This window comes from Burkholderia sp. AcTa6-5 (assembly GCF_017815075.1).
Lineage (GTDB): Bacteria > Pseudomonadota > Gammaproteobacteria > Burkholderiales > Burkholderiaceae > Burkholderia > Burkholderia sola.
The window spans coordinates 56,363-246,207 of sequence record NZ_JAGIQE010000009.1 but is presented as its reverse complement, the minus strand read 5'-3'; the positions used below and the strand labels follow the sequence as shown (position 1 = coordinate 246,207).

General features: G+C 67.7%; 162 protein-coding genes, 3 tRNA genes, 1 pseudogene and 1 riboswitch (1 of these 167 cut by a window edge). Of the genes and pseudogenes, 97 read left to right on the top strand and 69 right to left on the bottom strand.

Annotated features, from left to right (window positions below; translation table 11 throughout):
• Positions 1–108 precede the first annotated feature (108 nt).
• Positions 109–1,620, bottom strand: a complete 1,512-nt coding sequence (locus J8I33_RS15075; protein ID WP_209937521.1) for an HDOD domain-containing protein — start codon at positions 1,618–1,620, stop codon at positions 109–111.
• Positions 1,621–1,646: 26 nt separating this feature from the next.
• A complete protein-coding gene (gene cdpA, locus J8I33_RS15070) occupies positions 1,647–3,389 on the bottom strand; it encodes a cyclic di-GMP phosphodiesterase CdpA (RefSeq protein ID WP_200891613.1) in 1,743 nt (580 codons plus the stop codon).
• Between the two features lie 278 nt (positions 3,390–3,667).
• Between cdpA and J8I33_RS15065 the strand changes: the two genes are divergently transcribed.
• Positions 3,668–4,216 (top strand): peroxiredoxin, encoded by a 549-nt coding sequence (locus J8I33_RS15065; protein ID WP_209927337.1) that lies wholly within the window; start codon positions 3,668–3,670, stop codon positions 4,214–4,216.
• 86 nt (positions 4,217–4,302) lie between these two features.
• On the opposite strand, the gene J8I33_RS15060 is transcribed toward J8I33_RS15065, so the two are convergent.
• Entirely contained in the window at positions 4,303–4,932 is a 630-nt protein-coding gene (locus tag J8I33_RS15060) for an SDR family oxidoreductase (RefSeq protein ID WP_124556947.1), read from the bottom strand.
• Between the two features lie 312 nt (positions 4,933–5,244).
• On the opposite strand from J8I33_RS15060, the gene J8I33_RS15055 reads away from it, so the two are divergent.
• Positions 5,245–6,711, top strand: a complete 1,467-nt coding sequence (locus J8I33_RS15055; protein ID WP_209927338.1) for an NYN domain-containing protein — start codon at positions 5,245–5,247, stop codon at positions 6,709–6,711.
• Positions 6,712–6,818: 107 nt separating this feature from the next.
• Here J8I33_RS15055 and J8I33_RS15050 read toward each other — a convergent pair whose 3' ends face one another.
• The 8 genes from J8I33_RS15050 to J8I33_RS15015 form a co-directional block, all read right to left on the bottom strand.
• Positions 6,819–7,202: a VOC family protein gene (locus J8I33_RS15050; RefSeq protein ID WP_050011373.1), complete on the bottom strand. Its 384-nt coding sequence runs from the start codon at positions 7,200–7,202 to the stop codon at positions 6,819–6,821.
• A gap of 131 nt (positions 7,203–7,333) precedes the next feature.
• Positions 7,334–10,642: an efflux RND transporter permease subunit gene (locus J8I33_RS15045; RefSeq protein ID WP_209937518.1), complete on the bottom strand. Its 3,309-nt coding sequence runs from the start codon at positions 10,640–10,642 to the stop codon at positions 7,334–7,336.
• Positions 10,643–10,746: 104 nt separating this feature from the next.
• A complete protein-coding gene (locus J8I33_RS15040) occupies positions 10,747–13,860 on the bottom strand; it encodes an MdtB/MuxB family multidrug efflux RND transporter permease subunit (protein WP_209937511.1) in 3,114 nt (1,037 codons plus the stop codon).
• A gap of 15 nt (positions 13,861–13,875) precedes the next feature.
• Positions 13,876–15,249, bottom strand: coding sequence for an MdtA/MuxA family multidrug efflux RND transporter periplasmic adaptor subunit (locus tag J8I33_RS15035; protein ID WP_124629915.1), 1,374 nt, complete (start codon positions 15,247–15,249; stop codon positions 13,876–13,878).
• 255 nt (positions 15,250–15,504) lie between these two features.
• Complete coding sequence (locus J8I33_RS15030) at positions 15,505–16,329, bottom strand: IclR family transcriptional regulator (RefSeq protein ID WP_124595325.1); 825 nt, start codon at positions 16,327–16,329, stop codon at positions 15,505–15,507.
• Between the two features lie 614 nt (positions 16,330–16,943).
• Positions 16,944–18,902 (bottom strand): alkaline phosphatase PhoX, encoded by a 1,959-nt coding sequence (locus J8I33_RS15025; protein ID WP_050011368.1) that lies wholly within the window; start codon positions 18,900–18,902, stop codon positions 16,944–16,946.
• 190 nt (positions 18,903–19,092) lie between these two features.
• The gene (locus J8I33_RS15020) at positions 19,093–20,286 is read right to left on the bottom strand and encodes an ammonium transporter (RefSeq protein WP_209937504.1); all 1,194 of its coding nucleotides are present in this window, start codon (positions 20,284–20,286) and stop codon (positions 19,093–19,095) included.
• Positions 20,287–20,540: 254 nt separating this feature from the next.
• On the bottom strand, positions 20,541–20,876 hold the full coding sequence (locus J8I33_RS15015; protein WP_050011366.1) for a hypothetical protein: 336 nt from the start codon (positions 20,874–20,876) through the stop codon (positions 20,541–20,543).
• A gap of 195 nt (positions 20,877–21,071) precedes the next feature.
• Here J8I33_RS15015 and J8I33_RS15010 point away from each other — a divergent pair, with 195 nt between their 5' ends.
• The 4 genes from J8I33_RS15010 to J8I33_RS14995 all read left to right on the top strand — a co-directional run bounded on the left by J8I33_RS15010 (position 21,072) and on the right by J8I33_RS14995 (position 23,568).
• On the top strand, positions 21,072–21,500 hold the full coding sequence (locus J8I33_RS15010; RefSeq protein WP_209937498.1) for a hypothetical protein: 429 nt from the start codon (positions 21,072–21,074) through the stop codon (positions 21,498–21,500).
• Positions 21,501–21,590: 90 nt separating this feature from the next.
• Positions 21,591–22,046, top strand: coding sequence for an Rrf2 family transcriptional regulator (locus J8I33_RS15005; protein WP_175788300.1), 456 nt, complete (start codon positions 21,591–21,593; stop codon positions 22,044–22,046).
• Between the two features lie 159 nt (positions 22,047–22,205).
• The gene (locus tag J8I33_RS15000) at positions 22,206–22,847 is read left to right on the top strand and encodes an NAD(P)H-binding protein (RefSeq protein WP_050011363.1); all 642 of its coding nucleotides are present in this window, start codon (positions 22,206–22,208) and stop codon (positions 22,845–22,847) included.
• 250 nt (positions 22,848–23,097) lie between these two features.
• Complete coding sequence (locus J8I33_RS14995) at positions 23,098–23,568, top strand: Lrp/AsnC family transcriptional regulator (RefSeq protein ID WP_060354369.1); 471 nt, start codon at positions 23,098–23,100, stop codon at positions 23,566–23,568.
• Between the two features lie 38 nt (positions 23,569–23,606).
• On the opposite strand, the gene J8I33_RS14990 is transcribed toward J8I33_RS14995, so the two are convergent.
• From J8I33_RS14990 to J8I33_RS14980, 3 genes are read right to left on the bottom strand one after another with little or no spacing between them, the layout of a single operon-like run.
• Positions 23,607–24,380, bottom strand: a complete 774-nt coding sequence (locus J8I33_RS14990) for an ABC transporter ATP-binding protein (protein ID WP_209937491.1) — start codon at positions 24,378–24,380, stop codon at positions 23,607–23,609.
• A gap of 4 nt (positions 24,381–24,384) precedes the next feature.
• Positions 24,385–26,019, bottom strand: a complete 1,635-nt coding sequence (locus J8I33_RS14985) for an iron ABC transporter permease (RefSeq protein ID WP_348636015.1) — start codon at positions 26,017–26,019, stop codon at positions 24,385–24,387.
• Positions 26,020–26,071: 52 nt separating this feature from the next.
• Positions 26,072–27,115 carry a Fe(3+) ABC transporter substrate-binding protein gene (locus J8I33_RS14980; RefSeq protein WP_050011360.1) on the bottom strand — a complete coding sequence of 348 codons (1,044 nt, stop codon included), beginning with the start codon at positions 27,113–27,115 and terminating at the stop codon, positions 26,072–26,074.
• A gap of 242 nt (positions 27,116–27,357) precedes the next feature.
• Between J8I33_RS14980 and J8I33_RS14975 the strand changes: the two genes are divergently transcribed.
• The gene (locus J8I33_RS14975; RefSeq protein ID WP_006476417.1) at positions 27,358–27,519 is read left to right on the top strand and encodes a hypothetical protein; all 162 of its coding nucleotides are present in this window, start codon (positions 27,358–27,360) and stop codon (positions 27,517–27,519) included.
• A gap of 145 nt (positions 27,520–27,664) precedes the next feature.
• Here the strand turns inward: J8I33_RS14975 and J8I33_RS14970 are convergent, their stop codons facing one another.
• Entirely contained in the window at positions 27,665–29,032 is a 1,368-nt protein-coding gene (locus tag J8I33_RS14970) for an amino acid permease (RefSeq protein WP_209937478.1), read from the bottom strand.
• Positions 29,033–29,124: 92 nt separating this feature from the next.
• Between J8I33_RS14970 and J8I33_RS14965 the strand changes: the two genes are divergently transcribed.
• Positions 29,125–30,177, top strand: coding sequence for an RNA-guided endonuclease TnpB family protein (locus J8I33_RS14965; protein ID WP_209937471.1), 1,053 nt, complete (start codon positions 29,125–29,127; stop codon positions 30,175–30,177).
• A 298-nt stretch (positions 30,178–30,475) separates the two neighbouring features.
• Here the strand turns inward: J8I33_RS14965 and J8I33_RS14960 are convergent, their stop codons facing one another.
• A complete protein-coding gene (locus tag J8I33_RS14960) occupies positions 30,476–32,767 on the bottom strand; it encodes an FUSC family membrane protein (protein WP_050015094.1) in 2,292 nt (763 codons plus the stop codon).
• 181 nt (positions 32,768–32,948) lie between these two features.
• Here J8I33_RS14960 and recC point away from each other — a divergent pair, with 181 nt between their 5' ends.
• From recC to arfB, 4 genes are read left to right on the top strand one after another with little or no spacing between them, the layout of a single operon-like run.
• A complete protein-coding gene (recC, locus tag J8I33_RS14955; protein ID WP_209937464.1) occupies positions 32,949–36,287 on the top strand; it encodes an exodeoxyribonuclease V subunit gamma in 3,339 nt (1,112 codons plus the stop codon).
• Positions 36,284–39,991, top strand: a complete 3,708-nt coding sequence (gene recB, locus J8I33_RS14950; RefSeq protein WP_209937457.1) for an exodeoxyribonuclease V subunit beta — start codon at positions 36,284–36,286, stop codon at positions 39,989–39,991. The genes recC and recB overlap by 4 nt, the downstream gene beginning before the upstream one ends.
• Positions 39,988–42,315, top strand: coding sequence for an AAA family ATPase (locus tag J8I33_RS14945; protein ID WP_209937450.1), 2,328 nt, complete (start codon positions 39,988–39,990; stop codon positions 42,313–42,315). Before recB ends, J8I33_RS14945 begins: the two co-directional genes overlap by 4 nt.
• Positions 42,312–42,716: an alternative ribosome rescue aminoacyl-tRNA hydrolase ArfB gene (arfB, locus tag J8I33_RS14940; RefSeq protein ID WP_209937444.1), complete on the top strand. Its 405-nt coding sequence runs from the start codon at positions 42,312–42,314 to the stop codon at positions 42,714–42,716. The genes J8I33_RS14945 and arfB overlap by 4 nt, the downstream gene beginning before the upstream one ends.
• A gap of 55 nt (positions 42,717–42,771) precedes the next feature.
• On the opposite strand, the gene J8I33_RS14935 is transcribed toward arfB, so the two are convergent.
• The 6 genes from J8I33_RS14935 to J8I33_RS14910 form a co-directional block, all read right to left on the bottom strand.
• A complete protein-coding gene (locus J8I33_RS14935) occupies positions 42,772–44,052 on the bottom strand; it encodes an EAL domain-containing protein (RefSeq protein ID WP_050015104.1) in 1,281 nt (426 codons plus the stop codon).
• Positions 44,053–44,549: 497 nt separating this feature from the next.
• Positions 44,550–45,476 carry a DMT family transporter gene (locus J8I33_RS14930; RefSeq protein WP_089488300.1) on the bottom strand — a complete coding sequence of 309 codons (927 nt, stop codon included), beginning with the start codon at positions 45,474–45,476 and terminating at the stop codon, positions 44,550–44,552.
• 152 nt (positions 45,477–45,628) lie between these two features.
• Positions 45,629–45,883: a hypothetical protein gene (locus tag J8I33_RS14925; protein WP_006497666.1), complete on the bottom strand. Its 255-nt coding sequence runs from the start codon at positions 45,881–45,883 to the stop codon at positions 45,629–45,631.
• A 219-nt stretch (positions 45,884–46,102) separates the two neighbouring features.
• Positions 46,103–46,315, bottom strand: coding sequence for a glycine zipper 2TM domain-containing protein (locus J8I33_RS14920; RefSeq protein WP_011545020.1), 213 nt, complete (start codon positions 46,313–46,315; stop codon positions 46,103–46,105).
• 232 nt (positions 46,316–46,547) lie between these two features.
• Positions 46,548–48,479 carry a phosphomethylpyrimidine synthase ThiC gene (gene thiC, locus J8I33_RS14915; protein WP_050015108.1) on the bottom strand — a complete coding sequence of 644 codons (1,932 nt, stop codon included), beginning with the start codon at positions 48,477–48,479 and terminating at the stop codon, positions 46,548–46,550.
• A 124-nt stretch (positions 48,480–48,603) separates the two neighbouring features.
• A riboswitch (TPP riboswitch) is annotated at positions 48,604–48,720 on the bottom strand.
• A 31-nt stretch (positions 48,721–48,751) separates the two neighbouring features.
• Positions 48,752–48,925 carry a hypothetical protein gene (locus J8I33_RS14910; RefSeq protein ID WP_209937436.1) on the bottom strand — a complete coding sequence of 58 codons (174 nt, stop codon included), beginning with the start codon at positions 48,923–48,925 and terminating at the stop codon, positions 48,752–48,754.
• A gap of 65 nt (positions 48,926–48,990) precedes the next feature.
• On the opposite strand from J8I33_RS14910, the gene J8I33_RS14905 reads away from it, so the two are divergent.
• The 3 genes from J8I33_RS14905 (at position 48,991) to J8I33_RS14895 (ending at position 50,794) form a co-directional block, all read left to right on the top strand.
• Positions 48,991–49,266: a pentapeptide MXKDX repeat protein gene (locus J8I33_RS14905; protein WP_027807507.1), complete on the top strand. Its 276-nt coding sequence runs from the start codon at positions 48,991–48,993 to the stop codon at positions 49,264–49,266.
• Positions 49,267–49,342: 76 nt separating this feature from the next.
• On the top strand, positions 49,343–49,978 hold the full coding sequence (locus J8I33_RS14900) for a cytochrome b/b6 domain-containing protein (protein ID WP_089488301.1): 636 nt from the start codon (positions 49,343–49,345) through the stop codon (positions 49,976–49,978).
• Positions 49,979–50,005: 27 nt separating this feature from the next.
• The gene (locus tag J8I33_RS14895; protein WP_209937428.1) at positions 50,006–50,794 is read left to right on the top strand and encodes a molybdopterin-dependent oxidoreductase; all 789 of its coding nucleotides are present in this window, start codon (positions 50,006–50,008) and stop codon (positions 50,792–50,794) included.
• 25 nt (positions 50,795–50,819) lie between these two features.
• Here the strand turns inward: J8I33_RS14895 and J8I33_RS14890 are convergent, their stop codons facing one another.
• The gene (locus tag J8I33_RS14890; RefSeq protein WP_050015116.1) at positions 50,820–51,101 is read right to left on the bottom strand and encodes an XRE family transcriptional regulator; all 282 of its coding nucleotides are present in this window, start codon (positions 51,099–51,101) and stop codon (positions 50,820–50,822) included.
• Positions 51,098–51,451, bottom strand: coding sequence for a type II toxin-antitoxin system RelE/ParE family toxin (locus tag J8I33_RS14885; RefSeq protein ID WP_050015118.1), 354 nt, complete (start codon positions 51,449–51,451; stop codon positions 51,098–51,100). The genes J8I33_RS14890 and J8I33_RS14885 overlap by 4 nt, the downstream gene beginning before the upstream one ends.
• Before the next feature lie 506 nt (positions 51,452–51,957).
• Between J8I33_RS14885 and J8I33_RS14880 the strand changes: the two genes are divergently transcribed.
• Positions 51,958–53,136 carry an EamA family transporter gene (locus J8I33_RS14880; protein ID WP_209937421.1) on the top strand — a complete coding sequence of 393 codons (1,179 nt, stop codon included), beginning with the start codon at positions 51,958–51,960 and terminating at the stop codon, positions 53,134–53,136.
• Between the two features lie 21 nt (positions 53,137–53,157).
• Here the strand turns inward: J8I33_RS14880 and J8I33_RS14875 are convergent, their stop codons facing one another.
• The 7 genes from J8I33_RS14875 to J8I33_RS14845 form a co-directional block, all read right to left on the bottom strand.
• Positions 53,158–54,357, bottom strand: coding sequence for an MFS transporter (locus tag J8I33_RS14875; RefSeq protein WP_124639064.1), 1,200 nt, complete (start codon positions 54,355–54,357; stop codon positions 53,158–53,160).
• Positions 54,358–54,535: 178 nt separating this feature from the next.
• Positions 54,536–55,360 (bottom strand): phosphodiesterase, encoded by an 825-nt coding sequence (locus J8I33_RS14870; protein WP_209937414.1) that lies wholly within the window; start codon positions 55,358–55,360, stop codon positions 54,536–54,538.
• Between the two features lie 83 nt (positions 55,361–55,443).
• A complete protein-coding gene (locus J8I33_RS14865) occupies positions 55,444–56,475 on the bottom strand; it encodes an ABC transporter ATP-binding protein (protein WP_209937407.1) in 1,032 nt (343 codons plus the stop codon).
• 13 nt (positions 56,476–56,488) lie between these two features.
• Entirely contained in the window at positions 56,489–57,391 is a 903-nt protein-coding gene (locus tag J8I33_RS14860) for an ABC transporter permease subunit (protein ID WP_209937400.1), read from the bottom strand.
• Positions 57,392–57,401: 10 nt separating this feature from the next.
• Positions 57,402–58,226 (bottom strand): ABC transporter permease, encoded by an 825-nt coding sequence (locus J8I33_RS14855; protein ID WP_050015128.1) that lies wholly within the window; start codon positions 58,224–58,226, stop codon positions 57,402–57,404.
• 17 nt (positions 58,227–58,243) lie between these two features.
• Entirely contained in the window at positions 58,244–59,272 is a 1,029-nt protein-coding gene (locus tag J8I33_RS14850) for an ABC transporter substrate-binding protein (RefSeq protein ID WP_124629988.1), read from the bottom strand.
• Positions 59,273–59,336: 64 nt separating this feature from the next.
• Positions 59,337–60,362 carry a substrate-binding domain-containing protein gene (locus J8I33_RS14845; RefSeq protein ID WP_089488304.1) on the bottom strand — a complete coding sequence of 342 codons (1,026 nt, stop codon included), beginning with the start codon at positions 60,360–60,362 and terminating at the stop codon, positions 59,337–59,339.
• A 902-nt stretch (positions 60,363–61,264) separates the two neighbouring features.
• Between J8I33_RS14845 and J8I33_RS14840 the strand changes: the two genes are divergently transcribed.
• The 8 genes from J8I33_RS14840 (at position 61,265) to J8I33_RS14805 (ending at position 71,229) form a co-directional block, all read left to right on the top strand.
• Positions 61,265–61,891: a flavin reductase family protein gene (locus tag J8I33_RS14840; protein ID WP_209927375.1), complete on the top strand. Its 627-nt coding sequence runs from the start codon at positions 61,265–61,267 to the stop codon at positions 61,889–61,891.
• Positions 61,892–62,279: 388 nt separating this feature from the next.
• Positions 62,280–63,512, top strand: coding sequence for a 3-methyl-2-oxobutanoate dehydrogenase (2-methylpropanoyl-transferring) subunit alpha (locus tag J8I33_RS14835; RefSeq protein WP_209937395.1), 1,233 nt, complete (start codon positions 62,280–62,282; stop codon positions 63,510–63,512).
• Between the two features lie 2 nt (positions 63,513–63,514).
• The gene (locus J8I33_RS14830; protein ID WP_124629991.1) at positions 63,515–64,555 is read left to right on the top strand and encodes an alpha-ketoacid dehydrogenase subunit beta; all 1,041 of its coding nucleotides are present in this window, start codon (positions 63,515–63,517) and stop codon (positions 64,553–64,555) included.
• Between the two features lies 1 nt (position 64,556).
• Positions 64,557–65,870 (top strand): dihydrolipoamide acetyltransferase family protein, encoded by a 1,314-nt coding sequence (locus tag J8I33_RS14825; protein ID WP_209927376.1) that lies wholly within the window; start codon positions 64,557–64,559, stop codon positions 65,868–65,870.
• Between the two features lie 4 nt (positions 65,871–65,874).
• Positions 65,875–67,266 carry a dihydrolipoyl dehydrogenase gene (gene lpdA, locus J8I33_RS14820; RefSeq protein ID WP_050015140.1) on the top strand — a complete coding sequence of 464 codons (1,392 nt, stop codon included), beginning with the start codon at positions 65,875–65,877 and terminating at the stop codon, positions 67,264–67,266.
• 242 nt (positions 67,267–67,508) lie between these two features.
• The gene (locus tag J8I33_RS14815; RefSeq protein ID WP_050015142.1) at positions 67,509–68,138 is read left to right on the top strand and encodes an NAD(P)H-binding protein; all 630 of its coding nucleotides are present in this window, start codon (positions 67,509–67,511) and stop codon (positions 68,136–68,138) included.
• 425 nt (positions 68,139–68,563) lie between these two features.
• The gene (locus J8I33_RS14810; RefSeq protein ID WP_050015144.1) at positions 68,564–69,988 is read left to right on the top strand and encodes a cytosine permease; all 1,425 of its coding nucleotides are present in this window, start codon (positions 68,564–68,566) and stop codon (positions 69,986–69,988) included.
• A 182-nt stretch (positions 69,989–70,170) separates the two neighbouring features.
• A complete protein-coding gene (locus J8I33_RS14805; protein ID WP_124655100.1) occupies positions 70,171–71,229 on the top strand; it encodes a porin in 1,059 nt (352 codons plus the stop codon).
• A 58-nt stretch (positions 71,230–71,287) separates the two neighbouring features.
• Here J8I33_RS14805 and J8I33_RS14800 read toward each other — a convergent pair whose 3' ends face one another.
• Complete coding sequence (locus tag J8I33_RS14800) at positions 71,288–72,244, bottom strand: LysR family transcriptional regulator (RefSeq protein WP_050015147.1); 957 nt, start codon at positions 72,242–72,244, stop codon at positions 71,288–71,290.
• 188 nt (positions 72,245–72,432) lie between these two features.
• On the opposite strand from J8I33_RS14800, the gene J8I33_RS14795 reads away from it, so the two are divergent.
• The 3 genes from J8I33_RS14795 to J8I33_RS14785 are packed head-to-tail and all read left to right on the top strand — an operon-like array spanning position 72,433 to position 76,093.
• Positions 72,433–73,743, top strand: coding sequence for an MFS transporter (locus J8I33_RS14795; protein WP_050015149.1), 1,311 nt, complete (start codon positions 72,433–72,435; stop codon positions 73,741–73,743).
• Between the two features lie 31 nt (positions 73,744–73,774).
• The gene (locus J8I33_RS14790) at positions 73,775–75,046 is read left to right on the top strand and encodes a Zn-dependent hydrolase (protein ID WP_209937388.1); all 1,272 of its coding nucleotides are present in this window, start codon (positions 73,775–73,777) and stop codon (positions 75,044–75,046) included.
• Positions 75,047–75,070: 24 nt separating this feature from the next.
• Positions 75,071–76,093, top strand: a complete 1,023-nt coding sequence (locus J8I33_RS14785) for a histone deacetylase family protein (protein ID WP_124595349.1) — start codon at positions 75,071–75,073, stop codon at positions 76,091–76,093.
• 104 nt (positions 76,094–76,197) lie between these two features.
• Here the strand turns inward: J8I33_RS14785 and J8I33_RS14780 are convergent, their stop codons facing one another.
• Together J8I33_RS14780 and J8I33_RS14775 are read right to left on the bottom strand one after the other, a co-directional pair.
• The gene (locus J8I33_RS14780; protein ID WP_124557252.1) at positions 76,198–77,403 is read right to left on the bottom strand and encodes an MFS transporter; all 1,206 of its coding nucleotides are present in this window, start codon (positions 77,401–77,403) and stop codon (positions 76,198–76,200) included.
• A 492-nt stretch (positions 77,404–77,895) separates the two neighbouring features.
• Positions 77,896–78,807 (bottom strand): LysR family transcriptional regulator, encoded by a 912-nt coding sequence (locus tag J8I33_RS14775; protein WP_050015155.1) that lies wholly within the window; start codon positions 78,805–78,807, stop codon positions 77,896–77,898.
• A gap of 161 nt (positions 78,808–78,968) precedes the next feature.
• Between J8I33_RS14775 and J8I33_RS14770 the strand changes: the two genes are divergently transcribed.
• Positions 78,969–79,889, top strand: a complete 921-nt coding sequence (locus J8I33_RS14770) for a pyridoxal-phosphate dependent enzyme (protein ID WP_089488628.1) — start codon at positions 78,969–78,971, stop codon at positions 79,887–79,889.
• A gap of 251 nt (positions 79,890–80,140) precedes the next feature.
• On the opposite strand, the gene J8I33_RS14765 is transcribed toward J8I33_RS14770, so the two are convergent.
• Positions 80,141–81,304, bottom strand: a complete 1,164-nt coding sequence (locus tag J8I33_RS14765) for a DUF2242 domain-containing protein (RefSeq protein ID WP_209937383.1) — start codon at positions 81,302–81,304, stop codon at positions 80,141–80,143.
• A gap of 115 nt (positions 81,305–81,419) precedes the next feature.
• Complete coding sequence (locus J8I33_RS14760; RefSeq protein WP_124629994.1) at positions 81,420–82,313, bottom strand: LysR family transcriptional regulator; 894 nt, start codon at positions 82,311–82,313, stop codon at positions 81,420–81,422.
• A 110-nt stretch (positions 82,314–82,423) separates the two neighbouring features.
• Between J8I33_RS14760 and J8I33_RS14755 the strand changes: the two genes are divergently transcribed.
• Both J8I33_RS14755 and J8I33_RS14750 read left to right on the top strand, forming a co-directional pair.
• Positions 82,424–83,179, top strand: coding sequence for a TerC family protein (locus J8I33_RS14755; RefSeq protein WP_050015161.1), 756 nt, complete (start codon positions 82,424–82,426; stop codon positions 83,177–83,179).
• 90 nt (positions 83,180–83,269) lie between these two features.
• Entirely contained in the window at positions 83,270–83,572 is a 303-nt protein-coding gene (locus J8I33_RS14750; protein WP_124557382.1) for a zf-TFIIB domain-containing protein, read from the top strand.
• Positions 83,573–83,685: 113 nt separating this feature from the next.
• Here the strand turns inward: J8I33_RS14750 and J8I33_RS14745 are convergent, their stop codons facing one another.
• Together J8I33_RS14745 and J8I33_RS14740 are read right to left on the bottom strand one after the other, a co-directional pair.
• Positions 83,686–84,096: an Hsp20/alpha crystallin family protein gene (locus tag J8I33_RS14745; protein WP_209937377.1), complete on the bottom strand. Its 411-nt coding sequence runs from the start codon at positions 84,094–84,096 to the stop codon at positions 83,686–83,688.
• A gap of 16 nt (positions 84,097–84,112) precedes the next feature.
• Positions 84,113–84,553 (bottom strand): Hsp20/alpha crystallin family protein, encoded by a 441-nt coding sequence (locus J8I33_RS14740; RefSeq protein WP_124557384.1) that lies wholly within the window; start codon positions 84,551–84,553, stop codon positions 84,113–84,115.
• Positions 84,554–84,800: 247 nt separating this feature from the next.
• Here J8I33_RS14740 and J8I33_RS14735 point away from each other — a divergent pair, with 247 nt between their 5' ends.
• Complete coding sequence (locus J8I33_RS14735; RefSeq protein WP_124557385.1) at positions 84,801–85,718, top strand: 3-hydroxyacyl-CoA dehydrogenase NAD-binding domain-containing protein; 918 nt, start codon at positions 84,801–84,803, stop codon at positions 85,716–85,718.
• A 37-nt stretch (positions 85,719–85,755) separates the two neighbouring features.
• On the opposite strand, the gene J8I33_RS14730 is transcribed toward J8I33_RS14735, so the two are convergent.
• On the bottom strand, positions 85,756–86,040 hold the full coding sequence (locus J8I33_RS14730) for a DUF4148 domain-containing protein (protein WP_124557386.1): 285 nt from the start codon (positions 86,038–86,040) through the stop codon (positions 85,756–85,758).
• 171 nt (positions 86,041–86,211) lie between these two features.
• Positions 86,212–87,060 (bottom strand): LysR substrate-binding domain-containing protein, encoded by an 849-nt coding sequence (locus J8I33_RS14725; protein WP_209937370.1) that lies wholly within the window; start codon positions 87,058–87,060, stop codon positions 86,212–86,214.
• A gap of 330 nt (positions 87,061–87,390) precedes the next feature.
• Between J8I33_RS14725 and madL the strand changes: the two genes are divergently transcribed.
• The 11 genes from madL (at position 87,391) to J8I33_RS14670 (ending at position 96,153) form a co-directional block, all read left to right on the top strand.
• Positions 87,391–87,786: a malonate transporter subunit MadL gene (gene madL / locus J8I33_RS14720; RefSeq protein WP_006485307.1), complete on the top strand. Its 396-nt coding sequence runs from the start codon at positions 87,391–87,393 to the stop codon at positions 87,784–87,786.
• Positions 87,787–87,797: 11 nt separating this feature from the next.
• Positions 87,798–88,565, top strand: coding sequence for a malonate transporter subunit MadM (madM, locus tag J8I33_RS14715; protein WP_027808885.1), 768 nt, complete (start codon positions 87,798–87,800; stop codon positions 88,563–88,565).
• A gap of 131 nt (positions 88,566–88,696) precedes the next feature.
• Positions 88,697–90,343, top strand: coding sequence for a malonate decarboxylase subunit alpha (gene mdcA / locus J8I33_RS14710; protein WP_175975328.1), 1,647 nt, complete (start codon positions 88,697–88,699; stop codon positions 90,341–90,343).
• A 10-nt stretch (positions 90,344–90,353) separates the two neighbouring features.
• Entirely contained in the window at positions 90,354–90,668 is a 315-nt protein-coding gene (mdcC, locus tag J8I33_RS14705; RefSeq protein WP_006485317.1) for a malonate decarboxylase acyl carrier protein, read from the top strand.
• The gene (locus tag J8I33_RS14700) at positions 90,665–91,600 is read left to right on the top strand and encodes a biotin-independent malonate decarboxylase subunit beta (protein WP_050015173.1); all 936 of its coding nucleotides are present in this window, start codon (positions 90,665–90,667) and stop codon (positions 91,598–91,600) included. Before mdcC ends, J8I33_RS14700 begins: the two co-directional genes overlap by 4 nt.
• Entirely contained in the window at positions 91,587–92,294 is a 708-nt protein-coding gene (mdcE, locus tag J8I33_RS14695; protein WP_124594919.1) for a biotin-independent malonate decarboxylase subunit gamma, read from the top strand. Before J8I33_RS14700 ends, mdcE begins: the two co-directional genes overlap by 14 nt.
• Positions 92,281–92,949, top strand: a complete 669-nt coding sequence (gene mdcG, locus J8I33_RS14690; RefSeq protein WP_050015240.1) for a malonate decarboxylase holo-[acyl-carrier-protein] synthase — start codon at positions 92,281–92,283, stop codon at positions 92,947–92,949. Before mdcE ends, mdcG begins: the two co-directional genes overlap by 14 nt.
• Positions 92,946–93,812 carry a triphosphoribosyl-dephospho-CoA synthase MdcB gene (mdcB, locus tag J8I33_RS14685; RefSeq protein ID WP_209937363.1) on the top strand — a complete coding sequence of 289 codons (867 nt, stop codon included), beginning with the start codon at positions 92,946–92,948 and terminating at the stop codon, positions 93,810–93,812. The genes mdcG and mdcB overlap by 4 nt, the downstream gene beginning before the upstream one ends.
• Positions 93,809–94,741 (top strand): acyltransferase domain-containing protein, encoded by a 933-nt coding sequence (locus tag J8I33_RS14680; RefSeq protein ID WP_209937356.1) that lies wholly within the window; start codon positions 93,809–93,811, stop codon positions 94,739–94,741. The genes mdcB and J8I33_RS14680 overlap by 4 nt, the downstream gene beginning before the upstream one ends.
• A gap of 117 nt (positions 94,742–94,858) precedes the next feature.
• Positions 94,859–95,380, top strand: coding sequence for a phospholipase D-like domain-containing protein (locus J8I33_RS14675; protein WP_209937349.1), 522 nt, complete (start codon positions 94,859–94,861; stop codon positions 95,378–95,380).
• Between the two features lie 125 nt (positions 95,381–95,505).
• Positions 95,506–96,153: a phosphoribosyltransferase family protein gene (locus tag J8I33_RS14670; protein ID WP_209937342.1), complete on the top strand. Its 648-nt coding sequence runs from the start codon at positions 95,506–95,508 to the stop codon at positions 96,151–96,153.
• 7 nt (positions 96,154–96,160) lie between these two features.
• Here J8I33_RS14670 and J8I33_RS14665 read toward each other — a convergent pair whose 3' ends face one another.
• Positions 96,161–97,378 (bottom strand): polyhydroxyalkanoate depolymerase, encoded by a 1,218-nt coding sequence (locus J8I33_RS14665; RefSeq protein ID WP_124680200.1) that lies wholly within the window; start codon positions 97,376–97,378, stop codon positions 96,161–96,163.
• 166 nt (positions 97,379–97,544) lie between these two features.
• Here J8I33_RS14665 and J8I33_RS14660 point away from each other — a divergent pair, with 166 nt between their 5' ends.
• A complete protein-coding gene (locus tag J8I33_RS14660) occupies positions 97,545–98,174 on the top strand; it encodes a glutathione S-transferase (protein ID WP_209937334.1) in 630 nt (209 codons plus the stop codon).
• 181 nt (positions 98,175–98,355) lie between these two features.
• The gene (locus J8I33_RS14655; protein ID WP_050015242.1) at positions 98,356–98,553 is read left to right on the top strand and encodes a hypothetical protein; all 198 of its coding nucleotides are present in this window, start codon (positions 98,356–98,358) and stop codon (positions 98,551–98,553) included.
• 107 nt (positions 98,554–98,660) lie between these two features.
• On the opposite strand, the gene proP is transcribed toward J8I33_RS14655, so the two are convergent.
• A complete protein-coding gene (gene proP, locus J8I33_RS14650) occupies positions 98,661–100,151 on the bottom strand; it encodes a glycine betaine/L-proline transporter ProP (RefSeq protein ID WP_050015187.1) in 1,491 nt (496 codons plus the stop codon).
• A 538-nt stretch (positions 100,152–100,689) separates the two neighbouring features.
• On the opposite strand from proP, the gene J8I33_RS14645 reads away from it, so the two are divergent.
• The gene (locus tag J8I33_RS14645) at positions 100,690–101,022 is read left to right on the top strand and encodes a YnfA family protein (protein WP_209937327.1); all 333 of its coding nucleotides are present in this window, start codon (positions 100,690–100,692) and stop codon (positions 101,020–101,022) included.
• 27 nt (positions 101,023–101,049) lie between these two features.
• Here the strand turns inward: J8I33_RS14645 and dnaQ are convergent, their stop codons facing one another.
• The 3 genes from dnaQ to J8I33_RS14630 are packed head-to-tail and all read right to left on the bottom strand — an operon-like array spanning position 101,050 to position 103,077.
• Positions 101,050–101,784 (bottom strand): DNA polymerase III subunit epsilon, encoded by a 735-nt coding sequence (gene dnaQ / locus J8I33_RS14640; protein WP_050015188.1) that lies wholly within the window; start codon positions 101,782–101,784, stop codon positions 101,050–101,052.
• A gap of 40 nt (positions 101,785–101,824) precedes the next feature.
• Positions 101,825–102,268, bottom strand: coding sequence for a ribonuclease HI (gene rnhA / locus J8I33_RS14635; RefSeq protein ID WP_050015189.1), 444 nt, complete (start codon positions 102,266–102,268; stop codon positions 101,825–101,827).
• Complete coding sequence (locus J8I33_RS14630) at positions 102,265–103,077, bottom strand: class I SAM-dependent methyltransferase (RefSeq protein ID WP_050015191.1); 813 nt, start codon at positions 103,075–103,077, stop codon at positions 102,265–102,267. Before J8I33_RS14630 ends, rnhA begins: the two co-directional genes overlap by 4 nt.
• A gap of 18 nt (positions 103,078–103,095) precedes the next feature.
• Here J8I33_RS14630 and gloB point away from each other — a divergent pair, with 18 nt between their 5' ends.
• The 8 genes from gloB (at position 103,096) to J8I33_RS14590 (ending at position 113,627) form a co-directional block, all read left to right on the top strand.
• Positions 103,096–103,917: a hydroxyacylglutathione hydrolase gene (gloB, locus tag J8I33_RS14625; RefSeq protein WP_209937321.1), complete on the top strand. Its 822-nt coding sequence runs from the start codon at positions 103,096–103,098 to the stop codon at positions 103,915–103,917.
• A 151-nt stretch (positions 103,918–104,068) separates the two neighbouring features.
• Positions 104,069–105,646, top strand: coding sequence for a transglycosylase SLT domain-containing protein (locus J8I33_RS14620; RefSeq protein WP_050015195.1), 1,578 nt, complete (start codon positions 104,069–104,071; stop codon positions 105,644–105,646).
• A gap of 159 nt (positions 105,647–105,805) precedes the next feature.
• The gene (locus J8I33_RS14615) at positions 105,806–107,023 is read left to right on the top strand and encodes an MFS transporter (protein ID WP_209927413.1); all 1,218 of its coding nucleotides are present in this window, start codon (positions 105,806–105,808) and stop codon (positions 107,021–107,023) included.
• Positions 107,024–107,388: 365 nt separating this feature from the next.
• Positions 107,389–108,534: a glutamine-hydrolyzing carbamoyl-phosphate synthase small subunit gene (gene carA, locus J8I33_RS14610; RefSeq protein ID WP_050015197.1), complete on the top strand. Its 1,146-nt coding sequence runs from the start codon at positions 107,389–107,391 to the stop codon at positions 108,532–108,534.
• A gap of 37 nt (positions 108,535–108,571) precedes the next feature.
• Positions 108,572–109,255 (top strand): leucine efflux protein LeuE, encoded by a 684-nt coding sequence (gene leuE / locus J8I33_RS14605; RefSeq protein ID WP_209927414.1) that lies wholly within the window; start codon positions 108,572–108,574, stop codon positions 109,253–109,255.
• 49 nt (positions 109,256–109,304) lie between these two features.
• Positions 109,305–112,559: a carbamoyl-phosphate synthase large subunit gene (gene carB, locus J8I33_RS14600; RefSeq protein ID WP_209927416.1), complete on the top strand. Its 3,255-nt coding sequence runs from the start codon at positions 109,305–109,307 to the stop codon at positions 112,557–112,559.
• Between the two features lie 118 nt (positions 112,560–112,677).
• Positions 112,678–113,154: a transcription elongation factor GreA gene (gene greA / locus J8I33_RS14595; RefSeq protein WP_006476345.1), complete on the top strand. Its 477-nt coding sequence runs from the start codon at positions 112,678–112,680 to the stop codon at positions 113,152–113,154.
• 14 nt (positions 113,155–113,168) lie between these two features.
• On the top strand, positions 113,169–113,627 hold the full coding sequence (locus J8I33_RS14590; RefSeq protein ID WP_050015203.1) for a DUF4149 domain-containing protein: 459 nt from the start codon (positions 113,169–113,171) through the stop codon (positions 113,625–113,627).
• A gap of 68 nt (positions 113,628–113,695) precedes the next feature.
• Here J8I33_RS14590 and J8I33_RS14585 read toward each other — a convergent pair whose 3' ends face one another.
• On the bottom strand, positions 113,696–114,223 hold the full coding sequence (locus J8I33_RS14585; RefSeq protein WP_089467132.1) for a YhbY family RNA-binding protein: 528 nt from the start codon (positions 114,221–114,223) through the stop codon (positions 113,696–113,698).
• Positions 114,224–114,416: 193 nt separating this feature from the next.
• Between J8I33_RS14585 and J8I33_RS14580 the strand changes: the two genes are divergently transcribed.
• From J8I33_RS14580 to phoR, 11 genes are all read left to right on the top strand, one after another.
• Positions 114,417–115,079, top strand: coding sequence for an RlmE family RNA methyltransferase (locus J8I33_RS14580; protein ID WP_050015207.1), 663 nt, complete (start codon positions 114,417–114,419; stop codon positions 115,077–115,079).
• A 166-nt stretch (positions 115,080–115,245) separates the two neighbouring features.
• Complete coding sequence (ftsH, locus tag J8I33_RS14575) at positions 115,246–117,141, top strand: ATP-dependent zinc metalloprotease FtsH (RefSeq protein ID WP_050015209.1); 1,896 nt, start codon at positions 115,246–115,248, stop codon at positions 117,139–117,141.
• A 28-nt stretch (positions 117,142–117,169) separates the two neighbouring features.
• The gene (folP, locus tag J8I33_RS14570; protein WP_050015211.1) at positions 117,170–118,111 is read left to right on the top strand and encodes a dihydropteroate synthase; all 942 of its coding nucleotides are present in this window, start codon (positions 117,170–117,172) and stop codon (positions 118,109–118,111) included.
• A gap of 39 nt (positions 118,112–118,150) precedes the next feature.
• On the top strand, positions 118,151–119,506 hold the full coding sequence (glmM, locus tag J8I33_RS14565) for a phosphoglucosamine mutase (protein ID WP_209937314.1): 1,356 nt from the start codon (positions 118,151–118,153) through the stop codon (positions 119,504–119,506).
• A 439-nt stretch (positions 119,507–119,945) separates the two neighbouring features.
• On the top strand, positions 119,946–120,980 hold the full coding sequence (gene pstS / locus J8I33_RS14560; protein WP_050015215.1) for a phosphate ABC transporter substrate-binding protein PstS: 1,035 nt from the start codon (positions 119,946–119,948) through the stop codon (positions 120,978–120,980).
• A gap of 94 nt (positions 120,981–121,074) precedes the next feature.
• Positions 121,075–122,061, top strand: a complete 987-nt coding sequence (gene pstC, locus J8I33_RS14555) for a phosphate ABC transporter permease PstC (protein ID WP_124639041.1) — start codon at positions 121,075–121,077, stop codon at positions 122,059–122,061.
• Entirely contained in the window at positions 122,058–122,951 is an 894-nt protein-coding gene (gene pstA, locus J8I33_RS14550) for a phosphate ABC transporter permease PstA (RefSeq protein ID WP_050015219.1), read from the top strand. Before pstC ends, pstA begins: the two co-directional genes overlap by 4 nt.
• Positions 122,952–122,966: 15 nt before the next feature.
• A complete protein-coding gene (pstB, locus tag J8I33_RS14545) occupies positions 122,967–123,815 on the top strand; it encodes a phosphate ABC transporter ATP-binding protein PstB (protein ID WP_050015221.1) in 849 nt (282 codons plus the stop codon).
• An 18-nt stretch (positions 123,816–123,833) separates the two neighbouring features.
• Entirely contained in the window at positions 123,834–124,538 is a 705-nt protein-coding gene (phoU, locus tag J8I33_RS14540; protein ID WP_006476334.1) for a phosphate signaling complex protein PhoU, read from the top strand.
• 29 nt (positions 124,539–124,567) lie between these two features.
• Positions 124,568–125,269 carry a phosphate regulon transcriptional regulator PhoB gene (phoB, locus tag J8I33_RS14535; protein ID WP_006750313.1) on the top strand — a complete coding sequence of 234 codons (702 nt, stop codon included), beginning with the start codon at positions 124,568–124,570 and terminating at the stop codon, positions 125,267–125,269.
• A gap of 56 nt (positions 125,270–125,325) precedes the next feature.
• The gene (phoR, locus tag J8I33_RS14530; RefSeq protein WP_050015223.1) at positions 125,326–126,645 is read left to right on the top strand and encodes a phosphate regulon sensor histidine kinase PhoR; all 1,320 of its coding nucleotides are present in this window, start codon (positions 125,326–125,328) and stop codon (positions 126,643–126,645) included.
• A gap of 87 nt (positions 126,646–126,732) precedes the next feature.
• Here phoR and ppk1 read toward each other — a convergent pair whose 3' ends face one another.
• Positions 126,733–128,796, bottom strand: coding sequence for a polyphosphate kinase 1 (gene ppk1, locus J8I33_RS14525; protein ID WP_209937307.1), 2,064 nt, complete (start codon positions 128,794–128,796; stop codon positions 126,733–126,735).
• A gap of 279 nt (positions 128,797–129,075) precedes the next feature.
• On the opposite strand from ppk1, the gene ppx reads away from it, so the two are divergent.
• On the top strand, positions 129,076–130,590 hold the full coding sequence (ppx, locus tag J8I33_RS14520) for an exopolyphosphatase (protein WP_050015227.1): 1,515 nt from the start codon (positions 129,076–129,078) through the stop codon (positions 130,588–130,590).
• Positions 130,591–130,714: 124 nt separating this feature from the next.
• Here the strand turns inward: ppx and J8I33_RS14515 are convergent, their stop codons facing one another.
• Positions 130,715–131,149, bottom strand: coding sequence for a hypothetical protein (locus tag J8I33_RS14515; RefSeq protein WP_209927722.1), 435 nt, complete (start codon positions 131,147–131,149; stop codon positions 130,715–130,717).
• A gap of 208 nt (positions 131,150–131,357) precedes the next feature.
• Positions 131,358–131,434 (bottom strand) — tRNA-Pro (locus J8I33_RS14510).
• A 187-nt stretch (positions 131,435–131,621) separates the two neighbouring features.
• Between J8I33_RS14510 and sixA the strand changes: the two genes are divergently transcribed.
• Positions 131,622–132,083 (top strand): phosphohistidine phosphatase SixA, encoded by a 462-nt coding sequence (gene sixA, locus J8I33_RS14505; RefSeq protein ID WP_050013658.1) that lies wholly within the window; start codon positions 131,622–131,624, stop codon positions 132,081–132,083.
• Between the two features lie 170 nt (positions 132,084–132,253).
• Entirely contained in the window at positions 132,254–133,060 is an 807-nt protein-coding gene (locus J8I33_RS14495) for a GNAT family N-acyltransferase (protein ID WP_050013659.1), read from the top strand.
• Positions 133,061–133,262: 202 nt separating this feature from the next.
• Here J8I33_RS14495 and J8I33_RS14490 read toward each other — a convergent pair whose 3' ends face one another.
• Positions 133,263–133,433 carry a hypothetical protein gene (locus tag J8I33_RS14490; RefSeq protein ID WP_006476323.1) on the bottom strand — a complete coding sequence of 57 codons (171 nt, stop codon included), beginning with the start codon at positions 133,431–133,433 and terminating at the stop codon, positions 133,263–133,265.
• Positions 133,434–133,569: 136 nt separating this feature from the next.
• On the opposite strand from J8I33_RS14490, the gene J8I33_RS14485 reads away from it, so the two are divergent.
• Positions 133,570–133,746, top strand: a complete 177-nt coding sequence (locus tag J8I33_RS14485; RefSeq protein WP_089467143.1) for a hypothetical protein — start codon at positions 133,570–133,572, stop codon at positions 133,744–133,746.
• A gap of 19 nt (positions 133,747–133,765) precedes the next feature.
• Here J8I33_RS14485 and J8I33_RS14480 read toward each other — a convergent pair whose 3' ends face one another.
• The 5 genes and pseudogenes from J8I33_RS14480 to J8I33_RS14460 form a co-directional block, all read right to left on the bottom strand.
• The gene (locus J8I33_RS14480) at positions 133,766–135,145 is read right to left on the bottom strand and encodes an MATE family efflux transporter (protein ID WP_209937300.1); all 1,380 of its coding nucleotides are present in this window, start codon (positions 135,143–135,145) and stop codon (positions 133,766–133,768) included.
• Positions 135,146–135,155: 10 nt separating this feature from the next.
• Positions 135,156–135,479, bottom strand: coding sequence for a DUF2288 domain-containing protein (locus J8I33_RS14475; protein ID WP_050013661.1), 324 nt, complete (start codon positions 135,477–135,479; stop codon positions 135,156–135,158).
• Between the two features lie 116 nt (positions 135,480–135,595).
• A pseudogene (locus J8I33_RS14470) lies at positions 135,596–135,838 on the bottom strand (AMP-dependent synthetase); the annotation flags it as partial.
• Positions 135,839–136,205: 367 nt separating this feature from the next.
• A complete protein-coding gene (locus J8I33_RS14465; RefSeq protein WP_209937293.1) occupies positions 136,206–136,907 on the bottom strand; it encodes a peptidoglycan DD-metalloendopeptidase family protein in 702 nt (233 codons plus the stop codon).
• 131 nt (positions 136,908–137,038) lie between these two features.
• Positions 137,039–137,950, bottom strand: coding sequence for an aldose epimerase (locus tag J8I33_RS14460; protein WP_124594933.1), 912 nt, complete (start codon positions 137,948–137,950; stop codon positions 137,039–137,041).
• A 480-nt stretch (positions 137,951–138,430) separates the two neighbouring features.
• On the opposite strand from J8I33_RS14460, the gene J8I33_RS14455 reads away from it, so the two are divergent.
• Together J8I33_RS14455 and J8I33_RS14450 are read left to right on the top strand one after the other, a co-directional pair.
• Positions 138,431–139,261: an undecaprenyl-diphosphate phosphatase gene (locus tag J8I33_RS14455; protein WP_209937287.1), complete on the top strand. Its 831-nt coding sequence runs from the start codon at positions 138,431–138,433 to the stop codon at positions 139,259–139,261.
• A gap of 185 nt (positions 139,262–139,446) precedes the next feature.
• Positions 139,447–139,523, top strand: a tRNA-Arg gene (locus J8I33_RS14450).
• A 119-nt stretch (positions 139,524–139,642) separates the two neighbouring features.
• Here J8I33_RS14450 and J8I33_RS14445 read toward each other — a convergent pair.
• Both J8I33_RS14445 and J8I33_RS14440 read right to left on the bottom strand, forming a co-directional pair.
• The gene (locus J8I33_RS14445; protein WP_143328700.1) at positions 139,643–140,203 is read right to left on the bottom strand and encodes a hypothetical protein; all 561 of its coding nucleotides are present in this window, start codon (positions 140,201–140,203) and stop codon (positions 139,643–139,645) included.
• Between the two features lie 51 nt (positions 140,204–140,254).
• On the bottom strand, positions 140,255–141,064 hold the full coding sequence (locus J8I33_RS14440) for a hypothetical protein (RefSeq protein WP_245172027.1): 810 nt from the start codon (positions 141,062–141,064) through the stop codon (positions 140,255–140,257).
• Positions 141,065–141,529: 465 nt separating this feature from the next.
• Between J8I33_RS14440 and J8I33_RS14435 the strand changes: the two genes are divergently transcribed.
• The 7 genes from J8I33_RS14435 to J8I33_RS34465 all read left to right on the top strand — a co-directional run bounded on the left by J8I33_RS14435 (position 141,530) and on the right by J8I33_RS34465 (position 147,797).
• Positions 141,530–142,147 carry a recombinase family protein gene (locus tag J8I33_RS14435; protein WP_209937527.1) on the top strand — a complete coding sequence of 206 codons (618 nt, stop codon included), beginning with the start codon at positions 141,530–141,532 and terminating at the stop codon, positions 142,145–142,147.
• 111 nt (positions 142,148–142,258) lie between these two features.
• Positions 142,259–142,804: a hypothetical protein gene (locus J8I33_RS14430; protein ID WP_209937280.1), complete on the top strand. Its 546-nt coding sequence runs from the start codon at positions 142,259–142,261 to the stop codon at positions 142,802–142,804.
• Between the two features lie 799 nt (positions 142,805–143,603).
• On the top strand, positions 143,604–143,945 hold the full coding sequence (locus J8I33_RS14425) for a hypothetical protein (protein WP_245172025.1): 342 nt from the start codon (positions 143,604–143,606) through the stop codon (positions 143,943–143,945).
• A gap of 112 nt (positions 143,946–144,057) precedes the next feature.
• A complete protein-coding gene (locus tag J8I33_RS14420) occupies positions 144,058–144,318 on the top strand; it encodes a hypothetical protein (RefSeq protein ID WP_209937273.1) in 261 nt (86 codons plus the stop codon).
• A gap of 187 nt (positions 144,319–144,505) precedes the next feature.
• Positions 144,506–145,402 (top strand): hypothetical protein, encoded by an 897-nt coding sequence (locus J8I33_RS14415; RefSeq protein WP_209937263.1) that lies wholly within the window; start codon positions 144,506–144,508, stop codon positions 145,400–145,402.
• A gap of 18 nt (positions 145,403–145,420) precedes the next feature.
• Entirely contained in the window at positions 145,421–146,581 is a 1,161-nt protein-coding gene (locus J8I33_RS34470; RefSeq protein WP_245172023.1) for a hypothetical protein, read from the top strand.
• Positions 146,523–147,797 (top strand): hypothetical protein, encoded by a 1,275-nt coding sequence (locus J8I33_RS34465; RefSeq protein WP_245172022.1) that lies wholly within the window; start codon positions 146,523–146,525, stop codon positions 147,795–147,797. Before J8I33_RS34470 ends, J8I33_RS34465 begins: the two co-directional genes overlap by 59 nt.
• 385 nt (positions 147,798–148,182) lie before the next feature.
• Here J8I33_RS34465 and J8I33_RS14405 read toward each other — a convergent pair whose 3' ends face one another.
• The 3 genes from J8I33_RS14405 to J8I33_RS14395 all read right to left on the bottom strand — a co-directional run bounded on the left by J8I33_RS14405 (position 148,183) and on the right by J8I33_RS14395 (position 151,448).
• Entirely contained in the window at positions 148,183–149,343 is a 1,161-nt protein-coding gene (locus tag J8I33_RS14405) for a site-specific integrase (protein ID WP_209937256.1), read from the bottom strand.
• 121 nt (positions 149,344–149,464) lie between these two features.
• On the bottom strand, positions 149,465–150,352 hold the full coding sequence (locus J8I33_RS14400) for a hypothetical protein (RefSeq protein WP_209937250.1): 888 nt from the start codon (positions 150,350–150,352) through the stop codon (positions 149,465–149,467).
• A gap of 76 nt (positions 150,353–150,428) precedes the next feature.
• Positions 150,429–151,448 (bottom strand): site-specific integrase, encoded by a 1,020-nt coding sequence (locus J8I33_RS14395; RefSeq protein ID WP_209937244.1) that lies wholly within the window; start codon positions 151,446–151,448, stop codon positions 150,429–150,431.
• A gap of 44 nt (positions 151,449–151,492) precedes the next feature.
• Here J8I33_RS14395 and J8I33_RS14390 point away from each other — a divergent pair.
• The 16 genes from J8I33_RS14390 to J8I33_RS14315 all read left to right on the top strand — a co-directional run bounded on the left by J8I33_RS14390 (position 151,493) and on the right by J8I33_RS14315 (position 171,100).
• Positions 151,493–151,597, top strand: a tRNA-Arg gene (locus tag J8I33_RS14390).
• A gap of 867 nt (positions 151,598–152,464) precedes the next feature.
• Positions 152,465–153,541: an ABC transporter substrate-binding protein gene (locus J8I33_RS14385; protein WP_348636014.1), complete on the top strand. Its 1,077-nt coding sequence runs from the start codon at positions 152,465–152,467 to the stop codon at positions 153,539–153,541.
• Positions 153,542–153,583: 42 nt separating this feature from the next.
• A complete protein-coding gene (locus J8I33_RS14380) occupies positions 153,584–157,273 on the top strand; it encodes a response regulator (RefSeq protein ID WP_209937233.1) in 3,690 nt (1,229 codons plus the stop codon).
• 61 nt (positions 157,274–157,334) lie between these two features.
• A complete protein-coding gene (locus J8I33_RS14375; RefSeq protein ID WP_124556661.1) occupies positions 157,335–159,914 on the top strand; it encodes an EAL domain-containing protein in 2,580 nt (859 codons plus the stop codon).
• Between the two features lie 601 nt (positions 159,915–160,515).
• A complete protein-coding gene (locus tag J8I33_RS14370; protein WP_050013708.1) occupies positions 160,516–160,698 on the top strand; it encodes a Flp family type IVb pilin in 183 nt (60 codons plus the stop codon).
• An 89-nt stretch (positions 160,699–160,787) separates the two neighbouring features.
• Positions 160,788–161,270, top strand: a complete 483-nt coding sequence (locus J8I33_RS14365) for a prepilin peptidase (RefSeq protein ID WP_124556662.1) — start codon at positions 160,788–160,790, stop codon at positions 161,268–161,270.
• Between the two features lie 17 nt (positions 161,271–161,287).
• On the top strand, positions 161,288–162,331 hold the full coding sequence (gene cpaB, locus J8I33_RS14360) for a Flp pilus assembly protein CpaB (RefSeq protein WP_209937226.1): 1,044 nt from the start codon (positions 161,288–161,290) through the stop codon (positions 162,329–162,331).
• Positions 162,332–162,402: 71 nt separating this feature from the next.
• Positions 162,403–163,785: a type II and III secretion system protein family protein gene (locus tag J8I33_RS14355; RefSeq protein ID WP_209937219.1), complete on the top strand. Its 1,383-nt coding sequence runs from the start codon at positions 162,403–162,405 to the stop codon at positions 163,783–163,785.
• Positions 163,786–163,799: 14 nt separating this feature from the next.
• Positions 163,800–164,183, top strand: a complete 384-nt coding sequence (locus J8I33_RS14350) for a CpaD family pilus assembly lipoprotein (protein ID WP_050013712.1) — start codon at positions 163,800–163,802, stop codon at positions 164,181–164,183.
• A gap of 21 nt (positions 164,184–164,204) precedes the next feature.
• Complete coding sequence (locus J8I33_RS14345) at positions 164,205–165,428, top strand: AAA family ATPase (protein WP_209937212.1); 1,224 nt, start codon at positions 164,205–164,207, stop codon at positions 165,426–165,428.
• Entirely contained in the window at positions 165,425–166,873 is a 1,449-nt protein-coding gene (locus J8I33_RS14340) for a CpaF family protein (protein ID WP_209937205.1), read from the top strand. Before J8I33_RS14345 ends, J8I33_RS14340 begins: the two co-directional genes overlap by 4 nt.
• Entirely contained in the window at positions 166,870–167,847 is a 978-nt protein-coding gene (locus tag J8I33_RS14335; RefSeq protein WP_209927699.1) for a type II secretion system F family protein, read from the top strand. Before J8I33_RS14340 ends, J8I33_RS14335 begins: the two co-directional genes overlap by 4 nt.
• On the top strand, positions 167,844–168,788 hold the full coding sequence (locus tag J8I33_RS14330; RefSeq protein ID WP_209937200.1) for a type II secretion system F family protein: 945 nt from the start codon (positions 167,844–167,846) through the stop codon (positions 168,786–168,788). Before J8I33_RS14335 ends, J8I33_RS14330 begins: the two co-directional genes overlap by 4 nt.
• Complete coding sequence (locus J8I33_RS14325; RefSeq protein ID WP_209937194.1) at positions 168,785–169,642, top strand: tetratricopeptide repeat protein; 858 nt, start codon at positions 168,785–168,787, stop codon at positions 169,640–169,642. The genes J8I33_RS14330 and J8I33_RS14325 overlap by 4 nt, the downstream gene beginning before the upstream one ends.
• A complete protein-coding gene (locus J8I33_RS14320; RefSeq protein WP_050013717.1) occupies positions 169,639–170,067 on the top strand; it encodes a TadE family protein in 429 nt (142 codons plus the stop codon). The genes J8I33_RS14325 and J8I33_RS14320 overlap by 4 nt, the downstream gene beginning before the upstream one ends.
• The gene (locus J8I33_RS14315; RefSeq protein ID WP_209927695.1) at positions 170,060–171,100 is read left to right on the top strand and encodes a TadG family pilus assembly protein; all 1,041 of its coding nucleotides are present in this window, start codon (positions 170,060–170,062) and stop codon (positions 171,098–171,100) included. The genes J8I33_RS14320 and J8I33_RS14315 overlap by 8 nt, the downstream gene beginning before the upstream one ends.
• Here J8I33_RS14315 and J8I33_RS14310 read toward each other — a convergent pair.
• Entirely contained in the window at positions 171,064–172,251 is a 1,188-nt protein-coding gene (locus J8I33_RS14310; RefSeq protein ID WP_080334250.1) for a glycosyltransferase family 87 protein, read from the bottom strand. The two genes, J8I33_RS14315 and J8I33_RS14310, sit on opposite strands and share 37 nt — an antisense overlap.
• A 106-nt stretch (positions 172,252–172,357) precedes the next feature.
• Positions 172,358–173,434, bottom strand: a complete 1,077-nt coding sequence (locus J8I33_RS14305) for a glycosyltransferase family 2 protein (protein ID WP_124639264.1) — start codon at positions 173,432–173,434, stop codon at positions 172,358–172,360.
• A 607-nt stretch (positions 173,435–174,041) separates the two neighbouring features.
• On the opposite strand from J8I33_RS14305, the gene J8I33_RS14300 reads away from it, so the two are divergent.
• On the top strand, positions 174,042–174,401 hold the full coding sequence (locus J8I33_RS14300; RefSeq protein ID WP_089488326.1) for an avidin/streptavidin family protein: 360 nt from the start codon (positions 174,042–174,044) through the stop codon (positions 174,399–174,401).
• 174 nt (positions 174,402–174,575) lie between these two features.
• Here the strand turns inward: J8I33_RS14300 and glmS are convergent, their stop codons facing one another.
• The 7 genes from glmS to J8I33_RS14265 form a co-directional block, all read right to left on the bottom strand.
• Positions 174,576–176,393 carry a glutamine--fructose-6-phosphate transaminase (isomerizing) gene (glmS, locus tag J8I33_RS14295; RefSeq protein WP_209937188.1) on the bottom strand — a complete coding sequence of 606 codons (1,818 nt, stop codon included), beginning with the start codon at positions 176,391–176,393 and terminating at the stop codon, positions 174,576–174,578.
• Between the two features lie 49 nt (positions 176,394–176,442).
• Positions 176,443–177,531, bottom strand: coding sequence for a hypothetical protein (locus tag J8I33_RS14290; protein WP_209937181.1), 1,089 nt, complete (start codon positions 177,529–177,531; stop codon positions 176,443–176,445).
• A 92-nt stretch (positions 177,532–177,623) separates the two neighbouring features.
• Entirely contained in the window at positions 177,624–179,771 is a 2,148-nt protein-coding gene (locus J8I33_RS14285; protein ID WP_209937173.1) for a hypothetical protein, read from the bottom strand.
• 334 nt (positions 179,772–180,105) lie between these two features.
• Positions 180,106–180,876 carry a hypothetical protein gene (locus J8I33_RS14280; protein ID WP_089488329.1) on the bottom strand — a complete coding sequence of 257 codons (771 nt, stop codon included), beginning with the start codon at positions 180,874–180,876 and terminating at the stop codon, positions 180,106–180,108.
• Between the two features lie 13 nt (positions 180,877–180,889).
• Positions 180,890–181,900 carry a YaiO family outer membrane beta-barrel protein gene (locus tag J8I33_RS14275; RefSeq protein WP_175974229.1) on the bottom strand — a complete coding sequence of 337 codons (1,011 nt, stop codon included), beginning with the start codon at positions 181,898–181,900 and terminating at the stop codon, positions 180,890–180,892.
• Positions 181,901–181,910: 10 nt separating this feature from the next.
• Entirely contained in the window at positions 181,911–182,906 is a 996-nt protein-coding gene (locus J8I33_RS14270) for a polymer-forming cytoskeletal protein (RefSeq protein WP_124556680.1), read from the bottom strand.
• A gap of 3 nt (positions 182,907–182,909) precedes the next feature.
• On the bottom strand, positions 182,910–184,442 hold the full coding sequence (locus J8I33_RS14265) for a glycosyltransferase (RefSeq protein WP_204383786.1): 1,533 nt from the start codon (positions 184,440–184,442) through the stop codon (positions 182,910–182,912).
• A gap of 1,180 nt (positions 184,443–185,622) precedes the next feature.
• Here J8I33_RS14265 and wecB point away from each other — a divergent pair.
• The 3 genes from wecB to J8I33_RS14250 form a co-directional block, all read left to right on the top strand.
• A complete protein-coding gene (gene wecB, locus J8I33_RS14260) occupies positions 185,623–186,840 on the top strand; it encodes a UDP-N-acetylglucosamine 2-epimerase (non-hydrolyzing) (protein WP_209937166.1) in 1,218 nt (405 codons plus the stop codon).
• A gap of 452 nt (positions 186,841–187,292) precedes the next feature.
• Positions 187,293–187,754 carry a (2Fe-2S)-binding protein gene (locus J8I33_RS14255; protein ID WP_050013730.1) on the top strand — a complete coding sequence of 154 codons (462 nt, stop codon included), beginning with the start codon at positions 187,293–187,295 and terminating at the stop codon, positions 187,752–187,754.
• A protein-coding gene (locus tag J8I33_RS14250) for a xanthine dehydrogenase family protein molybdopterin-binding subunit (protein WP_209937159.1) crosses the window boundary here: on the top strand, positions 187,751–189,845 show its 5' portion. Its footprint extends 230 nt past the window's final position; only the first 2,095 of its 2,325 coding nucleotides appear in the window; it begins with the start codon at positions 187,751–187,753; its stop codon lies beyond the right edge, outside the window. The genes J8I33_RS14255 and J8I33_RS14250 overlap by 4 nt, the downstream gene beginning before the upstream one ends.

Here is a 189,845-nt window from a genome sequence, read left to right as displayed (position 1 = left end):
GATGAACCGCCGTATGCGGAACCGCACGTACGGTGGTGTGGGAGGGCTGAGGGGGTGACCCCTCTCCCTACCCGATGGGAGCGAAAACGACGGGAGGCTGGCCCGCCGTCAGCCGGGCTGCGCGGCGAAGAACCGTCCCAGCTCGCGCGCGAGTTCGTTGAGCACGGCCATCTCCTGCTGCGAGATCTTGCGCGCGGGTTGCGCGCCGGCCCAGTCGCCGTACAGCAGCGCGACGCTCGTCGTGCCGACGCGCACGGGCAGCAGCACGAACGCACGCGCGTCGTCGAACGCGTCGAGATACCACGCGGGCAGGCGCTTCGTCATCTTCGGGTCCTGCGCCTGCTCGATGAAGATGCCGACCGAGTTCGAGATCGCGAGATGAAACACGTCCGGCTCGAAGCGTTCGTCGAAATGCAGCCGGTCGAGCGCCGTATCGACGCCGGGGCCGAAGCCCAGGCGCGCGGCGAAGGTGCCGTCGTCGTGCCGCACGAACATCACGGTGCGCGTGAACGCGAGGCCGGCCAGCAGGCTTTCCGACGCGAGCGCGAGCACCGGCGTCAGCACGTGCTCGGACGGCAGCGCGCGCAAATCCGCGAGGCCGGCTTCGAGGCAGGCCTCGGGCGCGGCCTGCGCGCGCGCGATCGCATCGGCGTTCGCGCGCAGCTCGACGATCTCGCGCATCATGGTGTCGCTCGCTTCCTCGCGCGCGAGCCGATCGGCGATCTCGACGAGCGCGTCGGCCTCCATGTCGAGCTCGGCGCCGTAGTGCTGCGCGAGCGCCGCGATGCGCGCGTCGCGCTGCGGGCTCGCGGGCATGACGAGCGCGCCGGCGACGTCGGTCGAGCAGCGGCTCACCGCGCGCAGCCAGCGGATGCGATCGGCCGAGCCGTCGTCGGCAGCCGGGCCCGCGTGGCGGGCGTCACCGTCTTCGTTGTCGAACGCGTCGGCGCGGGTGGCGCGATCGTCGTCGGCCATCCCGCCGCAGATCACGTCGGGCAGCCGCCAGCGCGCGGCCGCTTCGACGCCGATCTCGTCGAAGCCGACGCCGAGCACGTCGACGCAGGCGGCCGCTTCGTCGCCGTTCAGCTCGGCCGCGCGGCGGCGGATGCGGTCCCATTCGCTGTCGAGATAGCAGACCACCAGCAGTTTGCCGACCTGGCGCATCAGTGTGCAGACGATGGCTTCCTCGCCGCCGCGCAGTTCGGCGTGCTCGGTGAGCTTGCGCGCGACGCAGCCGGACAGCAGCGCACGGTTCAGCTCAAGCTTCGCGTCGATGCGTCGCGGCGTGCTCTGATGGAAGTGGTCGACGAGCTTCAACCCGACCACGAGATGGCCGACGGCGTCCATGCCGAGCACCATCAGCGCGCGGGTCACGGTGGTGATGTTACCGCCGAACGCCATGTACATCGCGGAGTTCGCGAGCCGCAGCACTTTCTGCGTGAGCGCGAAGTCCGACAGCACGACGCGCACGAGCGCGGTGAAGTCGAGGTCGTCGTTCTTCATCGCGGCCATCGTCGCGCGCAGCGATTCCGACAGCAGCGGGAAATCGCCCCGTTCGTTCATCCGGGCCCACAGCTTGTCGAGCAGCGCGGTGCGGGGCAGGTATTCGGTGGTTGACATACGGATCTTTCGGTTCGCCGCGCGCGTCAGGCGGCGGCGTGCAGGTGCAGCTGCTGCGCCTCGAAGCGCCGCGCGAGCTCCTCGGACGGCAGCGCCTGGCAGACGAGCCAGCCCTGGATGTGATTGCAGCCCATCTCCGTCAGCAGCTCGCGCTGCGCCTCGGTCTCGACGCCTTCGGCGACGAGCTCGAGATCCAGTGTTTGCGCGAGGCCGACCACCGCCGACACGATCGCGCGGTCGTTGCGCGACGTCAGCAGGTTTTCGACGAAACTGCGGTCGATCTTCAGCTTCGCGAGCGGGAAGCGCTGCAGATAGGCCAGGCTCGAATAGCCGGTGCCGAAATCGTCGATCGCGAAGCGGATGCCGAGACCGGTCAGCTCCTCGAGCAGCATTTTCGCGTGCGCGGGATCGTGCATCAGCAGGCTTTCGGTGATTTCGAGCACGATGCGGCGCGGGTCGATGCCGGTCAGCGCGATCGCCTCGCGCACGCTCTGCGTGAAGCGCGGGTCGCGGAACTGCTGCGGCGACACGTTGACCGCCACGTATTGCAGCGCGAGCCCCTGGCCGTCCCACGCGACGAGCTGCATGCACGCGGCCTTGAGCACCCAGTTGCCGAGGTAGTTGATCAGGCCGATCGATTCGGCGAGCGGGATGAAGGTGGCCGGCGGCACGAGGCCGTGCACCGGATGGCGCCAGCGGATCAGCGCCTCGACGCCGACCACCGCGCCCGACTGGCTGCGCGTGATCGGCTGGAAATGCAGCGAAAACTCGCCGTTGCGCACGCCGTCGTACAGGTCGGCTTCGAGCTTGAGCCGTTCGGCGTCGGCCGGATCGTCGACGGGCGCATGGAACGCGAGCGCGTTGCCGCCCGATGCCTTCGCCTGGGAGAGCGCGTGGTCGGCGCGGCGCAGCAGCGGGCTGTGATGCTGCGCGCGATGCGGCGCGGCGCGTTCGTCCGGATAGAGCGCGATGCCGATGCTCGCGGACAGGTGCACGGTCTGGCCCTGGAACACGTAGGGCTCGCGCACCGCGGCCTGCAGCCGGCGCGCGAGCGAATCGGCAGCATGGCTCGCCTGCGTGCGGTCCGGTGCGCCCAGCACCACCGCGAACTTGTCGCTCGCGACGCGCGCGAGCTGCTCGTCCGGCGTGACGAGCGCCTTCAGCCGCTGCGCGGTCTCGCGCAGCAGCATGTCGCCCGCGTCGTAGCCGAGCGCGCGGTTGATCCGCTGGTAGTCGTCGAGGTCGAGCAGCAGCAGCGCCGCGCAGGTGCCGTCCTCGTCGGCGGTCTGCTGCGCGCGCATCAGCGCCGGCACGAGCGCGGACAGGTTGTCGAGCCCCGTCATCGGGTCGTGGTGCATTTCGTAGGTCAGACGCGCCTCGAGCGCGCGCCACGACGACACGTCGAACGCCGCGATCGCGAAGCCGTCGACGCCGTGGTGGCGGCTCTTGAACGCGCGGACCTCGACGTCCAGCGGGTAGGTGAGCGACTTGACGATGCACATCGTCGCCTTCTCGACCTGGCCCGACCGCGCGGCGCGAGCGAGCAGGCCTTCGAGCGCCGCGGTATCCTGTTCGGCGATCAGGTCGCGCAGCGTCAGCGTATGCAGGTAGTCGCGGTGGTAGCCGATGAAGCGCAGGCTCGCGTCGGACACGTACAGAAAGCGCAACTCGCGGTCGACGTGGGCGAGGAAATCCACCGTGCCGACCGTCTGTTCCAGCCAGTTGCGCACGGAGTCGTCGCGTCGCGGCGCGACCGCGCGCGCGGGCATCAGCGCGCCGCCCGACCGAGCGAAGCGGCGCAGCGTATGCAAGGCGCTGCGCCAGGAGCCCTTGCGTGACGTCTGTTTCCTGTTGGCTTCCATGTTTCTCGCTGACGTGAAGGGCTGGAACCGGTTGTCCGGAAGGAATAACGGCAGACTGTGCGAAATCTTTAACGGACCGGCCCCAGGCGGCGCTGCCGCCGGCCGGATCTTCCACGCGGATGTTCGGCAGGCGAACGCCCGCGTGGCCTGTATCGAGGCCGACTTTATAAGAAATGAGGACGCAGATGAAGCGAAAACTGTTGCTGGGCGCCATGGTGGCGCTGGTGGCCGGCCATGCGCTCGTGGCGCAGGCGGAACTGAAGCCGGGCGCGGCCGCGCCTAATTTCACGACGCAGGCGTCGCTGGGCGGCAAGACCTACACGTACGCGCTCTCGGACGCGCTGAAGCAGGGACCGGTCGTGCTGTATTTTTATCCGGCGGCGTTCACGAAGGGCTGCACGATCGAGGCGCATGCGTTCGCGGACGCGGTCGACCGTTACAAGGCTTACGGCGCGACGGTGATCGGCGTGTCGGCCGACAACATCGACACGCTGACGAAGTTCTCGGTGAGCGAGTGCCGCAGCAAGTTCCCGGTGGCGGCCGACCCGGATGCGAAGATCATCCGCGAGTACGACGCGAAGCTGCCGGCGCTCGACCGGGCGAACCGCGTGTCCTACGTGATTTCGCCGGAAGGGAAGATTCTCTACGAATACACGAGCCTGTCGCCCGACAAGCACGTCGAGAACACGCTCGCCGCCGTGAAGGCGTGGGCCGACGCGCATCCGAAGCAGTAAAACGGCTGGCCCGCGCGTGAAAACGGCCCGTCGTGCGGGCCGCGGGCACGGGAACGCGCCGCCTCCCGGCGGCGCACAGCGGGCCGTTATGCGCGCAGCGCCTGTTCGATCGGCACGCTGCCGCCGACGAAGCCGACGACCTTGCGCGAGATGCCGAGCTTGATCGCCTCGATCGCGGCCCATGCCACATCCTGGCGTGACACGGGCGGCGCGGGCTCGAGCCACGTGTCGGTCAGCGCGATCTTGCCGACGCCCGGATCGTCCGTCAGCGGGCCCGGGCGCAGGATCACGTAGTCGACGCCCGACGCGATCACGCGATCGTCGCCTTCGCGCTTCATCCGTGAATAGTGGTGCAGCGCGTCGGGCCCGTGCTCGGGCCGGTAGGCGGACAGCGAGCTGACCACCACGAGCTTCTGCGCGTTGAACGCGAGCGCGTAGTCGGCCGCGCGGGCGACCGCATCGCGGTCGACCTGCTCCTCTTCGGTCGCGCCGTCCGATTCGGCCGAGCCGGCCGCGTAGATCACGTGCGTGATGCCCTGGAAAGCGTGCGAGAAATCGTTCGTCAGATCGGCCTCGACGACCCGTGCGCCCGCCAGCGCATAGCCGTGCCGGCGCACGAGCGCCGTGACCTCGAACTCCGGCTGCTTGAGCAGCAGATCCGCGCAGGCCTGGCCCGTCCGGCCGGTCGCGCCAATCAGCAGTACCTTCGTCGTCATGAAACCGCTCCTTGCTCGATGCGTCATCCGTGCAGATAGGGACGGACGACCGATAACTCAAGTGTAATGTCGAATCGCCCCGACGGTGCGCACGTAATAAGGGGCGTACCGGCGTCGGGCGTACCGGCGTCGGGCGTACCGGCATCGGGCGTACCGGCATCGGGCGTACCGGCTTCGGCGTACCGGTGCCGGGTACCGGCGTTCATTCGTTCACACGGATGCGGGAATGACGCGCCGACCGGCTATCATGTGCGCGATGCATTTTTCGCCGCTACGCGTGCATCACGCGTCGGCCCACCGGTTGGAGTACACATGGCATTACCCCTGGACAACGTCAGCATGGCCGTGTTCTGCGACTTCGAGAACGTCGCGCTCGGCGTGCGCGATGCGAAGTACGAGAAATTCGACATCAAGCCCGTGCTGGAGCGCCTGCTGCTGAAAGGCAGCATCGTCGTGAAGAAGGCCTATTGCGACTGGGATCGCTACAAGGGCTTCAAGGCGTCGATGCACGAAGCGAGCTTCGAACTGATCGAGATTCCGCACGTGCGCCAGTCGGGCAAGAATTCGGCCGACATCCGGCTCGTCGTCGACGCGCTCGATCTCTGCTACACGAAGTCGCACGTCGATACGTTCGTGATCATCAGCGGCGACTCGGATTTTTCGCCGCTCGTGTCGAAGCTGCGCGAGAACGCGAAGAAGGTGATCGGCGTCGGCGTGAAGAAATCGACGTCGGATCTGCTGGTCGCGAACTGCGACGAATTCATCTTCTACGACGATCTGGTGCGCGAGCAGCAGCGTGCGCTCGCGAAGCGCGAACAGCAGCAGCGCGCGGGCAACGGCGGCGCGAAGCGACCGGACGAGCCGTCGCGCAAGCACGACATGGATGCGCGCAAGGCCGAGGCGATCGCGCTGGCGGTCGAGACGTTCGACGCGCTCGCGTCGGAGCGCGACGACGTCGGCAAGATCTGGGCGTCGGTGCTCAAGAGCGCGATCAAGCGTCGCAAGCCGGACTTCAACGAGTCGTACTACGGGTTCCGCGCGTTCGGCAACCTGCTCGACGAGGCGCAGGCGCGCGGCCTGCTCGAAGTGGGGCGCGACGACAAGTCGGGCGCGTTCGTGTCGCGGGCCCGCCAGTCGGCCGCGGCCGAGCACGTCGCGGCGGGCGGTGAAGGTGGCGCGGCGCACCACGGCGCGCATCACGGCGCGCGCGCGGCGGAGCCGGCACCGGCCGGCCGCGACGCGCACCGTCGCGGGCAGCGCGCGGAAGCGGTCGTTCACGAAAGCGTGCAGTTCGACGCGGAAGACGCGGAGTTTGCCGAGGTCGCTGATGCGGCGCCGGCCGATACGGCCGACACGCCCGATGTGACCGACGCGCACGGCGACGCGAAGGATGGCCGCAAGCGCGCGCGCAAGAGCGCGGCCAAGAAGACCGCCGCGAAGAAGGGCGCGGCCGCGAAGGGCGCCGGTCGCCACGCGGCCGGCAAGCCGGACGCCGCCGTGCAGGGCGATACGACACACGGTGGCGAAGCGCACGTGCCCGGCCGGCATGCGGACGAACCGCACCGCGACGCGGCGCATGACGAGCGGCACGCGGCGGCGCCGGCCGAACCGGCGGCTCGCGCGTCCGACGCTCGGGACGAGGCCGTGCAACCGTCGCACGACGCGGCACTCCCCGAAGCGGCTGCCGAAGCCCCGGCCGCCGCCAAGCCGAAGAAACCGGCCCGCAAGGCGGCGCCGCGCGTGCGTCGTCCGCGCAAGACGACGGCTGCCGCCGAGTAACGGCAGCGGGCGACAGTCGGACAATCGGCCGGGTCTCGTCCGCAACCGGGCGACACCCGCGCCGCGCATGCCGGGCCGGCGCCCCGCCGGCCCGCCGGCCCGCCGCGCTACCCGTTCAGCACATACGGCTGCGTCATCACTTCGAGGAAGTGGCCGTCCGGATCGTCGAAGTACACGCCGCGTCCGCCGTTGTGGCGGTAGATGTCGCCGGCTTGCCGCTTCGCCGGATCGGCCCAGTGCGGCAACCCGCGTTCGCGAATGCGCGCGAGCACGCGGTCGAAGCCGGCTTCGTCGATCAGGAACGCGTAATGCTGCGACCGGATTTCCCCCGCCTGTTCGTAAAAATCGAGCGACACGCCGTTGTCGAGCGCGACGACCAGCATTGCGCCGAACGGCGTCGGCGGCGGCAATTCCAGCAGTTCGGTGACGAAGCGGCTCGACGCATGCTTGTCGCGGCACCAGACGATCGTGTGATTGAGCTGGACGTTCATGGCGGGTTCCCGGGAAGGCGCGGCGGTGGACATGGACACACGATAGCCGATCGCGGCCGGCAAACAAGCCCGGCAACCGAGCCCGCCAATCAAGCGCAAAAGACGGCTGCCCGAAGGGCAGCCGCTTTCCGTCACTCCCCGGCGACCGCCGGCCCGCCGGTATTGCCGCGGCGGTTGCGGCGCTTCTCGCCCCATACGCGGAACCGGTCCATGTACAGGTAGACGACGGGCGTCGTGTAGAGCGTCAGCACCTGCGACATCACCAGGCCGCCGGCGATCGCGATCCCGAGCGGCGCGCGCAGCTCGGCGCCGTCGCCGCTGCCGAACGCGAGCGGCAGCGCGCCGAGCAGCGCCGCCATCGTCGTCATCATGATCGGGCGGAAGCGCAGCAGGCACGCCTCGTGGATCGCGTCGAACGACGACTTCCCGTTGTTGCGCGTCTGGTCGATCGCGAAGTCGACCATCATGATCGCGTTCTTCTTCACGATGCCGATCAGCAGGATCACGCCGATCAGCGCGATGATGCTGAACTCGGTCTTGAACAGCAGCAGCGCGAGCAGCGCGCCGACGCCGGCCGACGGCAGCGTCGACAGGATCGTGATCGGGTGGATGTAGCTCTCGTACAGGATCCCGAGCACGATGTAGACGGCCAGCAGCGCCGCGAGGATCAGGATCGGTTGATCGTTCATCGACTGCTGGAACGCCTGCGCGGTGCCCTGGAAGCTGCCGACGATCGTCGGCGGGACGCCGATCTGCGCCATCGTCTGATAGATGATCTGCGTCGCCTGCGACAGCGACACGCCCGGCGGCAGGTTGAACGAGATCGTCGTCGCGACGAACAGCCCCTGGTGGTTGACCGACAACGGCGTCGTGCTCGGCCCGAACGTCGCGATCGCCGACAGCGGGATCATCGTCGACTTCGACGTCGACACCGACGCGCCCGACGACGCGCTCGACTTGCCGCTCGCCGCGATCGCGTTGAGCGCCTGGTTGCGCGCGGAGTCGGACGCGATCGCCGCGGCGCTCTGCGCGGCCGTGCCGGCGCTCGACGTGCCGGCCGAGGTCGCGACGAAGGTGCCGGCGGCCGCGTTGGTGGTCTGCGAGCCGTTCGCGCTGCCGCCCGACGTGCTGATCCACACCTGGTTGAGCATCTCCGGGCTCTGCCAGTACTTCGGCGCGACCTCCATCACGACGTGGTACTGGTTCAGCGGGTTGTAGATCGTCGAGGCCTGGCGCTGGCCGAACGCGTCGTACAGCGTGTTGTCGATCTGCGCGGGCTTGATGCCGAACCGCGCGGCGGTCGCGCGGTCGATCGTCACCATCGCCTCGAGGCCGCCTTGCTGCTGGTCGGAGTTCACGTCGGTCAGCTCGGGGCGCTTCTGCAGCGCCTCGGTCAGGATCGGCCCCCACTTGTACAGGTCGGCGCTCGAATCGCCGAGCAGCGTGAACTGGTACTGCGCGTTGCTCTGCCGGCCGCCGACACGGATGTCCTGCGCCGCCTGCAGGAACGTGCGCGCGCCCGCCACGTCCGCCAGCCGCGGGCGCAACTGCTGGATCACCTGGTCGGCCGACAGCTTGCGCTCGGTGCGGTCCTTCAGCGTGACGAACATGAAGCCCGAGTTGGTCTGCGTGCCGCCGGTGAAGCCCGCGACGCTCTTCACGTTCGGGTTGCCCTGCACGATCCGCATCATCTCGGAGAACTTCAGCTTCATCGCCTGGAACGACGTCGACTGGTCGGCCTGGATGCCGCCGATCATCAACCCGGTGTCCTGCTGCGGGAAAAAGCCCTTCGGCACGACGACGTACAGGTAGAGGTTCAGCCCGATCGTCGCGAACAGCGTCAGCAGGATCAGCAGCGGCCGGCGCAGCGCCCACGACAGCGAACGCTCGTAGCCGCGCTGCATGCGCGCGAAGCCGCGTTCGAGGAAGCGCCCGAAGCGGCCCTCGCTTTGCGGGTCGTGTTGTTCCGGCAGCAGGCGCGCGCACATCATCGGCGTGAGCGTGAGCGACACCGCGAGCGACACGGCGATCGCGAGCGACAGCGTCAGCGCGAACTCGCGGAACAGGCGCCCGACGATCCCGCCCATCAGCAGGATCGGCAGGAACACCGCGACGAGCGAGATGCTCATCGACAACACCGTGAAGCCGACTTCGCGGGCGCCGTCGAACGCCGCCTGCATCCGCGGCTTGCCGTTCTCGATGTGCCGCGAGATGTTCTCGAGCACGACGATCGCGTCGTCGACGACGAAGCCGGTCGCGACGATCAGCGCCATCAGCGACAGGTTGTCGATCGAGAAGCCGAGCAGGTACATCGCGCCGAACGTGCCGACGATCGAGATCGGCACCGCGACGCTCGGGATCAGCGTCGCGCGCCAGTTGCGCAGGAACAGGAACACGACCATCACGACGAGGCTGATCGCGATCAGCAGCGTGTGCTCGGTGTCCTTCAGCGACGCGCGGATGGTGGTCGAGCGGTCGAGCACCGGCGTGACCGTGATGTCGGCCGGCAGCGACGCGGTGAGCTGGGGCAGCGCCGCGCGCACGCGGTCGAGCGTCTCGATGATGTTCGCGCCGGGCGACCGGTAGAGGATCACGAGCACCGCGCGCTTGCCGTTCGACAAACCGAGGTTGCGCAGGTCCTCGACCGAATCGACGACGTCGGACAGGTCGGACAGCCGCACGGCCGAGCCGTTGCGGTACGCGACGACGAGGTCGCGGTATTGCGACGCCTGGGACGCCTGGTCGTTCGTATAGAGCTGGAAGCGCTGCGGGCCGAACTCGATCGCGCCCTTCGGCGCGTTGGCGTTCGCGGAGGCCAGCGCGGCGCGCACGTCCTCGAGGCCGATCCCGTAGTGGAACAGCGACTGCGGTTCGAGCTCGACGCGCACGGCCGGGTTCGCGGAGCCGCTCACGGTGACCTGGCCGATCCCGTCGATCTGCGACAGCGACTGCTGCAGCACCGTCGACGCGGCGTCGTACACCTTCGCCGGCGACGCCGTTTCCGAGGTCAGCGCGACGACCATGATCGGCGAATCGGCCGGGTTGACCTTGCGGTAGGTCGGGTTGCTCTTCAGCGCGGCGGGCAGATCGGCGCGCGCCGCGTTGATCGCGGCCTGCACGTCGCGCGCGGCGCCGTCGATGTCGCGGTTCAGGCCGAACTGCAGGATGATCCGTGCATTGCCGACCGTGCTCGTCGACGTCATTTCGGAGACGTCCGCGATCGAGCCGAGGTGCCGCTCCAGCGGGCTCGTCACGCTGGTCGCGACCGTTTCCGGGCTCGCGCCCGGCAGCGACGCCTGCACCGAGATCGTCGGGAAATCGACCTGCGGCAGCGGCGACACCGGCAGCTTGATGAACGCGAACAGGCCCGCGAGCGCGACGCCGAGCGCGAGCAGCGTCGTCGCGACGGGGCGGGTGATGAAGGGGCGCGACAGGTTCATGTCGGCACTCGCTGGGCCGCCGCGTGTTCCGACGGATGCGTTTTCGGGAGATGGGGGGGCTGCGCCCCCCCACGCGAACGAAGTGAGCGTGGGGGTCGTTTCATTTACGCATCCGTGCGCGTGCCGGCTTGCGGGCCGTGGCGTTCGAACCAGCCGCGCACGCGGCGCGCGAGCGAGTCGAAGCCGAGATAGATCACGGGCGTCGTAAACAGCGTCAGCACCTGCGACACGATCAGGCCGCCGGCGATCGCGATCCCGAGCGGCTGGCGCAGCTCGGAGCCCGCGCCGGAGCCGACGATCAGCGGCACCGCGCCGAGCAGCGCGGCGAGCGTCGTCATCAGGATCGGCCGGAAGCGCAGCAGGCACGCCTGGTAGATCGCCTCGCGCGGCGGCTTGCCTTCGACGCGTTCGGCCTCGAGCGCGAAGTCGATCATCATGATCGCGTTCTTCTTCACGATGCCGATCAGCAGCACGATGCCGATGATCCCGATGATGTCGAGGTCGTGCCCGGTGATCATCAGCGCGAGCAGCGCGCCGACGCCGGCCGACGGCAGCGTCGACAGGATCGTGATCGGGTGGATGTAGCTCTCGTACAGCACGCCGAGCACGATGTACATCGTGACGACCGCCGCGAGGATCAGGAACAGCTGGTTCGACAGCGACGCCTGGAACGCGAGCGCCGCGCCCTGGAAGCGCGTCTGGAACGAGCCGGGCAGGCCGATGTCCTTCTCGGCGGCCTCGATCGCCTTGACGGCCTCGCCGAGCGACGCGCCCGGCGCGAGGTTGAACGAGATGGTCGTCGACGGGAACTGCGACAGGTGCGCGACCAGCAGCGGCGACGGCCGCTCGTGGAACGACGCGATCGACGACAGCGGCACCTGGCCGCCGCCGGCCGACGGCAGGTAGATGTCGTTCAGCGATTGCGCGTAGTGCTGCTCCTTCGGCTCCGATTCGAGAATCACGCGGTACTGGTTCGACTGCGTGAAGATCGTCGACACGATGCGCTGGCCGAACGCGTCGTACAGCGCGTTGTCGACGGTCGCCGGCGTGATGCCGAAGCGCGCGGCGCTCGCGCGGTCGATCTCGATGTACACCGACTGGCCGTTGCTCTGCAGGTCGGTCGCGACGTCGGCGAGCGACGGCTCCTGCTGCAGCCGCGCGACGAGCTTCGGCACCCAGGTCGCGAATTCTTCCGAGTTCGGGCTCGTCAGCATGAACTGGTACTGCGTCGGGCTGACCGTCGAATCGATCGTCAGATCCTGCACCGGCTGCATGAACAGCGAAATGCCGGTGATGTTCGCGACGCGCTGCTGCAGGTCGCGGATGATCTGCGCGGCGGTTTCGGTGCGTTCGTCGCGTGCCTTCAGGTTGATCAGCATCCGGCCGCTGTTCAGCGTGATGTTGCTGCCGTCGACGCCGATGAACGACGTTAGGCTGTCGATGTTCGGGTCCTTCAGGATTTCGGCCGCGAGCGCCTGCTGGCGTTCGGCCATCGCGCCGTACGAGATCGACTGCGGCGCCTGCGTGATCGCCTGGATCACGCCGGTGTCCTGCGCGGGGAAGAAGCCCTTCGGCACGAACACATAGAGCAGGGCGGTCAGCCCGAGCGTCAGCAGCGCGACGACGAGCGTCGAGCGCTGGCGGTTCAGCACCCATTCGAGCGCGACCGCGTAGCGCGCGATCACCCAGTCGATCGCGCGGTGCACGCGCGCCTCGAAGCGGTGGCTCTCCGGCGGCGGCGAATGGCGCAGCAGCTTCGCGCACAGCATCGGCACGAGCGTGAGCGACACGATCGCCGAGATCACGATCGTCACCGCGAGCGTGATCGCGAATTCGTGGAAGAGGCGGCCGACCACGTCGCCCATGAACAGCAGCGGGATCAGCACCGCGATCAGCGACACCGTCAGCGAGATGATCGTGAAGCCGATCTGCCGCGAACCCTTCAGCGCGGCCTCGAGCCCCGATTCGCCTTCCTCGACGTAGCGCGCGATGTTCTCGATCATCACGATCGCGTCGTCGACGACGAAGCCGGTCGCGATCGTGAGCGCCATCAGCGACAGGTTGTTCAGCGAGAAGCCGGCCATGTACATCACCGCGAGCGTGCCGATCAGCGACAGCGGCACCGACAGGCTCGGGATGATCGTCGCGTAGACGTTCGCGAGGAACAGGTACATCACCAGCACGACGAGCGCGACCGCGAGCAGCAGCTCGAACTGCACGTCGCGCACGGCCGCGCGGATCATCGTCGTGCGGTCGGTGACGATCTCGACGTCGAGCGCGGCCGGCAGCGTTTCCTGCAGCTTCGGCAACTGCGCCTTGATCGCGTCGACGGTCGCGATCACGTTCGCGCCCGGCTGGCGCTGCACGTTCAGGATGATCGCCGGGTCCGCATTCACCCATGCGCCGAGCTTGGTGTTCTCCGAGCCGGCGACGACCGTCGCGACGTCGGTCAGCATCACCGGGCGGCCGTTCTTGTACGCGACGACCGCGCTGTTGTACTGGTCGGCGCTCGTCAGCTGGTCGTTCGCGTTGATCGTATACGCGCGCGTCGGGCCGTCGAAGTTGCCCTTCGGCGTGTTGACGTTCAGGTTCGAGATCGTCGTGCGCAGGTCGTCGAGGTTCATCCCGTACTGCGCGAGCGCGGTCGGGTTCGCCTGGATCCGCACGGCCGGCCGGTTGCCGCCCGACAGGCTCACGAGGCCGACGCCGGCGATCTGCGAGATCTTCATCGCGAGGCGCGTGTCCGCGAGGTCCTGCACCTGCGTGAGCGGCAGCGTCTTCGACTTGACGGCGAGCGTCAGGACCGGCGCATCGGCCGGGTTCACCTTCGCGTAGATCGGCGGGGCGGGCAGGTCGGACGGCAGCAGGTTGCCGGCCGCGTTGATCGCGGCCTGCACTTCCTGTTCGGCGATGTCGAGCGGCAGGTCGAGCGAGAACTGCAGCGTGATCACCGACGCGCCGGCCGAGCTTTGCGACGACATCTGGTTCAGCGACGGCATCTGCCCGAACTGGCGTTCGAGCGGCGCGGTGACCGACGACGTCATCACCTCCGGGCTCGCGCCCGGATAGAAGGTCTGGACCTGGATCGTCGGATAGTCGACTTCGGGCAGCGCGGCGAGCGGCAGGAAGCGCAGCGCGACGAGACCGGCCAGCATGATCGCCGCCATCAGGAGAGCGGTGCCGACCGGCCGGAGAATGAAGAGGCGGGATGGATTCATCGAGCGGCCCGCGCGTTACTGGGCCGCGGGGGCCGCGGCCTGCGACGCGCCGTGCTTGTGTCCGCCGCGATGACCGGCCGCGCCCGAGGCCGCCGAGGCGCCCGACGCCGCGCCGGCGCCGTGCGCGCCCGACGCGCCTTTCGGCTTGTCGGCCGGAATCGAGATCTTCGCGCCTTCGCGCAGGCGGTCCGAGCCGTCGGTCACCACGCGCTCGCCGAGCGCGACGCCGCTGACGATGCTCGTGCGTTCGCCGTCGACCGGCCCGATCGTGACCTTGCGCACGGTCACCGTATCGTCGGGTTTGACGACGTAGACGAACTGGCCGATCGAGCCCGTCAGCACGGCGGAGGTCGGCACGATCGTCGCGTTGCGCATCACGTCGACGAGCAGCCGCGTGTTCACGAACTGATTCGGGAACAGCATGCCTGCCTTGTTATCGAAATTCGCGCGCAGCTTGACCGTGCCGGTGCTCGTGTCGATCTGGTTGTCGAGCGTCGCGAGCGCGCCCGTCTCGAGCGGCACCGTGTTGTTGCGGTTGTACGCGGTGACCGACAGCTTCTGGCCCGCGTTCACCTGCTTGAGGATTTGCGGCAGGTTGTCTTCCGACGTCGTGAAGATCACGCTCATCGGCTGCAACTGCGTGATCACGACGATGCCGTTGGTATCGCCCGGCGTCACGTAGTTGCCGGGGTCGACCTGGCGCAGGCCGACGCGGCCCGACACCGGCGCCGTGATGCGCGCATACGTGAGATTGAGTTTCGCGGAATCGATCGCGGCCTGGTCGGTCTTCACCGCGCCTTCGTACTGCTTGACGAGGGACGCCTGCGTATCGACGGTTTGCGACGCGATCGAGTCCTGCGACAGCAGCGTCTGGTAGCGCTTCAGGTCGAGGCGGGCGGTCGCGAGCAGCGCCGCGTCGCGCGCATGCGTGCCTTCGGCATTCTCGAGCGCGACCTGGTACGGGCGCGGGTCGATCTGCGCGAGCACGTCGCCCTTCTTGACGAGCTGGCCTTCCTGGAACGACACCGACTGCAGGTAGCCCGACAGCTGCGTCTTCACCGTCACGTTCGCGAGCGGCGTGACCGTGCCGAGCGCGGACAGCACGATCGGCATCTCGCCCTGCGTCGCGGTCGCGACCTGCACCGGCTGCGGCATGTTCGCCATCGCGGCGGGGCCGCCGCGGCCGCGATGGCTGCCCGCGGCGGCGCTGGCGCCCGCGCCTTTCGCGGTGCTGCCTGCCACCGGCGTGCGGTTCCACGGGTGCCACCACAACAGGCCGCCGATCACGACGACCGCGGCGGTGCCGATCAGCAGCGTGCGGCGCGGGCGCCGGGCGACGGCGGGCGCGGGGTCTTTCGAAGGGGGCGTGGGCTTTTGTTCGTTATCCATCGTGTTCTGTCAGGAAGACGGCGCGGCGGGCCGGAAATCGGGCTGCTCGGCTGCGCGTGGGCGTGCGGGTGACGGGACGGGGCGGCCCGGCTCGGTCCGGGGCCCCGCCGATCCGCGCGGGAAAAGAGCGGTGCGCACCGCGAATGCGGCGCGACGATGGGCATGATCCTACGTGCCGTCCCCGTTACAGTCCAGCGGTCTATCTTTCAACGGGTTACGGTCGTTACACAATGCGATGGCGCGATGACGAAACGGTTACAGGCCGATGCGCCGGGCCGGCGCGCCGCCGATTTCGCGGGTGATTTTCGCGATGCATTCCTGCAGCGCGGGCACCACGTGCTGCTGCAGCCATTCGGGCGGACACTGGTGCGACGCGCCGCCGCAATTCACCGAATAGCGCTGGCCCGACGGGCCGACGAAACCGGCCGCGACCGCATTCAGGCCTTCGCGCCATTCGCCGATCGCGATCGCGTGGCCGTCGCGCATCGCTTCGTCGAGCGCGGGCGTCAGGCGGGCGGACACGTGCGGCCAGTCGTCGCCGGCCGTGGTGCGCAGCGACTCGAGCAGCAGGCGACGCTCGTCGTCCTCCAGCGCGGCGAGATACGCGCGGCCCACGGCCGTACGCGCGATGTCCATCCGCGAGCCGATCTCGAGGCGCGTGACGAGCACGGCCGAGCGCGGGCGGATCACGTCGATCGCGACCATGTCGAGCCGGTCGCGCACCGCGAGGTGCACGGACAGCGACGTGCGCTCGGCCAGCTCGATCATGAACGGCCGCGAACGCGCGCGGATGTCGAAGTTGCGCAGGAAACCGTGGCTCAGTTCGAGCACCGACGCGGTCAGCACGAAGCGCTCGCTGTCGGGCAACTGGAACAGGAAGCCGGCGCTGACGAGCGTCGCGGTGATGCGCGAGACGGTCGGCTTCGGGATGCCGGTCAATTCGGTCAGTTCGCGGTTGCTGACGGGCGCGTCGGCAGCCGCGATGCGGCGCAGCACGGCGAGGCCGCGGGCAAGGGCGGTGATCTCGTCGGGCGACGATTCACGGTCCCGCGACGCGGGAGAGGTTACAGGTGTCGACACGAGGGATTCTCTCTAATTCCGAAACTCGATTTCAATTTTGTTGGTATTGTAGGACTATTGTCAAAGGATGCATGTTCCGCGGGCGAACCGGTCATTGGATGAGATTTTACGGGTTCACCCTTGGTTTATTAGGAAAACGCTCAAAGGAGCATTGCCGGAAAGTGCATGAACCGGTGCAAATACCGCTTGACTTGTCGGGCGGAAACGGAAAGAATGTCTCACGTTTTCGAAACATCGTTTCAAGAGTTTAACCGGCAACGATGTTTCGCGCAGTCTCTCAGGTTCTAGCACGGCCCTCGGAATGGCTAGAACTTTTTTAGCGCCACGGTCTCCGTGGCGCTTTTTTTTGCCTGTCTTTCCGACCGTCCGCCCGGACGCGTCAGGCCCGTATTATCCCCCGATCGCCGCAAACGCCCCGTCCTGGCCGGTTTCGCGCCTGCTTGCGCGTGCCGTTTGCGCCGCTTGCACGATTCGCCCACGCAAAAAAAAGCGCGATGCCCGCAGTGGGCATCGCGCGTGAAACGGCGTGGAGCGCCGACGAATGAACGATGATGAAGAAAGGGGCCCGGTCGGGCGTGCCCGGCTGGCGAGCCACGCCCCTCGTGCGTGGCCGGTCAGCCCTTCGCGAGCTTGATGCTGGTCTGCTCGGCCGTCAGGTAGCCGACGCTGGCGCCGAAGCGATCCTTGTAGTTCGCGCGCACGAGCGGGTCGAGCGTCGGCTTGACCTTGTCGTGCAGCGGCGATTCCCAGTCGCCCACGTGCTGGAAGTTGCTCATGATGTACGTCCAGCCGTTGATTTCGTCGACCGCGTGCAGGCCCGTCGATTCGGCGCCGGCCGGGCACGACAGCACGCGCGCGAGCGACTTCGTGTCGACGTTGTAGGCCCACAGGAAGTTGTTCACGTGCATCCCCGAGTCTTCGCCGATGAACAGCGTGCGCAGCTTTTCGGAGAACTTCAGATTGTCCGGATTCGCGATCTTGTCCGGGTTCGCGAGGTTGCCGAGCGCGTCGGCCGCGGCGAGATCCTCGCCGACCAGCGCGGCCGGCGCGCCCATGTCGACCGGCACCCATTCGCTGTCGATCGCGGCGCCCGTCGTGTCGCGCTGGCCGGCCTTCAGGTTCAGCGCGTAGACGGCGCCCGCGGCGATCTTCTTGTCGACCGCGACGTCGCGCGACACCGCGTTGCCCTTGACCATCGACGTCTCGATCCGCGACATCGCCGTGTAGACGATCTTGTCCTTCGCGTTCACGGTCGTGCCTTCGAGCTTCGTGAACGCCATGCTGCCGCCGATGAGCGCCGCGTAGCGGTGCGTCTCGAGGAACGCGGCCGCCTTTTCCATCCCCGGCTTCACGCGCATCCAGTTGAACTTGCCGCCGAAATGGATCTTCGTGTAGCTCGCATCGTTCGGGTCGACGGTCGCGAGGTCCATGATGTCCGACGCCTTCAGCGTGTTCGCGAGCGCTTCGATCTCGCTGCTGGTCGCGTGGCCGATCCTGATCCACGTGAGCGTCGCGGTGCCCGCGCCGGCGGACGACGTCTGCGTCCACTTCGCGACGTACAGCGTGCCGGCCGACAGGTCGGCCGCCTTGTCCGCGACGAACATGAACAGGCCGCCGTTGGTCGCGTCGTCGCCCATCATCACGGTGCGCTGGTCCGGCATCACCTGGATCAGCTCGTGCGAGATGCGGCCGAGGCAGTAGTGCTTCTTCACGGTGCCGGTGCCGTCCGGATTCACGGTGATCTCGGGCAGGTGGCCGTAGTGGTAGGGGTTCGCCTTCGTCTCGTCGCCGAACGTGTTCTTGCTGAATGCCTTGAACTGCGCGTCGGTCGCGGCCTTCGTCGCGTCCGGCTCGTATTCCTCGCTCGACAGGTGCGTGCCCCACGGCGACAGGCTCGCGCCACAGGTGATCCACAGGCCGTGCGCCTTCGACGTGTCGACGTTGTGGTACTTCACGACCTTCAGCGCGCCGGTGGCCGGGTCCTGGTCGAGCGTGATCACCGCGATCGGCGACGGCAACTGGCCGTACTGCGATGCGCTCGCCTGGTCGCGCGTCGTGTATTCGAACTGCACGACCGCGAACACCGCGTTGCCCTTCACGCCGGGCACGGTGGCGTTCTTCAGCGTCAGCAGCGAGCTGCCGTCCGGGCAGTCGGAATAGAACTGGCGTTCCTTGCCGGCGACCGAGCGATCGATGATCGGCTGGTTGTTGATGTCGTAGTAGCCGCCCGCGAGCGTCGTGCCGCCGTTGCCGTCCGGCACCATGTCGCCGGTCACGAAGAACGGCTTGTACGCGAGCTTGAAGTTGCGCGACGAGCCGTCCGAGAACGACACCGCCAGCGTCGAGCCAACCGTCGTCGTGGCCATCGCGGCCGCGTTGTCGAGCGTCGGCGCGGCCATCGCCGAGAATGCCGCCGACGTATAGGCGGCGGCGACCGGCGTCGACGCGGGATCGTCGTCGCCGCCGCAACCCGTCAGCAGGGCCGGCAGCGCGAGGCCGGAAAGGGGAAGCATCGGCGCGCCGGCGAGGATCTTCAGGGCCTGACGACGGGAAGCATTGGGCAACGCGGGCATGTGGAGTCCAGTTTCGGTTGTTGGAAGCATGGCCTTCGCGAAGCAGGCGAGCGGCAAGCTTCGTGAAGGCGGATTGAAAACTGGACCGAAGTGTAAGGACGCTAGATGAAAGTTTTTTGAATCGGAAACGTAATGATGCGTCGGGCGTCCGTCCGGTGAGCTGACGGACGCCGGTCGCAAGCGTTTGCGCTCAGTCGCGCTCGGGCGTGGCCGAGATGCGGTGGATCGACAGGTCCGCGCCGTCGAATTCGGCTTCGCGATCGAGACGCAGGCCGACGGTCGCCTTCAGCACGCCGTAGACGAGCGTGCCGCCCGCGGTCGCGATCGCGATGCCGCCAAGCGTGCCGACGAGCTGCGACAGGAACGACACGCCGCCGAGACCGCCGAGCGCCGGCAGCCCGAACACGCCGGCCGCGAGGCCGCCGAGCGCGCCGCACATCCCGTGCAGCGGCCAGACGCCGAGCACGTCGTCGATGCGCCAGCGGTTCTGTACGCAGGTGAACATCGCGACGAACAGCGCCCCGGCCGCGGCGCCGGTGACGAGCGCGCCGATCGGGTGCATCACGTCGGAGCCCGCGCAGACCGCGACGAGGCCCGCGAGCGGCCCGTTGTACGTGAAGCCCGGGTCGTTGCGGCCGGCCATCCATGCCGCGAGCGTGCCGCCGACCATCGCCATCAGCGAGTTCACCGCGACGAGGCCGCTGATCTTGTCGAGCGTCTGCGCGCTCATCACGTTGAAGCCGAACCACCCGACCGCGAGCACCCACGCGCCGAGCGCGAGGAACGGGATGTTCGACGGCGGATGCGCGGCGATCCGGCCGTCCTTCGCATAGCGGCCGTGGCGCGCGCCGAGCAGCAGCACGGCCGGCAGCGCGACCCAGCCGCCGAACGCATGCACGACGACCGAGCCCGCGAAGTCGTGGAACGGCGCGCCGAACGCGTGCGTGAGCCACGCTTGCGCGCCGTAGCGTTCGTTCCACGCGACGCCTTCGAAGAACGGATAGATGAAGCCGACGATGATCAGCGTCGCGACGAGCTGCGGATTGAACTTCGCGCGCTCGGCGATGCCGCCGGACACGATCGCCGGGATCGCCGCCGCGAACGTCAGCAGGAAGAAGAACCGCACGAGCGCGTAGCCGTTGTGCTGCGACAGCGTGCCGATGTCGTCGAAGAATTCGACGCCGTACGCGATCGTGTAGCCGATCAGGAAATATGCGAGCGTCGACACCGAGAAGTCGACCAGGATCTTCACGAGCGCGTTGACCTGGTTCTTCTTGCGAACCGTGCCGAGTTCGAGAAATGCGAAGCCCGCGTGCATCGCGAGCACCATGACGGCACCGATCAACAGGAACAGTGTGTCGACGCCGGATTTCAGACCATCCATGCCGTGGCTTCCTTGCGCAAAAAACGGGCGAGGAATGCAAGTATCGAGCCAACGTGGTGAACGGCTGCGTGAAATTGGTGCCCGGAGACCCGCGCGATGCGGCATTCCGGTGAATCGTGCACGGGATCGGGGCGTGACCGCTGCCGGCCGCGCAGCGCGTCGGGTGCACGTGCGTGGTGCGATGCGTGCCGAGCTGGTGCGTACGACGAATGAGGCGGTGCGCGCCGGCGCGGGGCGCGCACCGATCTGGCGCGTCAGTGGCGCTCGAACAGCGTGGGCGGCCGGCGCAGCCGCAGCGCGCACGCGGACCAGTAGGCGGCGACGGTCGCCAGCCCGAGCGCGGCGAACGCGAGCGCGGCGAAGCTGGCGAGGGACTGCCCGTCGCCATCGGCGCCGAGGATGCCTTGCGCGACGATCAGCGCGGCCGTCCAGAAGCCGATCACGGCCTGCGCGAGCAGGCGCGCACAGGCGATGCGGCGCGGCCGCCCGGATGCGGCGAGGCGGCGCGCCGACGGCGCGCGCAGACACAGGAACAGGGTGGCCGCGAGCAGCGCGGCCAGGGCGATGAGCCAATCAACGAGGAAAGCCATGACGAGGGAAAGGGGCACGTACGAAGCGGATCGAAGCGTGCCCACTTTAGAGGCGTGGCGCGTGCGATTGAATCAGACGAGTCCGAAATTGAAAGGCATTTTTAATGGTGGGTCGTCATTGGGCCTGTTCCACAGGCGGTATCATCAACCCCGGTCCAACCACGAGGTCGCGCCATGCGCGGCCGGAGATTGCTGATGAACATGAAGACATCGCGGGCGCGTCGCGCGCCCGGGTTCGTGCTGGCGGCCGTGGCCGCCGGTGCGCTGCTGTTGCTCGCGGGCTGCGAGAAGTCCGGCACGCCGGCCGCCCAACCCGATACGGCCGCCAGCGCGGCGGCCGACGCCGCGAACAATGCGGCCAAGGCGCTCGACCAGGTGGCAAGCACCGTCAATCAACAGATCAACGCGGCGAAGGCCGGCCTCGCGTCCGCGGCGTCGGCCGTGCCGGCGTTGTCCGCCAGCGGCCTCGCGTCGGCCGCGCAGGCGCAGATCGACGCGGCGGCGTCCGCGGTCGTCGCGCATGCGGCTTCCGAAGCGGGCGCGAAGATCGCCGAAGCCGGCAAGAAACTCCAGCAGTGGAGCCAGCAGGGCGCCTCGGGGACGAAACCCGCGAGCGGCGAATGACGCGGACTTGCATGATCCGCGAATTGTAATTATGATGGTTACATATGTCGCCGGTTGCGGGTCGGGCCGGCGTCGCCGAGTGAGTCACGAATGAATACCAGCAGCCGGTTCGCGTTTGCCGTCCACGTGCTCGCCTTGCTGTCGATGCAGGAAGGCGCGCCGTTGTCGTCCGACATCATCGCGGGCAGCGTGAATACGAATCCGGCGCTGATTCGCCGGTTGTTGTCGATGCTGGCGGCCGCAGGGCTGACGACGTCGCAGCTCGGCGCGGGCGGCGGTGCGCTGCTGGCGCGCGAGCCTGGCGAGATCACGCTGCTCGACGTGTATCGCGCGGTCGACGATGCGCAGCTGTTCGCGCTGCACCGCGAGGCGCCGAATCCGGCGTGTCTCGTCGGGCGGCACATCCAGGGCGTGCTGACGGGCTATATCGGCGACGCGCAGCGCGCGATGGAGGCGTCGCTCGCCACACGCACGCTCGTCGACGTGACGGCCGACATGCTGGATCGGGAGCAGCGCACGCAACGGGCGGCGCGCGCCGGCGGGTAATCGATGGCGGGTGCCGACGGCGATTGACGGTCGGCAGGCAGGGCAGGAAGCCGGACGGCGCGTACGCGCGGCGATCGGCGCAACGGGGGCTTCGCCCCGTTTTTTTCGGTCTTATATGTAATTAATTGTGTTACATATTTTCAACTCTGGAGAATCGATATGACGCAACGTTCGTTGAATATCGCGCTGTTCGGCGCCACCGGCATGATCGGCTCGCGCATCGCGGCGGAAGCCGTGCGGCGCGGCCACCGTGTCACGGCGCTGTCGCGCCATCCGGGCGCATCCGGCGACGGCATCACTGCGAAGGCGGCCGACCTGTTCGATGCGGCCAGCATCGCGGCCGCGCTGCCGGGCCATGACGTCGTCGCAAGCGCGTACGGCCCGAAGCAGGACGACGCGGCGAAGGTCGTCGCGGTTGCGAAGGCGCTGGTCGCCGGCACGCGTCAGGCCGGTTTGAAGCGGCTCGTCGTGGTGGGCGGTGCAGGTTCGCTCGAAGTCGCGCCGGGCAAGCAGCTCGTCGACACCGAAGGTTTCCCCGAAGCGTACAAGGCGGTCGCGCTCGCGCACCGCGACGCGCTCGACTTCCTGAAGACGGTCGCCGATCTCGACTGGACCTTCTTCGCGCCGGCCGCGCTGATCGCGCCGGGCGAGCGCACGGGCACGTTCCGCACGGGTGTCGGCAAGCTGATCGTGGACGCGCAAGGCAACAGCAAGATCTCGGCGGAAGACTACGCGGTCGCGTTCGTCGACGCGCTCGAGCAGGACGGCTTCGTGCGCGAGATCGCGACGGTCGCGTATTGAGCAGTATTTGAGCGGCATGACGGCCGGCCGCGTGTGAGCGCCGGCCGGGGCGCGCGCGACGCGCAAGCCGCGACGCGCCGGCAAATTCAGGCGATTCCGCCCTGTCGGGTGGCGTCGCCTGTTTTTTCTGGCGCGGCGACTGCGTGACGGATCGGTATTTACACCGGTCGACGCGCCAAGACAGTTTTCATATTGTTCCCCGTCGGGCAGGATGAATAGAATAAATTTCTATCGACGAGGGAATGGAGAAATGGACGCCATCGATCGCAAGCTGCTGGAGCTGCTGCAGGCGGATGCCACGCTGCCGATCGCGGAGCTGGCACAGCGCGTGAACCTGTCGCAGACGCCGTGCTGGAAGCGCGTGCAGCGGCTGAAGGAAACCGGCGCGATTCGCGCGCAGGTTGCGCTGTGCGATCCGCGCAAGCTCGGGGTCGGCACGACCGTGTTCGTCGCGATCCGCACGAACCAGCATACCGAGGAGTGGGCGCGGCGCTTCACGCAGGCGGTGCGCGACATGCCGGAAGTAGTCGAGGTCTACCGGATGAGCGGCGAGACCGATTACCTGCTGCGCGTCGTCGTGGCCGGCATCGACGACTACGACCGCGTGTACAAGCAACTGATTCGCACGGTGCCGCTGTTCGACGTCAGTTCGTCGTTCGCGATGGAGCAGATCAAGTATTCGACCGCGCTGCCCGTGCGCGATCTGGCCGAGCCGGCCTGACGGGCACGCCGCCGCGCCATCGCGTCGGCGGCGCGGCTTCAGCGGCCGCGCGCCAGCGCGCGTGCGCGTTCGTCGGCCAGCGCGTCGCGGCGCACGAAATCCGCGACGAACGGGCTGGCCGGATGATGATGCAGCGCGTACGGCGTATCCCATTGCGCGAGTTGGCCGTCCTTCATCACGCCGATCCGGTCGGCGATCGCGAACGCTTCCGCCTGGTTGTGCGTGACGAGGATCGCGGTGTGGCCCGTACGCTTCAGGATGTCGCGCAGCTCGAACGCGAGCCGCTCGCGCGTATCGACGTCGAGGTTCGAGAACGGCTCGTCGAGCAGCAGCAATTCCGGCGACGGCGCGAGTGCGCGCGCGAGCGCGACGCGCTGCTGCTGGCCGCCCGACAGTTCGTGCGGATAGGCGTCGCCGGCATCGGCGAGGCCGACGAGGTCGAGCAACTCCGCGACGCGCAGGCGCCGCTCGGCCTTCGGCATGCGCCGCAGTCCGAACGCGACGTTGTCGGCCGCGCTCAGGTGCGGGAACAGCGCGTAATCCTGGAACATCAGGCCGATCCGCCGTCGCTCGGGCGGCACGTCGAGCGACGGCGCCGCGACCGGCGCGCCGTCCAGCACGATACGCCCCATGCGCACGGGCTCGAAGCCGGCGATCGCGCGCAGCACGGTGGTCTTGCCGCAGCCGGACGCGCCGAGCAGGCAGCCGATCTCGCCGCGCGGCAGCGCGAGGCTCAGGCCGTCGACCACGGTGCGGCGGCCGTGCGGCGTGTCGTAGGCGATGCAGAGGTCGTCGAGTTCGAGCAGGTTCACGGTGTCAGGCTCCGATCTTGTGGCGGGTGCGGGCGAGCAGGATCACGGGCACGAGCCCGGCCACCACGATCGCGAGCGCGGCGACCGCGCCTTCTTCATAGGTGCCGCGCGCGGCTTCCGCATACAGCCAGGTCGCGAGCGTATCGAAGTTCAGCGGGCGCAGCAGCAGCGTGGCCGGCAATTCCTTCATCGCGTCGACGAACACCAGCAGCGCGCTCGTCGTGAGCGCGGGCCGCAACAGCGGCAGGTGGACGCGGCGCAGCGTGCCGCCGGCCGTCTCGCCGAGCGAGCGCGCGGCCTGTTCGAGCGACGGCGGAATGCGCGCGAGGCCGGCCTCGATGCCGCCGGCCGGGATCGCGAGAAAGCGCACCGTATAGGCGATCGCGAGCGCGGTGGCCGAGCCCATCAGCAGCAGCCCGTCGCGGCCGAGCGCCGCGCCGAACAGCCGGTCGGCCGCCGCGAACGGCATCAGCAGGCCGATCGCGAGCACGGTGCCCGGCACCGCGTAGCCGAGGCTCGCGATCCGCGCGCACAGGCGGGCAGGGCCCGCGCGGGCGCTGTCGCGTTGCGCGCGCGCGGCCCACGCGACGACGAGCCCGCACGCGAGCGTCGCGGCGGTAGCGGCGGTCGCGATCGTCAGCGTGTTCGCGAGCCCCGTCATCAGTTGCGCGGACACGCCGCCGACGACGTGCAGCCGCTTGGCCGTTTCGACCGCGAGGTATGCGGCCGGCGCGCCGAAACCGAGCAGGACGGGCAGCCAGCCGAGCACCGCGACGCCCAGCGCGGCCGGGCCGGTCAGGCGGCGCGGCGCGATCGGACGCATGCGCCGGCCGTGCGCGTAGCGCTGGCGGCGGCGCCCGTAACGTTCGAGCGCGATCATGCCGACGACGATCGCGAGCATCGCGAGTGCGATCTGCGCGGCGCCGGCGAGATCGGAGCGCGTGATCCACGTCGTATAGACGGACACGGTCAGCGTCTGCACGCCGAGGAACTCCGACGCGCCGATATCGTTCAGCGTTTCGAGCAGCGCGAGGCTCACGCCGACCGCGATTGCCGGCCGGGCGAGCGGCACGACGACGCGCCAGAACGTCGCGACGCGGCCGGCGCCGAGCGTGCGCGCGGCTTCGAGCAGGCTTGCGGATTGGGTGACGAACATCGCGCGCGTGCTCAGATAGACGTACGGATACAGTACGAAGCCGAGCACGAAGATCGCGCCGGGCAGCGAGCGCAGGTCGGGCAGGCGGAACTGGCGCGGGCTGTCGAAGCCGAGCAGCCAGCGGATCGCGCCTTGCACCGGGCCGATCGGATGCAGCAGGTCGAGATACGCGAACGCGACGATGTAGGTGGGGACCGCGAGCGGCAGCAGCAGCGCCCAGGTCAGGATCCGGCGGCCGGGAAAATCGTACGCGGTGACGAGCCATGCGCAGCCGGTGCCGACGATCGACACGATGGTGCCGACCCCGGCGAGGAGCAGCAGCGTATTGACGAGCGCCTGCGGCAGCACGAATTCGGCGAGATGGCGCCAGTGCGCGAGATCGGCGTCGAACGCGGCGGCCACGAGCACCGCGAGCGGCGCCGCGACCGCCGCGGCGATCGTCAGCGCCGCGAGCAGCCACAGGCTGCCCGCGCGCGGTCGCACGCGCGGTCGCGGACCGCGCGGCTCGCGACAGGCGCGGGCAGCAGGCGATGCGTCAGTTGTCAAAGCCGACCTTGTCGACGAGCTGGCTCGCCTGCTTGCGATGCTTCGCGATATCCGCGAGCGGCAGCGGGTCGACCTTCAGCGTACCGAAGCTCGCGATCACCGGGTCGAGCTTCACGTTCGCGCGCACCGGATATTCGTAGTTCGCCTGCGCATACAGCGCCTGCGCCTCCGGCGACACCAGGTATTCGAGCAGCTTCACCGCATTGGCCTTGTGCGGCGCGTGCTTCGCCACCGTCGCGCCGCTGATGTTCACGTGCGTGCCGCCGCTTTTCGCGTTCGCGAACGTCGGGCGCACGACCTTGATCGCGTCGCCCCATTTGCGCGCATCGCTGCCGGCTTCCGCATTCTTCATATGGCCGACGTAGTAAGCGTTCGCGAGGCCGACGTCGCAGATGCCGCCGAGGATGTCGCGCGCGACGTCGCGGTCGCCGCCGGTCGCCTTGCGCGCGAGGTTGGCCTTCACGCCGCGCAGCCATGTCTCGGTCGCGGCCTCGCCGTCGTGCGCGATCATCGCCGCGACGAGCGCGGTGTTGTACGGATGCTGGCCCGAGCGGATGCAGACCTTGCCCTTCCATTTCGGATCGGCGAGATCCTCGTAGCGGAACGCATCGACCTTCAGGTCCTTTTCGACGTACAGCACGCGGTCGCGCAGCGACAGCGCGTACCAGTCGCCGTTCGCGCCGCGCAGGTTCGCGGGAATCGCGTCGTCGAGCGCCTTCGAGCGCACCGGTTGCGTGACGCCGCCGTCGACGAGGTCGAGCAGGTTGCCGACGTCGACCGTCATCAGCACGTCGGCCGGCGACTGCGCGCCTTCCGCCTTCACGCGCTCGAGCAGGCCGTCCTTCACGAACACCGTGTTGACCTTGACGCCGCTCTGCTTCGTGAACGCGTCGATGAGCGGCTGGATCAGCTTCGGCTCGCGGGTGGTGTACAGGCTCACTTCCTCGGCCGCGTGGGCAAGCGGCGCGAAGGCGGCCGCGGTCAGGGCGAGGGCGCCGGCGAGCGGCAGCAGGCGGGTGCGCGGATTCGACATGGAGACTCCGGTGCGGCAGGTGGACGAGGGAGCGTTCCGCGGCGCGCCTGCCGCCCGCGCGACCCGAAACATTACAAAATGAAAGACGCTGGATTCTAAATCGAAATGGGAATGATTAACAAACGAAAGCTTGCGGAAAGCCGGAGAGTGGCCGGCGGCGGGGACCGGCGAACGGGGCGGCGCAGCGCGGCGCCAGCGCGTAGAATGCCCGCTTCGACGAATTTGACGGAGCGGCACCGACCATGAACGATCAGCGCAAGAAGAACCCTGTCCGCAACGTGAGCATCCTGATCGTCGTGGCCGTGCTGCTCGTGATCGGGACGATCCTGTACAACGCGATTTCGCAGAAGCACGCGTACGACGAGGCCCATCCGGCCGAGGCCGCGAGCGCGGCGTCGCACTGACGCGCCAGCGCGCGGCCCGGCGGGTCGCGTGCGGGGCATGTGAACGGAGTCGGTCCGCGGTTGCCGGCGCGACGGGCGCCGCGCGGAACCGGACGGCAGAAGACGCGCCGGAACCGGCGCGCCGCATCGGCAGCTCAGCCGTGCGTCAACGTGATGCAGCGGCGAATTTCGGGCGGATCCGTGCGTAGAACACGGCCGCGAGCAGCGCGAGCCACGCCGCGCCCACGTAGAGCGCGACGCGCGTATCGTCGAACCAGCCGAGCATCACGATCACGAAGCCCATGAAGGCGATCGTCAGCGCCGGCGCGACGGGCCACAGCGGCACCTTGAACTTCAGCGCGGCGACTTCGGCGTTCGACAGCTGGCGACGCATCGCCACCTGCGACAGCAGGATCATCAGCCAGACCCACACGGTCGCGAACGTCGCGATCGCGGCGACCACCAGGAAGACGTCCTTCGGCATCAGGTAGTTGAGCAGCACGCCGACCAGCAGCGCGCCGGCCATCACGAGCACCGTGACCCACGGCACGCCGTGGCGCGACGTCGTCGTCAGCACGCGCGGCGCCTGGCCTTGCCGCGCCATCCCGAACATCATCCGGCCCGCGCCGAAGATGTCGCTGTTGATCGCCGAGATCGCCGCGCTGATCACGACGAGATTCAGGATCGTCGCGGCCGACTTCACGCCGAGCGCCGAGAAGATCTGCACGAACGGGCTGCCGTCGCTGCCGACGCCGGTCCACGGGCTGATCGACATCAGCACGACCATCGTCAGCACGTAGAACAGCAGGATCCGCGCGGGCACCGCGTTGATCGCGCGCGGAATCACGCGTTCCGGGTCCTTCGCCTCGCCGGCGCTCATCCCGATCACCTCGATCCCGCCGTACGCGAAGATCACGACCGACAGCGACGCGATCAGCCCGCCGACGCCGTTCGGGAAGAAGCCGCCATGGTTCCACAGGTTGGCAAAGGTCGGCGCGTCGGCCGAATGGCCGAAGTGCATGCCGGTCAGCAGGATCGCGACGCCGCCGCCGATCATCGCGACGATCGCGCCGACCTTGATGATCGACAGCCAGAATTCGAGCTCGCCGAACACCTTCACGTGGCACAGGTTCAGCCCGCAGATGACCGCGACGACGCCGAGCACCCAGATCCATTGCGGCACGTCCGGAAACCAGAAACCCATGTAGATGCCGAATGCGGTGATGTCGGCGATCGCGACGATCACCATTTCGAGCGTGTAGGTCCAGCCGGTGACAAAGCCCGCGAACGGGCCGAGGTTCTCGGTCGCGTAGTGGCCGAACGAGCCGGCGACGGGTTCGCGCACGGCCATCTCGCCGAGCGCGCGCATCACCATGTAGACGGCCGCGCCGCCCAGGATGTACGCGAGGATCACGGCCGGGCCCGCGAGCTGGATCGCGGACGCCGAACCGTAGAACAGGCCCGTGCCGATCGCCGAGCCCAGCGCGAGAAAGCGGATGTGCCGCGCGCTCAGGTGGCGCTGCAGGTTTTTCATCAGAATTTGCTCCGCGAAACTCCGCCATTGATGGCGGGAAGGAAAGGGGTGCTGTTGACAGGTAGCTTCTTCCACGGGTTAGGATCACCGGCATGATCCTTGTCTACCGCTACCGCATGAAGTCGCTCAACGGACTGCTCAACAAGCAGAGCCGTGCGGTGAACTACGTCTGGAACTTCTGCAACGACACGCAGAAGCACGCGCTCAAGTGGGGCAAGAAGTGGCCGACGGGATTCGATCTGAACGTGCTGACGACGGGGAGCAGCAAGGAACTCGGTATTCACTCCGGTACGGTCAACGCGACGTGCGAGCAATACGCGAAGTCGCGCAGCCAGCGCCGTCGGCCCTACCTGCGCTATCGCGGCAGGAAATCGCTGGGCTGGGTGCCGCTGAAGGGGCGTGACCTGAAGCGCGAGGGCGGCGCGTTTCGCTTTGCCGGAAATACTTTTCGGGTGTTCAACAGTCGACCGCTTCCCGAAGGCAAGATTAAGGATGGAACCAACTTTGCGCAGGATGCGCGCGGCAATTGGTTCTTGAACATCGTGATCGAGATGCCGGATGTTCAGGTTCGTCCGATCCGTTCCGGCGTCGGCATCGATCTCGGCCTGAAAGACTTCGCCACACTTTCGACCGGCGAGAAACTGCCCAATGACCAGTTCGGTCGACGAGCGGCGGAAAAGCTGGCGAAAGCGCAACGGGCGCGAAAGCACAAGCGGCATATCGCGAAGCTGCACGCCAAGGTCGCGAATGCCCGTGCCGATTTTCAACACAAGCTCGCGCTCGATCTGGTGCGGCGGTTCGATTACATCGCGGTCGGCAACGTGTCGGCCGTCAAACTTGCCAGAACCAGGATGGCAAAAAGCGTCTACGACGCGTCCTGGTCGTCCTTCCGGAACAAGCTCCGCTACAAAGCGATCGCGCACGGAGCCACGTTCGAGGAAGTGGACGAAAGCGGTTCGACCCAGTCCTGTTCGGCGTGCGGGTCGAAAGACAGCACGACGCGGCCGAAAGGTATCGCGGGACTGAGAATAAGAGAATGGACCTGCAGTGACTGTGGTGTCGAACATGATCGTGATATCAACGCTGCGCTGAACATTCTCCGATGCGGACGTGCATCGCCAGGTGTGGGAATCTTCCGCCTTTAGGCGGGAGAGGGCGTCAAGGAGTCTCCGATATCGTTATGCGACGAACCTGGCGAGCGGGGCCGGTTCGACTGCGTCAAGTTGTCTATACAACTTGAATGTGAACGAATGATAACAAGCCGGACCCGGTGACCGGAATCGGGTATTCCCTGACTGGTGCGGCGAGCGGAACGGGGCGTGGGGCGGTCGCGCGCCGCGGGCCGCGTGGGGCATGCTTCTTCGGGGATCGTCGAATCGAGGCGTGCCGGCAGGCCGATCCGCGGCGTGCGCGGGCCGGCCTGCCGGCGTGGACATACGGAGGTCAGGCAGGCAGGCGGATCACGCTCGCATCCTTGCGGATCAGCAGCGACGACGCGAGCATCTGCTTGCACTGGTGCGCGAGCACCTTCAGGTCGTGCGTGAGCTCGGCGCCGACCGCATCGGATTTTTCCGCGGACACGACCATCGCATCGAGATCGCGCGTGATCTGCTTCGACGCTTCGAGCTGGTCGGCGGGCGGCGGCTCGCCGGCCTCGGCCTTCTCGAGATTGTCGAGCACGGCGGCGAGGCCGCGCTGCAGCGCGTCGTCGTGAACGAGGCCGCCATCGGCCGCGCATGCGCTGCGGATCAGCGGCGCGGCGGCCGTGATCTGCGCGCCGAGCACGTGCGTCTGCACGAGCAGGTCGTTCAGTTCGGGCACGAAGCGCTGGTGCGCCTTCGGCTCGATCATCATCCGCTGGAACGCCTGCCCGAGGTTCGCGAACGCGATGTGCACGTCCTTGCGGGCGAGGCGGTAGCGGTAGTCGTCCTCGAGGCTGGCCGTCGGCGACTCGATCGCGGCCGCGACGCCCGCGACGACGGCAGCGCCGTCGGCGGTCGGCACCGGCGGCGGCGACATGCCGCGCCCGGCGCGCCATACGGCCTCGAAATACTTGCGGGTGGACGTCAGCATGTCGGTGACGAGCTTGCCCATCAGCCGGTATTCCCAGTACGGGAACAGCCGGCTCGCCGCGATCGCGATCATGCAGCCGACCACCGTGTCGATCGCGCGCTCGCCGATGATCCGCATGCTGCCCGGCGCGAGCAGGTGGAACATCAGCAGCACGTATGACGACGTGAACACGACGCTCGCCGCATAGTTGAACAGCAGCAGGCTGTAGCTCATCACCATCGACCCGAACATGATCGCGATCAGCAGGTGCGTATCCTTGACCGTGTAGATCAGCGCGACGCTCGCCGCGCAGCCGATCAGCGTGCCGACGATACGCGCCGCGTTGCGCTGCTTGGTCAGCGAGTAGCCGGGCTTCAGGATGATGATGGTGGTCATCACGATCCAGTACGCGTTCGTGAGCGGCAGCAGCCGGCCGATCCAGAAGCCGACCGCGACGGCGATCGTCACGCGCAGCGCATGGCGAAAGCTCGGCGAGCGCATGTTCAGGTTCGAGAAGATCAGCAGCGGCGACATGCGGCGGCGCTGCAGGAAGCGCGTGAGCGCCTTGTCGATCTTCAGTTCGGTTTGCTGCGGATCGGCACGGCCCGACAGGTTGCGGCGCATCCGGTCGATCAGGCGCGTCGCGCTCCAGATGCGCCGGAACGTCGCGAGCACGGCCGCATACGCTTCCGGGTTGGTGGCCGCGAAGTTCTTCTTGCGCATCAGCTCGATCTCGTACTCGATCGCGCGCAGCTCGGCCTTCACGCTGATGTGCGAATGCGGCGCGCGGTTTTCGAGCACCGCGAGGCCGACCTCCTCGAGATCGGCGGCGGCCTTGCGGATCAGGTCGCGATAGAAAATGATCAGGTCCGTTCCGCCGAACGTGTTGCGCACGAGCGGATAATCGGTGTGCGCGCCGACGAACAGCTCGTGCAGGTCGACGCTGTTGATGAACAGGTTGTACATCGTCGTGCGGCCGGGATCGAGCTTGCCGCGCCGCAGTTTCGGCAGGTTGCGCAGCACGATGTCGCGCGCGGTTTCCTGCGTTTCGACCGCGGTGATCTGCTTCGCGACGAGATTGCGGTAGCACTCGTCGAGATCGGCGTCGAGATCGTAGAACTGCGCGCGCGCGAGCAGGTAGTCGGCACAGGCGAACAGGCTTTCGGCCAGCGCCTGCTGCTCGATCCGACGCGCCTGCCATTGCGACACGAGCGTGGCCCAGTACGTGTACCAGAGGCCGCCCGCGAGAATCCAGCCGGCGTTGACGAACGCCTGCAGCGGCGTGAATTTCTCCTCGAGCGTCATCACCATCATGAACAGCGTCGCGAAGCTGATCTGCGGCCAGCGGTTGCCGTAGACGACGATCAGCGACAGCACGAACGTGAGCGGCACGATCGTGAGCCACAGCGCGAAGATGTTCGGGGTCGCGAGGCCGGTGGCGAGCGCGGCGAGGAAGCCGATCACGCTGCACGCGAGCATTTCGTTGTGCTTGTACTTGAGCGGGCCCGGCATGTCGACGACGCACGCGCCGAGCGCGCCCGTCGAGATCGTGAAGCCGAGCTCCCGGTTGTGAAACACGATCAGGCACAACACGGCCGGCAGCGACACGCCGACCGCGATCCGCAGGCCGCCGAAAAAGTACTGGCTGTAGAAAAACTTTCTGATTTCGACCGAATAGCGCATCGATGAGCTGAATGACAGACGAAGACGCCCGGGGCGGCGTATTGACTGGCGACGAGTCTATCGTATTTCGCGTCTCGTAAAAGCTGGCTTTCCGGCCGAGGTTCGCGGCGGCGGCCCATTTGCTATCCTTGGTGATCCTGTTCGCCCGGCCCCGCCGGTGCGAGGTTCCGACGCCCGCTTCATGCTCCATCTTTTCTATTCGAACCGTCACGAAACGCTGGCCGACGCGCTGCTCGAGGATCTGGCCGCGTTCCCGGCCCGCAATGGTCCGTGGGCGCCGCAACAGGTCATCGTGCCGAGCGCGGCGCTGCGCCGCCGTCTCGAGCTCGACATCGCCGCGCGCAATGGCGTGTGCGCGAACGTCGAGTTCACTTATCTCGCGCAGTGGCTGTGGGCGCAGATCGGCCGCGTGCTGACGGTGCCCGCGCGTTCGCCGTTCGCGCCCGACCGGCTCGTGTGGCGCTGCTACCGGCTGTTCGCACAGCCGGCAGGCGACGCGCCGTGGCTCGCGTCGCCGCGGCTGGCCGCGTATCTGTCGGCCTCCGACGACGCGATGCGCTACGAACTGGCCCATCGCGTCGCGGCCGTGCTCGATCACTACCTGACCTATCGCCCCGAATGGCTGGCCGCGTGGCAGGCCGGCGAATCGGTGCTCGCGGGCGACGGCGCGCCGCGCGGGATCAGCGACGCCGCGCGCGACGACGAACGCTGGCAGGCCGCGCTGTGGCGTGCGCTGCTGGCCGAGCTGAGCGACAGCGGTACGCCGCCGGCGCACCGTTTCCTCGTCGAGGCGCGCCATCTCGATGCCGAGGCGGTCGCACGCGCCGACTGGCCCGAATCGGTCAGCGTGTTCGCGCTGCCGACGATGCCGCCGCTGCACGTCGCGCTGCTGCGCGAACTGTCGCGCTGGATCGACGTGCGTGTCTACGCGCTGAACCCGTGCCGCGAATTCTGGTTCGACATCGTGACCGCCGCGCACGCCGAGGCGCTCGATGCGGCCGGGCGGCGCGACTACCAGGAAGTCGGCCATCCGCTGCTCGCCGAATGGGGCAGGCAGACGCAGGCGCAATTGCACATGCTGCATGAGCTGACCGAAAGCGCCGCGTCGGGCGATGCGTCGCGTTTCGTCGAAAATCCCGCGTCCACCTGGCTCGCGCGCGTGCAGAACGCGATCCTCGAGCTGCAGCCGGAAGCCGAAATCGGCGACACGCCGGTCGAGCGCGGAATCGAGGTGCACGTGTGCCACAGCCTCGCGCGCCAGCTCGAGGTGCTGCACGACCGGCTGCTCGCGTGGTTCGACGCCGATGCGAGCCTGCAGCCGTCCGACGTGCTCGTCGCGGTGGCCGATCTCGCCGCGGCCGGGCCGCTGATCGACGCGGTGTTCGGCACGGCCGGCGCCGGCGGCGCGCGGGTGCCTTACCGGATCACCGGCCTGCCGCCGTCGCAGGCGAACCCGGTCGCGCGCGTGCTGCTCGACTGGCTCGCGTTGCCGGAGCGGCAGGTCGGCGCGCCGGAGCTGGTCGAATGGCTGCGCGTGGATGCGGTGGCCGCGCGCTACGACATCGACGCGGTCGCGCTCGAAACGGTGCAAACCTGGCTCGCGGCCGCCGGCGCGCGGCGCGGGCTGTCGCCGCTCGCGAGCGACGACGCGGCCGTGCCGGCGCCGCGCCATACGTTCTCCGATGCGCTCGCGCGGCTCTTTCTCGGCTATGCGATGCCCGAAGGCGCGGCGCCGATCGGTGCATGGCTGCCGATCGAGGCAGCCACCGGCAGCGAGGCCGAACTGCTCGGCCGGCTCGCGCGCTTCACCGACGATCTCGACGGCTTCGCGCGGCGGCTCGCGGAATCGCACACGCCGCGCGGCTGGAGCGAACTGTTTGGCGACACGCTCGCGCGCTTCTTCGATTCGGGCGCCGCGTATGCCGACGCGCTGGCCGGTGTGCGCGACGCGCTCGACGCGATGCTGGCCGCGATGACGGAGGGCGCGCCCGACGAGGCGTTGCCGGCGGCCGTCGTCCGCGCGGGGCTCGCGGCGGCGCTCGACGATCCGGCCCGCGGCGGCGTGCCGTGGGGCGGCGTCACGTTCTCGTCGCTGACGAGCCTGCGCGGGCTGCCGTATCGCGTCGTCTGCCTGCTCGGGATGGACGACGGCGTGCTGCCGAGCCTCGCGCGCGCGGACGAATTCGACCTGATGGCCGTGCTGCCGAAGCTGGGCGACCGGCAGCGCCGCGACGACGAGCGCAATCTGTTTCTCGATTTGCTGCTGGCCGCACGCGACCGGTTGCTGATCGCCTATACGGGCCGCAGCATTCGCGACAATGCGCCGTTGCCGCCCGCGGCGCTCGTCGACGAACTGCTCGATCATCTGGCGGACGTCACGGCCGGGCCCGGCGCCGCACCGGACGCGGTCGACGCCGCGCGCCGCGCGTTCATCGTCGAGCATCCGCTGCAGCCGTTCGCGGCCGCGTATTTCCAGCCGGGCAGCGACCTCGTTTCGTACGACGCCGAGCGGGCGACGCTCGCGTCGCTGCTGGCTGCCGAAGCGTCGCGCGACGGGCCGCGCGAGCAAGCTTTCTTCGCGCAGCCGCTGCCGGCCGAGCCGGTCGAGCCCGTCGCGTTCGGCGAATTCGAACGTTTCTGGCGGCATCCGGCGCGTGCGTTGCTGCGCGGCCGGCTCGGCATCGTGCTGGCCGACGCGCAGGCCGAGCTGCTCGATACCGAGCCGTTCGCGCTCGACTTTGCCGGCAGCGACGCGCTGGCCGAGCGCGTGCTGCCGCTCCTGATCGAAGCGGTCGACGGCGGCGTGCACGATCACGCGCTGCGCATTGCGGACGCGAGCCCGGAGTTGCCCGGCGGCGCGACGGGCGCGGTGTGGCGCGACCAGGCGCTCGGTTCGATGACGCAGCTCGCGTCGAATGTGCGCCGTGCGCTGGCCGACGGCATCGAGCGACGGCCGTTCTCGCTCATCGTCGTGCCGAAGTGGCCCGACACCGAGCAAGCGCTGTTCGGCGCCGACGACGCGATGCTGGCGGCCGATGCGGTGCGCGCGCCATTCGAATTGCACGGCACGCTGAACCGGCTGACACCGGCCGGGCAGGTCATCTATCGCTATGCGCGGCCGAGCGCGCGCGACTACCTGTCCGCGTGGCTCGCACATCTCGTCTACTGCGCGATCGAGCCCGGCGGCCCGCGCCGCACGCTGTGGTTCGGCAGCGGCGGCGCGTTCGAGCTGACGCCGGTGGCGGCGCCGCTCGACCGGCTCGCGCCGCTGGCCGCGCTGTTTCGCGCGGGTCGACGCATGCCGCTGCGGTTTTTCCCGCGCAGTGCATGGGCGAGGGTATCCGACGGCGAGGCCAAGGCCGCGAGCGCGTGGATCAACGAGCGGGTCGTGAGCGAAGCCGACGATCCGGCCATCGCGATCGCGTGGCGCGGTGCGCATCCGTCGCTCGACGAGCCGTTCGGCACGCTCGCGCGGCTCGTGTTCGAACCGCTCGTCGAGCATCTGAAGGAGGTCGCATGAGTGCCGTGTCGCAGCAGCCGGCGCTCGAACTCGACGTGTTCGCGTGTCCGCTCGACGGCGTCAACCAGATCGAGGCGTCGGCCGGCACCGGCAAGACCTGGAACATCTGCGCGCTGTACGTGCGCCTGCTGCTCGAAAAGGACCTCGGCGCGGACGAAATCCTCGTCGTGACCTTCACGAAAGCGGCGACGGCCGAGCTGCACGAGCGGATTCGCAGCCGGCTCGCACAGCTTGCGCATGCGCTCGACACGGGCGACGACGGCGGCGATCCGTTCATCGCGCGCCTGCTGGAGACCACGCTCGGCGAAGGCGGCGCGCTCGACGCCGAGACGGCCGTGAAGCGGATCCGCCGCGCGCTGCGCGCGTTCGACCAGGCCGCGATCCATACGATCCACGCGTTTTGCCAGCGCGCGCTGCAGGAAGCGCCGTTCGCGGCGGCGATGCCGTTCGCGTTCGACATGGAGGCCGACGATGCGTCGCTGCGCTTCGAACTCGCGGCGGATTTCTGGCGCACGCGCGTCGAACCGGCGGCCGCGCGCTGGCCGGGCTTCGCGACCTGGCTCGTCGAATCGGGCGCCGGCCCGGCCGCGCTCGATGCGCAGCTCGCACGCCGGCTGAAGAAGCCGCTCGCCGCGCTGCGCTGGGACGGCGTGACCGAGCCGGACGAATCGGCGGAAGCGGCGGCGGCCGAATGCTTCGCCGAGGCGGCGCGGATGTGGGCGGCCGAGCGCGACGCGATCGATGCGTTGCTGCGTGCCGCGCAGCCGGCGCTCAATCAGCGCTCGCACAAGCCCGATGCGGTCGCCGATGCGCTCGCCGCGTGGGCCGTGCATTTCGAGCAGGGCGACGCGACGGCCGCGCTGCCGAAAGCCGCGTTGAAGCTCACGCAAACCGCGCTGACCAAAGCGACGAAAAAAGGCGGCGCGACACCCGCCCACGCGTTCTTCGACGTGGCCGACGCGCTCGAAGCGGCGGTGGCCGCCGCCGAGGCCGCGCAGCGCGCGCGCTGGCTCGCGCTGATCGCCGAATGGCTCGACATGGCGCCGGGCGAGCTGGCCGAGCGCAAGCGCACGCGGCGCGTCGTGTCGTTCGACGATCTGCTCGCGAACCTGTATCACGCGCTGCACGCGCATCCGTGGCTCGCCGAGACGCTGCGCGCACGCTATCCGGCCGCGTTGATCGACGAGTTTCAGGATACCGATCCGTTGCAGTTCGCGATCTTCGACCGGATCTTCGCGCCGGGTGGCCCGCTGTTCCTCGTCGGCGATCCGAAACAGGCGATCTACAGTTTCCGCGCGGCCGATCTGCATACCTATCTCGCCGCGCGCGCGCGGGCGAGCGCGTGCTACACGCTCGCGGTGAACCAGCGCTCGACGCCCGCGATCGTCGACGCATGCAACCGTTTCTTCATGTCGAATCCGCGCGCGTTCGTGCTCGACGGGCTCGACTATTACGCGGTGCGCGCCGGCACGCGCGTGCGTGCGCCGTTCGTCGACGAAACCGATCCGGGTCCGGCCGGCGATTTCCGCGTATGGGCGCTGCCGGGCGGCGAGGGCACGCTGCTCAAGCGCGATGCGCAAGCGCAGGCTGCCCAGGCTTGCGCGGCCGAGATCGCGCGGCTGATGCGCGGCGCGCGGGACGGGCGCGTGCGGCTGGGCGACACGCCATTGTCGCCGGGCGACATCGCGGTGCTCGTGCAGACGCACCGGCAGGGCAGTCTCGTGAAGCGCGTGCTCGCGACGTGGGGCATCGGGAGCGTCGAGCTGGCGCAGGCGTCGGTGTTCTCGACCGGCGACGCCGAGCAGCTCGAACGCGTGCTGGCGGCGATCGATGCACCGGGCGACCTGCGGCGCCTGCGCGCGGCGCTCGCGTCCGACTGGTTCGGGCTCGATGCCGGCGCGCTGTGGCGCATGGAGCAAGGCGACGGCGATGCGCCACCCGGTGCATCGGCGGCCGACGGCGCCGACGCGATGAGTTGGGTCGAACGCTTCTCGCGATATCGGCTGCTGTGGCGCGAACGCGGCTTCGCGGTGATGTGGCGCACGTTCACGCGCGAGCTGCGGATCGCCGAGCGGCTGATGGCCGGTGCGGACGGCGAGCGCCGCGTGACCGACATCAACCATCTGGCCGAGTTGACGCAGGCGCGTGCGTCCGCGCAGCCGGGCATCGCGCCGACGCTGCGCTGGCTCGCCGCGCAACGGCTCGACGGCGGCGGCGAGGAAGCGCAACTGCGGCTCGAATCCGATCGCAACCTCGTGCAGATCGTCACGGTGCACAAGTCGAAGGGGCTCGAATACGCGGTCGTGTTCTGTCCGTTCCTGAACGACGGCGGCCTGCGCGAGCCCCCGTCGTCCGCGCTGCCCGATGCGCGCGAGTATCACGACGACGCGGGCGATGCGGTGCTGCATTACGGATGCGACGACGAAGCGGCCGCGAACGCGGCGCGGCAGGCGTTGCGCGAGCAGGCCGCGGAGCGCGCGCGGCTCGTCTACGTGGCGCTCACGCGTGCGGTGTATCGCTGCTATGTCGTGGCCGGGCCCTACCTGTCGTCGCGCTCGACGCGCGAAGCGCGGCGTAGCGTGCTCAACTGGCTCGTCGCGGGCGCCGGCCTTGCGTTCGATGCGTGGCTCGACGAGCCGCCCGACGAAGCCGCGCTCGATGCGGCGTGGCGCGCGCTTGCGGGCGGCCCCGTGAGCGTCGCGCCGTTGCCCGTGCCTGCGCGCCGCGAGCGTCTCGCGGCCGGGCACGACGCGTCGCAGACGCTCGCGGCGCGTCATGCGACGCGCGTGCTGCGCGATGCGTGGCGAATGGCGAGCTTCAGCTCGCTGACCGCGTCGATGGCGCGCGAGGAGGCGGGCGTCGCGGCCGTGCCCGACGACGAACTGCGGCCCGATCACGATGCGCTGGCCGCGGTGACGCCGGACGGCGAACCGATGCTGGCCGATATGGTCGCGGCCGACCCGCCGGACGACGACATCCTCGCGTTCCCGCGCGGCGCGGCGGCCGGCGAATGCCTGCACCGCCTGTTCGAGCTCAGCCGGTTCACGGCGCCCGAAACGTGGCACAAGGCCGCGCTCGGCGCACTGCACGACCGGCCGGTGGAGGCCGGGCCGGCGCTTGCGACGCGCCTGCCGGCGATGATGGTGCAGTTGGTCGACGACGTCGTGCACACCGAGCTCGTGCCGGGTATGCGGCTCGTCGATCTCGATCCGGCGAAGCGGATCGACGAAATGGGCTTCCTGTTCCCGGCGCCGTCGCTCGACCTGCTGGCGCTGCGCCGGCTGCTGGTCGCGCACGGCTATCCGGACGTTGCACTGGAGGCGGGTACGCTCGCCGGTTTCATCAAGGGTTTCATCGACATGATCGTCGAACACGACGGCCGTTTCTGGATCGTCGACTGGAAGTCGAACCACCTCGGCACGACGCCGGATGCCTATGGCCCGCGCGCGCTCGACGTCGCGATGGCCGATCACGCGTATCACCTTCAGGCGCTGCTCTATACGGTCGCGCTGCATCGTTACCTGCGCGGCCGGCTGCCCGATTACGACTACGACACGCACATCGCGGGCTACCTGTACCTGTTCGTGCGCGGCGTGCGGCCCGGCTGGCGCAGCGGCGGCGAGCCGGCCGGCGTGCATGCGCGGCGGCCCGCCCGCGCGCTCGTCGACGCACTCGACCGGATGATGGAAGGGGGCCGCGCATGACCGCGTCCGACGACATGCTCGAATTCACCGGCGGCCTCGTCGCGCGGCTGCCCGAGCCGGCCGATTTCGGCATCGCGCTCGCGGAGGGCTTTGCGCGCCGCATCGGCGACCTCGCGCGGCGAGCCGGTGCGCCGTCCGCGTCGGCGCGCTGGGCGGCGCGCGCCGCGTTCGCGACGAGCCGCGCGACCGCCGGCGGCCACGTGTGCGTCGCGCTTGGCGCGCTCGCGCAGCGCTACGAAGCACCGCTCGACGAAGTGCGCGCCGCGCTCGCCGCGAGCGGCGTGGTCGCGTTCGGCACGCTCGCGCGCGGCGACGAGCGGCCGCTGATCGTCGATCGGCTCGATCACCTGTACCTGTCGCGCTATTTCGATTACGAACGGCGGCTCGCCGATGCGCTCGTCGCGCAGGCCGGTGTCGCCGCGCCGGACGAAGGCCTGTCGCCCGACCGCTTGCGCGACAGTCTCGCCCGTTACTTCGGGCCGGCTACGGGCGAAGTCGACTGGCAGCGCGTGGCGGCGATCGTCGCGCTGACGGGCCGCGTGACGATCGTCAGCGGCGGGCCGGGCACGGGCAAGACGACGACCGTCGTCGGCGTGCTGGCCTGTCTGCTCGACGCCCATCCGGGGCTGCGCATCGCGCTGGCCGCACCGACCGGCAAGGCCGCGCAGCGGATGCAGGAGGCGCTGCACGCGCGCGCCGGCGATCTGCCGCCCGAGCTCGCGGCGCGCCTGCCCGACACGTCGTACACGCTGCATCGGCTGCTGGGCGGCGGCGGGGCGGCCGGTTTCCGGCATCATCGCGACAATCCTCTGCCGTACGATCTGATCGTCGTCGATGAGGCGTCGATGATCGACGTCGCGCTCGCCGCGCATCTGCTCGACGCGCTCGCGCCGGGCGCGCGGCTCGTGTTGCTGGGCGACAAGGATCAACTGGCCGCGGTCGAGGCCGGCGCCGTGTTCGCGGAGCTGAGCGCGCGGCCGGCGTTCACCGCCGCGGCGCGCACGCGCATCGCGCACGCGCTGGGTATCGACGAGGCGGCGTTCGTCGCGGCGTTGCCGATGCCGGACGAAGCTGCGCCGGCGGCGGCGATTTCGGCCGCGCATCCGGTTCCTGCTTCCGCACGTGCTCCGGCGTCGCCATCGGCGCCTGCTCCCGTTTCACGCAGATCGGCGCCTCGGTCGTCGAAAGTCGATGCGCGACAGGCGTCGCTCTTCGACGACGAACCGCAGGATGACGAAGTGTCGTCGACGGCCGACATCGCGCCGCCACAGCCCACCGAGTCGGCACCGGCCGATGCCGGCGCACCAGACGGCAATGCGCCGGCCTGGATCGAGGCCAACGACCTCGCATGGCTCGACGCCGTCGAGCTACCGCCGTTCGACGCAGACGACGCGGCACTTGCATCGGCAGTGGCGATGGCAGCCGCATCGCCATTGACCGGCGAAGCCGCCGCCGCGTCCGCCGGCACGCCCGCAGCGGCGTCGGCGCCGCTCGCGGACTGCGTCGTGTGGCTCGAACGCAATTACCGCTTCGGGCTCGATTCGCCGATCGGGCGGCTGTCGCTCGCGATCCGCCGCGGCGACGTGCAGGCGGCGCTCGATGCGCTGCCCGCCGACGACTCGGCAGCCGCATCGTTTCACGACGATGCGGGCGACACGCTGGCGTCATCGACGGTCGAGCGGCTCGCACGGCGCTTCGGCGCCTACCTCGACGCATTGCGCGACGCGCTGGCCGCGCCGGCGCCCGATCCGCTGCCGCTGTTCGACGCGCTCAACCGGTTCCGGATCCTGTGCGCGACCCGCAGCGGTTCGCGCGGCGCGGAACACGTCAATGCGCTGGTGGCCGCGCACGTGCGGCATGCGGCGCGCGTGCCGCTCGCGGTCGGCGCGCACTGGTTCACCGGGCGGCCGATCATGGTCACGCGCAACGACTATGCGCTGGGGCTGTTCAACGGCGACATCGGCATTGCGCTGCCCGACGCGCACGGCGTGCTGCGCGTGTGGTTCCGGCGCGCGGACGGCTCCGCGCGCGCGGTGTCGCCGGCTGCGCTGCCGCCGCACGAAACGGCGTTCGCGCTGACGGTGCACAAGTCGCAGGGCTCGGAATTCGACGAAGCGGCGCTCGTGCTGCCCGCGTCGTTCGGCCGGGTGCTGACGCGCGAGCTCGTTTATACGGCCGTCACGCGCGCGCGCACGCGCGTGCAGGTGATCGGGCCGCGGCGCGTGCTGGCGCAGGCGGTCGCGACGCGCACGCAGCGCGATTCGGGGCTCGCTGCCCGCGTCGACGAGGCGCTCGCGCGGCGCCGCATGGAGGCTTCGCGATGATGATCCGTTACACGCTCGATCCGGCCGACGTCGAATGGACGGCCGTGCGCGCGCAGGGCGCGGGCGGGCAGAACGTCAACAAGGTGTCGAGCGCGATTCATCTGCGCTTCGACATCCGCGCGTCGTCGCTGCCGCCGGTCCTCAAGGAGCGGCTGCTCGCGCTGTCCGACCAGCGCATCACGCGCGACGGCATCGTCGTGATCAAGTCGCAGGAATATCGGACGCAGGAGAAGAATCGCGAGGCCGCGCTCGTTCGTCTCGATGCGCTGATCGGCAGCGTCGCGTACACGCCGCGCGCCCGGGTCGCGACGCGGCCGACGCGCGCGTCGAAGGAGCGGCGGCTCGAGCACAAGTCGCGCCGCAGCGTGGTGAAGTCGGGGCGCGGGAAGGTGGTCGACTGACGAACGAAGGGTCGGTGCTTGTCGCAGGCGAGCGAACGTCCGCCGTGCGCGCCGGCTACCGCATCACGGTTCCGGCGCTGTCGAGCACGAAGTCGACGCAGAACACGACGAGCCGGCTCTGCGCGCGGATCGCGACGGCGGCCGTATAGCAGTCGCGGCCTTCCGTCAGCGAGAAGTGCGGGCCCATCAGCGCGACGCGGCCGGGGGCGGCGATCGCGCGCTGGAAATACGGGCGGCGCGACCAGTTGCTGTGGGTCTCCGGGAATAGCGGGGCGAGACGGGTGACGCTTGCCTGGCTGTCGTCGGGCGGTGCGCCGATCGACGGCAGGAACTGTTCGCCGGTCTCGTCCGTCACGAACACGCGACGCGCGGCCGGCACCGCGAACACGCGTTGCGCGGCGTCCTGCAGGTTGCCGCTCGCCGAAAACGCGGCCGCGCCACTGAGCACGAGCCGTTCGATCGCGTCGAAGCCCGGCTGCTCGGCGGCCACCGGCGTGTGCCGGCGGGCGATGAAGCGGCGCCATGCGGCGTCGAGCATCGCGGGCGCCGCCGCGCTCGCGTGCGCGATCGATGCGTCGGGCTGGCCGAACTGGAAACCCTGCACGAAATCGATGTCGGCTTCCATCAGCGCCTGCAGCGCGTCGTCGCTTTCGACGCCTTCGGCCAGCACCATCGCACCGGCCTGGTGCAGCATCGACACGAGGTGATGCATGATGCGGCGATCGTCGGCCGAGCCGGTCGAACGCTCGACGAGCGAGCGGTCGAGCTTCACGATGTCGGGCCGCGCTCGCCACACGCGGTCGAAGTTCGAGAAGCCGGTGCCGAAATCGTCGATCGCGATCAGGAAATCGCGATGCTGGATCATGTCGATCGTGCGGGCGAGCGCGGCTTCGTCGCGCGCCGGCTGTTCGATCACTTCCAGCACGATGCGGTTCGGCGGCAGTGCGAAATGCCGGCACAGCGCCTCGACGAACTCGCGCTGCACGAGGCCCGTGTCGAGCACGCGCGGCGTCACGTTCAGGAACAGCCAGCCGTCGCCGATGCCTTGCGTGACGAAGTTGGCAGTGTGCAGGCAGCGCGCGAGCCGGTCGAGCAGCAGCGCGTCGGCGTCGCCGCGCGTCTTGTCGAACAGGGCGGTGGGCGACACCAGCGCACCGTTCGCGTCGACGACGCGCAGCAGCGCCTCGTAGCCGACGACGCGCTTGTGCGTGATCGACAGCACGGGCTGGAACACGCTGCGCAGTGTCGTGGTGCGATAGGTGGCGAGCCAGCCGTGGGGTGTCGGCGTGAGGCGTTCGAGCAGGGCGTCGAGCGACAGGTCGCGAGCGGGCTTCATGTCAACGGTGCCCGGAAGCGGGCGGCGGGGCGCCGACGCCCCGCCACGCCGATGCAGCCGCATGCGCAGGCGGACGCGAAAGAACGTGGGGCATCGAAACGCCTTCTGCGGATAAGTTTTCCGAGTGTAACGGGATTGCCGCGGCGCGCGTATCAGGGTAACTCCAGACGCAAACGGTACACCGCGATTCCGCCCGTGCGCAGCGGTGCGTCGACTGGCGCCGCGTGCATGCGTCCGGTGCATGACCGTCGCGAAACGAAGCGTGTGACGGCGGAGACGACAATCCCGGCAGCGCGGCGGCATGACCGTGCGTCGATGCCGCCCGATGCGCAGGCGGGTACGGGAAATTCCGGCGGCCAACCGCCGCCGTCAGACGAATGAAACGAATGCCCGCGCACCGCGGTGCGACCGGTGGCGCATCGGCCAACCCGCGTCGCGTCGCCACCGGCAGCGCCGCGCGACCGGCGGCGGTCCGTGCGCGCCCCGCGCGCCGATCGTCAGGTCGCCTCGCCGCCGCGCGGTCGGACGCCCGGAATCCGCTTGATCACGCCGGTGGCGAGCGCGGTGCCGACGAGCACGATCACGCAGCCTTCGATCATTACGGCCGACACGTGTTCGCCGAGGAACAGCGCGCCCCACAGCAGCCCGAACACGGGAATCACGAACGTGACGGTAATCGCGCGGGCGGGCCCCACATGCGCGATCAGGTAGAAGAAGATGAAATACGCGATGCCGGTGCACGCGACGCCGAGCGCGAGCACCGCGCCCCATGCGTGCACGCCGACCGGCGCGGCCGGCCACGTCGCGATCGCGAACGGCAGCAGCAGCACGGTCGAGCCGATCATGCTGCCGGCTGCGTTGACGAGCGGATCGACGCCGCTGAGCTTGCGTTTTGTATAGTTGGCCGCGATGCCGTACAGCAGCGTCGCGCCGAGTGCGGCCGCCGCGGCGAGCGCGGTCGCGCTGGCGCCCGTGTCGCCATGCGCGTTCGCGACCTGGTTCCACACGAGCGTGAGCACGCCGGCAAACCCGATCACGAGGCCGAGCGCGCGCGGCAGCGACAGCTTGTCCTTCAGCCACAGGTAAGCGACGAGCGCGCCCCACAGCGGTGTCGTCGCGTTGATCACCGACGTCAACCCGGCCGACAGCGTCAGTTCGGCGAACGCGAACAGGCAGAACGGGATGCCCGAATTCAGTGCGCCGACGACGAACAGCGGCCACGCATGACGGCGCAGCCGGGCGCCGAGATCGGCGGGTTTGAAGCGCGTCAGCGCGAAGCCCGCGAGAAACAGCGCGCCGATACCCACACGCAGCGCCATCAGCGGCGCGACGCCGAAATCGACGACGCCGACCCGGATGAACAGGAAGGATGCGCCCCACAGGGCGGCGAGCACGGTCAGCAGGAAAGCGTTCTTGGGCGACATCGATCGGCGAGGACGGGGACGGGATGCGAGGAATCTTACACCGCGCGACCGCACCGTCGTTTCATGATCGGATGAAACGACAAGAAACGGGAATTTCGCCGGTTTGCCGCCGGGCGGCAGCCGGCCGACCGCGTGCGGCGCGGCCGATCAGGTCAGTGATGACGCCAGCCGCCGCGTCCGCCGAAGCCGAAATTGAGCGACAGCGCCGGGCCCCAATAACCGCCCCATGCAGGCGCATACGCAGGCGCCGGATAGTAGTAGGCGGGGGCCGGATCGACATACACGGGCGCGGGCTGTACCGGCACCGGCGCCGCCGTGTAATAGCCGCCCGGATAATAGCCGTACGGGTAATAGCAGCCGGCAAGCGTCGTACAGGCAAGCGCCGCGGCGACGAAGGTCCTGTTCATGATGTGTCTCCGGCGGAGCCGGCTATCGGCAGATGCTTGTAGCTTAGGCCGAGTACCGATGACACGGCATGAAAAACGGTAACCGATCATTTCCGGGCGCAGCGGCCGCGCCGGTTCCGGCAGGACATACGAAAACGGCGCTTCCGCACTGCGGAAACGCCGTTGGACCGGCCGGCCTGCGGCTGGGCGAAGACGCCCAACCGGCCGATGTCGGACTCGTTACTTGCCGACCTGGTTACCGATGATGCCGCCGGCCGCCGCGCCGCCCAGCGTCGACAGCGCGTTGCCGCCGATCGCCGCGCCGGCGACGCCGCCGACACCCGCACCGATTGCCGTATCACGCTGGCGTCGCGACATCGAATCGCAGGCCGACAGGCTGGCCACCGTCGCGACGAGGAGCGCGCATACCCCAAAACGCCGAATCGAGTTCATGATCGTTGTCCTTGTGGTAGTGAACGGAAGGCGCACGACCGGCTGGCGGCCGCGCATGTCCCCAATCTACGCGCCGCCCCGCGCTGCTGCTGTAAGGACTTGTTAAGGCTCCCGCGGTTTCGTAATCAATTGTTTCGGGTCCGCCGGCAGGCACACGGCATGCGCAAAAAAGCCCGCTCGAAAGCGGGCTTCAGGCATCGCCAGAGGGGCCGGTGCGGCCCGCTGCGCGCGCTTACTGACGGTGATAGATCTCGGCGCCCGTCTTCACGAACTCGACCGCCTTGACCTCCATCCCTTTCTTCAGCGCCTCGGTTTCCGACACGCCCTGCTGCGCCGCGAATTCGCGCACGTCCTGCGTGATCTTCATCGAGCAGAAATGCGGGCCGCACATCGAGCAGAAGTGTGCGACCTTCGCCGAATCCTTCGGCAGCGTTTCGTCGTGGAATTCGCGCGCCTTGTCCGGATCGAGACCGATGTTGAACTGGTCTTCCCAGCGGAACTCGAAGCGCGCCTTCGACAGCGCGTTGTCGCGCACCTGCGCGCCCGGGTGACCCTTGGCGAGGTCGGCGGCGTGCGCGGCGAGCTTGTACGTGATGATCCCTTCCTTCACGTCGTCCTTGTTCGGCAGCCCGAGGTGTTCCTTCGGCGTCACGTAGCACAGCATCGCGGTGCCGAACCAGCCGATCATCGCGGCGCCGATGCCCGACGTGATGTGGTCGTAACCCGGCGCGATGTCGGTGGTCAGCGGCCCGAGCGTGTAGAACGGCGCTTCCTTGCACCAGTCGAGCTGGAGATCCATGTTCTCCTTGATCAACTGCATCGGCACGTGGCCGGGGCCTTCGATCATCACCTGCACGTCGTGCTTCCACGCGATCTGCGTGAGCTCGCCGAGCGTCTTCAGTTCGCCGAGCTGCGCTTCGTCGTTCGCGTCGTAGATCGAGCCGGGACGCAGGCCGTCGCCGAGCGAGAAGCTCACGTCGTACGCCTTCATGATCTCGCAGATCTCTTCGAAGTGTTCGTACAGGAAACTTTCCTTGTGATGCGCGAGGCACCACTTCGCCATGATCGAGCCGCCGCGCGACACGATGCCCGTCATCCGGTTCGCGGTGAGCGGCACGTACTGCAGGCGCACGCCCGCGTGGATCGTGAAGTAGTCGACGCCTTGCTCGGCCTGTTCGATCAGCGTGTCGCGGAAGATTTCCCAGGTCAGGTCCTCGGCCTTGCCGTTGACTTTTTCGAGCGCCTGGTAGATCGGCACCGTGCCGATCGGCACCGGGCTGTTGCGGATGATCCACTCGCGCGTTTCATGGATGTGCTTGCCGGTCGACAGGTCCATCACCGTGTCGCCGCCCCAGCGGATCGCCCACGTCATCTTGTCGACTTCCTCGCCGATTGACGACGTGACGGCCGAGTTGCCGATATTCGCGTTGATCTTCACGAGGAAGTTGCGGCCGATGATCATCGGCTCGGATTCCGGGTGGTTGATGTTGGCGGGGATGATCGCGCGGCCGCGTGCGATTTCGTCGCGCACGAATTCCGGCGTGATCTCGGCCAGCGCGTTCGCGCCGAAGGCCGCGGCGCCGAACGCCTGGCCCGGATGCTGGCGGCCCATCATCGCGGCGAGCTTCGCGCCGTTCGGGCCGCTCGACTTCAGGCTCTCGATGTATTCGGCGCGGCGCTGGTTCTCGCGGATCGCGATGTATTCCATTTCCGGCGTGATGATGCCCTGGCGCGCGTAGTGCATTTGCGTGACGTTCTTGCCGGGCTGCGCGCGGCGCGGGTTGCGGTGCAGGCCCGGGAAACGCAGGTCCGCCGTGGCCGGATCGGCCGCGCGCTCGAGGCCGTACTGGCTCGACAGGCCGGGGAGCACCTCGGTGTCGCCGCGTGCTTCGATCCAGCGCTGGCGCAGTGCGGGCAGGCCCGCGCGGATGTCGATCTTCGCGTCCGGATCGGTGTACGGGCCCGACGTGTCGTACACGTAGATCGGCGGATTCTTCTCGCCGCCGAAGCCGGTCGGCGTGTCGGCCTGCGTGATCTCGCGCATCGGCACGCGGATATCGGGCTGCGAGCCGGTGACATAAACCTTTCGCGAATTGGGCAGCGGCGCGACGGCAGCGGCGTCGACGTGCGCGTCGGCAGACAGAAACTTCGGATTGGCGTTCATGCAATCTCCTGTGCGGGCGCCGGGCAGGCGCGTCGGCGCTTGCCCGGAGCCCTTGACGAATGTGGGGCTCGAGCTAAGCAGGAGACGAGGCTTGGTGAGGCGGCGGATTTCGTCAGAAGGATGGCGGCGAAATCCGTACGCTTCCCTGCGCTGGCATTATCCAGATCAGGTTCAAAGGGTATTTCTCACCCGCAATGCCGGTTGTTTGACCGAACGCATTGCAGGACCCCCGCGTTAGCAAGGGCACACGATACACCGGCTTGGCGGTGGTTTCAACCGGGTCCGAAGCCGATGTCGGCGGGCAGCGGGCGGGGCGCGTCCGGCGAAACGGCAGGGTGCGCCGCAGCAATCGCGGCTGCCGAACGGCGTCCCGGCCGGCCCGGATAGCGCCAGGCGATGCAGCATTCGGCATCTTCATTTTCGGGGTCTAGAATTTTTTTCGACATCGCTGTCATTTCCAGCGGTGTGCTCCGTCTATTCGGCTCCTAAACCCATGTATCGGAGAGATGTCATGAAAAACGTATTCCTCGCCGCCTGTATCGCCGCACTTGCCACGATCGCAACGGGCGCCCATGCGCAGAACGACGCAATGTCGAAGGACGGCACGTCGATGTCGAAGGACGCGATGGGCCACGACGCGATGGCCAAGGACGACGCAATGGCCAAGGATGGCGCGATGAAGAAGGACGGCATGAAGAAGCATGCGATGAAGAAGGATGCGATGGGCCACGACGCGATGAAGAAGGGCGACGCGATGAAGAAGGACGCCATGAGCCCGTCGAACTGACGAATGCGTGCGGGGCGCGGGCGGCCGGTCATCGGCGCGCATCGCGTCCCGTCGCCTCATTCCGGGAGTCATCATCATGCAAACGGTTCCTGTCACCGATCGTGCGAGCGTGCCGCCGCCCGCGCCGACGACGATCCATCCGCGGTGGGTGCGCGCGAGCCACTGGCTCAACGCGCTCGCGGCGATCCTGATGGCGCTGTCCGGCTGGCGCATCTACGACGCGTCGCCGATCTATCCGTCGTTCACGTTCGCGCACGGCATCACGCTCGGCGGCTGGCTCGGCGGCGCGCTGCAATGGCATTTCGCGGCGATGTGGCTGCTGGTCGGCAACGGGCTGTTCTACCTCGCGATGTCGATCGCGACGGGGCGCTTCGCACGCAAGCTGCTGCCCGTGACGCCCGCGTCGGTGTGGCGCGACGTGCGCGCCGCGCTCGGCGGGCGGCTGTCGCACGACGACCTGAGCGTCTACAACGCGGTGCAGCGTGCCGCGTACCTGACCGCGATCGTCGATCTCGTCTTGTTGGTGCTGTCCGGGCTCACGATCTGGAAATCGGTGCAATTCCCGTTGCTGCGCGAGCTGTTCGGCGGCTACGACAACGCGCGCATCGTGCACTTCTGGGCGATGGCGCTGCTCGTCGCATTCGTCGTCGTTCACGTCGCGATGGCGTTGCTGGTGCCGCGCTCGCTGCTCGCGATGCTGCGCGGCCGCTGACCCGCTTCGCGGGCGAAGGAAATCATCATGTCGGAATCCGAAAAACCCCGCGGCGAGCCGCGCTGGGCGCTCGACCGGAAGTCGCTCGAGCTTGACGGGCGCCGCGAACTCGAGATGCCGTCGCGACGGCTCTTCAACCGGCGCGTGCTGACGCTCGGCGGCCTTGCGATGCTGACCGGCTGCACGCTGCAGGATGATGCATCGGTCAACACGTTTCTCGAAAAAGTGTCGCGCATGAACGATCGCGTGCAGGCGTGGCTGTTCAACCCGAACCAGCTCGCGCCGACCTACACCGAAGCCGACATCACGCGGCCGTTTCCGTTCAACGCGTACTACGGGATCGACGAAGTGCGGCACGTCGACGCGTCGACGTACCGGCTGGTGCTGTCGGGCCGCGTGACCGGCAAGCGGGTGTGGACGCTCGACGAGTTGTATGCGCTGCCGCACGCGGAACAGATCACGCGGCATATCTGCGTGGAAGGGTGGAGTGCGATCGGCCGCTGGGGCGGCACGCCGTTCGGCGCGTTTCTGGCGCGCGCCGGTGCCGATACGCACGCGAAATACGTCGGCTTCAAATGTGCGGACGACTACTACGAGAGCATCGACATGCCGACCGCGCTGCATCCGCAGACGTTGCTCGCATTCGAGTACGACGGCCATCGTCTGCCGCCGGAATACGGTTTCCCGATGAAGCTGCGGATGCCGACCAAGCTCGGCTACAAGAACCCGAAGCACATCATGGAAATCTTCGTGACCGATACGTTTCCGGGTGGCTACTGGGTCGATCAGGGCTACAACTGGTTCGGCGGATCGTGAGCGATGCGCGGGGCATGCGCGTGCGTCATGCGGATTCGCGCACCTGCAGATCGACGCGCAGGCCGACGGCCGCGGCCATGTTCACGAGCGCGTCGAGCCCGAACAGGTTGATCTTGCCGCGCATCAGGTCGGACACGCGCGGCTGCGTGACGCCCAGTTGCTTCGCGGCTTCGGCCTGACTCAGTTCGAGCCGCGCGATGCGCTGCTTGAGCGCGATCATCAGTTCGGAGCGCAGCTTCATGTTCGCGGCCTCCGCTGGCTCGCTTTCGATTGCGTCCCAGACGTTCGCGTAACGTTCATTGGTCATTGTTTCAACTCCATCATCAACGACCGGTACCGGCGGGCGGCGAGGTCGATATCGGTCTTGTTCGTGCGCGACGATTGCTTGCGGAAGCAGTGCAGCACGTAGACGGCTTCGGCGAACGTCGCGACGTAGACGATCCGGAAGGCGCCGCTCGCATCGCGCAGGCGAATTTCCCGCACGCCGATGCCGATGGTGCGCATCGGTTTCCAGTCGTCGGGCGCGAGGCCACGCTGCACCTGGTCGATCTGGTGGCCGGCTTCGCGCCGCGCGGGCAGCGGAAAGTCGCGGAGATCGGCCAGCGCGGTGCCGACGAAAACGACCGGCTTCGGCGGAAGGATATCTGAATTATACAAAATCTTGTATGGCGGTGTGAGTATCGGAAAGAGGCTGCTCACGGCAATGCGCGAGCATGCCGTCCGTCACGATAGACGCGCCGCGAAGCGCCGGCGCACTTGACTGGTCGTCCGGCCGATGCTGGATCAACGGCTGCGAATGGCGACGAGGCGGGTCGCCCACGCGCCGGTTATCCGCCCTCGCGTATCCGGCCCCGCATTTCACCCGTCCTTCGCGCGAAAAATGTCGCGCCGAAACATCAGTCGATATCTTTCAGACAGGTCTGACGATGCTTTCGAATCCTTGATGCCATAATGCCGAGCGTGTGCAGCCGCGCGGTTGCGCACGTTTTTTTGCCCCGTTTTTGCCCTTTTGCCGCCGCTTGCCGGTTCTCTTTCGTCGCCGTTCGCACTGCCATGTCGTCCCGCACGTTCGCTCTGCCTTCCCGGTCCCGCATGGACCGTTTGCCGGCATCGCCGGCGCCTTTCAGCGGAGCACGCGGCGTGACGTGCGAGCGGGTGACTCGATGACGCCGCTCGACCGCCTCCTCGATTTCCTCGCCCGTTTTTCGTTCCGGATCCGCCTGCCGCAAAGCCGCGGCGGCCGTGTGGCGCTCGCGCTCGTCTTCATCTATTTCGTCTGGGGCTCGACCTACAGCGGGCTGCATTTCGCGCTGCAGTCGTTCCCGCCGCTGCTGCTGTCGGGGTTGCGCAACCTGCTCGGCGGGATCGGCCTGTTCATCTTCGCGCTGCGGCGCAAGCCCGAATGGCCGACGCTGCTGGAAATCCGCAACTCGGCGATCGTCGGCACGATGCTCGTCGCGCTGTCGTCCGGCACGATCGCGCTCGGCATGCGCACGGTCAGCAGCGGGTCGGCCGCGGTGATGGTCGCCACTGTGCCGCTGTTCGCGACCGTGATCGCGGCGGTGGCCGGGCGGCCGGTGACGAAGGGCGAATGGGCGGCCGTCGCGCTCGGGATGGTCGGCATCGTCGTGCTGAATTCGGGCGGCGCGGCCGCCGCGAACTCGGCGCTCGGCACGATCTGCGTGCTGGCCGGCGCGCTGTTCTGGGCGGGCGGCGCGCATCTCGCGACGCGGCTCAAGCTGCCGTCGGACCTGTTCCTGTCGACGTCGCTGCAGATCGGCCTCGGCGGCCTGATGTCGACGATCGTCGCGTGGCTGCTCGGCGAACGCGTCGAACAACTGGCCGTCGGGCCGGTGTTCGCGTTCGTGTACCTGATGGTGTTCTGCACGATGGCCGCGTACGTTGCGTACGGCTACCTGATCCGCCACACGAGCCCGATCATCGCGAGCAGCTGCATGTACGTAAACCCGATCGTCGCGGTCGCGCTGGGCGCACTGCTGCTGGGCGAACCGGTGACGATGGCGACCGTCGTCGCGACCGTCGCGATCCTCGGCAGCGTCGGATTGTCGTTCGTGTTCGACCCGGCGCGCCGGCCCGCGGCGGCCGCTGCTGCCGGTTCGCCGGCCATGGCGGCCGAGCAGGCGGTGACGGCGGACGGTTCGCCTGTCGCCGAGCCGGTCGCCACGCAGGAGGCGGCGCCGATCCTCGCGCCTTCCGCCGTCCCGCTCGCGGTGCCAACGCCCGCGGCAGTGATGGATCCCGCCGCGGTGATCGACCCGGCCCCGGCGTTCGCGCCGCCGCCCGTCGCCGCGGAGCCGGCCGCGTCGCGCACCGACGCGTGACGCCGCGGTGGCCGGTCGTGCTCAGCCGCGCCTGCCGCCGCGATGGTGGGACCAGCCGGCGAGCGCGGTAAACAGCAGGCCGGCCGCGCACATGCCGGTCCAGCCGAACGCGCGCCATGCGGCGACGCCGGCCGACGAGCCGAGCGCGCCGCCGATGAAATAGCACACCATGTACACCGTGTTCACGCGGCTGCGTGCGTCGGGCTTCAGCGCATAGATGCGCGACTGGTTCGAGATCTGCGCGGCCTGTACGCCCACGTCGAGCACGATCACGCCGATCACGAGACCGACGAGGCTCGAACCCGACAGCGCGAAGATCACGAACGATAGCGCGAGCAGCGCGATCGCGAGCGAGATGATCGCGCGCGGGCCGCGGGTGTCCGCAAAGCGGCCTGCATACGGCGCGGCGAGCGCGCCCGCGGCCCCGACGATCCCGAACAGGCCGGCGGCCTGCGGGCCGAGATGGAACGGCGCGCCGGCGAGCAGCAGCGTGAGCACCGGCCAGAATGCGCTGAACGCCGCGAACAGCGCGGCGCCCGTGAGCGACGCCTCGCGCAGCCCGCGCAACTCGACGGCCAGATGCCACATCGAGCCGAGCAGCTTGCCGTATGACAGCGTCGACGTCGGCGAGCTGCGCGGCAGCCGCAGCACGATCACGCCGGCGAGCGCGACGAGCGCCGCGACCGACGCGGCGAACACCGCGCGCCAGCCGAAATACTCGGCGACGAAGCCGGCGGCGGTACGCGCGAGCAGGATGCCGAGCAGCAGGCCGCTCATCACGGTGCCGACCGCGTGGCCGCGTTCGGCCGGCGGCGCGATTTCGGCGGCGAACGGCACGGCCTGCTGCGCGATGGTCGCGAGGATGCCGATCGCGAGGCTCGCGAGTGCGAGTACGACGAGCGACGGCGCGGCGGCCGCCGCGATCAGCGCGATCGACAGCGCGGCGATCTGCAGCAGGATCAGCCCGCGGCGATCGAAGCGGTCGCCGAGCGGCGCGAGCAGGAACATGCCGGCCGCATAGCCGAGCTGCGTCGCGGTCGGCACCACGCCGATCCATGACGCGCTGTCGGGGAAGGACGAGCGGAAGCTGTCGAGCAGCGGCTGGTTGTAGTAGATGTTCGCGACCGATACGCCCGCGATCGTCGCAAGCAGCAACAGCAGGCCGCGCGAGTAGTGGGGCGAGGGGGTGTCGGTCGGACGGTCGGTCGAGGCAGTGGACATGGCGGCGGCGACGGAGTGGGGCGGCGCGGCAGCGGCGCACGCGTCGGGTGCGCAGTCAGGCCGGGCGCCGGTCGAGGCTGCCGATCATACCGGAGCGACGCGAATCCTGCCGGCCGCATAACCGGTATAACGGGCACAACCGGCCGGCCGCCCCCGTCACGGCACGCGCTTCACGTCGTCAGTCGACCAGCTCGCCCGTCGGCTCGTAGAACGGATACGGTCCGGCGCCTTCGTCCACATAGACGTGATGCGACGTCATCCCCGTATCGGGCGCATGACGATGGACCGCGAACGCCGGCGGTTCGAGCCGGAATGCGGACGGCCCATCAACCCGCAAGTCGAAGGCGACCTGATGCGCGGGCGACGGCACCGCGCACGCGAGCGTGCCGCCGAAGCGCGTGAACATCGTGCGGTGCACGTGACCGCACAGCACGCGCTCGACGTTCGGATGGCCGCGCAGCAGAGCACCGAGTTTCGCGGCGGCGGCGGGCGCGAGACGCAGCTTGTCCATGTGCCCGATGCCGGACACAAACGGCGGGTGATGCAGCGCGACGATCACCGGCCGGTCGCGCGCGGCGTCGAGCTGCGCGGCGAGCCACGCGAGCCGGGCGTCGCACAGGTCGCCGTGGCTCGCGCCCGGCACCTGCGAATCGAGCGCGAGCACGCGCACCGCGCCGACGTCGAGCGCGTACTGCACGAATTCGCCGTCCTGCAACTCGGCGCGATCGGCGAATGCGCGGCGCAAACCGGCGCGGTCGTCGTGATTGCCGATCATCAGGTAATACGGAATCTCGAGCGCGTCGAGCAGCTCGCGCAGGTTGCCGTACTCTTCGTCGTGGCCGAAGTCGGTCAGGTCGCCGGTGACGAGCACGGCGTCGGGGCGCGGCACGAGGGCGTTCAGTTTCTCGATACAGCGCGCGAGCGCGGCCGCCGTGTCGACGCGCCGGTACGCGAGCTGGCCCGGCCGCTTGATGTGGAGATCGCTGATTTGAGCAAGCAGCATCGTCGTTCCTCGGAATCGTCTGGTTGTTGTCGCGGCGGCGGGCGCCGCGTGGGGTGCTGCCTGGATGATGCCCGATCGACGGCTTACGCGCCGAGCGCGATCAAGCCTTCCGGCGCGATCGTGAGGCCGACCGCCGTGCCGCGCGCAAGCGCGACGCGGCCCGGCACGTCGATCACGAGCGCGTCGGGCGCCGCATGCTCGATCGTGAGCCGCGTGCGTTCGCCGAGGAACGCGCACGCACCGACCGCACCGCGCAGCGATGCATGCGCAGGATCGGCGAGCTGCGCATCCTCGGGGCGGAAGAACCATTCGTCGGCCGCATGCGGCGTGGCGATCGCGCCGCCCGTCGTTTCGAGCGCGCCGTCGCGCCACTGGCCCGCGAGCCGGTTCAGCGTGCCGATGAACTGCGCGACCGTGCGGTTCGCGGGCTGGTAGTAGATCTCGCGCGGCGTGCCGATCTGCTCGATGTGGCCCGCGCCCATCACGACGATCCGGTCGCCGAGCTCCATCGCTTCGGCCTGGTCGTGCGTCACGTAGACGGTCGTCACGCCGAGCTCGCGCAGCAGCGCGTTCATGTCGCGACGCAGCACGTCGCGCAGCTTCGCGTCGAGCGCGGTCAGCGGTTCGTCGAGCAGCAGCACGCGCGGGCGCACCGCGAGCGCACGCGCCAGCGCGACGCGCTGCCGCTGGCCGCCCGACAGTTGATCGACCGGCTTGTCCGCATGCGCATCGAGCCGCATCATCGCGAGCAGTTCGTCGACGCGCTCGCGCAGCGTACGCGGTTCGGTCTTGCGGATCTTCAGCCCGTAGCCGACGTTGCCGCGCACCGTCAGGTTCGGAAACAGCGCGTAGTTCTGGAACACCATGCCGACTTGCCGGCGTTCGATCGGCAGTGCGGTGACGTCGTCGTCGCCGAACGCGATCGTGCCGCCGGCGTCCGGCGTGTCGAGTCCCGCGATCAGGCGCAGCGTGGTCGTCTTGCCGCAGCCGGACGGCCCGAGCAGCACGAGCGTTTCGCCGGCGCCGATCGACAGGTCGAGCGGTTCGAGCACGCGTGTGCCGCGGAACGTCTTCGCGCAGCCGGTCAGGGTAATGGGAGTGGAATCGAGTTTCATTTCTGCGAAAATTTCAGCGCGGGCGCTTCTTCAGCGCGCGCGTACCGGACGGATCGACGCCGAGCCACTGCATCGCGACGAGCAGCGGCAGCGTCATCAGCAGGAACAGGATCGTGTACGCGCTGCCGACTTCGAGGCGCAGCGATGCATAGGTATCGGCGAGCCCGACCGGCAGCGTCTTGGTGTCGGGCGTATGCAGCATCCACGTGAGGTTGAACTCGCCGATCGACAGCGTGAGCACCGCGAGCGCACCGGCGACGATGCCCGGCCGCAGGTTCGGCAGCACGATCGTGACGAAGCGCGTGACGAACGATGCGCCGAGGCTCGCCGCGCCTTCCTCGAGCGTGCGCAGGTCGGCGCCGGCCGCGACGGCCGCGACCGCGCGCACCATGAACGGCAGCGTGAACACGACGTGGCCGACGACGATGAACCACAGGCTCATCCGGAACGCGGTGAAGCCGCCGTACACGACCAGCAGCGCGAGCGCCGAAGCCAGCCCCGGCAGCGCGACCGGCAGCACGAGCGCTTCCTCGATCGCACGCGCGATGCGGCGCTTGCTGCGCGCGAGCGCATAGCCGGCCGGCACGCCGACCGCGAGCACGATCGCGAGCGTCGCGAACGCGACGTAGAGCGACAGCGCGACCGAGCCGTGATACTGCTGCCACACCTGCTCTAGCCAGCGCAGCGTGAGGCCGCTCGACAGGCCGCGGAAATAGTTGACGGTCAGCCCCGCGAGTACCGACATCACGACGGGCACGATCAGGAACGCGCACAGCAGCAGCGTGACGCCCCATTGCAGCGCGGCGATCGCACGTGCGCCGGCGACGCGCGGCGCATGCCGGGCGGCGCGTGTCGCGTGCAGCGGCGCTGGAGCGGGTGCCGGCGACGGTGCGGAAGAGCCGGAAAGCGATTGCATGCGTAAATCCTCAGGCCGCGGCGGCGGCGGTGTGACCGGTGAAGCGGCGCGCGAGCGCGAGCACGGCCCAGGTGACGATGCCGAGCACGATCGACAGGCCGGCCGCCGTCGCGATGTTCGCGTTCAGCGTGAACTCGGTATAGATCGTCATCGGCAGCACGTTCAGGTCGGTGGCGAGCGTGAACGCGGTGCCGAACGCGCCCATCGCGGTCGCGAAGCAGATCGCGCCGGCCGCGACCAGGCCCGGCGCGAGCGCGGGCAGCACGATGTCGACGAAGATGCGCCACGGCGACGCGCCGAGCGAACGCGCGGCTTCCTCGAGCGATGCGTCGAGCTTCGACGCGGCCGCGATCACGGTGACGATCACGCGCGGAATCGAGAAATACAGGTAGCCGATGAACAGGCCGGCCACCGAATACGCGAACACGAACTTGTCGCCGGTGAGTTTCGCCGACAGCATGCCGATCAGCCCCTGGCGCCCGGCGAGCATGATCACCATGAAGCCGACGACGACGCCCGGGAACGCGAGCGGAAACGTGAGCAGCGCGAGCAGCACGCGCTTGCCGGCGAATTCGCGGCGCGCGAGCAGCAGGCCGGAGATCGTCGACAGCGCGAGCGTCGCGAGCGTGACGCCCGCGGACAGCGCCACCGTCTCGCCGAGGCTCTTCATGTAGCGCGCATTGCCGAGCAGTGCCGCGTAGTGCGAGAAGAAGGCGCCGTCGGCGGACACCTGCACGAGCGACGCCATCGGCAGCAACCAGAACGCGGCGAATACCGCCAGCGCCGGCGCGACGAGCGCGATGCGCCAGCGCAGCGGAAAAGTCAGGTCGAGCATCGGTTGCGTCCCGCGGCTTACTGCATGATCTGCAGGTACTGCTGGCCGAACGCCTGCTGGCCGGCCGCCATCTTGCCGAAATCGACCGGTTTCGCCCGCGCGTATTCGCTCGCCGGCAGGAACTTCGCGGCGATGTCGGCGCCGAGCGTCTGCGCACGCACCGGGCGCAGGTAGGCATTGGCCCACAGCTTCTGGCCTTCGTCCGACAGCACGAAGTCGAGCACCTTCTTGCCGTTCGCGTCGTGCGGCGCGCCCTTCACGAGGCTCATCACGTACGGCACCGCGATCGTGCCTTCCTTCGGAATCACGAACTCGACGTTCGCGTTGTCCTTGTATTTCGCGCGATACGCGTCGAAGTCGTAGTCGAGCAGGATCGGAATCTCGCCGGACAGCACGCGTGCATAGGCCGTTTGCTTCGGCACGATCGGCGCGTTGGCCTTGAGCTTGCGGAACCAGTCGAGGCCCGGCTTGAAGTTGTCGAGGCTGCCGCCGAGCGCCTGGTTGACGGCGACCGCGCCCGCATAGCCGACGAACGCGCTCGACGGATCGAGATAGCCGACCATGCCCTTGTATTCGGGCTTCAGCAGGTCGGCCCACGAACGCGGCACCGGCTTGCCGTCGAGCGCGTCCTTGTTCACGAAGAAGCCGAGCGTGCCCGAGTGGATCGCGAACCAGTAGCCTTGCGGGTCCTTCAGGTTCGCGGGGATGTCGTTCCAGTGCGCGGGTTTGTACGGCGCGATCACGCCCTTGTCCTTCGCCTGGAATGCCGACGACACGCCGAGGTAGACGACGTCGGCCACCGGGCTCTTCTGCTCGGCGATCAGCTGCGCGATCGCCTGGCCCGAGTTCTTGTTGTCGGACGGCACGCGGATGCCGGTCTTCTGCTTGATCGCGGCGATCTGCGCGGCCCAGTCGGCCCATTCGGGCGGGCAGTTGTAGCAGATCGCGGTTTCGTCGGCGTGGGCAGCGGGGGCGCCGGCGACGAGCGCGGCAAGGGCGAGCGGCGCGGCAAGCGTGCGCAGCAGCGAGGTCAGGCGAAAGGACACGGTGAATCTCCGGGCGAGTGGTGTGGTACGGGGTGATCGGTTGCGTCGCGCGTGCGTGTTGCGATCAGGCGTTGCGCAGTTGCAGGTCGGTGGCGGGCGGAGCAATCGTCGCGCCGTCGCGCACCGCATGCGGCAGGATCGTCGACGTGCGGTCGATCGGCGCGCCGCCGATGCATTCGACGAGACGCTGCCACGCGTGGCGGCCGATGTCGCGGTTCGGCGTCGCGACGCTCGCGAGCGGCGGCGCAAGCAGCTCGCCGATCGCGATCCCGTCGAAGCCGAGCACCGACAGGTCGTCGGGAATCGAGAAACCCGCGCGGCGCAGGCCGCGCATCACGACCATCGCGAGCAGGTCGTTGCCGCAGAACAGCGCGGTCGGTCGCGTGGCGTGCGCGGTGAGATGCGCGAGCACCGCATCGGGCAGCTCGGGCGCGTTGAAGTCGACTTCGACGGGCGGCAGCGGCGCCACGCCGACTTCCTCGAGCGCCTGCGCATAACCGAGATGACGCTGGCGCGCGCGATCCGACGCGGCGAGCGAACCGGCCAGCATCAGCACGCGGCGATGGCCGTGCGCGGTCAGCCGTTGCACGCCGTCATACGCGGCGCGGCGGTTGTCGACCGACACCGATGGACGGCGCTGCGTGTCGTTGTGCATCAGCACGTAATGCGGGCCGTCGCGGTCGAGCATGTCGAGCAGCGGGTGCGTGTCCGCATCGGCGACGGTGAGGATCAGCCCTTCGACGCGCTGCTCGCGCAGCGTCTCGATCGCATGACGCTCGCGCGCCGCGTCGTATTCGGTCGTCATCAGGATCAGCTTGAAACCGGCCGCGGTCGCGAGTTCGTCGATGCCTTGCAGGCAGTCGGCGAACACCGGATTCGACAGCGTCGGCACGACGACGCCGACGAGCCGCGTGCGCTCGCCGCGCAATTGCCGGCCGAGCGGGCTCGGGCGGAACTGCAGCGTGTCGATGGCGGTGCGGATCGTCTGCAGCGTGGCGGGGCTGACGGTATGCGGCGCGTTGATCGCACGCGAAACGGTGGCGATCGAGAAGCCCGCGAGGGCGGCGACGTCCTTGATGGTCGAGGTCATGAAGTCATGCGATGTAAACGTTTTCGGCCGGGGAATTATCGAAAACGTTTGTGACTTCGCGATGACGCACGCGACGCTTGTTTCGCGAGAAGCACGATACAAACGTCAGACCGTTGGGGCCGTGGGACGACGCGCGGTCGATTGTATCGGGGCAGGTCGCGGGGCGGGACGAAATCGGCGGGCCGTGTGGTGTCGGTGTCGTATCGGCGTCGAACGCTGAGGAAGAAGCGATGCGATGACGGCCGGTGTCGCGATGCGGCACGGCGGAATAAGGGAACGCATGCGCCAAGCAATGGTAGAATCGCGTCCGCCCTCTTGCCGGGGTGATGAAATTGGTAAACATAGCGGACTTAAACGATTGAGTGCCCGGCCGGAAACGGTCGGTGCAGAACCCTTCAAATTCGGCGAAACCCCTGATGTGCGCATCGAGGCAACGCCGAGCCAAGCCTCGCGGCATCCGCGAGGAAGGTGTAGAGACTAGACGGGGGGCGCCTAAGGCGCACGGGCAGCGGTCACGCCCGCGCGCGACGGTGAAGGCATAGTCCAGCGCACGAACGGCTCGCGTACGCGCCGCCGGCTTTGAAAGAAGCAGTGTGACGAAAATCCGCCGCCTTAACTGGCTTGCCGGTTCGAGTCCGGTCCCCGGCACCATCGATTGCGTCGACGCGATTCGATTCGACGAAGGCGTAAAAAACCCGCGAGAAATGCAGCGCTCGCGGGTTTTTTATTTGGCGCACGCACATGCAGCGGCGCGTCCGCGCCGCCCACGATGCGCTTGACTGCGCCGAAAACCGCGCCATGTGATACTGGCACGCACGTCGCACCGGACGCTTGCGTCGCCACCGGCCAACGCGTCCCGCCGACAGCCTTCCTCTCGTTTACCTCTCGCAATCCCATCCGTCATGACCGAATCGACCCATCACTATTACGAGCCGTCGCAAGGCCACGGCCTGCCGCACGACCCGTTGAACGCGATCATCGGCCCACGCCCGATCGGCTGGATTTCATCCCGCGGCAGCGACGGCACGCTGAACCTCGCGCCGTACAGCTTCTCCAACGCGTTCAACTATCGGCCGCCGATCATCGGCTTTTCGAGCACCGCCGCGAAGGACAGCGTGCGCAACGTGCAGGAGACCGGCGAGTTCGTGTGGAACCTCGCGACGCGCGATCTGGCCGAGCGGATGAACCAGACCTGCGCCGCCGTGCCGTACGACGTGAACGAGTTCGAACTCGGCGGCTTGACCGCGGTGCCGTCGCGCCTCGTCGACGTGCCGCGCGTCGCGGAAAGCGGCGTGAACTTCGAATGCAAGGTGACCGACGTGATCCGGCTGCGCGATCACCACGGCGTCGAGACGCCGGCCACGCTCGTGCTGGGTGAGGTCGTCGCGGTCCATATCCGCCATGACCTGCTGAAGGACGGCATCTTCGACACGTTCGGCGCGGGCATCATTCTTCGTGCGGGCGGACCGTCGGCCTATGTACACGTGACGCCCGACAGTCGCTTCGATCTGTTCCGTCCCGACGCGTGATCGATCGCACGCCGCAGTAAGCCGGCAACCGGGCGCACGAGCGCCCGCATCCGACGAAAGACCTCGCGACGATCCAGGATTTCGCGGGGTCTTTTGCTTCGTACCCTCACATGATCGGGACGACACCGGTCCGTCCGTCCCTCGATGCCCGCTCGTCGTCGCCGCCAGCCCAGCGACGATGCGCTGCAGCAAACCCATCCTTCGCCGATCGCCACCATGGCAAATCTGCTCACGACGAACGAGCGGCTTGGGCATCGACGCCCGTCGCGGCAAGGCATAGATTTCCAAGGTTGACGTGCTTATCCGCGCGTCAGCTCGCGCGCAGGCCGGCAACCGGCCCGCGCGTTCCCAAACAGCGTGAGACACAATCGAGCGTGGAGACGACACGATGAGCCTGTCAGAGCCATTGCGTCTGCATGTGCCGGAGCCCACCGGGCGCCCGGGCTGCAAGACGGACTTTTCCTACCTGCATCTATCGCCGGCCGGCGCCGTCCGCCGCCCGCCGATCGACGTTGCCGCGGCAGACACCGCCAATCTCGCCCGCAGCCTCGTGCGCGTGCTCGACGACAGCGGCAAGGCCGTCGGCCCGTGGGCCCCCGATCTCGACGATGCACGGCTGATCGCCGGGCTGCGCGCGATGCTCAAGACCCGCATTTTCGACGCGCGCATGATGATCGCGCAGCGTCAGAAGAAAATCTCCTTTTACATGTTGAGCCTCGGCGAAGAGGCGATCGGCACCGCGCACGCGATGGCGCTGCGCGACGGCGACATGTGCTTTCCGACCTACCGGCAGCAAAGCATCCTGATCGCGCGCGACGTGCCGCTCGAGCGGATGATCTGCCAGCTGATGTCGAACGAAGGCGATCCGCTGAAGGGGCGCCAGCTTCCGGTGATGTACTCGGACCGCGAAGCCGGCTTCTTCTCCATTTCCGGCAACCTCGCGACGCAGTTCATCCAGGCGGTTGGCTGGGCGATGGCGTCGGCGATCAAGGGCGACACGAAGATCGCGTCCGCGTGGATCGGCGACGGCGCGACGGCCGAAGCCGATTTCCACACCGCGCTCACGTTCGCGCACGTGTACCGCGCGCCGGTCGTGCTGAACGTGGTCAACAACCAGTGGGCGATCTCGACGTTCCAGGCGATCGCGGGCGGCGAGGGCACGACGTTCGCCGGGCGCGGCGTCGGCTGCGGGATCGCGTCGCTGCGCGTCGACGGCAACGACTTCCTCGCGATCTACGCGGCCTCCAGCTGGGCCGCCGAACGCGCGCGTCGCAACCTCGGCCCGACGCTGATCGAGTGGGTGACCTACCGTGCGGGCGCGCATTCGACGTCGGACGATCCGACCAAGTACCGGCCGAGCGACGACTGGTCCCATTTCCCGCTCGGCGATCCGATCGAGCGCTTCAAGCGTCACCTGATCGTGAAGGGCATCTGGTCGGACGGCGCGCACGACGCGTTGACGGCCGAGCTCGAGGCCGAGGTGATCGCCGCGCAGAAGGAAGCGGAGAAATACGGGACGCTGGCCGACGACCGGATTCCGTCGCCGGCCTCGATGTTCGACGACGTCTACAGGGAGCTGCCCGCGCACCTGCGCCGTCAGCGCCAGGAACTGGGAGCGTGATCATGGCGCAACACGAGACAGGGACGGCCACGCAGCCGATGACGATGATCCAGGCGCTGCGCTCCGCGATGGACGTGATGCTCGGGCGCGACAGCGATGTGATCGTGTTCGGGCAGGACGTCGGCTATTTCGGCGGCGTGTTCCGCTGTACCGAAGGACTGCAGAACAAATACGGGAAATCGCGCGTGTTCGATGCGCCGATCTCCGAAGGCGGGATCGTCGGCGCGGCGGTCGGGATGGGCGCGTACGGATTGCGGCCCGTCTGCGAGATCCAGTTCGCCGACTATTTCTACCCGGCATCCGACCAGATCGTGTCGGAAGGCGCGCGGCTGCGCTATCGCTCGGCCGGCCAGTTCACCGCGCCGATGACGATCCGGATGCCGTGCGGCGGCGGCATCTACGGCGGGCAGACGCACAGCCAGAGCCCGGAAGCGATGTTTACGCAGGTGTGCGGGCTGCGCACGGTGATGCCGTCGAATCCGTACGACGCGAAAGGGCTGCTGATCGCGTCGATCGAGAACGACGATCCGGTGATCTTCCTCGAACCGAAACGGCTGTACAACGGGCCGTTCGACGGCCATCACGAACGGCCCGTCACGTCGTGGCTCAAGCATCCGGCGAGCGCGGTGCCGGAAGGCTACTACACGGTGCCGCTCGATACGGCCGCCGTCGTGCGGCCCGGCAACGACGTGACGGTGCTGACGTACGGCACGACGGTGCACGTGTCGCTCGCCGCGGCCGAGGAGACGGGCATCGACGCGGAAGTGATCGATCTGCGCACGCTGTGGCCGCTCGATCTCGACACGGTCGTCGCGTCGGTGCGCAAGACCGGGCGTTGCGTCGTGGTGCACGAGGCGACGCGCACCTGCGGCTATGGCGCGGAGCTCGTGTCGCTGGTCCAGGAACACTGCTTCTACCACCTCGAAGCGCCGGTCGAGCGCACGACGGGCTGGGACACCCCGTATCCGCATGCGCAGGAATGGGCGTACTTTCCGGGGCCCACCCGGGTCGGTGAAGCGTTGCGACGCGTGATGGAGGCGTGAGATGGGGATTCATGTCATCAAGATGCCGGATATCGGCGAAGGGATCGCCGAGGTCGAGCTGGTGGCCTGGCATGTGGAAGTCGGGCAGACGATCAACGAAGACCAGCCGCTCGCCGACGTGATGACCGACAAGGCGGCGGTCGAGATTCCGTCGCCGGTGACGGGCAAGGTGATCGAACTGGGCGGCCGGATCGGCGAGATGATGGCGGTCGGCAGCGAGCTGATTCGGCTGGAAGTCGAAGGCGACGGCAACCTGAAGGCCGCGGCACCGGTGCGGGAAGCAAAGGTAGCAACCGCACCGGTCGCGGCGGCGGCGCCGGCGAAGCCGGTGGCGGACGTGCCGGCCGAGCCGCCGGTGCAGCCCGCCGCGCATCGCGCACCGGCGAAACCGCGCCGCGACGAACCGGCCGCGCAGCCGCGCGCGGCGCTTGCGCCGGGCGAACGGCCGCTCGCGTCGCCGGCCGTGCGCCAGCGTGCATGGGACATGGGCATCGAGCTGCGCTACGTGCGCGGCACCGGCGAAGCCGGGCGGATCCTGCATGAGGATCTCGATGCGTATGCGCGCACCGGCGGCGGTTCGGCGCGAGGGGCGCAACCGCGCGGTTACAACGAACGCCACGACGAAACCGACGTGCCGGTGATCGGCTTGCGGCGCGCGATCGCGCGCAAGATGCAGGAAGCGAAGCGCCGCATTCCGCACTTCAGCTACGTCGAGGAAATCGACGTGACCGAACTCGAATCGTTGCGCACGGAACTGAACCGCCGCCACGGCGACACGCGCGGCAAGCTCACGCCGTTGCCGCTGCTGATCCGCGCGATGGTGATCGCGCTGCGCGACTTCCCGCAGATCAACGCGCGCTTCGACGACGAAGCGGGCGTCGTCACGCGCTACGGCGCGGTGCACATGGGTGTCGCGACGCAGACGGACGGCGGCCTTACGGTGCCCGTGCTGCGTCATGCGGAAGCGCGCGACGTGTGGTCGATCTCCGCCGAAATCGCGCGGCTCGCCGACGCGGTGCGCGCGAACCGCGCGCACCGCGACGAGCTGAGCGGGTCGACGATCACGATCTCGAGCCTCGGCGCGCTCGGCGGCATCGTGTCGACGCCCGTGATCAATCATCCGGAAGTGGGCATCGTCGGCGTGAACCGGATCGTCGAGCGGCCGATGATCCGCGACGGCGCGATCGTCGCGCGCAAGATGATGAACCTGTCGTCGTCGTTCGATCATCGCGTCGTCGACGGCGCGGACGCGGCCGAATTCATCCAGGCCGTGCGCGCGGTGCTCGAACGCCCGGCGCTGCTGTTCGTGGAGTGAGCCGATGAAGAACGAACACACCACACTGCTCGTCATCGGCGGCGGCCCGGGCGGCTACGTCGCCGCGATCCGCGCGGGCCAGCTCGGCATTCCGACCGTGCTCGTCGAACGCGACCGGCTCGGCGGCACCTGCCTGAACATCGGCTGCATTCCGTCGAAGGCGCTGATCCACGTGGCCGACGCGTTCGAACAGGCGTGCGGTCATGCCGGCGAAGGCGCGCTCGGCATCCGCGTGCGCACGCCCGAGATCGACATCGCGAGAAGCGTCGCATGGAAGGATGGCATCGTCGATCGTCTGACGCGCGGCGTCGGCACGCTGCTCAAGAAGAACGGCGTGCGCGTGCTGCACGGCGAAGCGCGCGTGATCGACGGCAAGACCGTCGAAGTCGTCGGCGGCGGCCATACGGTGCGGATCGGTTGCGAACACCTGCTGCTCGCGACCGGTTCCGAACCGGTCGAGCTGCCGTCGATGCCGTTCGGCGGGCACGTCGTGTCGTCCACCGACGCGCTGTCGCCCGCGACGCTGCCGAAGCGGCTGGTCGTCGTCGGGGCCGGCTATATCGGGCTCGAACTCGGGACCGTCTATCGGAAGCTCGGCGTCGACGTCAGCGTCGTCGAAGCGGCCGAGCGCGTGCTGCCTGCGTACGATGCCGAACTCGTGCGGCCGGTGGCCGATTCGCTCGCGCGGCTCGGCGTGCGGCTGTGGCTCGGCCACAAGGTGCTCGGGCTGGACGCGCACGGCGCGGTGCGCGTGCAGGCAGCCGATGGCGCCGAGCAGACGTTGCCGGCCGACCGCGTGCTGGTCGCCGTGGGCCGTCGGCCGCGCGTCGACGGGTTCGGGCTCGAGACGCTGATGCTCGATCGCAACGGCCGCGCGCTGCGGATCGACGACGAATGCCGCACGTCGATGCGCAATGTCTGGGCGATCGGCGACGTCGCGGGCGAGCCGATGCTCGCGCATCGCGCGATGGCGCAAGGCGAGATGGTGGCCGAGCTGATCGCGGGCCGGCGTCGCGAATTCACGCCCGCGTCGATCCCGGCCGTGTGCTTCACCGATCCCGAGATCGTGACGGCCGGCTGGTCGCCGGACGATGCACACACGGCTGGCGTCGATTGCCTGAGCGCGTCGTTCCCGTTCGCCGCGAACGGGCGGGCGATGACGTTGCAGGCGACCGACGGATTCGTGCGCGTCGTCGCGCGGCGCGACAATCACCTGATCGTCGGCTGGCAGGCGGTCGGGCGCGGGGTGTCGGAGCTGGCCGCGGCGTTCTCGCAGTCGCTGGAGATGGGCGCGCGGCTGGAGGACATCGGCGACACGATTCACGCGCATCCGACGCTCGGCGAGGCGCTGCAGGAAGCGGCGTTGCGCGCGCTCGGACATGCGCTGCATGTCTGACGTAATTGCCTGACGGGGCGCCGCCGGTACGTCACGCACGTATCGGCGGCGCTTGCGGCGTCTGATGAACGTCATGTTGTTTCAGTCGACATTCGGTCGCGCGGGACCGCACCCGACAGCGCCGTAATTTTTCGAGACGAGCGGAGGGTTGTCGGCGCCGCGTCAGCCGACGATCATGTCGATAGCCGGAAACCGGGCCGCTTCGGGTCCGCCAACGCAGGCTCCACACGGAAGCACGGGACATGAAACTGCTGCTCGTCGGCGCGACCGGACTCGTCGGGCGCCACGTTCTCGACGTCGCGCTGGCCGATGCGCGGGTCGACCAGGTGATCGTCCTCGCGCGCCGGCCGTTGACGCCGCATCCGAAGATGCGCGCACTGGAGGTCGATTTCGACCATCTGCCCGACACGGGCGATTGGTGGCACGCGGATGCCGTGATCTGCACGCTCGGCACCACGATGCGGGCCGCCGGCTCGCAGGCGGCCTTCCGGCGCGTCGATCACGACTATCCGCTCGCGGTCGCGCGGCTCGCGCACCGGCACGGCACGTCGACCTACGTGCTGAATTCCGCACTCGGCGCCGATGCTGCGTCGCGCATCTTCTACAACCGCGTGAAGGGCGAGGTCGAGCAGGCGCTCGCCGGCGTCGGGTTCGATTCGCTCACTTACGTGCGGCCGGGCCTGATCGGCGGCAGCCGCGACGAGTTCCGGTTCGGCGAGCGGCTGTTCGCGTTCGCGCTGAGCGCCGCCGCGCCGGTGCTGCCGGCGAAGTGGCGCGTGAATCCCGCGTCGCGGATTGCGCGCGCGTTGCTCGACGCGGCAATCGACGCACGGCCGGGCGTGCAGGTCGTCGCATCCGACCAACTGGTCTGATACGGCGCGGGCGGGTGCGCCCGTCCGGCCATTCGTCTGCGTTTCCGTCGAGCGTGCCGAACTGCTCGGCGAGCGCGGCGTGCACGATGTCCATCCCGGCAGTCATTTCATCCAGCGCCTGACCTTTCATTTTTCCAAAGCCAGACTTGCGGCGAAATCGCCCGGACGTGCACGGATCTCTCGGACGATTTCGAAAATCGATTGATTCCGGGTAATCACCGATATCTCGCAAGTTGTATATACAAGATCATCCGCTGGCAATGTCGGCACACGTCGTGCCGCTTGCGCGCCAGCGTGCAGACCGTGCGTGCGTGGCGCATGCCGGCGATCCACGGCGCCCCGCATCCGTCGAGCCGAAAGGGCGGCTCGCAGCTTCCTGTCCTGTTCAAACCCTGTGTGGTCCTGAGTATTTTGGAGATTGACCCGTGTCAACGAATTCCAGTGGAAAAGCCGGCGGACTGATCGAGGTACGCTCGATCGACTTCATTCCCGACGCCGAGCGCCACGGCGGCCTGCTGAGCCAGTTCACGCTGTGGCTGTCGGCGAACATGCAGATCACGGCCATCGTCACGGGCGCGCTCGCGGTCGTGCTCGGCGGCGACGTGTTCTGGTCGCTGGTCGCGCTGCTGCTCGGCCAGCTCGTCGGCGGCGCGGTGATGGCGCTGCACGGCGCGCAGGGGCCGCAGCTCGGGCTGCCGCAGATGATCTCGAGCCGCGTGCAGTTCGGCGTGTATGGCGCGATGATCCCGATCGTGCTCGTGTGCCTGATGTACATCGGCTTTTCCGCGAGCGGCTCGGTGCTGGCCGGGCAGGCCGTCGCGCAACTGCTGCACGTCGACGACGCGGCCGGCATCCTGCTGTTCGCGGCCGTGATCGTCGTGCTGACCGTGTTCGGCTATCGCGCGATCCACTTCGTCGGCCGGATCGCGAGCGTGGTCGGCATCGTCGCGTTCGTCTACATGTTCGCGCAGCTGTTCGCGAACCACGACGTCGGCGCGCTGCTCGCGAACAAGCATTTCTCGCTCGCGAGCTTCCTGCTCGCGATGTCGCTGTCCGCGTCGTGGCAGATCGCGTTCGGCCCGTACGTGGCCGACTATTCGCGCTACCTGCCGCGTTCGACGTCGTCGGTGGCGACGTTTCTCGCGGTCGGCCTCGGTTCGGTAATTGGCGCGCAGGCGGCGATGGTGTTCGGCGTGTTCGCGGCCGCGCTGGCCGGCAGCCAGTTCGCGCACCATGAGGTGTCGTACATCGTCGGCCTCGGCTCGACGGGCGCCGTGGCCGCGCTGCTGTACTTCAGCATCGCGTTCGGCAAGGTCACGGTGACTGCGCTCAACGCGTACGGCAGCTTCATGTCGATGGCGACGATCGTCAGCGGCTTTCGCGGCAAGGGCGCGGTATCGTCGAAGAGCCGCCTCGTGTACATCTTCGGGATGATCTGCGTATCGACGCTGATCGCGCTCGCGGGCCGTCATTCGTTCCTGAAGGAATTCACCGCGTTCATCCTGTTCCTGCTCGCGTTCTTCACGCCGTGGAGCGCGATCAACCTGGTCGATTACTACTGCTTCACGCGTTCGCGCTACGACGTGCCGGCGCTGTCCGATCCCGACGGCCGCTACGGTCGCTGGAACGTGATGGCGATCACGATCTACGTGGTCGGCATCCTGGTGCAACTGCCGTTCATGTCGACGCACATCTACACGGGGCCGCTCGTCGATGCGCTCGGCGGCACCGACATCTCGTGGATCCTCGGCCTCGTCGTGCCGGCCGTGCTGTATTACGTCGGCGCCCGCGCGTCGCGACGCAGCATTCCCGAACGCCTGATCCTGCCGCTCGAACGCGGCGAGGTCTGACACCGACGTATCACGTCGTTCGTCGGGCCGGTCTGCCGCCGGCCTGAGCGGCCCGACGCGCCGAATCGGCGCGACCGGCAATCGCACCGCACATCCTCTTCGTTATCCGCGATGCCGGCATGGTGGACCATCGTGCCCGGCGTCGTTCCATTCTCCTTTCATTGAATAGCAGGACTAATAAAATGAACGCACGAGGACATCGTTCCTGGGCGCGACCGGTGCATGCCGGTCTTCGGATGGCCGTCGCGGCCGCTTGCGTCGCCGGTTCGGACGCCGCGCTCGCGCAGGACGGCGTCACGCTGTACGGCGTGATCGACGAATTCGCGCAATACGTGAACACGGGCAACGGCTATACGGCCGCGATCAACTCGGGCGGCCAGTGGGGCAGCCGGTTCGGGCTGAAGGGCGGCGAAGAGATCGGCGGCGGCCAGAAGATCGAGTTCGCGCTGGAAAACGGCTTCAACCCGAATGACGGCTCGCTCGCGAGCGCCGGCACGATGTTCAACCGGCAGGCGTGGGTCGGCATCGCGGGGCAGTGGGGCAAGGTGCGCGCGGGCCGGCAGAATTCGCCGCTGTTCAACGACCAGGGCGGGCAGGATGCGTTCGGCGGCGTCACGCAGGCGTCCGGCATGGACAACCTGACCGTGTTCGCATTCCGCACGAGCAATACGCTGTCGTACCAGAGCCCGGAGATAGCCGGTTTCCAGGGCGGGCTGTACTTCGGGTTCGGCGACGCGGGCGGCGTGCGCTCGGCCGGCTCCAGCCGGCAGTTCGACCTGACCTACGAACACGGCCCGTTCGGCGCATTCGTCGCGGGCCAGTGGTTGAAGAACGCCGCGGCGACCACGACGGATCGCACGATCATGGCCGGCGCATCGTACGCAATCGGCAAGGCCACCGTGTATGGCGGGTTCTCCGCGGTGAAGTGGGCCGACCTCGGAATCGATTCGCGCGTGTACGGGCTGTCGGTCAAATATCAGATCAACCCGGCGAACGCTATCGCGCTCGGCTACGCGTACCTGCACGACCAGTCGTCGCAACGCAATAACGCGGACCAGCTCGGACTGATGTACGAGTACGACCTGTCGAAGCGCACGAGCTTCTACGGCGCGCTGTCGTACCTGCGCAACCGCAACCAGGCCGACTACACGCTTGCCGGCGCGGCGAACCCCGGCCTGCCGCTCGCGTACCCGGGCGCGAATGCGCGCGGCGTGCAGCTCGGCATCGTGCATCGCTTCTGACGCACGCGATGCGCCGGGCCGCGTGCGCCCGGCGCGTGCATCGGGCGCACCCGCGTCATCATTTCCCCAGCCGCTCCGCGAGCGAGTAGCGCTGCATGCAGCGCTCCATCGCGTCGAGAAACGCATGCTCCGCCGCATTCATCTTGCGGTCGCGATGCCACAGCAGGAACACGTCGACATCGACGAGCCCATCGTCGGGCGGCAACCGCCACAGCCGTTGCTGCGCGATGTCGTCACGTACGATGTGCTCGGGCAGGCAGCCGATGCCATAGCCCGCGAAGATCAGCCGCCGCACTTCGTCGAGGCTCGGCGACGACGCGACGATGCGCCCCGTGAAGCCCTTCTGGTCGCGAAACACGGTGAGCGGCGACAGGCTGTCGCCGATCTGGTCGCTCGTGAACGACACGAAATTCTCCGCGAGCAGATCGTCCATCCGCAATTGCGTCTGCCCGAACAGCCGGTGATGGCGGCCGCAGTAGATCGCATAGCGCTGGCGCAGGAAGCAGCGCATCTCCAGCTTGTCGTGCGGCGTGCGGCACAGGCCGAGCCCGGCCGTGGCCGTCTTCTGCAGCAGCGACGACAGGATGTCCGACGAACGCATCACTTCGATCTGCAGATCGATACGCGGATACGCGCGATGGAAATCCGCGAGGAATTCGTCGTAGACGGGCGATTCGATGCGGCTCACCGTCAGCAGCCGGATCGAGCCGGTCAGGTCGGCGGTGCTGTCGTCGATTTCGGTTTCGAGGCGCGAGATGCCGCCGTAGATGTCGCTCGCGATCCGGTACACGGCTTCGCCGGCCGGCGTCGGCGCGAAGTGCGCGCCGCGCCGCTCGATCAGCCGGCGCTCGAGCGTCTCCTCGAGCCGCCGCAGCGCCTGGCTCACGGCCGGCTGCGTGACGTGCAGGCGCGCGGCCGCGCGGCTCACGCTGCGCTCCTGCATGATCACCAGATAGGTGCGCAGCAGGTTCCAGTCGAGGCGATCGTTGAGGAACGGGGCGAGGTCGGGGCGCATCGGGTCTCCGGGCAGGCGGCGGCAGGCATTAGTTGAATTTATATAGAGAATAATAACTTGAAATTTGACTAATGATTTGCGGCCACCGATAAAGGAGGGGCGCCGCAGCGTGCGGCGCGAGGCCGCGACAGACGGCCGTCCTCACGATAGTGCGTGCCGCTCCGCCGCGGCGCGCGTCAGGAGCCCGCATGACTCAGTCCCTTCCTTCCGCCCGCCAGCCGGCACGCGCCGCGACGGCCGCGTTCATCGGCACGATGATCGAGTGGTACGACTTCTACATCTACGCGACCGCGGCCGCGCTCGTGTTCGGCGAACTCTATTTCCCGTCGCACGACCCGTTCGTCAGCACGATGGCGTCGTTCGCGACGTTCGCGGTCGGCTTCTTCGCGCGTCCGCTCGGCGGCGTGATCTTCGGCCATCTCGGCGACCGCATCGGCCGAAAGAAGGCGCTGATGACGACGTTGATGATGATGGGCGTCGCGACCGTCTGCGTCGGGCTGCTGCCCGCCTATTCGAAGGTCGGCGTCCTCGCGCCGGTGCTGCTCGTCGCGCTGCGGGTCGTGCAGGGGATCGCGGTCGGCGGCGAATGGGGCGGCGCGGTGCTGATGGCGGGCGAGCATGCGCCGCAGGGGCGCCGCACGTTTTTCGCATCGTTCGCGCAGCTCGGCAGCCCGGCCGGGCTGATCCTGTCGCTGATCGCATTCCGCGCGGTCACGTCGATGGACAAGGCCGACTTCCTCGCGTGGGGCTGGCGCCTGCCGTTTCTCGCGAGTTCGGTGCTGCTCGTGGTCGGCATCCTGATCCGGCTCGGCGTGAACGAGTCGCCGGAGTTCGCGCGGGTCAAGGAAGCGAACCGCACGGTGAAGCTGCCGGTCGCGGAAGTGTTCCGTTCCGCGTCGGGGCTCGTGCTGCTCTGCATCGGCGCGAACACGATCGGCATCGCGGGCGTCTATTTCACGAACACGTTCATGATTGCGTACACGACGCAGTACGTCGGCGTGTCGCGCTCGCTGATCCTCGACAGCCTGTTCGCGGTCGCGATCATCCAGTTCTTCGCGCAGCCGCTCGCCGCGTGGATCGCCGAGCGCATCGGCGGCGCACGCTTCCTGAAGCTCGCGGCGCTGCTCGCGATGCTGTCGCCGTATCCGATGTTCATGCTCGTGCAGGGCGGCACGTCGGCGTCGCTGATCGCCGGCATCGCGCTCGCCGTCGTCTGCATGGCCGGCTTCTATTCGGTGATCGCGGGCTTCGTCAGCGACGTGTTTCCCGCCCACGTGCGCTATTCGGCGATCTCGCTCGCTTACCAGATTTGCGGCGCGATCGCGGGCGGCCTGACGCCGCTCGTCGGCACGTGGCTCGCGCATCGCTTCACGGGCCAGTGGTGGCCGCTTGCGGTGTTCTACACGTGTCTCGCCGGCATCTCGCTGCTCTGCATCGTCGCGCTCGACGCGCGCCGCGCCGCGCAGCCGGCCGCCGCCGAAGCGCTCGGCTCGCATTGAACCTCAACGAACGAATCGATCCGGAATCCCAATGAACGACCTGCTGGAAATCGACGGCGCCCGCCTGTGGCAGAGCCTGGCCGACATGGCGCGCGTCGGCGCGACGCCGCGCGGCGGCGTGCGGCGTGTCGCGCTCACCGATGACGACCGGCGCGGGCGCGACCTGTTCGCGCAGTGGTGCCGCGACGCGGGGCTGACGGTGAGCGTCGATGCGGTCGGCAACCTGTTCGCGCGTCGCGACGGCGCCGATGCGCAGGCGGCTCCCGTGCTGATCGGCAGCCATCTCGACACGCAGCCGGAAGGCGGCCGCTTCGACGGCGTCTACGGCGTGCTCGCCGCGCTCGAACTCGTGCGCACGCTGAACGACGCGGGCATCGCGACCGACAAGCCGCTCGAGATCGTGTCGTGGACCAACGAGGAAGGCGCGCGCTTCGCGCCGGCGATGCTCGGGTCGGCCGTGTTCACCGGCGCGCTGCCGCTCGACGACGCGCTCGCGAAGCGGGACGCCGACGGTGTCACGCTCGGTGCGGCGCTCGACGCATGCGGCTATCGCGGCACGCGCGCAGCGGGCGGTGCGGTCGACGCGTATTTCGAGGCGCATATCGAACAAGGGCCCGTGCTCGAGGCGAACGGCACGACGATCGGCATCGTCACGGGCGGGCAGGCGATCCGCTGGCTCGACGTGACGGTGACGGGCGTGGCCGCGCACGCCGGCACGACGCCGATGCCGTATCGCAAGGACGCGTATTTCGCGAGTGCGCAGATCGCGCTCGAACTCGAACGGATCGTCGCCGCTTATGCACCGCGCGGGCTCGCGACGATCGGGCAGGTCGGCATCCGCCACGCATCGCGCAACACGATTGCCGGCGAGCTGACGTTCACGGTCGACCTGCGTCATCACGACGATGCCGAAGTCGATGCGATGGAGCGCGACCTGCGCGAGGCGTGCGCCCGCATCGCCGCCGCGCGCGGCGTGCAAGTGGCGATCGACACATGCTGGCGCAGCCCGGCGACGCCGTTCGATCGCGATTGCGTGGGGCTGGTGGCGCAGGCCGCGGCCGCGTTCGGCTACACGCACGAGCGGATCGTGAGCGGCGCCGGCCACGATGCGATCCTGCTCGCGCGTCGTTTCCCGACCGCGATGGTGTTCATTCCGTGCGTCGACGGCCTGTCGCACAACGAAGCCGAGGATGCGTTGCCCGACGACGTGACGCGCGGCGCGAACGTGCTGCTCCATGCGGTGCTCGCGCGCGCGGGCATCGCGGCGCGCATCGACGCGGCGGCCGCCGCGCACGGCGCCTGATCCGGCGAATCGACGAGGACTACGATGAAAACCTATTTCCATCCCGAACAACTGCTGCACCATCCGCGCAGCTACCTGTCGCGCGGCCAGATGCGCGAACCGCAGGAAGTGCCCGAGCGCGCGGCGCGGCTCGTCGCGGCCGTCCGGTCGCTCGACTTCGACGTGCGCGAGCCGGCCGACCGCGGCACCGCGCCGATCGCGGCCGTGCACGACATGAACTACCTGCGCTTTCTCGAGGACGCGCACCGCGACTGGAAGCAGATGCCCGACGACTGGGGCGACGAAGTGATGTCGAACGTGTTCGTGCGCGATCCGAACCCGTTGCGCGGCGTGCTCGCGAAAGCCGCGCGCTATCTCGCCGACGGCAGTTGCCCGGTCGGCGCGAACACGTGGCGCGCGGCGTACTGGTCCGCGCAGGGCGCGCTGGCCGCGGCGGCCGACGTCAACGACGGCGCACGCGAAGCCTACGCGCTGTGCCGGCCGCCCGGCCATCATGCGCGCCGCGACGCGGCCGGCGGCTTCTGCTACCTGAACAATGCGGCGATCGCCGCGCAGGCGCTGCTCGGCCGCCATCGCCGCGTCGCGATCCTCGATACCGACATGCATCACGGGCAGGGCGTGCAGGAGATTTTCTACGGCCGCGACGATGTGCTGTACGTATCGATTCACGGCGACCCGACCAACTTCTACCCGGTCGTCGCGGGCTACGAGGAAGAGACGGGCGCGGGCGCCGGCGACGGCTTCAACCTCAACCTGCCGATGCCGCACGGCGCGCCGGAGTCGACGTTCTTCGCGCGGCTCGACGACGCGCTGCGCGCGCTCGCGCGGTTCCAGCCCGATGCGCTCGTGCTCGCGCTCGGCTTCGACATCTACAAGGACGATCCGCAATCGCAGGTCGCGGTCACGACCGACGGGTTCGGCCGGCTCGGCCGCGCGATCGGCGCGCTCGGGTTGCCGACGGTGATCGTGCAGGAAGGCGGCTATCACCTCGAGAGTCTCGAGGCGAACGCGCGCGCGTTCTTCGGCGGGTTCGCCGCGGGACGCTGATCGGGCCGTCGGAACCGGACCGCGCGCCGGAAACGACAACGGCCGCATGGCGCGGCCGTAAAAATGCGTGCGGACGGTTCCCGGTAGTCCGGGCTTCCCCGCGCTTACGAATTCGCGGTGGCCGGCGAGCGGCGGCGCTGCGTGACCTGCAGCATGACGAGGGCGAGCCCGGCGGCGGCGATCAGCGCGCCGACGAGCGGCACCGCCGCGTAGCCGAACCCGGCCGAGATCGCCGCACCGCCGGCGGCGGCGCCGACCGCGTTGCCGAGGTTGAACGCGCCGATGTTGACGGCCGACGCGAGGCCCGGCGCTTCATGGGCCGCGCGCATCACGCGCATCTGCAGCGGCGGCACGACCGCGAACGTCGCGATCCCCCAGACCAGCAGCGTGACGGCGGCGCCCGCGTGGGTCGCGGCGAGCAGCGGGAACGCGGCCATCGTCGCGATCAGCAGCAACAGGAAGCCGATCAGCGTACCGTCGAGCGAGCGGTCGGCGAGGCGCCCGCCCGCGATGTTGCCGATCGAGAAGCCGACGCCGATCAGCACGAGCATCGCGGTCACGAAGCCGGGCGTGGCGCCCGTCAGGTGGGCGAGCGTTGGCGCGACGTACGTATAGAGCGTGAACATCGCGCCGGCGCCGAGCACCGTCGTCGCGAGCGCGCCGAGCACGACCGGGCGCGTGAGCACGGAGAGTTCGGCGCGCAGGTCCGGCATCTTGCCGGCTTCGCCCTTCGGCAGCGCGGCGAACAGGCCGGCGATCGCGACCAGGCCGAGGCCCGCGGTCGCCGCGAACGACATGCGCCAGCCGATCATCTGGCCGAGCCAGGTCGCGGCCGGCACGCCGCCGACGTTCGCGATCGTCAGCCCCATGAACATCGTCGCGACCGCGCTGGCCTGCTTGTCGCGCGGCACGAGGCTCGCCGCGACCACCGAGCCGAGCCCGAAGAACGCGCCGTGGTTGAGGCTCGTCACGAGGCGGGCGAGCAGCAGCGTCGTGTAGTCCGGTGCGGCGGCCGACAGCAGGTTGCCGATCGTGAAGATCGACATCAGCGCGATCAGCGCGGAGCGGCGCGACCAGCGCGCGAGCAGCAGCGTCATCAGCGGCGCGCCGACCATCACGCCGATCGCATATGCGCTGATCAGCATGCCGGCTTGCGGAATCGACACGTGCACGCCGTCGGCGATCACGGGCAGCAGGCCCATCGGCGAGAACTCGGTGGTGCCGATGCCGAACGCGCCGGCGGCGAGCGCCAGCAGCGGCAGCGCGGCGCTGCCGCCCGGACGGGACGGAGAGGAAGTCGTGGGGTTCACGCGGCGGGCTCCTGTAAGCGGGGGACAACGGCACGAAGCCATTGAGGACAGCCCGAAGTGTGCCTGCATTACTTTTGCGGAAAAAGCCGCATCCGGACGAAATTATCTTGATTTCATGTCAATAATGCGGCGTGTGTGGGGCGTGACTCGACGCGCAACAGGAAAAAAGCCCCGACCACAGGGGGTCCGTGGCCGGGGCGGAAACGCATCCTCTCTTTGGCACGAGGAATTGGATGCGCGGGCAGTATATTTCGGGCCAGGACGATTCGAATCGGCGTTAAACGGCCGTTTTTGGTGTCAATTTGAAAATAGCGGCGTCGTGACGCCGTCCGTCGGCGTTCTGAAAGATTTTTCGGTGGCACGGCGGCGTCGTTCAGTGCTCAAAAACAGCGAAAACGGCGAAAACGGCGAGATCGCGGAGGGCGATTCCGTCCAGCGGCCGGCGCTGCAAGTTGCATCGCCCGATCGCGCGGCGAGGCATCCGGCGTACGTTCAGCCCGGTTCGCCGGCCGCGTCGCGGACCGCCGCGAGAAACCGCGCGACGACGGGCGACGGGGCCGCCGCCGCGCCGTCGAACACGAACTCGATGTCGAAGCGGCTCGCGAGCGCGTCGAGCGCGACGAGCCGGACCGTGCGCGGGCAGGTCGGCGACGCGCTTTCCGGCACGAACGCGCAGCCCATGCCGGCCGCGACGAGGCCGATCAGCGTCGGGATGTCGCTGCCGACCTGCGCGATGCGCGGCGTGAAGCCGGCCTGCTCGCACTGCGTCATCAGGAACCGGTGGTGCGCGGCGGAGCGCTGCGCATCGAACCAGACGAACGGCTCGTTCGCGACGTCGGCCAGCGTGCGCGGCGCGACGAAGCGGCCGCCCGGCGGCGCGGGCATCGCGAGCACGAAGCGGTCGCTCAGCAGCCGCACGCCCGTCAGGTGCGGCGCTTCCTCGCGACGCCACGCCATGATCCCGGCGTCGAGCTGGCCGCGCATCAGCGCGCTCGCCTGTTCGGCCGACAGCATCGGCGCGATCGACAGTTTCACGTCCGGGCACGCATCGCGAAACGCCTTGAGGACGTTCGCGACCACCGGCAGCGGCAGGCAGTTCGGCAGCGCGCCGAGCCGCAGTTCGCCGAGCTGGCCGGCCGCGCTGCGCAGCGCGCGCTCGCGGCTGTCCTGCAGCATCGCGAGCAGGCCGGTCGCATCGTGCAGGAAGCTCGTGCCGGCCGCCGTGAGCGTGACGCCCGTCGCGCGACGAATCAGCAGCGGCGTGCCGATCGCGTCCTCGAGTTCGCGGATCTGTCGCGACAGCGCGGGTTGGACGATGCCGGCCGCACGGGCGCCGGCCATCACGCTGCCGGCCTGGGCGACGGCGACGAAGTAGCGCAGGTGACGCAGTTCGATCTGGCGCATGCGGTGTCGGGTCTGATGTGTGGATATGCCTGTGAAGCATAGCAAACGCCATTCGATGGTATTGGAAAGCATGGCGGGCCTGCCGTACGATGACCGTCATTGCCGAATGCGCGTCGTTGCGCGTCGTGTGCGTGTCCTCCGTCCTCATTGCGTTCCGTCCCATGCCGCTTCATATCCCGACTCCTTATATCCGCTCGCCGATCGCATCCCGCCGGCTCGGTACGACCATCCGGCTGAAGCTCGAGGCGCTGCAGCCGTCGGGTTCGTTCAAGCTGCGCGGCATCGGCGCCGTCTGCGAGGCGCGGCACGCCGCCGGTGCGCGGCGATTCGTGTCGTCGTCGGGCGGCAACGCGGGCATCGCGGTCGCGTACTGCGGCCGCGAGCTCGGCGTGCCGGTGCGCGTCGTCGTGCCGGAAAGCACGTCGGCGCGGGCGCGCGAGTTGATCCGCGTCGAAGGCGCGGAACTCGTCGTGCACGGCGCGAGCTGGGCCGAGGCGAACGCGTTCGCGCAGTCGGCGCTCGACGCGCACGACGCGTTCGTGCATCCGTTCGACGATCGCGTGCTGTGGCAAGGCCACGCGACGATGATCGACGAGATGGCGGCGGCCGGCCCGAAGCCCGACGCGGTCGTGCTTGCTGTGGGCGGCGGCGGTCTGCTGTGCGGCGTGCTGGAAGGGCTGGCGCGCAACGGCTGGCACGACGTGCCGGTCGTCGCGGCCGAGACGGAAGGCGCCGACTGCTATGCGCGCTCGGTCGCGCAGGGGCGTCCGGTCGAACTGGCGGCCATCTCGAGCATCGCGACGACGCTCGGCGCGAAGCGGCCGTGCGACGCGGCGGTCGAATGGGCGACACGCCACGCGATCCATCCGGTCGTCGTGTCCGACGCCGACGCGGTGGCGGCGTCGCTGCGGTTTCTCGACGAACACAGGATCGTCGTCGAGCCCGCGTGCGGCGCGGCGCTGGCCGCGCTGGAGCGGCCGGTGCGGGTGCTCGCGTCGGCCGCGGACATCGCCGTGATCGTCTGCGGCGGGGTGGCCACGACCGCCGAGGATCTGCAGACGCTGCGCGCGACGTTGCGGTAGGCGAGTGCGCGGGTGAGCAGCGCACTCGCGAGACGGCGGATTGCTTGCGATTGTCGCGCGCGGTGACGGCGGGTCTGGCGCGTGCATGGCGAACCGCCACGCGTCCACGTTGCCTTACCGTCAATCCCGCGCGACCATGCGCGGTCGGCGCACGGCCGGATGGGCGGAAACGACTTCAGGAACGTTGCGGAAGGGGGGCGAGTCGTCGCGCCGCGCCGCATGCGGCCGGGCGCGACGATACGGGAGCGCGATCAATTCGCGATGGGTGCGCTCGCGCCGGACGGCGTGGACGATGCGACGGGGTTGGCGGTAACCGGCGCAGGCGATGCGCTTGACGGCGCCGATGCCGATGCGGGCGTGGATGCCGCTGACGAAGGCGCGGCCGAGGACGACGACGGCGTAGCGGTGGCCGCGGCTGTTGCCGGCTCCGACAGAGCCAGGGGCGGGGAAACCGGCGCGGCCGTCGAACCGGAGGTCGACGAAGGTGCCGGCGCGGTTGCCGGACCGGAAACCGGCTTAGGCGCCGAAGCTGGCGCAGCAGACGAAGCGGGAGCCGGGGTCGATGCAGGCGCCGGGCCGGCAGCCGAAGCAGGCGCAGGCGCAGGCGCAGAAGCGGCCGCGGGTGCCGCCCCCGAAGCCGGCACCGGCCCGGACGCCGCCGTCGGCGCCGCGACGGCCGATGCCGCGGCCGGCACGGCATTCGCGCCCGACCCCGGCGCGACACCCGTCGCCGACAGCGGCACCGGCGCCGCGGGCGGCGTCGGCACGACCGGCGTCGTCATCTTCATCGGTTCGCCCTGCGGCGTCGGCGCGGGCTCGGGCAGCGGCGCGACGGGCTCCTTCTCCGCGGCCTTCACGGTCGCGCGGTCGCGGCGCGCCGGGTCGATCTTCAGGAAATGGTCGACGAGCGTGAAGAAGCGTTCATAGAACACGCCGGCGGGAATCGTCTCGCTCGCGGTCTTGACGAGCGCGTCGTCGCTGGACCCGATCGGCAGCGACAGCGAGCCGAACACGCTCAAGCCCACGCTGGCCGACGTATTCGATTTCTTCAGCGTATAGCGGTCCTGCACCGCGTTCACGTACGCGATGCTCGACGCGCCGTCCGCCGTCGCGTCCGCGCACACGACGTGAAACTCGATCACGACGTGCATGTCGTTGCTCGGCTGGAAATTCTTGCTGCCGTCGACCGCGTCGTTGCGCGACGACGACACCACGTAGCCCTGGCTCAGCAGCGCGCGCCGGGCGGCCTCGCAGGCCGCGTCGGATTTCGAGTGGAACGTATGCGCATACGGGCTGCTGGTCGCGTCGAACTGTTCCTGCTGGTAGATCGGCTTGGGCGGCGACGAGCATGCCGCCAGCACGGTCGCGGCCGCGAGCGCGCACGAAACGGAAAACAGGCGAAATCGGTTGTGCATGGCGTCTTTCAGAAGGCTCGGCGAGAGGCGGCGCAAGGGGAGTGCCCGGATTGATGCGGCGCACATCTCGTATGGCCGGGGCGACATTATAGTTTCGTTTGGTGTCGCGCTCGCTTCAGTCGGCCGGCGCGCCGCGCGCCGCGGCCAGCAATTGCGCCGTCAGCGGATGATGTTCGCCGCGCCGCGAGCGGATCGCGTGGATCTCCTCGGTCACGTCGCCCGCGCGCCCGAGCCGCCTGAGCCCGCGCAGCAGCGACGCATCGTTCGCGCCCAGTTCGCTCAGCGGAAACACGCCGAGGCCGCGCGCCGCGAACACGGCCATCAGCGCGCTGTCCTCGAACTCGCCGGCCACGCGCGGCACGATCCGCGCGCTTTCCAGCCACAGGTCGAGACGCGCGCGCAATGCCGAATGCGCAGTCGGCAGCAGCACCGGCAGCTCGGCCAGGCAGTGCGGAAAGCGCTGCCGCGCGGCCGGCGTGACGAGCGCCGCGGGCCCGTACCAGTCGACCGGCGACGCGACGAGCCGCTCGCTCGTCACGCGCAGGTTCGACCCGGACGGCGCACCCTGGCCGGCCAGCACGAGATCCAGCTGATGCAGCGCGAGTTCCGCGAGCAGCGCGTCGTGCTCGCCTTCGTGGCACAGCAGCCGCAGCGTGGGCGTGTCGAGCACCGGGGCCAGGATTGCGTGCGCGGCGAGCTTGGAGATGCCGTCCGCGAGGCCGACCGCGAGCCGCACGGTCGGCTGGCTGGCCGCCGCGCGCACGTCGTCGGGGATCAGCCGGCCCATCTCGAAGATGATTTCCGCGCGCGCAAAGGCGGCCTGCCCGGCGTCGGTCATCGCGACGCCGCGCCCGGCCGGGCGCAGCAACTGGTGGCCGAGCGCTTTCTCCAGCTCGCGCACCTGCGCGCTGATCGTCTGCACGGCCATGTCCAGCCGGCCGGCCGCGCGCGCGAAGCCGCCTTCCTTCACGACGACCCAGAAATAGTACAGATGGCGAAAATTCAGCATCGGCGCGCGATATATCGAAAAAACCGAACTCAAAGTCAGATTCTCGCTGATTTTTCCGAAGTACGGGGCGGCATATCATCGGGCTTTCCACTTTCGTATCGGCCCATCCCATGGACTACCTGCTGACGCTTGCCACCGACCCCGCCGTCTGGGCCGCGCTCCTGACGCTCGTCGTGATGGAAGTCGTGCTCGGCATCGACAACCTGATCTTCATCTCCATCCTCAGCAACAAGCTGCCCGAAGCGCAGCGCGCCCGCACGCAGCGCCTCGGCATCGCGCTCGCGCTGGTGATGCGCCTCGCGCTGCTCGGTAGCGTCGCGTGGATCGCGAGCCTGACCGAACCCGTGTTCACGCTGTTCGATCATGCGTTTTCGTGGCGCGACATGATCCTGCTGTCGGGCGGCCTGTTCCTCGTGTGGAAGGCGACCACCGAGATCCATCACCACGTGTCGCACGACGGTGGCGGCGCGGGCGGCGCCGCCGGCGCGGCCGGCCTGACGATGTGGGCCGCGATCGGCCAGATCGTGATGCTCGACATCGTGTTCTCGATCGACAGCATCGTGACCGCGATCGGCATGACCGAGCACGTTCCGATCATGTTCGTCGCCGTGATCGTCGCCGTGAGCGTGATGCTGTTCGCCGCGCAGCCGCTCGCGCGTTTCATCGACCGCAACCCGACGATCGTGATGCTCGCGCTGTCGTTCCTGGTCGTGATCGGCATGACGCTGATCGCCGAAGGGTTCGGTTCGCACGTGCCGAAGGGGTACATCTATGCGGCGATGGCGTTCTCGGCGTTCGTCGAGGGCATGAACATGCTGGCGCGGCGCGCGAAGGCGAAGCGTGCGGCGCACGTGGCGCGCGACTGAGCCGGCGCGCGGGATGCCGGCCGCCGCGGCGGTCGGTTCGCGCGCCTCGTACGGAATTCGGATGAAATTCGCACGGAAAGGAGAAACGCGATGAAATGTCCTGTCTGCAAGACGCCCGACCTGCTGATGGCCGAGCGCCAGTCGATCGAGATCGACTACTGTCCGACCTGCCGCGGCGTGTGGCTCGATCGCGGCGAGCTCGACAAGCTGATCGCACGCGAGACCGGCGACGCGCCGGCTCGCCGCGACGCCGCGCCGGCGCAGCACGACGCGCACGCGCCGCGCGAGCGCGACGACGGCTGGGGCCGCGACGGCCGCTCGCACGACGATCGATACCGGCACGACGGCCGGCGCCGCAAGAAGTCGGTGTTCGACCTGTTCGATTTCGATTGAAGCTGAAGTCCGTGCGTTTGAGCGCGCACGGCCCGATGCAAAAAAAGCCCCGCCCGGCATCACGCCGGAGCGGGGCATTTTCATGCGCGTCGCGTCAGCACACGCGTCGACCCTTACGCATTGCCGGCCGTCACGTCGATGCGGCGCGGGCGCGTTTCCTCGCGGCGCGGGATCGTCAGCGTCAGCACGCCGTCGCGCAGGTTCGCGTCGATTCGCGACGTGTCGAGATCGGCGCTCAGCACGAACGACCGTGCATAGCGCGTCGTGCGCACTTCCGCGTGTCGCACGCGCAGGTCGACCGGCGTGTCGAGTTGCGTCGCGGCTTCGATCGTCAGCGTCGTGTCGTGCACCTTCACGTCGAGGTTCTCGCGCGGCACGCCGGGCAGGTCGGCCCGCAGCATGACGCCGCGCGCGTCCTCGACGATGTCGACGGACGGGGTGATCGCGGGCCGGCGCGCGGCTTCGGCGGCGGCAGCGTGAACGGTACTCGGGTGGCGTTCGGCCAGGGTCGGGTTCGTGTTCATGTCGGTATCCTGAAGATTACTGAATGGTGATCGCACGCGGCTTCGATGCTTCGCGCCGACCGACGCGAATCAGCAGGCAGCCGTTCTCGTAGCGGGCGCTGACCTGCTCGGGGTCCGCGTCGCGCGGCAGTTCGACCACGCGGCGGAACGCGCCGTGAAAGCGCTCCTGCGCATACGTGCGCACGTCGTCGCCTTCGGTGCGCGGCGCCGGTTTGCGCTCGCCGCTGATCGTCAGCAGGTCCTTGTCGATCGACACGTCGAAGTCGGCCGCGGCCATGCCGGGTGCGAACGCGACGATCTCGATCGCATCGTCGGTGGCGCCGACGTTGAGCGCGGGAAACGCGCCGGCGCGCCCCGCACGGATGCCGGACGGCCGTTCGCCGAGCAGGCTCGCCATCTGCCGCTGCACGCGGGCGAATTCGTCGAACAAGTCGTAGCCGTGATGGATACCGCTCATGTTGGTCCTCCTGAACAGGGAACGCGGGAGACGTGACGGCGCGACGCCTGCGGCGGGCGCGACGGGTGGCTCCACGGGGTCGATAACGGGGGCGGTGCGTTGCATGCGGCACTGCCCGACGACGCTTAATTAGTGGCCGCCGCCGCGCATTTCAAGAGGGAATTTGCAATCGGCGTCGACGCGTGCGCAGGGGATTCGATGCGACAATCGCCGCGACATATCCGCAGACCAACCACACGGGACAACCATGGACATTCGACGTATCGCGATCGTCGGCGCCGGCGTGATCGGCGCGAGCTGGGCCGCTTTCTACCTGACGCAAGGCTTCGACGTCGTCGCGACCGACCCGGCGCCGCAAGCCGACGCGCGGCTGCGCGACGCGCTCGCCGCCTTCCTCGGCGAGCGGGCCGCCGAACTTTCCGCGCGGCTGTCGTTCGACGCCGATCTCGTGCGCGCGCTGGACGGCGTCGACTTCGTGCAGGAGAACGGCCCCGAGCGGCTCGACCTGAAGCGCGCGCTTTACCGCCAGATGGACGACGTGCTGCCCGCGCACGTGCCGATCGCATCGAGCTCGTCGGGCCTGAAGATGTCCGAGATCCAGACCGCGTGCGCGAAGCATCCGGAGCGCTGCCTGATTGCGCATCCGTTCAATCCGCCGCACCTGATTCCGCTCGTCGAGCTGGTCGGCGGCGACGCGACCGGCCAGGACGTGATCGCGCGCGTGAAGCAGTTCTACGATGCGCTCGGCAAGCAGACGATCGTGCTGAACAAGGAGATGACCGGCCACGTCGCCAACCGGCTCGCGGCCGCGCTGTTCCGCGAGGTGTATCACCTCGTCGGCGAAGGCGTCGTGAGCGTCGCCGATGCGGACAAGGCCGTCGCGTGGGGCCCCGGCCTGCGCTGGGGGCTAATGGGGCAGTGTCTGACCTATCACCTTGGCGGCGGCGCGGGCGGGATCGCGCATTTCCTCGAACACCTGTCGGGGCCGATCACGAGCTGGTGGGACGACCTCGGCACGCCGTCGTTCGATCCGGAAGTCGATCGCAAGCTGACCGACGAGCTGCGCGCGATCCAGGGCGAGCGCTCGATGCAGGAACTGGCGGCGGAGCGCGACCGGTTGCTCGTCGAGCTGATCGACGCGCGGCGCCGCAGCTTCCTGCCCTGATCCTCATCCGGTCGCGCCGGCGCAGTGGCGGCGCCGGTCATTGCTGCGACATCGCCTGGCTGGCGGGCGGCGTGTGAGCCAGCCACGTGGGGCTCACGGCCTGCACGAGTTCGCGGTTGCGCGCACGGGTCGCGGCGTTCGGCGGGTAGTTGCCGTCGTTGGTCGGCAGTTCGCCGTCGAGATAGGCCTGCTTGAGCTGGTCGATGACTTCCGCGCGTGTCAGGCCTTGTTGTGCGGGGGCCGACGCGTCGGTCTGGGCAAAGGCGGGGGACAGCAAGGCGGCTGCAGCGGTCGCGACGGCGAATCGCAGGACGTTCTTCATGGCGGGCTCCGATCAAGGGGACGGGGTGCCGGACGCGCGCGGCGATGCGCGGTGCGTTCGGATGGGGCCCATTGTCGCGAGCGGGTGCTGCGCGGACGATGACGCGTTCCGGGCAAACCTGTCAGGTGCCGCTGGATGCGACCGCGCCCGCGTGCGGTGCCCGCCGTGCCGTTACAACTCGGCCGCCGCCGTGATCAGCGTGGCTTCGAGCGCGAGCGTCGAGCGCGACGCGGCCGCCGGGCGATCGATCACGTATTCGAGTTCGCCGAGTTCCGGCAGCCCCGCATCGAGCCGCGCGAGCCCGGCCGGAATCACGTAGCCGGCGAACGCGCTGACGCCGAGCCCCGCGCTCGCGGCCGCCCGCAGCACCGCGATGCTGCTGCTCACGACGGCGATCCGGTACGGCCGCCCGACGGCCTCGAGCGATTCGAGCACGCGGCGGCGCGACACGCTCGGCTCCGGATGCAGCGCGAGCGGCAGCACGGTCTCGTGGCCGGTGATCCGCGAATCGGGGCCGGTGCACCAGTACAGCGGTTCGCTGCGGATCACGCGGCCGCGCCGGCTGCCCGCGACGCGCTTCGCGAACACCAGATCGTGGCGGCCTTCGTCGAGCGCATCGAACAGGTCGCCCGACAGCCCCGTCGAGATCGCGAGCTCGACATCCGGATTGCGCTGCACGAAGCTCGCGAGCGCGGCCGTCAGGTGCGCCGACGCGAAATCCTCCGACATTGCGAGCCGCACCTTGCCCGACAGCGGCGGCCCGCAGACCGACGTGACGGCCTCGTCCATCAGTTCGAGGATGCGCACCGCGTAGCGGAACAGCGCGTCGCCGTGCTGCGACAGGTGCACGTTGCGCGTGTCGCGCTCGAACAGCGGCCGGTCGAGCAGCTCCTCGAGCCGGCGGATATGCTGGCTGACAGTCGACTGCGACAGGTTCACGCGCTCGGACGCGGCGGTGAAGCTGCCGGACTGGGCGACGGCGACGAAGCTGCGCAGCAATTCGGGCGGTAACGGACGCATTGCTAAATCCACTGAATCGGTTTCGACAACTTCATAAATGGCCGGATTTTGCGGCGCTAGTATCGGATCACGCGCCAGTGCGGCCTCCGCGAACGGGGGGCATCGGACGCGTAGCCCGTGTCGCGCCGCCGGCTGCACCAATCAGTCTAAGCCATCCGGCGTCCGGCCCGAACCCGCATCATCCCATCGACCCCCGAGAACGCGCTCGCACGACGAGCCGCCGGGCCGCGGCGCCCCGCCGCAGGAGACAGACAGTCCGCCCGGGATCGGCGTGCGGGCCTGGCTCCCGCACGCGTCAGGCGCCCGTCACGAAGAGACTGGAGACGACTCATGATCATCTACGGAACCGCGCTGCTGGCGTTCTGCCACCTGGCCGGACTGTTCCTCGGCGACCTGCTCGGCAGCGCGATCGGCGTGAAAACCAACGTCGGCGGCGTCGGCATCGCGATGCTGCTGCTGATCTGCCTGCGCCTGTGGCTGCACCGGCGAGGCTGGCTGCCGAAGGAGACCGAGGCGGGCGTCGGTTTCTGGGGCGCGATGTACATCCCGGTCGTCGTCGCGATGGCCGCGAACCAGAACGTCGTCGCCGCACTGAAGGGCGGGCCGGTCGCGCTGCTGGCCGCGGTCGGCGCGGTCGCGATCTGCGCATGCTGCATCGCGGTACTCGCGCGCACGGGCCGCGACGACACGGCCTTCGCGGGCGTGCCGCAATTCGAAGAACAATAACGGAGGCCGCCATGCTGCAGATGCTCGAAAAAACCGTCGCCCACAACGGGCTCGTCGCGTCGTTCGCGCTGGTCGGCCTGATCATGTGGCTGTCTTCGATCGCGTCGCGCAAGCTCACGTTCGGCCGCGTGCACGGCTCGGCGATCGCGATCGTGATCGGCCTCGTGCTCGCCTACGTCGGCGGCGCGTTCACCGGTGGCGAGAAGGGGCTGGCCGACGTCAAGCTGTTCGCCGGCATCGGCCTGATGGGCGGCGCGATGCTGCGCGATTTCGCGATCGTCGCGACCGCGTTCGAAGTGCAGCCGACCGAGGCGCGCAAGGCCGGGCTCGTCGGCGTCGTGTCGCTGCTGCTCGGCACCGTGCTGCCGTTCATCGTCGGCGCGTGCGTCGCGCGCGCGTTCGGCTATACCGATGCGGTCAGCATGACGACGATCGGGGCGGGCGCCGTCACCTACATCGTCGGGCCCGTCACGGGCGCGGCGATCGGTGCGAGCTCCGACGTGATCGCGCTCAGCATCGCGACGGGGCTCGTGAAGGCGATCATCGTGATGGTCGGCACGCCGGTCGCGGCCAACTTCATGGGACTGAAGACGCCGCGCTCGGCGATGATCTTCGGCGGGCTCGCGGGCACCGTCAGCGGCGTGAGCGCGGGCCTTGCCGCGACCGACCGCCGGCTCGTGCCGTACGGCGCGCTGGTCGCGACGTTCCATACCGGCGTCGGCTGCCTGCTCGGGCCGTCGCTGCTGTTCTTCACGACGCGCGCGCTGGTCGGCGCGTAGGGCGATGCGACGCGGCCCGCGCGCGGGCCGCATCCATCGCGGCGTCCTCTGAGTCGCATTCTGCAACATCATCAATCGGCAGCGGCGCCAGGCTTAGAATGCCGCTGAACCCTCGAAGCGGAGAACTGTTCATGACCGGATGGAATCACGCGCGGCAAGCGCGCGATGCACGCGTCGCGGCCGGCGCGGCGTACGCGCAGGGCAAGCGGGTCGATGCGCGCGACACCGTCGCGTTGCTCGAAGCGGTGCTGCGGCCAGGCGACCGCGTTTGCCTCGAAGGCGACAACCAGAAACAGGCCGACCTGCTCGCGACGGCGCTCGCCGACGTCGACAGCGCGAAGATCCACGACCTGCACATGGTGCAGTCGGGCGTCGTGCTGCCCGAGCATCTCGACGTGTTCGAGCGCGGCATCGCGACGCGTCTCGACTTCGCGTATTCGGGCCCGCAGTCGCAGCGCATCGCGAAGCTGCTGTTCGGCGGCAAGATCGCGCTCGGCGCGGTGCATACCTATCTCGAACTGTTCGCCCGCTACTTCATCGACCTCACGCCGCAGGTCGCGCTGATCGCGGCCGTGAGCGCCGACGCCGACGGCAACCTGTACACGGGCCCGAACACCGAGGACACGCCGACCGTCGTCGAAGCCACCGCGTTCAAGGACGGCATCGTGATCGCGCAGGTCGACCGCATCGTCGACAAGGTGCCGCGCGTCGACATCCCGGGCGATCGCGTGCATTTCGTCGTCGAGGCCGGCCGGCCGTTCTACGTCGAGCCGCTGTTCACGCGCGATCCGGCCGCGATCACCGAGACGCAGATCCTTACCGCGATGCTCGCGATCAAGGGCATCTACGAGCCGTATGGGATCAAGCGCCTGAACCACGGGATCGGCTTCAACACGGCCGCGATCGAGCTCCTGCTACCCACCTACGGCGCGAAGCTCGGGCTGAAGGGCAAGGTCTGCACGCACTGGGCGCTCAATCCGCATCCGACGCTGATTCCCGCGATCGAATCGGGCTGGGTCGAGCAGATCCACTGCTTCGGCTCCGAAGTCGGGATGGACGACTACATCCGCGCGCGCTCCGACGTATGGTTCACGGGCCCCGACGGGTCGCTGCGCTCGAACCGCGCGTTCTGCCAGACGGCCGGGCTCTATGCGTGCGACATGTTCATCGGCTCGACGCTGCAGATCGACCTGTCCGGCCATTCGTCGACGGTCACCGCCGAGCGGATCGCCGGTTTCGGCGGCGCGCCGAACATGGGCAGCGACGCGCGCGGCCGGCGCCATCCGAGCGAACCGTGGTTGAAGGCGGGCGCGGAGGCCGATCCCGACACGCCGGCGGCGCTGCGGCGCGGGCGCAAGCTGGTCGTGCAGATCGGCGAGACGTTCGGCGACAAGAACGTGCCGATGTTCGTCGAGAAGCTCGATGCGCTGAAGCTCGCGGACAAGCTGCAGCTCGACCTCGCGCCGATCATGGTCTACGGCGACGACGTCACGCACATCGTCACCGAGGAGGGCATCGCGAACCTGCTGATGTGCCGCGACAAGGACGAACGCGAGCACGCGATCCGCGGCGTGGCCGGCTATACGGACGTCGGCCGCGGCCGCGACCGGAAGATGGTGGAGCGGCTGCGCGAGCGCGGCGTGATCCGCCGCCCGGAGGATCTCGGCATCGATCCGCTCGACGCCGACCGCCGCTGGCTCGCCGCGCGGTCGATCAAGGATCTCGTGCACTGGTCGGGCGGGCTTTATGCGCCGCCGGCCCGGTTCCGCAACTGGTGAGGAAGAGGGCATGGAACAGTTGAACTATCGCTTCACCGCGCGCGAACGCGCGAAGGGCGAGCAGGCCGCGGCGCTCGTCGGCGTGGTCGCGTCCGGCAATCTCGAGGTGCTCGTCGAGCGCGTGCTGCCGGGCAACGAATGCGAGATCGACATCCGCACCGCGGCCGTCGGGTTCGGCGCGGTGTGGCAGGCGGTCGTGTCGGATTTCGTCGAACGGCGCACGCCGGGCGGCCTGAAGCTGTCGATCAACGACGGCGGCGCGCGACCCGACATGGTGTCGCTGCGGCTCGCGCAGGCCGTGCGCGCGATCGAGGGAGATGCATGATGAGCGACGTGATCCACGACGCACCGGCGTTCGTCGCGAATGCGGCGAGCTGGTACGAAGCATCGGCGCGGCAGCGCATCGACGGGCTGCTCGACGCGGGCAGTTTCAGCGAATTCCTCGGGCCGGCCGAGCGCATGACGAGCCCGCACTTGCCGCTGTTCGGCCTGCCGCAGCAGTTCGACGACGGGATGGTGGTCGGCCACGGCCGGCTCGACGGCCGGCCGGTGTTCGTCGCCGCTCAGGAAGGCCGCTTCATGGGCGGCGCGTTCGGCGAAGTGCACGGCGCGAAGCTCACCGGGCTGCTGCGCGCCGCGCGCGAAGTCGGCAAGCCGGTGCTGATCCTGTTCGATACGGGCGGCGTGCGGCTGCAGGAAGCGAACGCGGGCGAGCTCGCGATCGCCGAGATCATGCGTGCGCTCGTCGAAGCGCGTGCGGCCGGCGTGCCGGTGATCGGGCTGATCGGCGGCCGCGCGGGCTGCTATGGCGGCGGCGGGTTGCTCGCCGCGTGCTGTTCGGCGCTCGCGGTGTCGGAGCAGGGGCGCATCAGCGTGTCGGGCCCCGAAGTGATCGAGACCAATCGCGGCGTCGAGGAATTCGACTCGAAGGATCGCGCGCTGATCTGGCGCACGATGGGCGGCAAGCACCGGCGCTTGATCGGCGGCGCCGATCGCTACGTGGCCGATACGCCCGACGCGTTCCGCGCGGCGGCGCTCGATCTGATCGGTCGCGCGCCGACGTTCGATGCGGCGATGCTGCGCGCGGAACAGGCGCGTCTCGAAGCGCGGGTCGAACGGTTCGGCGGCTGCAACGATGCGCTCGACGTGTGGCGCGCGCTCGGGGCCACCGAGCCGGAAGCGATCCCCGGCATGCCCGACGAAGCATTCGCGAAGCTCGCCGACCAGTTACAGGAGCCGCAGCATGACGCTCGATGAAGTACTGACCTCGCTGTTCCCCAAAGGCCATTCGATCGCGCGCAATGGCGGCCTGCTGACGGGCCACGCGGAACTGGCCGGCACGCGCGTCGACGTGATCGGCGTTGCTGACCGCTTGCCGTTCGGCATCGACGAGGCGCTGACGCTCGCGTCGCGCGTGCTCGACACGGTCGCGCGCGGCGGCGACACGCCGATCGTCGTGCTGGTCGACAGCGACAGCCAGCGGATGAGCAAGCGCGACGAACTGCTCGGCCTGAACGAAGGGCTGTCGCATCTCGCGAAGTGCCTGATGCACGCGGATCTCGCCGGACACCGGACGATCGGCGTGCTGTACGGCCACACGGCCGCGGGCGCGTTCATCGCGACCGCGCTCGCGACCCGCACGCTGCTCGCGGTGCCGGGTGCCGAGCCGGAGGTGATGGACCTGCCGTCGATGTCGCGCGTGACCAAGCTGCCGATCGACGTGCTGAAGGAGATGGCGCGTTCGACCCCGGTGTTCGCGCCGGGGCTCGACAACCTCGTGAAGATGGGCGCCGTCGACGCCGTGCTCGATCCGTCCCGCGCGCTCGACGCGCAGGTCGGCGAATGGCTCGGCAAGCCGGCCGAGCGCGTCGACCGGCGCGCGGCGCGCGGCCGGCCGGTCGCGACCGACGTCGCCGCCCGCGTCGAGGCCCTTGCGCGTGCCGCACGCTGAGCTGCCGCTGCGCCGCCACACGCTCGTCACGCTGACGGCGGGCGGGTGGGGCGCGGCCTTTGCCCACGACCCCGCGCTCGCGGGCGATCCGCTCGTGCGCGCATGGGCCGAACGCGGCTGGCCGCTGATCGTGCGTCGCGCGTCGCCGGATGAAGCCGATGCCGGCCGCGTGCCGCTCGGCCTGCCGCTGCCGCCGCCGGCGGGCAAGCGGCGCATCGCGCTGAACGTGGCCGCCCACGCGCTCGCGACGGTCGGCCCGCTGCCGGCGTTGGCGGACGTACGCTCCGGAGCGCCCGCCGCGTGGCATGCGCCGCTGCGCGAGCTCGATGCGCTCGGCGCGCGCTGCGGCGTGCAGGGCCGCGTGTTCGGCAGCCTCGCCTGGCAGGCGCTGACCGGCGAGCCGTACCTGAGCGCATCGTCCGATCTCGACATCGTGTTCCCGCTGCCGGACGCCGCGTCGCTCGCGCCGTTGCTCGACGGTCTCGCGACGATCGATGCGCGCGCGCCAATGCGCATCGACGGCGAACTGCTGCGCGACGACGGCGCGGGCGCCAACTGGCGCGAACTGCACGCGCGGTTGCCCGAAGTCGCGGTGAAGACCGCGACTACCGTCGAATTGATGCGCGCCGATGCGTTCATCGGGGGCACGCAATGAACGCCGCGGCTGCCTGTCGCGTCGCGGCGCCGTCCGAGGCCGAGCGCATCGCCGCGCTGGCCGAGCGCAGCCTCGTGCTCGAGATCGACACCTACCCGAAGCCGGGCCTCGTCAGTCACGTCGACACCGGCAGTCACGCGGACATGGATGCCGCGACGTTCACGCGCAGCGCCGTCGTGCTGCGGCCGTACTTCGCGGAACTCGCCGACGCGGGCGCCCGCGACGCCGACATGGCCGTGCTGCGCAAGATCGGCCTGCGTGCCGAGCACGCGATGCTCGCCGCGACCGGCGGCGTCAATACGCATCGTGGTGCGATCTTCGGGCTCGGGCTGCTGTGCGCGGCCGCCGGCCGGCGCACGATACCGGGCGCGCTGCCGGCCGGGACGACGCTCGGTGCGTTCGTGTCGCGCCGCTGGGGCGTCGAGATCCTCGGCGGTCCACGTGTGCCGGACAGTCACGGCGAGCGCGCGAGCCGCCGCTACGGTGTCGGCGGCGCGCGTCGCGAGGCGGCCGACGGCTTTCCGACCGTGTATGCGATCGGCTTGCCCGCGCTGCGCCGCGCGCGGCGCGACCTGCCGGGCGACCCGGAAGCCGCGCGCGTCGCCGCGTGCTTCGCGCTGATCGCCGCGCTCGACGACACGAATCTGCTGCACCGGGGCGGGCAGGACGGCCTCGATTTCGCCCGCGCGACCGCCCGTGCGTTCGTCGCGCACGGCGGCGTGCGGGCGCGCGACTGGCGGCTGCGCGCGGCGGCCGCGCATCGTGCGTTCGTCGCGCGCCGGCTGAGTCCGGGCGGCGCGGCCGACCTGCTCGCGATGAGCGTCTTCGTCGATGCGCTCGAAGCCGAAGGGCACGCGCGATGACGCTGGCCATCCTGTGTTCGGGGCAAGGCGCGCAGCGCGCCGACATGTTCGATCTGACCGGATCGGCGCCGCAGGCCGACGCACTGTTCGCGCATGCGGGCCGGCTGCTCGGCGACGATCCGCGCACGTGGGTCCGACAGGCCGGCCCCGACGCGCTGCAGGAAAACCGGGTCGCGCAGATCCTCTGCACGGTCCAGGCGCTCGCGGCCGCCGCGCTGCTCGACGCTGTGTGGCCACGCCGGCGCTGCGTCGCGGGCTACAGCGTCGGCGAGGTCGGCTCGTGGAGCGTCGCGGGAAGGATCGACCCGCACGATGCGCTCGATCTGGCCGATGCGCGTGCACGCGAGATGGATGCCGCGAGCGGCGGCGACGAGCGGATGGTGTTCGTGCGCGGCCTGACACGCGCGCAACTGGCGCAGTTCTGCGACGGTCGCGACGCGGCTATCGCGATCGCGAACCCCGGCGATGCGTTCGTGGTTGCGGGGCGGCACGCCGACGTCGATGCCGTGGCCGACGACGCGGCGCGCGCCGGCGCGTTGCGTGTCGCGCCCGTCTGCGTGCGGATCGCGTCGCATACGCGTCGGCTGGCGGCGGCCGTGCCGGCCTTCCGCGCGACGCTGGCCGCGACGCGCGTGCGCCGGCCGTTGCCCGGCACCCGGCTGTTCTCGGGGATCGATGGCGCGTCCGTGCTCGATGTCGACACGGGCCTCGACAAGCTCGCGCGGCAGATCGCGGAGCCGGTCGAATGGGCGGCCTGTCTCGCCGCGTGCGTGGAGGCCGGCGCGACAGCGTTTCTCGAACTCGGCCCCGGGCGCGCGCTGGCCGAGATGGCCGGTGGCGCGTATCCCGCGTTGCCCGCGCGCAGCCTCGCGGATTTCCGTTCCGTCGACGGCGTGACGCGTTGGCTCGCGCGCGTCGCGGCCGGCTGATCGGCGGGGCGAAACCCGGCCCGAAACACAGCGGCCGGGCACCCGTTCCGCACTGTGTGTTGCGTCGGCGCAGCAGCGTCGCAGCCGCCTCTTGTCACGCGAATTGGCGTCGCTACAATGGCGCCCGCCATGAGACCAGCCGCCTTCCTCCTCGCCGCGTTCTGCTGCGCGACGAGCGTCCACGCCAGCCAGATTCCGTCCGACGCCGCATCGGTCGGCACGTACTTTTCGTATGACAACGCGGCGGCCGACGCGACCGTCGATCTGATCGAACAGGCGCAGCGCCGCGTGCTGCTGGCCGGCTATACGCAGGTGCCGCCGACGGTCGCGAGCGCGCTGCGGGCGGCCCGCGCGCGCGGGATCGAGGTGCGCGTCGTGCTCGTGCGTTCGCCGCGCGCGGGCAAGACCAGCGGCGCCGGCTATCTGAAGTCCGCAGGCATCGACGTCGCGATCGATTCGGGGCACGGCGGCCCCGCGTCGCGCTTCGCGATCGTCGACGACAGCGTCGCGCTGACGACGCTGTCCGACGGCGCTGCCGAGCACGCCGACACGGTGAACGTGTTCCGGCGCGCGCCCGAACTCGCGCAGTCCTACGCGCAGTCGTTCTGGCGGCTGTACCGGCAGGCCGCCGGCCTCTGACCCTTTCCCGCGGCGCGTCGCGCACCGGTATGACCCTGCTTGCATCGGCGCGACCGATGAACCATGCTCGTTGACAGGCGTCGGCGCGGGTTGCGCGCGCCCGGCGCAACGGCAGGGAGCCGATCGTGACCGAAAGCAGTTTTGCCGATCGCGCCGATGCCGGCCGCCAGCTGGCCGACGCGTTGCGCGAATACGCGGGGCGAACCGACGTCGTCGTGCTCGCGCTGCCGCGCGGCGGCGTGCCCGTCGCGTATCCGGTCGCGTGCGCACTGCGCGCGCCGCTCGACGTGCTGGTCGTGCGCAAGCTCGGCGTGCCGTTCGACCCCGAGCTCGCGATGGGCGCGATCGCGACGGGCGGCGCGACCCATCTGCAGCGTTCGGTGATCCGCGCGATGGACGTATCGGATGCGCAACTCGCCGACGTGATCGCGCGCGAGACGATCGAACTGCAACGCCGCGAGGCGCTGTATCGCGGCGCGGCGCCGCCGCTGGCGGTGGATGGACGCATCGCGATCGTCGTCGACGACGGTGTCGCGACCGGCGCATCGATGCGCGTCGCGCTGCAGGCGCTGCGCGAGCGCCGTCCGGCGCGCATCGTCGCGGCGGTGCCGGTCGCGCCGGCGGGCGCGGCGCATGCGTTCGACGGCCTGGCCGACGTATTCGTCGCGGTGTCGCAGCCGGCGCGGCTTTTCGGGATCAGCCAGTTCTACGCGCGCTTCGAGCAGACGAGCGACGACGAGGTGCGCGCGCTGCTCGACGCGGCGCGCCCCTGACGCGTCGTCACGTCCGACGGTTCCGGCGCGGGCGCGGTCGGCCGGCTTCCGCCAGCGCGAACACGCGTTGCATCGCCGGATGGACGTTGCCGTGCCAGCGTGGCCCCGTAAACAGTCCGTAGTGATCGCAATCGTCGACGTCGACGCGATGGCGCGCGTCGGCCGAGAGGCCGCTGCACAGGCCGAGCGCCGCATGCGTCTGGCCGGCGCCCGTGACTGTGTCGCGGGCGCCTTCGACGGTCAGCAGCGCGACGTCGCGCAACGCGGCCGGTTCGACGCGCCGGCCACGCACGCGCCACGCGCCGGTCGCGAGCAGCATGCGCTGGAACACGACGTCGACCGTATCGAGAAAATAATCGGCCGGCATGTCGAGCAGCGCGGTGTATTCGCGCAGCGCCCGCCGGGCGTCGGCAAGCCCGGCCATGTCGAAGCGGGAGGCGGCCAGCGCGTAGGTCTCGATCAGCGCCAGGAAGCGTTGCGGATACAGCAGTGCGATCTCGCCCTGTTGCAGATAGGTCGGGAACACGCGGCGGCCATGCCCCGCGAACCCGGGCGGCACGATGTCGATCAGGTGGCGCCGGCACCAGTCGAGCGAATGGGCGGCCGCCGCGGCGCCGAGCGCGCTCGGGTTCAGCCGCGCATCGAGCGGGCCGCCGATCAGCGTGATGCTCGCGGGCGGAGCGAGGCCGCGCGCGGCCCGCAGCGCGAGTGCGCCGAGCGCGGGCACGGTCGCCTGGCACACGGCGACGACGTGCAGCGGCCGATCGTCGTGCTGGAGCGCGTCGACGAAGCCGTCGAGCATCGCGACGTATTCGTCGAGCCCGAAACGGCCTGCCGCGAGCGGCACGTCGCGCGCATTGCGCCAGTCGGTCACGCAAACGTCGCCATCGGCGAGCAGCGTTTCGGCGGTTTCCCGCATCATCACGGCCGCGTGCCCGACGAGCGGCGCGCACAGCAGCACGGTGCGGCGCGCGTCGGCGTGCGCGAAGCGCCGCAAGTCGCAAAACGGCGTGTGCGCGACCACCTGCTCGCCGACGTCGGGCCACGCGAGATCGAAGCCCGGCGGCGCGGCCTGCGGCCCGAGCAGCGGTTCGAACAGGTCGTCGTAGCACGACGACGCGGCATGCGGCAGCGACGCCGCGGGCCAGGCATCGAACGCGTATCGTGTCGCCGCGCGCCATGCGCGCATCCATTCCCGCTGCTGCTCGACGACGGCGTACCACATGGCGGACCCTGGGGCGGAAGGAGCGTGAATATCCATTATGGTCACTGTGGCCGCGCAGCGGGAGGCGGATGTGCGGGCGGCTGATCTGCATCACGCGCACGCTAGGCGCTGCCGCGCGACGCTGCTACAGTCGTCGGTCCCATTCCCTCGAAACGGAGCGTTTGCGATGAAACTGATCGGTATGCTGGATTCGCCGTTCGTGCGCCGGGTCGCCATTTCGGCGAAGCTGCTCGACCTGCCGTTCGAACACGAGTCGATCTCGGTATTCCGTCACATCGAGCGGTTCAGGGCGCTCAACCCGGTCGTCAAGGCGCCGACGCTCGTGACCGACGGCGGCGCGACGCTGATCGATTCGTCGCTGATTGTCGACTATCTCGATCATCTCGCCGCGCCGGAGCGGCGCCTGCTGCCCGACGCCGTCGATGCCCGATTGCGCGCGCTGGTGCCGATCGGGTTCGCGCTGGCCGCCGCCGAGAAAACCGTGCAGTTCGTCTACGAGCAGGCGCTGCGGCCGTCGGACAAGCAGCACGAACCGTGGATCGAACGCGTGCTGAGCCAGCTCGAAGGCGCATACGGCGCACTGGAGCCGCTGGTCGCGGCCACGAACGGCTGGTTCGGCGGCGCGCGGCTGCTGCAGTCGGACGTGACGGTCGCGGTGGCGTGGCGCTTCACGCAGTTCATGGCGGCCGACTACCCGGCGCTGGCGCGGATCGATCCGGCCCGTTATCCGGCGCTCGCCGCCCATTCCGCGCGGGCGGAAGCGCTGCCGGCCTTCGTCGATACGCCGCTCGCGTAGCTTTTGAAGCGGTTCGCCGGGCTGCCGCACGCCGCTGCCAGGCGCCGCTCGCCGTTGTCCGGCAAGCCGCTGCCGATTGTTCTCGGCCGCTGACAAGTGACTTCGCATTCGCGCTGTTTATCCGGACGCGACCGATCCCTAGAATCCACTCCATCAAATCACGCATTGCCAGATGGAGCCGATGATGAAAGCCCTGATTGAATCGAGCCTGTACCACCCGTCCGTCGTGTTGGCGCTTGCCGGGCTCACGCAGCTGATGGTCGAGCGCGATTTCAATCTCGGCCAGGTCGGGATGATCGTCGCGGCGCGCGGTGCGCAGGCAGCCGTGTCGCGGTCGCGCGCGCTGATCTTCTGCCGTCACTGCGAAGCGCACGCATGAACGCGCACGCCGACTGAATGAAAAAAGCCCGGCCGGCGCAAGCCGGTCGGGCGGATCGGGTTCGATCGGGCCCCGGCTTCGGCCGGGGCTTTTTCATTGGGCGACGCTCACGCGCGGGCGGGCGTCGCGACGCCGTAGATGTCCGATTCGTCGTCGTCCTCGCGCAACTGGCGCGCGAGCTGGTGCGCTTCGCGGCGCGTCGCGACGGCCGGCGGCGAGCCCTTCAGCGGCTGGCGCGCGGTTTCGGCGAGCGCGACGACCGACACGATGCCGATCAGCGCGGCGCCCATCATGTAGTACGCGGGCATCATCAGGTTGTGCGTCACGTCGACGAGCCATGCGGTCACCAGCGGCGTCGTGCCGCCGAACAGCGACACCGACACGTTGAAGCCGATCGCGAGCGCGCCGTAACGGATCTCGGTCGGGAACAGCGCGGGCAGCGCCGACGGCATCACGCCGGTGAAGCACGACAGCAGCACGCCGAGGATCAGCAGGCCGCCGAACACCGATGCCGTGGTGCCCGTGTGGATCAGCATCAGCGACGGGATCGACAGCACCAGCAGGCCCACGCAGCCGGCGAGCATCACCGGCTTGCGGCCGACCTTGTCGGACAGGCGGCCGGCGTACAGCGTCATCGGCATCATCAGCACCATCACGAGCAGCACCAGCACGAGGCTGTGCGATTCGTCGAAGTGCAGCGTCGACGACATGAAGCTCGGCAGGTACGACAGCACCATGTAGTCGGTCACGTTGAAGATCAGCACGAGGCCGACGCACAGCAGCAGTGCACGCCAGTTGCGCAGCAGCGTCTCGCGGAAGCGCGTCTTCGGCACGGCCTTGTCCTGCGCTTCGCGCGCTTCGGCCTGGCGCTTGAACGCGGGCGTTTCCTCGAGCTTCATCCGGATGTACAGCCCGATCAGGCCGAGCGGCCCGGCGATCAGGAACGGCACGCGCCAGCCCCACGACAGCAGCGCGTCCTGCGACAGCGACGCGGTGAGCAGCGCGACGACGCCCGCGCCCAGCACATAGCCGATCAGCGTGCCGAACTCGAGGAAGCTGCCCATGAAGCCGCGACGCTTGTCGGTCGAGAATTCGGCGATGAAGGTCGCCGCGCCGCCGTATTCGCCGCCGGTCGAGAAGCCCTGCACGAGGCGGGCGACGAGCAGCAGGATCGGCGCCATGATGCCGATCGACGCATAGCTCGGGATCAGGCCGATCGCGAAGGTGCCGACGGCCATCATGATCATCGTCGCGGCGAGCACGCGCTGACGCCCGATGCGGTCGCCGAGCGGCCCGAACACCATGCCGCCGAGCGGACGCACGAGGAACGCGGCCGCGAACGTGCCGAAGGTCGCGAGCAACTGCGCGGACGGGCTGCTCGACGGGAAGAACACCTTGCCGAGCGTGACGGCGATATAGCTGTAGACGCCGAAGTCGAACCATTCCATCGCATTGCCGATGGCCATCGCGCTGACGGCGCGCTTGAGCAGGCTCTGGTCGACGACGGTGATGTCGTCCGCGGCGAGCGGGGCTTCGCCGGACGGCGAAGCGGTGGAAGAGACAGCGGTCGGGCTGACGTGTGTTGCGGTCAAGGTCATGCACTCCTTTGACAGCGCCGGAACGGGCAGGGCCGTCCGACACGGTTTGCCGGCGAGCGCGGTGTCGTGTGCTGCGCGTCGGGGCAGACCTTTAAGCACTTACTGCGCAGGGGGCAGCAAAGGGCCAAGGGGTTGCTTCGACGCGGGCCCGATGGGCCGTCGCGACAGTGCGCTCATGAAGAATGGGCCGCGTGATGCGAGCGGCAGATGCCGGTGCGGACGAGATGTCCGGTGTTCCGGCAACGCCCCGGAGGGGCAACGAAACGAGAAAAGCGGGCCTGTCGGGCGGGCTTTCCTGTGGATGCAATTTCGATCGAGGCACCGGCCCGCAGCGTGCGGACGGACTTCTCTCAAAATCGAAAAGACAGAGATTGAATGTTGAAACAGGCGACATGATAGCACGATGACGGACGATCGCGCAAATTGCGCGGAATCGCCCGCCTGGCGGGGCATCCGGCGCGGCCCGCTCGGGTATGATCGGCGGCGCGCGGCGCGGCCGATCGTCCGCCGCGACGGGGCTGAATTCGCGAGGAACCGGATGACCGAACTGATCAGGATCGCGGCGCTGTTCGCCGCTACCGCGCTGGCCGAAATCGTCGGCTGCTATCTGCCGTGGCTCGTGCTGAAGGCCGGGCGCCCGGCCTGGCTGCTGGTGCCGGCCGCGCTGTCGCTCGCGCTGTTCGCGTGGCTGCTGACGTTGCACCCGAGCGCGGCGGGGCGCACGTATGCCGCGTACGGCGGTGTGTACATCGCGGTGGCGCTGATCTGGCTGCGGGTGATCGACGGCGTCGCGCCGACCCGCTGGGACGTGGCCGGCGCGGTGCTCGCGCTCGGCGGGATGGCCGTCATCGCGCTGCAGCCGCGCGCATGAGCGCGGCCGCGACGCGGGCCGCGGGTATTACGCTGCTTCGGCGGTATCTGTCTCGGCGGACTGGCGCCACACGCAGGTGCCCTTGACCGACTTGTCGAGCTCGTCGAGCTGAGCCTGGTGCGCGGCCAGCTCGTCGTCGCTCGCGACCACCACGGCGAGGTCGAGTGCGGCGAGCGACACGCGCTGGCCGTTCGCCGCGCCGCCGCCGACGCCCGCGTCGTCGAGCATGTCGATCACGAGGCTGTCCTGGCCGCGCGTCATCGCGAGATACACCTCGGCGAGCAGCTCCGAGTCGAGCAGCGCGCCGTGCAGCGTGCGGTGCGCGTTGCTGATGCCGAAACGGTCGCACAGCGCGTCGAGCGAGTTGCGCTTGCCGGGGAACATCTGCTTGGCCTGCACCAGCGTGTCGATCACGCCGCCGCAATGCTCGGTGAACGGCGGCAGGCCGAGCCGTGCGAATTCGGCGTCGAGAAAGCCGAGGTCGAACGGCGCGTTGTGGATGATCAGCTCGGCGTCCTTCACGAAGTCGAGGATCTGATGGGCGACTTCCGCGAATTTCGGCTTGTCGCTCAAGAATTCGGTCGTGAGGCCGTGCACCGCCAGTGCGCCCGGATCGCTGTCGCGTTCGGGGTTCACGTAGAAGTGCAGGTTGTTGCCGGTGAGCCGCCGGTTCAGCAGCTCGACGCAGCCGATTTCGATGAGACGGTCGCCCGTGCGGGCGTTCAGGCCGGTGGTTTCGGTATCGAGAATGATCTGGCGCATGTCGGGAAAAGCAGGAAAAACGGGAGAGGGCGGCCGGTGTTCAGGCGGCCAGCGATTCGACGCCGCGGTTCGCGAGCGCGTCCGCGCGCTCGTTTTCGGGATGACCTGCATGGCCCTTGACCCAGCGCCATTCGATCTCGTGCTGCACGACGAGCGCGTCGAGCCGCTTCCACAGGTCGGCATTCTTCACCGGCGTCTTCGCCGCGGTGACCCAGCCTTTCTTCTTCCACCCGTGGATCCACTCGCTGATGCCCTTCTGCACGTATTGCGAGTCGGTATGCACGATCACCCGGCACGGCCGCTTCAGCGCTTCGAGCGCGGCGATCACGCCCATCAGCTCCATGCGGTTGTTGGTCGTGTTCGGCTCGCCGCCGAACAGTTCCTTTTCCTTGTCGCCGTAGCGCAGCAGCGCGCCCCAGCCGCCGGGGCCGGGATTGCCCTTGCAGGCGCCGTCGGTATAGATGTCGATGGTGTCGATTGTCATGAACGTTCTTGGTGAGTGGTCGGGGAGGCCGCCGGCGTCAGGCCCGGTGCGAGCACGGGCTTCTTCATCTTGATCGGGCCGACGAGGCGCATGCCGCGCACGCGCTTGACGGCCGTCACCATGTAGACGGCGCCGAAGATCGGCCACCAGCGGTCGCCGGCGGCCTCCATGAAGCCGTAGCGGGCCAGCCACTGGTCGGTGGCGAGCGGCGGCCGGTAGCAGCCGAAGCGGCCGCGTTCGAGGTCGAAACCGAGCAGCTTGATCCAGTCCTTCAGCCGGATGAACGCGATCTGGTCGCGCGTGGCCGGCACGAACGGGCGGTTCGCCATGCGCCCGAACGACTGCCGCATGCCCCACAGGCTCAGCGAATTGAAGCCGGTGATCACGAGCTGGCCTTCCGGCATCAGCACGCGCTCGGCCTCGCGCAGCAGGCGGTGCGGGTCGGACGTGAATTCGAGCGTGTGCGGCATCACGATCAGGTCGACGCTCTGCGACTCGAACGGCAGGTCGAGCAGATCGCACCAGGTCGTGCTGCGATCGGCGGGCGCATGGCCCGCCGTGTGCGCTTCGCGCGCCCACGGATACTGATACGGCGCGCTCGCGCCGCTCGCCGGGTCGAGCACGAGGCCGCGATACGGCATGCGGTTCTCCCGCAGCGCGTCGAGCTGCGGCAGGCCGAGCTGCAGCGCGTGGAAGCCGAAGACGTCGGACACGATCCGGTCGAGCTGCGCCTGTTCCCAGCCCAGCACGTAGCGGCCGGGCGGCGAGTCGGTCCAGGCGGGCCAGTCTATAATTTGTGGATCGGACATAACGATGATTGCGCGCCCATGAACGAGCTGGAATACGTGCCGGTTCCGGCATTCGAAGACAACTATATCTGGCTCGTCTCGGACGGCCGCGATGCGATCGCCGTCGATCCGGGTGAAGCCGCGCCCGTACGCCGGGTTCTTGCCGAACGCGGATGGCGGTTGACCGCTATTTTACTCACGCACCACCACGCCGACCACGTCGGCGGTGTCGACGCGCTGCGTAATAGCCAACCGGACGATGCTCCCCTCCCCGTTTACGGTCCCGCCGCCGAAGCGATCGGCGTGGTCACGCGGCCGCTGGCGGGCGGCGATCGCGTGACGCTCGACGCGCCGGCCGTCGCGTTCGACGTGCTCGACGTGCCGGGTCATACGCGCGGCCACATTGCGTATTTTCAGACGGCCGGTCAAGGCGCGGCCGGGCAGGGCAACGCGGAGCCGCACGTGCTCTGCGGCGACACGCTGTTCTCGTGCGGCTGCGGCCGCCTGTTCGAAGGCACGCCCGCGCAGATGCTCGCGTCGCTCGACGCGCTCGCGGCGCTGCCGGGCGACACGCGCGTGCATTGCGCACACGAATACACGCTGTCGAACATCCGCTTCGCGCTCGCGTGCGAGCCCGGCAATGCGGCGCTCGCCGCGTGGCGCGACGACGCGCAGGCACTGCGTGCGCGCGGCGTGCCGACGCTGCCCACGACGATCGCGCACGAGCGCGCGGTCAACCCGTTCATGCGGGCCGACAGCGCGGCGATCCACGCGACGCTCGAGGCCGAGCTGCACGAAACGGTGACGGATCGTCTGGCCGCGTTCACGCTGATGCGCGAATGGAAAAACCGGTTCCGGTAACGTTTTTCGGAGGACTCCAAAGCTCAAGCGGTGTCTGTAAAAATTGCTCCAAATGTAGGATTTCGCTGAGTTTTCGGTGTTTTTATTGACGTGAAGCACGCACTTCCGTAGTATCGCCTGCAATTTCCAGCCGTCGGAAGCAGAGATTTTCATGCGACTTATATTGAGTGCGATGGTGGTGCTGCTACTCGCCGCTTGTGCGAGCCAGCCCCCTGTCGCCAACACCGCCGCCGATCCGCAGGCGACGTCCAACTACCTCCGTAAATCAGCCACCGCCAAAGAAACTGTCGACGTCGACAAGCAATCCGTCGGCGACCTGACCACGGCAGACTCCGATCTCTGGGCGCGCATCCGCCGCGGCTTCCAGATGCCCGACCTGCAGAGCGATCTGGTCGACATGCAGACGACCTGGTATACGCAGCGTCCCGATTACGTGCAGCGCATGACCGAGCGCTCGCAGAAGTACCTGTACCACATCGTCGAGGAACTCGAGGCGCGTCACATGCCGACCGAGCTCGCGCTGCTGCCGTTCATCGAGTCCGCGTACAACCCGCAGGCGCTGTCGGTCGCGAAGGCGGCAGGCATGTGGCAGTTCATGCCCGGCACCGGCCGCACGTACAACCTGAAGCGCAACATGTGGCAGGACGAGCGCCGCGACGTGCTCGCGTCGACGAGCGCCGCGCTCGACTACCTGTCCCGCCTGCACGACATGTTCGGCGACTGGTATCTGGCGCTGGCCGCGTACAACTGGGGCGAAGGCAACGTGCAGCGCGCGATCGCGCGCAATCAGGCGGCCGGCCTGCCGACCGACTACCAGAGCCTGCGGATGCCGAACGAGACGCGCAACTACGTGCCGAAGCTGCAGGCGGTGAAGAACATCATCGCGAGCCCGCAGCAGTACGGCCTCGCGCTGCCCGATATCCCGAACCATCCGTATTTCGTGACGGTGACGACGTCGCGCGACATCGACGTGGCGGTGGCCGCGAAGCTCGCGAACCTGCCGCTCGACGAATTCCGCTCGCTGAACCCGTCGTTCTCGAAGCCCGTGATCCTCGGCGCGACCGAGCCGCAGATCCTGCTGCCGTTCGACAACGCGTCCGCGTTCGAGAAGAGCCTGAAAGCCTACAACGGCCAGCTGTCGTCGTGGACCACCTACACGGTCAGCGAGCGTGCACGCCCGGCCGCGATCGCCGAGAAGATCGGCGTCGACGCCGATACGCTGATGTCGGTCAACAAGATTCCGGCCGGCATGCGCCTGAAGCCGGGCTCGACGATCGTCGTGCCGCGCGGCGATGACGACGACGAGGACATCAGCGCCGACGTCGCCGAAAACGGCGCGCTCGCGATGGAGCCGGACGTTCCCGATACGCGCAAGATGCTGATCCGCGTGCGTCGCAAGCAGTCGATGGCGGCGCTCGCCGGCCGCTACGGCGTGTCGGTCGGCCAGTTGAAGGCGTGGAACCGTACGCACCGCGATCTCGTGATGCCGGGCCAGGCGCTCGTGCTGCACGTGCCGGTCGGCCGTTCGGTGCCGGCGGAACCCGGTCCGGAGCGGATCGCGACGTCAGCCGCCGGTGCGCACATCGAGCGCGCGAGCCTGGCGGTGGGCGGCAAGTCGCATGGTGGCAAGCGCAGCGTCGCCAAGTCGTCGGCGAAGTCGGCGAAGGCTGCCGCTCCTGTGAAAGCCGCGCCGGCCAAGACCGCCGCGCACAAGGGCAAGAAGAAGTAAGCGCGGCCGTCGCGCGCGGCGCAGCGGCCGGTGAGGCCCGGACGATTGCGCTATCATCCGACGAATTCGACGAAACGCCGTCACCGAGGTGACGGCGTTTTCGTTTGTGCGCGGCGCGTCGGCGCTGCGTCGCGCGTCTTCATCCAACAAGGAGAAGCGATGTCGTCGGTGCAGGTGAGGGTGCTCGCGCTGTTTTCGGTCGGGTATTTCGTGTCGTACGTGTTTCGCGGCGTCAATCTGGGCTTCGCGCCGTTCGTCACGCACGAGCTCGGGCTGTCGGCCGCCGATCTCGGCCTGCTCACCAGCCTGTATTTCCTCGGCTTCGCGGGCGCGCAGATTCCGGCCGGCGTGATGCTCGACCACTTCGGCCCGCGCCGTGTGACGGCCGGCATGCTGCTGTTCGCGGCGGCCGGCGCGGCCGTGTTCGGCGCGGCGCACGGCATCGGCATGATGATGGTCGGCCGGCTGCTGATTGGTGTCGGCGTGTCGGTGTGTCTCGGCGCGGCGTTCAAGGCGCTCGCGCAGCATTTCCCGGTCGGCCGGCTGCCGCTCGTCAATGGCCTCGTGATGGCCGTGGGCGGCCTCGGCGGCGTGATGGTCGGCTCGCCGCTGACCTGGCTGCTCGGCTGGGCGAGCTGGCGCGCGATCTGTTTCGGCCTCGCGGTGCTGACGGTGATCGTCGCGGCGTCGATCGGCTTCGGCGCGCCCGACGCGCAGCAGGCGCGCCACCAGGGCGGGCTCGTCAGCCAGTTCAAGGGCACGTGGCACATCCTGACGAGCCGCGCGTTCTGGAAGATTGCGTCGTTCTCCGTCGTCACGCAGGGCGTGTTCTACGCGATGCAATCGTTGTGGGTCGGGCCGTATCTGCGCGATGTCGGCGGGTTCGACGCGCCGCATGCCGCACGCCTCGTGTCGGTGCTCGGCTTCGCGATGATGGCCGGCTGCGTTGGCTTTGGCGCGGCGGCGCGCGTGCTCGAGCGGCGCGGCGTGTCGGTTTACGCCACCTGCGGCATCGGCATGGCGCTGTTCGTCGCGACGCAGCTCGCGATCGTCGCGCGCGTGCCGTTGTCGCCCGCGATGCTGTGGGCCGCGTACGGAATGTTTGGCGGCGTGGGCATCCTGACCTACGCGGTGATGGCCGGACATTTTTCCGCCCATCTGATCGGCCGCGCGAACACCACGCTCACGCTCGTGATCTTCCTGCTGATCTTTGCGTTCCAGATCGGCGTCGGCGCGGTGCTATCGCACTGGCCGGCGGTCGACGGCCGTTATCCGGCGGCCGCGCACTTCACCGCGTGGGGCGTGCTGCTCGCGCTGCAGCTCGCGAGCGCGGTGTGGTACGTGTGGCCCGCGCGCGGGACTGGTCAAGCGCACTGATCCGGCGGTACGCTGGCGGGTAGGGCGGCCGCGGAAACGGGGCCGTAGCACGGTGCGCTGCGCCGCCGGACGCGGCGCACACACGATCGGACGGCCATATCCATTGAAGATAGGCCCATTTTCAGGCTATAATTTGAAAGTTTGTGCTGATCAACCTCGCACCCTAGCGCCTACCTCATTCATCCCGTTCATCCGCCGCACGCCGCCTGCCGGGCGATGCCGCGAAGCCTCGTGCGCCACGCGCCGGGTTCGCGTCTCGACAACGCAGGCCGCGTCCAGCTAGCGACCGCGCGCGCCCACGCAGCGCGGCGCTTGCGCGGCAGGGTAAACAGGTCGGCAGCAGGGTGTTCCCCAAGGAGCCTCCCGTGTTGCCGTCTTTTTCTCCCGCCTTGCTTGCACTCGCCGACGGCACGGTCTTTCGTGGTTATTCGATCGGGGCCGAAGGCCATACGATCGGCGAAGTCGTGTTCAATACCGCGATCACCGGCTATCAGGAAATCCTGACTGATCCGAGCTACTCGCGCCAGATCGTCACGCTCACCTATCCGCATATCGGCAACGTCGGCGTCAACGCCGAAGACGTCGAAGCCACGAAAGTCCATGCCGCCGGCCTGATCATCCGCGATCTGCCGACGCTCGCATCGAACTTCCGCATGGACCGCACGCTCGGCGATTACCTGCGCGACGAAGGCGTCGTCGCGATCGCCGGCATCGACACCCGCAAGCTGACCCGCATCCTGCGCGACAAGGGCGCGCAGAGCGGCTGCATCCTGACGGGCTCCGACGACGAAGCGAAGGCGATCGAGCTCGCGCGCTCGTTCGAGGGCCTTGCCGGCATGGATCTCGCGAAGGTCGTGTCGACCACCAAGCCGTTCGAGTGGAAGCAGACGGAATGGCGTCTCGAAGGCGGCTACGGCATGCAGGAGTCGCCGAAGTACCGCGTCGTCGCGTACGACTTCGGCGTCAAGTACAACATCCTGCGCATGCTCGCGGAGCGCGGCTGCCACGTGACGGTGCTGCCGGCTCAAGCCAGTGCGGAAGATGCGCTCGCGCTGAATCCGGACGGCGTCTTTCTGTCGAACGGCCCCGGCGATCCGGAGCCGTGCGATTACGCGATCGCGGCCACCAAGGCATTCATCGAGCGCGGCGTGCCGACCTTCGGCATCTGCCTCGGCCACCAGATCATGGGCCTCGCGGTCGGCGCGAAGACGCTGAAGATGAAGACGGGCCACCACGGCGCGAACCATCCGGTGAAGGATCTCGGCGACGGCCGTGTCGTGATCACGTCGCAGAACCACGGCTTCGCGGTCGATGCCGATTCGCTGCCGGCCAACGCGCGCGTGACGCACGTGTCGCTGTTCGACGGCACGCTGCAGGGCTTCGAGCTGACCGACAAGCCGGCGTTCTGCTTCCAGGGCCACCCGGAAGCGTCGCCCGGCCCGCACGACATCGGCTACCTGTTCGACCGTTTCACCGCGCTGATGGACGCGGCGAAGCAGCGCACCGCTTAACGTCATCGACGCAACCGAAGAACGGGAGATTCGCATCATGTTCGGCCACGCACTCGGCATCACGGATATCTGGACCTACGTGTTCGGCGTGATCTTCATCATCCTGCTGCCGGGGCCGAACTCGATGTACGTGCTGTCGCTCGCCGCGCAGCGCGGCGTGAAGGCCGGCTATCGCGCGGCCTGCGGCGTGTTCGTCGGCGATACCGTGCTGATGATACTGTCGGCCGCGGGCGTCGCGTCACTGCTGAAGGCGAACCCGCTGCTGTTCTCCGTCGTCAAGTACGGCGGCGCCGCGTACCTGCTGTACATCGGCACCGGGATGCTGCGCAGCGCGTGGAGCAAGCTGCGCGCGCGCGGCGATGCGCCGGTCGAGGCGCCGGTCGAGGCGCCGCAGGCGGTCGACGGCGAACGGTCTTTCGACAAACCGTTCCGCAAGGCGTTGATCGTGAGCCTGCTGAATCCGAAGGCCATCCTGTTCTTCATCTCGTTCTTCATCCAGTTCGTCGACCCGGCATTCCCGCATCCCGCGCTGTCGTTCGTCGTGCTCGGGGCGATCGCGCAATGCGCGAGCTTCCTGTACCTGAGCACGCTGATCTTCGCGGGCGCGCGGCTCGCCGAGCACTTCCGCCGCCGCCGCAAGCTCGCGGCAGGCGCGGCGAGCAGCGTGGGCGGCCTGTTCATCGGTTTCTCGGTGAAGCTGGCGCTCGCGACCCTGAGCTGAGCGCCGCCGGCCGACCCACGACAACGATTACTTATTGAATTCACAAGCCATGCCAAAACGCACAGACATCAAGAGCATCCTCATCATCGGCGCCGGCCCGATCATCATCGGCCAGGCGTGCGAGTTCGACTATTCGGGCGCGCAGGCTTGCAAGGCGTTGCGTGAGGAGGGCTACAAGGTCGTTCTCGTCAACAGCAACCCGGCGACGATCATGACCGACCCGAACACGGCCGACGTGACCTACATCGAGCCGATCACGTGGGAAGTCGTCGCACGCATCATCGAGAAGGAGCGCCCGGACGCGATCCTGCCGACGATGGGCGGCCAGACCGCGCTGAACTGCGCGCTCGACCTGCACCACCACGGCGTGCTCGAGAAGTTCGGCGTCGAGCTGATCGGCGCGTCGCCGGAAGCGATCGACAAGGCCGAAGACCGCCAGAAGTTCAAGGATGCGATGACCAAGATCGGTCTCGGCTCCGCGAAGTCGGGCGTCGCGCATTCGATGGAAGAGGCGACCCAGGTGCACGCCGAGATCATGGCGCTCACCGGCGGCAGCGGCTACCCGGTCGTGATCCGTCCGTCGTTCACGCTCGGCGGCTCGGGCGGCGGCATCGCGTACAACCGCGAAGAGTTCGAGGAGATCTGCAAGCGCGGTCTCGACCTGTCGCCCACGCGCGAGTTGCTGATCGAAGAGTCGCTGCTCGGCTGGAAGGAATACGAGATGGAAGTCGTGCGCGACCGCGCCGACAACTGCATCATCGTGTGCTCGATCGAAAACCTCGACCCGATGGGCGTGCACACCGGCGACTCGATCACGGTCGCGCCGGCACAGACGCTCACCGACAAGGAATACCAGATCCTGCGTAACGCGTCGCTCGCGGTGCTGCGCGAGATCGGCGTCGACACGGGCGGCTCGAACGTGCAGTTCTCGATCAACCCGAAGGACGGCCGCATGGTCGTCATCGAGATGAACCCGCGCGTGTCGCGTTCGTCGGCGCTCGCGTCGAAGGCCACCGGCTTCCCGATCGCGAAGGTCGCCGCGAAGCTGGCGGTCGGCTACACGCTCGACGAGCTGAAGAACGAAATCACCGGCGGCCAGACGCCGGCGTCGTTCGAGCCGACGATCGACTACGTCGTCACGAAGATCCCGCGATTCGCGTTCGAGAAGTTCCGCGAAGCCGATTCGCGCCTGACCACGCAGATGAAGTCGGTCGGTGAAGTGATGGCGATCGGCCGCACGTTCCAGGAATCGTTCCAGAAGGCGCTGCGCGGCCTCGAAGTCGGTGTCGACGGCCTCGACGAGAAGTCGACCAACCGCGACGAGATCGCGATCGAGATCCACGAGCCGGGCCCGGACCGCATCTGGTACGTCGGCGATGCGTTCCGCATCGGCATGACGGCCGAGGAAATCTTCGCGGAAACCGCGATCGACCCGTGGTTCCTCGAGCAGATCGAGCAGATCATCCTGAAAGAGAAGGCGCTGTCGGGCCGCTCGCTCGCGTCGCTCACGTTCGACGAGCTGCGCTACCTGAAGCAGAGCGGCTTCTCCGACCGCCGCCTCGCGAAACTGCTCGGCGCGACACCGGAAGACGTGCGCCGCCGCCGCGTGGAACTGAACGTGCGCCCGGTCTACAAGCGCGTCGACACGTGCGCGGCCGAATTCGCGACGAAAACCGCCTACATGTACTCGACCTACGAGGATGAGTGCGAGGCGCAGCCGACCACGAACAAGAAGATCATGGTGCTGGGCGGCGGCCCGAACCGGATCGGCCAGGGTATCGAATTCGACTACTGCTGCGTGCACGCGGCGCTCGCGATGCGCGAGGACGGCTATGAAACGATCATGGTCAACTGCAACCCGGAAACGGTGTCGACCGACTACGACACGTCCGATCGCCTGTACTTCGAGCCGCTGACGCTCGAAGACGTCCTCGAGATCGTCGACAAGGAAAAACCGGTCGGCGTGATCGTCCAGTACGGCGGCCAGACGCCGCTGAAGCTCGCGCTCGACCTCGAGGCGCACGGCGTGCCGATCGTCGGCACGTCGCCGGACATGATCGACGCGGCCGAAGACCGCGAACGGTTCCAGAAGCTGCTGCAGGACCTCGGCCTGCGCCAGCCGCCGAACCGCACCGCCCGCGCCGAAGACGAAGCGCTCGCGCTGGCCGACGAAATCGGCTACCCGCTGGTCGTGCGCCCGTCGTATGTGCTCGGCGGTCGCGCGATGGAAATCGTCCACGAGCCGCGCGACCTCGAGCGCTACATGCGCGAGGCCGTGAAGGTGTCGAACGATTCGCCGGTGCTGCTCGACCGCTTCCTGAACGACGCGATCGAGTGCGACGTCGACTGCATCTGCGACGGCGAAGCGGTGTTCATCGGCGGCGTGATGGAGCACATCGAACAGGCGGGCGTCCACTCGGGCGACTCGGCATGTTCGCTGCCGCCGTACTCGCTGTCGAAGGAAACCGTGGCCGAGCTGAAGCGCCAGACGGGCGCGATGGCGAAGGCGCTGAACGTGGTCGGCCTGATGAACGTGCAGTTCGCGATCCAGCAGGTGCCGCAGGCCGACGGTTCGAAGCAGGACATCATCTACGTGCTCGAAGTGAACCCGCGCGCATCGCGCACGGTGCCGTACGTGTCGAAGGCGACCAGTCTGCCGCTCGCGAAGATCGCGGCGCGCGCGATGGTCGGCCAGAAGCTCGCGCAGCAGGGCGTGACGAAGGAAGTCGAGCCGCCGTACTTCAGCGTGAAGGAAGCGGTGTTCCCGTTCGTCAAGTTCCCGACCGTCGATCCGGTCCTCGGGCCTGAAATGCGTTCGACCGGCGAAGTGATGGGCGTCGGCCAGACGTTCGGCGAAGCGCTGTTCAAGTCGCAGCTCGCGGCCGGTTCGCGCCTGCCGGAGTCGGGCACGGTGCTCTTGACCGTGATGGACGCCGACAAGCCGAAGGCCGTCGAAGTCGCGCGTATGCTGCACGACCTCGGCTACCCGATCGTCGCGACCAAGGGCACGGCTGCCGCGATCGAAGCGGCCGGCGTGCCGGTGAAGGTCGTGAACAAGGTGAAGGACGGCCGTCCGCACATCGTCGACATGATCAAGAACGGCGAGATCGCGCTCGTGTTCACGACGGTCGACGAGACGCGCCAGGCGATCGCCGATTCGCGTTCGATCCGCATGAGCGCGCAGGCGCACAAGGTCACGTACTACACGACGATGTCGGGCGCGCGCGCGGCCGTCGAAGGCTTGCGCTACCTGAAGGATCTGGAAGTCTATGATTTACAAGGTCTTCACGCTCGCCTAAACTAAGCAGTCAGTTACCTGTCGAAGCAACACGTGCCGCGATTAGGCGGTGTTTCCAGTGCATCGGAAGCGCGCTTAATCGCGGTGATTTTTTTTATAGCCGTTTTTAGCGATTGAGCCGTTTATGAGCACCATTCCGTTGACAAAGCGTGGCGCAGAGCAACTGCGCGATGAATTGCAGCGCCTCAAGTCCGTCGAGCGGCCGGCCGTGATCAACGCGATCGCGGAGGCCCGCGCACAGGGCGATCTGTCCGAAAACGCCGAATACGACGCCGCGAAGGAAAAGCAGGGCTTTATCGAGGGCCGCATCGCGGAACTCGAATCCAAGCTGTCCGCCGCGCAAATCATCGATCCCACGGTGCTCGACGCCGATGGCCGCGTGGTGTTCGCCGCGACGGTCGAACTCGAGGATCTCGAATCGGGCGACACCGTCAAGTATCAGATCGTCGGCGACGACGAAGCCGATATCGATCACGGCCTGATCTCGGTCAGCTCGCCGATCGCGCGCGCGCTGATCGGCAAGTCCGAAGGCGACGTCGCGGCCGTGCAGGCGCCGAGCGGCGTGCGCGAGTACGAGATCATCTCGGTCAGCTACATCTGAAGCGGGGCGACGTGATGCCGCATCGCGTGTTCCGTCTGCTGTCGGCCGTGTGGGTCGGCAGCCTGCTGACGATCGGGTATGCGGTCGCGCCTGTCCTGTTCAAGACGCTGGAGCGGATGACGGCCGGTTCGGTCGCCGCCCAGCTGTTCCGCATCGAGGCGATCCTCGGCGTCGTGTGCGGCGTGCTGCTGCTCGCATTGTCGAATCAGCAGGTGCGGCGCGGCAGCACCGAATATCGCCGCGTCCGCTGGATCGTCGCCGCGATGGTCGTGTGCGTGCTGGTCGGGTATTTTGCGCTGCAGCCGTTCATGAACGCGCTGCGGGTGGCCGCGATGGATGCGGGCACCGATATCGCGAATTCGCCGTATGCGAGCCGCTTCGGGATGCTGCACGGCGTGTCGAGCGTGTTCTATCTCGTCGAAAGCGTGCTGGGGCTGATGCTGGTCTGGCGTCTGCCGGCGCGCGACGCCTGAGCGCCGCGCCGCCGCGCGTTGCGCGACGACGGGCAGGGCGGCACGGGAATCCGTGCCGCACGGGCGTTTTACTTGTCCTGGAACGGCCGCTTCGTGCTGGCCTGGCGCTTTTTCGCGCGCTTCACGGTGCCGCCTGCCGTCACGCGTTCGTTGCCGCGCACCGTGACCTTGACCGGCCTCGGGCGGCGCACGGGGCTCGCGTTCGGCGACACCTTGACGACCTTGACGGTGCGCGGTGCACGGCCTTTCTTGTCGTCGACGGCTTCGGCCGCGCTCGGCAGCGCGCCGGCACGTCGGCCGCGGGACGGGGCCGCCACCGCGGCCTCGGGCTTCCAGATCACCAGCAGCTTGCCGATGTGCTGGATCGGCGCCGCGTTCAGGCGGTCGCAGATCTCGTCGTAGATCGCGATGCGTTCGTCGCGTTCGTCGCCGAACACGCGGATCTTGATCAGCTGGTGCGCGTCGAGGTGCACCTTGATTTCCTTCAGCACGGCGTCGGTCAGCCCTTCGGCGCCGATCAGCACGACGGGCTTGAGCGCATGGGCCTGGGAGCGCAGCGCGGAGCGCTCGGCGGGAGAAAGCGAAAGGGCGGGCATGGAAATGTCGAAATCTAAATAAGGGCGCGCTGACTGAAAAGCGATCGCGGGACGTTACCGCGTCAGCCGTGCGCCGAAACCACGTAAAATCGCGGCTTGGGCCTGAAAAGGGGCCGCAGCCGCGCGAAGAAGACGCGTATTATCCGCTAAAAGCGCGGCTTCACGAAGCAATGGGCAGCAATCTCTCTCTCGAATGGCAAAAAACCGCTTCAACCAGCACTGGCTGCACGACCACATCAACGACCCGTACGTCAAAATGGCGCAGCGGGAGGGCTATCGCGCGCGCGCCGCGTACAAGCTGAAGGAAATCGACGAGCAGGACAAGCTGATCCGTCCGGGCCAGGTGATCGTCGATCTCGGCGCCACGCCGGGCAGCTGGAGCCAGTATGCCCGCAACAAGCTCGCGCAGGGCAGGAAGCGCGACGCGGAGCGCGAAGGCGGCATCGACGGCACGATCGTTGCGCTCGACATCCTGCCGATGGAGCCGATCGCCGACGTCCACTTCCTGCAGGGCGACTTCCGCGAGGACGACGTCCTCCACCAGCTCGAGGAAGTGCTCGAAGGCCGCGCGGTGGACCTTGTTATTTCGGACATGGCCCCCAACCTCTCCGGCGTGGCCTCGGCGGACGCGGCGCGCATCGAGCATCTCTGCGATCTGGCGCTCGAATTCGCGCAGAACCATCTGAAGCCGGACGGTGCGCTGCTCGTGAAGTGCTTTCACGGCAGCGGCTACAGCCAGATCGTCGAGAAGTTCAAACAGCAGTTTAAGGTTGTCGCGCCGCGCAAGCCCAAGGCATCCCGCGACAAATCGTCCGAAACGTTCATTTTGGGTCGGCAGCTGAAGCATCCGCGCTGATGCGGAACGCGATGCCGCAAACGGGCTCCGGCCCTTGCCGGACAAGCGAAGCGCTATCGCGGCGGTTGTCAATGCTTATGGCAGGGGTGGTCGGACTGGATTAGAATGACCGAGGGGCGCCGCAAGGAAAATGTAGGCGCTCGTCTACGAGTGAAGGAGTGGTGCTTTGAACAACAATATGTTTTCGAAGGCAGCGGTGTGGCTGGTGATCGCACTGGTGCTGTTTACGGTGTTCAAGCAGTTCGACAAGCCCCGCGTCCAGGAAGGCGTGTCCTATTCGCAGTTCATGGACGACGCCAAGAACGGCAAGGTCAAGAACGTCATCGTTCAGGGGCGCAACCTCACCGTCACTCCGGCTGATGGCCAGAAATACCAGATCGTGTCGCCCGGCGACATCTGGATGGTCGGCGATCTGATGAAGTACGGCGTGCAGGTCAGCGGCAAGGCCGACGACGAGCCGAACGCGCTGATGTCCGCGCTGTACTACCTCGGGCCGACGATCCTGATCATCGTGTTCTGGTTCTACATGATGAGGCAGATGCAGGGAGGCGGCAAAGGCGGCGCATTCTCGTTCGGGAAATCGCGTGCGCGGCTGATCGACGAGAACAACAACGCGGTGAACTTCTCCGACGTCGCGGGCTGCGACGAAGCGAAGGAAGAAGTGTCCGAGCTCGTCGACTTCCTGCGCGATCCGCAGAAATTCCAGAAACTGGGCGGCCGCATTCCGCGCGGCGTGCTGCTGGTCGGCCCGCCGGGTACCGGCAAGACGCTGCTGGCCCGCGCGATCGCGGGTGAAGCGAAGGTGCCGTTCTTCAGCATCTCGGGTTCGGACTTCGTCGAAATGTTCGTCGGCGTCGGCGCGGCCCGTGTGCGCGACATGTTCGAGCAGGCGAAGAAGCATGCGCCGTGCATCGTGTTCATCGACGAAATCGACGCGGTCGGCCGTCATCGCGGCGCCGGCATGGGCGGCGGCAACGACGAGCGCGAACAGACGCTGAACCAGATGCTGGTCGAGATGGACGGTTTCGAGGCGAACTCGGGCGTGATCGTGATCGCCGCCACCAACCGTTCCGACGTGCTCGACAAGGCGCTGCTGCGTCCGGGCCGTTTCGACCGCCAGGTCTATGTCGGCCTGCCGGACATCCGCGGCCGCGAGCAGATCATGCGCGTGCACCTGCGCAAGGTGCCGATCGCGAACGACGTCGACGCGGCGGTCATCGCACGCGGCACGCCGGGCTTTTCGGGCGCCGATCTCGCGAACCTCGTGAACGAAGCTGCGCTGTTCGCCGCCCGTCGCGGCAAGCGCATCGTCGAGATGCAGGATTTCGAGGACGCGAAGGACAAGATCTTCATGGGTCCGGAGCGCAAGTCGGCGGTGATCCGCGAGGAAGCGAAGCGTGCCACCGCGTACCACGAGTCGGGTCACGCGGTGATCGCGAAGCTGCTGCCGAAGGCCGACCCGGTGCACAAGGTCACGATCATCCCGCGCGGTCGCGCACTGGGCGTCACGTGGCAGTTGCCGGAGCATGACAACGAGACGTATTCGAAGGATTACCTGCTCGACCGCCTCGCGATCCTGTTCGGTGGCCGGGTGGCCGAAGAGTTGTTCATGAACCTGGTCAGCACCGGCGCATCGGACGACTTCAACAAGGCCACGCAGACCGCGCGTGCGATGGTTGCGCGGTTCGGCATGACCGACGCGCTCGGGCCGATGGTTTACGTCGACGACGAGAACGATGCGTCGCCGTTCGGCCGCGGCTTCACGCGCACGATCTCGGAAGCGACGCAGCAGAAGGTCGACTCGGAAATCCGCCGCGTGCTGGACGATCAGTACAACCTCGCGCGTCGCCTGCTCGAGGAGAACCGCGACAAGGTCGAGGCGATGACGGCCGCGCTGATGGAGTGGGAGACGATCGACGCCGATCAGATCAACGACATCATGGAAGGCCGTCCGCCGCGCTCACCGAAGAGCTCGCCGGCTGTCGGCGGCGATTCGTCGGGCGGCGGCAGTGCCGAGGTCAAGCCCGGCAGCGCGCCGGCGCCGGCGACGCCGGCGGCATAATCTCCGCTTTAGCACCGTTCACGGGCTGGTGTGGCTTCACACCGGCCCGTTTTGCATTCATCCACGCCCGTTGCTCGTGTCCGATTCCGCAGTGTCCCCGTTCATTCCCGCGCCGCTCCAGTGCGGCCGCTTCGAACTGACGTTCGAACGTCCGCTCGTGATGGGCATCCTCAACGCCACGCCCGATTCGTTCTCCGACGGCGGCCGCTTCCTCGCGCGCGACGATGCGTTGCGCCAGGCCGAGCGGATGATCGCCGACGGTGTGGACCTCATCGACATCGGCGGCGAATCGACGCGCCCCGGCGCGCCGCCGGTGCCGCTCGACGAGGAGCTCGCGCGCGTGATTCCGCTCGTCGAGGCGCTGCGGCCGTTGAACGTGCCGCTGTCGATCGATACGTACAAGCCGGCCGTGATGCGCGCGGCGCTGGCCGCCGGCGCGGACCTGATCAACGATATCTGGGGGTTCCGCCAGCCGGGCGCGATCGACGCGGTGCGCGACGGCAACAGCGGTCTGTGCGCGATGCACATGCTCGGCGAGCCGCAGACGATGCAGGTCGGCGAGCCCGACTACGGCGACGTCGTGACCGACGTGCGCGATTTCCTCGCCGCGCGCGCGCAGGCGTTGCGCGACGCGGGGGTGGCGGCGGAGCGGATCTGCGTCGATCCCGGTTTCGGGTTCGGCAAGGCGGTCGTCGACGACAACTATGCGCTGCTGGCCGCGTTGCCGGACACGGCGCCCGCGCGGCCCGACGGGCGCGCTTATCCGATTCTCGCGGGCATGTCGCGCAAGTCGATGCTCGGCGCGGTGATCGGAGGCAAGCCGCCGATGGAGCGCGTCGCGGCGAGCGTGGCGGCCGCGTTGTGCGCGGTCGAGCGGGGCGCCGCGATCGTGCGCGTGCACGACGTCGCGGCGACGGTCGATGCGCTGAAAGTATGGAATGCCGTGCGCGCAGCCGCGCGGCAACGATAAGCAAGTCAGAAAGACGAAAGACGAAGGAGGAAGGACCCCATGGGACGTCGATATTTCGGCACGGACGGCATTCGCGGCACGGTGGGCGAAGCGCCCATCACGCCGGACTTCGTGTTGCGCCTCGGCTATGCGGCCGGCAAGGTACTGGCCGGCTCGGCCGACGTCGCGGCGGGCTCGCGTCCGACCGTGTTGATCGGCAAGGACACGCGCGTATCGGGCTACATGCTCGAAGCCGCGCTCGAGGCCGGATTCTCGGCGGCCGGCGTCGACGTGATGCTGGCCGGCCCGATGCCGACGCCCGGCGTCGCGTATCTGACGCGGGCGCTGCGTCTGTCGGCCGGTGTCGTGATCAGCGCGTCGCACAACCCGTATCACGACAACGGGATCAAGTTTTTCTCGGCCGACGGCAACAAGCTGCCCGACGACACCGAGGCCGCGATCGAAGCGTGGCTCGACAAGCCGCTCGAATGCGCGCCGTCGGACGGCCTCGGCAAGGCCCGCCGCCTCGACGACGCAGCCGGCCGCTACATCGAGTTCTGCAAGAGCACGTTCCCGGCCGCGTTCGACCTGCGCGGGCTGAAGCTCGTGATCGATTGCGCGCACGGCGCCGCGTACCAGATCGCGCCGCACGTGTTCCACGAACTCGGCGCGGACGTCATTCCGATCGGCGTCGCGCCGAACGGCTTCAACATCAACGACGGCGTCGGCGCGACCGCGCCCGACGCGCTGGTGCGCGCGGTGCGGGCGAACCATGCCGATCTCGGCATCGCGCTCGACGGCGACGCCGATCGTCTGCAGGTCGTGGACGCGACCGGTCGCCTGTACAACGGCGACGAGCTGCTCTACGTGCTCGTGAAGGACCGGATCGCGACCGACGGCAAGGTCGAAGGCGCGGTCGGCACGCTGATGACGAACCTTGCCGTCGAAGTCGCGCTGCAGCGCGAGGGCGTGAAGTTCGTCCGCGCGGCGGTCGGCGACCGCTACGTGCTCGAGCAGTTGCGCGAGCACGGCTGGCAGCTCGGCGCGGAAGGGTCGGGCCACATCCTGTCGCTCGACCGGCATACGACCGGCGACGGCATCGTGTCGGCGCTGCTCGTGCTGGCCGCGCTGAAACGCAGCGGCCGCACGCTCGCGCAGATGCTCGACGGCGTCACGCTGTTCCCGCAGAAGCTGATCAACGTGCGGATGAAGCCGGGCGCCGACTGGAAGGGCAGCGCGTCGATTCGCGCGGCGATCGATGCGGCCGAGGCCGCGCTCGCCGGCAGCGGCCGCGTGCTGATCCGCGCGTCGGGCACCGAGCCCGTGCTGCGCGTGATGGTCGAAGCACAGCAGGCGGCCGATGCGGTGCGCCATGCGGAGACGATCGCCGACGCGGTGCGCGCGGCGACTGCCTGACCGGGGGGGCGCGCGCGGCGGTCCGGCCGCCCGCGCGCTGGCTCCCGACGAATGTGTGTGCGGCGCCCTCGAGCGCCGTCGTTTTTGTCAGACGCAAAGGTTTGCGTTACCTAATAGAAGCAGGCTTCGGTAAACGCATCCCTTCCATCGAAGCCGGCATCAGACCCCGAATCAGACTTCCGGCCGGACCGGGCTTCCCGTCCGTCCGACGCCGCGCTACGATGCGCTCGCACGCCGTTGAAACGGCGTTCATCCCCTCCCTTCGAGCCAGGCGATTCTTGCCGCCAGCGCCGCTCCCGCGCCCCGACGCGCGCCCCGATATTCCCTTTCAACCAGTCATGTTACTGTCACGCCAGTTTCATCGATTGTCACATTACCGTCATGAGCAGCCCCTAACCTTCGCGGTGCCGTAGTCATCCGCTCACACACTGGAGGTCTCATGAAATTGATGCAAACCGCGATTGCCGGCCTGGCTGGCGCGCTTTTCGCCGTCGCCGCTCAAGCTGCCGACATCACGGGCGCAGGCAGCACGTTCGCGATGCCGATCTATACGAAATGGGCTGCCGACTACCAGCAGTCCGGCGGCGCGAAGGTCAACTACCAAGGCATCGGCTCGTCGGGCGGCCTGAAGCAGATCAACGCGAAGACGGTCGATTTTGCCGGTTCGGACGCGCCGCTGAAGGACGAAGATCTCGCGAAGGAAGGCCTGTTCCAGTTCCCGACGGTGGTCGGCGGCGTGGTGCCGGTCGTCAACGTGCCGGGCGTGAAGGCCGGCGAACTGACGCTGTCGGGCCCGGTGCTCGGCGACATCTACCTCGGCAAGATCAAGAAGTGGAACGACCCGGCGATCGCCGCGCTGAACCCGAAGGTCAAGCTGCCGGATACGGACATCGCCGTGGTCCGCCGCGCCGACGGCTCGGGCACGAGCTTCATCTGGACGAACTACCTGTCGAAGGTCAACGACGAGTGGAAGTCGAAGATCGGCGAAGGCACGACGGTCAACTGGCCGACGGGCACGGGCGGCAAGGGCAACGACGGCGTCGCGGCCTTCGTGCAGCGCCTGCCGGGCGCGATCGGCTACGTCGAGTGGGCGTACGCGAAGAAGAACAACATGACCTACACTGCGCTGAAGAATTCGACGGGCACGGTGGTCGAGCCGAAGACGGAAACGTTCAAGGCCGCTGCAGCCGGCGCGAACTGGTCGAAGTCGTTCTACCAGATCCTGACGAACCAGCCGGGCAAGGACGCGTGGCCGGTCGTCGGCGCGACGTTCGTGCTGCTGCACGCGAAGCAGGACAAGCCGGAGCAGGGCGCGGAAACGCTGAAGTTCTTCAGCTGGGCGTTCAAGAACGGCGAGAAGGCTGCCGACAGCCTCGACTACATCTCGCTGCCGGCGACGGTCGAGACGGAAATCCGCAAGCAGTGGAAGACGAAGGTGACGGACGCTTCGGGCAAGCCGGTCGCCGCCGAGTAAGCCATCCAGCGGTTCGCTGCCCGGCCGTGCCGGTCGGGCAGTGTGTGCGGTAAAGCCGGGCGTTACGGCGCCCGGCGATCAAAAGCAGGCACCCATGTCTGATATTTCATACCCGTCCTCCCGATCGCCCGACAGTGCGCAGCAGCGCGCGCCGAGCCGTCTCGGGGATGTCCTGTTCGGCGGCCTTGCGCGGCTCGCCGCGATCGTGACCCTGCTGCTGCTCGGCGGGATCATCATTTCCCTGATCATTGCGTCGCTGCCGACCATCCAGAAGTTCGGCCTCGGCTTCCTGTGGCAATCCGAGTGGGATCCCAACTCGGACATCTACGGCGCACTCGTGCCGATCTACGGCACGATCGTGACGTCGATCATTGCACTCGTCATCGCGGTGCCGGTCAGTTTCGGCATCGCGCTGTTCCTCACCGAGCTCGCGCCCGTGTGGCTGCGCCGTCCGCTCGGCATCGCGATCGAGCTGCTCGCCGCGATTCCGTCGATCGTGTACGGCATGTGGGGGCTGCTCGTGTTCGCGCCGATCTTCGCCGAATACTTCCAGAAGCCCATCGGCCGGCTGCTCAAGGACGTGTGGGTGCTCGGCCCGCTGACGTCCGGCGCGCCGATCGGCATCGGCATCCTCGCGGCCGGCGTGATTCTCGCGATCATGATCATCCCGTACATCGCGTCGGTGATGCGCGACGTGTTCGAGGTCACGCCGGTGCTGCTGAAGGAATCGGCATACGGGATCGGCTGCACGACCTGGGAAGTGATGTGGAAGGTCGTGCTGCCCTATACGAAGACCGGCGTGATCGGCGGCGTGATGCTCGGCCTCGGCCGCGCGCTCGGCGAAACGATGGCCGTGACCTTCGTGATCGGCAACACGAACCTGCTCGACAGCGTGTCGCTGTTCGCGCCGGGCAACAGCATCACGTCGGCGCTCGCGAACGAATTCGCGGAAGCGCAGCCGGGCCTGCACACGTCCGCGCTGATGGAGCTCGGCCTGATCCTGTTCGTGATCACGTTCATCGTGCTGTCCATCTCCAAACTGCTGCTGCTTCGTCTCGAGAAGGGAGAGGGCAAGAAATGAGCGAGCCCATCATGAATTTCCCGGGGCCGAGCGGCGCCGCGCTCGACGCGATGCGCAACCGCCTGCAGCGCAAGCGCAAGGTCGTCAACGCGATCGCGCTCACCGCGTCGCTCGGCGCGATGGCCTTCGGCCTGCTGTGGCTCGTGTGGATTCTCTACACGACGGTGCACCTCGGCGTCGGCGGCCTGTCGCTGCAACTGTTCACCGAATCGACGCCGGCGCCGAACACGGAAGGCGGCGGTCTCGCGAACGCGATCGTCGGCAGCCTGCTGCTGTGCGGCTTCGGCACGCTGGTCGGCACGCCGATCGGCATCCTCGCGGGCGTCTATCTCGCCGAATACGGGCAGAAGAACCTGCTGGCGAGCACGATCCGCTTCATCAACGACATCCTGCTGTCCGCGCCGTCGATCGTGATCGGCCTGTTCGTGTACGCGATCGTCGTCGCGAAGTCGGGGCGCTTCTCCGGTTGGGCCGGCGTGATCGCGCTGGCGCTGCTGCAGATCCCGATCGTGATCCGCACGACCGAGAACATGCTGAAGCTCGTGCCGAACGCGCTGCGCGAAGCGGCCGTCGCGCTCGGCACGCCGAAGTGGCGCATGGTGCTGAAGATCACGCTGCGCGCGTCGGTCGGCGGGATCGTGACGGGCGTGCTGCTCGCGGTCGCGCGGATCGCCGGCGAAACGGCGCCGCTGCTGTTTACCGCGCTGTCGAACCAGTTCTTCTCGGTCGACATGAGCCAGCCGATGGCGAACCTGCCGGTCACGATCTACAAGTTCGCGATGAGCCCGTTCGCGGAATGGCAGTCGCTCGCATGGGCGGGCGTGTTCCTGATTACGCTCGGGGTGCTCGGACTGAACGTCCTGGCGCGCTCGATCTTCTCGAAAAAGTAACGGCGGAGCAATCCGATGAATATGGCAGAAAGCCACCTGAATCCCGTCGAGCGCACCGCTGCGCCCGCCGGCACGCAAGACGCGGCGCACGGCCGTCCGCTCGCGCCGCTGAACGCGAAGATCGAGGTCAACAACCTCAATTTCTTCTACAACAAGTTCCACGCGCTGAAGAACATCAACCTGCGCATTCCCGAAGGGAAGGTGACGGCGTTCATCGGCCCGTCGGGCTGCGGCAAGTCGACGCTGCTGCGCACGTTCAACAAGATGTTCGCGCTCTATCCGGAGCAGCGCGCCGAAGGCGAAATCCTGATGGACGGCGAGAACCTGCTGACGACGAAGCGCGACATCTCGCTGCTGCGCGCGCGGATCGGCATGGTGTTCCAGAAGCCGACCCCGTTCCCGATGTCGATCTACGACAACATCGCGTTCGGCGTGAAGATGTTCGAAAAGCTCACGCGCTCGGAAATGGACGACCGTGTCGAGTGGGCGCTCACGAAGGCCGCGCTGTGGAACGAAGTGAAGGACAAGCTGGGCCAGAGCGGCTACGGGCTGTCGGGCGGCCAGCAGCAGCGTCTGTGCATCGCGCGCGGCATCGCGATCCGTCCGGAAGTGCTGCTGCTCGACGAACCGTGCTCGGCGCTCGACCCGATCTCGACGGGCCGCATCGAAGAGCTGATCGCGGAGCTGAAGAGCGACTACACGGTCGTGATCGTCACGCACAACATGCAGCAGGCCGCACGCTGCTCGGATTACACGGCCTACATGTACCTGGGCGAGCTGATCGAGTTCGGCGACACCGAAAAGATCTTCATCAAGCCGGTGCGCAAGGAAACGGAAGACTACATCACCGGCCGCTTCGGCTGATGACGGAGAACAACAACCATGTCGGATAAACATCTGTCGAGCCAGTTCGACGCGGACCTGAATGCCGTGTCGTCGAAAGTGCTGGAAATGGGCGGACTCGTCGAATCGCAGATCGTCGGCGCGATGCGCGCGCTGAACGAGTTCGATCGCGATACGGCCGAGAAGGTGATCGCGGCCGAGGAAACGCTGAACGCGATGGAAGTGGACATCGACCAGGAATGCGGCAACATCATCGCGCGGAGGCAGCCTGCCGCGCGCGACCTGCGTCTTTTGATGTCGATTTCGAAAACGATTACGAACCTCGAGCGCGCCGGCGACGAAGCCGAGAAGATCGCCAAGCGTGTGCGCCGCCTGGTCGACGAGCCGGCCGCACGCGCGGTCAACATCGCCGAAATCAAGGTGTCGGGCGAGATGGCCGTGACGATCCTGCGCCGCGCGCTCGACGCATTCGCGCGCCTCGACACGGTGGCCGCCGCGCAGATCGTCAAGGACGACAAGGAAATCGACATGGAATTCCGCGCGTTCGTGCGCAAGCTCGTGTCGTACATGCAGGAAGATCCGCGCACGATCTCGGTGGGCCTCGATTATCTCTTCATCGCGAAGGCGATCGAACGGATCGGCGACCACGCGAAGAACATCGCCGAATTCATCATCTACATCGTGAAGGGCACCGACGTGCGGCACCAGCCGCGCGACACGCTCGATCGCGAAGCCAACAGTTAATCGACTCCATAGGAAGAACAGAGGTGCCGATGCCCAGCAACATTCTCGTCGTTGAAGATGAGCCCGCGATTTCCGAACTGATCTCGGTGAATCTCCAGCACGCCGGTCACTGCCCGATCCGCGCGTACAACGCCGAACAGGCGCAGAACCTGATCAGCGACGTGCTGCCCGATCTCGTGCTGCTCGACTGGATGCTGCCGGGCAAGTCCGGCATCGCGTTCGCGCGCGACCTGCGCAACAACGAACGGACCAAGCACATCCCGATCATCATGCTCACCGCGCGCGGCGACGAGCAGGACAAGGTGCTCGGCCTCGAAATCGGCGCGGACGACTACGTGACGAAGCCGTTCTCGCCGAAGGAACTGATGGCGCGCATCAAGGCGGTGCTGCGCCGCCGCGCGCCGCAGCTGACCGAGGACGTCGTGTCGATCAACGGGCTGCGCCTCGACCCGGCCACGCATCGCGTCGCCGCACATGGGGACGGCAGCGAGATCAAGCTCGATCTCGGCCCGACCGAGTTTCGCCTGCTGCATTTCTTCATGACGCATCCGGAGCGCGTGCACAGCCGCACGCAACTGCTCGACCAGGTGTGGGGCGACCACGTGTTCGTCGAGGAGCGCACCGTTGACGTGCACATCAAACGATTGCGCGCGGCCTTGAAACCGGCCGGCTGCGATGCGATGATCGAAACCGTGCGCGGCAGCGGCTACCGCCTCGCCAAGCACGCGTAACGTATTCGGGCATGCCGCGTGCCGCGGCTGCCGCTCCTTCTTTCGGACGCTGAATCATGAACATCATCTGGGCGCGCTTCCTGGTGTCGCTCGTGCTGCTCGTGCTGATCGGCGTGCTGGTCGGCGTGTTCGCCGGCCCGACCGCGGGCCTTGTGTTCGTGGTCGTGATGCTGGTCGCGCAGGGCTTTTTCAGCACCTTCCATACGCAGCGTCTGTGGCGCCTGCTCGATGCGCCCGTCTACGGCGAAGTGCCGAGCGCGCCGGGCATCTGGGGCGAGATCTACTATCGGCTGCACAAACTCGCGAAGCAGTGGCATGCGCAGGTGCGACAGGTCGAGCAGCAGCATTCGCGTTTCATCCAGGCGATCCAGGCCTCGCCGAACGGCGTCGCGATGCTCGACGACCACGACCAGATCGAGTGGTGCAACGCGATCGCCGAAGTCCATTTCGGCCTCGATGCGAAGCGCGACCTGCGCCAGCACATCACGAACCTGGTGCGTCATCCCGATTTCGTCCGCTACCTCAATGCGCAGCATTACGAGGACACGCTGCTGATGCGCGGCATGGGCGACTCGCGGCAGAACGTGCTGGCCGTGCAGGTGTTTCCGTACGGCGAGAACCGCAAGCTGCTGCTCACGCAGGACATCACCGAGCTCGAGCGCACCGACGCGATGCGGCGCGACTTCGTCGCGAACGTGTCGCACGAGCTGAAGACGCCGCTCACCGTGCTGTCGGGCTTCCTCGAGACGATGCGCGAGCTGCCGCTGAACGAGGAGGACCGCGCGCGCTATCTCGACATGATGGAGCAGCAGGCGTCGCGGATGCGGCACATCGTGACCGACCTGCTGGTGCTCGCGAAGCTGGAAGGCGAGAGCAAGCCGCCGGTCGATCACGCGATCGACATGCGTGCGGTGTTCGACCATCTGAAGGAAGATGCGCACACGCTGTCGAACGGGCATCACGACATCGCGTTCTCGATCGACGAGACGCTCGGCGTCACCGGTGCGCAGACGGAGTTGTTCAGCGCGTTCGCGAATCTCGTCACGAACGCGATCCGCTATACGCCGGACGGCGGCAAGATCGTCGTGTCGTGGCGGCGCGAGGGCGCACAGGGCGTGTTTTCCGTCACGGACAGCGGCTTCGGGATTCCGGCCGCCGATCTGCCACGGCTCACCGAGCGCTTCTACCGTGTCGATCGCAGCCGGTCGCGCGACACCGGCGGCACGGGCCTCGGGCTCGCGATCGTCAAGCACGTGCTGCAGCGGCACGATGCGCATTTGTACGTGCAGAGCGAGGAAGGGCGCGGCAGTACGTTCACCGCGCGGTTTCCGGGCTCGCGGGTCATCGCGATCCGGCCGGCCGCTTACGAAGCATGATCGCGTAGCGGTTCGGTGTTCAAAAACGGCCCGAGGGCTGCTTTTTTCATGGCGAAGCGTCGGCGCGACTCGTATCGCGCCGACGGCTCACGAGCAGAACTTCGCGAGCAGCCCGAGCTGTGCGTTGCGGATCGTCTTGCCGGTGCGGCGCCGGCGATAGTGACCGTCGCTGTGCATCTGCCATGCCGACTGGTTGTCGCCGAGGCACACCGACAGCCCTTCGGCGATCACGCGCCGCTTGAGCTTGCGCTCGCGGATCGGGAACGCGACTTCGACCCGGCGGAACAGGTTGCGGTCCATCCAGTCGGCGCTCGACAGATAGACGTCCTCGGCGCCGCCCGCATGGAAATAGTAGATGCGGTGGTGTTCGAGGAAGCGGCCGACGATCGAGCGCACCGTGATGTTGTCCGACAGCCCCGGCACGCCGGGCTTCAGCGCGCAGACGCCGCGCACGATCAGGTCGACCTTGACGCCGGCCTGCGACGCTTCGTACAGCGCGGCGATCACCGACGGCTCCAGCAGCGCGTTCATTTTCGCGACGATGCGCGCGCGCTTGCCGGCCTGCGCATTGTCGATCTCCGCGCGGATCGAATCGATGATGCGCGGATGCAGCGTGAACGGCGACTGCCACAGCTCGTGCAGCGTCAGTTCGCCGCCGATGCCGGTCAGTTGCTGGAACACGTGATGCACGTCCTCGCAGATCTTCTGGTCGGCCGTCATCAGCCCGAAGTCGGTGTAGAGGCGCGCGGTGCGCGGATGGTAGTTGCCGGTGCCGAGGTGCACGTAGCGGCGCAGCGACGCCTTGCCGGCCTGCACGACGCGCCGCACGATCAGCATCATCTTCGCGTGGCACTTGTGGCCGACCACGCCGTACACGACATGCGCGCCGACGGCTTCGAGCTGCGACGCCCAGTTGATGTTGGTTTCCTCGTCGAAGCGCGCGAGCAGCTCGACGACGACGGTCACTTCCTTGCCGTTGCGCGCGGCTTCCATCAGCGCGTCCATCAGCGGCGAGTCGGTGCCGGTGCGGTAGATCGTCTGCTTGATCGCGACGACGCTCGGGTCCTTCGCGGCCTGCTGCAGCAGTTCGAGCACGGGCTGGAAGCTCTCGTACGGGTGGTGCAGCAGGAGGTCGCCGGCGTCGATCGCGTCGAACATCGTCGGCGCGTTGGCGATGGCCGACGGCGTCGACGCGGTGAACGGCGCGAACTTCAGGTCGGGGCGATCGACGAGATCGGGAATCTGCATCAGCCGCACGAGGTTCACGGAGCCGGCCACGCGATAGCAGTCCTTGTCGCCGAGTTCGCTTTCCTCGAGCAGGCGCCGCACGATGTGCAGCGGCGTGTCGGCCGACACTTCGAGGCGTACCGCGTTGCCGAGGTGGCGCGCGGGCAACTCGCCCTGCAGCGCGACACGCAGGTTGGTGATTTCGTCTTCGTCGACGAACAGCTCGCTGTTGCGCGTGATGCGGAACTGGTTGCAGCTCTTCACGACGAGTTGCGGGAAGAGTTCGCCGACGAAGCGCTGCATGAACGAGCTCAACAGCACGAAGCCGTGCTCGAAACCCGACAGCGCATGCGGCATGCGCACCACGCGCGGCAGTGCACGCGGCGCCTGCACGATCCCCATCACGGCCTGGCGGCCGAACGCGTCGCGGCCTTCGAGCTCGACGACGAAGTTCAGGCTCTTGTTCAGCACGCGCGGGAATGGGTGGGCCGGATCGAGGCCGATCGGCGTCAGCACGGGCAGCAGTTCGTCGAGGAAGTAGCGTCGCGCCCATTCGAGCTGCTCGTCGTTCCACGTGTCGCTCGCATGGAAGTAGATGCCTTCCTGTTCGAGCGCCGGCAGCACGGTTTCGTGCAGCATCGTGTACTGTCGATGCACGAGCCGCTGCGCGCGTTCGACGACGAGATCGTAAGCGTGCTGCAACGACATGCCGTCGGGCGTCAGCGCGCCGGGGTTGTCGCGGATCTGCTCCTGCAGGCCGGCCATCCGGACTTCGAAGAATTCGTCGAGGTTGCTGCTGGTGATGCAGATGAAGCGCAGGCGCTCGAGCAACGGGACTTGCGGGTCGGCCGCCTGGGCCAGCACGCGCTCGTTGAAACCGAGGATGCCGAGTTCACGATTGAGAAGCGGGTAACGGACGGACATCGGCAGAGTAGGGGATGATTCAGGCGATGATTCGAAAGGACGCTCGGAAACTCTCACGGTACGATGACGTGCTGATGACAATCATGGTTTTATATCGGGAAATTCTACGCCCGAACCCTTTCGTCGCATAAATGTTTCGGCTATATGGAATGAAGCAGTGTGCATGCCCGTGAAGCGTGGCAACGGCAAGCGTTCCACGCTTAAAATGTCGCCTTTGATTGATCGCCCGCGGTTGCCGGCACGGCTGCCGCGAAAGAACGCGCACGGAGCCCCCTTCTGATGGTTACAACTCCCCACTTGCTGGCTGCCGTGGATCTCGGCTCGAACAGCTTCCGGCTGATCGTCGGGCGCGTCGAGGAAACGCCGGCGGGCAGCCAGATCTATCCCGTCGACGCGCTGCGCGAGCCGGTTCGGCTGGCGGCGGGGCTGTCGAGCGACAAGATGCTCGATCGCGCGTCGCAGGAGCGTGGCTGGGAGGCGCTCAAGCGGTTCGGCGAGCGCCTGCGCGACTTCCATCCCGATCATGTGCGCGCGGTGGCGACCAACACGCTGCGCGTCGCGAAGAACGCCCCCGAATTCCTCGGCGAGGCCGAGGCGGCGCTCGGGTTCCCGATCGAAGTAATCGCGGGCCGCGAAGAGGCGCGCCTCATCTATGCGGGCGCCGCGCACTCGGTGCCGGCGAGCGCCGGCAAGCGGCTCGTCGTCGACATCGGCGGCGGCTCGACCGAATTCATCATCGGCTCGCACTACACGCCGATCGTGATGGAGAGCCTCTATATCGGCTGCGTGAGCCATAGTCGCACCTTCTTCCCGGCCGGCAACGTCGACGAATACACGATGCGGCAGGCCGAGCTCGCGGCCAAGCGCGAGATCCAGATCATTTCGAGCGAATACAAGAAGGCCGGCTGGGACCAGGCGATCGGTTCGTCCGGCACCGCGCGCGCGCTCGCGGAGCTCGTCGAGGCGAACGGCTTCAACGATCCGGGCATCACGCACGGCATTTCGCGCGGCGGCCTCGAGCGGTTGAAGCGTGCGCTGATCAAGTCGGAGAACGTCAACCGGCTGAAGCTGATCGCGCTGAAGCCCGACCGCGTGCCGGTGCTCGCGGGCGGCCTCGCGATCATGCTGGCGGTGTTCGAGGAGCTGGGCGTCGACTACGTCGATACGACCGACGGCGCGCTGCGCCTCGGCGTGCTGTACGACTTGCTCGGCCGGACGCAGCACGAGGACATGCGCGCGGTGACCGTCGAGGGTTTCACGCGCCGCTACGGCGTCGATCGTGCGCAGGCCGGGCGGATCGGCGCGCTCGCGGTGCGTTTCTACGACGAGCTCGAGGAAGACGACGAGGAAGCGCGCGAGGAAGGGCGGATGTTTCTCGGCTGGGCGGCCGCGTTGCACGAAATCGGCCTGTCGATCTCGCACAGCGCGTATCACAAGCATTCGGCCTATATCGCGAGCAACGCGGACATGCCGGGTTTCTCGCGCACCGACCAGGCGCGGCTCGCCGCGCTCGTGCTCGGCCATGCGGGCAAGCTCGGCAAGCTGTCGCAGGCGCGCGAGGTCGAGTGGCCGCTGCTGTTCTGCCTGCGGCTCGCGGCGCTACTGTGCCGGCGCCGGACCGATGCGGGGCTGCCCGATATTTCCGTTTCGCAGATGAAGAAGGGCGGGTACGAGGTGCGTCTGCCGAGCGCCTGGGTCGAGCAGAACCCGCTGACCGACTACAGCCTCAGTCAGGAGGCGGCGGAGTGGGAGAAGGTCGGTATCCCGTATCGCGTGGTTTATACCGGCGCGTGACAGGGCGATTGCGGGGCCGGGAGGGTGACTCGGGCCCGGCGGATACTTCGATGGTGGCACTCGCAAGGTGTCGCCCCCCCGTACGATCGTCAGCGGCCGCGCAGCGCGGGTGCTGACGGTCCGCTCAATCCGACGAGCAGACAATCGCGGTCAGGAACGGGAACGCCTGTTTGACGGTTGCGTCGCTGCCGGCCTTGTGCACGGCTTCCTCGACCGCGCTCTTCGTGCCGCGCACGACGACACCGTACGCCCAGTCGCCGATCGGCTTGCCGTCGCCCGGACGGAAGATCGGGTCGCTCGCCTGGTAGCCGAGCACGACGTAGACGCCGAAGCCGTACGCCGTCAGCGCGCGGTTCGTGCGGAACGCATTGACCGAATTCGATTCGACGTGCATCGGCTCCGACTGGATGTCGCCGGCCGCGAGCAGCGGCGCGACGAACTTGTGGCCGGTCGAATGGCAATCGAGCGCGTCGTCGAGCGCTTTCGCCGACGCAGGGCCGGCGGTGGCGAGCACGAGCAGCGACGCGCAGAGAGCTGGCTTGAGAATGTTGTTTTTCATGCGCGGTTGCAGGTTGTTCACACGTATTATCGCGTGTTCCAGCAAGTTCCGTGCGCGAGGTGGGAGATGCGCAGGCGTGGCGGGTGGTTCGTGGTTGGCTGCATTGCAGCTAGCCGTGAAAACGAGTGGGCGATTCAAGGGCTCTAAAAATCACCCGTAAACGGAAAAAGGGGTTACACGCTTTTGGCATGTAACCCCTTGATTCCTTTGGTCGGAGCGATAGGATTCGAACCTACGACCCTCTGATCCCAAATCAGATGCGCTACCAGGCTGCGCTACGCTCCGACGAGCCAAAGATAATAACGTCGAATGGCCGATCCGGTCAATCACGATATGCGGGTAAATGTCGCGACCGCGAACCGCCCGCGATTGTCGCGACCGCGAACCGCCCGCGATTTGCGACAATTCCCATGATGATCGGCCGGCCCGAGCGCATGCGCGCGCGGCCGCTCGCCGAAGCAAGGAGAACATCATGATGAATCTGATCCTGTGGCGCCACGCCGAAGCCGAAGACTACGCGGCGAGCGATCTCGCGCGCCAGCTGACCGTGCGCGGCCGCAAGGACGCGCAGGCAATGGCCAAATGGCTGCGCGGCCGGCTGGAGACGAATACCGTGATCCTCGCGAGCCCGGCGGCGCGCACCGTGCAGACCGTCGAGGCGCTGACCGACCAGTACCGGACCGTCGACGCACTCGCGCCGGGCGGCAGCGTCGACGATGTGCTCGCGGCGGCCGGCTGGCCGGAAGGCATCGCGCCGACGGTCGTGATCGTCGGCCACCAGCCGACGCTCGGCAGCGTCGCCGCGCAATTGATCGTCGGCGGCGACGACAGCTGGAGCGTCAAGAAGGGCGGAATCGTGTGGCTCGCGAGCCGCACGCGCGACGGCAGCCGGCAGGCCGTGCTGCGCGCGGTGCTGACGCCCGAACTGGTGTGAAGCCCGCCTGAATGGGTTTGAAGGGATTGATCGTACGGTTTCGCAAGCTTTCTGCTAAAGTCAATTCGGCGACACGTCATTGAAAAGACACGGTCGTGCCACATAACGGTCACGGCCGGTTACTACATTGGCGGGCATGTCGTCCTATTCCTTACGATCAGGAAAGCCTAATGCGAGAACTGCCGACGCCTACGCTCCCTTTTGCCTCGCTGCCCCTCGACATGTCGCGGCGCCACCTGCCGCGCGCCAGTGAAACCGTCACATCGGAGTATCGCCTGCGCGCCGCATGGGCGCGTACGGAAGACGAATTGCGCGAAGCCCAGCGCCTGCGCTACAGCGTGTTCGCCGAAGAGATGGGCGCGCAGGTCAGCGGCCCGTCCGGTCTCGATGTCGATCCGTTCGACGCGTATTGCGACCACCTGCTGGTCCGCGATCTCGACACGCTGAAAGTCGTCGGCACGTACCGCGTGCTGCCGCCGCACCAGGCGGCACGTGTCGGCCGTCTCTACGCCGAAGGCGAATTCGACCTGTCGCGCCTCACGCATCTGCGCGGCAAGATGGTCGAGGTCGGCCGCTCGTGCGTGCACAGCGACTACCGCAGCGGCGCCGTCATCATGGCGCTGTGGGGCGGCCTGGGCGCGTACATGATGCAGAACGGCTACGAAACGATGCTGGGCTGCGCGAGCGTGTCGATGGCCGACGGCGGCCACTACGCGGCCAACCTGTACCAGTCGCTGTCGGCCGGCTCGCTGACGGCGCCCGAGTATCGCGCGTTCCCGCACACGGCCCTGCCGGTCGACGAACTGCAGACGGGCACCGCCGTCGCGCCGCCGCCGCTGATCAAGGGTTACCTGCGTCTCGGTGCGAAGATTTGCGGCGCACCGGCCTGGGATCCCGACTTCAACTGCGCGGATTTCCTGACGCTGTTCCGCCTGTCGGACATCAACGCGCGCTACGCACGCCACTTCCTGGGCTGAGCGGTCTGAACCGTATCGCGCCTCTGAGGCGCGGCGCACGCAAGCGAACGCCGTCGCGTGGCAAGTGCTGCGCGACGGCGTTCGTGTATCTGGCGCATGTATATGTATCGGCCCTGATAATTTCAGCGATACGCGACGCTCATCGTGCCGCGGTGCGGCACGTTCGCGACGGCCCGGGGAGGGCCGAGCAGCAGCGACGCGCTCAGTGCTTGCGCCGCCAGTCGAGCAGATGGTGTTCCGCCATCCAGTGGTGGATCATCCCTTCGCCTTCGTGGCTGCGCTTGTATTCGCGCGACTCGAAGTACGACAGCGCGACGAGCACCATCAGACCGATGAACAGGCCGATCAGGCCCGCAATTTCTTCAGACGACATGGCAGCCTCCTTTCAACGGCACAGCGCCATGCGTACATAGTAGGACATGTGCGGCGCAACCCCGAAACCGGATTTCCGCTAGACTCGGCGCGGTCCCGGCGTGCGATGGGCGCGCCGTTTTCCGGAGCTCTACCTGATGACCCGTTTCATGCTGGCCGTGCTGGCCGCATCCCTCCTTGCCGCCTGCAGCAGCGATCCTCGCCAGGCGCGCCGCGGCCACCCACCGGAAGATCCTGCCGACTATCACGGCGTGCCGACCGACATGACGCCGCCGTCGATGCTCGACGCGCCGTCGCCGAAGCCGGTGCAGTAACGCTCGGCCGCGCTCGCCGTCACGCGCGGGTCGCGGACGCGGCCTGCGGGTCCGCACCAATGCGCCGCAACAGCGCCGGCAGGTAGCGCGCGAGCGTCGCGCCGCGCGCGGCCATGAACAGGAGCAGCGCAAACCAGAGGCCGTGATTGCCGAATGTGCCGACGGCGGCGAGCGTGGCCGCGATGAAGATCGACAACGACACGACCATCGCGCGCATCAGCGATTGCGTCTGCGTCGCGCCGATGAACACGCCGTCGAGCAGGAAACCCCAGACCGACACGATCGGCGAGATCGCGGCCCACGGCAGGTAGCGCAGCGCGACGGCGCGGATCTCGACCTGATCGGTCAGGCGCGCGACGATCCAGCCGCCCGCCGCCCAGTAAACGAGCGCGAACAGCAGCGCGCCGAGTGCCGACCAGAACAGCGTGACGCGCACGGCTTGCCGGAATGCGCGGCGATCGCGCGCGCCGGCCGCCGCGCCGACGAGCGCCTCGGCCGCATGCGCGAAGCCGTCGAGACCGTACGCCATGAAGGTCTGGAAATTCAGCAATAGTGCATTCGCGGCGAGCGTCGCGTCGCCCTGTTTCGCGCCGAGATGCGCGAACCAGCCGAACGCGCCGAGCAGGCACAGCGTGCGCAGGAAGATGTCGCGATTGAGCGCGATCAGCCGCTTGAGCGCGACGCGGTCGGCAAGCGCGCGTACCGCGAGCGGTGCAAGGCCGCGCGGCCGCAGCCGCCACAGCATCCACGCGCCGAGCGCGAAGCCGCATGCGTCCGCGGTGGCGGTCGCCGCGCCGATACCCGCGATGCCCCAGCCGAAGCCGTACACGTAGAGCAGCACGGCGGCGATGTTCACCGCGTTGATGAACACCTGCGCGACGAGCGCGAGCCGCACGCGCTGCATGCCGAGCAGGTAGCCGAGCACCACGTAATTCGCGAGCGCGAACGGTGCGCTCCAGATCCGTGCATGGCTGTATGCGAAGGCTGTCGCCCGGACCGCATCGCTGCCGCCGAGCGCGGACAGCGCGAACGACAGCAGCGGCACCTGCAGCGCCAGCACCGCGGCGCCGAGCGCGAACGCGACGATCAGCGCGCGCAGCAGGTTCAGGCGGATCCCGGCGGCGTCGCCGGCGCCATGCGCCTGCGCGACGAGCCCGGTCGTCCCCATCCGCAGGAAGCCGAAGCCCCAGAACACGAAATTGAAGAACAGCCCGCCGAGCGCGACGCCGCCGAGATATTGCGCGCCGTCGAGGTGGCCGGCGACGGCCGTGTCGACGGCGCCGAGGATCGGTTGGGTCAGGTTCGCGACGACGATCGGAAACGCGAGCGCGAGGACGCGCCGATGCGTGACGGCGGCCGCGGCGCCGCCGTCCCCGTGCGGTAACGCGGAGTCGGACATGGCGGACGCGTCAGGCGCGTTCCTGCACGCAGACCCACGGCGAGACGACGACCGCCCACAGCTCCGGATTGCGCGCCGCGTAGTCGGCGGCGGTCTCGGCCGGCATGCGCGCGACGAGGCCGGACGACAGCCAGCGCGTGACCTGTTCGGCGTCGTCGCTGGCGACGGCTTCCGCGACGCTGACGAGATCGAGGTCGCGTGCGATCGACAGCAGCTTGCCCTGCGCGAAGAAGCGCTCGAGATCGCACCAGTCGATCTTGGCGGTCTCGCCGAGGAGTTTGGCGTAGAGCGGGCTGTGCGACGCGCCCGCGGCGGCGTGTTGATCAGAGGACATCGGTTTCTTGGAAAGACTGCGTGGCGCCACTATAAACCATCCGGCCGGGCGGGCCGCTCACGCGTCGCGCAGCGCGCTCCATGCCCAGTCGGCGGGCGTCGCGCGCGAAAGGTACCGATCCGGTCGCCGCGCCGCAGGCCGGCACGCGCAAAGCTGTTCGCGAGCCGGTTAGAGGCATTCCTCAGGTCGTCGAGCGTGACGCGGAAAACGCCGCCTTGCGTCGTTTCGTGGATCAGCGCGAGGCGCCCGCTGCCGTCTGCCCATTTGTCGCACACGTCCACGCCGATGTTGTAGCGCGCCGGAATGCCCCACTGGAAGCGGGAGAGGCGCGCGTCGTAGCAGTCGGCGGCGGGCAGCATCGGGCGGTCTCCTGGTGTCGAGCGTGGCGTCGGGTGAACGGCTTACATCAGGAATTCACGCAGACGAATCCACAATGGTGTTTCCTGATAGGGAATGTTCGGACTCGTCCAATAGGCGAGGCTCAGTGCACGATTCCACAATGACGCATAAGATCAAGACAAAACAGTGGTGTGACCATGGATTTGCTTCTGATAGCTGCGGGGTTCAGCCTGATTGGAATCGGGGTGCTGGTGGTGTTTGCTCGTCACGTCGATCCGTTGTCCGGCCGTTTCACCGGACGTCTGCGCAAGCGCTGACTCGATTTTTTCCGTTTTCGACGCGACGGCACGCGATGCGCGCCGGCGTCGCGTGTCGTCTGTCGTGCGCTCAGCGCGCCGGCAGGTAGCGTGACGGATCGATCGAGCGGCCGCCATAGCGCAGCTCGAAATGCAGCGCGACGCGATCGCTGTCGCTGTTGCCCATCTCCGCGATCGATTGCCCCTGCGTGACCGACTGGCCTTCCTTCACCAGCAGCGCGCGGTTGTGCGCATAGGCCGTCAGGTAATCGGCGTTGTGCTTCAAGATGATCAGGTTGCCGTAGCCGCGCAGCCCATTACCGGCGTAGACCACGACACCCGGCGCGGCCGCGACCACCGGCGTGCCCGGCGAATTCGCGATGTCGATGCCCTTCGATTTCGAGCCGTCGAACGTGCGCACCACGTTGCCGGCCGCCGGCCAGATCAGCGCGATGCTCGTGGCCGGCTTCACGGCCGATTCGACCGGCGCGGAAGGGGCCGGGCGCGCGCGGCCCGCGCTGCCGGTGCCGGCGGTCGACGGCGTCGACGCGGTGGTCGTGCCGGGCGGCGGTGCGACGCGCAGCACCTGGCCGACTTCGATCGCGTCGGGGTTCGTCATCTGGTTCCAGCGCACGATGCTCTGTACCGACGTGCGGTTGTCGCGCGCGATCTTGTACAGCGTGTCGCCACGCTCGACGCGATAGAACCCGGGGCCGACGGGCGCGGAGCCGCACGCGACGAGCAGGGCGGCGCAGGCGGCTGCGAAGAGTCGCTTCGTTGTTGTTCCGAACATTGAACCTCGCAAAACCCCGCCGCGCATGACGCGGCAGGCAACACAAAACGTCAGATTTTAACGGGTTCGACCCGCGCACTGCAGTTTCGGTCGCGGGTGCGGCTGCCGCGCCCGGTTCGGTGCGTGTCGAATCAGCCGGCGAGCGGCGCGACGCGGATCCGCAGCGTGGCCGTCTCGGTCGCGCCCGGCGCGAGCATGCGCAGCCCGCGCCCGTTGTGGATCGCATCGGGCAGGCCGAGCCACGGTTCGACGCAATAGAAATCCGAATCCGGCTTTTCGGTCCACGTCGTGACCGCGTACCACGGGATCGAGCCCGGCACGTCCAGCGCGATCTCGATCGTGCGGCGGCGGCCCGGCATCACGATGCGCACCGGCGCCAACGGCTGGCCGTCGAGGCAGTGAAACCGATCGAGGATATCCGGATCGTCGAGGCGATAACGGGCCTGGCCCGGTTCGGGCTGGCTGATCGAGCCGTCCGCGCGCTGTTGGCAACGGTGCGTCGGCGGCAGCTCGAGGACGGTGTCGGCCCGCTCGCCGTGCGGCAGCGCGAAATAGAAATGGTGGCCGGCGTAATAGGGCAGCGGCGTGTCGCCGCGATTGGTCGTCGTCAGCGCGACGTCCAGCGTATGCGCGTCGGCCAGCCGGTAGGTCGTTTCGAAGCGGAAATCGAACGGGTAGCTCGCGCGTAGCGTATCGTTCGCGTCGAGCGTCATCGACAGCGCGGCGCCGTCGGCCGACGGGTGCGCGTCGAACGGCAGATCGCGCGCGAAACCGTGCATCGGCAGGTCGCGGACGACGCCGGCTGCGTCGCGCCAGCGGCCGATCTCGCCGTCGACGCGGTGGCGGCCGAGGAACGGGAACAGCAGCGGATTGCCGCCGCGCACGCGTGCGAGGTTGCTCCAGTCGGCGGTTTCCGGCCAGAAGATCACCGGTTCGCCATCGACGTGCCAGGACAGCAGGCGGCCGCCGAATTGCGGGGCGACCCGGACGAGCGACGGGCCGGCGTGAAGTTCGTGAATGTCGTGTTGCTGGAAGATCGGCATGGCGAATCGGGTTGGGCGGGGTGACGGGAGCAACGGGCGTTCCATTATCGGGCCGCGGCCGGTCGGGGAAAACCCTTCTCGGGAAATTGCGAGTTTTTAACACGGTCGACCGTCGGGATAATGCCTCTAAACCGGTGATGTTGCCGGGTCATGACACTTCGTGGAGGGGGCCATGGATCTGGCAATGGCAATGGGAATCGCACTGTTCGGCATGTTTACCGGCAGCACGGTATTATTTTTCTATCAGCTCGGCCGCTGACGGCAATTCCTGCCGAAGTCGACAGGCCCGCCATGCAAATGGCGGGCTTTTTGCTTTCTGCGCGCTTACAAATTGCAAGTGTTTGTGTGCAGCGCCGCAATATCCAGCCAAATGCCTTGGCGCAGTAATCCTGGCTCGGCATAATCGGGGCGCGTTTTTCAGGACGCGCATCGCGTCGTCCGCCTTCCTTCCCGCTTAATCTTCACTAAAAGGACCGACGCGTGAGCCTCTGGTTTCTGGTATTCCTGAGCGTCCTGCAGGGCGTTACCGAACTCTTCCCCGTCAGCAGCCTTGGCCATACGCTGCTCGTGCCGGCGCTGTTCGGCATGCACATCGACAAGCACGCGCTGCAACTGCTGCCATTCCTCGTCGCGCTCCATCTCGGCACCGCGCTGGCGCTGCTGTGGTACTTCCGCGCGCGCTGGATCGCGCTGATCGGCGGCTTCTTCGCGCAGCTCGGCGGCCGCAAGAACGACGACGGGCACCTGATGTGGGCGCTGATCATCGGCACGATCCCGACCGGCATCGTCGGGCTGCTGCTCGAGAAGCGAATCGAGCGCGTGTTTCACGATCTGCGGATCGTCGCGATCGCGTTGATCGTCAACGGCGTGTTGCTGTGGGTCGGCGATCGCATCCAGCGCAGCCGCGCGCATCAGCCGCCCGAGAAGATGACGTTCAAGCAGGCGTTCTTCGTGGGCCTCGCGCAGATCGGCGCGTTGATTCCGGGCTTCTCGCGCAGCGGGCTGACGATGATCGCCGGCAACGTGGCCGGGCTGACGGCGGAAAAGGCCGCGGAATTCTCGTTCCTGCTCGGCACGCCGATCATCTTTGCCGCGGGCGTGCTCGAATTGCCGAAGCTGTTCCATGCGCGCGACCAGCTCGCCGATGCGCTGCTCGGCGGCGTGCTGACGGCGATCGCCGCGTACCTGAGCGTGCGGTTCCTGATGCGCTATTTCGAAGGGCGCGGCCGGCTCGCGTCATTCGGCGTGTATTGCGTGATCGCCGGCGTGTTCTGCCTCGGCTGGTTCATGCTGCATCCGCAGCCGGTTTGATGCCGCAGGGGCCGGTCTCGCGTGATCTGGTGCGATGATCGGGTATAATTTCGGGCTCGGCTTCGTGTCGGGCCCGTTTTGTTTCGGGGTTTGAGTCGTTATGAGGGGGCGGTGTTGCTGCTGCTCGTGACTCAAAAGCCCGATGCCGAATGCGGTCCACGTCACGCCGTGTCTTTTCTCCCCGACCGCCCTTAGCTCAGTTGGATAGAGCAACGGCCTTCTAAGCCGTAGGTCACACGTTCGAATCGTGTAGGGCGGGCCAGAATTCTTCGCTTATTCAAGCACTTACAAATTCGCTTTAACCGCTTGGTTGGAATCGGATACGGGTCTGCTGCACTCCCGCTGTGGCGAGAGCGTGGCGGGATTCTAGCGTACGTGCAATCAGCGGGGGCTTTGACTATGGCCGTGGTGCCGTATTCCTTTAGTCCTTGCAATGTAGCTGACGCTCCCGGCGAACGCAGCGCAGCACGTCCAAGTGAATGTGCTGAGAATGGCTTTGGGTGTGTGCGGTGGGTCCGCGTCTGGAGTAACGGATTTTATGTAATGGACGAACGGAAGCATGTCCTCCGCCACCAATGTGTAGTCGATGCGGTGACTGAATCGGTTACGTAGCGAGTTTAGATGTTTAATAGCAGGCGTTGAATCGAACTTGCCCCCAACATTCTGAGTGCTCAGTAGTGAGATTCGCTGGCCAAATGTCAGTTTCGCAACGTTCCAATCCAAGCTGGGGAACTCGGCCTTCAAATACTCGTCCATGTAATGCTCAATAATTAGATGGCACGAGAGCAAATACCCCATTAAGTCGTAGTCAATCGTTTCAAGGCGCTTCCATTCAACCTTCCCATCTGCGACTGGCCCAAACATAGGCGGCAAGTCTAGGCGCACGGACTGCTTGGCATGTTCCCCATCCTGAGTGGTCGCTTGGTTGTTGGTCTTACTCATGAGAATTCCTAGGTACGCGGCGGCTCAGTTACGTTATTTCCCGAAACGGGCTCAGGCTAACGTCTTCAAGTAATTGACGAATGCGGTGCAGGCCAAGAGGAAGTACTTGGCATCTTCCGCGTTGAGGTTTGGTTCATCCATTAGAGCGTGGCGAATACCGTTAGCGTCGCTGGTGTAGCCGTACAGTGCAGAATAGCCCTTCCGAAGCGCCGCGTGGAGTTTGCCGGCTTTCTCCAGCGTTGCCAAAGCATCACCAAGCTCGGCCTTGTCTTTCCCGCTGACGACTTTGGCAACTGCCTCAACGGCAGAAATAGATTCTTTGATCGAGTTTCGATAATCGGGATTTTGCCGGTTGCTTAGATGTCCGAGTGCCGTGGATAAGTGGGCGCTGGCTGCTACGAATGGTCCCTTGTCTGACAAGGCTTGTTCTAGCGCCTGTACTTCTTGCGTTGAAGTGACCGGGACAATTTGACTGTTCACGATGCGATACGCGGCCAATTCGCGGGCGAGCACCTTGTCTACAGCTTGTCCGAGTTGTTCGCCGGGATAGCCTATCCGAATAAGGAACTCTAGGAAATCGTACACGCCGTGCCAGTTCGAGTGGAAGAAATAATCTCGCACGACCTTCCAAGCGTCGTGGAAGCTAGCACCTCCATAACCGCGACGGATTGGAATTGTGTCAGCGGGGCGTTTCCAGAAGTGTCGCCAGATGATGTTCAGGAGCGCCTCGTCATCTTGGCGACTCTGCCAATCCAAGAACGCATTCCATAGTGAGCTTCGTAGCTCATCGGGCATCGTGTCGGGTTTTAATGCCTCGGGCAGCGGCGTTATTCCCAAGCGTTGGCTGAACTTTAGTGTCATTTAGTAGTCTTGGATGCGGAGATGGTTCCGAGGATAAGAGCGGCAAGTGGCAGTTGGATTGTACTCGGGCCCAAATTTGATGTGCTTATCTGCGCGGACTTACGCCGCCCGCTCGCACCCGCGCTCCCCCGTGCGCCAGCGTGCGCGTTTACCCAGCGGCTTTTGATCGCCGGGCAACCAATCCGCTTCAATACGGGCTGCTGCGCACATGGTTAGCCGCGCCGCGTGTCGAGGGTGCCGCCGTTGCCCACTGGCGGGCCTACAACACGCCGAAAGCAGGGCCTTATCTGCTGCGGCATGTACGCCATGGCAGCGACATTCGCTGAAACGTGGATAGATAACGTTCGTTAAGTGTCCAGGGGAGTCGGTGCGCCGATGGTGGATAGAAAGTCCTTGACAACGGTTTCTATCCGAATGATGATTCTATCCACGTTATCTATCCATGACGATTCACACGCACGAACCATGTCACGAACATTTTTGTACAGCCGCGTATCGACGCAGGATCAGGACACGACGAACCAGCAGCTTGTCGCGAAGCGGGCGGGGTATGAGGTAGAGCCGCATCGTGTGTGTGCTGAGACTATCAGCGGCACAGTTCCAGCGATGGAGCGCCCGAAGTTCCGCAAGCTAGTGGAGAAGCTAGAGGCGGGCGACGTGCTTGTCGTCGCGAAGCTGGACCGGCTAGGCAGGAATGCTGCCGACGTTGACGGCACGGTGCAGGCGCTACGCGCCGCAGGCGTCCGGGTAGTTGTGCTGGACTTGCCCGTGCAGGAGGTGACAAGCGCGGCGGGCGATCTCATCCTGCGCATGTTCGCTGCGTTCGCGCAGTTTGAGCGCGACTTGATCGTCGAGCGGACGCACGCGGGGCTTGAGCGAGCGCGCGCGGAGGGCCGCGTCGGCGGCAGGCCCGAGCGTTTCACGCCGGACGAGAAGCGCACGATTCGGGCGAGGCTAGATGGAGGTGCGTCAGCGCGCTCACTGGCGAAGGAATACGGCACAACGCACGTGACCATCATGAAGGCGGCGCAATCCACGATTGCTGCCGGTCCGGCTGGGGCCGAAGGAGGCACCGCCGAGTAGGGCGCTGGCACCGCACGCACCCCAGTAACGCTCGGTTCAGTCTTGGCGGATAGACCGGGCATCACCTAACCGACGCGGGCCAGCGCGCCCGCAGAGTACCGCAAAACGACCATGAATCAAACGAACATCATCGCTCTCCGTAACTCGAACATCGACGCCGCAGAAGCCTACAAGGAGGGCGCATTCTTCGCTGAGGTGGACTGGCAGGCGGCGCGCAAGGATACGCCCGTCCCTGCCCGCGCGTTGCCCGTTGCGCCCGGCTATTCCAGCATGGCGGACCATTGCCAAACCGCTTGGGAATTCATCCGTCAGCATGTCTGCCCGGAGTGGGATCACGCTGACGCGAAGGGCGCGTTCTTCGTCGGCTATGAGGACCGGGCGACCGAACTGGCGAATGCTGGCGAGGCTGGCTATGAGACGCTGGCCGAGGCTGGAACGGTGGCGGACACCGAGGGATGGGTGTTGCAGTCCGAGCCGTGGGAAGACAAGGCGGATGCCGACGATAAGATGCTGCGCGCCTTGCGTGCGCTGCGGCTGGGCGCTGCTGCATGGCGAGGGCGAGCGGCAGCGAGCGGGGCGGCTGGCGACCGTTACCGGGCAGAGGAAGCGGAATCGCTCGCGGAATCCGTTACCGGCGATGTGCTCGCGGCGTGCTGATGCGAGGCTGGCGGTGGTGCTTGTAGCGCGGGAGTGCGCCGAGGTGCAGGCCGCTGCGGAAGCCGCCGGTAAGGCTGCTGCTGAGATTGACGCGGCCCTCGGCGACATCCTCGGAGAGTGAGCGGAGGCCGCGCCGCTACGCCCGGGTACGCGTGAAACTGCCCGGCTGAAAAATGAACCTGCGCGGCGCGCTCCAGTTCGGCCCTCACATCGCTTCCGTCGGCTTGTGACGGGCTGATTGCGCACCCGTCAGCACATTCCTACGTCATCGCCTCGGTCGCGTAGCGCCCGTTACGACGCCTCCCGCGATGCCTGTCGAATCCTTGGCAGTAGCCCGGCCACGATGGATTCAATTTCATTGCACAAAGCAGACAGGTACACGGTCGCGCGGCCGGGTAGCGATTCCATTTCATGACCCTCAGCAGACACAAGACTGCATCTGTTGCGCGCTCCCGTCAGGTGAGCCACCGAAGGTAGGCGAGGAGCGCCAGCAATGGCAGCCAGCCACAAGCCTGCTGTCTGTCACGTCGTGGCCGCAGCCGGTCCGCGAGGGATTCAATTTCATGACCCTCAGCAGACAACACACGCGGTATCTCATCGCGTCACTTTTCGAGCGGGCGTCGCCTGCCGCAACCAGAGGCCCGCCGTCGTGCGGGCTTCGTCACATTTGGAGGATGAGTATGAGCAAGACCCCTCAACATCCGCTTGAGCACAGCGGCACGGCGCAGTCCTACTTCGAGCGCCTTGAGGCCCGAGCATCGAAAGGGGCGGTAGCTGTATGGCGGGAAGCAGTAGAAGCATGTACGGGCTCGCTTCCGAGCTGGGCCGCGCGGAAGTATCGTGCGCGGGTGAAAGCGTGAGCGGCGAGCAGGGCTTCATGGAACAGGAACGTCTCGGCCGGCTGGCAGCGCTGGGCGTTCCGACGGCGCAGCCGGAAGAACTCGAGCCGGACGTAATCGAACAGGCGGAGCGGCTGGACGGTATGAATCGCGCTTCACTCGCGGTAAGTGCGGCTATGCGCGGCGTCAGCGTAGAAGACTTCGCACGCGCGGTCATTCGAAAGGCGGCGAAGCCTGCGCCTCCAATGATTGATCGCCGCTACATCGAGCGCGCGCGGCGAGGCTATCGGTTCCGACCTTGATCCTCGGCGGCATGCGCACGGGCGGCTATCTGTTCTCCATCCTGTAGAACTCTGCGCCGAACGCAGCATGGCCGGCCCGTTACCAACAGAACACCAATAGGAGGGTTTGAACATGGAAACAGCATTGAGCACTATCCCGGATACGTGCATGACGAATGAGCAGGCATACGACCGTGCGCTGGAGGTCTTGCTTAGCGCGGCCGGACTGGCTCGCACACGGGCGATTCTGGCGGAGGTGATTGTGGAGTTCCGCAAGCGCGAGCCGGGCAATACGTGCGACCGCGAGCGTGCCTTTGCATTCGGCCCCGATCTACTCATACGGGCGCGGCAGATGGGGCAGAGTCGAATGTACGAGCGCGCTGAGCAGCGCTGAAACTGCCCGACTGAAAACTGCTGTCGCGTGGTGCGCGTAGGTCGCAAAACCGAGCGGAGCCTGTCCCGCAATCAGCCGGACGTAGAAGCCTGACCACGCAGCCCCGCCGCGCTTAGCAGCGGAGCATTAAATAAGGAGTACAGATGTATTTATCTTTCTCTCTCGCTTCTGAAGGCGGGATGGCCTGATGTGCCAATTGTTCGGCATGATCGCCGGGGCGGGTGTCGGCATGATGCAGGCCCGCCTACAGAACGCACAAAACGACGCGCAGTACACGTTGGACTCCGCGAAGACCGAAGCAGCGAACATGCTGTCGAAGGATTCTGCGGACAACAACAATATGATCCGCGAGGCGGGGAATGCCTTCCTCGCAGCGCAAGCGGCGCTGTCGAACACCCAGCGCTCGATTGGCAACCAGAACCGCGCCATCGCCATCGGCTCTCAGACGAACGCACAAGTAGTGAACATGGCGCGAGCAACAGAAGCCATGACGCGGGGCAGCTTGGAGCAGCAGATTGCGGCGGCAGCCCAGCTAGGTGCGATGCGTGCCGATTCGGCAGCTCGTGGTGTTGGCGGCACGTCCGCCGACATCATGCGCGCGACCATGCAGACAACAACCTCGCGCCTCACCGCGATGCAAGCCACGAAGGGCGCGCAGATGTCATTCGATCAGGTGATGGCGGCTGCGGGCCTGCGTTCGAACCTCATCACCTCGCAGGACTACGGGCAGACCGTCGCGAGCATGAACTACCAGAAGGACATCCCGCAAACCTTCATAGCACCCGAGAAGATGCCCGACATCACGGCAGCCCAGGGCGCAGCGATGGGGGCTGTTGGCGGGATGGGGTTCCAGCAGTTCCGGAACTCGGGCGGCGGTAGCGTCGGCGGCTACAGCGGGGGCGTGGGCAATACGGCGAACTATGCGTCGCAGGCGATTTTGAACGGTGTGAACAGTTTCAGCGGCTCGTGGGGTGCAGGTAGTACCGGCGGCACGTCCGGCAACAACGCGTACGGCTTCACGATAGACGGTGGCTCGGGTGGTAATTCGAGCAGCACCAATTCATTCAATTTTATGCTGGATTAAGGGGAGACTATGGCAAACGTGAGCTTTTCGCTGTCGGGTGACGGTGGCGTTGTAACTCAACAAAGCACGCTCGGCGGTGGAGGCTCTAACAGCTTCTCTGGCGGACAGGGTAGTGTCGGGCAGTCCAGCGGGCCGCTCGCCGCAGGAGGCACGGACATCGCCGCATACTCGGGCGCGGTTGCCCGGCAAGGCGTGCTCGGCTCCGGTGTGACGCTGGATGCGCTGAACAAGCTGGCGGGTGGGATGCTACAGCCGTACATCGACCGCACGAAGAAGCGGCAGTACGCCGAGGGCATGGCCCAAGCGGCACAGGGTAAGAGCCTCATCGAGATCGAGAACGAGCAGCCTTGGTACACGAAGCTGTACGGCCCGGATGCTACGGTGCAGGGTGCGCAGGCGTTCAATGTGGCGGCTGCGATGCAGGATGCGCAGTCGCAGTTCATGCTTGCGATGCCGCAGCTTCGCGAGAAGTCGCCGGATCAGGTGCGGGCATACATCGTCGACAAGATGAATCAAGTCGAGAGTACGGGCGATCCTGCATTCGATTCTCTGGTACAGCAGGGGTTCGCCGAGCAACTTCCGCGAATGCTCGATACGCACATGGGTCAGTACATGCAGTTCACGCAGGAGCAGGCGTACAACGGCTTTACGAACCTTGGAACGGTCGGCGGCAAAGCGTTACAGGACACACTCACGGCGAACAACAATCCCCAGCAAGCAGACGTTGAACGCGCCTACGCTGACTTTACGAACCAGCTCATTCGACCCGCTAACATGACCGCTGAGGCGTACCAGCGCGGGCTCCGCGACATCACGCTCAGCAATGCGCGTAGCGGGCACTGGCAGGCGGTGCGCGCCGTTAGGGCGATACCTGAATACCAGTCCATGCCGACTGACATGAAGGACAACCTCGAAGTCCAAATTCCGCGACTGGAGCAGGAGTCCGCCTTGAAGAACCCGGCAGCGCGGAACCTGTTCACATCGCGGGCTGACCTCCGGTGGAGCCATGCAACATGGCACGACAGGAATGGACTCGTCGCCGGAAGGGCATGCGAAACTCGATGCCGCAATGGACACGATGGAGGACTCGAACCGGAAGCTAAACGGCGATGCTACCGCGATGTACGACAACGAACAGCGGGCCCAGATGCACAAGATGCTCGACGCGGGGAACGCTAACATTCTGGCGCAGTATCAGAAGGCGCAGTTGAAACAGTTGAACTACGACCAGTCGATCGGTCTTGTGATGAAGGCCGTTAACGGCTCGTCGCCAGCGGCCCTGACGGGCTTGCCGCTCCCGGATGGTGCGAAGGCGCAAGCTGTAGACACCATGTTCCAACAGGCTACCGGCACGCAGTTCGCGAATCATCCTGACGCACAGGCTAACCTGTTCGATAAGCTGAGCACGGTTGCCTATGATTCGTCGCTCCAATCCCCGATGCTCAAGCAAGTGTTGACCCAGCAAATGAACCTCATGCTGAATGGAGACGCGCCGCTTACCCCGGACATGGCGCAGGCGTTGCAGTATGCGGACGCGTTGCGGCGAGGGACCGGGGGCGAAGGGGCAGTGATGGCGTACATGGGCGACTCGATGGGGCCGAAGGTGATTGCGTTGTTGAACAGTGGGTACAAGCTGGATGATCCTTTGCAGCTCAAGACAGCCCGGCACCTAATCAGCCGGGGCGCAGGGGCAGTCGCTACGGCGCAGGAAGTACAGGATGCGCAGCGCGCTGTAGCGAGCGCTTCGCCGGGGTGGTTCAAACGCGTGATTCCGCTGTGGGGCGGGGATGGCGAGCTAACACCATACAACCTGACGGACGGCAACAAGCGGCAGCTCGCCGCACATATCGCGCCACTCATCGCGCAGTACAAGAAAGCGTATGCATACGACGACGACACAGCGGCACGTACCGCGCTGTCGCAAGTGGTGGCGAATGCTGACCTTGTGCCCGGCGCAGTTGTCTTGAACAACCGAGCCTTCGGCGCGCGCCCGTTCTACGAGATGGTGAATCGGGAGTTCCCCGGCGCAGTGGGGCGGCAGGGGCAGGAGAACTATCAGGCGGCGTTGAAGTGGGCGATTGAGAAGCAGGCGGGACCGCTGGAGCCGGAGATTACCGGGGATGCTATTGATGTAGGAATGGCGCTGACGCCGTTCAGTTCACGCAGTAAAGCGGCCGCGATGGGGTACCCGTATTGGCAAGTAACGTCCGGTGAGAACCTTGGTAACGGCTTCATGTCCTTGTTCCTGACGAATCGACAAGGGCATCAGCAAATGATTAACATCGACGCGAAGGTGGTCGCCCAACGTATGCGGGATACCTTTGGCAACAAGCCGGAACACGTCAACCCGGACATTGGGCTTTCGAGCAAGAACGCTTGGGGCTGGGCTTACTAAGCGTGCAGCAGCGCGGGAGCTGGCAGGCGACACCCGTGAGGGTGTCGCTTGTCGTACCGTTCACTCGTTCTGTATCTGTTGGCGCGGGCGTCAGCCGAGCGAGGCGAAGCCGACGCGAGCCGCGCTTGCTATCGGTCGGTACGCTGGATACTCTATCGAACCCGACTGCATGGAAGGGAACCTGATTCGAATTGGAGAGTGAGTAATGCTCGTAAGGAGTACGTGGCAACGGAAGCGCCCGAGATTCGGGCTGACAACCGCCTCCGCGATTAGGTGGGCGGCGCTATGTTGCAATCGGGTGGACGATGGCTCCGCTTCTCGCAACGGCAAACTGACCTCTAGCGCTATTCAACACAAGGCAGCTGGACTTCCTCGGCTGAGCTGCTCAAGGTTGGTGCGGGCGATCCGGTAGCAGTCTATCCGCGCTGGCCACAAGTCGCCGTAGCTCGTGCGTTAATTGCTCGATGGTCATGGAGGTTACAGCCGGGTCGGCTGGGCCGTCTAGCCGCCTTGCTACGTCGTCAAGTTGCAGGTGGGTGTACCGTTCGAGCATCGTCCACGTTTTATGCCCGGTGATGCGGGCGACTTCTGGCACGGTCAGCCGCCGCTCGAAGAATCGTGAAGTTGCTTCGTGTCGCAAGTCGTGGAATCGGAGGTCGTGTAGCTCGGCTCGTCGCCGAGCGCGAATGAATGAGCGTTTGACCGCTTCGGCTGTAACGCCTGCGAATACTTGACCTGTCCGGTTGCCGCTCTTGTCGAGGACGGCTGGCACGCTTTCGAGAATCATTGCAGCGTGGGCCGATAGTGGAATGCCACGAGCCGTGCCGTTCTTTGTCATGGGTAGCCGGGCATAGCGTCCCGATAGACTGATGTGCGCCCAATCGAGGGCGACGATTTCGGACTGCCGCATCGCTGTCTCCAGTGCGAGTTCTACCACGGGCCGCAGATACGGCGCTCGCGCATCCTCGCACGCAGCGAGTAGAACTGATTCCTCGCCAGCTCGGAGTCGCCGATCTCGTGGCGGAGATTCCTTCGGGCGGCGCACTTGGCGGAACGGATTCTCGGTGAGCGGTGCGGCCCATTCTTCAATGCCGATCTTGACGACGTGCGCGAGCAACGTCATGTCTCGGCGAACGGTCGATCCGCTGACAACATGTAGGCGGGAATCGCGCCATGCGGCGACGCGCTGGCGGTCGAGGTTGGTGATGGGGCAGTCGGCTATGTCGTGTTTGAGCAAGCCGTTCATTCGGAGGGATTCTTGAGCGGCTGACCGCTTAAGCGGGGTGACGGTCGCAAGGTATCGATGCATCAGGTCACCGAGCGTGCGGTACTGGACTTCACACTCGGCGGCGATTCGCTGTCGCTCGGTTTCCATCTTTGCGGCGTGGATGCGGCAGTGGATGTAAGCCTCGTGCTCGGCAAGCCAAGCCTCGGCCTCGATTCTGCCCCGGAAGGTGCGAGACAGCGAGGGGAATCCTTTGAGTCGAACTTTCGCTTGGTACCTGACTGCCCCGTCCTGCCTGATACGCATTTGGATCGTGCCCATACCGTCTCCATCGCTGGGTAGCAGGTATCGGCAGTCAAGCTGCGTCTACTCGGGCATTCAGTATGTCATGGCGACGGTCATGCTAGTCACCAGAGAACGGTGGCCTCACTCGTGGTCGGATTTAAGACAGGAGCGATTGCACTCCGGTCACAATGGCGGACGCGACAAGGCTGCCTCCGGCTCCTTCACAGATAGTGCGGACCGATGCAAGTGCTGCTTTCAGTTTGCCGTGGTTCGGCTGAGGCTTACTTGCCTCGGCGTCAATTTCGGCGAGCAGCGGGGAGACTTGACCTGCGGTTTCGGGCGGTAGTGCGGACAGGGCAGTGCGGGCTTGCTCAACCAGATCACGAACACCGCTCACAGACAGTTCGCCCGTAGCCTGTTGGTGGTTGGTCACTATTGCGTTGTCGGAAACATTACCAACAACACCGGCATTTTGAATGAAGAACTGTTGGGTCACAGATTGTGCCTCTTGCTTTTCGGTAAGGGTGAATAGCATGTTCTCGCCGAGCACTCCTGCTTGCTCAAGTTGGAGGCTCCAGTCGAGAGTAAGATTTCGCACTGCATCGAAAATACCGGCAATTTGCCCGGCTGCAAGTCGGACTGCGAATTTCATGTCGGTTTGAAACAATTCCTGCAACTGCCGCTCCATCTCGTACGAGTATTGCAGCATTACATGACTGTCTTTCGTGCCGAGGTAAGGTTCCATGGAGCCGAGCGACAGCCCAATCTTTGCTTCAGAGCAAGCCCGTTGCAGTTCGGCGTCCGGGAACTGGACAGGTATCCAGCCGTGAAAAGGATTGCGTGCCTTACATTCGCCGGGAATTATTCGGTAATGCGGGGGCAGTTCGCCGCTACCGTAGCCGTTCAATTCACGATCAATCCACCCTGTGGCATCCGTGAGCCCTAGCTTAACGGTGACCAATTTTGCCGTTCGGACCAACTGAATCACAGAGGAATCACGGCTTACGGCCATACGTTGAAGTTCGACAACCAGCGGGAGGCTCATTGCAGGACACCAAAAGTGAATTGCTTATTGTAAGACAGTTATCTTTGCTTGCGCTAAGCATACCCGCCGGGTTGGGCTATCCGAGTTTCGCGGCCAAATCCTCCGCTTTCAAATGAGTGTACCGTTTCAGCATCGCGAGCGTCTTGTGACCGGTAATGCTAGCGACCTCGACCGTCTGCAATCCCAGCTCGAAGAAGCGACTCGTCGCCTCGTGGCGCAGATCATGAAGGCGGATACCGACAAGCCATTGAGGATCGGTGGGGCGTTCCAGTACGCGGCAGGTTGACTCGTACAATCCTCGCGCTCGCTGCACAGCACGGCAGAATGCCCGCGTGAGGGCGTTTGCAGTGACGGCGAAGGGTACGGGGTATCCGGCGCCCTTGCGGGCCTGTAGAACGGCTGTAGCGACGCTGGACAGCGGTACAGTACGGGGCGTGTCCGTCTTCGTCAGCGGTAGATGGGCGGTGCGCCGTTCGAGGTTGATGTGTTCCCATCGCAGAGACGCGAGTTCGCCGCGCCGCATGCCGGTTGCTACGGCGAGCCGGATGAAGTCCCGCAGGTCGGGCGATTCCGTCGCGTCGATGATGGCCTGTATCTCGTCCGGGTGGAGCCGCCGATCCCGGCCTTGCGGCTTCCGGGGCTTGATGACCTTCGGGATGCCAGCGGGCAGGACGATGCCCCATTCGCGGGTCGCCAGCGTGAGCGCCCGGTTCAGTAGGTTCAGCTCGTGGATGACTGTCTGCGGCGACACCTCCTTGAGCCGGGCATCGCGGTAGCAGACGAGGTGGGACGAGGTGAGGGCGGTCAGCTTGTACGCGCCGAGCTGCTTCTTGAGCTTCTCCGCACGGCCCTTGTCGCTGTCACCGCTGCGTTTTGTCGGGGACACATCGCGAGTGTATCGGTCGAGTAGGTCGGCTACGGTGGTGCGGTCAGCTTCGTCCGTGCAGACGAACAGCCCTCGGTCCATCTCCGTTTCGACCATGCGGCCCCATTCAGCGGCATCGGCGCGGGACGGGAATGTGCGGGTGCGGGACGGGAAGCCAGTCTTGCGGACTTGGCATTGCCACTTGCCGCCACGCTTGTTGATAGTTGCCATTGCGAATACCTTTCGGTTTCGCGGTGTGGCGAAATTGTGGCGAAGCGTTGCTCAGTTGGATACAAGCCGCGCCCAGCAAGGCGCGGCGACCCACGAGCAACGGCCTTCTAAGCCGTAGGTCACACGTTCGAATCGTGTACGGCGGGCCAGTGAAATCAATGCATTGGCCGATATTTTCAATTTTCCTTTATCGCGTTGCGTGTTCACGCAGCGTGTGGCTTTTATAGTCAACCCGGATCGTACCCAGTCCATGTGAGAACGGCGATGCGCGCATAGCGTGTCCAATTTGCACGGCAAGCAGAAAGGCGTTGCTTGTCCGAGCAGTATGTCGGCCGTAGCCGCGCTATCAATTTGTTTGGCAGTCCGTTGCTTATTCCTCGTCGAACCGGCTTGCGGCATTCAACCGACACACCAACAACGGGCGCGGCCAAGTTGCCGATCGACAAGATCGGCAACGCGCGGCCTGGCTACGCGACGCGTCGGCGTATCGCCGCATCGGCGCCGCCGCAAGTCCGCGCGCTGCGCATTCCCTCTTCCGAACGCCGGAATCGGCCGCGCGACATCGCACGGGCGTCCGGTCCTTGCGCACCAATTCCCGCAACAAACCGGCGCACTGACGACCGTATCGAAATGCCGCACACGCGATCCCACACAGTCGCGCCCTCCCGCATTCGATCGCCGCAGCGCAACAATCCGCCACAACCCGCGACAACGGCGTGGCCCCGCGCCTCCGCCTTGCAGTCCCAACGGATGCCACCTATATATATGACTAATCGACTCGTACCACGGCAGCGGTGCGGCACGCGGCGGGGCGCATCGTCAGATCAGAACAACCGGGTGCCGAACGGGAGCCCTACATGGACGAGAGTGTGTCAGTCGCACCAATGTGTTCCCGCACCTGGTCTTCGAACCTACTGCGCGCACTCGCGCGTCCCGGCGGCAGGCAGGCGCTGGCGCTGATCGCATGCTGCGCCGCACTGAGCGGCCAGGGCGCCGGAGTCGCGGCGGAGCCCGGCGTGACCGGCGACACGATCCGCCTGGGCATGGTCAACGCGCAATCGGGCAATTCCGCAGGCCTCGGACATGGGCTGCTGATCGGCGCGCAAGCCGTATTCGACGACGCGAACGCTCGCGGCGGCGTGCACGGGCGAAAAATCGACCTCATCGTCGCCGACGATCGCTACGAACCCGACCGGACGGTGGACAACACGCTGGACATGATCGAGCGGGGCAATGTGCTGGCGCTGTTCGGCTACGTCGGCACGCCGACGACCACCGCGGTGCTGCCGATGATCCGGGACGCCGGCATTCCGCTCGTCGGTACGTTCAGCGGCGCGATGGCGCTGCGCAAGCCGGTCACGCCGGAGGTCTTCAACATCCGGGCGAGCTATGACGACGAAACGCGCGCGCTGGTCGATCATTTGATCGCGCACGACCACGCGACGCGTTTCGCGGTGTTCTACCAGGACGACGGCTTCGGGCTCGCGGTGCTGGCGGGCACGCGGCTCGCGCTGCGCCGCCATGGCCTCGACGTCGTCGCCACCGGCACGTTCCGCCGCGGCACGACGGCGGTCGACACGGGTCTGGCGGCCGTACTCGAAGGGCGGCCCGACGTCGTCATCATGGTCGGCCCGTATACGCCGGTCGCCGCATTCGTTCGCGCCGCGCACCGCGAAGGCCTCACGGCCCATCTCGCGGCGGTGTCGTTCGTCGGCACCGACGACCTGTTGCGCCTCATCGGCGACGAAGGGAATGGCATGCTGATTTCGCAGGTCGTGCCGCTGCCGCAGAGCGATCGCCCGGTGATCCGGGACTGCGCGCGGCTCATCGCCCAGCGCTTTCCGGACGAGCACATCGGCGTGGTGCACATCGAGGGCTGCCTCGACGCGAAGGTCGCGCTGATCGGGCTGGAGCGCGCGGGGCCATCGCCCACGCGGGCAACGCTGAAGCAGGCGCTCGAATCGATCCGCCATCTCGACCTCGGCGGCCTGGTGGTCAACCTGAGCAGCGACGATCATCAGGCGCTGAACGACGTGTTCCTCACCGAAATCGCGCACGGGCACGTCACGCCGCTGGTCGTGCCGGCGCAATGAGCGGCGGATGGCCGTCAGGCCATTCCGATCCTGGAGGGCTGCATGGACATCAAGGCGAAGCTCGTCACCAGTACCAGCCTGATGCTGCTGGGCGCGGTGGCGATTTCGGTGACCAGCCTGATCGCGGTGCACGGCATTGCGTCCGGCGTGCGCACGCTGACGACGGAATCGCTGCCGCTGCAGGTGCGCAGCAACGAACTCCAGCGCGCGTATGCGGAACTCGCGGTGGAGTTCGGCCGGCTCGAGCACGCACAGGACGCATCGGAGCGGCAGCAGTCGTCGTCGCAGATCGAAACGCAATTGCAGCGGATCGCCGGCATCACGGCCGCCGTGCGCGCGATCGACCGGCACGGTATCGACGAACCGTCCACCGATCTGCGGACGATGCTCCGGTCGATGAACGAAGGCGTCGACAAGCGCCTGCGCGGCGAGGCGCAACTCGTCGCCGAGCGCCGGCTGATCGAACGCGTGCAGGCGCGGGGCGCCGCGCTGCTGACCGAGATCGGCAAGGAAACCGAGCGGCTGGACAACGACGCCGATGCGGCGGTGAGCGGCGCGCTCGCGGCCAACACCGCATACAACCGGACGATTCATGCGCTCGACCAGGTTCGCACCAACGTCAAGGACATCATCACCGTCGCCGGCCGCGTCGACGTCGCGCCGAACCGATACCGGCTCGCGCCGCTGCGCGAGCGCATGCAGGCGTCGATCGACGGCGCGCGCAATGCGCTCGCGCTCGCGGTGCCGAACCTCGATGCCGCCACCGCGCAGGGCGTGACGACCGCACTCGGGCGCGTGGCGGCCGACATCCTCGACGGCCACGAGGGCCTCGTCGCGCTGCGCGGCGCCATGTTCGCCGAGCCGTCCGTCGCGGCCCGCTACCGCGCGAAAGAGGACAGTGTGCTGCAGTCGCTCGAGGCGCTGGACGCGAAGCTCGCGGAGATCGCGGATCCGTTCGCATTGCAGATCGTCAAGGCGCGACAGCGTCTCGACGAGGCGATCGAATTCCGGCGGCGAGCCGCGCGCGTCGCGTCGCTGTCGGCGATCGTGAACGGCGGCATCAGCGCTTTGGCGTTCGACCTGCGGATGATCGCGCAAAGCGACGGCAACGACCGTCTGGCGCGCGGCGACGACGAGCTGCACAAGAACATCGGTGCGCTCGCCGCATCCGCCGGCGCACTGCGCGATGCGCTCGCCGCGGACGGCCCGGGCAACGTGAAGCGCGCCCAGGAGGTCGTCGGACTGACCACGGAGCTGGCCGGATCCGCGCGCCGCATCCTCGCGGTGAAGTCCGACATGCTGGCCAACGACGTGGCCATGCAGGGCATCGTCGCGGACGTCGATACGACGGCCAATCGCCTCGCGGCCTACACGGAGCAGGAGGCCGTGCGCGTCGACCTTCAGCAGCGCGGCATCGTATCGGACGTCTACCGGGCCGTGGCGACCGCGATCCTGATGATCGTGGGCGTATCGTTCCTGCTCGCGATCGGCGGGCTGCTGATCAGTCATCGGCTCGGCGCGTCGATCTCCGGGCCGCTGTCGCGCCTGACGCGCACGATGGCGCGCATTCGCAGCGGCAGCGACCTGTCGTTGCGCATGACGCACAAAGGCCGCGACGAAGTCGCGGCCCTGGTCGCCGGCTTCAACATGATGCTCGACGAAATCGAACGCCGCGACGTCGATTTGCAGGCGGCGATCGCCACGGCCGAAGCCGCGAATTCGGCGAAATCGGAGTTTCTCGCGCGGATGAGCCATGAGATCCGCACGCCGATGAACGGCGTGCTCGGCATGACCGAGTTGCTGCAGCGCACGCGGCTGACGTCGAAGCAGCGCAAGTTCGTCGACACCGTGTATCGATCCGGGCAGACGCTGCTCGTGCTGATCGACGACATTCTGGATTTCTCGAAGATCGAGGCGGGCAAGCTGACGCTGGAGCGCGTCGATTTCAATCTGCATCAATTGCTCGACGATGTCGTCGCGCTGCTGGAGCCGAACGCGCAACGCAAGGCGCTTGCGCTCGTGTACCGGCGCGGCGACACCGTTGCCGAATGGATGCGCGGCGACCCGGTGCGGTTGCGCCAGGTGCTCACGAACCTGCTGGGCAATGCGATCAAGTTCACCGAGCACGGGCACGTCGCGCTCAGCGTGTCGTATGCGGACGACGGCCGCATCGTGTTCACGATCGCCGACACCGGCATCGGCATCGCGCCCGAGGTGGCCGCGCAGTTGTTCCGGCCGTTCCAGCAGGCCGACAACTCGACCGCGCGCAAATACGGCGGAACCGGGCTCGGCCTCGTGATTTCCCGGCAACTGGCCGAGATGATGGGCGGCGCGCTCACGCTCGAATCGACGCCCGGCCAGGGCTCGGTGTTCACCGTGACGACCCCGTTCGAGCCGGCGTCCGGGGAGGTCGGCGTCGCATCGGAGGCACGGCCGTCGCTCGCCGGCCTGAAGGTGCTGATCGTGGACGACAGCGAAACCGATCGCAGCGTGCTGCTCGAACATGCGATCGAATGGCAGCTGTGCGTCGCCACGGCGATCGGCGGCGACGACGCGCTGGCGCAGTTGCGCGCGGCGGTCGCCGACGGCGCGCCGTTCGATCTCGCGATCGTCGACGTGCGGATGCCGGGCATGGACGGCATCTCGCTCGTGCAGTACATCCGCCGCGATCCGTCGCTGCGTGCGCTCAGGATCATCACGCTGACCGCGTTCGAGATGATGGACAGCGTGCTGGTGGCGCACGAACTCGACATCGCCGCCCGGCTGACGAAGCCGCTCCATGGCGCCGATCTCCATGCGGCCATCGCCTCGGCGATGCACGTGATGCCGCCGCGGCTGACGTCTGCTGAGCCGGTGTCCGACGACGCCGCCGCGGGTCCGCGCCGGCCGCTCGACGAGATCGCGGCGCGCGTGCTGCTGGTGGAGGACAACGTCGTGAATCAGCAGATCGCGCTCGCGATGCTGGAGGACACCGCTTATCAGGTCGACGTGGCCGACGACGGCGAGCAGGCGCTGCAGCGGCTGGCGGACGACGGTTTCGACGTCGTCCTGATGGACTGCCAGATGCCGAAGCTCGACGGCTTCGAGGCGACGCGGCAACTGCGCCGTCGCGAAGCCGAAGCCGGCGCGCCGCGCATGCCGGTGATCGCACTGACGGCCAATGCGCTCAGCGGCGACCGCGAGCGCTGCCTGGCCGCCGGGATGGACGACTATCTCGGCAAGCCGTTTCGCCGCGATGCGCTGCTGCAGATGCTCGCGCGCCATGTCGGCGGCGCGGCGTGCGCGCCGGTAACCGGAAGCGATGCGGCGACGACGGGCGCCGACATCGATACGCGTCCGGAAGCGGGCGGTGGCGCGGCCCCCGATCCGGACGACGACGCCAGCGTGATCGACCAGAAGGCGCTCGATGCATTGCGCGCGCTTCAGCGGCCGGGCCGCCCGGATGTCCTGACGCGGATCATCGATCAATTCGCGGCGGACGCGCCGCGGCTGATCCGCGACATGCATGCGGCGGTCGAAGCGGGCGACGCCGATGCGCTGAAGCTGGCCGCCCATACGCTGAAATCGAGCAGCGCGAACGTCGGCGCGCACCTGCTGTCGGCGCGTTGTCGCGCGATCGAGCAACTGGCGCGCGCCGCCGACGTCGGCGCGGCGGTGGAGCTGGTCGCCGGCACGGACGCGGAATTCGGGCACGCGCACGCGGCGCTGATCGCGGAGCGCGTCGAAGGTTGAACGGACGCCGGGCCGGCCGATCGCCATGGCGATTGCACGGCGGCAAAACAGGAGGATGCTCGTGAACCAGGAACATGCCGATGTGCCGGCGATTCTGATCATCGACGACGACGCCATGACGCGCCTGCTGGTCGTGGAGACGCTCGAACCGGAAGGCTTTCGCGTCGAGGAAGCGACGGGGCCGCAGGAAGGCATCGACGCGTTCCTGCGTCATCGTCCGGTCGTCGTCCTGCTCGACGTCGAAATGCCCGGCGGCGACGGATTCGACTGTTGCCGCGCATTGCGCGCGTTGCCCGAGGGCCGCCGCGTGCCGATCGTCATGCTCACGGGCAACGACGACGACGCATCGATCGCCAGCGCGTTCGACGCCGGCGCGACCGACTTCGTGTCCAAGCCGATGCGGTGGAAACTGCTCGGGTATCGGGTCCGCTATCTGTTGCGCGCGGCCGCGGCGGTCGAAAAGCTGGCGACGACCGAGGTCAGCCTCACGCATGCGCAGGCGCTCGCGCACCTCGGCAACTGGGAATACCAGGCCGGGCGGACGGACGGCTACTGGTCGCCGGAGCTGTACCGGATTCTCGGGCTCGACGCCGCCCACACGCCGCCGACGTTCGAGCGCCTCGTGCAGGCCGTGCCGCCAGACGAGCAGCCGCTCCTTGTGCAGTCCTACACGAGCCTGCGCACCGAAGGCGTCGCGTTCTCGATCGAGCATCGGCTGATCCATGCGGACGGCACCGAGCGCTGCGTGCTGCACCAGGCGGAGTCCGGCCGCGATCCGAACCACGCGATCATCCTGCGCGGCATCGTGCAGGACATCACCGAACGCAAGATGCAGCAGGGGCGTATCGAATACCTCGCCAATCACGACGCGCTGACAGGCCTGCCGAACCGCAACCTGCTCGGCGACCGGATGGAGCAGGCGATGTCGCAGGCGCGGCGCACCGGGCAGCTGATCGCGGTGATGGTGCTCGACCTGGACCGCTTCAAGCACATCAACGACAGCTTCGGTCACTCGGCCGGCGACGGGCTGCTGCGGGTCGTCGCCGCGCGCCTGAAGAGTTCGGTGCGCGACGGCGACACGGTCGCGCGGCTCGGCGGAGACGAGTTCGTCGTGATGCTGGTCAATCTCGCGACGGCGTCGGACGCGGACACGATCGCCCGCAAGATCCTGGACACCTTCATTGCGCCGTTCGTGCTCGACGGCCACGACCTGCACGTGACGACCAGCGTCGGCGTCAGCCTTTACCCGACCGACGGGACCGACGCGGAGACGCTGCTGAAGACGGCCGATGCCGCGCTGTATTGCGCGAAGGAACACGGGCGCAATTGCTACAGCTTCTATACGCGTGAACTGGGCGCGCGCGTCGAAGAGCAGACCATCCTCGAAAACGCGCTGCATCAGGCCGTCGCGAACGGTGAACTCGAGCTGTACTACCAGCCGAAGGTCGATCTCAAGACCGGCCAGATCAGCGGCGTCGAGGCGCTGATTCGCTGGCGACGTCCGGGCATCGGCGTGATTCCGCCCGACCGCTTCATCCCGATCGCCGAAGAAACCGGGCTGATTCTGCCGATCGGAGAGTGGGTGTTGCGCACCGCGTGCGCACAGGCCGTCGCGTGGCGCCGGGAAGGGCATCCGCCGATCCGGATCGCCGTCAACCTGTCCGCGCGCCAGTTCCGGCAGCAGGACGTGGCCCACCTGGTGCGCACGGCGCTCGCGGAAACCGGTCTCGAGCCGGACTCGCTCGAACTGGAGCTGACCGAAAGCGTGCTGATGGAGGACTCCAATGCGATCGCGCATACGCTGCGCGAACTGAAGGCGCTCGGCGTCGTGCTGTCGCTGGACGATTTCGGCACCGGCTATTCGAGCTTGTCGTACCTGAAGGACTTGCCGATCGACGTCGTCAAGATCGATCGTTCGTTCCTCAGCGACGTCACCACCAGCGCGGAAGGTGCGTCGTTGACGCGCTCGATCATCGCGATGGCCGAGTCGCTGCACATGGAGACGGTGGCCGAGGGCGTGGAGACGGAGGCCCAGTTGTCGTTCCTGAACCGGCATCGCTGCCATGCGATGCAGGGCTACTACTTCAGCCATCCGGTCACCGGTGACGAGATCGCCGACATGTTGTCCGCTGGCTCGGAGTTGCCCGAGCACTGCCGGCAGCGCGAACTGCTGCACCGTACGCTGCTGCTGGTGGACGACGACCGCGCGGTCCTGCAGATGCTCAGGCAGGCGCTCGGCCGCGACGGCTACGAGATCCTCGCCACCACCGATCCCGACGAGGCGCTCGACCTGCTCGCGCAGCATCGCGTCGGCGTGATCGTGTCGGACTTCCGGATGCCGAGCGTGTCCGGGCTCGACCTGCTGCAGCGTGTCAAGGCGCTGTACCCGGACATCGTGCGCATCCTGCTGTCCAGCTACGGCGACGGCGCGTCGATCGCGGACGCGTCCGGCAACGGGTCCGTTCAGAAGGTGCTGATCAAGCCATGGGACGTCGCGCTGCTGCGCAAGCACATCACCGAGTCGTTCCAGCGGTTCGAGCACACGTCGATGAGCGGGGCCGATCTCGGCGTGGCCCGCCTCGGCATCCGCCCGTCTCCGCTGCGCTCGCTCGGCGGGGCGGAGCCGCGCGATCGCCGTTGACCGGAAGCCGCCGACGCGCTCGAAGCATGGACGGTGCGGAGGTGCGCATGGCGTCGACCGGCACGCTCGCGGAACGCGTTTCGCGCGACGCCGGGCGGCTGTCGGAATTCGATACCCGGGCAATAAAGAGGACTGCCCGGCAATCGAAAATTGAACAAATGCGCAAATTGTGCGCGATTCGGAAAATCATTCCGCCCGACGCCGTAAGACTATTAAAGTGGATAGCGACCACATCATGCGGAGGCACGATAATACGCCGACTGCCGGGATCTCGATTCACTTGTGAACGGGCTTTTCCATAAATACATTTCGACGCTAAATTATTTGAAAACGCCAAAAAAATTGTCTATATCCTAGACGAACCGGCTTGATCCGTATCGTGTCGATGCGGTCAGGCAACAAGCGAGCGCGGGTAATGGCGGATTCCATTGCCGCCGAACTCGCGTTGCAGCGATCGAAGGGATTCCGGGGGATGCGAACGGCCCGTTGCCAGGCCTGCCGCATGAGTCATGAATGGGCGAAACGCAGTGAACGCCACCGAAGCAACGCCGCGTCTTTACATTCAACGGTCGATCAACGACCCCGTCACACGGAGGTTGTCATGCTGCACTACGTCAAATCCCTGCTGCGCGATGAACGCGGCGTCAGCTCGCTCGAATACGCGGTCCTCGCCGGCATCGTCGTCGTCGCGCTGGCTGCGGTCGGGGTGATCCTGAGCAGCAACACCGGCGGCCTGCCGGCCGTGTTCACGTCGCTGATCAACAAGGTCACGGCGCTGATCTGATCCCCCTGAACCCGCGCGCCGCCGACGAATACACGGATCCGCAGCGGTACGACGTATCCAGCCGGGGCGCGCCGACGGACGGCTCTCCGATGCTCTATCTCGTACAGTCGGCGGCGACGCTCGTGCTGATGTCGCTCGTGCTGCAGGACGTGCGCACGCGGCGCCTGTCGAACCGCCCGGTACTCGCGTTCGCGATGCTGTATTTCGTCGCGGCCGCGCTCGCACGCGAAGGGCTCGCGCAGCTCGCCGCTCACGTCGCGACCGCCGCGGCGATGCTGCTGCTGTTCGCCGGACTGCGTCACGCCGGCTGGATCGGCGGCGGCGACGTGAAGCTGGCGGCGGCCGTCTTCCTGTGGGCCGGCCCGGCGCTCGCGTTCCCGGTGTTGACGATCGTCGGGGCGAGCGGCGTCGCATGCGGCCTCGCGATGCTCGCGGCCGTTGCGTGGCAGCGTCGCCGCATCGCGCCGGCGCGCGCGATCGACACGCGTGGCGTGCCGTACGGCATCGCGCTCTCGCTCGGCGGCGCACTGGCCGTCTGGGCGCCATTTCCTCACGCGGTTTCGCTCACCTAGCGGGGACGCACGCCGCCATGCCCAAACCTCTGAGAATGGCCGTGCTGATCATCGCTGCCGCCATCGGTGCGTTCCTCTTGCGCCAGCTCTATGTCGCCGCGTCGACGCCGTCGGCGCCCGGCGCGGCGAGCGACGTCGACGTGCGCGTCGCGGCGGCCGACCTGCCCGAAGGGCTGCTGCTGCGCGACAACGATCTCGCGTGGAAGCGCATGCCGCGCGCGCAGGTGCCGGCCGGCGCATTCGTCGAGTCGCAGCCGGGCACGGACCTCAAGGGCGCGCTGCTGCGCAACCGCGTGGACGCCGGTGCGCCGATTCGCGCGGACAACGTGATCCCGGCCGGCGCGCCGGATTTTCTCGCGGCCGCGCTGCAACCCGGCATGCGCGCGATCTCGGTGCCGGTCGACGACGTGTCGGGCAACGCGGGGCTGATCCAGCCGGGCGACTTCGTCGACGTCGTGCTCACGCAGCAGATCGGCGGTTCCGCGACGACGCCCGGCACGTTCGAAGCCGAGACGGTCGTGCGCCGCGCGCGCGTGCTCGCGGTCGGCTCGGAATTCCAGCGTGCGAAGACGGCCGCGAGCGCGCCCGACGCGCCGGTGCGCGCGCGCACGGTCACGCTCGAGGTCGCGCCGCGCACCGCGCAGGTCGTGCTGGTCGCGACGCGCCTCGGTTCGCTGTCGCTCGCGCTGCGCAGCTTCGCGACGAGCGATCGCCGCCACGCCGCGGGCGGCGACGAACAGGAGCCCGATACGCCGCCGGTGTGGGCCGGCGACGTATCGCGCGCGTTCCGGGACGCGACGCGTTCGTCGTCCGCGAAGCCCGACACGGGCATGCGGGCGGCACCGCAGGGCAACACGGTCGTGATCTATCGCGGCTCGTCGGTGGACGACGGCTCGCGTGGCACCGGCGGCGGCGGTGGCGTCGGCATGCCGGGCATCCCGCCGCTGCCGTCCGGCTGGCCGGGCACGCCGGTTGCGCCGGTTGCGCCGGCGGCGCCCGCGATGGGCAATGCGGCCGCCGACACGACGGCGCAAGTGCCGAGGGCGGCGGTCGCGCAGTGACGCGAGGACGAGGTGTCGAGGTGTCGATTCGGAACCGGCCGCCCGGCGGCCGGCATTTGACGGGAACACGCATGGTGCGCATGGTTCGTTGGATCGCTTTCTGGTGCCTGGCCGCGCTCGTCGCGCCGGACGTCGCGTTCGCGCAGCGCGCGCACGCGGCGGACGCCGGCGCGGCGTTGTCGATCGCGACCGGCAAGGGCGAGATGCTGTCGCTGCCGGAACCGGCGACCGCGATGTTCGTCGCGGACCCGGGCATCGCCGACATCCAGGTGCCGTCGCCGCGCACCGTGTTCGTGTTCGGCAAGAAGGCCGGCACGACCACGCTGATCGCGCTCGGCGCGAATCATCGGCCGATCCTGCGCCGGACCGTGATCGTGCAGGTCGACACCGCGTCGCTGCAGACGGTGCTCGACAGCCGCTTTCCGCAATTGAAGCTGGCGGTGTCCGGCGCGCCGGGCTCGCTGATGGTGTCGGGCAAGGTGCCGAGCGCGGCCGACGCGGACGCCGTGATGCAGTCGCTCGCGCCGTATGTGAGCGACAAGGAAAAGATCGTCAACCGGCTCACGCTGTCGCGCCCGATCCAGGTGAACCTGCGCGTGCGCGTGACGGAAGTGAGCCGCAACATCACGCAGCAGCTCGGCATCAACTGGAGTTCGCTCGGCGCGGCCGGCAATTTCATCGGCGGGCTGTTCAACGGTCGCACGTTGTTCGATTCGACGAACCGGTTGTTCAACCTGTCGCCGACGGGCGCGTATTCGGTGGTGGGCGGCTTCCATACGGGGCGCTGGTCGATCGACGTCGTGCTCGACGCGCTCGATCAGGAAGGGCTGATCACGATGCTCGCGGAGCCGAACCTCACCGCGATGTCCGGTCAGACCGCGAGCTTCCTCGCGGGCGGCGAGATCCCGATTCCGGTCGCGCAGGCCGGCAACACGACCGGCGCGATCACGGTCGAATTCAAGCCGTTCGGCGTATCGCTCGACTTCACGCCGACCGTGCTCGCCGACAACCGGATCAGCCTGAAGGTGCGCCCGGAGGTGAGCGAGGTCGATCCGAACAACAGCGTGACGACCGGCGGCGTCACGGTGCCGGGGCTCTCCGTGCGGCGCGTGGAGACGACGGTCGAGCTGTCGAGCGGGCAGAGCTTCGCGATCGGCGGGCTGCTGCAGAGCCAGACGGCCAATACCGTGTCGCAGATCCCGGGGCTCGGCCGGCTGCCGATCATCGGCCGGCTGTTTTCGTCGAAGAACTTCCAGGACAACAAGACCGAGGTCGTCGTGATCGTGACGCCGTACATCGTGCAGCCGACCGGGCCCGGCCAGCTCGAGCAGGCGCTCGACACCGTCGCGCGGCCGAGCAGCGACCTCGAGTTCGCGATCCAGCGCAACCTCGGGCTCGACCTGCTGACCGGCGACACGCCGCGTCTCGTCGGCGCCGCGGGCTTCGTGTACTGACCGGAGGAGCACGCATGCGACTTCGAACCCTGTTCACCGCGCCGTTGCCGTTGGCGCTCGCGGCCTGCCTGTCGACGCCGCCGCCGATCAACCTGCCCGATGCGCGCGCGATCGGCTTCGACGGCGTCCGTGCGGTGCCGCCCGACTGCGCGAAGCTGATGCAGCCGTCGCAGCTCGTCGACGCCGGCTTCGGGCGGCCCGGCGTGCCGTTCGGCTGCGCGACCTACACGAATCTCGCGACGATGCTCGCGCGGCCGGAAGACCTCGTTGCGCCCGTGCCGTACGGCGGCGCCGATGCGCAGGTCGCGGCCGACGCGGTGCGCCGCTACGTCGAGGATCGCGTGAAGCAGCCCGCGCCGGGCAAGACGCTGACGACGACCGGCTCGCCCGGCCATTGACCCCCTTCCGATGCGATCGCGATGCCGCCCATGAACGTCCTCGACCGCCAGAACGCCAAGCACGCCGCCGCAGCCGGTGCGGCGGACCTCATCGCGGTCGTGTCCGACGCCGGCAGCGAGGATGTGATCCGCCGCGTCGCGCAGGACCTGTCGATCGCGCGCGCCCACGTGCAGCCGGGCAACTGCGACGACGCGATCCGGCTGCTGCAGCAGCACGAGCGCTCGCCGCGCCAGCTGATCGTCGACGTGTCGGATTCGGTGCTGCCGGTGTCGGACCTGATGCGGCTCGCGGACGTGTGCGATCCGTCGGTGCGGGTCGTCGCGATCGGTACGCAGAACGACGTCGGGCTGTTCCGCAACCTGCTCGGCATCGGCGTGCAGGACTACATCGTGAAGCCGCTGACCGTCGAGCTGATGCGGCGCGCGCTGACGACGACCGAGGCGGTCGTGCAGGTGCGCACCGGCAAGATCGTCAGCTTCGTCGGCGCGCGCGGCGGCGTCGGCACGACGACGATCGCGGTCAGCCTCGCGCGCTGCCTGGCGGGCGAGAAGCGGCGGCGCGTCGCCTACGTCGACCTGAACCTGCACGGCGGCGGCGCGAACTCGATGCTCGGGCTGTCGAGCAACAACGGGCTGATCGAATTGCTGAACATGGAACTGCGCCCCGACGACGCGCTGTTCGACCGCATGTTCGTCACGAAGGGCGACCGCCTGCACGTGTTGTCCGCCGAACTCGCCTATGGCGAGGACGCGTTGCTGCGCGACGATGCGATCGCGCAGCTCGTCGACATGCTGAAGGACCGCTTCCATTACGTGCTGTTCGACGTGGGCGTGCGTGCCGGCAAGTTGTTCGAGGATGCGCTGACGGCGTCCGATCTCGTCTATATCGTCGCCGATCGGTCGGTGCACGCCGCGTACGAAGCCGCGCGGCTCGCGCGCTTCGTGAAGGAAATGCCGGGCGAGCGGATGCTGTCGATGGTGCTGAACAATCCGCTCGAGCCGGTCAAGGGGCGCGTCGCGCAGTCCGATTTCGAGGACGCGTTCGGCGGTGTGCGGCTGCGCGAGCTGCCGCACGACGCGCAGTCGCTCGCGATCGCCGAGAACCTCGGCGAGCCGATCGAAGGCACGAAACGGAGCGGCTTCCTCGACGAGATCCGGCTGCTCGCGAACGGCATCACCGGCGAATCGATGGCCGTCGCCGAGCCGTGGTATGCGCGCTTCGTCAAATGGAGGAAGGGATCGTGACGTTCGGTACCCGCAAGCGGCGGACGCCGGACCCCGCGCCGGCGGGCTCCCGTACCGCGCCGCGCGACGACGCGCCCGCGCCGGCCGCGAGCCCGGTGCCGGCGTCGCTGTCCACGTCCGCATCCGCCGCATCCGCCGCATCCGCGGCCGCGCGCGCGGCGGCGACGGCCGATACGCAGGAGGCCCTCATCCGTTCCGGCAAGTTCGACGCGATCCGCACCGCGGTGTTCGCGTCGATGAACATGTCGGCCGCGCTGATGAAGACGCGCGACGAAGTGCGCGCGGGCATCGAGCAGGTGGCCGCGCACACGGTCGAGCGCGAGCGCCTGAAGATCACCGCGGGCGAGCAGGTGCTGATCGTCGACGCGATCCTGAACGACATGTTCGGCGTCGGGCCGATCGAGCCGCTGCTCGCCGACGACACCGTGTCCGACATTCTCGTCAACGGTCCCGATCAGGTGTACGTCGAGCGCGCGGGCCGGCTCGAGCTCACGTCGCTGAAGTTTCGCGACAACGCGCACGTGACGAGCGTCGCGCAGCGGATCGCGGCGGCGGTCGGACGCCGCGTCGACGAGAGCAGCCCGATGGTCGATGCGCGCCTTGCAGACGGCAGCCGCGTAAACGTGGTGCTGCCGCCGATCGCGATGCGCGGCGCGTCGATCTCGATCCGCAAGTTCGCGAAGCGCGACATCACGCTCGCGCGGATGGCGCATCAGGGCAACATCTCGCACGGGATGCTTCAGGTCCTGAAGATCGCGTGCGCATGCCGGCTGAACATCGTGATCTCGGGCGGCACCGGGTCGGGCAAGACGACGCTGCTCAACGCGCTGTCGCAGCACATCGAGGAGCACGAACGGATCGTGACGATCGAGGACGCGGCCGAGCTGCAACTGCTGCAGCCGCACGTGGTGAGCCTCGAGACCCGCCCGGAGAATACGGAAGGGCTCGGCGGCATCTCGCAGCGCGATCTCGTGCGCAACGCGCTGCGGATGCGGCCGGATCGCATCATCCTCGGCGAAATCCGCGGCGCGGAGGCGTTCGACGTGCTGCAGGCGATGAACACGGGCCACGACGGCTCGATGACGACGATCCACGCGAACTCGCCGCGCGACGCGATCAGCCGGCTCGAAAGCATGGTCATGATGGCGAACGCGAACCTGCAGCTGTTGTCGATCCGGCGTCAGATCGCGAGCGCCGTGCACCTGTTCGTGCAGGTCGAGCGGATGCGCGACGGCGTGCGCCGCGTGACGCGGATCACCGAGATCGTCGGGATGGAAGGCGAGGTGGTGATCACGCAGGACCTGTTCGCGTTCCGCCAGGAAGGCGACACGACGCGCGACGCGGTGAAGGGCGTGTTCGAGGCGTCGTCGCTGCGGCCCGCGTTCGCGCCGCGCGCCGCGTACTACGGCGTCGAGGATGTGCTCTCCGAGGTATTCCGGCAATGAGGGCTGCCGATCTCTTCACGCTCGGCGCGTTCGTCGCGATCCTCGCGGCGGGCCTCGGGCTGTCCGCGTTGCTCGAGCGTGCGCGCCATACGCCGGAGCAGCGCATTCGCGCGCGGCTGCAGCGCCTTGCACCGTCGCTCGCGGGCCGGGACGCCGGCGAGGCCGCCGGGTCCGGTGTCGCGCTGTTCAACCTGCCGCGCCGGCAAACCCGCGTACGTGCGTGGATGCAGCGCTACGTGACGCGCGTGCGCGCGGTCGGCGGCGAGCGCGGGCTGCGGATCGTCGTCGCGAGCACGATCGCCGGCGCGATCGCTGGGATCGTCGCGGTGAAGCTCGTCGCGCTGCCGAGCGTCGTGCATCCGGCGATTTACGTCGGACTGCCGCTGATTGCGATGCGCGCGAGCTACCGCATGCTGGTCGAGCGTTTCCGGCTGCGCTTTCTGGAGGCGTTCCCCGACGCGATCGACCTGATCGTGCGGGCGGTGCGCGCGGGCATTCCGATCACGCAGGCGATCAGCACGGTCGGCGACAGCGCGGCCGAGCCGGTGCGCTCAACCTTCCGCACGATGGGCGACAGCCTGCGCGTCGGCGCGGATCTGAAGGACGTGCTGACGCACGCGGCGGACCGGCTGATGATCGCGGACTTCTCGTTCTTCACCGTCTACCTGCTGCTGCAGCGCGAGACCGGCGGCAGCCTCGGCGAGACGCTCGACGAGCTGTCGAGCATCATCCGCACGCGTCGCGACATCCGCCTGAAGACACGCGCGCTGACGGCCGAAGGGCGGATCACGACGAAGATCATCTCGGCGGTGCCGTTCGTGATGATCGGCGCGCTGTTCCTCGTGAACCGCGCGTACGTGATGCTGTTGTTCGACACGCATGCCGGCCGCGTGATGCTGACGATCGCGGCGGGGCTGCTGACGATCGGCCTGCTGGCGATTCACAAGATTTCGAAACTGGATACCGCGCGATGACGATGTCGATGCTGGCCGCCCGCGGCCTCGAACTGTTGCTGCTGATCGCGTGCGTCGCGGCGGCGCTCGCGACGCCGGGCGGCGGCACGCGCAAGCGGATCGCCGTGCGCGTGCAGCAGGCCGCCGGGCAGCGGCCGCCGTCGCTGGGAGGCGGGCGTCTGCAGCCGGGCGACGTGCGTCTGGATCTGACGCGACGGCTCGCGCAGCTCGGCGAGCGGCTGCCCGTGCTCGATCCGATGCAGCGCGTGAAGCTGGGGCTGCAACTGACGCGCGCGGGCTTTCGCGAACGGCGGGCGGTGTCGTCGATGATCGGCATCAAGCTCAGCTGCGGCGTGCTGTTCGCCGGCGTCGCGATCGTGTTCAGCCCATATATTCCGCGCTTCGGCGAATACTTCGTGATCCGGGCGGTCGCGATGGTCGCCGCGTTCGTGATCGGCGTGATCGTGCCGGAATACGTGCTCGGCGCGATGATCCGGCGGCGCCGGCGCATCATCGCCGCATGCTTTCCGGATGCGCTCGACCTGCTCGTGATCTGCACGATGGCCGGCAACAGCCTCGTGTCGGGCGTGCGGCGCGTCGCACGCGAACTCGAGCGCATCTGCCCGCCGCTCGCCGACGAGCTGACGGTCTGCGCGGACGAGCTGACGCTGAGCGGCAACGTGTCCGAAGCGCTCGCGCATTTCGCGCTCCGCGTCGATTTCCCGTCGGCGCGCTCGCTCGCCACGACGCTCACGCAATCGCAGCGGTTCGGCACGCCGATCACGCAGGCGCTGCGAACGCTGTCGCGCAGCGAGCGCACCGAGCAGATCGTCGCGCTCGAGGAACAGGCCGCGAAGCTCGCGCCGAAGATCACGCTGCCGATGATGCTGTTCATCCTGCCGACGGTCGGGCTGATCGCGGCAGGCCCGGCGGCCATTCGTCTGCTCGAGGTGTTCAAATGAAAGGCTCCGCGCGACGCGCGTTCGCATTCGCGGCCGTGCTGCCGCTGCTGGCCGGCGGTTGCGCGCCGGGCATCCAGACGCGGCCGGCGCTGTCGCACAAGAGCGACGACCCGCAGGCCGAATTGCGCATTGCCGACAGCGCGCTGGTCGGCGGCAACATCGATCTCGCGTCGACGCTGTACGGCAAGGTGCTCGCCCGGCATCCCGACTCGCTCGCGGCGCAACTGGGGCTCGCCGACGTCAACTACCGCGCCGGCGATCTGGAGCGCGCACGCGTGCTCTACGAGCAGGCGCGGCAGCAGGCGCCCGCGGAACTCGGGCCGCAGGTCGGGCTCGCGCGCGTCGCGTTGCGGCAGCGGCGGCTCGACGAGGCCGCCAGCCGCTATCGCGACTTGCTCGCCGCCCAGCCGAACCTTCCGCTTGCGGCGGAAGGGCTCGGCACGGTGCTCGACCTGCAGGGCCGCCACGAGGACGCGCAGGCCGTGTACCGGGACGCGCTCCGCGCCCATCCCGACGCGCAGGGGCTGCGCGTCGACCTCGGGCTGTCGCTCGTGCTGAGCAATCGTCCGCGCGAGGGCGTGAACGTGCTGCTCGACGTGGCCGGGCTGCCCGATGCGCCGTGGCAGGCGCGCCAGAATCTCGCGTTCGCGTATGGCGTGCTCGGCAACACCGATTCGGCGAAGAAGCTGCTGTCCGCGGATCTGCCGGCGTCGGCGGTGGCCGACAATCTGCGCGTGTACCAGGCGGTGCGTGCGCAGCTCGCGGCGCGCCCGGTCGCCGATGCGGCGCGGCCGTTGAAGGGCGCCGCGCTCGAGCCGCATGCGGTGCCGCCCGCCGCGGGGGCCGCAAAATGACACGCGCGGCGATGCGCGGCCGCCACGCGCGCGGCGTCGTATCCCTCGAGTTCGTCTTGATGCTGCCGTTCCTGCTGATGGTGCTGATCGGCATCATCGACGTGAGCCTGCTGCTGTGCGACAAGGCCGTGATCACGAACGCGAGCCGCGAAGCCGCGCGCGCCGGTGTCGTGCTGCGCGTGCCGATGCTGACCCCGACGCAGATCGCCAACGTCGCGCTCAGCTATACGCAGAACAGCCTGATCACCGGCGGCACGCCGACGACGCCGACCGTGACCGTGACGCAGGCGAATGGCACGACGGCGGGCACCGCGTTGACGGTCACGGTGACCTACACGTATTCCGGGATGGTGCTCGGTTCGGCATTCAGCGCGCTGACCGGCCCGGTGACGCTCACGGCCAGCTCGGTGATGCTCTATGAATGACGTGGCCGGCAAGCCATCCGGCGGCACGGCGCGCGAACGCGGCTCCGTCGCGCTGTTCTTCCTGATGTTCCTGATTCCGCTGCTGTCGTTCGGCGCGCTGGCGATCGACATCGCATGGATCGCCACGGTGCGCAACCAGCTGCAGAATGCTGCGGATGCGGCCGCGCTCGCGGCGGCCGATGCGATGATGTCGCCGACCGGCGGGCCGCTGAACTGGTCGCAGGCCGCGCCGGCGGCGAACGGCGTGATCGCGCTGAACTCGGCGGCGGGCGCACCGCTGGCGACCGGCACGGTGACGACCGGCTACTGGAACGTGACGCGCACGCCGGCGTCGATGCAGCCGACCACGATCACGCCGGGCCCCTACGACGTGCCGGCCGTGCAGGTGACCGTGTCGCGCGCGCCGGGCATCAATGGCGGATCGATCCCGCTGCTGCTCGGCGGGCTGCTGGGCATCCCCGGCGCATCCGGCCGCGCGACCGCGATCGCGGTGCTCGCCGCGCCGGGTGGCGTCGCGGCGGGCGGGCTCTTTCCGATCGCGATCGACCAGTGCGTGTACAACCAGTACTGGAACGCGCAGACCAACCAGCCGCTGATCAATCCGCTGACGGGCTTGCCGTACGAGTTTTCGATCACGAACGGCCAGACGTATGGCGCGCTGTGCATGGGCGGCCAGTGGACGTCGTTCCAGTCGACCGCGACCGACACGACGACGATGGGCGGCCTGATGGTGACCGGCAACCCGACCACGCTCAATATCGGCGACAGCATCAATCTCGCGACCGGCGTGAAAGCGACGCTCTACACGTCGGTGCCGGTCGGCACGACGGTCGTGCTGCCGGTCGTCACGCAGACGTCGAGCAGCACCACCGTGCCGATCGTCGCGTTCGCCGCGTTCCGCATCGACGTGGCGCTGGGCGGCAGCTACAAGTACATCCAGGGGCACTTCGTCGCCGGCGTCAAGATGACCGGCGTCGCGACCGGCGTCGGGCCGTATTACGGCGTGTACGTGCCGCCGCGGCTTGCGCTGTGAGTGTTGCGCGCGTCGTGCCGCGCGCGGCGCAGCAGCATCAATAGCGCGAAGAGCGTCACGGCCGGGCCGATCTGCGGCAACTGCAGCCACGGGTTCAGGTATTCGGCGATCGGCAGTGCCCACATCAGCGCGATCGCCGCCTGTTCGCCGCGCAGCCAGCCGTCGCGCCAGCCGATCGACAGCATGCAGGCGATCGCGATCGCGAGCCACGAGAGCTCGTAGTGCCACACGTACGGGTTCGCCACGAGCGTCGCGACCGCCAGCACGGCCGCGCGCACGCGGGTGTCGCGCGATTGCGTCCAGACGACGCAGGCCGCGGCGATCGCGATCGCCGCGATGCCGGCATGGGCGACATACGCGGCGCCGAGCGGCACGCCCGCGAGGCGGAGCGCCGCGAACGGCGTCGGCGACGCGAGCCAGAACCCGACGCCATGCTCGAGGATGATCGAGCGGACGAGGCCGGCGCTCGCGACGAACAGGCGCAGCGACGCGACGCCGCAGACGAGCACGCTCGATGCGACGAATGCGCCGGTCGCGAGCGCGGCCCACATGATCGTGCGCCATGCGCGCACGGCGACCAGCACGAACGGGAACAGCAGCGCCATCTGCGGCTTGACCGACAGCAGCGCGATGCAGAGGCCGGCCCACAGCGGTCGCCGGTCGGCCCAATGAACGGCGAGCGCCGCACACGATGCGGTCAGGCACGCGTTCTGCCCGAGCGTCGCGGTGACGAACACGCACGGCGCGGCGATCAGCGCGAAGGCGCCGGCGCGCGATGCGCCGGGAATCGCGCGGAGGCCGGATACGCGCCACGCGGCGAGGCCGAGCATCGACACGCCGAACGCGACGAACAGCGGATACCCGAGCGCGAACGGCAGCAGCGCCAGCGGCGTCACGAGCAGCAGATAGGTGGGCGGGTACAGCCACGGCGCGAAGACGTCGCGCGGAAGGTGCGGGAACAGCGCGGTCGTCAGCCGCGAGAAGGCGGAAAAATCGTACGCGTGCGACGGCGCGCCGTGCAGCATGACGTACGACGCGGACCAGAACACCGAGAAGTCGGCGCCGGGCCGCGGCATCACGCCGCCGGTGACGGACGCGTGACGCGCGACCGCCGTCCAGATCGCCATGAACACCGCGTACGACACCAGCATCAGCGCACTGTACAGGACGACGCGTCGCGACGTGAGCCATGCGACGACCGGCCGCTCGGCCGGGCGGGTCGATTGCCGGAGGATGTCCAATTGACGCGGCCCGGTGCTACTTGAACGACGTCTTGCGGGCGGTGATGCTCGCGGCGGCCGGCGTCGCGGCCCGGCGGCGCGCCCAGTGCGCACGCTTGAGCGGAAACTGCAGCAGCTTCGATGCCGGTCGCGCGGCCGCATCGCGCTCGGCACGGTAGTGCCGCCTCACGAGATAGACGGGGCGTTGCTTCGATTCGTGATAGATCCGGCCGAGGTATTCGCCGATCACGCCGATGCCGATCAGCTGGATGCCGCCGACGAACAGCACGACGGAAATCAGCGACGGGTAGCCGTGCACCGGATTGCCGTACAGCAGCGTGCGCGCGACGATGAACGCGCCATACGCGAGCGACAGCATCGCGAACGTGAGGCCGACATAGGTCCACACGCGCAGCGGCACCGTGCTGAAGCTCGTGATGCCCTCGAGCGCGAAATTCCAGCGCCGCCATCCGGAGAATTTCGAGCGGCCGCCGCTACGCGCCGCACGCGTGTATTCGACGATCTCGGTCCGGTAGCCGACCCACGCGAACAGCCCTTTCATGAAGCGCCGCCGTTCCGGCAACGCACGCAGCGCGTCGACGACCTCGCGGTCCATCAGCCGGAAATCGCCGACGTTCTCCGGCATCTCGACTTCGGAGAGCCGGTTGTGCACGCGGTAGTAGAGCGCGGCGGCCACCCGCTGCATCAGCGGGTCGCACCGGCGGTCGGTGCGCTTCGCGGCGACGACCTCGGCGCCCGCGCGCCAGCGTTCGAGCATCGCGGGAATCAGCGCGGGCGGGTCCTGCAGGTCGGCGTCGATCAGGATCACGGCCGCGCCGGCCGCTTCGTCGAGGCCCGCGGTGAGCGCCGCTTCCTTGCCGAAGCGGCGTGTGAGGTCCAGGACGTGCACGCGCGGGTCGCCGGCGGCGACCGAGCGCAGCCGGTCCAGCGTGCGATCGCGGCTGCCGTCGTTGACGCAGACGATCTCGAAGCGTACCGACGCGACCGACTCGAGAACGGGCAGCGTTTCGGCAAAGAACGCGTCGATCGTTTCTTCTTCGTCGTGAAACGGCACGACGAGCGATATCAACGGCTTCCTGGCTTGCGTGGACATCCTGCGGTCTCCCGAGAGATCTGGCCTGCGCTGCACCGTATGGTTCCCGTTGTCGTTTGCCGCACGGGTCGGGCCTGGTCGGCGCGAATTCGGTTCCGGGCTGCTCGTTTGCCCACGAGCACGCCGTGCGGTTCAAATATCGTACGAAGAACTCGAAGATTCAAGCACGATTTTTGACGGTGCATGCGACATCGTGCTTTTGCGATCAACCTGGTATCGAATTTCTTCAGAATGACTCATGACGCTCAGCGCGGAAGAAGGTCCGCGACCGCTCGCGAAGTCGCCGCGGCGACAGAGGCGAGACTTCGCGCCGTGCGCGATGTTACGGCGAATAAAGTAGGGAACAAGAGCGTACGAGCTGCCCGGATCGCGACATGCAGCCCTTCATATCGTCTGACGACCATCTATACTTTCCGTGGTCATGCCGGATCGCGGGCGCCAGCAATTTTTTGCTATTGCTCGATTCGTATCAGGCTTCACTCGTCACAACGGCGCTCGCCGATGCACGGCGCTGGCTCGAGCGCCCATTTTGCCGCCGGAAGAAGAACGACAAGCACGCGCGGCCGCCTGGCAGGCGATCAAGTGTCCGGGGCTCAGGAGGTGCGTGATGAACTGGATTGGCACGTGGCGTAATCAATATGGTTCTACACTGACCATCGCGGACGACAAGAATGGCGTCATCCGTGGCGTATTCAGCACGGCGTTGCGGGACAGCGCGTTCTTTGGTCATGATCTGCCCGTCTCCGGCGTCGGGTATGGCGATTGCATCAACTTCGCTTTCGGCATGTCGAACGACCTGGTGTCGGCGATCTGTTCTTTCACCGGCATGCTGCGTGACGGCAAGCTGCAAACCGTATGGCATGTCGTGACCAGCAAGGCGCCACGGCAAGGCTCACGATCATCGGCGTTCGGCTGGGCACATGCCGTTCAGACCAATGCGGATACATTCGACAGAGTCGCCGATTAACGTACCCGGAAGCGGATGGTTCGGGGCAGAAGGGCGGGCCGGTCAGCGGGATGTCCGGGCAACCGAGGGCCGTTCCCGTTGAAAGCGTCAATCGTCCCTGCTCGAATCGTGTACGGCAGGCCCGTTTGATCGCCAGGCGACCTCCGCGGGCCAGCCCCTCGTCACGCAAACCCCTCACTCGACCGTCACCGATTTCGCCAGGTTCCTCGGCTTGTCGATATCCGCACCCCGCAAGCACGCCGCGTGATACGCGAGCAACTGCAACGGCACGACGTGCAGGATCGGCGACAACAACCCGTAGTAATCCGGCATGCGCAGCACCGACACGCCTTCGCCGTTGTCGATCCGCGTATCGGCGTCCGCGAACACGTAAAGCTGGCCGCCGCGCGCGCACACTTCCTGCATGTTCGACTTGAGCTTTTCGAGCAGCGCATCGTTCGGCGCGATCGTCGCGACGGGCATCGTGTGCGTGACGAGCGCCAGCGGCCCGTGTTTCAGCTCGCCGGCCGGATACGCTTCCGCGTGGATATACGAAATCTCCTTCAGCTTCAACGCGCCCTCGAGCGCGATCGGGTAGTGCAGCCCGCGCCCGAGAAACAGCGCGTTTTCATGCTGCGAGAATTCCGCCGCCCAGCGCTCGATCTGCGGCTCCAGCCCCAGCACGTCTTCGAGCGCGCCAGGCAGCCGCCGCAACTGTGTCGTATAGCGCGCGAGTTGCGCATCGTCGACGTAGCCGCGCAGCCGCCCGAGCGTGACGGCGAGAATGAACAGCGCGGCGAGCTGCGTCGTGAACGCCTTGGTCGACGCGACGCCGATTTCCGGGCCGGCCCGCGTCAGGAAGCGCAGGCCGGTCTGGCGCATCATCGCGCTGGTCGGCACGTTGCAGATCGCCAGCGTGTCGATGTGGCCGAGCGCCTGCGCGTACTTGAGCGCGGCGAGCGTGTCGGCGGTCTCGCCGGATTGCGACACGCTGACCACCAGCGTATTCGGCATCGCGAGCGCGTCGCTGTAGCGGTATTCGCTCGCGATCTCGACCTGCGCGGGGAGGCGCGCGATCGTCTCGAGCCAGCGGCGGGCAGTCAGGCCCGCGTAGTGGCTCGTGCCGCATGCGAGGATCAGCACGTTGTCGATCTGCTCGAACGCGCGCGGCGCGTCGGGGCCGAATATGGCCGGATCGAACAGTCCGGCATCGGGGATCGTCGCGGCCACGGCCTGCGGTTGCTCGAAAATTTCCTTCTGCATGAAATGCCGGTACGGCCCGAGCTCGACCACGCCCTGCACGGACGGAATGGTCTGTATCGCGCGTTCGATCGGCGTGCCGGTGCGATCGAGCACCCGCACGCCGCCCGGCGTCAGTTCGACGATGTCGCCTTCCTCGAGAAAGATGAAGCGGTCGGTGATGCCGGCGAGCGCGAGCGCGTCGGACGCGAGAAAGCATTCGCCGTCCTTCACGCCGACGACGAGCGGCGAGCCGGCCCGCGCGCCGATCAGCCGCTGCGGCTCGCGCTTGCTGAACACCGCGATCGCATAGGCGCCGTGCAACTGCGAGGTCGCGTCGCGGACGGCGGCGAGCAGGTCGCCGCGATACTTGCTGTGGATCAGGTGCGCGACCACCTCGGTGTCGGTCTGGCCGTCGAACTCGTAGTGTTCGTCGGATAGTTGCTTGCGCAACGTTTCGTGGTTCTCGATGATGCCGTTGTGCACGAGCGCGATTTCGTCGCGCGAGAAGATCGGATGCGCGTTGCAGGTCGCCGGCGCGCCGTGGGTAGCCCAGCGCGTGTGCGCGATGCCGGTGCTGCCGGCCAGGCCGGCGCTGCGCACATGCGCGTCGAGATCGGCGACGCGCGACATGCTGCGCTCGCGGCGTGCCTGGCCGTTGACGACCGTCGCCACGCCGCATGAATCGTAGCCGCGATATTCAAGGCGGCGCAAACCTTCGATCAGAATCGGGACGATGTCCCGTTGCGCGACCGCGCCGACGATGCCACACATGACACGTCTCCTTCCCTGTAGATTCCCCCGGACCGTGCGCACGCGTGGATCAGCGTGACGCGGTCTCCGTTGTCGCCGCCGTCGTGAAGCCGCATTGCGCGGGCGCGACCGGGTCGGCCATCCGGCTTTCGAATGCCAGATAAAGCGCTTCCTCCAGGACGTTCCAGTGTGCGCCGTGCCGGTACGGGCCCGATAGCGCATGCCAGCACGCGACCGTGTTCCGGTCGTTCATCTTGAATGCGACCAGGGCGATCAAGCCCCACGGATAATCGGAGCTGGCCAGTTGCAGCCAGGTCTTGCCGTACTTCTGCATCCACTGCGCGTAGAACACATCGTTCGATTGCTGCGGAACCTGAATGCCCGACAGGAGCGGAAAGATCTGCGCCACTTTCGCCGGATAGAAGGTCGTGTCGCTGATGCGCTGCGTGCTTGGGCGAAAGCCCGACTGCGTGCCGCGCCAGAACACCTTCAGGATCGCGGACGCGAGCCGGTCGGCGCGCTGGCTCCACGGGCCGGCGCGCGTGGAGTCGCCACGCCGCACGTAATACGCGGCGAGCGCCTGGAACGCGCTGTGTACCTCGACGTTGTCCATCAGCAGCGCGACGTGCAGCGTCGACGAGATCTGATAGACGCCCGTGGGCTTGCTGAGCAGCGTATCCAGATGCGCACCGGCGCGATTCAGGCTGAGTTCCCATGCGGCGGGCATGCCGTCGGGCGGCGCGAAGCGGGCGAGCAGTTCGATCCAGGTCGCGATCATCGCGTCGTCGGCGTCGGCTTCGGCGCATGAACTGTACTGGCCGCTCTTCACGCAATAGCGATCGAAGCCGCCGTCCGGACGCTGGCGCGGCAACAGCCACGCGATCCAGGCGAGCGCGGCCTGACGGGCGTCGAGCCCCGCATCGGTGGCGCCGAGCAGGGCCTTCGCCGCGAAATACGGATCGATGCCGGCGCCGTTCAGACGCACGGTGATCGCGCCGTCGGGGCGTTGGTAGAGCCCATTGAGCTGGAGTTCGGCGGCGCCCGCATGCGGTGCGACGCCGCATGCGGCGACACAGCAGGCGACGCACCACAGGCGGCATAGCCGGGCGGTGGCCGCCACGCGTGCGCGTGCGGCCGGGAAAAGCGCGGGCCGGTTCATGATGGGGGGCTCCTGCGCGGTGGTCCTGCGCAAATTCCGCCGGGCGCGGCGTTGGCCGCGTCGCGCGCCGGCGGGTGGGTCGATGTCGCGGCTCAGTGCACCTTGGCGCTGGTGAACTTGAGACTGGTCCCGCTGTTCGCGGTCACGAGCCAGTACGTCGAGTCGGTGATGACGACGCTGCCGAAGCCTTGCGTGATCAACGGCAGCGCGAAGGCCTTCTTCGGCAGCAGCCACGTCATGTTCGCGAGGCTGGTCGGGTGGCTGGCGGCGAACGACCAGCCGGTGCCCGTATCGGTGGCCGACCACGTGACGTTCAGGCGTGCGCGGTCGAACACCGTGATGTCGGTCATCGTGTACCACTTGAACTGACCGAGCAGCTTCAGCGTGTTGGCTTGATTGAAGATCGCGGACAGCGTCGACGTGTAGGACGACGCGCCGAGCGGGTGCGCATAGATCAGCCGGCTCGTGCGGTTCGCGACGACGAAGTTCATCAGGGATGCGTACCAGTTGTTCACGTCGGCCGTCGGCACCGCGTATTGCTGGAACTCCTCGAACGTCGCGTACTTGCCGAACGGCATCACGGGGTACGCCCACAGGCCGGGGTTCAGCAACGCGCCGTTGCGGTAGGCGCGGGTCGGTGCCGAGCCGGTGTGGCCGGTGAAGTAGTAGCCGTTGAAGCCGTTGCTTTCGAGCCAGTTGACCGACCACGTCGGCGTGTTGCCTTCCGGCGCCGCGTACTCGACGTCGGGCAAGGCCGTCGTCGCCTGGACGGCCTGATGGTTCATCACCAGGTACTGCGTAAACGTGCTCGCGTTGGTTTCGCTCGCATTCGCCCCCCAGTAGTCGTGGATCCAGCCGCCGTGGCTGCCGACGCGATGGCCCTTGCTCACGAAATACTTGAGGAGATTCTGCGCGGACGGGTTGTTGGCGAGATTGATGCCGCCACCGTCGCCGAACGCCGCTTCATCGGGGCCGGCCGTGACCACGAGCGAGAACGGCCCGTTGTTCCACACGCCGAGGCTCTTCAGGTAGAGCGCCGGCTGGATCTGGTCGCCCGCGCAGAAGTGCCAGTTGAACACGAGCCCGGCCATCGCCTTCGGCAGCGGCGACAGCGACGGCAGGTTCAGCATCTGCGTGCCGAAATAATGCAGGTAGCCGTGAATCAGCATGCCGTCGGTCTGGCCGTCGAGGTAGGCGAGCGGCAGGTTGACGAACAGCACGCCGCCGTTGCCGTACGTGTTGTAGCCGGACACCAGCCCGAAGGTCGGCGAGGTCAGGATCGTCGTGCCGGTGTACGTCCCCTGCGTGACGAAGCTCGGATAGGTGAGGAAGCCGTACACGTAGCCGGAGATGCCTTCGAGCGTGTCGGTGGTGGTGGCCAGCGTCGACGCGAGCGCGGTGGCCGTCTTGCCGGTCGACGTGCTCAGCAGCGAATTGGCGGTATACGTCGTGGTTTTCTTCAGCTTGCCGGTCACGGTGCCGGTCAGCTTCGGGGCCGTCTGGTTCAGCACGCCGCTGCCGGTGGACGGCGTCGTGTACTGGAACCATGCGCCGTGGTTGTAGTTGGCGAGGCCGCCGGGATTCGACGGGCTCGCGGCCAGGAACTGTGCGCTGCCCGACGTCGAATTGGTCGACGTGCCCGAGGTGCCCGACGTGCTCGTCGAGGCGAGGGCGCTGGCGGTCGTGGTGGTCGACGAAGTCGTGGTCCATGCCATCGACTTGCCGGGGGGCACCTGGAGCGTGCGCAGCCAGCTGCTCATGCCGGTTACATTGCCGAGACCGATCATGTTGCCGCCGTATTGGTCATACAGCACATAGTCCACGCCGGCCATGCTGCTGAAGCGCGATTTCGGGCTGACGTAGAAGCCGGCCGAATTCAGCACGCCGAAATCGTAGACGAGCATCACCTTGCCGCCGTTCAGCGCGTAGTTCTGGATCGCGGTCACGAGCGCGTCGGCGGCCGTCGTATGCACCTGGTCGGGCAGGATCAGGCCCGGATACTGCGACAGCGTCGCGCCGGCCGCCATGAACTGGCTGTCGGTCATCACCTTGATCTGCAGCCCTTCTTCCTGGGCACTGTCGAGCCATGCGGATACGCGCGAATCGGGCAGCGTCAGCGTATCGGGCACCAACAGCAGAAGCTGGTTGGTGGCCGCCTGAACGCCGCCCGGACTGAATGCGAACGCGAGCGCGAACAGCGCGAACAGGATCCGCAAGAACTTGCCTGACTTTGCCAACATGGTGTGCTCCTCGCTCAAGGAATGGGGGCGTGCGGCAGCCGGGATACGCGTGCCGCCAGGTCGAGCATTCCAGCCCCGTAGGTGTGTTGCGGCTGTCCGGTTCGTCGGGTATCGAGCGGTGCGTGTCACGGCGGTCCGACCGCGCCAATGCGCCGGTGCGCCGCGCTGCCTTCGCCGGTGAGAGGACTCGATGCGACGCATGGAAAGAAGCGAACAACGTGCCATTGGCGCAGGAGGCCCGGTCCTGCTGGCTTCCTGCGCTGCCGGTCGCGCGGCACGGTCGCAAACCCGACGGATTCGTTTCATCGCTGATACGGCGCGTTGGGACGCGCTATCAGCAGACGGAATCGCGATCGCGCGTCAGCGCGCCGGGCCAGCTCGCGCAGTAGGTATAGAGCGTGACCAGCAGGGCGATCAGCAGCGGCCCGCCGAGCAGGAAATAGCAGAACGGCAAAAACAGCAGCGAGCCGTGATGGACGATCGTCGCGTGCAGCAGCATCACGAACGGCAGCGCGAACACGAAGTAGCCCAGCACCAGCAGCGACGCGAAGGCTTTTTGCAGCAGCGAGAAATCGAGCGGGTAGTACAGCGCGGCCATGACCAGCGGAATCAGCGCGATCGCCGCGCCGTGCAGCACGAACATGTCGCGCAGATGCAGTTGCGGGACGTACGGGAACGTGCCGGGCGCGAGCCAGAAGTACGCGCAAATCAGCAGCTGGGTGAAGCTCGCGATACGTAACAGATATGCAACGGGCAGCCAGCGCGCGCGCCGGATGAACGATGCGGCGAAGCCGATCATGCAGAGCGCGGCGGTGGCGACCAGCAGCGTGCCGCCCGGCATGCGGGCCGCGACGTCGATCGACAGCAGCGGCACGCGCGGTGCGTCGGGCGGATAGCCGATCACGATCACGTGAAGCGCCGGATCGATCTGGCGCGCGCCCCACGCCATGACCGCGCGCCAGTAGCGCCACGCCATCGGCAATCCGAACCACAGCGACGCGTACAGCGCGGGCGTCAGCAGCGCGATCGACGACAGCCAGCGCTGCGGGTGCGCGTGGGTGCGCAGCGAACGGTCGACGGGAGGACGGACGGGATGCGTCTGCATGGCGCCCGCCCGCTTACCAGCGATAGAAGACGCTGAGCTCGCCGCCGATTCGTGAGTAATACGGGTTGTGGTAGTACGCGAATTCGAGTTGCGTCCCCCACTTGCGCGTGACCCAGTAGCGCCATTTCGCGGTGATCTCGTGGCTGCGGAAATCCGCGATCTGCGAGCCCGAGCCGGTGACCTGATACGCCTCACGGCCGACGCCGCCGCGCAGCACGATCACGCTCTTGCCGACTTCGCCGTAGGTGACGGCGCCGTAGTAGGCGGGCGCCTTCACCGATCCGGGCGAATCGACCGTATAGTTCGCGCCCGCCTCGAAAATCCATTTCGGCAATGCGTACCAGATCACGCCGGCGTGATAGAGCTGGTCGCGGTGGCCGCTGCGGTTCCACGCGTAGCCGGCGCCGAGCGACACGACCAGCGAACGATCGGACAACAGCTTGCGGTTGATCGATACGTCGACGCGCGCACTCGGCAGGATCGTGCCTGACGTGGTGCCGGAAAAGCCGATCCCGCCGAACCAGTCGGGGCCGAGGTTCTGCACGTAGGTCAGCGCGCCGAGCTGCGTGTTCTCGCCGAAGCGGTGCAGTTGCGCCAGTTCGCCGAGCACGGTGCGACTGCCGTCCTGATAGACGCCGCGCAGGTGCACGCCGTACCAGTCGCCGTAGCCGTGCGTCAGATGTGCGCTCGAATAGCCGAGCGACAGCTCGGTGTGCGATTCCTGCGGCGCCTGCACATGGGTGACGACTGCATCGGGCAGCGGCGGCCGGTTCGTATCCTCGGGCGTGAACTCGGCGAGCGGCACGCCGTCCGGCAGGCCTTCGGCGTCGACGCGCACGAACATCGATTCGTCGCGCATCCGTGGCGTGATGACGGTCGCGGGCGGCGGCTGCACGGCGGGCGCGGCGGCGGCATCGTCCGGCTGCTCCGCCAGCGCCGCGGGCGCGCCGAAGGCGACGCCGCACAGCATCGCGAGGGTGGCAACCGGCACGCGCGGGCCGCGATGGCTGGGGCGATCGGACATGAGGCGCTCCTTAACGGGATGTGTGGAACCAGCCGCTGCGCCACGCGACGAGATCGCCATGCACGCAGGCATGATTGACGATCGATACGTCGCGCGCACACGCGCTGACCGGATGACCGGCCACGCCGATGCGCGCGCCCGTCAGTCGCAACAGGCCGCCGGCCGACACGACGCCGTCGATGCAGCTCGCGTGGGCGAGCAACACGTCGTCGCGCGCGAATACCGCGCCGTGCAGCAACGCGTGACGTTCGAGTTCGACGCGATGCGCCTTGACGCTGCCGCGCAGCACGCAGCCTTCGCCGAGGACGAGCGTTCCTTCGACGATCAGGTTGCCTTGCACGACCGTGTGCGCGGGCAGGCGAACGTCGCACGGCAGCAGGTAACGACCGTGCAGGAAGCGATGCGGCAGCGACGCGAAGTGGCGGGTGAGCGTGATCGCGCGGCGCGGAGCGGCCGGTATGTCCGCGGGCCGCGGGCCGGGCGCCGCGCCGAAGACGAGCGGCTCGCCATACAGGCACGCGAAGCCGCCGGCGCCGCGCAGGCGCACCGTGTCGCCGACCACGACGCCGCGCAGCACCGCATCGTCGACGTCGATCAGCGGCGCATGCGCGAGCGTGCCGATCGTCGCGCCGGCACGGATGTCGATGCGCTGGCCGGCGAACGCGTACGCGGCCCGCGCGCCGTCGTCGAGCGTGATCGAACGGTCGGCGTAGAGCACGTCGTCGCGATGCGCGTCGCGTGCGACATGGATCGTGTCCGCATGCTCGACGGCCAGTCCGAGCGTCTGCCACGGCGGCGCGCCGGATGCATCCGGCGGCGGCGTGCCGGCCACGTGCGCGCGCAGCGCGTCGTGCCAGCGCGCGGCGAGCAGCGCCTGGTCGACGAACGGCCCGTCGCCGATCGGCAGCGCCGCGACGTCGCTGCGCCGGATCAGTTCATGCAGCATCGGCAGGAACGGCAGCGTGAGCACGCCGGCCACCGGCACCATCACGTTGAAGGTCGTCATCGCTCATCGCTCCGGTTTCAACTGCCGGCGAAAACGCTCGGTCTTGTCCCACTTCAGTTCGCGGCGGAACGCCGCGTCGAGCGCGAGTCCCCACAGCGCGGAGACGACCGCCGCGATCGTCACGCAAAAGCCGACGACGTTGACCGGCACGAGCCGCAGCCGCGTCGCGCGGCCGTCGAGCCGCGCGGCGACGACGATCTCGAAGAACACGCCGAAGTTGCCGAAGGTGCTGAACGAGAACAGCGCGAACAGCGACAGCAGCAGGCCGAGCGCGGTCGAGTTGACGCCGTTGAACAGGTAGAGCGCGAGCGCGGCGCTCCACGCGATCGCGAGCAGCGCGGGCATCGTGAATACGCCGAGCAGCAGCGCGCCGTCGAGCCGGCAGCGGCGCGAGATCAGCGGGTTGCGCAGCACCGGAACCAGATAGCGCAGCATCGTCTGGTTGTGGCCCTTCGCCCAGCGCGTCAGTTGCCGCGCGCGGACGGCCCAGCGCTCCGGTACTTCCTCGTAACATTCGGCGTGGTTCAGATAGACCGTGCGCCAGTCGCTCAGCAGCAGGCGGTAGGTCATGTCGGTATCTTCGGCGAGCGTGTCGTCGCACCAGCCGCCCACGGCGTCGAGCGCGCCCTTGCGGATGCCGCCGACCGTGCCGCCGTACTGCGGCACCAGGTTCAGATTGTTGCGGGCTTGCTGGTTGACCTGATAGCCGCCCGCGCGCTCGAGATCGAGTAGCCGTGCGAGCAGGTTGCTGTCGGCGTTCTGCGGCACGACACGGCCCATCACCGCGCCGACTTCCGGGTCGAAGAACGGCGCGACCAGTTCCTTCAGCAGCCCCGGGCGCGGCAGGTAGTCGGCATCGAATACCACCATGATGTCGCCGCGGATGAAGCGCAGCGCATCCTTCAGCGCGGCTGCCTTGCCCGGCTTGCCGGTCTCGCGGTGAAACGGCTGAATCAGCTCGGGCGCGAGTGCGCGGACTTCGTCGATCAATGCGCGCGTGTTGTCGGTCGAGCGGTCGTTGACCGGAATGATCGTCAGCCGGTCGCGCGGGTAGGTCGTCGCCAGCAGCGCCATCAGGCAATCGACGATCACGGTTTCCTCGTTGTGGGCGGCGACGAAGACGGTGAGCCGCGGCCAGTCGCCGTGGGTCATCGTCCGGTAGGGCGCGTGTTGCGGCTTGAACAGGCGGTCGAGGCTGAATACGTAATGCCGGGCGGCATACGCGCACGTCAACAGCGTGAACAGCCACAGGTACGCGACGCACGGTATCAGCAGCAGCTCGGGATCGAATGCGACGCCCGGCGTGGCGGCGGGCGGCGGCTCGAGCGACGCGTCCGGATCGGGCGAGGCCGGCGCGACCAGCGCGATGCGCTCCATCGCGATCCCGGTGGTTGCGGCCGTTGCGGCGGGCACGCCGAACCGGGCCGGTTCGGCGATCGCCTGCGAGGCGGTGTCGCGCACGATCAGCGAGCACGCAAGCACGATCAGCAGCAGGATGCCTTGCTCGCAGAATGACGCCGCCCGCGTTTTCTTCATGTCCCCATCCCCGTGCCCGCAACGACGACCGATGAGAGCTGAAGGCGCTCCGTGGATCGCGCGGACGTCAATGGGAAACGATGGCGCGTTCGTCGCGGGGCGGTTGTCGGCTGCCCCGGACGGATGCGTCGCATCGTCTCCCGGCTTCGTTGCTTTGGCGCCCCCATCTGTCTGCTGCGATGCGAGTGCTTCGGGACGCACCTGTCCGACATCAAGCAAGGGGTGAGCCATCTGCCGCGATGCCCCGCGCAGCAAGGAGGCCCGCGCGGGAAGCGGATGCGGCATGCGTGCAGCCGGCGTGTTTTGATTCACTGACGAATCAGCGTGCGCGCGTCGCATCCGACCCCGCACGGTCGGCCGCGCGGCTCGAGCGCGTCGCGCGGTGCCCGGACCGTCCCAGCTGCCGATGCCGCGTGGCCGGGTGCGGCTTGGCATGGCTGGCCGTCGCGTGTCGTTCGGCATGCACGCGTCGGCCCGCGATCGCTACGCGCGCTGCTTTCACATGAGACGAATGGACCGGACTCCGATGTATTCGCCAGTTTCGAATCCGCGTTACACATTCGCAACATTTCCCGCGCCCCGATTCGTGTGATTCAACGCGGCGTCGGATGTGGGCGAAATCCTGCGCGCGCCACGGCGGTCGACGCTCGCGTGCGCGCCGCGCACTGCACAGACGAAAGGGGCGAATCGAGGCGACGCAACGCGCGTCGAAAGGTCCGTGCGATTCGCTTCGTCACGAGGGCTCGACATGCATGCGCGATTCGTCGGACGACGTCGTCAGACGGATCGCGCGAGCGTCCGGCTGTTTATCGTTGCCGCGTCGATCCGGCGATGCGGGTGTCCGTAGCAGTTGTGAAACATTCCATGACGCACCGTTCGCGGGCAATGGCCGCGGAGCGAAGCGGGCCGCGACGCGAGCCGGCTGGTTTGAATATTGCTGGTGTGGGAGGACGTGACGCTCGACACAGCGAGGAACGACTCATGACGTGATTGATCCAGTGCAACGGGACGCCGGTAGTACGACGATTCGCGCGGCCTGGACCGCGCGGACGCGGCAGCGCGCTCGCCCCGCCACACCGCCGCAGGTCGATCGCGTGCGCGTACGGGATGCGCCGCCCGAATACATGCTTCGCGCCGCGTGCAGGATCGCCGGGCGCGAAGCGGCTAAACGAGGATAACGATGAAGAAGATCTTGCTTGTGTTCGGGACTCGGCCGGAGGCCATCAAGATGGCGCCGCTGGTGCGTGCGCTGAAGGCGCAGACGGATGTCGACGCCCGCGTGTGCGTGACCGCGCAGCATCGGCAAATGCTCGATCAGGTGCTGACGCTGTTCGACATCAAGCCCGACTACGATCTCAACCTGATGCGGCAAGGCCAGACGCTGACCGACGTGACGACCGGCATTCTTCATGCGATCGGGGTCGTCTTCGACGATTTTCGGCCGGACGTCGTGCTGGTCCACGGCGATACGACGACCACGCTCGCGGTGAGCCTGGCGGCGTTCTATCGCTATCTGCCGGTCGGTCACGTGGAGGCCGGCCTGCGCAGCGGCGACATCTGGTCGCCGTGGCCGGAGGAGCTGAATCGCCGCGTGACCGATGCGGTGTCGTCATGGCATTTCGCGCCGACCGGGCAGGCCCGCGACAACCTGCTGAGCGAGGGCGTGCCGGGCAGGGGCGTCTCGCTGACCGGCAATACCGTGATCGATGCGTTGCACGAGGTCAAGCGCATGCTGGATCGCACCGCCGCGCTGTCGGACAAGATCGCCGCGTACTTCCCGTTTCTCGAACCGTCGCGGCGCGTCGTGCTGATCACCGGCCATCGCCGCGAAAGTTTCGGGGAACCGTTCCGGCATTTCTGCGACGCGCTGTGCACGCTGGCGAACCGCTATCGCGATGCGCAGTTCGTCTATCCGCTGCACCTGAACCCGAACGTGCAGGAGCCGGCGCGCGCGCGGCTCGGCGGCGTGCCCAACATCTACCTGATCGAGCCGCAGGAATACCTGTCGTTCGTATTCCTGATGTCGCGCGCGCATTTCATCATCACGGATTCGGGCGGCATTCAGGAAGAAGGGCCGGCGCTCGGCAAGCCGGTGCTCGTCACGCGCGAGACGACCGAGCGGCCCGAGGCGATTCAGGCCGGCACCGCGCGGCTCGTCGGCACCGATCAGGACCGGATCGTGTGGGAAGCGTCGCGGCTGTTCGACAGCGAGAGCGCGTACGAGGAAATGTCGCGCGCGAGCAATCCATACGGCGACGGCCATGCGAGCGAGCGGATCGTCCACGCGCTGATGCGTACGCCCGGCGTGCCCACGAAGACGACCAGTTTCTCGATGGGCGCCGCGGAGATGCCGTTCAACGCGCTCACGCTCGGGTTGCAGGCGTTGCGCTCGCCGTGAGGAAGACCGTGCGGTAGTGCGTGGCGTCGCGTTCGGCGCAACCATCAAGCATCCGGTCCGGCCGTGAGGTCGGCCGGATGTTTGCCTATGTGCGACCCGGAACGCGCGCTCGCGATGCACGCTAAAGCCCCGTCGATGACACGCGCCATCCCCGGCCGTGCGTTCTCCCCGCTTGCCTGAAACGCCCGAATCGCCGCGAGCCGACGTCAAATCCGAAATGGTTCGATAATGCGGGCGGCGATCCATGCGGACGAGCGCCGGCCGGGCAAAGGCGAAAGGTTGCGCAGGCAACCGGCCGACGGCATCGTTCGCAGCATCGGCCCGACCGTGCGTGCACGCGACACGGTCGACGAAACGGCGCCACGCCTGCCTGATCGTTCGGAATGTGCGCCGCGCCGTTCGAATCCCCACTCGATGCCTGCCCGGCGGGCATCGCAACCAGGAGGTGAACGATGATCACGCTGACCGTCAACGGTAGCGAGCAGCACTTCGACGGCAATCCCGACATGCCGTTGCTCTGGTATCTGCGCGATGTGCTCGGCCACACCGGCACCAAGTTCGGCTGCGGGATGGCGCTGTGCGGTGCATGCACCGTGCATCTCGACGGCGTCGCGATCCGCGCGTGCATCACGCCGGTCGCGGCGGCGGCGTCCAGGCGCGTGACGACGATCGAGGGGCTGTCGACGGATCTCACGCACCCGCTGCAGCAGGCGTGGCAGGAACTGAACGTCGCGCAATGCGGCTACTGCCAGTCCGGGCAGATCATGCAGGCCGCGTCGCTGCTGAAGACGAATCCCCATCCGACCGATGCCGACATCGACGATGCGATGTCCGGCAACATCTGCCGCTGCGGCACCTATACGCGCATTCGCGCGGCCATCCGGCTGGCCGTGCGCCGCGGAGGTGACGCATGAGCGCGCCCGAACTCTCCGTCGACAACGAAAGCCGTCGCGCGCTGCTGCTCGGCTTCGCATCGGGCGGGCTGCTGCTCGCGTTCGGCGTGCCGTCGCTCGCGCAGGCGGCCACGCCGGCGCAGCCGCCCGTCAGCGCGAATCCGCAGTATGGCGGCGCGGGGATGCCGCATGGCTTGCGCGACGATCCGAACCTGTTCGTTGCGATCGCACCGGACGGCACCGTCACGGTGACCTGCATCCGCTCCGAGATGGGCCAGGGCGTACGCACGAGCGTCGCGCTCGTGGTCGCCGACGAACTGGGCGCGGACTGGGCGCGCGTGAAGGTCGCGCAAGCGGTCGGCGACGAGCCGCGCTACGGCAACCAGAACACCGACGGTTCGCGCAGCCTGCGCCAGAGCTTCGCCGCGCTGCGCCGCGCGGGGGCGGCCGCGCGCACGATGCTCGCGCAGGCGGCCGCTGCCGTGTGGGGCGTCGACGTGCGCCAGGTGAAGGTGACGGTGCACGAGGTCGTCGACACGAAAACCGGACGCAAGCTCGGCTTCGGCGAACTGGCCGGGAAGGCGGCCGCGCTGCCGGTGCCCGATACGAAAAGCGTGGCGTTGAAGGCGCCGGCCGAATTCCGCTATATCGGCAAGGGCAAGACGGCGCTGATCGACGGACGCGACATCGTCGGCGGCCGCGCGCGGTACGGGATCGATACGCGCCTCGACGGCATGCTGTATGGGGTCGTTGCGCGGCCGCCGGCCTACGGCGACACGGTCGCGTCGTTCGATGCGTCGGCCGCCGAGAAGCTGCCGGGTGTCGTCAAGGTCGTACAACTGGCGTCGACGCCGCTGCCGTCCGGCTTCCAGCCGCTCGGCGGCGTGGCCGTCATTGCGCGCGATACGTGGACGGCGATCCAGGCACGCGCGCAGTTGAAGATCGACTGGAAGCGCGGGCCGCATGCGGGCTACGACTCGGCCGCGTATCGCAAGACGCTCGAAGCGGCCGCCGCGCAGCCGGGCGACGTGATCCGCAACGACGGCGATGCGGCGGCCGCACTCGCCGGCGCCGCGAAACGCGTGCGCGCGACGTACTACGTTCCGCATCTCGCGCACGCGACGATGGAGCCGCCCGCGGCCGTCGCGCGGGTGGCCGACGGCCGCTGCGACGTGTGGACCTGCACGCAGGCGCCGCAGACCACGCGCGACGAGATCGCGAAGGCGCTCGGCGTGCCGGCCGAGCGTGTGACGGTCAACGTGACGTTGCTCGGCGGCGGCTTCGGCCGCAAGTCGAAGCCCGATTACGTGGTGGAAGCCGCGCTGCTGTCGAAGGCGGTCGGCGCGCCCGTGAAGCTGACGTTCACGCGCGAGGACGACATCGCGCACGACTACTTCCACGCGGTGTCGCTCGAAGCGTTCGACGGCGGGATCGATGCGGCGGGGAAGGTGGTCGCGTGGCAGCATCGCACGGTCGCGCCGTCGATCCAGTCGACGTTCCGCGCCGGCGTCGTGCACGAGCAGCCGGGCGAGCTCGCGCAAGGCATCGCGGACCTGCCGTTCGCGATCCCGAACGTGCGGATCGAGAATCCGGCCGCGCAAGCGCATACGCGGATCGGCTGGTTTCGCTCGGTGTACAACATTCCGCATGCGTTCGGCATCCAGAGCTTCGTGTCGGAACTCGCGCATGCGGCCGGCCGCGATCCGAAGGATTTCCTGCTCGACCTGATCGGGCCCGCGCGGCGTTTCGAGCCGCACATCACGGTGAAAAACGTGAACTACGGCGAGGATCCCGCGCTGTATCCGGTCGATACGGGCCGGCTGCGGCGCGTGGTCGAGACGGTCGCGCGCGAGGCCGGCTGGGGGCGCAAGCTGCCGAAGGGGCATGGGCTCGGGATCGCCGCGCATCGCAGCTTCGTGTCGTACACGGCGGCGGTGTGCGAGGTGCAGGTCGATGCGGACGGCAGGATCTCGGTGCCGCGCGTCGACATCGCGATCGACTGCGGGCCGCAGATCAATCCGGAGCGAGTGCGCTCGCAACTGGAGGGGGCGGTGGTGATGGGGCTCGGCATCGCGCTGCACGGCGAGATCACGTTCAAGGACGGCCACCCCG

What these genes read in the sequence shown, in the direction of transcription:
- J8I33_RS15075 (WP_209937521.1), bottom strand. Translation starts at nt 1,620, where the DNA reads ATGTCAACCACCGAATACCTGCCCCGCACCGCGCTGCTCGACAAGCTG.
- cdpA (WP_200891613.1), bottom strand. Translation starts at nt 3,389, where the DNA reads ATGCCCGCGCGCGCGGTCGCGCCGCGACGCGACGACTCCGTGCGCAAC.
- J8I33_RS15065 (WP_209927337.1), top strand. Translation starts at nt 3,668, where the DNA reads ATGAAGCGAAAACTGTTGCTGGGCGCCATGGTGGCGCTGGTGGCCGGC.
- J8I33_RS15060 (WP_124556947.1), bottom strand. Translation starts at nt 4,932, where the DNA reads ATGACGACGAAGGTACTGCTGATTGGCGCGACCGGCCGGACGGGCCAG.
- J8I33_RS15055 (WP_209927338.1), top strand. Translation starts at nt 5,245, where the DNA reads ATGGCATTACCCCTGGACAACGTCAGCATGGCCGTGTTCTGCGACTTC.
- J8I33_RS15050 (WP_050011373.1), bottom strand. Translation starts at nt 7,202, where the DNA reads ATGAACGTCCAGCTCAATCACACGATCGTCTGGTGCCGCGACAAGCAT.
- J8I33_RS15045 (WP_209937518.1), bottom strand. Translation starts at nt 10,642, where the DNA reads ATGAACCTGTCGCGCCCCTTCATCACCCGCCCCGTCGCGACGACGCTG.
- J8I33_RS15040 (WP_209937511.1), bottom strand. Translation starts at nt 13,860, where the DNA reads ATGAATCCATCCCGCCTCTTCATTCTCCGGCCGGTCGGCACCGCTCTC.
- J8I33_RS15035 (WP_124629915.1), bottom strand. Translation starts at nt 15,249, where the DNA reads ATGGATAACGAACAAAAGCCCACGCCCCCTTCGAAAGACCCCGCGCCC.
- J8I33_RS15025 (WP_050011368.1), bottom strand. Translation starts at nt 18,902, where the DNA reads ATGCCCGCGTTGCCCAATGCTTCCCGTCGTCAGGCCCTGAAGATCCTC.
- J8I33_RS15020 (WP_209937504.1), bottom strand. Translation starts at nt 20,286, where the DNA reads ATGGATGGTCTGAAATCCGGCGTCGACACACTGTTCCTGTTGATCGGT.
- J8I33_RS15015 (WP_050011366.1), bottom strand. Translation starts at nt 20,876, where the DNA reads ATGGCTTTCCTCGTTGATTGGCTCATCGCCCTGGCCGCGCTGCTCGCG.
- J8I33_RS15010 (WP_209937498.1), top strand. Translation starts at nt 21,072, where the DNA reads ATGAACATGAAGACATCGCGGGCGCGTCGCGCGCCCGGGTTCGTGCTG.
- J8I33_RS15005 (WP_175788300.1), top strand. Translation starts at nt 21,591, where the DNA reads ATGAATACCAGCAGCCGGTTCGCGTTTGCCGTCCACGTGCTCGCCTTG.
- J8I33_RS15000 (WP_050011363.1), top strand. Translation starts at nt 22,206, where the DNA reads ATGACGCAACGTTCGTTGAATATCGCGCTGTTCGGCGCCACCGGCATG.
- J8I33_RS14995 (WP_060354369.1), top strand. Translation starts at nt 23,098, where the DNA reads ATGGACGCCATCGATCGCAAGCTGCTGGAGCTGCTGCAGGCGGATGCC.
- J8I33_RS14980 (WP_050011360.1), bottom strand. Translation starts at nt 27,115, where the DNA reads ATGTCGAATCCGCGCACCCGCCTGCTGCCGCTCGCCGGCGCCCTCGCC.
- J8I33_RS14975 (WP_006476417.1), top strand. Translation starts at nt 27,358, where the DNA reads ATGAACGATCAGCGCAAGAAGAACCCTGTCCGCAACGTGAGCATCCTG.
- J8I33_RS14970 (WP_209937478.1), bottom strand. Translation starts at nt 29,032, where the DNA reads ATGAAAAACCTGCAGCGCCACCTGAGCGCGCGGCACATCCGCTTTCTC.
- J8I33_RS14965 (WP_209937471.1), top strand. Translation starts at nt 29,125, where the DNA reads ATGATCCTTGTCTACCGCTACCGCATGAAGTCGCTCAACGGACTGCTC.
- J8I33_RS14960 (WP_050015094.1), bottom strand. Translation starts at nt 32,767, where the DNA reads ATGCGCTATTCGGTCGAAATCAGAAAGTTTTTCTACAGCCAGTACTTT.
- recC (WP_209937464.1), top strand. Translation starts at nt 32,949, where the DNA reads ATGCTCCATCTTTTCTATTCGAACCGTCACGAAACGCTGGCCGACGCG.
- recB (WP_209937457.1), top strand. Translation starts at nt 36,284, where the DNA reads ATGAGTGCCGTGTCGCAGCAGCCGGCGCTCGAACTCGACGTGTTCGCG.
- J8I33_RS14945 (WP_209937450.1), top strand. Translation starts at nt 39,988, where the DNA reads ATGACCGCGTCCGACGACATGCTCGAATTCACCGGCGGCCTCGTCGCG.
- arfB (WP_209937444.1), top strand. Translation starts at nt 42,312, where the DNA reads ATGATGATCCGTTACACGCTCGATCCGGCCGACGTCGAATGGACGGCC.
- J8I33_RS14935 (WP_050015104.1), bottom strand. Translation starts at nt 44,052, where the DNA reads ATGAAGCCCGCTCGCGACCTGTCGCTCGACGCCCTGCTCGAACGCCTC.
- J8I33_RS14930 (WP_089488300.1), bottom strand. Translation starts at nt 45,476, where the DNA reads ATGTCGCCCAAGAACGCTTTCCTGCTGACCGTGCTCGCCGCCCTGTGG.
- J8I33_RS14925 (WP_006497666.1), bottom strand. Translation starts at nt 45,883, where the DNA reads ATGAACAGGACCTTCGTCGCCGCGGCGCTTGCCTGTACGACGCTTGCC.
- J8I33_RS14920 (WP_011545020.1), bottom strand. Translation starts at nt 46,315, where the DNA reads ATGAACTCGATTCGGCGTTTTGGGGTATGCGCGCTCCTCGTCGCGACG.
- thiC (WP_050015108.1), bottom strand. Translation starts at nt 48,479, where the DNA reads ATGAACGCCAATCCGAAGTTTCTGTCTGCCGACGCGCACGTCGACGCC.
- J8I33_RS14910 (WP_209937436.1), bottom strand. Translation starts at nt 48,925, where the DNA reads ATGTCGAAAAAAATTCTAGACCCCGAAAATGAAGATGCCGAATGCTGC.
- J8I33_RS14905 (WP_027807507.1), top strand. Translation starts at nt 48,991, where the DNA reads ATGAAAAACGTATTCCTCGCCGCCTGTATCGCCGCACTTGCCACGATC.
- J8I33_RS14900 (WP_089488301.1), top strand. Translation starts at nt 49,343, where the DNA reads ATGCAAACGGTTCCTGTCACCGATCGTGCGAGCGTGCCGCCGCCCGCG.
- J8I33_RS14895 (WP_209937428.1), top strand. Translation starts at nt 50,006, where the DNA reads ATGTCGGAATCCGAAAAACCCCGCGGCGAGCCGCGCTGGGCGCTCGAC.
- J8I33_RS14890 (WP_050015116.1), bottom strand. Translation starts at nt 51,101, where the DNA reads ATGACCAATGAACGTTACGCGAACGTCTGGGACGCAATCGAAAGCGAG.
- J8I33_RS14880 (WP_209937421.1), top strand. Translation starts at nt 51,958, where the DNA reads ATGACGCCGCTCGACCGCCTCCTCGATTTCCTCGCCCGTTTTTCGTTC.
- J8I33_RS14875 (WP_124639064.1), bottom strand. Translation starts at nt 54,357, where the DNA reads ATGTCCACTGCCTCGACCGACCGTCCGACCGACACCCCCTCGCCCCAC.
- J8I33_RS14870 (WP_209937414.1), bottom strand. Translation starts at nt 55,360, where the DNA reads ATGCTGCTTGCTCAAATCAGCGATCTCCACATCAAGCGGCCGGGCCAG.
- J8I33_RS14865 (WP_209937407.1), bottom strand. Translation starts at nt 56,475, where the DNA reads ATGAAACTCGATTCCACTCCCATTACCCTGACCGGCTGCGCGAAGACG.
- J8I33_RS14860 (WP_209937400.1), bottom strand. Translation starts at nt 57,391, where the DNA reads ATGCAATCGCTTTCCGGCTCTTCCGCACCGTCGCCGGCACCCGCTCCA.
- J8I33_RS14855 (WP_050015128.1), bottom strand. Translation starts at nt 58,226, where the DNA reads ATGCTCGACCTGACTTTTCCGCTGCGCTGGCGCATCGCGCTCGTCGCG.
- J8I33_RS14845 (WP_089488304.1), bottom strand. Translation starts at nt 60,362, where the DNA reads ATGACCTCGACCATCAAGGACGTCGCCGCCCTCGCGGGCTTCTCGATC.
- J8I33_RS14840 (WP_209927375.1), top strand. Translation starts at nt 61,265, where the DNA reads ATGACCGAATCGACCCATCACTATTACGAGCCGTCGCAAGGCCACGGC.
- J8I33_RS14835 (WP_209937395.1), top strand. Translation starts at nt 62,280, where the DNA reads ATGAGCCTGTCAGAGCCATTGCGTCTGCATGTGCCGGAGCCCACCGGG.
- J8I33_RS14830 (WP_124629991.1), top strand. Translation starts at nt 63,515, where the DNA reads ATGGCGCAACACGAGACAGGGACGGCCACGCAGCCGATGACGATGATC.
- J8I33_RS14825 (WP_209927376.1), top strand. Translation starts at nt 64,557, where the DNA reads ATGGGGATTCATGTCATCAAGATGCCGGATATCGGCGAAGGGATCGCC.
- lpdA (WP_050015140.1), top strand. Translation starts at nt 65,875, where the DNA reads ATGAAGAACGAACACACCACACTGCTCGTCATCGGCGGCGGCCCGGGC.
- J8I33_RS14815 (WP_050015142.1), top strand. Translation starts at nt 67,509, where the DNA reads ATGAAACTGCTGCTCGTCGGCGCGACCGGACTCGTCGGGCGCCACGTT.
- J8I33_RS14805 (WP_124655100.1), top strand. Translation starts at nt 70,171, where the DNA reads ATGAACGCACGAGGACATCGTTCCTGGGCGCGACCGGTGCATGCCGGT.
- J8I33_RS14800 (WP_050015147.1), bottom strand. Translation starts at nt 72,244, where the DNA reads ATGCGCCCCGACCTCGCCCCGTTCCTCAACGATCGCCTCGACTGGAAC.
- J8I33_RS14795 (WP_050015149.1), top strand. Translation starts at nt 72,433, where the DNA reads ATGACTCAGTCCCTTCCTTCCGCCCGCCAGCCGGCACGCGCCGCGACG.
- J8I33_RS14790 (WP_209937388.1), top strand. Translation starts at nt 73,775, where the DNA reads ATGAACGACCTGCTGGAAATCGACGGCGCCCGCCTGTGGCAGAGCCTG.
- J8I33_RS14785 (WP_124595349.1), top strand. Translation starts at nt 75,071, where the DNA reads ATGAAAACCTATTTCCATCCCGAACAACTGCTGCACCATCCGCGCAGC.
- J8I33_RS14775 (WP_050015155.1), bottom strand. Translation starts at nt 78,807, where the DNA reads ATGCGCCAGATCGAACTGCGTCACCTGCGCTACTTCGTCGCCGTCGCC.
- J8I33_RS14770 (WP_089488628.1), top strand. Translation starts at nt 78,969, where the DNA reads ATGCCGCTTCATATCCCGACTCCTTATATCCGCTCGCCGATCGCATCC.
- J8I33_RS14765 (WP_209937383.1), bottom strand. Translation starts at nt 81,304, where the DNA reads ATGCACAACCGATTTCGCCTGTTTTCCGTTTCGTGCGCGCTCGCGGCC.
- J8I33_RS14760 (WP_124629994.1), bottom strand. Translation starts at nt 82,313, where the DNA reads ATGCTGAATTTTCGCCATCTGTACTATTTCTGGGTCGTCGTGAAGGAA.
- J8I33_RS14755 (WP_050015161.1), top strand. Translation starts at nt 82,424, where the DNA reads ATGGACTACCTGCTGACGCTTGCCACCGACCCCGCCGTCTGGGCCGCG.
- J8I33_RS14750 (WP_124557382.1), top strand. Translation starts at nt 83,270, where the DNA reads ATGAAATGTCCTGTCTGCAAGACGCCCGACCTGCTGATGGCCGAGCGC.
- J8I33_RS14745 (WP_209937377.1), bottom strand. Translation starts at nt 84,096, where the DNA reads ATGAACACGAACCCGACCCTGGCCGAACGCCACCCGAGTACCGTTCAC.
- J8I33_RS14740 (WP_124557384.1), bottom strand. Translation starts at nt 84,553, where the DNA reads ATGAGCGGTATCCATCACGGCTACGACTTGTTCGACGAATTCGCCCGC.
- J8I33_RS14735 (WP_124557385.1), top strand. Translation starts at nt 84,801, where the DNA reads ATGGACATTCGACGTATCGCGATCGTCGGCGCCGGCGTGATCGGCGCG.
- J8I33_RS14730 (WP_124557386.1), bottom strand. Translation starts at nt 86,040, where the DNA reads ATGAAGAACGTCCTGCGATTCGCCGTCGCGACCGCTGCAGCCGCCTTG.
- J8I33_RS14725 (WP_209937370.1), bottom strand. Translation starts at nt 87,060, where the DNA reads ATGCGTCCGTTACCGCCCGAATTGCTGCGCAGCTTCGTCGCCGTCGCC.
- madL (WP_006485307.1), top strand. Translation starts at nt 87,391, where the DNA reads ATGATCATCTACGGAACCGCGCTGCTGGCGTTCTGCCACCTGGCCGGA.
- madM (WP_027808885.1), top strand. Translation starts at nt 87,798, where the DNA reads ATGCTGCAGATGCTCGAAAAAACCGTCGCCCACAACGGGCTCGTCGCG.
- mdcA (WP_175975328.1), top strand. Translation starts at nt 88,697, where the DNA reads ATGACCGGATGGAATCACGCGCGGCAAGCGCGCGATGCACGCGTCGCG.
- mdcC (WP_006485317.1), top strand. Translation starts at nt 90,354, where the DNA reads ATGGAACAGTTGAACTATCGCTTCACCGCGCGCGAACGCGCGAAGGGC.
- J8I33_RS14700 (WP_050015173.1), top strand. Translation starts at nt 90,665, where the DNA reads ATGATGAGCGACGTGATCCACGACGCACCGGCGTTCGTCGCGAATGCG.
- mdcE (WP_124594919.1), top strand. Translation starts at nt 91,587, where the DNA reads ATGACGCTCGATGAAGTACTGACCTCGCTGTTCCCCAAAGGCCATTCG.
- mdcB (WP_209937363.1), top strand. Translation starts at nt 92,946, where the DNA reads ATGAACGCCGCGGCTGCCTGTCGCGTCGCGGCGCCGTCCGAGGCCGAG.
- J8I33_RS14680 (WP_209937356.1), top strand. Translation starts at nt 93,809, where the DNA reads ATGACGCTGGCCATCCTGTGTTCGGGGCAAGGCGCGCAGCGCGCCGAC.
- J8I33_RS14675 (WP_209937349.1), top strand. Translation starts at nt 94,859, where the DNA reads ATGGCGCCCGCCATGAGACCAGCCGCCTTCCTCCTCGCCGCGTTCTGC.
- J8I33_RS14665 (WP_124680200.1), bottom strand. Translation starts at nt 97,378, where the DNA reads ATGTGGTACGCCGTCGTCGAGCAGCAGCGGGAATGGATGCGCGCATGG.
- J8I33_RS14660 (WP_209937334.1), top strand. Translation starts at nt 97,545, where the DNA reads ATGAAACTGATCGGTATGCTGGATTCGCCGTTCGTGCGCCGGGTCGCC.
- J8I33_RS14655 (WP_050015242.1), top strand. Translation starts at nt 98,356, where the DNA reads ATGATGAAAGCCCTGATTGAATCGAGCCTGTACCACCCGTCCGTCGTG.
- proP (WP_050015187.1), bottom strand. Translation starts at nt 100,151, where the DNA reads ATGACCTTGACCGCAACACACGTCAGCCCGACCGCTGTCTCTTCCACC.
- J8I33_RS14645 (WP_209937327.1), top strand. Translation starts at nt 100,690, where the DNA reads ATGACCGAACTGATCAGGATCGCGGCGCTGTTCGCCGCTACCGCGCTG.
- dnaQ (WP_050015188.1), bottom strand. Translation starts at nt 101,784, where the DNA reads ATGCGCCAGATCATTCTCGATACCGAAACCACCGGCCTGAACGCCCGC.
- rnhA (WP_050015189.1), bottom strand. Translation starts at nt 102,268, where the DNA reads ATGACAATCGACACCATCGACATCTATACCGACGGCGCCTGCAAGGGC.
- J8I33_RS14630 (WP_050015191.1), bottom strand. Translation starts at nt 103,077, where the DNA reads ATGTCCGATCCACAAATTATAGACTGGCCCGCCTGGACCGACTCGCCG.
- gloB (WP_209937321.1), top strand. Translation starts at nt 103,096, where the DNA reads ATGAACGAGCTGGAATACGTGCCGGTTCCGGCATTCGAAGACAACTAT.
- J8I33_RS14620 (WP_050015195.1), top strand. Translation starts at nt 104,069, where the DNA reads ATGCGACTTATATTGAGTGCGATGGTGGTGCTGCTACTCGCCGCTTGT.
- J8I33_RS14615 (WP_209927413.1), top strand. Translation starts at nt 105,806, where the DNA reads ATGTCGTCGGTGCAGGTGAGGGTGCTCGCGCTGTTTTCGGTCGGGTAT.
- leuE (WP_209927414.1), top strand. Translation starts at nt 108,572, where the DNA reads ATGTTCGGCCACGCACTCGGCATCACGGATATCTGGACCTACGTGTTC.
- carB (WP_209927416.1), top strand. Translation starts at nt 109,305, where the DNA reads ATGCCAAAACGCACAGACATCAAGAGCATCCTCATCATCGGCGCCGGC.
- greA (WP_006476345.1), top strand. Translation starts at nt 112,678, where the DNA reads ATGAGCACCATTCCGTTGACAAAGCGTGGCGCAGAGCAACTGCGCGAT.
- J8I33_RS14590 (WP_050015203.1), top strand. Translation starts at nt 113,169, where the DNA reads ATGCCGCATCGCGTGTTCCGTCTGCTGTCGGCCGTGTGGGTCGGCAGC.
- J8I33_RS14585 (WP_089467132.1), bottom strand. Translation starts at nt 114,223, where the DNA reads ATGCCCGCCCTTTCGCTTTCTCCCGCCGAGCGCTCCGCGCTGCGCTCC.
- J8I33_RS14580 (WP_050015207.1), top strand. Translation starts at nt 114,417, where the DNA reads ATGGCAAAAAACCGCTTCAACCAGCACTGGCTGCACGACCACATCAAC.
- glmM (WP_209937314.1), top strand. Translation starts at nt 118,151, where the DNA reads ATGGGACGTCGATATTTCGGCACGGACGGCATTCGCGGCACGGTGGGC.
- pstS (WP_050015215.1), top strand. Translation starts at nt 119,946, where the DNA reads ATGAAATTGATGCAAACCGCGATTGCCGGCCTGGCTGGCGCGCTTTTC.
- pstC (WP_124639041.1), top strand. Translation starts at nt 121,075, where the DNA reads ATGTCTGATATTTCATACCCGTCCTCCCGATCGCCCGACAGTGCGCAG.
- pstA (WP_050015219.1), top strand. Translation starts at nt 122,058, where the DNA reads ATGAGCGAGCCCATCATGAATTTCCCGGGGCCGAGCGGCGCCGCGCTC.
- pstB (WP_050015221.1), top strand. Translation starts at nt 122,967, where the DNA reads ATGAATATGGCAGAAAGCCACCTGAATCCCGTCGAGCGCACCGCTGCG.
- phoU (WP_006476334.1), top strand. Translation starts at nt 123,834, where the DNA reads ATGTCGGATAAACATCTGTCGAGCCAGTTCGACGCGGACCTGAATGCC.
- phoB (WP_006750313.1), top strand. Translation starts at nt 124,568, where the DNA reads ATGCCCAGCAACATTCTCGTCGTTGAAGATGAGCCCGCGATTTCCGAA.
- phoR (WP_050015223.1), top strand. Translation starts at nt 125,326, where the DNA reads ATGAACATCATCTGGGCGCGCTTCCTGGTGTCGCTCGTGCTGCTCGTG.
- ppk1 (WP_209937307.1), bottom strand. Translation starts at nt 128,796, where the DNA reads ATGTCCGTCCGTTACCCGCTTCTCAATCGTGAACTCGGCATCCTCGGT.
- ppx (WP_050015227.1), top strand. Translation starts at nt 129,076, where the DNA reads ATGGTTACAACTCCCCACTTGCTGGCTGCCGTGGATCTCGGCTCGAAC.
- J8I33_RS14515 (WP_209927722.1), bottom strand. Translation starts at nt 131,149, where the DNA reads ATGAAAAACAACATTCTCAAGCCAGCTCTCTGCGCGTCGCTGCTCGTG.
- sixA (WP_050013658.1), top strand. Translation starts at nt 131,622, where the DNA reads ATGATGAATCTGATCCTGTGGCGCCACGCCGAAGCCGAAGACTACGCG.
- J8I33_RS14495 (WP_050013659.1), top strand. Translation starts at nt 132,254, where the DNA reads ATGCGAGAACTGCCGACGCCTACGCTCCCTTTTGCCTCGCTGCCCCTC.
- J8I33_RS14490 (WP_006476323.1), bottom strand. Translation starts at nt 133,433, where the DNA reads ATGTCGTCTGAAGAAATTGCGGGCCTGATCGGCCTGTTCATCGGTCTG.
- J8I33_RS14485 (WP_089467143.1), top strand. Translation starts at nt 133,570, where the DNA reads ATGACCCGTTTCATGCTGGCCGTGCTGGCCGCATCCCTCCTTGCCGCC.
- J8I33_RS14480 (WP_209937300.1), bottom strand. Translation starts at nt 135,145, where the DNA reads ATGTCCGACTCCGCGTTACCGCACGGGGACGGCGGCGCCGCGGCCGCC.
- J8I33_RS14475 (WP_050013661.1), bottom strand. Translation starts at nt 135,479, where the DNA reads ATGTCCTCTGATCAACACGCCGCCGCGGGCGCGTCGCACAGCCCGCTC.
- J8I33_RS14465 (WP_209937293.1), bottom strand. Translation starts at nt 136,907, where the DNA reads ATGTTCGGAACAACAACGAAGCGACTCTTCGCAGCCGCCTGCGCCGCC.
- J8I33_RS14460 (WP_124594933.1), bottom strand. Translation starts at nt 137,950, where the DNA reads ATGCCGATCTTCCAGCAACACGACATTCACGAACTTCACGCCGGCCCG.
- J8I33_RS14445 (WP_143328700.1), bottom strand. Translation starts at nt 140,203, where the DNA reads ATGAGTAAGACCAACAACCAAGCGACCACTCAGGATGGGGAACATGCC.
- J8I33_RS14440 (WP_245172027.1), bottom strand. Translation starts at nt 141,064, where the DNA reads ATGACACTAAAGTTCAGCCAACGCTTGGGAATAACGCCGCTGCCCGAG.
- J8I33_RS14435 (WP_209937527.1), top strand. Translation starts at nt 141,530, where the DNA reads ATGTCACGAACATTTTTGTACAGCCGCGTATCGACGCAGGATCAGGAC.
- J8I33_RS14430 (WP_209937280.1), top strand. Translation starts at nt 142,259, where the DNA reads ATGAATCAAACGAACATCATCGCTCTCCGTAACTCGAACATCGACGCC.
- J8I33_RS14425 (WP_245172025.1), top strand. Translation starts at nt 143,604, where the DNA reads ATGTACGGGCTCGCTTCCGAGCTGGGCCGCGCGGAAGTATCGTGCGCG.
- J8I33_RS14420 (WP_209937273.1), top strand. Translation starts at nt 144,058, where the DNA reads ATGGAAACAGCATTGAGCACTATCCCGGATACGTGCATGACGAATGAG.
- J8I33_RS14415 (WP_209937263.1), top strand. Translation starts at nt 144,506, where the DNA reads ATGTGCCAATTGTTCGGCATGATCGCCGGGGCGGGTGTCGGCATGATG.
- J8I33_RS34465 (WP_245172022.1), top strand. Translation starts at nt 146,523, where the DNA reads ATGTACGACAACGAACAGCGGGCCCAGATGCACAAGATGCTCGACGCG.
- J8I33_RS14405 (WP_209937256.1), bottom strand. Translation starts at nt 149,343, where the DNA reads ATGGGCACGATCCAAATGCGTATCAGGCAGGACGGGGCAGTCAGGTAC.
- J8I33_RS14400 (WP_209937250.1), bottom strand. Translation starts at nt 150,352, where the DNA reads ATGAGCCTCCCGCTGGTTGTCGAACTTCAACGTATGGCCGTAAGCCGT.
- J8I33_RS14395 (WP_209937244.1), bottom strand. Translation starts at nt 151,448, where the DNA reads ATGGCAACTATCAACAAGCGTGGCGGCAAGTGGCAATGCCAAGTCCGC.
- J8I33_RS14380 (WP_209937233.1), top strand. Translation starts at nt 153,584, where the DNA reads ATGGACATCAAGGCGAAGCTCGTCACCAGTACCAGCCTGATGCTGCTG.
- J8I33_RS14370 (WP_050013708.1), top strand. Translation starts at nt 160,516, where the DNA reads ATGCTGCACTACGTCAAATCCCTGCTGCGCGATGAACGCGGCGTCAGC.
- J8I33_RS14365 (WP_124556662.1), top strand. Translation starts at nt 160,788, where the DNA reads ATGCTCTATCTCGTACAGTCGGCGGCGACGCTCGTGCTGATGTCGCTC.
- cpaB (WP_209937226.1), top strand. Translation starts at nt 161,288, where the DNA reads ATGCCCAAACCTCTGAGAATGGCCGTGCTGATCATCGCTGCCGCCATC.
- J8I33_RS14355 (WP_209937219.1), top strand. Translation starts at nt 162,403, where the DNA reads ATGGTGCGCATGGTTCGTTGGATCGCTTTCTGGTGCCTGGCCGCGCTC.
- J8I33_RS14350 (WP_050013712.1), top strand. Translation starts at nt 163,800, where the DNA reads ATGCGACTTCGAACCCTGTTCACCGCGCCGTTGCCGTTGGCGCTCGCG.
- J8I33_RS14345 (WP_209937212.1), top strand. Translation starts at nt 164,205, where the DNA reads ATGCCGCCCATGAACGTCCTCGACCGCCAGAACGCCAAGCACGCCGCC.
- J8I33_RS14335 (WP_209927699.1), top strand. Translation starts at nt 166,870, where the DNA reads ATGAGGGCTGCCGATCTCTTCACGCTCGGCGCGTTCGTCGCGATCCTC.
- J8I33_RS14330 (WP_209937200.1), top strand. Translation starts at nt 167,844, where the DNA reads ATGACGATGTCGATGCTGGCCGCCCGCGGCCTCGAACTGTTGCTGCTG.
- J8I33_RS14325 (WP_209937194.1), top strand. Translation starts at nt 168,785, where the DNA reads ATGAAAGGCTCCGCGCGACGCGCGTTCGCATTCGCGGCCGTGCTGCCG.
- J8I33_RS14320 (WP_050013717.1), top strand. Translation starts at nt 169,639, where the DNA reads ATGACACGCGCGGCGATGCGCGGCCGCCACGCGCGCGGCGTCGTATCC.
- J8I33_RS14315 (WP_209927695.1), top strand. Translation starts at nt 170,060, where the DNA reads ATGAATGACGTGGCCGGCAAGCCATCCGGCGGCACGGCGCGCGAACGC.
- J8I33_RS14310 (WP_080334250.1), bottom strand. Translation starts at nt 172,251, where the DNA reads ATGCTGGTGTCGTACGCGGTGTTCATGGCGATCTGGACGGCGGTCGCG.
- J8I33_RS14305 (WP_124639264.1), bottom strand. Translation starts at nt 173,434, where the DNA reads ATGTCCACGCAAGCCAGGAAGCCGTTGATATCGCTCGTCGTGCCGTTT.
- J8I33_RS14300 (WP_089488326.1), top strand. Translation starts at nt 174,042, where the DNA reads ATGAACTGGATTGGCACGTGGCGTAATCAATATGGTTCTACACTGACC.
- glmS (WP_209937188.1), bottom strand. Translation starts at nt 176,393, where the DNA reads ATGTGTGGCATCGTCGGCGCGGTCGCGCAACGGGACATCGTCCCGATT.
- J8I33_RS14290 (WP_209937181.1), bottom strand. Translation starts at nt 177,531, where the DNA reads ATGAACCGGCCCGCGCTTTTCCCGGCCGCACGCGCACGCGTGGCGGCC.
- J8I33_RS14285 (WP_209937173.1), bottom strand. Translation starts at nt 179,771, where the DNA reads ATGTTGGCAAAGTCAGGCAAGTTCTTGCGGATCCTGTTCGCGCTGTTC.
- J8I33_RS14280 (WP_089488329.1), bottom strand. Translation starts at nt 180,876, where the DNA reads ATGCAGACGCATCCCGTCCGTCCTCCCGTCGACCGTTCGCTGCGCACC.
- J8I33_RS14275 (WP_175974229.1), bottom strand. Translation starts at nt 181,900, where the DNA reads ATGTCCGATCGCCCCAGCCATCGCGGCCCGCGCGTGCCGGTTGCCACC.
- J8I33_RS14270 (WP_124556680.1), bottom strand. Translation starts at nt 182,906, where the DNA reads ATGACGACCTTCAACGTGATGGTGCCGGTGGCCGGCGTGCTCACGCTG.
- J8I33_RS14265 (WP_204383786.1), bottom strand. Translation starts at nt 184,442, where the DNA reads ATGAAGAAAACGCGGGCGGCGTCATTCTGCGAGCAAGGCATCCTGCTG.
- wecB (WP_209937166.1), top strand. Translation starts at nt 185,623, where the DNA reads ATGAAGAAGATCTTGCTTGTGTTCGGGACTCGGCCGGAGGCCATCAAG.
- J8I33_RS14255 (WP_050013730.1), top strand. Translation starts at nt 187,293, where the DNA reads ATGATCACGCTGACCGTCAACGGTAGCGAGCAGCACTTCGACGGCAAT.